Here is a 230686-nt window from a genome sequence, read left to right as displayed (position 1 = left end):
AATGTTCAGTTTGTTTTTGAGGATGTCCGAGTCGGGGTAACAGTAAATGCTGTCACCCATTTCACCATATTTATCCATAAGGAAGCCTGATCACGATTCCGAGGTCTGTGAGAATTTCTTATATTTCTGTAGAATCTGAGCTTTACTTAATGCCGGTGCGGTTGAGGACGGGTTAATGCCTTCCAGCTTTAAACTGGCTTGATAATTCTGCAAGCGCGTAGCTTGGATATATTTTTTTTTCTGTTCGTGAGTGTTTAGCATTTCGGAATTTCCTTGAACAAAGGTAATGTAAGCCTAGTTTAGCAGATGGGCTTATAAATAGGCACGACTTTCAAAAGCAGGGTTGTAGCGTTATGGTGGATGAACCTTCTATGAGAAAAATCTGAAACCAGACGACAAAATTTGTCGCTTAACTGTCATGCAATAAATGAATAATCAACAATCTGCTTTTTAAATAATATAATATTATCCAACAGTTAAAAAATTATCAGTATTATCTCTAGCAACCGAAGTGTCGCCTGATACTGATCACAGATAAGAATTCAGGAATTGATTCACCACTATGACCAACAATAACTTTTCTCAAATCGCTTCTTTCATCTGGTCGGTTGCCGACCTACTGCGTGGTGACTTCAAACAATCGCAATATGGTCGCATCATTCTGCCATTTACCTTGTTGCGTCGTCTGGAATGTGTACTGGAAGAAAGCAAGGCTGCGGTACTGGCAGAACATGAAAAAGTCTCCAAGCTGAATCTGCCAGAAGAAGCTCAAGAAAAGTTATTGCTGCGTGCCACCAATGGTTTGGCCTTCTTTAACACCTCCCCAATGGATCTCAGCAAAATGGGACAGAGTGACATCAAGGCCAACTTGAGCACCTATGTGCAAAGTTTCTCTAAAGATGCCCGTGAGATTTTTGAATACTTTAACTTCATCGAATTTGTGGGCCTCCTCGATGATGCCAACCTTTTGTATAAAGTCGTGCAAAAGTTTGCCACCACGGATCTGAGTCCAAAGAGCGTATCCAACCATGACATGGGTTTGGTGTTTGAAGAACTGATCCGTCGTTTTGCCGAAGGTTCTAATGAAACAGCAGGGGAACACTTTACCCCGCGTGACATTGTACGTCTGACCACTGCACTGGTGTTTATGGAAGATGATGACGTGCTGACCAAAGACGGCATTATCCGTACCATTTATGACCCGACTTGTGGGACGGGTGGCTTCCTGTCTTCTGGTATGGAATATCTGCATGAGCTGAACCCGAATGCCGTGATGCGTGCCTTTGGTCAGGAACTCAATCCGGAATCCTACGCCATCTGTAAAGCCGACATGCTGATTAAAGGCCAGGACGTGAGCCGGGTTAAACTGGGTAACACGCTGTCGAATGATCAACTCTCTGTCGATCAGTTTGACTACATGCTGTCTAACCCACCTTTTGGCGTGGACTGGAAAAAGATCGAACAGGACATCAAGGACGAACATGAACACAAGGGCTTTGATGGCCGTTTCGGTGCCGGCTTGCCACGGGTATCGGATGGTTCACTATTATTCCTGATGCACCTGATTAGCAAGATGCGTGATGCCAGTAGTAGTGAGAGCGGCAGTCGCATCGGGATTATCCTGAATGGTTCACCATTGTTTACCGGTAGTGCAGGCAGTGGCGAAAGTGAGATCCGTCGCTATATTTTAGAAGCCGACTTGCTTGAAGCAATCATTGCCCTACCCAACGACATGTTCTACAACACCGGGATTGCCACCTATATCTGGGTACTCAGCAATAAAAAAGCCGCTGAACGCAAAGGCAAGGTACAGCTGATCAATGCCTCAAACCTCAGTACCAAAATGCGTAAGTCGCTGGGTTCAAAACGTAACTATCTGACTGAAGCTGAAATTGCCACCATTACCCAAAATTACGGTGACTTTGTCGCGGTAGACACCTTGGCGCAGGATGGCGAAACCGAACAGCAAAAACCATTCGCCAGCAAAATCTTTGACAGTCATGAATTTGGTTACCGTCGCGTGACCATTGAACGTCCATTGCGTTTATCGGCACAGATCACGGATAGCGCGATTGCTGCATTACGCTTTGCCCCGAAACCGTTTAATGCCGTGATGCAAAGTATCGATGCGCAATTGGGCACAGCCTTTGGTACAGCGTGGACAGCAGAAACTTATGGTCAGTTGCAGGACGTGGCGCTTGAGGTGCGTGCCCTGATTAAAGCCGAGTTTCCTGAGCTAAAAGAAAAAGACATTAAAGAGGTACTGGACAGCAAAATCTGGCTATTCCAGAAAGCCCTGATGGAAAAAGCCGAGGCGTTACAAGAGGTGATTGGTACTGAGCAGTTTGATGATTTTAACCAGTTTGATGAAGTGCTGAAAAAAGCCCTGAAACAAACCGACATCAAGCTGGATGCCAAAGAGAAGAAACAACTGTTAGACGCCATTACCTGGAAGAATCCTGAAGCGGAACCGGTGATTAATAAAGTCGTGAAACAGGCAGAAAACCCACTGTATGGCCAGTTCAGCTACCAAGGTAAAGTGGTGGAGTTTGTACAGGATGGGGATTTGCGTGATGCGGAGAACATCGCACTGAATCCAAAGGTCAGTACCACAGAGCTTATTGAAGACTACTTTAAACGTGAAGTACAGCCACACGTGCCCGATGCCTGGATTAATGCCGACAAGCGCGATGAGAAAGATGGCGAGATTGGCATTGTCGGTTATGAAATTCCGTTTAACCGTCATTTCTACGTGTACCAACCACCACGTGATTTAAGCGAGATTGATGCCGATCTGGATGCGGTGAGTGCCGAGATTATGCAGCTGCTACAAGAGGTGCATTCATAATGGCAAAGTATCAGTCTTATGAGGAATATAAGGACTCAGGAGTTGAGTGGTTGGGCGCGCTTCCGAGTCATTGGACTATGAATAAATTACGGTACTTATTTTCTTTTGGTAAAGGCCTGACCATCACTAAAGAAAATCTCGTGGATGAAGGGACTCCATGTGTGAGCTACGGAGAAGTGCATTCTAAATATAGTTTTGCAGTAGATCCTTTAAAACATCATTTAAAATGCGTAGAAGAAAGCTATTTAAAAACATCACCTAACGCTCTACTGCAAAAAGGTGATTTTGTCTTTGCTGATACTTCTGAAGATTTAAAGGGTTCAGGGAATTTTACTCATTTGGTGAATGATGAAAAAGTATTTGCCGGTTACCACACGATTATTGCAAGACCTCAAGACCAATCGGTTAGCCGTTTTTATGCTTACTTATTTGATTCTCAGGAATTTCGATCACAAATTCAACTTGCTGTAAAAGGGGTTAAAGTTTTTAGCATCACTCAAGCTATGTTAAGAGCTGCCAATATTTGGCTACCATCAAAAGCAGAAAAACAAAATATAGCCAAATTCCTCGACCATGAAACCACCAAAATCGACCACCTGATTGAAAAACAACATCAACTGATCGAACTGCTCAAAGAAAAACGTCAGGCGGTAATTAGCCATGCCGTGACCAAAGGACTCAATCCGAATGTCCCGATGAAAGATTCAGGTGTGGAATGGTTAGGGCAAGTGCCTGAGCATTGGGGAATTACTCCTCTAAAGCATCAAGTAGAGACCATTAATGGTTTTGGTTTTAGCTCGAATGATTTTTGTGATGAAGGTGTACCATTTATCCGTGCGGGAAATATTAAGCAAAAAAGTATTAATAACGTTGAAATTTTCCTACCTCAAGAAATTGTTAATAAATATAAACGGGTGATTTTATCTGCAGGTGATGTAGTAATAAGTATGGTAGGGAGTGATCCAACTGTTAAAGAATCTGCTGTAGGGCAAATAGGTATTATTCCGACTCATTTTGAAGGTGCTGTACCAAATCAAAATGTTGTTATTTTAAGAGAGAAAAAATGTAATTTACTGAAAAAATATCTCTTTTATAGTTTGTGTAGTACAGCATATCGAACTCATTTAGATATTTTTAGTCATAAATTAGCAAATCAGGCAATTATCAGCTCTTCATTAATTATTAGTGCGAAATTTACGATGCCTAGAGTAGATGAACAGTTAGAAATTATAAATTATTTGGATAATCAATTATTGAAGTTTGACCAAATGATGTTAAAGGCCGAATCAGCCATTCAACTGATGCAAGAACGCCGAACCGCCTTAATCTCAGCCGCAGTCACTGGAAAAATTGACGTGCGCCACTGGCAATCGCCAACGGTTGCTGAGGCACACACGGAGTTAAGCGCATGAGGGCATCACGTTTCTTAAACAACTGCTATACACAAGGCTATTGCATAATGGCCCACTATCATGCACTATACGCTCAACAACACCCGACAAGGCTAGGCAAGCAATTGCATCCTCAAACTGTCGGGTTACTTGTTTCTAGCGCCCTAAAAAATATAACAATCAGGGCAAGCCACCCATGAAGCCTTTCAATAAGCCTGCCAAAACCTTTGCTGAACAAATCGAGCTATTAAAAGCGCGTGGCATGCAGTTTGTTAACGAGCAAGATGCACAATTTTACCTAGAGCAAATCAATTATTATCGCTTAGGTGCCTATTGGCTTCCTTTTGAAAACACCCATTCACCGCATTGTTTTAAACCTCATACCAGTTTTGAGCAGGTGCTTGAACTGTACATCTTTGACCGTGAATTAAGGCTACTTATCCTAGATGCCATAGAACGTGTAGAAGTGGCGATCCGTACCCGTTTTGCGTATGAACTGGCACATCGGCATGGCTGTCATGCCTATCTGCAAAGTCAGTACTTTAAACCTACCTTTAGATGGTACAGCTTACTCGAATCACTGAAAACTGAAGTTTCCCGGGCAGATGAGGTCTTTATAGAACATTATAAACGTACCTATGATGATCCTGAATTACCACCGATTTGGGCGGTGTGTGAAGTCATGAGTTTTGGTCAACTGTCTAAGTGGTATCAGCTCTTGGCACCGATTCAGACACGTAAAGCCATTTCCAGTCATTTTGATTGCGATGAAAAACAGTTTGAAGGGCTATTACAGCATTTTGTTTATTTAAGAAATATTTGTGCGCATCATGCCAGATTATGGAATCGTAAATTGACGAAAACGATTGCACAACCTCGCAGCAAGCCAGCAGGTTTAAAGCCGCAATGCAATTTTGATCAAAGTATTTCAGCAGACAGAAAACTTTATAACAGCCTAGTTTTTTTATTGCATTTCATGGATAAGATTGCACCAAAGCATACATGGCGTAATCGCTTACTCCATCTGTTACGCACGCACCGCAACATTTCTAAGACATGGATGGGATTTCCTGGACAGTGGGAAAGATATCCCATTTGGCAAACAGATCAAATCTAATGAATGACGGAGCCATACTGGCACACAATATTGACCAACCCATGCCGACCGTCAGTGTGGCAGGTGTGATTTGAAAAATTCATTTTATTTATAAAGATTATGCAGACACTGTCTGCAAAATGCAGTTTTTTGGGGGAGGCATCATGGACGCAACTTTAGAAAGCATTTTTCAACAAGATATCGTGGCGCAAATGCAAAGTCACGGTTGGATTATCGGCCCAGCACAAGGCTACAACCGTGAAACTGCCTTGTATGAGCAGGACGTACTGGATTTTGTGCAACAAACCCAAGCACAAGACTGGCAAAAGTTTCAGCGCATCTTTCCGCAAGATACCGAACGGCATTTTCTAGAAGCCGTGGTTGCCCAGCTGAAAAAAGCCGACATCAATGCCACTGATGAACAGTCACGTAGCTATGGCACTTTAGGTGTGCTGCGTCACGGAGTGAAAACCCGCAGCGCACGTTTTTTCCTGTGTCAGTTTAAACCAGAACATGCGCTGAATCCCGATACCTTAGCCAATTACAAAAAGAACATCTGCCGCATTGTGCCAGAGCTGGTCTATAGCCCGTATGCTACGGCTGCCGAGTTACAGGACATGGGCAAACAGGCCAAGAAATGGCGCATTGACCTGGTGCTGTTTATAAACGGCTTTCCTGTGGCAACACTGGAACTCAAGTCCGAGTTTAAACAGGCGGTGCAGAATGCCATGTTGCAGTACAAACGTACCCGCTTGCCGAAAGATCCAGAAACCAACAAGCCTGAACCCTTGCTGATGTTTAAGCGTGGCGCATTGGTACACTTTGCCGTGAGTCAATACGAAGTCTATATGGCGACCCAACTGGCCGGAGAAGATACTTTCTTCCTGCCATTCAATAAAGGCACGCATGACGGTGGCGCAGGCAATGATGTGCCAGAAGACCAGAATCAGTACGCCACCGCCTATCTGTGGAATGAAGTCCTCACACCGGACAATTTGCTGAATATCATTGGACGTTTTGTCCATCTGCAAATTGAAGAAAAAGAAGACTGGGAAGGACGCAAGTACAAAAAAGAACTGCTGATCTTCCCACGTTACCACCAGTGGAATGTGGTCACCAAACTGATCAATGCCACCTTAGAGGAGGGCACTGGACAGAAATATCTGATTCAGCACAGTGCAGGTTCAGGTAAGTCCAACTCGATTGCCTGGACAGCACATCAGCTGTCGACCCTGTACGATCAACACAATCAGAAACTGTTTGATTCGGTGATTGTGGTCACGGATCGTACCATTCTGGATGCCCAGCTACAGGACACCATCTACCAGTTTGAACATGCCGATGGCGTTGTCGGACGCATCAACAACAAAGAAGGCGATGGCTCCAAATCGGAAAAACTGGCCAAGGCACTGGAAACCTCACAGCCGATTATCATTGTGACCATCCAGACTTTCCCCTTTGTGCTGCGTGCGATTGAAAACAGTACCAATCTGAAACAGCGACGTTATGCGGTGATTGCCGATGAAGCACATTCTTCACAAAGCGGCTCTACGGCACGACAACTCAAAGAAGTGTTGATGCTGGAAGAGCGCGAAGAGGATGCTGAACTGTCTTCGGAAGATATTCTGGATGCGGTGGTGGCTGCACGTAAGGGCAGTAATAACCTCAGCTACTATGCCTTTACCGCGACACCGAAAGACAAAACCCTGCAACTGTTTGGCCGTGTACCCAATCCTGAGCTACCCCCATCCAAGCAAAACAAGCCGGAAGCCTTCCATGTTTACTCCATGCGCCAAGCCATTGAAGAAGGCTTTATTCTGGATGTGCTGAAAAACTATACCAACTATAAAGTGGTGTATAAGCTAAAACAGAAAATTGAAGAAGCCGACAAACAGGTCGATGCCAAAAAAGCTAAGATCCGACTGAATCAGTGGGTGCGCCTGCATGACCACAACATTTCTCAGAAAGTGAAAGTCATTGTCGAACATTTTAAAAATAACGTGATGGGCTTATTGGGTGGACAGGCCAAAGCCATGGTGGTGACCAGTTCACGTAAAGAAGCGGTGCGTTACAAGCTGGCCTTTGACAAATACGTGACGGATCAGGGCTATAAGTCCATTCAGGCTATGGTCGCATTCTCGGGTGAGGTTGAGTTTAATGACAAGGATACCGACAGCAGTGGTTTAGTCGGGCAGACCTTTAATGAACGCAACATGAACCCGGGACTGAAAGGGCGGGAAATGCGTAAGGCCTTTGATAGTGATGACTATCAGGTGATGCTGGTGGCCAACAAGTTCCAGACTGGCTTTGACCAACCGAAACTGTGTGCCATGTACGTGGACAAGAAACTTGGCGGTGTTGAGTGCGTACAAACTTTGTCACGCTTGAACCGTACCTATCCGGGCAAAGCGGAATCTGGCACCTTTGTCTTGGACTTCTTTAACGATCCTGAAGACATTCTTGGGGCCTTCCAGCCTTACTATCAAACCGCAGAATTAGCCGATGTTTCCAATCCGGATCAGATCTTTGACCTGTTTGAAAAGCTCAAAGCCACCAAGATCTTCCTCTGGACGGAAGTCGAGCAGTTTGTAGAAGCCTTCTTTACCAAGAACAAATCCAATGCTGCGATCAGTAATATCTGCAAACCGGCGGTTGAACGCTGGCAGAAACGTTATAGTCAGGCCATCGAAGCCTATAACACCACCCGAGACATGCTGGAACGCTGCAAGAAAACCAATGATGCGGTGCTGATTGCCAATGCCGACAATGCCTTTAAAGAGGCCAAGCTTGAAAAAGACAAGCTGGAAATCTTTAAAAAAGACTTGGGAAGCTTTACTCGTTTTTACGAGTTTATGTCGCAGATCGTGGACTACGATGACAAAGAACTGGAAAAACTTAGTCTGTATGCGCGTAACCTGCGTCCATTGCTGCGTGAAACCGCAACGAAAGATGATGAGGTGGACTTAAGTAATGTCAGCATGAGCCATTACCGCTTGTCCAAGATCCGTCAGCAGGACATCAAGCTGAAAGAAGATGCCGAAGATTTTAAGCTGGAACCGGGCAATGACCTCGGTGCAGCCAAGCCACGCGATAAGAAAGAAGAGTTCCTGTCACAGATTATAGAGCGTCTGAATGATGTCTTTATCACTGATAACCTAACCGATAAAGACATGCTGAACTATGCCTATACGGTACGTGACAAGCTGGCGGAAAATGAGATTGTGATGAAGCAGATCGCCAACAATACCCGTGAACAAGCCATGCTGGGTGATTTCCCGAAAGCGATGGATGATGCCATTCTTGGTAGCAGTGCCGCACATCAGGAACAGATGATGCAGTTACTTTCTGATCCGGCGAAGGCCAGCATCTTTGCTAGAGTGATCTTTGATATGTTGAGCAGTCCAAAATGACCGCTATATTAACCAAGGGGGGTCAGTTTTTAAATGCCGTTAGGGGGGCATTTTTACACTGCCGATAACATGCTCAGCTGAAGATATTAGTCGTCCTACTTTGCAGCGCTGGAAGTATCCACCTGATAAATCAGCCGAAGCAATTGAGTTGGTGATGAAGCAGGCTGAGACCTTGTCAAATGCTTGGACGAGTGCTTAACTAATAATTCGATATTAAAACCACTTAGTAATAAATTATATTGAAAAACATTAATGGATTAGCTAGTAAACATAAGTCCAACGAGCTGTCTGCTCGTTGGATTTATTTAGCTTATATCAACCGTATTGGTGTTCAATTCGCACAGTAGCTCTATCCCCATCTACACGCATCCAATAGTCAGTACCGTAAAGATGTGCCTTTAAACGATTTAACCTTGGAGCAATGCCAGACTGATTGATGTCGTAAAAGTTTGAATGCTGCCCTTGGAACATTGGAGCTATACCAGCATTCATTGATGGCACGTCACCATAAGAAATACTGTGAGTAATTGTATTTTCTAAAAAGGGATGAACAGTTTGGAATAACTCTGTATCAGTCCAATTATCCATATCTGTGTATTCTTTTTTTACAAAGAAAATCAGTCTTTTACTTATATCACCGATAATATCGATCTCATTTTTAGACAGGATGCCAATCACATCATTTGAATCTTTGTTCAGCCAGACCGCTTTTATGATTGGCTCTACAAGATCAGCCAACATTTCATTTTCCGTTTGACCTTTGAATTGTTCATCACCGAATTGAGGCATTTTCCCTGAAGCTGTTTTCAATTGGACAACAATGGAGTGAACTTCGAACCTTGGAGATTCATCAATCATTATATCGATAAAGCGATTGATATCACCTTGAGATTTTACATACATGGCTCGCCAAGAGTTAAATATGGTGGTGCTGTTTCGCGTACCACATCGAACCTTGAAGTCTGAAAAACAAGTATCTACAGCTTTTTCATAGTATTCACGATTTAAAAACTGACCACTGGAAAGTCGGTGTGCAGTCAAGGTTTCAGCCATGAGTTTTAATCAAAGGATTGACCGTCATATTCCTAAAGCGTCCATTTACAAAGGGATTAAAGGTGTAATCGTGTATAACTGGTATCACCAATTGCCCTAACTTGGTGAGGTATAAATCAGGAAACCCAGTTGGCATCCCAGTGGGTTGATGCGTAAAAATTTTTAGGTTTTTTGCTGAACGTATTTTTTTGCCATGGTGTTATACATTGAAAGTGCAACTGGCTGTATATGCGGTGGATAATTGGTAAAGCTTCGATTTCCAGCTTTGGTCACATGATTCAGCATTTCCAGAGAATCAAATTGTTCTTGGGCAGTTAAAATATCACGGGCATGGATTGGCATGAGTGTCTCCCATATCATAAGCATGATTTAAAAATTTAAATTGAGTTGCTGAGCATATTTACGTGGACGACCAGCATTTGATGTGTTTTCTGGAACTTCGCCGAGTTGGAAGCCTCGTGCACCTTTCATATTGCTAAAATCAAACAGCTGTGAGGTTTTGCAAATGTAATCAAAGGTTTTATACAGATACCCCAGTTTTTCAGTATCTGCATAATGAACCATGCCAATTGCACAGTGACGATAAGATTCCTTTCTCATATTGCAGATATAGCTAGTGCCTTGGCCCTGTGTAACTTTGTTCCACAATTTGCCCATGCCTTGAGCGAGGGTAATATCTTCTAAATTTTTATTCCCGTTGAACAGAAAGTAGCAGTGCACATGAAACCCAGTACGGACGGTGTATTCGAAGCGAAAGATATAACCCACAAGCATTTTCATGACTGGATTATTCCGTTTGTTATTCAGCAGCTTTTGAGTACATGCTTTGATATAAGCCAGATCATGCTTGGAGCGAATTTCTTTCAGGCTATAAGCATTTTTCAGTAAAGTCTGTTGATCTCGCATAAGGGATAAATCCATTCGAACGACCAATAACCTATAGTAGACTTCCAGCAATTGTTGAATGTATCCAACGCAAACCATTTTCATATTTTTGCAATGGTTATTTTGGTCACGGACTTTTTTTTTGACTTTAGGATCGTTCATATACGACATAATCAATTCTACTAAGTGTAGTAAGGCATCAACAAACAGCTGAATAATTTCAAGATGACGTGAAGATCCAACGCCTTGAGTTGCCAGTTCATTGAATTCATCTTGAGTAAGTTGAGACCGAGCATGATCAAATGCAAGACAGGCCACACCAGGCTCTATCTCTGGAGGTGTGTATGCATGAAGCAGTTCAAAAAAACGTTGCATTAAAGGTTCAATCGGTTTTGCAAATTTACGAAAAAAACGATCAGTTAAACCGTGCTGTTTTACAGTTAATATCTTAACAATAGGGGTTTTACACTTCAGAACAGCTTGCACAAACTCAATTTTCTGCAATATCGGCATAACGATATTGTCTAGATGATGGATGACAACTCTCTGGTTTTCACCGTGATTCAGTACTGTGTGTTGATGATCAAATTTCGCTTGCTCTAGAAGCTCATGATCAAACATCGTAAACAGTCCAGCTGTATTGGATAATTTGGGTTTAGTCATGTCTAAGCCTTGAATTAAATGGAATTGACTTAAAAACACAACGATTAAGTAAAGCTTTCCCTTGGACACTGTGCTAAGGCAGTGTCCATGCGGGAATATCATTCGGTTAAGTGATAGATGTTTTCAGTACTTGTATTTATATGAACATTGATCCAATTATTCAAACTGTATTAAATACATTTAAATAATTGAATAGTATATAAATGATATAAATACCGTAATTCAAACCCTAAGCTAATCCGAAGAGCTAAACTCAAAAGTTGCGTGAATCGTGCATGTTATTGAGAAACTGTTTGTACAGAATTAGCTCACCGAATCGGCTCGATCTCGGCAGGACATTTTATTTCTAATCCACTCTTCAACTTCGCTGACTAACCAGCGTGAAGCTCGGTTTAACTTTACTGGTTTGGGGAAGTCAGGGTCGTAACGTTTCGAGCGTGGGTTTAGTCGGTCATAAATGGATGACCGAGATAAACCAATCAGTTTGATAAGCTCACGAAGCCTAAGCATTTGAACTGCATCGTAGGTGGTATTCAATTTCATCTCCTTGTGTCGTGTTGGTTTGATTTGGAATACTTCAAACCAGTTAACACAAGATACTCGGATGAAAATGCAGTTTTAATAGGAAGTGCGTGGCCAATTTTTCATTCATTCAGAGGAATGACTGCTTTTCAGTAAATTTTTTAAACCCTGATATAGTTCTTTGTTTTCTCTTAGGATTCTTTCAGTATCGCCGACATAACTATATTCATTGATTTTTTTTGATTCTATTTGAGAGCCTTTAATTTTATTGACGTACTTGTTGTTAGCAGTATCGAGAAGCTTTTTTAATTCTGCTAATGCTTTACGATCATGAATTGAAATTTTAGGATCTAATAAGCTTGATAATCGGTTTATCTGTTTTATGGGGGATAATTTTTTTGATGAGGAGGTTTTATAGATCTTTTGTTTAATTAAACTTGTTTGTTTTAAAAATCTTTGGCTTAAAAGGCTATTAACTCTATTGATCTGTTCTTTTAACTTACTTTCCTTATATTTATAATTTTGAATTGTTAATTCTCGAATTTCTGATTCGGCTAAATTATTTACATGATCAATAATTTGCTCTAATAAGAATTTTATTCGAGGGGTATACTTTTTTATCTCTGATTTATATTTTCTTAATTTAAAATTATTTGTTAATTCATCTATATTTTTCTTCTGTAGACTACTTAATTCTTTAAGTAGTCTTTTATCATCAAAAGAAAAATTTAAATCATCCCAAAGTTTTTCATGCTTATTTTCATATTTCTTAATAAAGTTACTTACGAAATGAATATATGCTTCCTCTTTCATTTGCCTAGGTATTTGGGAAAGATAATTTTTTTTCCGGGCATTGATCGTTTTTTGAAGTGGCTCAGGTAAGGTTTCAGGAATATAACTATCAAAATGTTGAGCATAGTTTCTCAGCAATTTATTATAAATGACTTCTGCTGCATCATGTTTATTATCTTTAATAAAAGAACGATAGTTTCGTATTTTTTGAATAATTTCATCATAATGTTTTGGCAAATACTCAAAATCGAGCTTTTCAACTTCATCATTCCCATTTTTATCTGAAAAATAAGCCTTAACAGGTTTGTTACAAAGCCTTTTAATTTTATTTTCTTTTGATTCTTGAAATAAGCCTTTATCATGTAAGGCATATATTGCCTTTCTTAAATCTTCTTCATTAGATGCCATGAGGATAGATTTATGGGAACCTAAAAATGGAGTCGAGCGGATTTTTTCAAAAATAAATAGCTCTAGCATGTTGATTATTTTAATTTGATTATCTAGTTGATAGTTTGGCATGATCACTCCTGTTCATACAGAGCTTATTATTTTATTACAGTATTACCATTAAAAAAGCTGAACCGTACCGGGTTTGTCGGAGACATTTTTATTTAAGTTAGGCCACGTGACCTAACGGGTTAATCTTATCATAGTACATTGCTTCAAACTCAAAAGGCGATACATAACCCAATGCGCTGTGTACACGCTTTTTGTTGAACCAATCTACCCAATTTAATGTCGCAAGTTGTACATCCGCTAAACCTTGCCAATCTGCTTTTAAATATTCAATCACCTCTGTTTTGTATAACCCATTCACTGTTTCAGCCAAAGCATTATCGTATGAATCACCGGTCGTACCGACTGATGCTCGTAAATTTGCTGCTTCTAAACGATTGGTATAACGAATGGAAAGATATTGCACACCTCTGTCACTATGATGAATCACGTTCTTTGGCATGCCTCGATCATGCAATGCTTGCTCCAGTGCATCGAGCACCATGTCTGTATTCATCCGTGTTGATACTTTCCATCCAACAATTGCTCGCGAGAACACATCAATAATAAAGGCGGTATAGACCCAGCCTGAATGAGTTTGAATATACGTGAAGTCACCGACCTGAGAAGCATTGCTTCGCAAGGGTCAGGATAATCAGCAGTAAAATTACGTTTCACTAAATCATCCGCTCTTTTTTGATCATCTCGGCTACGGGTGGTGTATTTATTCTTCCCACGCCAAACACCCTGTATACCTAGCTTCTTCATCAAGCGAACCACTGTACAGCGTGCAATAACATAACCTTCACGTTTCAGTTGTTGCCAAACTTTACGTACACCATATCGACCTGAACTTTCTTTCCAAATTCGTTTAATTTGTTCAGCATGATGCAAATCATGTAGATCTCGCTTTGCTCGATGTTCTGGGTTTTCAGCAATATCTAGTGTTCGATAATAGGTAGAAGCTGAGATCGGTAAAATCCTACAAATCGCCTCAACACCATATAACGCCTTATTGTTATGGATGAAATCCACCATTATTTGTGTGGGCGGTCGAGCTCCGCCTGGGCGAAAAAAGCGGCTGCTTTACGCAGAATTTCATTGGCACGCTTTAATTCTTTGATTTCACGTTCCATTTGCTTCATTTTTTCTTGATCAGAGATCTGTTGTACTTTGATAGGATTTTGCTCATCTAAATGCTTTTGATGCCAAGCACGAAGTGTTTCAGGAGTACAACCAATCTTAGGCGCAATAGCTGTGATCGCAGCCCAATTAGATGGATAGTCTTTTTCAGATTCAATCAATAATTGAACCGCTCTTTCTCTGATTTCAGGGGTATATTTTAATTTGGTCATCGGAACATTCTCTCAGAATACTGAGTCTCCGACAAACCCGGTACGGTTCATTACGTGAAGCAGGATTGGACATTGATGCATTTAAAGATGTAATTCAAAAAAGATATATAAAACATCTTCCAAAGGAAATAGTTCCTATTCTAATAAAAGAATTATGGAAATTTTGCTTTATTAAAAGCGATCCTAAAATTGATGAAAATCGACATTTTAATGCAGAATTTTTATTCCAAATAATCACACATTATCCTGAACAGTGTAAGGAGATCTTTCAAAAGGAAGATTACATAAATAAGGTAACTACAGATGATAATATTTTATATGTTTATATAGCCTTACTCTCAAGATTTGAGTTTATTTATGATCTACTTGATTCGAGTGGTAGAGCAATACTTTCTAGCTATTTAACTAAACATGAAAAAATGAAAATTTATTGTCCATTTTTATCTAAAAATATTTCTGAACATTTAAAAGAGTTTTTACCGAAAGCAAATCATGAAACATTTAAATATCTATTAAAACTTTCAGAGAAATTTTCAATTAAAAATGAAGTTATGATGCTAGGGCTAGAGGAATACGGTAATTCTACAAGTTATGATGAGGCTGATGCTAATTTCAATATTTACATTGAGGATTATTTAATTGATTATAATTTTGCAATGTTCCAAAAGTATTTAGAAGTAAGTGAGAATAACTCACAAATTTATGATAGACGAAAATTCTATGGAAGTAATAATTTAGTTTACAAAATTTTATTTAAAAAATTTGCAATACTAATGGGATATCACGAAATAGATTCTAAGAAATTTCCTAAATTTTTTAGTAATGTTGATAAAATTAATATTGAAAAACAAGTCAAAGAAGAGGAAAAGCCTGAAAAAGATTTTTTAAGTGCATTATTATCAACTGATGATGATTTACCATTTTAATTATGTCTTGTATCATCAACTAATTGTTGTTGATGTAGTACAGCAATAGCTTCCCACTCATCATAAGTCAAAATAGGTGCAAAAGTGGTTACTAATTTAATAGTAGTCGCTTTGTTCTTTCTGAGAGTCTCGACTTTAGCTAAACGCCTTTGAAAGTCTTTTAATACCTTAGCCATACAATAGCTTTTTTTATTTAAAGAATATGTCAGAATATTTTTAATCTAAAAAACAGATTGTAAATATTAAAATAAACAGTTTTAACGATTTAAATTCATTCTTTATAGTGTGCGCATTAAACAAGCAAATCCAATACAAGCATTTACCAGTGGGCTTGGGTGGATCTTTTGTAGAATGCTGGCAATGAGGATGTACGAAATGTTAAAACTAATGACGGCTGTAATCGTAGCGACTGTACTGAGCGCTTGTGCTTTCGATCCTGTGGCTTATGAGCAATTGCGCCAAACAGAAAATTTGCAACACAACCGTACAATGGGCTAAGCACAGTTATCATCGGTTGTTTGTGTAAAGTAAAAGCAATTAAAAAAAGCCCTGAAGAATCAGGGCTTTTTAAGTGTTTATTTTTTAAAGTGAAGCCTAAATATAGTTAAGCCACTTTTTCTGGTAAATCAAACCAAATCACTTGTGTGTCTTCTAAGGCTTCAATTTCACTATGCTCTAGAAAGGCAATTGCACCGCCAGTTTCAATGGTATGTTCTGCAATTTTGATTTTGCCTTCTACCACATGCACATAGTTTAAATGCTGGGTTTGCTCAACAGGTAGTTTTTGACCTTTGCTGAGTACCGCAGTTTTAACTTCCGCATTTTGACGGATATGCATCGGTGCATTTTCATTTGGTCCACAGATCAAATGCCATTGATTTGGCGCTTCATGTGGGTCAAGGCGAATCTGTTGATAATTCGGTTTTGCATCACGCTCATTTGGAATAATCCAAATTTGCAGTAAATGTACCTGTTCATCGCCTTGATTCATTTCGCTATGACGGATACCTGTACCAGCACTCATCAATTGCCATTCACCAGTAGCAATACCGCCGTGGTTGCCCATACTGTCTTTATGTGTAATGGTGCCTTTTAACACACAGGTTAAAATTTCCATATTGTCATGTGGATGTTGCCCAAAGCCTTGATGACCATCAATGAGGTCATCATTGATTACACGAAGTGCACTCACGCCCATATAGTCGGGGTTATACCAATTACCAAAAGAGAAGCTGTGTTTAGATTCAAGCCAGCCCATTTTCACATGGCCACGGTTTTCACTTGGATGTAAGAACGCATTCATGATGGTCTTCCTGTATTATTTTTAACTTGAAGTTATTTTAGTGTTTTATATCTGTTTTAAATACAGCGAAAAAGCAATATTATGTTGCAAAAATGAGATGATAAAATTAGCTTTAATCAGCATAGTTTGACTAAAAGGTGCTGAGTTACAACATTGGCAATGGATATTCTGTGCATATTATTTGGGTTATAGTGGTCAAATATTAGTAATCTAAAATAGAAAAAGGCGTTTCTCTTTGTAAAAAAACGCCTTGTTTAAGCATAAGCAGGCCTTCGATTATTCTAAGAATTTAACCGTTACGCCTAATTTTACTTTCTTACCAAGATCGTTAGCATCCCAGTTGGTTAAACGGATACAGCCGTGTGAAGCAGTTTTAGAAATTGCAGACGGATTAGGTGTACCGTGAATACCGAATGATTTTTTGCTTAAACCAATCCAGATATTGCCGACAGGACCATTTGGACCAGGTGGTAATGACAGTGGCTTTTTGTTGTTGCCCTGAACAAAGTTAGATGGCGAGTAGCTGTACCAAGGGTTTGGTGCAACGCCTGTCACTTTGTATGTACCTGTTGGTGATGGTGTGTCTGAGCTACCAATGGTTGCAGGGAATGAACCGATCATTTGGTTACGACTGTTAAATAAATACAGTTGTTTTGCACCTTTATGGGCAACAATCAAATGAATGTCTTCTGGTACTTCGTTACGAATGTTCGCAACAATGATCTTTTCACCAGCTTTTGCAAAAGTTGCTTTAGGATTTAATTTCTTTAAGAAATCTTCGTCCATGTGGAACTTTTCACCTAACATTTCAGTCACACGTGTGTAGTACAAGCCTGGCATTTTGGCTTGAAGTGCGTAGTCATGTGGAATTGACTTTGCATACGGGCCTTTAATATCTGCATCGGTAATGGTGTATTCAATAAATGCAGCTTTGCCAGCTTGGTTAGCAACAAGCTTATCCCAAGTTTCTTTGGTCAGTGTACCTGTAGGTTTAATGCCATTCATCTGTTGGAAAGAGGCAATCGCTTTTAAGGTGTTTTTACCGCTAGAGCCATCAATTGCACCAGGTGACGCATGCGCATTGTTTAGCATCACGTGTGCACGTGCATAAACAGGGAATTGGCCTTTACCAATATTTTCAAACCACTGCGCATTATTCATGCCATCTAAAGTCCAAGAGGCTTTAGCCGCAGGTGAGGTTGTCGCTGGCGTTGTTGTGGTTGTAGCATTACCAATATCAGCTGTCTGATCTTCAGTATTTTGTAATGTATTGAGCGTATCAGAAGCGCTATTTAAATCTTTTTGTTCTTGAGCAGTAATTTTTGCAGAAGTATTCGCGACAGGCGAAGAAGCAGCGTCAGAAGCTAGAGGATCAATTGGGTCTTGAACAGCAACATCTGTGAGAACTTTTGGATTTAATGGTTGTTCAGCAGTAGATGCGGCTAAAGCTGTACCAGCAAATATGCAACTTAAACTCAAAGTGAGTATTGTGCGAACGAACATATAATTCAACCTTAAGAATTATTCATTTACTATGTGAAAAACGGCTACAAGTATTGCAGAAAAAAATGGGCGGTGCAGTAATTGTTTTGTGTAATTATCATTTTTAGCATTGAACTTGATCGGTTTTTAAAACGCTGAGAAGTTATTAAATTATGAGCCTTTTTGTTATTATGGGCGAAATGTCGAGAAATGATAGGAAAGTACATGACGACCTTAAAAAATGATCGTTTTTTGCGTGCTTTATTGCGTGAACCAGTTGATACAACACCTGTTTGGATGATGCGTCAAGCTGGACGTTATTTACCAGAATACCGTGCCACGCGTGCGACAGCGGGTGACTTCCTATCGCTATGTAAAAACCAAGATTTTGCTTGTGAAGTCACTTTACAGCCTTTACGTCGCTATGAGCTTGATGCTGCGATTTTATTTTCAGATATTTTGACCGTGCCTGATGCCTTAGGCTTAGGTCTGTACTTTGAAACAGGTGAAGGTCCAAAATTTCATAAAACAGTACGTACCGAGCAAGATGTTGCGAATTTACCTAAGTTAAATGTCAAATCTGACTTAGATTATGTCATGAATGCAGTGTCAACCATTCGTTCAGCTTTGGGTGGTCAAGTTCCACTGATTGGTTTTTCGGGTAGCCCTTGGACGCTAGCAACTTATATGGTTGAAGGTGGTTCAAGTAAGGATTTTCGTTTTACCAAGCAAATGATGTATGCACAACCTGAAGTTTTGCATGCGTTGTTGTCGCACTTAGCCGATGCTGTAACCGATTATTTAAATGCACAAATTGATGCAGGCGCACAAGCGGTGCAGATTTTTGATAGCTGGGGTGGTGCTTTGGCACATCGCGAATACATTGAATTTTCGTTGAATTATATGCAACGCATTGTGAATGGTTTACAGCGTGAAAAAGATGGTCGTAAAGTCCCAGTCATTTTATTTACCAAAGGCGGTGGTCAGTGGTTAGAGCCAATGATCGCAACGGGTGCAGATGCTTTTGGCCTAGATTGGACAACCAACTTGCACACTGCACGTCAAACAGTAGCAGGCCGTGCAGCATTGCAAGGTAATCTAGACCCAGCAACTTTATATGGCACGCCAGCTTCAATTGCCAAAGCCACCAAAGCGATGTTGGATGATGCTTATGCCAATGGTGAAAAAACGGGCTATGTTGCAAACTTAGGTCATGGAATTACACAATGGGTCGATCCTGAAAACCCACGTGCATTCATTGATACTGTGCATGAATACAGCGCTAAGTATTTGTAAAACATACTTGGAAATACTTAGGATTCAACAGTGATTGCCATTTTAAAATCATGTTTTGAGTTCTCATATAAGGCAGCTTCGGCTGCCTTATTTGGGATACTGCTGTTAATTGCCTTTGTGGTGACGGCTTCGATGGGAAGCACAGAACATTGGGGCTTTTTCCGTTACGACTATTTATTATTTTATGCCCTAATTATTCAGATCTGTTTGCTGTATTTAAAATTAGAATCTTGGGCTGAAGCTAAAGTCATTGCGCTATTTCATGTGGTTGCAATGGTCATGGAAATATTTTTAACTCATCCGCAAATTGCATCGTGGCAATACCCACAGCCTGCGGTATTTAAAATACTCACTGTACCTTTATTTGCTGGGTTTATGTATTCGGCAGTGGGAAGCTTTTTTGCGCGTTCCTTGCGTTTATATCAGGTTTCATTTGAGAAACTTCCTAGCATTGCCAATATGCTCAGCCTTGCTGTGCTGTCTTATATTAACTTTATGAGCAAGTTTTTTATTCCGGATTACCGTGCGGTTTTGTTTGCATGGAGTGTGTTTATTTTCTGGAAAACTAAAATCACATTTAGATTGAATTCTCATCAATTCCAATTGCCAATGTTACCTGTATTGGTTGTTTTGGCCTTTATTATTTGGATTGCAGAAAATATTAGTACTTTTTATCAAATTTGGTTGTATCCGAGTCAGGTCGATGCATGGCACATGGTGGGGTGGGCGAAGTTAGGTTCTTGGTATTTATTGCTTTTATTGAGTTTGGTTCTGGTGCTAAACATACTGGGTGAACGTAGCCAATTAGGCCAATGGCGCTTAAAAGCTGAGCCAAATCAGTAGTTGGTCGAATATTACAATTTGACTTCAAAATAGCTTTGCTTTTGGGTAAAGCTTTCGTCTAATCTACAGTTGCGTAAAGTAATACGCTAATTAAAAAATGACACTCATAAAGTGATTTCTGGAGAAACATCATGTTAAAAAAAATAGCTTTAGCTGCCGTTTTAGCAGTAGGTTCAACAGCTGCATTTGCTGATCGTGATGCGGGTTGTGGTATCGGTTCACAAGTATGGGCTGGTCAGTCTGGTAAGCTTCCAAAATTACTAGCAGCAACAACAAATGGCATTTTCTTTAACCAACTTTTTGGTATTACATTTGGTACGATTGGTTGTAATGGTTCAGGTACAGTAACTGCACAAGCAGTGACATTTACCAATGAAAATTCTGAAGCTTTGGCGCGTGATATGGCAGTAGGTCAAGGTGAGAGCCTGAACGTATTGGCTGAATTACTTCATATTAAAGCAGAAGATAAAGCACGTTTCTTTGCGGTATCTAAAGCTAATTTTGCAGAAATTTACGCATCTGAAAATTCAAATTCACTTCAAGTATTGTCTTCTTTACAGTCAGTAATGGCGAAAGACGAAGTGCTCAAAGCATACGTATAATCATGCAGTACAAAGCCCTGTCTATATGACGGGGTTTTTTATGCCTTTTTGATTCATTATTGCTTAGATTTTAAATTATGAAATTACTGTGTTGGTTGGTGGTGCTGTGTATTCCAAGTGTCGGACTTGCAGCGATAGAGCGTGCTCAAGCGAGTCCGATAAATTCCGCTAATCCGCCTATGCCGATTCAGAACTCATCTAGTCAATATGTAATTCATGCGGAGAAAATTCAGCACTATATACAGCAAGCACATACGCTTCAATTGGCACAACGGCCAACATGGCAAGCTTTAATGTATCGTAATGCGAAAGGGCAAAGTGATGTTCAGTATGCAAAGTATTTTGTCAGTGCGAAGGGTGCACAAGATTTACAAGCCGAACTCGATGCCAATGTAGAGGCATTATTTAAAGCCAGTGAGGATAATGCATCAGTACGTTGCCAATTTCCTGCACGTAGCCAATGGCTTATTCAGGTACTAGAGATTCCTGCAACCGAGTTGCCTGTAGTTCATTGCCCTGATTTAGATGATTGGTACAGTAAAATTAAGCCTTATAAAGCCACAGTGATTTATGCCACTGACTTTATGGGCAATCCTAGCTCGATGTTTGGTCATACCTTATTAAGGATAGATCCTGCCAATCAAAAACAGCTGAACTTAGTATCCTATGCAATCAACTATGCGGCAACGGTACAAAGCGCAGAGAGCTGGTCTTATGCATGGAAGGGTTTAACAGGACAATATCCTGGTGAATATTCACTGATGCCATATTATCGCAAAGTGAAGGAATATGGCGATTTTGAAAGTCGTGATTTGTGGGAATATGAGCTGAATTTAACAGAGCAGGAAACGCAGTTTCTGGTGCTTCATATTTGGGAAATGCAGCATGTCAGTTTTCCTTATTATTTTGTGAGTGATAACTGTGCATATCGTATTTTAGGCCTACTTGATTTGGTCCGTCCTGAGTTGCATTTAGCAGAAAATTTTAAACACACTGCAATCCCTATTGAAACCATAAAAATTTTAGAGCAAAAGGGTTTGGTCAGCCAAAAAACATATCGACCAGCTCTAGAAACACAATTGCTCGCACAAGCCAAACAGCATGGGGCACCGCTAGCTGGTCAGGCACATCAAGTGGCATGGTCTGAGCCTACACAGATGGCTTCTGCACTTGCGCCGTATACGCAAAGTGATCAAGCTAAAATTTTAGAAATGGGCTATGACGATTTATATTTGGCCTTTACCTCATCTAAAGTGCCTGCAATATTTGCACAACCACGCTTACGCCAACTGTTAATTTTGCGTAGCCAAATTCAGCTAGATAAACAGCGCGAAGAGGTCTCTACGCCTGAGCATGATCCATCACAAGGGCATTATGCTAAAAATGTAATGTTGGCGACGGGCGAATCGCAAGGCAAGGGATTTGTCGAAATATCACATCGGCAGGCCTATCATGATTTAATTGATCCGCCTTGGGGGTATCGCTTAGGAACACAGCTTAAGTTTTTAGAAGGTGCACTGCGTTATCAAGATGATCAGTTAAAACTGAAGCAGTTAGAGCTTCTCTCAGTCAATTCCTATAATCCAATTTCACCCTTTAAAAACCCACTGTCTTGGGGATTTAACTTAGGTTGGCAGCAGGAAGCTTTAGATGAACGAGGTCAGTTTAGTCAAAACACACAACATGGCGTCGCACGTTTAACGACACAAGCAGGTTATAGCTGGGCCAATGCAGCGCATAACTGGTTATGTTATGGACAATTGCAAAGTAATGTTCAAGCCTCATCTGCTTTGGATGATGGCTGGCGCATAGGTGTAGGACCGACAGTGGGCTGTCAGACGGTATGGAATTCACATATCAATAGCCTGACTCAGTTGGAAATGCCCTATTGGTCGGACAGTCATCAATGGAATCTTCGATTGAGCCAGCAAATTCAATATCTGATTCGGCCACAACATAGCTTAAATTTGAGTTATGAATATCAGTTGCAAAATCGGTCAGATTGGAATGAAGTCAAATTAGGCTATCGTTATTTCTTTCAATAGTGGCATTCGTTTAACTGGGTAACTAGTCGTGTGAAAAAAATAATATGATGCAATCCAGCGCCGAGGTAATGAGTGATGAATATGTGGGGCACTTTTCAACTGGTGGCGCTGTGAAGGATGGCTACTTTGCTTAAGTTTTCATAAAAGGTTTTGAATAATTATTAAGTTTATATTAATCATAGTTCTAATTTTGAAAATGAAAGAAAAATCAATGTATTTATAACCTATTTTTTGTGTAGTAACAGCTGTATTATGCCAACTTCTGTAAACCTTAGCATAATATATCATGCCCCAAAATGTTTCTATTCAACTTTCTGAGACTTGGAAAAGTATTTGTGATCAATACTCTGCGCTAGATCACCATTTAACAGTGGAGTTAATTACAAAAAATCTTGATGCATTTGTTGCTGCATTTTATAAGCAAATGCTACTTGAGCCTGAATCTGCCGAATATTTTTCAGATAATATTATTCAGAAACGCTTAATAGATACATTAAAAGCATGGTTATTAGAAACTTTTAATGTGGCATTAAATGGTCAATATGAAAGTGCTGTATTAAGACAACAAAAGGTGGGTAATGTACATGCACGTGTGGGCATTCCATCATGGCTCATTATGCGTGGTGTACGTGAAATAGAACGTACAATGTTTGAATATATTGCTTCAGACAACAGTACCAACTACATGAATGTGGTGAGTTATGTGGTGCAACTGCTCGGGTTTTCGACCGAGATTATGTGCCGTACTTATGAGGATAAAACGGCTAAAAACCATGAAGTTAAACATAGTTATCGACTCTTTTCTGCTATGCAGGATGTGGCAGTACACAAAGACCGTCAGCGTGGTTCATTACTCGACTGGGAAAATGATTTGATGTTTAAGATTTTCTCGGGCCAAGGTAAGTTTTATCAACAGCTATTTTCAAAATCTGAATTTGGTTTATGGTTTATACATAAGGCTTCTTATGCTTTTACGGGTTCAGAACAAGTTGGATTAATTACAAAACGAATATATGAAATAGATACATTGACAGAAGAATGTATGCTGTTAGAAGGTCGTGAACAATTAATGCTGATGGTGCAGAAAATCCGAAGTATTAACCGTGAAATTCAGCATTTGGTTGATCAGCTATTTCAAGTGACCGAATACATCGAATCTGGTAATGATGCCTTAACCCAGTTATTAAATCGCCGTTATTTAAATACCATTGTAGGGCGTGAAATTAGCTATGCACGTAAACATAGATCGGCGCTTTCTTTGCTTGCTTTGGATGCAGATTATTTTAAAACCGTGAACGACCGTTATGGCCATGCGGCAGGCAATATGGCACTAAAGTTTATTGCTGAAACCTTACAAAAATTCAGCAAGGGCAGTGACTATGCTTTCCGTATAGGTGGCGAAGAATTTTTACTTTTACTGGTCGATAGCGACTTGAGCCGCGCCAAAATGGTCGCAGAAAATATTCGAATGTGTATTGAAGATACGACATTGCAAACATCTGTGGGGGAAGACTTTAATTTTACCGTGAGTATTGGTTGTACACAGTACGATGGTCATCCAGATTACCAGCGCTTTTTAGATGCGACTGATTTAGCGTTATATAGTGCGAAAAACCGTGGCCGTAACTGTGTATATGTGACAGAAGTACAGAAAATGGCTTAACCGTAAAATACATCAGTGCGCTTGTAGATGAAGCGCACTGTTTAACTTGCTTGAGTTGATTTAAGCTTCGACCACCACATAATATTTTTTAACTTTTTCAACCACTTCAAATGCCCCTTCAAACGCTGGAGGGATAATTCCAGCTTCGCCAGCACTGACTTCAATCACAATGTCTGAATGCTTATGATGCAGGCGGACACGACCTTCAATCACTGTAAAAAATTCTTGTTTGTTGGCTGCAAAGACAATATTCCATGCACCGACTTCGCACTGCCAAATCCCACAGTCCATGTTAGGGTGCGCATAAGCACTGTAGGTATGACGCTCTGGGTTACCTTTAACCAGACGATCAGGTCGCGGATAATCAACTGCGCACGTACTATCGGTGAGTCCTTCACCTGCAAGCCAAATCTGTGACATAGTCTTTTCCTCAAACAAAAACTAAATAATTAATAATGGCTGATAAAAAAGCCCCAACAAAAGTTGAGGCTTGATATACAACAGGAATTAGTAACTTTCAGGCACAGCACTTAAGAATTCGCGACGTTCTTCTTTGTTGGTTTTAAAGTCACCTACAAAAGAAACGGTACGTGTTGTTGATTCTTGCTTGCCTACACCTCGCATCATCATACACATGTGTGCAGAGTCAATCACGACCGCAACCCCGCGAGCGCCAGTTACTTCCGCAACCGCTTCAGCAATTTGCTGCGTGAGATTTTCTTGAATTTGTAAACGACGAGCAAACATTTCTGTAATACGGGCAAATTTAGATAAACCCAAAACATTGCCTTCAGGGAGATAGGCAATATGTACACGGCCATAAAATGGCAAAAGATGGTGTTCGCACAATGAATAGAATTCAATGTTTTTAACTAAAACCATTTCACGGTTATCTGAAGGAAAAACCGCATTGTTGGTCACTTCCTCTAAAGTTTGGTTATAACCAGACGTTAGATAAGAAAAAGCTTTAGCAGCACGCATCGGCGTATCTTTAAGACCTGGGCGATTCAGATCTTCACCAACGGCAGTAAGAATGTTAGCGTAGGATTGCTGCATAGACATAGATGTGTTCACTTACACAGAGAGATTGAACAAGGAGCGCATTGTAGCAGAAAACCATTACAATGCCCGCTTTTAAGGAGAAATCCGATTACTGTTTAAACTTTGGGTTCTTTTCTGCACGTTTTAATAAGACTAATACCGCACCAGTCCCACCTTGTTTTTCAGGTGCACTGACAAATGCCAAAACATCGCGGTGCTGACGTAGCCAACTATTGACGTGGGTTTTCAAGATAGCTTCAGGGCCTTTGCCATGCACAATTTTGAGTACATTTTCATTGTTGTCTTTGGCCATTTGAATAATCTGCAAAACGGCACTTCGCGCTTCTTCAATGGTACAGCCGTGCAAATCTACCGCTTCAAACCAGCGTAAATTACCTGCTTTTAAATCTTCAAATACACGATGTTGCAAAGTTGCAATGCGGTAGCTTAAGTTGGCTTGGCTTGCAACTGGATTTAACATGGCCTGTGTATCGGAAAGCAATGTTTCATCCGTTTCTAGGGGGCCAGTCGCAGAGGCACGTTTAGCAAGAATTTGTGCATCTGGTTTTTTCTTCGTGCTCTTTGTTGTTTTTGCAACATTGCTAGCGGCCATTTTTTGCACGCCTTGCATTTGCTTGCGAAAAAAATCTAAGTCTTCTTGCTGTTCCTGTTCTGGCGTTTTTTCAATAGGTGCAATGGGTTCGGGCGCAGGCGCCGGCTTATTGATTTGCTTTTTAAAAGCATTCAGTAAGTTATATTGTTCTTTAGACAGCGAAGAATCGTGTTTGCTCATAATGGAAAAAACAAGGGAGGAGGCTAAGACAGAGCTAAATTATAGTCCCAATTGTGAAAAATGAGAAATATATTACATTTGCGCTTTATATTTTAAATCTGAGTCAGAAGAGTAGTTTACGACCATTTATAGCCAAAGCATGTAAAGCTATGCCGTGATACTTGATGTATTTAATATTCAATCTAAGTAAACACACCAACATCTTATTTCCAAACTACAGATTTAATATTCGTTGTGCTGTTTCATAGCCATTGATATAGGCACCATGGACTGTGCCTGCATATTTGAGACTACAGTGTTCCCCAGCAAAAAACACTTTTCCATCAATGTGATTTTCAAATACTTGCGTTAATTTTTGGTTGTAATGAAGTGCAGGGAAACTAAAAGAGCCATAGCTGTTCGGATCAGATCCCCAGCGTGTGATAATCAAGTCTTTAGGTTGGCCAATCGTGGTCTTAAATGTGTTCTGCAAACTTTGCTTAATCATATCCCAGACCGCATTATCATTCGCACGATCCATAAAAACAGATGCTGACCCGCCAAATAACATGAGATAGGTTGGCTTTTGATAGATGTGTGTCAAATCTAAAAGATTAAATAATTTATTATTGCTCCAATACAGCGTACTGGAATTCATCTCTAATGAAGAAGAATGAAGTGGAAGAACAGTGTCTAATTGAAAAAATACTTTATTAAATGAACCAAATCCCATGTTATTGATGGCATGACGATAGGGATCTGCTAAGGGTGGGCTAAATTGAAGATGTCCATGTTTTAATACACCTAAAGGTACGGCCACCACAATTTGTGAAGCTTGAAAGATTTGATGGTGTTGATCTTCTATTTCGACATAACCAGATTTAAGCGAAATTTTTTGAACCTTAACGTTGAGCTTAATATCAAGATCTTGTGCAAGATGATGAATCACTTGTGTATAGCCTTCAGGAAAAATGACTTCATCTCCCTCAAAATAGCCTTCATAATTTTGATATTGGCTAGAGAGTTGTTCTAAATCTGTGGCATAAGGATCATTCGCGACAAATTGAAAAAAACTAAGCAAAAGCATTTTTAAGTCTTGTGCTGAAAATGCATGATTCTGATCATCAAGTGAATTTAAGATGTTTTGCACAGCAAGCAAAGCTGATTCATGCTCACTTTCTAATAATAAAGATTGTATTTTTTCAATATAATTCTCAAAAACTTGAACTTCATATTTAGTAAATAATTGACCGTTAGCGTGAAAATATTGTGGTTGGCCGTAGTTGAATACTTGAGTTTTAATCTTAAATTTTTGGCTCAATGTCCAGATGGGGTTGTTTTGAATACCATGAATCCATGAAGCGCCTAAATCAAAAATATCATCATTCATTTTGTTAGAGTCGATTCGCCCACCAATTCGATCGCGCGATTCCAAAATAATGACGCTTTTGCCAGCATCTTGCAGTTGTTTAGCACAACTAATTCCTGCAATACCTGCACCGATAATATAAATGGGCAGACCACAGTTATTATTTTTTTTCATATATAGTTTGAATCGAAAATTGAGTTTATAAATTGATTTTATAAAAAGAATGAAAAAGGTCGATCTTTGGCAACATCACTACTATGTAATTTTACCTAAATTTACAAGGGTTTATTGCGTTAACGTAGGGATCTTTTTTTAATTATATGCACTGCGCAGAGGGCACAGAAAGAAGTATCGCATCGAGCGAAATCGTTTAGGGGTGAATGTGTTCACCCCTAAACCAAAGAATTTATTGTGACTGTGGTACGCCAAATAATTCAGCAAAAGCCTGATCAGGACGAGGCTGTTTCATAAAGCTTTCACCCACTAAGAATGCGTGAATATCATTTTCTTGCATCATTGCTACATCGGCAGGTGTAGCGATACCGCTTTCAGTCACTAACAGGCGAGAAGGTTCAAGCAATTTTTTCAAACGTAGTGATGTATTTAAATCTACATCAAAGGTTTTTAAGTTGCGGTTATTCACACCTAATAGGCAACGATCATCTAAACGGAGCGCACGTTCGAGTTCGTCTTCATCATGCACTTCAACCAGCACATCTAAATTATGCTCAAACGCAGTTTTAGACATTTCTTCCAGTTGTTGATTAGACAAGCATGCCACAATCAGCAAAATACAGTCTGCATGCAAAGCACGAGCTTCAATAACGCCGTATGGATCAATCAAAAAATCTTTGCGTAGCGCAGGTAAGTCACAATGTGTGCGGGCAATCTGAATATTTTCGTCTGCACCTTGGAAAAAATCCACATCGGTTAAAACAGATAAACAGGCAGCGCCTGCTTCTTGATATTGCTGTGCAATTTCTGCAGGGTTGAAGTTTTCACGAATTACGCCCTTAGAAGGAGACGCCTTTTTAATTTCAGCAATTACGCCTGGACGCTTACTTAACAAAGACTGCGCAAAACCGCGAACAGGGGTCGCAGCTTTAGCTAATTCTTCTACATCATAATAACTTTTCTGTTTTAAGCGGACTGCAAACTCTTCCTGCTTACGGTCAACAATTTTACCTAAGATGGTATTTGCGATATCAACCATGATGTTTTTCCTTAATCCTTAGGCTTCGTATTGTTTCAGTGTTTTTGTAAATTCAGACAGCACGTCCATTTTTTCGAGAGCTTGACCGCCATAGATAATGTCATGTGCCAGTGCAACACCCAATTTATAAGTTGGTGTAAGGCCTGATACATAGATACCTGCACCAGCATTGAGTGCAATCATGTTGGCTGCTTTATCACCTTTGGCGCTTTTTTTCTTGCCTAAAGCGTCTTTAATCAGCGCTAAGCTTTCTGCTGAACTTTCTACAGATAAACCTGTTAATGTTTGCGATTCAATATCTACATCTTCAGGTTGAATTTGCCATTCAGTCACTTCACCATTTTTTAATTCTGCAACATAAGTGCTTGATGCGAGGCTAATTTCATCTAGGCCGTCTTTTGAATGCACCACCATCACGTGTTCAGCACCAAGTTGCTTCAATACCTCTGCAATTGGGCGACAAAGTTCAGGTGAAAATACTCCAATGACAAAGCGTTTTACGCCAGCCGGATTCGTAAGCGGGCCGAGTAAATTAAATATGCTACGGAAGCCCAATTCTTTACGTGGACCTGCCGCATATTTCATTGCTTTGTGATGGTTTGGTGCAAATAAGAAGCCAACCCCAAGTTCACGGATGCAACGTTCTGTCTGTTGCATACTAAGATCTAAATTAATCCCTGCTTTTTCAAGTAGATCTGAAGATCCCGAAGACGATGACACACCGCGACCGCCATGCTTAGCAATTGTCGCACCTGAAGCAGCGATAACAAATGAAGACGCAGTAGACACGTTAAACAAGTTTTGACCATCACCACCTGTGCCGACAATATCGACTAAATTAGGCAAGTCGCTAACATCAATTTTAATGGCAAGTTCACGCATCACACGTGCAGCTGCTGTAATTTCATCGATACTTTCACCCTTTAAGCGTAAGCCCATCATAAACGCGCCAATTTGTGCATCAGAGGCTTCGCCATTCATAATGGTACGCATGACTGCTTCCATTTGTGGCTGAGTGAGTTCGATGTTTTTTGTAATATTATTTAAAGCTTGTTGAATATTCATTTGGATATCACTTATGCGTAAATTTCTAAAAAGTTTTTGAAAATTTGGTGGCCGTGTTCACTCAGAATGGACTCAGGGTGGAATTGCACGCCTTCAACGGGCAATGTCTTATGTTTTACACCCATGATTTCTTCCATAGAACCATCAATTTCATTGGTCCAGCAGGTCACTTCTAAACACTCCGGTAGCGTTGCTTGGTCAATCACTAATGAGTGATAGCGCGTTGCTGAAAAGGGAGACGGAAGATTGCTGAAAATACCTTTGTCACTGTGATACATATCTGACAAGCGACCATGCATGACTTTTTTTGCACGAATAATATCGCCGCCAAAAGCTTGCCCTATGGCTTGGTGGCCTAAGCACACACCGAGCAATGGAATTTTGCCTGCAAAATGTTGAATAGCAGGAATGGAGATGCCTGCTTCACTTGGTGAACAAGGGCCAGGGCCAATGACCAAATACTTCGGTTGCCATCGTTCAATATCTTCCAAAGTCACGGCATCATTACGGACTACTTTTACTTCCTGATTTAACTCGCCAAAATATTGCACGATGTTATAGGTAAAAGAGTCATAGTTGTCGATCATGAGAAGCATTTTAGATGTAACCTTTTGAAATTTATCTAAGTTATTCCTTTACATGCCTGAGTAATCATCGTAATGACTGACTCAGTATATAAGCCCACTGAATAATAAACATTACAAACAGAGGCTATTGGCTAATATAGCATTTATTGCACGCTTTTTTTGGTTTTTATCAAGGTTTTGAATACGCTATTTTTACAGGTTGAAATTGGTTTTAAATGAAGAATAGATATTTGATTTATATATTCATTGTAGATTCATAAAAAAGAGAGGGATCATTTAGTTGATATTTAGAGTGATTAAATTCGCCTCATAAAATCTGATATTTGATTCAAAGAATCAATCATCAAAATTAAATAAGTTTAAACCAATGAAATGATTAAAAAAGTTTTAAAAAATAATGATTTAGAAATTAGATGTTTAAAAATGTAGTAATAATGTCTATCAAATTGATTTCATAGGTAAATTTTATCATTTTTTGTGTATTTTTTTTAGCCATAGTGCTGTGCTATTTTAAGGGCGTAAGAATAATTTAAAGATGAACACAATGATAATAGATGAATTATCAAATAAAAAAATACTATTACTTCAGGGGCCTATAGGTTACTTTTTTCGTAATTTAGCTAGGGATTTAAAAGACGTTAATGCAAGTGTTTATAAAGTAAATTTTAACGGTGGGGATGAATTTTTCTTTAAAAATGGATGGAATTTTAATGGGGAAATGTATGAATTTTCATCATATATTCAGCAGTTAGTAAAGCAGTATGACATCGACAGCATTATGTTGTTTGGGGATTGTCGGCCTATACATCGTTTGGCACGTGCGGCGTTGTCAGAATTTGAGTTGGAATGGTATGTATTTGAAGAGGGCTATTTGAGGCCGAATCACATCACCTGTGAAAAAGGTGGGGTGAATGGTTTTTCAAGTGTACCTAAGCGATTTCAACAATATCTCCAGCATCATCAAGAAGATCACATTATTGCAGATGATGTTGTGGAATTAGGGCGTACATTTTGGTATGCCGCATTTTGGGCAGCCATTTATTACATTATGGCGAGTTTAAAGTCCAAGCAATATCCGTTTTACCAGCACCATCGGCCACTGACAATTGCCGAATTTTGGCCTTGGTTAAAAGGTGGGATTCGTAAATATCAATTTAAATTAAAAGAAAGGCGTATTGAGAAATATTTATTAAATTTCAAAAAGAAAGATTATTTTTTAGTGCCTTTGCAAACCCATAACGATGCACAAATTGAATTTCATTCTAATTACAGTGGAATTGAAGAATTTATTGAAGAAGTGATGTATTCATTTGCCCATCATGCACCTCAAGATACGCTTTTAGTGCTAAAGCAGCATCCATTTGATCGTGGATACCGTGAATATACGCAACTTATACAGCAACTGGCATTGCAGTTAAACATCAGTTCTCGGGTTTTATATATTCATGATCAGTATTTGCCTGATTTACTTGAAAATGCACGTGGCGTGGTCGTGATTAACAGTACTGTAGGAATGTCTGCAGTAGAATCTTTGGTTCCTGTGAAAGTCTGTGGGCGTGCGGTATACGACATCGAGCCCATGACCATGCAATGCCATATAGATAGGTTTTGGCAACAAGCTTTGGCATGGAATGTGGATGAAAAAGTTGTACAGAAATATCTGTATTTTTTACAACACACCACGCAGTTTAACGGTAGTTTTTACAAAAAAATGAGTGGATGTCAAAACCAAACAGGCGTGGTTTGGTCAAAAGTTAAAGTAGAAATATACAAGAAAAATCGTTCAACAAATCCATTGTTGAATGTGAAATAATTGAATTAATAGGAAAATAAAAATGTTATTAAAACCCGTCATACTCTCAGGAGGTTCAGGCAGCCGTTTATGGCCTTTATCTAGAGAAAAAAACCCTAAACAATTACTGAAGTTATTTAACGAAAAGACCTTATTACAAAATACCGTGGGCCGTATTTCGGGTTTGGAACAATATTTTGCGCAAATCTCCACACCACTCATTGTAGGGAATGTGGACTATCGTTTTATTGTAGAAAATCAATTAAAAAGTATGCAATCTATTGCACATTGTATTTTAGAGCCTGTTTCGAGGAATACAGCGCCAGCGCTTACCGTCGCGGCGTTTAAGTCAATTGAAAATGGCCTAGATCCTGTGCTGTTAGTGATGCCAGCAGATCACGCAATTTCCAATATTGAGGCATTTGAAAAGGCTGTGCATATTGCAGCAAAAAAAGCTGATGAAGGTGCAGTTGTTTGTTTTGGTATAACACCACATGCAGCAGATATTGGTTTTGGTTATATTAAAACACAAAAAAATGATCAAACTGGTATTCACCAACTTGAGAGGTTTGTAGAAAAACCATCTTTAGAAATTGCCAAACAATATGTGGCTTCTGGCGAATATTATTGGAACAGTGGTTTATTTGTATTAAAAGCAAGTGTATGGCTTTCACTTATCAAACAAGCCAATCTTGCAATTTACACCGCCTGCGAAGAAGCATTCCAACTCTCTACAAAAGTAGATGCATTTACGATTTTAGATAAACCAAGTTTTGAAAAATCAGAAGATGATTCGATTGACTATGCCGTGATGGAAAAATTAGGGCAAGGGGCTTTTTCACATGTACCAAGTTATGTTGTGCCATTTGATGTAGATTGGTCGGATGTGGGGGGGTGGGCTGCGGTATGGGAAATTAGCCAGCAGAATGAACAAGGAAATGTGCTCAAAGGTGTCGACCCAACGCTTGTGCATGCGTCCAAAAATAATTTGGTCTACTCTTCGAATAAGCGTGTGGTTTCTCTTTTAGGTGTAGAAAATTTAATTGTGGTAGACACAGATGATGCGCTATTTATTGCTGACCGTGAGAACCTAAATGAAATGCGCGCACTGGTGAAAAAAATAAAAGATCACTATCCAGCGCTCATGGAAAATGGTCGCAAAGTTGATCGCCCATGGGGAACCTATGATTCAATTGATAAAGAACAAAACTTTCAAGTGAAACGAATCGTGGTTAATCCTGGTGAAAAACTCAGTCTACAAATGCATTATCACCGTGCGGAACATTGGATTGTGGTACGTGGAACTGGACGAGTCACTTGCGGTGAAAATGTATTTTTATTAACGGAAAATGAGTCGACTTATATTCCAATGGGAGAGGTTCATCGTCTTGAAAACCCAGGAAAGGTTCCATTAGAAATAATTGAAGTGCAATCAGGACATTATCTTGGTGAAGATGATATTGTGCGCATAGAAGATAATTATGGTCGTTGTGGTTAAGCACAGCTAAAACAATAGATTTGCGGCGAGAGGACCTTACCGCAAATGGTGATAAAAATTTAAATTTTTAAAATTAGAGTAATGCTAGCGCATGTTGAAACAGAAACGTTTATCGTGGTCATTTGTACTGATTGTGATTATTCCCTCAGTATTTTCAATTATATATTTTGGTCTTATCGCATCAGACCGCTACGTATCTTCTTCAAGTTATGTCATACGCAGTCCACAAAAAACCGCCTCCGCAGGAGGCTTATCCGCTTTTTTACAAAGCTCAGGCTTTGCCCGTTCTACGGACGATGCCTATGTAGTCAATGATTTTATGATGTCGCGTGATGCGGTTACCAAACTGCAGAAAGAGCTTGATCTTAAAAAAATCTATACCCATGCTCATATCGATTTTTTAAGCAAATTTGATGGTATGGGTTTAGATAATACGATGGAAAATCTTTATAAGTATTATCAAGATCGTGTGAAAGTCACGATGGAGTCCACGTCTTCGATTTCTACACTTGAAGTCCGCGCATATTCAGCAGAAGAGGCATATAAGATAAACAATAAGCTGCTCAATATGGCGGAAGATCTGGTTAATGGCTTAAATGCGCGTGGCCGTCAGGATTTAATCCGTACATCGGCTACAGAGGTGGTGGTTGCTCAAAAACGTGTAGAAGCTATTTCAGCAGAGCTGGTGAAATTTAGAAGCAAAAATCAAATTTTTGATTTGGAGAAACAAGCTACTATTGATTTGCAGCTGGTTTCTAAATTGCAGGATCAGCTGATTTTGGTGCAAACCCAAATTGCGCAAGTGCAGCTGGTGACACCAGAAAACCCGCAAATTTCAATTTTAAAAGAACGTGAAAAAAATCTGGAAAATCAGATTTCCAAAATCAAGGGTCAAATGCTCGGCAATGGCAACAGTTCATATAACAATAAATCGATTGAATATGAGCGCCTCATGGTGGCCAAAGAAGTGGCGGTGAAACAGCTTGCTGGTGCTATGGCGACATTGGAGCAAAATAAAAATGAAGCTGAGCGCAAACAGCTGTACTTGGAACGGATCGCACAGCCTAATATGGCGGATGCAGCCATTGAGCCAAAGCGCTTTAAAAATATTATTTCCACGATTTTGATCTCATTAATTTTATGGGGAATCTATAGTTTACTGGCAGCAGGTGTAAGAGAGCATCAAGGTTAAAATGAATAGTTCTTTTGTCAAAAGCTTAAAAATACAGATTCGGGTGATAGGCGCATTGCTACTTCGAGAGGTGCTGACCCGCTATGGACGTCATAATCTTGGCTTTTTATGGCTGTTTATTGAACCGTTACTATTTACGATCGGCATTGTGATTTTATGGTCTTATACAAAGTTGCATACTGGAAGCATTTCGATAATAGCTTTTTCCATTATTGGCTATTCTTACATTCTCATGTGGCGAAATATCAGCAATCGTTTAGCAGGATCTGTTGAGCCAAACTTATCGCTTATGTATCACCGTAATGTTCGTATTGTTGACGTGTATTGGTCTAGGTTGATATTGGAAATTGCGGGTATTACGATTTCATTTATTCTGCTGATGACAATATTTATCGTGCTGGGCTTTATAGATATGCCAGACAATATTTTTCTGATGCTTTGCGCGTGGCTTCTTTTGGCATTATTTACAGCGGGCCTAGGGTTTGTGGTGGGTGTGATGTCTGAAATATCGGAAGTTTTTGATCGGATTTGGCATACATTCACTTATCTGTTTTTACCCTTTTCAGGTGCATTTTATTTTGTAGATACCTTGCCGACGTATTTGCAGAAATACATCCTATATGTGCCCCCAGTTCATGCGATTGAAATGTTGCGTCATGGTTATTATGGACATCTTGTACAGACCCATGAAGAACCGCTGTATTTATTTGTTGTTTCTATAAGCATGATTCTTGTTGGATTGATGGGGATATCTTGGCTGAATAAAAAGGTGATTCCTGAATGATAAAACTGGAAAATGTATCGAAGCAATACCATATTCATTCTGGCTGGAGAACAGTGCTGGATGATATTAATTTTGAAATGAAAGGAAATGATAAAGTTGGTTTTCTTGGGCGTAATGGTGCAGGTAAATCGACTTTAATACGTTTGATCAGCGGTGTAGAACAACCTTCGAAAGGTACAGTTTCGCGTGGTGTTTCTGTCTCATGGCCGTTGGCTTTTGGCGGTGCTTTTCAAGGTTCGCTGACAGGTATGGATAACCTGAGATTTATTGCCCGCATTTATGATGTGGATATTCAGTATGTACGTGACTTTGTCCAAGATTTCGCTGAATTAGGAAGCTATTTATACGAGCCAGTTAAAAGCTATTCACAGGGTATGCGGGCACGTTTTGCATTCGCGCTGTCTATGGCAATTGAGTTTGACTGTTTTTTGATAGATGAAGTGATCTCAGTTGGCGATGCGCGTTTTCACCGCAAATGTGAAGAGGAGCTTTTTGAAAGAAGAAAAGATAGGGGTATTATTCTTGTTTCACATGAAGTTCATAATATTCGTGAACGTTGCAATTCAGTTTGCGTACTTCATCAAGGAAAAATGAAGCACTTTGATAATATTGATGAAGGGTATGATTTTTATAATTCCTTGATTTAGGGATACAATTTTTATAATTCGTTAATGTTAGCTGAAATTTAGGTTTCATTAGAGTTTGATATTAAAAAAGCCAGATCATAATCTGGCTTTTTTTAATTCTAGATTCTTTGCAGTCTGATTTCACTGATTTTCAGTTTATTGTCCTCATTTACATCTATGAAAAATTCAGCATTTTGAATGTCATTTTCTAGATTAAATATTTTTTTTGAGATGATTGAATTAGTGGATTTTTGAATTGGTAAGTCATTAAAGTTTACTGCAATTTGTTTTGAATTAAATTCATCATAATAGCCAATTGAAAAATTTATCATTTGATTTTGAGGTGAAGTGCCTAAAATCTCAATTGTGTATTTTCCTAAGTCTAAATTGACTAGACCGCCAGTCAAAAGATTGCCTTTTTTATTCTGAGTATAAATTCCGCTCTCATTTTTTAGACCAATTTCAGATTTGAAATAATTGTGAGCAGTGTTTAGAAGTATAAAAGGAAGATCACTAGTTTTCTTGATTTCGAAGCAACTTACATATAAGTCATTTTTTTCAGATGATTCTATATAGATTTCAGCTCTATCAATTGATTCATTTAAGCTCACTGGTATATTGCAGATAATTTCAGGAATATCATAAATTCCTTTGCTTAAAGAAAGGGTTAAGGATCTTTTCTCGAATAGTACTTTGATTTCACCATGTAAATGAGTAACAATTTTAAGATTAATTTCTTGTTCAATATAGGATTTACCATATATTTTAAGATCATAGCTACCACTTTCTAAAGGGAAATAGCCCCCCCAAACAAGTAAACCTTTTTCAAATTTAGATTTAATTCGATCACTTGAGTAAATACCGCTGGTACTATTAAATTTATTTGAACAAACTGGTAATAGCCAAAGTTTATCGTCACGATGCCATGTTTCGGAATTGTGGCCTTTTGTTATGGCATTCATCAGTTGTTTAGCCGATTCTCCCCAGTTTTGTGATGTAAAATTATTGCCTAATTGCTGTTTATGATATTTCAAAATAATATTTTTCAAATCTTCTGCATCATTAAAATATAAGCAGGAATTTTTAGTTACTTCTCGAAACACAGGGATGTTTCTAGCGATAACGGGTGTATTGTACTGTAATGATTCAATCAGGGGTAGTCCAAAGCCTTCACCTAATGAAGCAGCAATGAGTGCAGTTGAATTTTTATATAAATATGCTAAATCGGCATCTGATATTTTTGAAGGCCAGAATAAAAGTTTATCTTTATATTGACTTGAATTAATTACTTCAATGACTAAATCATTGTTCCAGCCACGAGCACCAACGATGACTAAAGAACCTTGGTAACCGGAATCCCAGAGATCAGACATTGCTTCAATAACTTCTAAGTGTCCTTTACGGGGTTCGACGCTGCCGACCATTAAAAAAACAGGATTTGAAAAATTTATTTTTTGGAGTTCGATATTTAAATTTTTATCTAAATTTATGTGTTTTTCATTTTTAAAATTACCGCCAAGATGAAACCATCCTATTTTTAAATTCGTATTAATGTTTTCTACGGCATTAAGATAATATTTTGAATGTTCCATTACAGATTGTGAAACACATACTAAATGGTCGGCTTTAGCGATCGCCTTAAACCAGCCAAAATGTGCAACTGCTGAATTTGGGCTAAAAAAGCTATCACCAAAATCAAAAGGCAATAGATCATGAATAATAAAAACTGTTTTACATCCTTGTGATCTGAGTTTTTCGTATGCATCTTCTTTTGTATGTGCACTATGGTCAAGATCGATACTAATAAAAATATCACCAATTCTAATATCATTAATATCAATTGATGAGTATTTTTTATTAATTTTAATGGTTTTTGGCGGATTTTCTATGGCTTCAAGAACGTCGCTATGATGAGAAATTTTAATTGGTATAATTTCAAATTGATCGCTGTAGCTTTCGATTAAAGAATTGTAGATTTCATTTGTTACTCTTTGAATTCCTGTAATAAAATCTACAGTTATTAATTGTGAAATATCATATAGAATTCTAGGTTTTCTATTTTCTCGAAAATTTTTAATTATTTTTAAAGCTATTTGTTCTTTTTTCGTATTATTCAGGTCGTCATTAATAGTAATTTTTTTAATAGCGTTGACACTTGAATTTATTAAATAAGAAGTATCAGCAGTAACCCTCTCGTTAGTAATACCAAAAGATTCCATGAAATCTAAAATCAATTTTGCACTTTTTTCCCATGTAAAAGTTTTTGAATGACTTTCACAATATTCCGAAATTTCATTCCTTAACTGTGGATTTTCTATTAAATTTTCTAATAATTTCTTTATTTCTAAAGCATTGTAGGGGTCGAAAGTTAAATCTTTTCTTCCAATTACCTCAGGGAGGCTGGTTGTGTTCGATGTAATAACAGCTGCACCACATGCCATTGCCTCAAGAGCGGGAAGCCCAAAGCCTTCATGAAATGATGGGAAAACAAATAAGTAGCAGACGCTGTATAAATCAATAAGCTGTTTGTCTGTAATATATTTTAGAAAAATATAATCCTCATTGTTTAATCCGCATCTGTATGCATAGTTCTTAAACTTATTCAAATGTTCATCATTTAATATCCCAGCAATGATTAATTTACTATTCTGTTTTGCTGTTTTAGATAAAAGTGAGTAAGCTTTAATTAATTTTAAATGGTTTTTTCTTTCGTCACTTGCGCCAAAATAGAAAATAAGTTTTTTATCTTTTAGTTTACAATCCAGCATCTTTTCTATTTTTTCAAAAGATGGCATGCTATTTTTGAAATTGTTTTCAATACCCTCAGATGTTATTATAATTTTTTCTTTAGAAATGCCTAAATAAGTTTTGAGTTCATTTGAACATGAATTTGATACTGCAGCATATAAATCTGCTTCTTTAAACTCTGATATTTGCTCTAAATAATATTTTTTAAAATCAGGATTCGGATCGAGATATATTTTTGGCTGTATTAATGGGATTAAATCATGAGATGTCGCGATTACTTTATATCTTCGAGTCTTTGGAATTGATAAAACGGTATCATCATGATAGCCTTCGAAATAAGTTGTTAAGAAAACAAAGTCAGGATCAATTTTTTCAATAAATTTTTCGCGTAAGATGACTGAGATATTTTTATTAATTTTATTATTTGCATTGCTGCCTGAACAGGGCCCTATACCATACCATATATGAATGTTTGAAATTGGTACAAAGTCAGAATAATGGTTTATTAGTTGCCCTAAATTGTCATTAAATTGGCCATTGAATAATAAATGGCAGTCGTGCTGGGTTACAGCTTCTTTTAAAAATCCAGTAACCATTCCTGTAGTATAGCGACCTATTCCACGGTTACGACTTAGGTTTTGACACCCTTGCATGTCTATAACAATACGCATATTTAAAACTCAAAATTATAATTGTTTGATGATTTCATTGAATAACTTTTGTTCTTTATCATTCAATGTTGCAGTAGCGAGTGGTAATGATTTGATATTCTTATTTCTCACAAGTTTTAATTTTTCAAAACTTATACTGTGAGTTGATAAAAAATGTTCTCGCTTAGGAATATCGTTTGATTCGAGTTTAAATTGCAGCTCGGTTAAACGATTCATCAAGATCCGCTGATTTTTTGGCATAGAAGTTGAAAACAAGCGGACGACGGGCAAATAACCAGAAATGCTCAAAGCTTTGAAACGCTGAACATCGAGGCGAATGAGCGTGAGATCTTTTTGATTAAAATGTAATTTAGTTTCAGCTGATTTCAGCATCTGCTCAATGATTGTTAGACGGTCAATACCTTGTTCTAAACGACCCAAATAATATTTTAATCCTTCAGGGTCAGGCTCACGGTTGAGGAAGCATCTATACAATATTGTGATAAAGGGAGTACCCCAATATTGAAGCATTTTCGGTATATTTATCAGAGTTGTCATTGTTGTTTGGCTTTATATTTGGGCTAATTGAGTTTTTTTTATTCTATATTTGGCACTTTAGTTTGTATATAGAATATAGGCTTTTGCTCGACAGTAGTTGTGTAATTATTTCGATGAATAACAGTAATTTAATCAAAAAAATTAAAATAAGCCTTAGTGTTAAAAGTTGTGTAATTGTGTATATTAAATCACTTGTTATTAACAATAAGTGAATAATAAAGAAAATATTCAATAAATTTAAAAGGTGTCAATTGGATACATACATTCGGGTTCTAAAAAACTATGCTAAGAATAGGCCTCTAATCTTTTTACGCGATATAGTTGGGCTCGTTGTTGGTGAAAAATCATTTGAAAAAAATTATTTGCTTAGCGATATAGAGCTGAACAAATGGGGACTACATAAAAAACGGGTCGCGCTGGTTCATCGCTTGGCACATCTCAGACGGAAGAAACTTGAAAAACACATTAATGCCGAAGATGCAGCGTTTTTTTATACACATGGATATATTGTTAAAGAAAATTTTTTAACTGAGGCTGAGTTTAAAGCACTTCAATCAGAAATAGCGGCGCACAGTTTTGATACTCGTGAAATGCTTCAAGGCAATACGGTCACGCGACGGATGTCACTTGATGCACAGCAACTCCAGCAAACACAAAAAATAGCAGGATTTTTACAAAAAACAGAGTGGAATAACCTCATTAATTTTGTGGCCAGTTTTAAAGTACAACCAATGAATTATATCCAAGTGATATTTTCTAAAATTAATCAAGAACAGCCAGATCCACAGACCAATTTTCACAGTGATACTTTTTATTCGAGTGCTAAAGCATGGCTATTTTTAACGGATGTAGATGAAAGCACTGGCCCGTTTATGTATGTGCCTGGCTCGCACTGCGCAGATGAAAAAAGGTTAGCTTGGGAGCAACATAAAGCGACTCAAATATGTACACAACAACATACTGATGTTTTGTCACAACGAGGCTCATTTCGAATTAGTCCACAAGAATTGCAAGATTTTGGCTTTGCTACACCCATTAAATTTAATGTAAAAGCCAATACGCTTTTAATTGCTGATACTTTTGGTTTTCATGCGCGTGGTGAAAGTGAACAGTCTGCCATACGGGCCGAAATTTGGGCTTATGCAAGGCGTAATCCTATGATCCCTTTTACATTTGGGCATTATTTAGCTTTACCTTGGATAAAGGACAGAGCTGTCGGTTTGTACTGGCATGCACTTGATATTTTAGAAGCTCAAAAAATTAAGCGTAGTCCGTGGCGTAAAGTAGGCAAATTAAAGGTGTTGGATCCCGCTCAAATCACCACTGTAGAAAAGCAAAACAAAACTCACGATTAGGTACGCATAAATGCTAAAAATTACATTGCGAGCGTCTTAAAATTATTGCTAATATTTTTAGGCTGAACAAAAAAAGAATAGATTTTCATCAAACCCAGTCATCCAATGAAAATGTGTTCGAATAAGATGATAGGTAAAGGATAAGAAAAGTAATATGTTGAAAATAAAAGCGGTTTTTCTTGGATTAAGTGCATCGGTTATATTGTCTGCCTGCTCAAATTCAACAAGTTTTATCCCGTCTTCTGGACCATCTAGTTCCAAGTTAATGTCGAATGAGACGCTAAATAACAGTGTTCATGTGATTGATATTAACTCAGAGAACTACCTATTTTATTCGCAGGCTACACCAAGCTCGATGACTCAGGCTTTTGTACAACGTGCTAAACCTCAACTTCGATTAGGTGCTGGGGATATTGTTCAAATTTCAATTTGGGAAGCACCGCCTGCAGTTTTATTTGGTACAACATCAGCCGATAGTTTAGGTATTTCAGGTGGTGTGCTAAATATGCCTGAGCAAATGATTACAGATCAGGGTTATATCACAGTACCTTTTGTGGGAAATATCAAAGCATCAGGCCGGACTTTAGATCAAATTCAACAGACTATTCGCCAAGGCCTATCGAAAATTGCCAACAAGCCCCAGGTCATGGCACGCTTAAGCCAAAACAACACGAATACTGTAACCTTAATCGCAGATCGTAAATCGGTAAGTATTCCTTTAACTGCGAAGGGGGAGCGTTTAATTGATGTCATTCCAAGTGTGACGGACATTCGCCTATTGAAATCTACAAGTTTTGTCATCGAGCGCGCTCAGCAACATTTTAGTATTCGAGCGGATGATTTAACTCGTAATAGCGTGGAAAATATTTATCTGTATCCTGGCGATACAGTTCGTGTGATGCAAGATCAGTATGAAGTGACGGTATTGGGTGCAACCAATAGTAATACCATACTCAATTATGGAGACAATGGGCTCAGTATTTCCGATGTAATTGCTAAAACTTCAGGTTTGAATGATTTTAGAGCCAATCCTAAAGGTGTATTTGTATTTCGAAAGGCAGAATTTAGTCAATCGAAATTGCCTACAGGTGAAGCAGCACCCGAAGTACTACGCTTTGACTTAACCTCGGCGGAAGGTTTGTTACTTGCACAAAAATTCCAGCTAAAAAATAAAGATATGTTGTACGTGTCTAATGCAAGTGGTTCTGAGCTACAAAAGTTCTTAAGTATTATTGGTTCGATTTTATCGCCAGTCTCAACTACGACATCGATGACCAAATAATATGACGACTCAAAACCCCATTTTGATTGAAATTAGCCGCTTAATCTTTCGCTTAATTAAAGGCAAAACGATTACAGGGATTGATCGTGTGACCTTGGCATATATCAAACATTATGCAAAGCACGCGCAAGCAGTGTTGTCATACAAAGGCAGTGTTCATATTTTAACTCAGGTGCAATCTGAAAAGCTGTTTCAAATTCTGTGTCAAAATCAGCCGAAATTACTGCATTCGTCATTTTTTAATGTTTTGACTGAATATGTATTTAAAAATGAGTCAGATTATTCACAGTATGCAGGATGCGTCTATCTAAATTTGAATCATAAAGGTATTGAGTCGAAGTCCTATATTCGAAAAATTCAACAACTTCAGCTCAAAACTGTTTTTTTTGTACATGATCTTATCCCAGTAAATTATCCAGAATATTGTCGTGCACAAGAACAAGCAAAGCATGCACTACGTATACGCCACATGTTGCAAGTTGGGCATGCCATAATTGTTAACTCGGCGTTTACCAAAGCCGAGTTATTACAATTTGCTCAGACGCAAAAGCTAACAGCTCCACCAATTACAGTAGCTTTACTCAGCAGTGATTTACATCATCTGCTTGCACCACCTAAACTTTTGCCTGTATTACAGCATAAAAAGTATTTTGTGGTGCTGGCGACCATAGAAGCACGTAAAAATCATTTGTTGTTATTGCAGATTTGGCAACGCCTGATTCAGCAACTTGGCGAAGATGCACCATACTTAGTTTTGGTCGGGCAACGAGGTTGGGAGGCCGATCAAGTCTTTAATTTATTGGATCGCTGTGAGCTTGTTAAGCGCCGTGTGATTGAATGTTCATCTTCTTGTGATGTTGAATTAAAAGCGACGCTGTTGAATGCACAAGCTTTGTTGTTTCCAAGTTTCGTAGAAGGCTTTGGCTTGCCTTTGGTTGAAGCACTCTCTTTAGGAGTGCCTGTTATTGCTAGTGATATTGAAGTCTTTCGGGAAATCGGACAGGGTGTACCTGAATTTATTGACACCTTAGATACAAAGCTTTGGTATGACATGATTTTGGAATACAACAAAAATGCCTCCTTATTAAGGCAAGATCAGCTGTTACGCATGAAGCACTATCAGCATTGGGAGTGGCAGGATCATTTTAATGCTATTCAGCATGTGATTGAGCCCGAAGAGCTAGTAGAAGCGGAATGTCATTGATGGAGCTTCATGCTCTGAAACATGTGAAAGAGGCATGGGTCTATGGATTTTCTTATCGAAAATTTTTAATCCTAAAGACTTTTTTGCCTCATTTACAACTCAAGCGCTTTAAGCTGGATCAGCCTATTTCTGCCGAAGCCGTGTTGATTGTATGGGGTATGCAACCAGTACCTTTAGCATTGCAACATGTAAAAACCTTAATCCGAGTAGAGGATGGCTTTATTCGCTCTATTGGATTAGGTGCTGCATTTAATTCGCCTATTTCTTGGGTTTTTGATGATTTGGGGATGTATTTCAATACACAAGTGGAATCACGTTTAGAGCGTCTGTTAAATCAACATGATTTTTCGGCTAAAGAATGTGCTGAAGCCAAGATGTTGCAACAGCATTTAATCAGTCAAAAGTTGAGTAAATATAATCTAAAAACGAAGCAGTTTACTGATTTTCCAACTATTTCGGCACAGCAAAAAATTTTAGTAGTTGGGCAGGTTGAAGGGGATGCATCCATACAATATGGATCACCGCATATCAAACGCAATTTAGACCTTCTTGCGCAAGTTCGCCAATTATGCCCAGGCGCCTACTTAGTATATCGGCCACATCCCGATGTATCTGCAGGTTGGCGTAAGGACAGTTTGGATCTGGCACAAGCACAGCACTATGCCAATGTAATTAGAACAGAAGGTGATATTACGGACTGGCTGGATTGGGCAGATGAAGTACATGTGATGACGTCTTTAACTGGATTTGAAGCCCTTTTAAGAGGGAAATCCGTGGTCTGTCACGGTTTGCCATTTTATTCAGGTTGGGGCCTTACTCATGATATATACGCTATAGCGCGTACTAAAAGACCATTGCGGTTAGAGGAATTAATCGCGGGTGCTTTAATTCTCTATCCACAATATCGCTCTTTATTAAATCAACGTCATCCACAGATCACTGCGACTCAAGCTATAGAAGAACTTGTGATTTTAAAAAATAAAAACAAAATTAATTGGCTGGGTTGGTTACAGCCTTTCATGAAATATTAATTTTGCCAATGAATCACAGCTTATGTTGTTATCTGCAAGCCATGTTTTTGTAAAAATTGCATTATTTTTTCGACACTTACATCCCATGAGGTGAGTGGAATAATGTGTGTAGAGCTTGAGTTTAGATCTTTACTCCAGATATACAAAGTTTCTGCCAAAGCATCGGGTTTATCCTGCTGAAAATAGTTTGCTTGGTTGCTACTGACTTCACGAAAAACAGGCAGATCACGAACTAAAAGCGGTTTTTGATAATAGATCGCTTCCATTAGGGGTAAACCGAAACCCTCTCCATAAGAGCAATTTACTGCGCCAACCGTATGTTGATAGAGTAGATTTAACTCAGCATCATTCATATCGTCCCACCAAAATATACGTGTTCCAAAATACGGGGATGCTTTCAAATATTGCAGGGTATGTTCAGATTTCCAACCATAACGCCCAACCAAATATAAATGATGTGGATAGTCTGGATAGCGTTTGAGTAATGCTTCAAAAGCTTGGATTAAACACAAATGGCCTTTACGAGGTTCGATCGTCGATACTTTGAGAATATAGCTTGAGGCTAAGAATTTTTGTTCAAATTCAGGGCGAATTTGCGCCGTATATGTGCTTGGGCTAATTTCACCACCCAGTTTAATGGCTGAGCAAGGCAGATCATCAATCTGATGTTCATGCAGGTATTGAAGCACTTGTTTTTTTACGGTTTCGGACACACAAATAATCTCATCGGCACATACCGCAATGACATTCAGCCAAGCTTGGAGTTTTTGTCTATTTTTGGCGGTGAACCACTCTGGATGCTGTAATGCCAAGATGTCGTTTAAGATAAAAACCTGTTTTGACCCTTTGATTTTCCAGGTCATTAAACGTACTTGATGTTTAATAATTTGATCTGCCGACCAATCTAAACCAAAAAATAAATCACCACTTTTGAGGTTTACATATTGGCGTTTTTTAATATTTTTTTGTGGGTATTGGGAGAGGGCATACTTTTTTTTGCGAGTTGCATAAATCGGATAGAAATTGAGGTTTGGTGCATGCTTTGGCAGACGAGACCATACCGATTTTACAAGGCGTTGAATGCCAGTACCTGCGTCATTCATAGAAATGACAGAGAGATCGGTATAAATGTTTTTGATTGGTTGAGATTGGGTCTTGGGAGTCTGTTGTTTTAAGAGTTGTCGTGCGTAGCTAATATTTCCTAGACGAATATTTATTTTTAAAAAGTGTAGTTTTAGCTTATGCAGCATGTTGCTCGCCCTTAGATTGATCATGCATATTATTTTGTATGGAAAATATACGGCAAAATCTGTTCAAAAACATGAAGAAAAATGATTAATTTTGCAGAAAATTCTTGAATAGATCGAAGCACATGGTTCGAGATAAGAAAAAATCTGAGGCCTATCGACTATTTGCTGATTGAAGTGTTCGTTTGACTTTCTTGGTTTAATAGGATTTACAATTAAAACTTGTGTGATACGTTAAAAATTAATTTTTATTTTTCTATTAAAGTAAGTTATGAATTAAATTGGTGCATATTATTTCGCATAGAAAAATTTAAAATTAAGCTAGAGTGATTGATTTTTAAGTGTTTTAGGCATTTGTTTACAAATGGCAGCAGTAAAATAAATCATTACAAAATAAATATGCACTAAATTTGTGCGTTAACTCAATTTTTATTCAGAATTAAATATCTCTAGAATGAATATGGTGCATTTCACTTGGCAAACAGTATAATAAGGTGAAAGCAAAGGTGCATAATCTTTAATTCTGATAAGGAATTCAATATTTTAACTTTGCTTTTATAAAGTTGGTACGGTATTTGCTTTATAACAACCAACTACTAACACGCACATCAGCAGTGCAACAAAAAATCATCGGAGCAAAATGAGCATGGCGAACAAGGTCCTTCAACTCATCCAAGAAAGTGGCGCAAAATGGGTCGATTTTCGCTTTACTGATACTAAGGGTAAAGAGCAACACGTAACTTACCCAGCAGATTCAATCGACGAAGATACGTTTGAAGATGGCAAAATGTTTGATGGTTCTTCAATTGCTGGCTGGAAAGGCATTGAAGCATCTGACATGATCTTACGCCCAGATGCGGCTACAGGTTTCATCGACCCGTTCTTTGCAGAGCCTACAGTTGTTGTAACTTGCGACGTAATTGAACCTTCAACAGGTCAAGGTTATGAACGTGACCCACGCTCTATTGCTCGCCGTGCAGAAGAATATCTAAAATCTACAGGTATTGGTGATACTGCATTCTTCGGTCCAGAACCAGAATTCTTCGTATTTGACGAAGTTAAATGGGACATCGATATGTCTGGCGCGCGCCATACATTAATCGCTGAAGAAGCTGCTTGGTCTACAGGTAAAGACTACGAAGCGGGTAACTCTGGCCACCGTCCACGCGTTAAAGGTGGTTACTTCCCAGTTCCACCAGTAGATTCTTCACAAGACATGCGTGCGGATATGTGTGCACGTATCGAAGACATCATGGGCCCAGGCCGTGTAGAAGTACACCACCACGAAGTTGCATCTTGCCAGCTTGAAATTGGTGTGAGCTTCAACACAATGGTTCGTAAAGCTGACGAAGTTCAACAGTTCAAATATGCTGTTTGGAACGTTGCTCACCAATATGCAAAAACAGCTACGTTTATGCCTAAACCAATGGTTGGCGATAACGGTTCTGGTATGCACGTTCACATGTCTATCTCTAAAGATGGCAAGAACTTGTTCGCTGGTGACGAATACGCAGGCCTTTCTGAAATGGCGCTTTACTTCATTGGCGGTGTGATTAAACACGCTCGTTCATTGAATGCGATTACTAACCCTTCTACAAACTCGTACAAGCGTTTAGTTCCGCACTTTGAAGCTCCAATTATGCTTGCTTACTCAGCGCGTAACCGTTCTGCTTCTATCCGTATTCCTTATGTTTCTAGCCCTAAAGGCAAACGTATTGAAGCACGTTTCCCAGATCCAATGATGAACCCGTACTTAGGTTTCGCAGCGCTTCTTATGGCTGGTCTTGACGGTATCCAAAACAAGATCCACCCAGGTGAAGCTGCAGATAAAAACTTGTACGACCTTCCTCCTGAAGAAGAAGCTAAAATCCCTACAGTGGCTCATAGCTTAGATATGGCTCTTGAAGCGCTTGCTGCGGATCATGATTACCTTCTTAAAGGTGGCGTGTTCACTAAAGAAATGCTTGATGCCTACATCGAGCTTAAAACTGAAGAAGTTCGTCGTCTTAACACGACTACTCACCCAGTTGAATTTGATATGTACTACAGCCTGTAATTCTGTAAAGAATTTAAGCTTAAAAAAACCCGCGTTTATCGCGGGTTTTTTTTGTGTCTTACGTTATGATGAATCAATCTGGAAATATATAGAATCGTTATGGCAAAACCACGCAAAAAACATACGGGCTTTTTCCCCTGGATTGATCCAGCGGATCAGGCAAAGGGCTTTAAACTCAACTTCTCAGAAGTGACATATTTAGAAGTGGGGCGGACCGTTGAAGGTTATAAGCAGGCTGAATTTGTCGAACTGAAAAACCCCGACTTAGCTTTAGAATTTGATTACCCTGAAAGTTTTTATATCACAACTGAAGGGTTGGTTTTAATTAAAACACCACAAGGAAAGTTTGAAGCCATTGCCAAGACAGATAACTTTTAATTCAACACGATAAAATTGATCTGAAAAATGACCTGTTAGATAGCGGGTCATTTTTATTGAGCAAAAAGTAATTTGCTAACTGTCAGTGCAAACCATGTTGTTTTAAGTTATCAATTTCATAAGGTGCATCTTCGGCAGGATAGCGCAGTTGAGTAATGCCTTGAGTTTTAGCAATGGACCAAATCACACTTTCACCCGCAGGAATGTTTTGACTGTGTAGCGCATATAGTGGGTCTTGCAGGGCGCGCTCTGGTGAGATAAATGTCCAGCCATGCTGTTGAAATGCTGTAATAACATCCTTTAAAAACGCGGCATTAATGACATTTACATGTAAAAGCAAAACATGCTGCGGTGAACGTTGTAACGTGAGCTGTGCGAGCTGGTCATAATATTCGGCGCGATTAAGCAGGTGAGCAATATACGCTTGTTTTAACTGCTGTAATTTGTCTAAATCTTGCTGTTTAGCATAGCCGATATATTTTTGGTTATAAAACCAGTCACTGGCATCTATACTCACACCGCCAATGTTATAGTGGTTTTGCGCTAGCCATTGATAGACGGTATCACGCTTTTCCGTATTATTGCCTTCTTTTAAAAATGGATAACGGTAAATTCGCGTGTAATTAGGTAATGTTTTTAATACTGTATCTGCATGCTCAATGCTTTTTATATAATCCTTTTGCGGATACATTTTCTTTATTCAGGTTTTGATGTAGGGCGCTATGGTTGCCAATCAGATGGCCTGAAATACCCCAATCGCGAATCAATTGTTTGCCTTGATAATCACCAATTTTAATTAGGCTAGGGAAGACAATACTTTTGATGTGTTGGTCTTTTAATTGTCGCAATATGCTTGCATTGATTGTACTGGCTTGAGCATTGAATGCTGGGTTAAGGCCATCATCAAAACTAAGTGCTAATGATTTGGCATGTAAGTGAGCGTTAAAACATAGCAAGCAAATCAGCATGGTATATAGGGCAGTGTGATGTTTTTTCATTTAGGCGTAGTGTTTATTTTTTCTGGCTTATCATACCCATCAGTTACACTAAAGTGTGTTAAAAATGTCATGTAATAAAAACAGAGAAAGAGAAGAGTTTGGCAAAATCTGAACAGCTGTGATGAAAACAATTATCGAGCCATGAAAAATACAGTTCAGTCCGCTACACTAGAGGCAATGATTGAAGGGATATGGAATATGCGGCAGCAGCAAAGCCAATTGCGGGATTGTAAAATCCCCACTGAATTAAGAACGTGGCTGTATGCATCTGGTTCCTTAACGCAACAATTAACAGATTTGGCGCAAGGTATCTTTAAAGTAAAACCCAATGCAGAACATTTTCAGCGTTTGAGCTTGAAAGATGCACAGTGGCTTAAAATGCCAGCGCATCATACAGCGTGGGTACGTGAAAGTTATTTATATGGCTGTGAAGCACAGCCTTGGGTGAAAGCTAAAAGTATTTTTCCGATACTGAGTTTGCAAGGCCGTGCACGGATATTTCAGCATATTGGCAATAAACCAATCGGCTACTTTTTATTTCAACGTACTACACCCGTATGTGAGCGTCGTGTGTTATGGCTAGAAGATGGCTGGACCCGCCAGAGCTGTTATACTTGGCATGGCTGTAAATTTATTGTACAGGAAACTTTTTTACCTGCATTTGAACAGTATCTTCAGCAACATTCTCTAAGAACATCAAGTTAAGGACAGTCATGACAGCAACGCATCCCATTACTTGGCGTCAGCGTTTAGAAGCTTATTATTATTTGTGTCGCTTTGATAAACCGATCGGCACAGAATTGGTATTTTGGCCGACCATGTGGGCACTTTGGATTGCAAATCAAGGTACGCCTCAGCTCGCTATTCTTATACCAATGATTTTGGGCACAATATTTATGCGTGCTGCGGGCTGTGCAATTAATGATTTTGCCGACCGTAAAGTTGATGGTGCTGTTGAAAGAACCAAAAGCCGTCCGCTGGCAACAGGTGTGATCAGTGCGAAAGAAGCGATTTATGTGTTTCTTTTTTTGGTGCTTGCAAGCGCATGTACCTTATTTTTCTTGCCGATTGAAACTTTTTATTGGTCCTTTGGTGCATTGGCATTGGCGTTCATTTATCCATTTATGAAGCGCTATACGCATCTGCCACAAGTATTTTTGGGTGCTGCCTTTTCATGGTCGATTCCAATGGCATATACCGCGGTTGGGCAAACGCCTGATTTAACTTGCTGGTTGCTCTATTTTGGCAATTTGGCATGGACGGTTGCTTATGACACACAATATGCCATTACTGACCGTGAATATGACTTAAAAATTGGTGTGAAATCGACAGCAATATTATTTGGTAAATACGATATTGAGATCATCTCTTTATTGCAGGTGTTAAGTATATTGCTCATTGGTTCTGCACTCTATTTAGAAAATTTATTGATGCCATTTGGTTTAATTGCATTGCTGGCGGTGGTGATTGACTTTATTTATCAGTGGAGCAAAACGCGTCATCGAGATCCTCAATGGTGTTTTTGGGCATTTCGTCACAATCGTTGGGTGGGTTTGTTAATTTTTTGCGGTATTTTCATGGCTTTGACCTTTTAAGATTGTTGGTATTAAAAGCATAAGTTGGCATAAAGCATCCTATTCGGGTGCTTTTTTTTATGTATTAATAAAATGGCGTGTAGATTCATGTTTAAAAAATAATGATTAAAAAAGGATATTTTATGAAACATTCAAAAATAGTATTGGCTTTAACTGCAACGGTTTCACTGCTGTCCTTAACCGCATGTAATGATAATAATGACACGTCTGACTCCAATTTAACTCAACCGCCAACTTATGTATCTGAGGCAAATTATGATTCAGGTACAGTAGACAATAGCTCATCGATTAAAGTCATGACTTATAATATGACTAACTTGCAAGGGAAATCGGCAGAAGCAACCGCTTTGGTGTTGTTTCCAAAAGCGACACAACCTAAAGATGGTTATCGTGTCGTAGTTTGGGAGCATGGAACGGTTGGTGCTGGTGATGAGTGTGCACCGAGTAAAAACCCAATTCATCCACGTTTTAAAATTCTTGCCGACACATTATTGGCAGCTGGCTATGTCATTGTTGCACCTGATTATGAGGGCTTAGGTACAACAGGAGTTCATCCATATCTTAATTTATCCAGTGCTGCAAATTCTGCGCTGGCGGCAGTGAAAGCAGCCAAAGAGCATTATGGAACACAGTTGAACGGACAGTGGATGTCGATTGGTCAATCACAAGGTGGGCATGCATCTTTAGGTACAGCAGAATTTGCCAATACAGATAGCAGTTTTAAGGGCGCAGTTGCAGCGGCACCTGCATCTAGTTTAGGGGAAATTATTAAAGTCTATCTTGATCCTGCTTTAAATACATCTGGCGTATTTAAAACATATAATATGTTGGATGATCAATTAATGCAGATCCGTTTTGCGTTATCAAAACAACAGATTAGTGTGGCGCAAAGCGAAGTGATGATTGCACAAATTGCAGATGGCTATGCCGAGCTTTTAGCTTATGCGGCATTAACGACAGCTGGGATTAAAGCTTATGACCCAAGCTATGATTTAAAAAATATCTTTACCGGAGAAGCAGCTTCAATTGCAGAAAATGCCTATGGTCGCACAGGGGATGACGGTGCATGTTTAAGTTATGCCGATCCGAATAGTGCCAAAGGACTACAAGATCAATTTAAAGTGAGTTTACTGGCGTTTTTAAAAGATCCAACACATACGATTGCTCAGTATGGTATTGATTTAAGCAAAATTGATTCGGATCCAGTGGTACAGAAATTTTTAAAAGACAATCAGCCAGCGACAAATGCAACAGCAGCGAAGGTGATTAAAGCCCCTGTGTATATTATTCAGGGTGGTGCTGATCAGGCGGTGTTACCACAAATGACGCAGAAATTATTTGCGAATATGAAGGCAAAAGCTATTGAGTACTTCCCGCAAGCCAAATATGAAGATGGCTACAAAATGGAGATCGTGCCAAATGCGAGCCATACTCAGGCCATTATTTGTAGAAATGCTGAAGCGGTAGACTTTATTGAGGAAAATATGTCTGCGGGTACGGGTATTACATTAACCAGTGCGCAGAAAGATGCAAGAACGAGTCCGCATTGTACGGGTGTAGCGGCCTCTAATTAATTGGCGAAATAAAAAAGGAGCTTTGGCTCCTTTTTTTATATTTATAGCTTGTGCTGAGAAGCAGCTTTAAGCTCAGTGCAAATCAATTGTAAGGCTTGATGTTGAGATTTTTTCTTATAATTGGCATACAGCTTAAGTGGTTCGATTGAAAAATCAGTTTCTATTCTCTGTATATCATTGTTTAAAAATTTCAGTAGATATTCGGGTGCAAAGCTATAACCCATCCCCATGTTAATTAAGTTGATATGCTGCAGTACATTGGTTACCCAATGCATTTGCTGATGTGGCAAATGTTCTAAGCTAAGAATTCGATTGATATTGTCATAAAATACAGGGGAAGCGCTTTGCTCACACATAATGATATTTTGCTTGCTTAAATAAGCTTTGCTAACGATATGGCCACTGCTGTGCAGTTTTTTTGAAGCCACCAAATAAATTTTTTCGGTCATTAACGCTAAATTTTCATAATCATCGTGCTGAATGGCATAGCGGGTAAAGTTGATATCGAGCTCTGACTTTTTTAATTTTCGAATTTGCTCTAAACAGGTCAGGCTTTGAATGTGAATGGCAATGTTGGGGATTTGGCGTTTTAGTTTATCCAAAATCAGCGGCATGATTTTAAGTTCAGCCACATTTAAAAAACCAATATGAATTTGATTGTTTTTCAGGTGTGCGACTTGTTGCGCGGCCGCGGTCGCTAAATGAGCGCTTTCAATAGTATTTAATGCATGCACTAAAAAAGCATGTCCTTCATCTGTCAATTTGATCTGTTTACTAGAGCGGTCAATCAGTTGAACACCAACTTCTGCTTCTAAATCTTTAATTTGCTGACTCAGTGAGGGTTGTGCAGTAAATAGCTGTTCGGTTGCTTTGGTAAAGCTCCCGTATTGGGCTATGGCAGCGAAGTATTTGAGATGGCGCAATTCCATAGCACGAGCCTCTGCGGGAGAAAATTAAAAAAGCAGATCAGGGTGAAAATATACAGCATGGAAATTATGGCGCAATGTAGATGAAAAGCCTATGCAACTATCGTTTAAATGTCTGGATGTTTGGTGTGCTTAAAATCTTTTTTACACTTTGGTGATCAAGACAGGTGCTGGCACCTGATTATAGATGCGAAGTGGCGGAGTTAAAGATGTCAAAGCAATACGATACGGATGTTTTAGTGGTAGGCACAGGGCCTGCGGGTTCTACTTTGGGTTTGGCCTTAGCAAGCTATGGTTTAAAAGTGCAATTGTTTACGCAATTTAACTGGTTGGCAAACAGCCCGCGTGCTCATATTACTAATCAACGTGCGATGGAAGTATTGCGTGATTTAGGCATTGAAGAGCAAGTGAAAGAAATTGCGACGCCTTGGGAAGAAATGGGTGAAAGTTTAATTACTACCAGCTTAGTGGGTGAGGAAATTGCACGCATGAGTGCGTGGGGCACAGGAGATGAGCGCCATGGTGATTATGTTCAAGGTAGCCCATGTCCATTGGTGGATTTAATACAACCAAAAATGGAAGCACTCCTGGTGAAAAATGCAGGTGAGCGGGGTGCAATTTATCATTTCAATACAGAATATATGTCTCATATCCAAGATGAAGATGGTGTAACGGCAGTATTTTTTAATCATGCAACCCAACAAGAATTTAGTTTACGTGCAAAATATTTGGTAGGAATGGATGGTGCGCGCTCTAAAATTGTTGAACAGCTGAATCTGCCTTTGGAAGGCGTGATGTCACGTGCAGGCACTGTTTATGTGACGTTTAAAGCCGATCTATCGCAGTATGTACAGCACCGCCCAGCGATTTTACAGTGGATTGTGAACCCAGAAGCGGGCTTTGGCGATATTGGTATGGGGCTACTACGTGCCATCACGCCTTGGAATCAGTGGATTATGGGCTGGGGCTTTGATATTGATCAAGGCGAACCGCAAGTGACAGAGGCACAGGTGTGCGCTCGCTTAAATGCCTTTGTTGGTGCAGAAGTGGATGATGTTGAAATTGAAAAAGTGTCATATTGGTATGTGAATCAAACATGGGCAACCGAATATTCTGTAGGTCGTGTGTTCTGTGGTGGCGACGCCGTACACCGTCATCCGCCTTCAAGTGGTTTGGGTTCAAATACCTGTATGCAAGATGCATTTAACTTGGCTTGGAAGCTGGCTTATACAGTGAAAGGCTGGGCAAAACAAAGCTTGCTAGAGACTTATACGGCAGAACGTGCACCTGTAGGCAAGCAGATTGTTGCACGTGCCAATCAATCTCGCTTTGATTATAAACACTTAAAAGATGTGTTTGGTTTTGATCAGGGCATAACGACACAAGCGCAGATGCTGGAGCGTATTTTTGCGGAAACAGAAGAGGCTGCCCATATCCGTGAACAGTTATTTAAAGCGCTAGAGATTAAACATTATGAATTTAATGCACAAGGCACAGAGCTGAACCAGCGCTATGTGTCGGGTGCTGTTGTGCCAGAAGGTGCTGAAGAAATCTTTAAGCGAGACCCACAATTATATTTACAGGCAACAACGCGTCCCGGTGCAAAAGTACCGCATACATGGTTAATTAATGCAAAAGGTCAAAAACGTTCAACATTAGATATTACTGGGCACGGACGTTTTACCTTATTGACGGGTTTGTCTGGTACAGGCTGGAAGAAGGCTGCAGAGGCGCTTGAGCTCCCTTATTTAGATGTGGTTCAGATCGGCTCACGTGAATATCGTGATGTGTATGGCACATGGAATACGAAGTCTGAAGTACATGAAGCAGGTGCAGTGTTAGTGCGTCCAGATGGCTACGTGGCATGGCGTATGGCTGATAAACCTGCAACTGACTTTGACTATGTGGCGACATTAGAACAAGTATTAAATCAAGTGCAATTAAGCACCTAATATGGTGGCTATGCGAACACGATTTGCAATGCAAACGTGTCTCGCATAGGTGCTAGAGATGCGTATATTGGTTGTGGCTTTTCTAATTTTTGCTATATTGGACGGCCACCGAATAGCGCAACAATCTGTAGGGGTTTAGATGTCTACATCCGAAACAAAACCAAATCAAAAGAAAATGATTATTTTGATGTCATTGGGTTTGCTTATCCCTGTCTTTTTGATGAGTATGGCGTATTTAGCAGTAACCAGTGATGAGAAGAATCAGGCTGAATATGCTCGAATTAAAGCGGAAAATTTAGCACGTATACAAGCACGTGAGGCTACAAAAGCAACGCAAGCCAGCTCTGAAGCAGATACGACAACCACTGCAAAGTAGATGTAGAGATCTGCTAAAAAGTTGATTCAAAAGCCAATCAGATGATTGGCTTTTTTGACTTCAATTTTTAATTCATTGCACATCTGAGTAATGTGTATGAGGTTTATTACACATCATTCTTGTGATATCGATTTTGCTAACGAAGAATATCGTTTTTGAGGGTGATTGCACTGGGAATATTGGTATAGCGGAGTACCCGATACCCAGCTTCTTCTAACATTGCATCACGTTCTGCATCGGCCTTTTCTTTGCCTAAATGCGATCGATCGTCCAATTCTATAATCACGACTACATTAAAGTCATGATCTAAAATCACAAAATCAGTGACTTTGCGGTTAAAGAGATTACGGATTTTATATTGGTGGTTGGTGATAAGTGCACTAAAAGCAACTTGAGCCAGCACATGATGCTGTGGGAGGGCTTCTAACAGGCGCGCATACATTTTACTTTCAAAATGTGTAATGACACGACGTGGATAGAACTTTTGCTTACGATAAAAGAATTTTGGAAATAGCATACATAGCAAAGTGAAACTTGCTAAACAGCCGATAATAAAAAATATAAGTTGATTTAAGTCGAGCACGCTAAAACTTACACATAAGAAAAAGCCCAAGGCTTAAATGCTTGGGCTTTTAGAATCTTGGCTCTCCCACCTGGGCTCGAACCAGGGACCTGCGGATTAACAGTCCGTCGCTCTACCGACTGAGCTATGGGAGAATCTGAAAGGAATTCTATGTGGCAAACGTGCTTTGGTCAAGTCATTGATTAGGAAAAACAGTCAAAATTGAATTAAGTGTCTTAAAAGTAGTCAAAATGCTCAATTTAATATTTTTAAGAAAGATTTTTAATGGCATTCACATAAGCATCAGCACTTTGTGAAGGTGTAACTTTACGACAGCTTGCAATTAGTGTCATTAATTCTTGTTGCTTCATTTGAGGGTGAATTTGGCTTTGAATGGTTCTAAGTGTTGTTTTTTGCGTGATTGGTAGCTCTTTTGTGCATTGATATAAGCGCTCATACATTTGGTTAGAGGCTTGTTTATTATTTTCAGAGCGTTGCGTGCATTGAAAAATCCCTAACACCGCAATAATTAAGATGGTCCAAAAAATCATAGATTTCAGCCATGGAAGTTCCATTTTTATTCTCCTTATAAAGTCTGTATGGCTTTAAGGTATAGCGAATAGCGTGTAGATGAAAGCAGAAAATACAGCGTTTGGGTTGTATGGATGGCTTTGGAGGGAGTAGTGATCTATAAAATAATAGGCTGCATTTTATAAGAAACGGAAGTATTTAAAGTAGGGGGAAAGTGCTAGGCAATAAAAAAGCCCAAGGCTTAAATGCTTGGGCTTTTTTGAATTTGGCTCTCCCACCTGGGCTCGAACCAGGGACCTGCGGATTAACAGTCCGTCGCTCTACCGACTGAGCTATGGGAGAATCTGAGACGCATTCTATGTGGCAAAGCTGAATGGGTCAAGGGTGTAAATAAAAAAAAGCAATATTTTAAGATTAAATGATTTAAAAACAGGCAAGAAGGTAAAATCTGAGCATTAATATTGATGTTTTTATATTGGATTAAGCTTTAATTATGAAATTTATTTTTTAGTTAGCTACTTACCAATTGTAAGTTATGTGTGTTGTATGGAAATCTAAGTCATAATTTATGCATAAGCAGATTGAACTAATCCATGAGTGCCATAATTGAGTGTAAATATTATTGTTATAAGGGCAATAAATTTTAGGTATAAAAAAGCCCACTTCGTAATGAGTGGGCTTTTTAGAATCTGGCTCTTCCACCTGGGCTCGAACCAGGGACCTGCGGATTAACAGTCCGTCGCTCTACCGACTGAGCTATGGAAGAATAGATGGCTCTCCAACCTGGGCTCGAACCAGGGACCTGCGGATTAACAGTCCGTCGCTCTACCGACTGAGCTATTGGAGAATCTGATGCGCATTTTAGGGATGAAAGCTAAAGCGGTCAAGTAAAAATGGAAGATTAAGTACTTAAATGTTTTTTTATTATCCAAAGATTTGATAATTGCTTATTTATTGATTCTTTTAAGCTTTTGAACCGTACCGGGTTTGTCGGAGACATTTTTATTTAAGTTAGGCCACGTGACCTAACGGGTTAATCTTATCATAGTACATTGCTTCAAACTCAAAAGGCGATACATAACCCAATGCGCTGTGTACACGCTTTTTGTTGAACCAATCTACCCAATTTAATGTCGCAAGTTGTACATCCGCTAAACCTTGCCAGTCTGCTTTTAAATATTCAATCACCTCTGTTTTGTATAACCCATTCACTGTTTCAGCCAAAGCATTATCGTATGAATCACCGGTCGTACCGACTGATGCTCGTAAATTTGCTGCTTCTAAACGATTGGTATAACGAATGGAAAGATATTGCACACCTCTGTCACTATGATGAATCACGTTCTTTGGCATGCCTCGATCATGCAATGCTTGCTCCAGTGCATCGAGCACCATGTCTGTATTCATCCGTGTTGATACTTTCCATCCAACAATTGCTCGCGAGAACACATCAATAATAAAGGCGGTATAGACCCAGCCTGAATTTGTTTGAATATACGTAAAGTCAGCGACCCACAGCTGGTCAGGGTGATCAGCACTAAAATTGCGTTTCACCAAGTCATCTGCTCGTTTTTGATCATCTCGGCTATGGGTAGTTTGTTTATTCTTACCTCGCCAAACACCTTGTATACCTAGCTTTTGCATCAATCGAGCAACTGTACAGCGTGCAATAATATAGCCTTCACGTTTCAGTTTTTGCCAAACTTTACGTACACCATATCGACCTGAACTTTCCTTCCAAATTCGTTTAATTTGTTCAGCATGATGCAAGTCATGTAGATCTCGCTTTGCTCGATGTTCTGGGTTTTCGCAGAGATCTAGAGTCCGGTAATAGGTTGAGGGTGCGATCGGTAAAATTCTACAAATCGCCTCGACTCCGTACAGCTCTTTATTATTATGGATAAAATCCACCATTATTTGTGTGGGCGGTCGAGTTCCGCCTGGGCGAAAAAAGCGGCTGCTTTACGTAGAATCTCATTGGCGCGTTGCAGTTCTTTATTTTCGCGTTCGAGTTGTTTGATACGTTCTTGGTCTGAAAGCTGCTGTACTTTAACTGGATTTAGTTTATCTAAATATTTTTGATACCAAACACGTAGTGTTTCAGGAGTACAACCTATCTTGGGAGCAATAGCGGTGATCGCAGCCCAATTCGATGGATAATCTTTTTCAGATTCAATCAATAATTGAACCGCTCTTTCTCTGATTTCAGGGGCATATTTTAATTTTGTCATCGGGATAGTCTCTCAGAATATTGACTCTCCGACAAACCCGGTACGGTTCAGTTTGCCACGTTCCATGATCAATAAATAGACCATGTTTCACAATTTTTTTAGATTTACTTAACCCATAAAAAAATCACCCATTCAGGGTGATTTTTTTATGCTGAAATAAAATCAAAAGATCTTATTTTTCAACACCAGCAGCTTGGCCAGCGTATTTAGCATTTGCATAGTCCCAGTTCACTAGGCTTTCAAGGAAAGTAGAGATGTACTTAGGACGAGCGTTACGGAAATCGATGTAGTAAGCGTGTTCCCAAACGTCAATCGTCAACACAGCAACTTTACCGTGAGCAAGTGGCGTGTCAGCATTTGAAGTTTTAAGGATAGAAAGGTTGCCGTTTACTTCATCAGCAACTAACCAAGCCCAGCCTGAACCGAATTGAGTTGTAGCTGCCGCTGCAAACTCTTCAGCGAATTTTTCGTAAGAACCGAAAGCTTCGTCAATTTTAGTAGCCAAAGCGCCAGTAGCTTTACCGCCGCCGTTTTTAGCCATACAGTTCCAGTAGAAAGTGTGGTTCCAAACTTGCGCAGCATTGTTGAATACGCCAGCTTTAGAAGCATCGCCAGCTACAGCTGTGATGATTTCTTCTAAAGATTTGCCTTCAAGGTCTGTACCAGCAATTAGGTTGTTCAAGTTAACAACATAAGTGTTGTGATGCTTGTCGTGGTGGAATTCTAAAGTTTCTTTGCTGATGTGTGGAGCAAGATCTTCGTAACCGTATGGTAACGCTGGTAAAGTAATCGTTGTCATGTTTTCAATTCCTTGCATTTTGCTGGGTTTTGACATTAAGTGCACTTATTGTAATAGATAATCGAGTCAAATTGCGCATTGCTTATAAATAAGAATACAGAATAAAGCTCGAAATTAAACGTATAAGGCCAAATGTCAAAAACAGGCTTATTTGAAAAATTAAATCGGATTGTTTAATTCGAAATAACTATACTCAATATTGAATTGTTCTGAAATAGCTTTTCCAAGGCGCTGCACACCATAACGCTCAGTCGCATGGTGGCCACAAGCATAGTAGTGGACGCCTAACTCTTTCGCTTCATAAAAAGTACGTTCACTGACTTCACCTGAAATATACGCATCACAGCCTTGCTCAAAGGCTTTAGAAATATAATCTTGCGCGCCACCTGTACAGAAGCCGACTTTTTGAATGCTGGTTTTATCCGCAGGCAAGTGTATTGCGTCAAAACCTAAACGTTCCGACAGCAACTGCTTAAATGCTTCAGGCGACATTGCTTTTGCAAGATAGCCAATATTGCCAATCGGGTTGCGCTCAGTTGGGTCAAGCGCTTCAATATTTTGCAGTTCTAAAATGTCTGCAATGGCCGTATTATTACCAAGTGTCGGGTGACTATCTAAAGGTAAGTGATAACCCACCAATGAGATGTCATTTTGAATTAAGCTCTTAATGCGTTTTCCACGCATGCCTGTAATTGGGTAGGCTTCACCTTTCCAAAAATAGCCATGATGGACTAAAAGCATATCTGCACCAGCAGCAATAGCAGCATCAATGGCATCTTGAGATGCAGTCACTGCACACAGAATTTTATGTACTTCAGCTTTACCTTCAATTTGTAGGCCGTTGGGTGCGTAATCTTTAAATTCACGAGATTTTAAAGTTTGATCACACCATTGAATAATTTCGTTTAATTGCGCCATAAACATCTCTTTAAAATTCGCAGTATTTCAGCGGTCACTATATGCGTTTAATTGTAACTAAAGCATGACAAAACTCTGTGTTTATTTTAATAAGAACAGCATTTTTTGCATTACAATATGAGCTAAATGACTGAGTCATCAAATAAATTAAAAATATTTTAGAGGATATAAGCGTGCGCCGGACCTTTACGTGGTTACCTTGGGTGTTACTCATAATTGTGATTATAGGTTTTTTCGGTTGGCATCAATTACAAAAACCTAAAGCGCCTGTGGCGGCTGATGGGATAAAAATGCCTGCAGAAAAGCTAGAACCACTTATTGATACAACGCGTACAGGTGGTGTGGTGTCTTATAGTGCAGCTGTTAAAGTAGCCGCGCCAGCAGTGGTGAATATTTTTACCACTCAAAAAGTGAAACAATTAGATCATCCTTTGCTGAATGATCCTGCTTTTCGAGAATTTTTTGGTAATCAATTGCCAGATGGCCAAAGCCAAGACCCAAATGAAAATAGCTTAGGTTCTGGTGTGATTGTACGCCCAGATGGTTATATTTTGACGAATAACCATGTCATTGCTCAGGCGGATCAAATCGTGGTGGCTTTACGTGACGGCCGACGCGCATCTGCTAAAGTCATTGGTACAGATCCAGACACAGATTTGGCTGTGATTAAAATTGAATTAAATAATTTGCCTGTATTGCCATTTAAATTAAGTGGTAATGAAGTAGGCGATGTTGTACTTGCTATTGGTAATCCATTCGGTGTGGGCCAAACCGTAACACAGGGGATTATTTCTGCCACTGGTCGTTCTGATCTAGGGATTAATACCTATGAAGATTTTATTCAAACCGATGCTGCAATTAATCCCGGCAACTCAGGCGGTGCTTTAATTGATGTGGCAGGTAATTTGATTGGTGTAAATACGGCGATCTTCTCGCAATCGGGCGGATCACTTGGAATTGGTTTTGCGATTCCAGCAAAAATTTGCCAACAAATTATGAATGCGATTTTAAAAGATGGTCGCGTGGTACGTGGCTATATGGGCATTAGCTTACAAGCGGTTTCTCAGGATAATGTTTTTGAGACCAAGGCACCTGGTGTGGTTGTAGCGAATGTACAGAAAAATGGTCCAGCGGATAAGGCTGGCTTCCAAAAAGGCGATAAAATATTGAAAGTCAATGATGAGCAGATTGGCTCAGCTTCTTACTTAATTAATTATGTCGCGATGCAAGCACCGAACAGCACAATACAAGTGTCAATTGAGCGCGATGGCAAGCCAATGACTTTAAATGTTGTGGTGACAGAGCGCCAAGTACAAAACCAGAATTCTGATGCGCAGTATATTCCATTACCGCGTTAAAGTGATTCACACTAAAAGCACCTGAAAAGGTGCTTTTTTGCTTAATGGTTAAAAATAGCCCTATAAACTCAGTAATAAAAATAACAGCTTATGTAAGTTTTGGTTGCAAAATAAGCGATGAAAATAAAATCGAGCTACGCTATGTTTAAGTCAAAATAACAACAGCAGAGAATAAAATGAGTTTTATTAGTGCAAAAGAAGCGAAAGAGTTTTCTATACATGCCAATTTAAATATTGAGCAGTACAAAATACGATTAGCACAGCAAATAGAAAGTAATGCGAAGCAGGGCAATACTGCGGTGTTTACGGTATTGCCAAAGCACTTACCTTTAGACCAAATTCGTGCGCTGTCTGCGGAATTAACTCAAATGGGGTATCAAGTACGCTTTGAGGTAAATGAGTTCTTTTATAGCTTAAATGTGTACTGGATTTAAAACGATCGCTAAGTTGCAAATTGAAATAGTATTGAATAGGCACATATTTTGCTGAATGGTAAAATATTTATGAAAGCACAGGCCGTTCAATGCATTATCAGATTCATCCTTGTATACATAATCCAAATGCAGATTATGTGGTTTTTTCTTCAGGCTTAGGTGGTCATGGCGCTTTTTGGCAGCCACAGCTGCACGCATTTCAACAGCACTTTCATGTGGTTTTATATGACCAAGAAGGCTGTCATGCAGGTGCAGCGCATTTGCCACAACCATACAGCATGCAGCATCTGGCGCAGCAGCTGCTGAATATTCTATTCGACGCAAAAATTCAGACCTTTCATGTGGTCGGACATGCGCTAGGCGGGCATATCGGCATAGAGCTGGCGCGGTTAATTGCACAGCAAAATCTGCCCTTAATAATGAAAAGCTTAACGCCGATTAATGCATGGAATGAATTAGACCCGCATACGCAAAAATGCTTCCAAGCTCGAATCAGTCTATTGTTAAATAGCGGTGCAGAAGCCTATGTACGGGCTCAGGCGCTGTTTCTGTACCCACCGCAGTGGATTTCGGAGCATATCGAACAACTGTCACAGGCCGAAAATGCACAGCTGGCTAATTTCCCGCTCAAGGAGAACGTTCTCGCACGTTTAAACGCGCTACAGCAGTTTAAAGTCACACAGGCGCATGTTGATGCCTTGGAACAGACCCGCATGCATTATGTGGCCAATCAAGATGATTTTTTAGTACCTGTACAAAAATCAACGGATTTAAAACAGCACATTGGGCATGGTGAACTGAGTATTTTTGCAGAAGGGGCGCATGCATCTACACATACTCAGACAGAAATTATTAATCAGGCTGTGCTGGATTTTTTACTGTAGCCTAGCAATTAAAAAACTGAGTTAACACCAAAAAAACTCGAATAATTATTCGGGTTTTTTAATGGTTAGTAAAAATATATATTGAGTGAAAAATATCCAATAATATTTTTAAGCTGGTAATTTCTTAGTTCGAAACACGCACCGTTTTAAAACAGCACTACCTAAAATAGATCACATGGTTTATTTTATTTTTTACTAAAAAGTAAAATAAAAAAATAATAAGTACTTGATATTAAATATAATAATAAATTTGGCACAGCATTTGCTAAATATCCATTAAGAATCTATTTAAGTTTTAGGCTGACGAAAAACAGCTATTTTTTATCAAAATGTAAAAAGAGGCGGTGTCTATGAAAATCGGTGTCTTCTGTCCAATTGGCAATAATGGCTGGCTACTTTCTGAAAATGCGCCACAGTACAAACCTAGTTTTGAGATGAATAAACAAATCGTGCAGCGTGCAGAACATTATGGTTTTGACTTCGCATTATCCATGATTAAGCTGCGCGGTTTTGGCGGTAAAACAGAATTTTGGGATCATAACTTAGAAACATTTACTTTAATGGCGGGTTTGGCTGCAGTAACCAGCAAAATTAAAATTTATGCGACTGCTGCCACATTGGTTATGCCGCCTGCAATTGTGGCACGTATGGCATCGACCATTGATTCTATTTCCAATGGTCGTTTTGGCTTAAACGTAGTGACAGGCTGGCAAGCGCCTGAATATACGCAAATGGGTATGTGGCCGGGCGATGAATACTTTGGCAAACGTTATGAATATTTGTCTGAATATGTACAAGTCCTGCGTGAACTTTGGGCGACAGGCAAATCGGACTTTAAGGGTGAGCATTTCCAAATGGAAGATTGCCGTGTAAGCCCAACACCGCAAGCAGATATGAAAATTATCTGTGCGGGTCAGTCTGATGCGGGCTTAGCATTTTCAGCACAATACGCAGATTACAATTTTGTATTCGGCAAGGGTTTAAATACACCTACAGCATACGCAGACATTAATGACCGTTTAAAAACCCATACAGATGCAACAGGCCGTGATGTACAGACCTATGTGTTGTTTATGGTGATTGCAGCTGAAACAGATGAAGAAGCTTTTGCAAAATGGCAAAGCTATAACGACGGCGCAGATATGGAAGCCATTAATTGGCTGATGAATCAAGGCGGTAAAGATACGACGTCTGGTGCAGATACCAATATCCGTCAAATGGCATCCAGTGTTTCACCAGTGAATATCAATATGGGCACGCTCGTGGGTTCATTTGAAAATATTGCAAAAATGCTGGATGAGATTGGTGAAATTAAGGGTACAGAAGGCATTTTGCTGACCTTTGATGATTTTATTCAAGGTGTTGAAGATTTTGGTCAAAAAGTACAGCCCTTAATGAAATGCCGCCAAGACATTGTGGTTGATGCAGATCCAGCACCACTTGCTGTTTTGGAGAAATCAGCATGATTGAGCTTAAATCTAAAGAGACAGTCTGCAGCAATTTCACTGCAAAAGCAGGCACAGGAAAATGCCTTATGGCTGAGCCAGAGTCCATCATGCTTGCACCTGAGCAAACGGCGCTGATTGTGATTGATATGCAAAATGCCTATACATCACAGGGTGGCTATTTGGACTTAGCAGGCTTTGATGTCTCTAAAACAAAACCTGTGGTTGAAAACATTCAAAAAGCAGTTGATGCAGCGCATGTTGCCGGCATTCAAGTGATTTATTTTAAAAATGGCTGGGATGAGCAATACCGTGAAGCAGGTGGGGCCGATTCGCCTAATTTTCACAAATCCAATGCCTTAAAAACCATGCGTAAAAAACCTGAATTGCAAGGTACTTTACTGGCCAAAGGTCATTGGGATTTTGAACTGATTGATGAGCTACAGCCATTGCCTCAAGACCTTGTGATTGAAAAGCCACGCTACAGCGGATTTTTCAATACAGCATTGGACAGCATGCTGCGTTGCCGAGGGATTCGTAACCTTGTGTTCGTCGGCATAGCGACCAATGTCTGTGTGGAGTCGACACTGCGTGACGGTTTCTTCCTTGAGTATTTTGGCGTGGCTTTAAACGATGCTTGTTATCAAGCAGGGCCGAAAGAAGCCCATGAAGCAAGTCTGTTCAACATTAAAACATTCTTTGGCTGGGTATCGGACACAGCGAACTTTGTTGAAACATTTCAGCCTAAAGCACAACTAGACAAAACAGCATAAATAATAGGAATTGGAGAACGAAACATGCCTAAAGAAATTATTGTGCCAGCAGGAACAGCTAAACCGCTTGCGCCATTTGTACCTGCAACTAAAGCAGACAATATTGTTTATGTATCAGGCACTTTAGCATTTGATGAACATAATAATGTGGTGCATGTCGGAGATTGTGCAGGCCAAGCGCGGCATATTTTAGAAACCATTAAAAAAGTGCTGGAAACCGCAGGCGGCACAATGGATGACGTGACCTTTAACCATATTTTCCTTAAAGACTGGGCGGATTATGCCGCTTTCAATACGGTCTATGCTGAATATTTCCCAGGGGATAAGCCGGCGCGCTACTGCGTACAGACTGGGTTGGTAAAGCCAGAAGCTTTGGTCGAAATAGCATCGATTGCGCATGTATAAAAATGAATTGAATGAAGGCTGAGGTGCCTAAGCCAGAACTGCTTAGCATCCGAGCCTGTGGAGAAGGCGATGAATAGCAAGATCAATGCAACAGAAATGATGAGCGCATTTTCAAAACAGCATGTACCTGCCTTAGCAGAAGATGCGGTCAATACAGCTATGGTGATTGAACAAGTGGATCAGGCAAGATTTAGACAGGGCATGTCGAATTTAGGTGCGGCAGTCAATGTGATTACCACTCAAGGCGACGCTGGCCAAGCAGGCTTTACAGCATCTGCGGTGTGCAGTGTGACGGATACGCCTCCGACATTGCTAGTGTGTTTAAACCGCTCGGCGTCCGTCTTTGAAACCTTTAAAGCCAATAAGGTGCTATGTGTAAATACACTGAATGCGCAGCAAAGTCATCTTTCAAATATTTTTGGCGGTAAAACCCCAATGCTGGAACGTTTCTCGCATGGTGTTTGGCGCACATTAACAACGCAAGCGCCTGTTTTAGAAGACGCTTTGGTGTCTTTTGATTGCGAGGTGGTACAGAGCATGTCTGTGGGGAGCCATGATGTACTGATTTGCGAAGTAAAAGCCATGCAGTGTCAAGAAGGCGCGAATGCCTTGATGTATTTCAACCGTAGCTATTGTGAACCTCAACCTATGAACTCATAAATATCCGTCCCATCTGAAGGAGGGGAGCCGAATGAATACAAAAGAACCGTGGTTTCCGAAATTTAAGCCTTACACAGGCAATCTAGATACAACGCCAGTACAAACTGACGAATACTTACCCCCTTCAAAGAGCATGGTCTTGGGCCTGCAGCATGCGTTCGCCATGTTTGGCGCGACTGTGCTGGCTCCCTTGCTGATGGGTTTTGATCCAAACCTCACGATTTTTATTACGGGCATCGGCACAATTTTATTTTTCCTTATGACTGGCGGACGCATGCCAAGCTATTTGGGATCAAGCTTTGCTTTTATTGGTGCCGTGGCTGCAGCAACTGGTTATAGCGGGGTAGGTTCAAACCCGAATATTGCATTGGCTTTGGGGGGCACGATTGCCTGCGGTTTAATTTATGCAGCTATTGGCCTTGTGGTGATGAAAACAGGGACAGCATGGATTGAAAAGCTGATGCCGCCGATTGTCACGGGCGCGATTGTGATGATCATCGGTTTGAATTTGGCACCCGTAACGATTAAAAGCGTGTCTGCAAATAATTTTGATATGTGGATGGCGGTGGTCACCATTTTATGTATCAGCGCGGTCGCGGTATTTACCCGCGGTATGGTGCGCCGTTTATTGCTCTTGTTAGGCCTTGTGGCTGCTTATACGGTGTATTTCTTGCTGACCAATGTGATGGGTTTTGGCAAGCCTATTGATTTTGCAGCGATTTCAAATGCGGCGTGGTTCGGTTTACCAACATTCCATGCGCCAGTATTTGAAGCCAATGCCATGCTGCTGATTGCACCTGTTGCTTTGATTTTAGTGGCAGAAAATTTAGGCCATTTCAAAGCAGTTTCTGCCATGACTGGCAAGAACCTTGACCCATACATGGGCCGTGCATTTTTAGCGGATGGTGTATGTACCACTATGTCGGCTTCTGTCGGCGGTACAGGCATGACGACCTATGCTGAAAACATTGGTGTAATGGCCGTTACCAAAGTGTATTCAACTACAGTGTTTGTCGTCGCTGGTGTATTTGCTGTATTGCTTGGATTGTCACCAAAGTTTGGCGCCGTGATCAGCACAATTCCAGTAGCTTTACTGGGCGGGGCATCCATTGTGGTCTTCGGCTTAATCACCATTGCTGGTGCAAAAATTTGGATTGATCATAAAGTTGATTTTAGTAAAAACAGCACTTTGATTATTGCTGCAGTCAGTTTGATTATGGGAGCAGGTAACTTCAGCTTGCATATTGGCAGTTTTGATTTAGGCGGTATTGGTACAGCGACATTGGCTGCCATTTTCTTGAACTTTATGCTGAACCGCGGTGAAGAAAAAGATGTACCTGCTGTGTCTGCAGAATCTAAAGATGATTCAGCGCCAGCAGCAGCGCATCACTAGGAGATGACTTTGAAACGAACTGTGGCATTTATTGGTTTAGGCGCAATGGGCTGGCACATGGCTTCCCATCTGCCTAAAACAGGTTTAGAGGTGTTGGTCTGGAACCGTACAGAAGAAAAAGCGAAGCAACATGCAACCACTTTTTTAACTCAGGCAGTCAGTATTGAACAAGCGGTTCAGGCAGATTTTATTATTTCTTGCCTGCCAACCAGTGCAGATGTGGAACAGCTCATTGCATCGCATCCGCCAAAGTCGGGCAGTTTCTGGATTGACTGTACCAGTGGCGTGCCTGAGTCAGCGCAAAAGTTAAGTGATGTTTTGGCTCAGTTAGGCTCTGCTTATTTAGATGCACCAGTTTCGGGTCAGACCATTGGCGCAGAAAAAGGTACGCTAACAGTGATGGTGGGCGGTGATGTACTCGCTTTTGAGCAAGCGAAACCTGTCATTCAAGCTTTTGCAGGCTTGATAGAACACGTTGGTGGCAGTGGCGCAGGCTTTGCTGTAAAGGCGGTCAACAATACGCTGATGGCGACGCATCTATGGGCATTGGCAGAAGGCTTAACGGTATTGAAATCGAAAGGCGTCGATTTAGCTTCTGCACTGAGCTGCATTAACCATTCCAGCGGCAAAAGCAGCATGTCGGAAAATATTATGGCGCAGCGTGTGTTAAACCGTAGCTTCAATAAAACTTTCGCATTGGATTTACTGCAAAAAGATATTGGCATCGCTATTGATTTAATTCAGCAGGAACAGCTTCAGCTGCCAGCCATGCGTATGATGCAAGAGCAGTTTGCCTTAATTGAAAAATCACAAGCGCAGTCTTTAGATTTTTCAGCTGCTGTGCAGAGCTTAGAGAAAATCAATCAAATTGAATTATCTTAAAGAATTTGAAAATCAGAAATTAAAAAACCGCAGTCAGCTGCGGTTTTTTATAATTTTTAGCAGCGCTTTATTCCGCTTTTTGGTATTCGTTAATCACTTCTAAAGCCGCACGAAAAGCTTCTTGAGTTGCTGGTGCACCGCAGTATGGCAGGCTATGCAGTAGCACTTCCTGAATTTCTTCTACTGTTGCGCCGTTATTGAGTGCGCCACGGACATGGCCTTTTAGTTCAGTTGGGCTTTTTTGTGCAGTTAAAAATGCAATGGTAATTAGCGAGCGGTATTTACGCGGTAAAACGCCTTCACGTTGCCATGTTGAGCCCCAAGCATGTTCATTAATCCAGTCCTGCAAAGGTTGAGTAAACGGCACAGTATTGTCTTGTGCGCGTTTGACAAAGCTGTCACCCATGACTTCGATACGTACTTTTAAACCATTTTCATAATCTTGCTGAGACATTTTTACCCTCTATATTTTATTTTACATCTATAGCCTATACCTATCTTTGGGCGAAACCATTGGCTGATGGTCTTAGACCTAAAAATTCAGCAGCGGATGGCTGCTGAATTTTAGACCTTTAAACAACACTTAAAAGATGCAATTTAGAACCTTAAAAACGCTTCAGGTTCATCTTCTGCCTGTTTTTTATTTACGTGATCAGCTTGAGCATGCGGGTTATCCAGTTCCAACTCATGCTTAAGCTCAGTATCAAAAATATCAGTCAGCATGCTGTCATAACGCTGAATGTTATAGGCTTTCAGCTTTTGCGCTTCTTCTGCGCTGATAAACCCAGTGGCTTCAGCATCTGCAAGGTGTTCTTCAAAACTTAGACCTTTAAATTGACCTTTCGATTCTGCTTTTTTAAATTTATCCCATAGCGGTTCAATGCTGAGCAATTGTAAAAATGCAGCCTCCATCCGTCCATTCACATCATGTGCTTCTACAGAATAGTGCACATGCTGTTTTAGTTGCTGACGGAATGCATTGTCTTGCATAAATGCTTCGGCCACCTTTCTTTTTAACTCGTCGCTTGGTTTGTTGAGTGGACGACCAAATGGGAAGCAGATGAATTTCACTAACATTGCTGCTGGGCGGATTGGGAAATTTTCAAACAGGCCATAAAAAGCTTCTTGGGCCTGATACAGCGCTTTATCTAATGCCAATTGTGCATGCAGCTGTTCATCTTCAGTTTTTGAACCATGTTCGTAAAATTTTAAAATTGAGGTGGCTATAAACATATATGAATGCATATCTGCTAAACGTCCTGAGAGCATTTCTTTACGTTTAATATCGCCTGCCAGTAAGCCGAGGCACATGTCTGCAGTAAGTGCAAAGTCCGCACTCAAGCGATTAATGGTTTTGTAATAAGGTGCTGTAAATTCATCAACATGTTCAGAGGCTTGGCTCGAGCCGCCAGTAAAGCCATAAGCAAAGGCGCGTGCGGTACGGTTAAAGGTATAAGCCAAATGCTTAAACAATAATGTGTCAAACTCAGCTAAAGCCGACGAACTGTCTTCTGCTTGCAGTAGTTGCAGTTCTTCATATAAATAGGGATGACAACGCATGGAACCTTGTCCAAAGATCATGAGTGAGCGACTCAGAATATTGGCGCCTTCTACAGTGATTGAGACAGGAATGGCTTGATAGTTTAGTGCTAGAAAGTTGCGTGGACCATGCTGTACGGCACGACCGCCAACAATATCCATGCCGTGATTGACTACACGGCGCATGGTTTCAGTGGCATAGTATTTGGCCATGGCAGTCATGACAGCAGGTTTGCCACCTTGGTTTAAGCCACACGTCACCATATAGCGGAAAGCTTCCAACATATAAGCATCGCTGGCAATATCACTGGATGCTTCTTGTACGCCTTCAAACTTGCCCACAGAGATTTTGAACTGCTGGCGAACTTTGGCAAATGCCCCAACATTTAAATAACTCATTTCACTAGCCGCCGTAGACAAAGCGGGTAGAGAAATACCACGACCTACTGCAAGGCATTCCATCAGCATACGCCAGCCTTTGCCTGCATTTTTGACCCCGCCGATAATCCAGTCTAATGGTATAAATACATCTTTACCCTCAACGGTACTATTCATAAACGGTGAGCCTGGATTGTGGCGTGCACCAGTTTTTACACCATCATGGTTTGCAGGTAAAAGTGCACAGGTTATGCCGTAATCTATTTTTGCTGTATCTCCAAGCAGATGCTCTGGGTCGTATAGCTTAAATGCTAAGCCAATTACGGTGGCTACTGGGGCTAAGGTAATCCAACGTTTGGAGAAATTCATTTTTAAGCCCAGCACTTGCTGGCCTTCATATTCGCCATAACACACCACGCCAGTATCAGGTATTGCACCTGCATCTGAACCAGCTTCTGGGCTAGTTAGACCAAAACAAGGTATTTCTGTTCCTTTGGCTAAGCCGGGTAAATAGCGATCTTTTTGTTCATCTGTACCGTAGTGCAACAATAATTCACCTGGGCCAAGCGAGTTTGGCACCATGCAGCTGACAGCTGTTGTTAATGAGCGTGAAGCGATTTTGCTCATAATACGGCTTTGCGCAAAAGAGCTGAACTCACGGCCACCGTATTCTTTGGGAATAATCAGTCCTAAAAATCCGTTATCTTTAATAAACTGCCATGCTTCAGGGGCAAATCTTTATATTGATGATGAATGTCCCATTCATTGACCATCTTACAAAGTTGCTCGACTTCATTGTCTAAAAAACTTTGTTCTTCTGCGCTGAGCTCTGGATAGGGATAAGCATCAAATTTTTTCCAATCTGGCGCTTCCATAAACAATTCTTTTTCCCACCAACTGGTACCCGCATCCAAAGCTTCACGTTCTGTGCTACTCATGCTAGGCATGGCATTGGCTAGGGTTTTATAAGCTGGTTGGCTAATAAAGCGCATACGTAATGGCTCAATAAGTACCAGCAAGCTAATGAGGATTAGCGCTAAACCCAACAAAAGTGACCAAGGGCTGACCCACGCTACAATTAAAGACAGTATGATTAGCGTGGCACTGCCAGCAATACGAGAGAGCTCAAAAAAGAAAATAGCCCATAAGGCTGCAATCAGTAAAATAATGCAAAGCAGAAATAGCATAGAACTGTGCTCCTTTGGCTTACGCCTGATAGTGCATCAGCACGGTCACATTTAAGGACTAAAAAACAATGTGCTGTTGTTTTAAATATATTATGTCGTGCAGTTATAAAGACTTAATGCTCAAAATCTGGCAGAGCAAAAATGTATGTTTTAAGGCTGAATAAAAAATGAGCGTTACACAATATTTTTATGTTTTAGAAATGTATTTTTAGGTAATTAGGCTGTGTTGGCCTTGCAGTAAGTAATTCATGCGCAATATAAAAGCCCTCTATATCAGAGGGCTTTTATATTTAGTGTGCTTTAAAGAAACTTAAAACATTAAGCTTCAATCGTTTGCACAGCAATTTTTTTAGCAGGATCAGTTTTACGACGTACAGCTGGTACAGGCTCGCCGTAATATTGACGGTCTGCAAAGTAGCTTGAACGAACCATTGGCGCTGCCCAAATATTTTTGAAGCCAAGTTTTTGGCCATGCGCTGTGTAGCGTTCAAATTCTTCAGGTGTTACAAAGCGGTCAATAGGGGCATGTTCTTTAGACGGCTGTAGATATTGACCAATTGTTACGTAGTCGACATCGTGTGCACGAAGATCATCTAAAAGTGCAATCACTTCTTCTTCAGTTTCGCCAATACCCACCATCAAACCACATTTTGTTGGCACATCAGGGCAGTATTCTTTAAACATTTTGAGCAAGTCTAAAGAGTGCTGGTAGTCAGAACCTGGACGCATTGCTTTGTATAGACGAGGCACCGTTTCGATGTTGTGGTTAAACACATCTGGCGGGCACTCAGTCATAATGCGAAGCGCAATATCCATACGGCCACGGAAATCTGGCACCAAAATTTCTAAAAGTGTTTTGGGGCTAAGTTCACGTGTTTCTTTAATACAATCTACAAAGTGCTGTGCACCACCATCGAGTAAATCGTCACGGTCTACAGAGGTGATTACGGCATATTTCAAACCTAAATTTGAAATTGTTTCTGCCATGTGGCGCGGTTCATCAGGATCAAGCGCATTTGGACGGCCATGGGCCACGTCACAGAATGGGCAACGACGCGTACAAATATCGCCCATGATCATAAATGTTGCAGTACCACCACCAAAACATTCAGGTAAATTCGGGCAAGCTGCTTCTTCACATACGGTATGTAATTTTTGGGCACGTAATGTGGTTTTAATGCGCTGCACTTCTTCTGGTGCAGACATTTTTACACGGATCCAGTCTGGCTTACGTGGCGTTTCAACCGTAGGAATAACTTTTACAGGTATACGAGCGACTTTTTCTGCGCCACGAAGTTTGACACCCTGTTCAGGTTTACGGTTTTCAGACATATTCAACTTTTCCACTGTTTCAGACGGGGAGAGATACGAAAATAAGTCACAATATTATAGCCGAGTTAAGCTTAAATGGGGGAAAAACGATATTCATTTAAAAAATGTTGTTATCATCTAATATGTGTGAGCTAAATACAGCAAAAGCACAATATTTGCGTCATAATATAGGCCAGAAAGAAGCATTTTTGAATTTTTTGATTTTTTAAGGAGCGTTGAATGCCACGTAAAAAAGAGGTCGTTAGTGGGAATTTCGTGAAGTACGATGCGGTAGTTCTCGGCTCGGGCCCTGCGGGTGAAGGCGCTGCAATGAAACTTGCGAAATCTGGTAAGCGCGTCGCGATTGTGGATATGCGTGAGCAACTTGGCGGTAACTGTACACATGTAGGTACGATTCCAAGTAAAGCTTTACGTCAAACCGTATCGAGCATTATTCGCTACCAGCGTGATCCAATGTTCCAAAAAGTGGGTGAATGGAAACAGTTCACTATGAAGCAAGTGCTTCGTAATGCACACAAAGTGATTCAACTTCAAGTTGATACGCACTCACGTTTTTATGATCGCAATAAAATTGATATCTATCATGGTCGTGCATACGTACAAGACAAAAATACCGTGATGGTATTTAGTGCTGACGGCATGACAGAAACGCTTGTTTTCCAACAATTAGTGATTGCAACAGGTTCGCGTCCATACCGTCCAGATATTTTAGATTTTAACCATCCACGTGTATTTGATTCAGACAAAATTTTGGATCTAGATTTCTCAATTAAGAAAATCATTATTTACGGCGCAGGGGTGATTGGCTGTGAATATGCATCAATCTTTATTGGTCTAGACCATAAAGTTGATTTGATCAACACGCAGCACAAGCTTCTGAGCTATTTGGATGACGAAATTTCAGATGCATTGTCTTATCACTTGCGTGAACAAGGTGTATTAATCCGTCATAACGAGCAAATCGAATTCTTAGAAACCTTTGATGATCATGTTGTGATGCATACACAAAGTGGTAAGAAAATTAAAGCTGATGCGATTTTGTGGTGTAACGGTCGTTCAGGTAATACTGATGGTTTAGGTCTAGAAAACGTGGGCTTAAAACCAAATAGCCGTGGTCAATTGACGGTGAATGAGCAATACCAAACCGAAGTTGAAAATATCTATGCTGCAGGTGACGTGATTGGCTGGCCATCACTGGCTTCTGCTGCTTATGACCAAGGTCGTAATGCAGGCGGAAACATGAGCGGCGAAGAAGGCTTAAAACCTGTAACGTCTATCCCGACAGGTATTTATACTATTCCGGAAATTTCTTCAATTGGTAAAACTGAACAACAGTTAACTGAAGAAAAAATTCCTTACGAAGTGGGTCAGGCGTCTTTCCGTCATTTGGCACGTGCGCAAATTACGGGCGATACAGTGGGCGAATTAAAGATTCTGTTCCACCGTGATACTTTGGAAATTTTGGGCGTACATTGCTTTGGTAATAACGCAGCCGAAATTATCCATATTGGTCAGGCTGTGATGAACAGTCCGAACAATACCATTAAGTATTTTGTAGAAACAACATTTAACTACCCAACGATGGCGGAAGCTTACCGTGTGGCAACCTTAAATGGTATGAACCGTTTGTTCTAAGTCTAGCTTATCTAAAAGAATCCGCTACGGCGGGTTTTTTTTATGCCTTTTATTTAGATGTTTAAGCCAAGAAAAATTGACTTAGCTTCACTAAAAAAACACGAAAAGTGCATAAAAATTACATCGTACAAATGCGATGGAAAAAATAGTATGGATAGATCGATCGGTATAAATAGAATTGGATAGGTCATAGATGACGGATAAAATACGTTTAGCATCATGGGGTGTGCTGTGTCTAATGTTATTAGAGTTGATCTGTGCAAATACAGCCATGGCTAAAACGAAAGTCAAAGACCCAATGCAAATGACTTATAGTCAGCAACATGCATGGCAAGAGATAGAACAGTTCTTACCCAAAGAATTTCAATTAAGCCCCAATCATTTACCCACAGAGGAATGGTGGGCATGGCAAGGTCATAATATTCATTTAGATACGTTTCGTAATCCTAAAGCTAAAATCAAAGTCATTTTATTTCATGGGGTGGGAACCAATGGGCGCCAACTTAATTTGGTTTTAGGTGGACAGCTCGCTAAGCGTGGTTATGAGGTCATTGCGATTGATTTGCCAGGCTATGGTATGACACAGGTTGGCGCTGGTATTAATATTTTATATGACGATTGGGTGCAGGTAGGTCATGAACTGATTGTAAATGAGCAAGCTCAAGACAGCCGTCCCATTGTTCTTTATGGATTAAGTGCAGGTGGGAAGCTGGCCTACGATGTAGCAGCAGAAAATAAACATATTAAAGCCATTGCGGGGATGACGTTTTTAGACCCACAAAACCTTGAAGTGAGAGATCAAATTTCCATAAATAAATGGATGAGCCGTGTCGGTTCGACGACCGCAAGTTGGACGTCTAAATCAGCTTTTAAAAATACAAAAATTCCCATTCGTTGGGTGAGTAAAATGTCAGCTTTGGTGAATAACCCGCAAGCATTAGATGTATTTTTGGCCGATAAAAGCTCTGCAGGTAATACGGTTTCGGTGGCTTTTTTAGATTCGTATTTAAATTATACGCCCGCCATTGCACCTGAAGACTTTAAGGTCGCGCCAATCTTATTAACACAGCCAGAGAAGGACCGTTGGACGCCACTTGCCCTGAGTGAGCTATTTTTGCAGCGGATTCAGCATGTACCTGTAAAAACAGTCATTTTAAAAAATGCAGGGCATTATCCTTTAGAGCAACCAGGATTAAATCAAATGGTAAATGCTATTGACGCATTTTATAAAGCCAATGCGAAATAAAATGCAGATTTAAAAAATAAAGAATTAAAAAATTAAGCACCATACAGGATGGTTATTGTTTTACTGTATGGTGCGCGCGGATTGAAATATTTCTTATTGTTTTAGCTTGTTTTTATTGCACATGAGATTGAATGCTAAAGCATTAAAACGGACGACCTCCAGCTAAGCTAATACGTTTAAGCAAACGGCGTTGCTCCGATGGAAATGGACGGCGTGAATGCAAAGTGACTTGATTGTCCCAAAATACAATATCTCCCGTTGACCATTGATGCTCATAACGAAACTCAGGTTTTAATAGATGCTCACGTAATTGTGCAATCAGCTCACTTCCTGCTTGATCATCATAATTGACCAGCTCAACTTCATTATGCGTGCTGAGCCAAAGTGCTTTACGGCCTGATTCTGGATGGACTCTCACCAGTGGGTGGGCATAGGCATCGCCAACAATTGGTTGGTCTTTAAAACGATAGCGTGGAAATACGCCATAACCTGCACTTGGATCTTGTACTTTGTTTTGTGCAATACGGACAAAAGGGTTATAGGTAATGAGCTGTAGCTGATCAATATGCTGTTTAGTTGCGTCATCTAAGGCATCATAGGCTTTAATGGTGTTATACCAAGAGGTTTGGCCACCATCTTGTGGCAGTTCAATGGCATAAAGTAAAGAGCCAAAGGAAGGCAGAGGTGTCCATTGATGATCAGCATGTGGCGTTAGTTCACCGTGGCCAGTATAGTCACCTTGACCGACTGCGTTGGACACAGGGACGACATCTGGTGGAGTGCCTGTTTCTTTTTGCGTCGCCAAGACTGGTGTGTCGGCACTTGGGCGAAAGATTGAACCAAAGTAACTGGCAAAAGCAAGGTACTGAAGATCATCTAAACTTTGCTGTTTAAAAATTAAAATCAGATGCTCAGCCAAGGCTTGCTTTAGGCGATAAATTGTTTCGCCTGCTTGTGCTTTTTTTGCATCTAGGCCATAGACTTCGGCACCGAGTGCCTCACCTGTTAAGGGTACAATTTGGATGTCTGCTGGGTTTTGAAATTGATCTGCTTGGTGCCAACGAGGGGCATCGTGTATTGCTTGAGAAAGTTGGGTTAACGCTGTCATTTTTATTTCACAGATGTTGTATTTGGATAAACAAAATCTATGAAATATCATGGAGGTTGAGAAATTAAAAAATAAGATAAGTTTATGAAAAATGAAAAAAAATATCTTAAGTTAATGATTTATTTTCTTTTAGTCTTTCTTGCAAAAATATCCTTAAAAACAGCTAAAAAATGTCAAGTTTTTGACATCTTTTAGCTAGGTTTTTTTTTGCTAAATTGAATTAATGCGCACAAAAAGCTTGTTGGAAGTCATTAAACAAGGCAGGGGTTTGCATCCATAAAATAATGGAAAGACCAAATAGCACTGCAATACCTGCTGAAATTGAAAGTTTGAGCCAAAACATTGAATTATTCATGAACGACAGTGTCCTCAGTAACCCAGAAATGCACCAATACACCAAACACACTCAGTAGAATGGAAAAAGCCCACACCATATTGTAGTTGCCTGTCATGTCATGGTTCAGGCCACCCAGCCAACCGCCAAAAAATGAGCCAACTTGATGGGTGAAAAATACAATACCGCTGAGCATGGTTAAATATTTAACTCCGAACATATTGGCCACAATACCATTGGTTAAAGGGACTGTAGATAACCACAATAAGCCCATCGTGACACCAAAGGCATAAATTGTCCATGTGCTTAAAGGCAACAATAAAAACCCGATAATTGCGATACCCCGTAAACCATATAACAACATCAGCAAATGAGGCTTAGAATATTTGCCACCTAACCAGCCTGCGCCGTATGTGCCTACAATATTAAATAGCCCAACCAAGGCCAGAAAGATTGTACCTGTGGTGGCATTGTAGCCGTGATCGCTTAAATAGCCGGGTAAATGGATCCCAATAAACACCACTTGGAAACCACAGACAAAGAAACCCAAAGAGAGAAACCAAAAAGGCTTGTGCTGTTTTGCAATGACTAAAATTTGTTTAAAGCTTAAGCTCAGATGCGGACTTTGCGCAGAAGCATTTGGGTCGACATAAATAGGTGCTTTAAGCATCCAAGCCAAAGGAACAATGAGTGCAACCAAAATGGCACTGACCACCAGAGCCACTGACCAACCGATATGCTGCAATAGCAATAGGGTTGATGGAAGCATAATAAATTGCCCAAATGAACCCGCTGCACTGGCAATCCCCATGGCAAGACTACGCTTTTCAGGCGGGGCTGCACGCCCTACAGCAGACAATAAAACAGGAAAAGAGGTTGCTGAGAGTGCTAAACCTAAAATTAAGCCAACGCTCAGATTTAACAAAAGCCCAGTGGAGCTAATCGCCATAAGGAGTAAGCCAATGACATACAGTACGCCACCAATAGCTACTACAACCTTGCTACCATATTTGTCGGCAAATGCACCTGTAATGGGCTGAACTGCACCCCAAATGAGGTTTTGCATGGCAATCGCAAGGCTAAAAACATTGTGCCCCCAGCCAAATTCATGGCTCATTGGGACCAAATATAATCCAAAGCCATGGCGAATCCCTAAGGACAAAGCCAAAATAAATGCACTACCAATTAACATATAAATCAGAGGCTTGGAAAATCGAGTATCTGTCATTGGCATGGTCATTATGAAAATAATATCGTTATTTTAAGCCAATACAGTGTGTGAAGGGATTAATTAAATTTCACCTGATGATAAAATTTTGTTATGCGAGTTTGTCATAAAAATCAAACAAGACAGCAGGTGCTGTCTTGTTGATGAGCTAACTTAGATTAGAGCAGAAGGGCATTTAGCTTAGAAGCGTATGCCTACACCTGCGTATGCCAAAATAGGGTTAATGTCGATATCTGCTGTAGAGCGAATAAGTTCGCCTTTGGTTGCATCACTGACCGTAATTGTTGTATCACCTTTTAGATGAGCATAAGACACAGAGCCTACAGCAAACCATTTGTCATTAAAGTCATAAGTAAAACCAACAGTTGCAACAGGTGCGAAAGCACTAGAGGCTTCTAAATCGACTTGAGGATTCGCACTACTTGGTTTGCCATCAAGCGCGGCACCTGCTTTTCCATCTTTAATATTGGCAATCATGTGGCCAGCGTTAACCAAATCTTGCTTAATTTGTGGGTTCATTTCTAGCTCATTAAAATAAGCATACATGACACCGACGCCTACATAAGGGCGGAATTTGTTTACGCCCGTTTTACCAAAGTGATATTGCAACTCAGCAGCAGGTGTCCATGCACGTGCAGAAGCGGCAGCACCATGTGCAGCTAAATCTGTAATTTCAATGTCTTTTTTCAGTGGTAAATCACCTAAAATTGAACCTACACTACTTGGTGTAGCAACCCCGCTGAGCGGTGCATAAATTTTACCTGTACCATTTAAATCGACCTTAGGCGGAATCCCAGCTTTCATTTCTAAGGAAAGATTATCGGTAAAAAAGTAGTTGGTCATAATGCCGAGTGTAGTTACGCTATCGGCTTCTAAACCTGTCCCAGGGTTACTCCAAGCAGATAAGCCATCAATTTCAGCTTCGCCTGCTACGCTACCTTTGAGGTACTGTTTGCCATCAGTGCCTTTAAATGACACTAAACCTTGTTGAGTAATTCCTGTGTTTAGAATGGCTTCTTCACTTTTGAGCAGTGTAGAAAGCAAAGTTTTTTTGGTTGAGGCGCCACTGACCGATGTATCAATGGCATCAACCACGGAACTACCCAATACGTCGCCAACTTTCGCCTTTGTACCTTCATCAACAATGGTATTGACCTGAAATGGCTGTGCTTTACCTTGTGGCATCACATGCAATGCGCCGACTGAAACAGAAAAACGCTTAAATCCATTGCCATCTTTGAAGCTAAAGTAAGGGGATTCTGCATGTGCAAGCATAGGCAAAGTCATGCAAGATGTGGCGATACATAATAATGTTTTATTCATTGTCAGGACTCCGTGTCCGTATATTGCTAATAATTTTTCTAAGTTTGCATTATGCAAATAACGTGATTAATTTATTGTTTCTTAAAGCGAATGATTAAGTAGTTCTCCTGTTAAAACAACGCATTTATGTGGTATTTTTTGCGGTTTATATGTTTAGTTATGTAAATGTAAAAATAGCATCATTTTAATTTTATAATGTACTGACGCTTAATATGCGTCATTATAATCCTCGTTTGAGGACTCGAAAAGCGCAACAACTCAGATAGGTTGATTTTCTTTTTTGAGTTTCAAGTGCAAAGGATAGCGCATGAAAGCTATTTTTTTTGTACAATATGTGCAGTATTGATTGAGTAAATCACATGAGCACCCAAAATCCTCCCAAGAAAAAAGCTATAGCGAAACTTCCGTTTCCTATGGTTGTTGATGACCAAGTACAACAAGATTCAGCGCATAATCAAGTCCGTCCAAAGCCAGAAAACTATGCCGACCGTACTTGGATGCCTCCTCGTGGTACGCGTCGTTCAATGGGCAAGCGTTAATAAAAAACCTGCATTTATGCAGGTTTTTTTACATTGATCATTTCATAGCGTTTAATTTTTTTAGCATTTAGCATTTAGCATTTAGCATTTAGCATTGCATAGTAGGCGTTCTTTTTCTGATACATCACTGCATCTGCTCGTTTCATTGTGTCTTCAACACGTTCATCTTTTAGTGAGCATGCATGCCCAATCGAAAGACTGATAGGATGGCTCGAGTGGAATTGATTGTCGACATGCATCAGTTCTTGCAAGCTGTTGAGGCAACTGTGCAACGAAGTTTCATCTGCATTTGGCAGTAGCAATACAAACTCATCTCCTCCAATTCTTGAAGCACTATATTGGGTATTGAGTATTAATTGATTTAATACATGCCCCATACGGCGTAGTTGTTCATCACCTGCATCATGCCCAAATTGATCATTGATATTTTTTAAACCATTTAAGTCGATAAAAATACATGAGACAGGCCGTTGCTGGCTGCGCTCTAAGCGGTTGATCTCATCAATATAAAAACTGCGGTTATAGAGCTTGGTTAGGGCATCATGTTTGCCCAGATATTCTAAATAATTTTCGGCTTTTTTACGCGCGGTAATATCAACCAAAGCGACTTGCACGGTACTCCAGCAATCTTCAAAGCCCGGAAAAACGGTAAATTGTAAGAGCACATGCCGAATGCTTCCATCTAGGGCATAGTTGATGGCTTCATGTTGATGGTGAATTTTACCTGCCCATAAATCTAACAGCTGGGCACGAAATGTTTGAGTCATTTCTTTGGCAAAAATTTTATGAGTATTTTGTAAAATACTGGATTTGTCAGGTGCACCAAACAAATCGAGCGTCGCCTGATTCACATCCAAAATGATAATGTCTTTGATGCATTGCTGAATAAAATCAGGGTGTACATCTAAAAATGTGGTGAAGTCTTCGATACCAATATGACGTAATTGGTCTAAGCGTTTTTTGATTTGGCTAAAGTCTTCAACCCAAAGTGAGGTTGGGGAGTAAATAAAGCGAGCTTCTGCCAATTGGCGGTTTTTTTCTTCTAAGCGACGTGCATTTTGGTAAGGCGTAATATTTTCTGTGCTAATTAATACTTGTGACCAATCATCTGCATAATCGGGCAGGATTGTACAACGGAGTTGAATATCTAAACGTGTGCCATGAATCGTGTAATTGACTGCGGTATTGATATAGTGCGTTTTGCCTTCCCACAGTTGTACCAGTTCATCAATATGTGTGTGTAACATTTCTTGTTGAAAAATCTGATCCAAATGCGCACATAAATGACCAAAATCAGTAGCTTCGTAAAGGGCTAATGTTTGTGAATTGACGTGTAATATTTTAATTTTTTTAACACTTTCTCGAACTAAATCTAAGTTTTGTGACAAATGTTCGGCCAAGTTTTCAATACCATCTTCACGCCACTGCTGTAGCTGTTTTTTGACTGCGCTAAAGTCTTCCAACCAAAGTGGAATGGGTGACATATTAAAAATAGCATTGTCTTGATGAATCATGATGAACTCGAGAGCAGATGGACTTCAGGCTTTGGCTTGAAATGTATTATTTTAAAGTGTGCTTCAAGTCACAAAAATAACTGAAAATTACGAAAAAGCCAATCGGTGAGATTGGCTTTTTTTGATCTATTTTTTTGCTTTATGGGCGGGCTTTGGCGGCATGATTTCACGCTCTCCTAACCAAATATCGGCAAAATCTTTTTCGTTAATATTGTACAGCTCCAATAACGACAAAATGACGCCACCAAAAATCATTGGGCCTTCGGAATTACTTTGAAATTCGAAAATTTTGCCGTTTAAGTTATGCAAAATATCTGCGATTTCAAATACACGATCACGACCATTACTGTCAGTAGGATACATTTGCGTATTGAGCAAAATTCTGGCCAAGCTTTTTTCATTGTCTGTCAGTGCTAAGACATCAATTAGTTCGTCACTTACAGGAGCGAAAATCACGGAATCACGGAAGATTGTATGCAGGAGTTTTTTGCTAAGTTTAGGGAGTGGGCGCTCAACAAAAGCACGAAAAGACGCAGGGAAAATCACATTATGTGAAATACCTTTAAACATCGGTGCGATTTCTTCAACCGTATAACCCGCAACACCGCAGCCGATAGAGGTTAAAAAGTATTTTTGTTTTGGGTGATTTTTAGTGTAAATCTTAAAGTCATCAACATAGTGCTGAATTTGTGAGAGTGGCATTTGTTGTAGATGTTCATTCATGGTTGGAATAGCAAAGCTTTGTCCTGACCAACCACGGCCCACGCCCTTCAGTGCGCCAAAATGCTGTTGAGCTGTTCGTGCAGCACCACCAGCATGTTGACCTGCTAAATTGCTGCCGAATACGAAGATGGTATCTTCTGGTAAAGATTTCACAATACTTTCGTCATGGTAATGGTAAGTCATTCGTATTCACTTATGCTGTGGTTTCATCTCATGGTGCAATTGCTTGATGACTTGGTCAAGTCATGAACAGATTATTTTTCTGATTTATAGGCATTTAGGTCTATAAATTTGCTGAAAATGGGGTGTCATTTGATCCGCTAAATAAAATAGGCATGCATGCGCCACATATCAAAGCGTTGTGATATTGAATGGACTGCTGTGATGGTTCAATACAAGGCTGAACTTTTTACACATGAATGTTACAAGGCAACGTTGTATCGCTTAAACTAGCCCTCATAATTGATATTGATGTTTAGTCCGAGAATAAGCCGAATCCTATGAGTGATCCCCAGCCATTTGAATTAGTCACAAATTTTGAACCTGCCGGTGACCAGCCACAAGCCATTGAAAAATTGGTGCAAGGGGTGGAGCAAGGTATGCATGATCAGTTGCTATTGGGGGTAACAGGCTCAGGTAAGACCTATACCATGGCCAATGTGATTGCACGCACACAGCGACCAACCATTATTATGGCGCATAATAAAACGTTGGCTGCGCAGTTATATGGTGAGTTCAAGTCGTTCTTTCCGCATAATGCCGTGGAATATTTTGTCAGTTATTATGACTACTATCAGCCAGAAGCTTATGTGCCTTCATCGGACACATTTATCGAAAAAGATTCTTCAATTAATGATCATATTGATCAAATGCGTTTATCGGCAACGCGAGCGCTCTTAGAGCGTAAAGATGCGATTATTGTTGCATCAGTATCGGCAATTTATGGTTTGGGTGACCCAAATGCTTATATGAGCATGTTATTGCATATTGTGCAGGGCGATCGATTGAATCGAGATGATCTCATTCGTCGTTTAGTTGAAATGCAATATACCCGCAATGAGCTAGAGTTTTTACGTGGTACTTATCGTATCCGCGGTGAAATTTTAGATATTTTCCCTGCAGAATCGGATCAGTATGCAATTCGGGTTGAGTTGTTTGATGATGAAGTCGATTCGATCCGTTGGTTCGACCCGATCACAGGCAAAATGGTACGCAAAGTTCCACGCATCACAATTTATCCAAAAAGCCATTATGTGACGCCAAAAGATAATTTACGCCGTGCCATAGATACTATTCGCGAAGAACTCACCGAACGTTTGGGCTTTTTTAGAGCCAACGATAAATTGCTCGAGGCCCAGCGGATTGAACAACGCACCCGTTATGATTTAGAAATGATGCAACAATTGGGTTATACCAATGGCATTGAAAACTATTCACGTCATTTATCAGGCCGTCCTGCCGGAGAAGCTCCACCGACCTTGTTTGATTATATTCCAGAGGATGCTTTATTAATCATTGATGAATCGCATGTGACGGTGCCACAGATTGGTGCAATGTATAAAGGGGACCGCTCACGTAAAGAAAACCTAGTGAACTATGGTTTCCGTTTACCGAGTGCTTTGGACAATCGTCCAATGAAATTTGAAGAATGGGAACGAATAGTACCTGCAACGATCTATGTGAGTGCCACACCTGCACGCTATGAATTAGAAAAATCTGAACAAATTGTCGAGCAAGTGGTACGACCAACAGGCTTAGTCGATCCAACCATTGAAATCCGACCTGTGCTGACACAGGTAGATGATGTGTTATCTGAAATTAACAATCGTCGAGAATTAAATGAACGCGTGTTAGTGACTACACTGACCAAACGCATGGCAGAAGACTTAACGTCCTATTTAAAAGAATATGGCGTGAAAGTTGCCTATTTACATTCAGATATCGATACCGTTGAACGGACAAAAATTATTCATGAACTACGTTCTGGCATCTACGATGCCATTGTAGGGATTAACTTACTGCGTGAAGGTTTGGACATGCCAGAAGTCTCGCTGGTGGCCATTTTAGATGCCGATAAAGAAGGCTTCTTGCGTTCAGAGCGATCACTGATTCAAACCATTGGCCGTGCAGCACGTAATTTAAATGGTAAAGCAATTTTATATGCAGACCGAATCACGGATTCAATGCAAAAAGCAATAGACGAAACAGACCGACGTCGTGCTAAGCAAATCGAATTTAACCAAATTCATGGCATTGTGCCACGTAGTGCAGTACGTAAAGTGACGCAAGAAATTGATACAGGTGAAGTGCTTACAGATGATCAAGTCGATGCGAAAATTGATGAGCAAGCGAAAGCTTTAAGTGCAGATGAACAACATTTGCTGTCAGATCCAAAGCTCTTGGCTAAACACATGGCTAAGTTGGAAAAGGAAATGCTGAAAGCCTCGAAAGAGCTTCAGTTTGAGCAAGCCGCACGACTTAGAGACGAGATTTTGCGCCTAAAATCACAGTTGTTACAATGATTTTTAGTTCTTAGGGAGATGTAGATCATTACATAATTTAGACACATGGTCGATTTTCACGCGTTATTGTAAGTAGGAAAATTTGAGCTTAAATATGTTTTTTGAATCAAACTTAATCTATTTATATAAAAACGTAGGACTTTATTTATGATAAATCATCTCCCAAAAGCTGGCTTTAGATTGGCAAAAATTGTTGTAGGTGGTGCGGTAGTGGTGGGCTTAGGGGCTGCCACTATGGCTTATGCTCAAACCAAACCTTTGGCTGTGGTGGAGCGTGTTGAGCTTGATCGTTATTTGGGCACTTGGTATGAAGTGGCCCGTAAACCACTGGTCTTTCAAAATAAGTGCGATCGTGATGTGACTGCGGTATATACTTTAAATGTAAATGGCAATATCAAAGTAGATAATCGCTGTGTGATGAAAGATGGCAAAGTGACCTCATCGCTTGGTGAGGCATTTGTACAAAACGCACCGTTTAACAGTAAATTAAAAGTAAGCTTCTTGCCTGATGCCGTTCGTTGGTTACCTGTAGGTCGTGGCGATTATTGGGTATTAAAGATTGACGAAGACTATCAGACCGTTTTAGTGGGCGAGCCACGCCGTAAGTATTTATGGGTGTTATCACGTGTGCCACATCCTGATCAACACGTGATTAATGAATATTTAGACTATGCCAAAGGTCTTGGCTATGACTTAAGTGATGTTATTCATACCAAACAAAGTAAAAAAGCACCGCACTAATTTTAACTTATAGAACAAATGATAAAAAAACCATGCTTAAGCATGGTTTTTTTATTTGCTAGAATCATCCACTATATAGATACTGTCTGCTGTTCATTTGAATATGCATAATCCAGAGGTTGTTTGAGGTGAATGATGTATAAAGGCGTTGCATTGTCTGTTTTGGCATCTGTCACTTTTGGTGTGTTGTATTTCTATACTCAGTTTTTACAGCCCTTGGATAGTGAGCAAACTTTTGCTTGGCGTATGTTGGCCACATCGCCATTTTTAACGCTGTTTATGTGGTATTCAGGTGATTTAAAACACGTTACAGCAATCTTTAAACGAATCGTGCAACAGCCTGCGCTGTTGATTTGGCTCATTGTGAGTTCTTTATTGTGTACCACTCAATTGTGGTTGTTTTTGTGGGGTCCTATTAATGGGCGAGGCCTGCAAGTATCCTTGGGCTATTTTTTATTGCCTTTGGTTATGGTGCTAGTAGGCTGTATTTTATGTAAAGAAAAGCTGACAAATTGGCAGTGGGCCGCAGTGTTTTTAGCTGTATTAGGTGTAGGGCACGAAATATGGCGAATTGGTAGTATTGCTTGGGAAACTATTTATGTTGCTTTGGCTTATCCTTTATATTTCTTTTTGCGCCGTGTTTATAAAACAGATCACTTAGGTGGTTTTTGGTGGGACTTACTGCTGATTATTCCTGTGGCCATTTATCTAGGCTTTTTCTATAGCGATAGTGTTCCTTTAATTGCACAGTTTCCACATTTAATTTTTGCAGTTATTGGTCTGGGCTTATTAAGTGCCTTTGGTTTAGGGAGTTATATTTTAGCCAGTCGCATGTTGCCATTTGTCATCTTTGGTTTACTTAGTTATTTAGAGCCAATTTTATTGGCTTTTGCCTCTTTAGTTTTGGGTGAGCGTATTGAAGCCAATGAATGGCTCACTTATATTCCAATTTGGTGCGCGGTATTGTTATTAATGGTGGAAGGTACAGTGCATGTATTTAAGCAAAAGCAAAAAGAAAAAATGTTGCAAAAAAATGTCGCTGCTTTGCAAAAGCGTTTAGATCCATAAATATCAATTCTGATTTAAAGCTAGCGATATTGATCAAAAATGATCAAGACAGATTAATATATCATTTTGATTGATATCGCGATAAGAAAGAATGTTCAATTAAAAAATAAAAAAAACTTAGAGCCGATACGTCTTCGAAAATATAGCAATTTTTTAAAAATCAGATAAACCGTTTATCTTTTCGCTCAAAGACAGAATCACGCTATTGATTAAAAAATGATAACTGTTTAACATTTATGCTTATAAAAAGACGAATGCTTTAAACTTAAATAAATTTCACAAAACTTGAGGGCTAGGACATGCAAAATAGCAGTATTCCATATCAAATACGCGCCGCATTATTGCAGCTAGAACCTAGCCTTGATGTGGATTGGGAAGCGCGCTTAACTAAGATTCTTGAAGAATCTGACATGGCTTTGCGCGAAGAGATTGATCATCAAATTTTAAAAAGCAAAGAAATCTATTGGAACCGCATGACAGGTGGTTTTGAGTACAAAGCGTCATCCAGTTTGGCTATTTTAAAACACAGCCTTAGCAATGATCGCATGCAACATATTGCCAAAACGCTGAGTGAATCTTTAGAAGACCTTAAATCTATTCAAGACAGCACACAAATTGCGGATTATTTGGAAAATGCGATAGAGCAAATTGACCAGATTTCTGTAGATGAAAACTTTATGTTGCAACGCGAAAAATTAATGATTCGCCGTACTTTTTTACTCAATGCAGCCAAAGTCATTCGCCGTATGGTGATCACACCGCCAGAAGGGATCCGTAAGCTCACAGAGTCGCAGATTAAATGCTTTATTATTGAAGTATTTATTAAGCAACAATTATTAGGTTATTGGTTTAAACCTTTGTTGAAACGCCATTCGGACATTATGAAGCATCCGATTTTCCGATATTATTTGAGCAAACAACAAAAAATCCGTCATTTTGAATTGGTAAAAACCTCACAATATATTTTTTTGACCGCGCCTGTAATGCAGGTAGAGCAAAATCCCTATTCAATTCGACGCTTTTTAACCGAAGAGAAAGGGGCAATCGAAGCGCAAACATTTTTAAATGTGATTGTGTTGGATATGCAGGCCACTGAAGAAAATGAATATATTGATCACTTTAAATCTTTAATTGAATGCATGGTGACTGTACAAAGCCAAATTCATGTTGATGTGATGGATACTGTGTTGCAATTGGAAGAGGTCTGCGAAAAATCTTTAATTCCATTACTCATTGAACCGATTCAATTTGTAGCTAAAAATGCAGATGTTGTGGCACAAATGCATTTGAAAAAATTTGAAAATATATTAACTGCTGATTTTTTTAAACCTGTCTATGAGGCGATTAAATCGCATTTGTCACATATTGAAGAATTCGATTATTTATATTTAAGTGTACATCGTCTATATTCAGAATTACTCGCGTATTATCGTGAGTTTAAACAACAACCTGCATTGGTATTTAATCAGCATGTGCAGTTGTTTGAATATAAAATGGTCGGCTATTTGAAATTATTAGAAAAACGTCGACAAGATACTTTTGTGCCTCTGAATCAACATGAGTGGGAAGTCATGCATCAACGCTCACTGAAACCATTGCAAGATATTCGTTTTGCAATGACAGAGCATTTGCTGGATTACCGTGAACTGACAATCTATATCAATAAATTGAAACGCCAAAGTGCTGAAAAAGGCTCATTCTTTAAGCGCATGACCAAGAGTAATCAAGCAGAGCGTGATTTGGCTGAAGCGTATAAGCTCGGGCAACAAATGAAGCACAAAATGTTTATGAGTGTTTTGCAAGCACCACGCCAGAATCCGAAATGTTCAGTCTTTTTAGAGTTTGAGACTTTACATAATTTTAGTGAACATGAGCGCCACTATGCATTTCCTTGTGGTGACAATGGCATTACACGCTTACCAATTTTGCTTCGCTTACCCGAAACCTATTCAGATTTTGATGTAGAAGACTTTAATGCCTCTATTAATTTTGACCTTAACTTTTCTGTGGCGTCAAAAGCTGAAAAAACCAGTTATGAGTTAAATTACTCACATTGATAAGGACTTTAATTGTAAACAGCTTAATTCACTGATTGATAAAGAAACGATTAAATAAAAATGTATTTTAGGGGCGCTAAAATGCATTTTAAAAATCTTTTAAAACAAAATCATAAAAATAATTACAACTATTTTTATAATTTATAGTGAATATATAAGAAAATAAGCCTCCAATATCAGCTTTTGGATTCTATCTTTTAGATAATTCCATTACAATTGTCGGGTTTTGAAATTTAAGCTTCGATTTACAATTAATTAGAGGACGTATCTGTGAGCAAAGACACTATCGTTGCCCTACATGCAGAGCACCAAGGTCGCTGGAAAAACCGTGAAGAACTTGCGGAACGTATGATTGCCCTAGTGGGTCAGTTATACCGTGAAAAAAACATCGTAGCTACAGTATACGGTCGTTCTTTAATTAACCGTTCAGTGATTCAAATTCTTAAAGCTCACCGTCGTACTCGCGTATTAGACGTTGAACTTTCAGTAGTAAACACATTCCCAATTCTTGAAGCTTTGGCGAAAGTTGAAAATATCGGTACTGCTGAAATCGACTTGGGCAAACTTGCTGTTGAATTTAAAGAAAAAGGCGGCGACATCGACGCATTTGTTGCTGATGCTGTTAAATCATTACAAGGTAATGCTGCATCTGTAGAAAACAAAGATGTAGTTCTTTACGGTTTCGGTCGTATCGGTCGTATTCTTGCGCGTTTAATGATTGGTCAATCTGGTTTAGGCCGTGGTCTTAACCTAAAAGCAATCGTTGTTCGTAAATCATCTGACGGTGACCTAGAAAAACGTGCTTCTTTACTTCGTCGTGACTCTATTCACGGTCCATTTGCAGGCACAATTTCTGTAGATGAAGAAAACGAAGCAATCATTGCAAATGGTCAATTCATTAAAGTGATCTATGCATCTAATCCAACTGAAGTTGATTACACTGCATACGGCATTAACAATGCACTTGTGATTGATAACACAGGTAAATGGCGTGATGCTGAAGGTCTTGCACAACACCTTCAATGCCCAGGCGCTGCGCGCGTAATTCTAACTGCACCTGGTAAAGGTGACATGAAGAACGTTGTATTTGGTGTGAACCAAGCAGACATCCTTGATGAAGATACAATCATCTCTGCTGCAAGCTGCACAACAAACGCAATCACACCAACACTTAAAGTGTTACATGACAAATATACAGTTCTTGGCGGTCACGTTGAAACAGTTCACTCGTTCACAAACGACCAGAACTTAATCGACAACTACCATAAAGCTGACCGTCGTGGCCGTGCTGCAACATTGAACATGGTAATCACTGAAACTGGTGCTGCGAAAGCAGTTGCTAAAGCGCTTCCTGCACTTAAAGGCAAATTGACTGGTAACTCTGTACGTGTACCTACACCAAACGTTTCTCTTGCAATCTTGAACTTAACTTTGGATAAAGAAGTTGAACGTGACGAAGTAAATGAATACCTTCGCCAAGTTTCAATCAACTCTAACCTTCAAGGTCAAATCGGTTATACAAACTCTACTGAAGTTGTATCTTCTGACTTTATTGGTTCACGTACTGCAGGTGTATTTGATGCGCAAGCAACAATTACTGCTGGTAACCGCTTAACTGCATACGTATGGTATGACAACGAAGTTGGTTATAGCTGCCAAGTACTTCGTATTGCAGAACAAATGGGCGGCGTAAGCTATCCAAAAGTTCCTGCTGAAACTAATGCATAATTAGTTCAGTGCGGTACAAAAAGAGCCTCTTATGAGGCTCTTTTTTATTGCAGACAATTTAGCTTTAAGCATGGCTTGGTGATTGTTTTTGAATGGATTGATGCACATAAAGTCTAAATAAAGAACAATTGATAGGATCAACTTTTCGCTTCTTGTGGGTGTTTATGCGTATTGTGCACGTATTTTACTTACAGTACTGAAGTATAGGCTTTTTAGAATTTGAACAACTAATCTATGCTAAGTTAAACGCGGTTAAACTATTTTGAATAGAAGAATATGCTAAACATTGAGATTAAAACTTTAGAGATGAATGATGTTCAAGATTTTAGAACAATCAGACTTTCAGCTTTAGAAAAATCGCCAAAAATGTTTGGATCTACGTATTTGGCTGAGCTAGATAAATCATTAATATTTTTTGAAGCCTGCTTATCAAATTCGACTGTATTTGGTGTATATCAAAAAAATAAAATCATAGGCTTAGCCACATTAACACAAGAAGTTGGAGCAAAATTTGCTCATAAAGCACATTTATCGAGTGTTTTTATTGAGCCTGAATTTCAACAAAAAGGCATTGCAACGATGCTACTCAATACAATTATAAAATATAGCAAAAATAATGTAGAACAAATTCTACTCACTGTTGCAGATGACAACAAACCCGCCATTCAGCTTTATGAAAAATGTGGTTTTCAAACCTATGGCATTGAACAGAAAGCTTTAAAAGACAATGATGAATATATTGATGAACGACTAATGAAGCTTTTTATGAACTAGTATTGAATTTTTTAGAGTCAAACGGTTACTGATTTTGCAAATTAACATACAAAAAATTGCACACCTTGCGGTATTTATTTAGCACACTCAAAGATTGAAAAATAAAAATACAAGGATTGGTTTTGCAGGCAAAACACGTGCTAAGTGGATTAGCATTGATTGTGTTGGCTTCCATTTGCGGTGTGCTCATCGCGATTTGGGTGTTTAAACACTTTAATATCTATATTCCACTCGAAAATCAAAGCGTTAGTATTGATTTACAAGAACCTTTACAAGCAGAAGTGAAAATACACGATGCACTCAATGTCGATGTTTCTGGGCGAGTGAATGCATCAATTCCCATACAAGAACAGTTGCAAATTCCACTCACGCAAACACTTACACCGCGAGTGTATTTTGATAATCAGGTGCCTATTCAAACGACGATACCTGTTCGTGAAGTACTCAAAATTAATCAAAACATGCCCATCAATACCAAAGTTCAAATTCGGGTTTTGGGAAAGGATATCACTTTACCTTTAAAGGGAAATATTCCGATTCAACTCGATGTACCTATTAATATGGACGTTCCTTTGGCGCAAAAAGTTCATTTAAAATTTGATGCTCCAGTCAAAACACAGCTGAAAGAAAATTTAAATATTCCTTTAAATACGAAAATACAAGCCAATATCCCCATTGATGGCCATTTGAATGTACCCATTTCAACGGCACTTAAAGCCACGGTCGATGTGCAAAATACTTTAGCTGTCAAAATTAAGCAGGGTGAACTGGTTATTCCGCTCAAAGATATGAAATTGGCACGCCAAGCTCCTCAGTCAACAGGAGAATAGTGCATGGATCGACGCTATTCCGTGAAGTATTGGCTATATGGTTTTATTGCGATTACCAGTTTGGTGGCACTGCTGTTTTGGATTTATTTAAATGTACAGGCATCTTTACAGGTAAAAGCAAAGCAAGCGAATATTCAATTATCACATTCATTGCCTACAATCATACATGTGGGTAATTATTTACAGGCGCATGCGCGTGGCACTTTAGATACTCAAATAGATTTAAAGCGACAAATGGATTTGCCATTGAAAGGTAAATATTTGGCAGATTTACAATTTACAGTAGAAGTGCCAATTCAAGTTGATTTGGACTATCAAACACAATTGAAAATTCGGCAAAATATGCCTTTGGAAACCACAACAGACTTAATTTATCAAAATAGATTATTGCCGAAATTTCCTTTAAAACTAGACATTCCTATTCATTTAGATGTGCCATTTCATTTGCAACGTCAGTATAAGATTCCCGTTAAAATTATGTTTAATGGTCCTGTGTATTTTGATTTTAATGAGTCTGTTCGTTTGAATGTAGATCATCAATTTAAACCAAAGCTACAATTAAATGATCCAATTACACTACAAAATATTGCGGCCTTTCGTGCGACGATGTACAACACTGAACGCGATACTCAGGCTAATTTAGATATGCAAATGAACTTAGCATTGAAAAATATTCACCCATAATAAAATAAAAAGCCTAACCTCATTGATTGCTCAATGGGGTAGGCTATGTGTGATTTACACAGTGTAGTTATGCTTCAAGTCATTTATTTTATTTAAATAAGGCCTCTACTTGGGATTGTATGGTTGTGGTTTTGCGACCAATCAATTGTTCCAAATCAGTACGGTCACTAAACATTGCACCATGTGCAGTTTCAACATCAGCTTCAGTAATTAAATTGACCACAGGCTCGGGCAAGCCAGCTTGTGTAAGGCCTTGTGCAAAGCTTTCTGCATCAATTTCTAAATATTGCACAGGTTTAGATGCGGCATGTGCAATATAAGTTGCTAAGTCGGTTTTAGTGAAGCTTTGTGAGCCAGCTAATTCATAGGTTTTTTGCTCATGCCCGCTAGTTGTTAAAACTTCAGCTGCAGCTTCGGCATAATCTGCACGTGATGCTGAGCTAATCGGACCATTTTGTGTGGCGCTAAAGAGTTTGCCAGATGCTACATTGTGCTCAACGCCAGCAAGATAGTTTTCGTTATACCAATTATTGCGTAACAAGGTATAGCGCAGACCACTGGCTTGAATCAGTGCTTCAGTCTCACGGTGTTCTTGTGCTAAGCCCAAAGGTGAAGTGTCAGCACGTAATAGACTGGTATAAGCAATATAAGGAACCTGTGCCAATTGAGCTGCTTCAATCACTGCTTTATGCTGTGGTGTGCGACGGCCAACTTCATTGGCAGAAATGAGTAATAATTTGTCGATCCCTTGTAGCGCTGGCGCTAAGCTTTCAGGGGCATCATAATCAAAATGACGTAGTTCAACACCTTGCTCAGCTAAAGCAGTTGCTTTTTTTGGGTCACGCACTAAAGCCACAATTTGATCCGCGCTGACGCGTTTTAATAAAGCTTGAATAACCAATTGACCGAGTTGACCTGTTGCACCTGTGATTGCAATTTTCATCTATAAACCCTCATGTTTTTGTATGAAAAATAAACTTGATGCATAAATAGTAATCTGTTAACTTACTAAATGTAAGTACGTACCAAAAAGTAAGTTTATTACCAGCAGGAGAGATTTGATGGCTAACTACGCTTCAAGTAAATTATTAGGTCAAGTTTTATCCACAGATTGTCCATCACGTGACATTTTGGAGCACTTAACCAATAAATGGTCGGTGTTAGTCTTGCGTTGTTTAAATGATGGCGTGCATCGCTTTAGTGAACTTAAACAACGGATAGAAGGCATTAGCGAAAAGATGCTGGCACAGACGCTGAAAATGCTCGAAAATGATGGCTTTATTCTACGGACTGTTTATCCAGTTGTGCCACCGAAGGTCGAATACCAACTGACCATTACAGGTTCACAAGCAGCTGAAAAATTACTGTATTTGATTGGTTGGATTGAAACAAAATTACCCGATATTTTGGACCATAAAGCGACCGTTTCTAAAGTGTCTTAGTTTGTATAGTAAGCATGCTGTGTTGGGTGAAAACAGCTAAGTTTAAATTAAAAAACTGATAAATTCAGGGCTTCAAGAACATAGAAGCATGTAGTCATGGTTGCGATTGAGCAGCCATAGAATATGTGTTTTGAGTATACGACGCTAATTTAATACCGCTGTGTTTACATGTATCCGCTTTACTAGGCATCCGTGGTTGAGGTGCGTTGCATCGTTTTAAAATCAAGGCGATCGATGATTAAAATCCCAAGAGCAAAGAGGAATGCGCAGCTTACACAGCCGAACCAGCCCCAATGTTGCCATGCATATACGGCAGTTAGAGAACCTAAGGTAGCACCCGAAAAGTAAATGGTCATATACACAGCATTAATACGTGAACGTGCAGTTGGATTAATACGATAGACTAAATTTTGGTTCAGGACATGAAATGCGGTTAGACCAAAGTAGCTCATCAGTACACCCAAGGCGTATGCCACAATATTCAATTGGGCAAAGGCCAATGGCAGGCAAGACAGTAGCATGAGACTGATGCAGATCAGTGCGACTTTATTTTCTTTACCTAAGCCAACCGTACGCCCAGACCAGCTGGATGAATAAATACCGATGATGCCTAGTAAGCCAAACAAACCAATTTGAAAATCTGAAAATTCATAAGGCGGGTTGGCCAGTACAAAGGTCATTGATGTAAAAACCATGGATAAAATGGCAAAACCTAAAGCTCCCGCACAGGCACGTCGAATTAAATGCGGTTCCGACTTCGCAAGCTCAAATAAGGATTGATAAATTTTTGCAATGTTTAATTGCGTGTTGGCTTGGGTGTTAGGCAACTTATGCCACATGAGCATGGCAAATAAAAGCGTGACGATACCACTACTTAAATACACCATATTCCATGACCAAAAGGTCGAAACAAAACCTGCAAATGTGCGCGATAAAATAATTCCCATGACCAAGCCACTCATGAGTTTGCCGACTGTAGCAGCACTTTGAGCGGGTGAGCTAATACTCGATGCAAAAGGAATTAAAATTTGTGCTGAGATTGCGCCAAAAGTAGCGCAAAGGGTAAAGCTATACAGCCAAATCAGCGTTGTACTCAACGATAAAAGTACTTGTGAAAGGCCCGCAAACACCATTAGGCAAACAATGAGTTTTCTTTTGTTGAGCAAATCACCCAAAGGTACAAGGAGCATCAGTCCTAAGCCATAGCCAACTTGAGCCAGTACCACAGACAAGCCCGCTTGGTCCGTACTGATTTTGAGGGTGTACTGAATAGAATAAATAAGAGGCTGATTAAAATAAGCTGATCCCGCACAAAGACCACAGGCTAAAGCCATGAGTAGTACGAATTGAGAAGACAGCTCAGTTTGAGCAAAATTGTTTGATTGATGATGCATCACTCATCCCTATGACAGCATCACGGCACTATATCGGGCGCAATCTTTGAACACAAATAAGTAAAAGCTATAGCATGATTTGTAAAATGAATAAATCCGAAAATATAAGCAAAATAGACATTCAAAATGGCAAAACAACCAGCGATTTTGGGGTCAAATTGAGTGCTTCATTAAAAATACTCCGCGAATGCTGAATAATACTATTCGAGAAATTCATTAAAATATGGCAGAATAGGCGGTTTTAAAGTTTTTAGAGGATTGGCAAGATGCGCTTTGTTGATGAAGCAGTCATTACCGTAGAGGCTGGCGACGGTGGCAATGGCGTAGCCAGTTTTCGCCGTGAAAAATTCGTACCATTTGGTGGTCCAGATGGTGGTGATGGTGGTCGAGGCGGTAGCATTTATATTCAAGCTGACGACGACACAAGCACACTCGTAGATTATCGTTATACCCGTAAATACCAAGCTGAGCGTGGTAAAAATGGTTCAGGCGCAAACTGTGCTGGCCGCGGCGGTGAATCCGTCGTACTAACAGTTCCAGTAGGAACAACAATTGTAGATACAGATTCTGGTGACATCATTGCTGACTTAGTTGAAGACGGCCAAAAAGTGATTGTTGCTCGCGGTGGTGATGGTGGTTTAGGTAATACCCACTTCAAATCATCAACTAACCGTACACCACGTCAATGCACACATGGTAATAAAGGCGAATTCCGTGAAGTTCGTCTTGAGTTAAAAGTGTTGGCAGACGTTGGTTTGTTGGGTATGCCGAATGCAGGTAAATCTACATTTATTCGTGCAGTATCAGCGGCGAAGCCAAAAGTTGCAGACTATCCGTTTACAACAATGATTCCAAACCTAGGTGTGGTCGATGCAGATAGCCACCGTTCATTTGTAATGGCCGATATTCCAGGTCTGATTGAAGGTGCAGCAGAAGGTGCAGGCTTAGGTATTCGCTTCTTGAAGCATTTGGCTCGTACACGTATTTTATTGCACATTGTCGATGTTCAGCCTATTGATGGTTCTGATCCTGTACATAATGCAAAAGCAATTTTGGGTGAACTATTAAAGTTCTCTCCAACACTGTCGAAACTTCCAGTGGTATTGGTACTCAATAAATTAGACCAACTCCCAGAAGAAAGCCGTGAAGAGTGGTGTAACCACATTCTTGAAGAATTGCAATGGACAGGCCCAGTATTTAAAACTTCAGGTTTGACCCGTGAAGGGACAAAAGATGTTGTGTATTACTTAATGGATCAAATCGAGCAGCAACAAGAACGCGAGCTTGAAGACCCTGAATATGCAGCAGAAATGAAAGCATTCCGTGATCAGCTTGAAGCTGAAACACGTGAACAAACCATCGCTGCCAAAGAAGCGTATCGTGAGATGCGTCGTCAGCAACGTCTTGCCGGTATTTTGGGTGAAGATGATGACGAAGAAGATGATGGCGAAGATCAAGCAGAGTCGTATTACGTACGTTAAGCTCTATAATTAAGAGTAACTGAGGACAAGATGATAGAAGTGGTAGATGGACAGCGTCAGCTTAAGGATTGCAAAAGAATCGTTGTTAAAATCGGATCTTCTTTACTCACAGCAAACGGAAAAGGTTTAGATCTAGAGGCAATCTCGCATTGGGCGGGGCAAATTGCAGATCTACACAATGCAGGGCACGAGATTATTCTGGTGTCTTCTGGTGCTGTGGCTGAAGGCATGGTTCGAATGAATCTAGACAGCCGACCCACAGATCTACCCAGTCTTCAGGCGTGTGCAGCCATTGGTCAAATGGGTTTAATTCATACGTGGTCTAGTGTATTAGAACAACGTTCTATTCGAACTGCGCAAGTGCTTTTAACCCATGATGACCTTGCAGATCGTCGTCGTTATTTAAACTCTTGTGATGCTTTGCAAAACTTGATCGACTGGCGTGTGATTCCAGTGATCAATGAAAATGACACAGTATCTACAGACGAAATCCGTTTTGGTGATAACGATACCTTGGCAGCTATGGTTGCGGGTCAGGTTCATGCAGACCTTTTGGTGATCCTAACGGACCAAGAAGGCATGTTTGATTCAGACCCACGTTCAAATCCTCATGCAAAACTGTTCCATACTGTACGTGCTATGGATGAGACCCTGTTTGATATGGCTGGTGGCGGTGGTAAGTTTGGTCGTGGCGGTATGCTAACCAAAGTTCGTGCTGCGCGTTTGGCTGCTAAATCAGGTTGTCCGACTGTTATTGCAAGTGGCGATAGCGATCATGTACTTTCACGCGTAATGTCGGGTGAGTTATTGGGCACGTTATTTATTACCGATAATGACCGTGTAACAGCACACCAGCAATGGTTGGCAGCACATTTGCAAACTGCAGGCCGTTTGGTGATTGATGATGGTGCTGTAAAAGCTATTCGTGATAATCACCGTAGTTTATTGCCAGTCGGGGTAAAAGCCGTTGAGGGGCATTTTGAGCGCGGTGATGTGGTGGAATGTGTGGATACACATGGCCATCGTATTGCAGTAGGGCGTGTGAATTTTAGTTCGCGTTCTGCAGAAATCGTAAAGGGCTTAGCTTCCGATAAAGTGCATCAAGTCCTTGGCGAAGCACGCTCACTGGAAATGATTCATCGCAATCATATGGCAATTTACTAATTGGCATAAAAAAACAGCTCTTAGGAGCTGTTTTTTTATGCATTCAAAATCATGATTTACGGCAGTAATATTAAATATATTTAGCACGATTTTAAAAAAAATTTATTTAATAAGGCCTTTTTCAATCAAAGGGCGAAATAATTTTTGATAGATATTCATCACCCACATCATGATTTGATCTTTATATTTATTCCATACTTTTAGGCCAGAATAGTTCACCAGCCAAGCAATAAAGAAACCGCCTAACATATCAATTGGGAAATGTACGCCTACATAAACCCGTGACCAAGCCACGAGCCATGCCACAGCAATTAAAAAGCGCCCAATGTCTCGACGCTCAGAGAAGTAATAAGAAAAGGCAATGGCACTAAAAATACTCATGTGATTGCTTGGGAAAGAGCCAGTAGGTGAGTGTTCAATTAGAGTTTGGCCAACGTCCATGACAAAGGGACGAGGAGTATTGAAAACTAAGGAGAGCGTTTCACCTAGTGCTAGGGTAATTGCGGTAAAAATAAATGCTTTTAAAATAGATTTTTTAGTTTCGAAGCTACCGCGTAGCCAACAAAAAATAAAAATGAAAAGCATGAGGTAAATAAGATCATGTGCAACAAAAATAGCATAGTTCATCATGCCATTAGAGGCTTGATCAGGCACATTAAGTATCTGATACAGCCATAAATTTAAGTGTTCGATTGAAATTGGCATATTAAAAAAATAAAGAAAAAAATATGCGACAAAATTTAGCAAATTTATGCAAAAACTATGTAATAAAAATGCAAAAAATGAAGAGACTATTTCAAATGAAATTTAGCCCGCAGTTTTAAGCTACGGGCTAAAAAATTTCTCTCATATTCAAGTTTTTGAATGCAGGAGATGTATATAAAGGACGAGGCTATTTCAATTGAATGCTACCTGATGCATTGACGCTAATTTTAGATTCGCCTCCAGCCATTTGCTGATCTGCAATTTCGAGCGGGGCAGACGCGGCTTTCATCATGGCCATACGTGGTACAGGTTGATTCGAGTAATTGCTGGTATTTAAGTTAAGGTTAACTAGGTTGTAGCCACCTTTATTCCAAGCCTGAGCTAAAGTTTGAGCACGTTGCTGAAAGTTTTTAGAGGCTTCTACCACCAGTTCATTTTCAACTTTTTTACGCTGTGCATCGGAGACTGTAAAGTTGATGGATTGGGTTTGGAAGTTTTGTTGTAATTCACTAATTAACTGACTTGCACTTTTGAAGTCTGTACTTTCAATACGGATTTCGGCACGGCCACGCCATTCTTTTAATTTCTGATTGTCATTGTCATAAATTGGGTATGTGCTTTGTGAGCCTGTTTCAATTTTGACACTTGGATATTTTTTAGCAGTTTGTACTGCTTGGGACATAAGTTGGTTAATTTGATTGGCCAATTCAGTCGGTTGTTTGTTGGATTTTTCAATATACAACACAGCATTCATTTCATCATTTGTGACTTGACGCGTCGCTTCGGCCTGAATATTAATCACATTGTAATTCATGCTTTCGCTCGTTTGAGCAAAGGCTGTAGTGCTTAATGCTAAACCCAGTAGAAGGGCGCTATAAGAAAAGGTACGCATAATTTAACCTTTTGTATAAAATTCAATCTTTAAGAGTTATTTCAGATACTAAGCCCGAATCATGGTTTATTTTAGAAAATATTGTGATGACTTTGTAAAAATATATATCTATTTTAAATGGTTTGATATTTGAAAAATATATTGAAAACAAAGTGTTGTTTGGATTGAAATGGCAAAGGTTGCTCTTGTTGATGGTGGCTTTAAAAAACAACGAAAACATACTATTTTCTTTCGTCTGTCACAATGTAAGATGATAATTCATTCTAACGGTCGGATTGATCCCTTTTTTCAATTAGGAAACTAGATATTTGGTTCGAAAAGTTATTTATTTTCTTGAAAAAGTCTGTATCATCCGCCTCCTAGTTAGCCCATACTCAAAGAGTTTTTTTAAGCTAACTAGAAACTCATAAAGCACCGAGTCAAAGGACCGCAAGTCACCCGACTTATTTCTTTCAACCCATATCAGAGATGGTAATTCGATATGAGCGTTTCTTCTGTAAACCCTGCCGCTAATTCTACTAACGAATACTATTTGACTCGCCAAAGCCAGATGGAATCCAATGTTCGTAGCTATCCGCGTAAACTTCCACTTGCGATAGCAAAAGCTTTAGGCTGTTGGGTTACTGATGTTGAAGGTACAGAGTACCTCGATTGTTTAGCTGGGGCAGGAACATTGGCACTAGGCCATAACCATCCTGCGGTAATTCAAAGTATCCACGATACACTTGCAAGTGGTCTCCCATTGCATACTTTGGATTTAACAACGCCTTTAAAAGATGCATTTACTGAAGCATTACTTGAGCAATTACCTGGTGGTAAAGAAGAGTACTGCTTACAGTTCTGTGGCCCATCTGGTGCAGATGGTACAGAAGCAGCAATTAAATTAGCAAAAACTTACACTGGTCGTAGTTCAGTAATCAGCTTCTCAGGTGGTTACCATGGTATGACTCACGGTTCTTTAGCAATGACAGGTAACTTGTCTGCGAAGAATGCTGTGAATGGCTTAATGCCAGGTGTTCAATTTATGCCGTATCCGCATGAATACCGTTGCCCATTAGGCATTGGTGGTGAAGCGGGTGTAGACGCATTAACGTATTATTTCGAAAACTTCATTGAAGACGTAGAAAGTGGTGTAACGAAACCTGCAGCTGTAATCTTGGAAGCAATCCAAGGCGAAGGCGGTGTAGTGACTGCACCTGTAAAATGGTTAAAGAAAATCCGCGAAGTGACTGAAAAGCACAACATCGTGTTGATTCTTGATGAAGTACAAGCGGGCTTTGCACGTTCAGGTAAAATGTTTGCCTTTGAACATGCAGGTATTGAGCCAGACGTCATTGTAATGTCTAAAGCGGTAGGTGGTAGCTTACCACTTGCAGTATTGGGCATTAAACGTAAGTTTGACGCATGGCAACCAGCGGGTCACACGGGTACATTCCGTGGCAACCAACTTGCTATGGGTACTGGTCTTGCAACAATCAAAACCATCAAAGAGCAAAATCTTGCGCAAAATGCACAAGAGCGTGGTGACTTCTTACAAGCTGAAATTAAAAAATTAGCGGTAGAATTCCCATGTATCGGTAACGTACGTGGCCGTGGTTTGATGATTGGTGTTGAAATTGTTGATGAACGTCAAAAAGCAGATCACATGGGTTCTTTACCAGGTGATTCTCAATTGGCAGCAGCAATTCAAGCAGCATGTTTCAACAACAAATTGTTGTTAGAAAAAGGTGGTCGTAACGGTACTGTCATTCGTTTACTTTGCCCATTGATCATCAATCAAGCTGAATGTATTGAGGTGATCGTTCGCTTCAAGAAAGCACTTGCTGAAGCACTAGTTGCAACTCGAGGCGCATAAGTCATGGTAGATTTTGCAGAACATCGTAAAGCGTTATTCTGCAATGATGCACAATCCATTGCTGACTATCAGTCAGTAATGGGCGAAGCGGTTAAAGCCGTTTCTGCATGGTTGCAAAATGACAAAATGTACACCGGCGGTAGCATTAAAGAGCTTCGTAGTGCAATTGCGTTCAACCCTTCAAAAGAAGGTATGGGTGTACAAAAATCACTAGACCGTATGGTTGAGCTTTTCTTAAATAAAAGCTTAAAAGTACATCACCCGCATTCTTTAGCGCATTTGCATTGCCCAACAATGGTAACAAGCCAAATCGCTGAAGTGTTAATTAACGCGACTAACCAATCTATGGACTCTTGGGATCAAAGCCCTGCTGGTTCATTGATGGAAGTTCAGTTAATTGACTGGCTTCGCCAAAAAGTTGGCTATGGTGCAGGTCAAGCAGGTGTATTCACCTCTGGCGGTACGCAGTCTAACTTGATGGGCGTTTTGCTTGCACGTGATGCATGTATTGCTAAAAACTGGAAAGACGAAAACGGTAACCCGTGGTCTGTTCAGCGTGATGGCGTACCTGCGGAAGCAATGCGTAACGTAAAAGTGATCTGTTCTGAAAATGCACATTTCTCTGTGCAAAAGAACATGGCCATGATGGGTATGGGTTTCCAATCTGTTGTCACTGTTCCTGTAGATGCAAATGCACGCATGGACATGGACGCGCTTGAGAAAACCATGGCGCACCTTCGCGCGACGGGCAAAATCGTAGCATGTGTAGTTGCAACTGCGGGTACAACCGATGCAGGCGCAATTGACCCATTGAAAGAAGTGCGTGCGATCACCAACAAATATGGCGCGTGGATGCATATCGACGCAGCATGGGGCGGTGCACTGATTCTTTCAAATGACTATCGTTCAATGTTAGATGGTATTGAACTGTCTGACTCGGTAACGCTTGATTTCCATAAGCATTACTTCCAAACGATTTCATGTGGCGCATTCTTGCTTAAAGATGAAGCGAACTATCGTTTCATGCATTATGAAGCTGAGTACTTAAACTCTGCTTATGATGAAGAGCATGGCGTTCCGAACTTAGTATCTAAGTCACTTCAAACAACTCGCCGTTTCGATGCGTTGAAGTTGTGGATGACAGTTGAAGCGCTAGGTGAAGAGCTTTACGGTTCGATGATCGATCACGGTGTAGGGCTTACACGTGATGTTGCAGATTATATTACTGCAACTGACGGTCTAGAAATGCTGGTTGATCCTCAATTTGCATCGGTATTGTTCCGTGTAGTGCCAGCAGGCTACCCTGTTGAATTGTTAGATACATTGAACCAAAACGTAGCAGACGAATTGTTTGCGCGTGGTGAAGCGAATATTGGTGTAACTAAAGTAGGTCAAGTTCAATCATTGAAAATGACGACTTTAAGCCCAGTAGCGACGTTAGACAACGTGAAGAATTTGCTTGCTCTTGTGCTTGCAGAAGCGGATCGTATCAAAGGCCCAATCGCTGATGGTACATATACACCTGCAATTGACTAATTGTCGTTTTGCAGTTGTAGAAGAAGGAGCTCATTTGAGCTCCTTTTTTTTGTCTAAATGAAAAAACAGTTAATGATTTTACAGCCACAATTTTTCATTGAGTGATGATATTTTACTGTGTAGGCAGATTGTTACTTTGAAGGATCAAAGTAACCAAAATCCTTGTAAGGCAAAAGGTACATCCATGTGACCTTTACCTTACGGCGACATCCATGTCGCCAGTCACGATAGTCATGTATGGGTGAGAGTTTCACGGGCGAGGTGGTACTATGCGTAGCGTAGGTTACTTCTCCTTTTGGAAAGAGCGTAGTAAGGGAAGATCATGAATTTCATCGATGATTCACGGCTATACATGCTTAAAAATAGATGATATTGCTTATGCCGCAAACAATGGACTAAACCCCTTCTTACGCAATAACTTGCGGTACATGCTCGAACTGCGGTCTGCTGGGAAGTGCGCTTCAATGCTTAAATCCAAAGGCAAATATTCCGGCTTTTGTGATTCCGAGACTAATCGGTCTTCCTCAAATATTTTTAGGTTAAAGTCGTAAGCATCTTCAATAGGCAAGTCTTTGTCATAATTACGGCAGATAGGCGCAAATAAGCGTGTCGAGCGGGCAGTCATCGGCGATGCTGCATTCATAATCACTTGCTTACTATCGTTTGGAAAATGAATCGTTAAGGTTGCAGTAAACGGCAGATGAATTTCAAAATGACGCAACCATTGAAAGCCATCTTTGCCACGCTGCTCTAAACCAATGGGATAGCGTCCAACACTGCTCCAGTAATCTGCATTAAATCCTGTTTCTGTCTCAATAGTTTTATAGTCGGGCACTTCTACATTTTCAGGGTCGCCAAACGTATCGGGATGCACCCATGCAAAATGCGCAACATCAATGAAGCCTTCGAGCTGTCGGCCTGCAAAACACTGAAAATCTACAGCTGGGCACACCAGTTGTTGAAAGTCTGCATCCTCCCAATGAGGCATGACTGGAATGTTTGGCTCAGCTTCAGGATTGGCCGTTAAATTACACCAGACCAAACCATAGCGTTCGACTGCGGCATAAGTCCGTAAGTTAAAGCGCGGAGAAATTTTATGATCAGGATGGGCTGGAATGCGATTACAATGGCCATGTTCACCAAAACGTAAACCATGATAGCGACAAACCACACCTTGCCCATCATTTTTACCTAAGCTGAGCGGAACACCGCGGTGCGGGCAAGCATCTTTAGCGACAATGAGCTGATCGTTCATTTTATAAATCACCAAAGGCATGTCCAATAGCATCGTGCCATAAGGTTGCTCTGTAATGTCTCGCGCAAGTGCGATTGGATACCAATATTCAGCGAGTAAATGCCAGTCATGTTCTTCAAATGTCATGTGTACTGGCAAATCAGGATTAAAGGTCGCAATGGTTTTGCTGTTCATTTTTCTGTCATCAAGCTGGCTTTTTTAGAATATAGGTCAAGCTTGTGTTTAGATAAATTTCAATTATTGGAATGAAGTATGTGGTAAATCAGAACACTGCACTTTGACGATGAGTATAGTGACTGATGTAGCGTTGAGATTTAGGGAGGCAAAGTAGCTTGCTGTGTCATTAAAAGATGACATCCTGCTGAAGTGTTACCAAAATATATAAAAAACTGTGCTAAGAATATATTTGGTAAAATTAACTTACATATTGAATTTTAAAGAAAATTATTTAAATCAAAGCCTAGTGGTCAATTATCATCAAAGCGTCATAAAGTTGTAACTTAGTTGTCATATTCTAAAATCAAAATGCAGTTATCCAAATAAGTACAAAACTTAATAACAAAGTGGCGTACTCCAAAAATGCATCAACTGAGAGAGATGAGAATGCGCTTCAATAATATCGCACTTGCATTGGCACTAACTGGCGCGGCTGTAGCAACAACTGCAAACGCTGCGCGTGACACGATTCAAATCGCTGGTTCTTCTACAGTTTTACCGTATGCAAGTATTGCAGCGGAAGAATTTGGCAACACATTCCCACAATTTAAAACACCAGTTGTTGGTTCTGGCGGTACTTCAGGTGGTTTGAAACAATTCTGTAATGGTGTGGGTGATAATACAATTGATATCGCAAACGCATCACGCAAAATTAAAGATACTGAATTAGCTGCTTGTAAAAAAGCTGGTGTAAATCAAGTATTAGAAATCAAAATTGGTTATGACGGCATTGTATTCGCATCTAACTCACATAAAGCTGCCTATAAATTACGTCCACAGCATGTATTTGCAGCTTTAGCCGCAGAGCTTCCTGCTAATGGCAAAATGATTCCTAACCCGTACACACGTTGGAATCAAATTGATAAATCTTTACCAAATGAACCGATCACTTTAGTGATTCCTGCATCTAACCACGGTACACGTGAAGTGTTCCAAGAGAAAATGGTTGATGCTGGCTGTGAAACTTATGAAGCTTTCGCAAAATTAGATAAAGACGCGCAGAAAAAAGCATGTTCTAACTTCCGTAAAGACGGCAAGGTCATTGAAATTGCTGGCGATTACACAGAAACATTAGCACGTTTGAAAACCTCTCCAAGTGCAGTGGGTGTATTTGGTTTAGGTTTCTATGACCAAAACCGTGACAAGCTACGTGTTGCGACAGTAAACAATGTTGTACCTTCTGAGAAAACGATTCTAAACGGTTCTTACCCAGTATCTCGTCCATTGTTCTTCTACGTGAAAGGCGAGCACTTAAAAGCAATTAAAGGCTTAAAAGAATACACAGAATTCTTTATTAGCAAAAAAGTGACAGGCAAAGGCTCTAAGTTAGAAAAAGCTGGCTTAATTTCTATGTCTGACAAAGAACGTGCAAAAGTACTTGCTGACTTTAAAGCAGGTAAAGCGGTTAAGTAATAGAAAGACCATTGGCTGATGGCAGGGAAACCTGTCATTGGCTTTTTGCAAATACATTTTTTTCAAATAATGAAAATTGAAAAAATGGTGGAGAGTACATGAATCTACTGCTTATAGGGGTGCTACTGGCAATTGTAGCAATAGCCTATCAGGTTGGTTTAACCAAAAGCCGTAACTTGGCTGGCAAGGGAAATAATTCGGCAATGCTGCATTCGCGTCCAGGCTATTATGGCGCGTTGGTTGCACTTTGGTGTGGTATCCCAGCTTTTTTAATTTTGATTGTTTGGAATATTGTTGAACCTAGCATTTTTAAGCATGTAGTGCTAAGCAATGTGCCTGAGCAAATTAAAGCCACTATGGATCCAGCAAGTATTAGTGTGCTGATTGATCGTGTACAAGCGATTGCTTCGGGCTTTGGTGTGAGTGATACGCCTGCTCAATATGAAATAGCAGCTGCAGAACATTTAAAACACGTGGAGTCGATCGGCTCTTTTGCAAAATTGGCCGTGGTCCTGTGTAGTGCGCTATTAGGATTGGTCTGGGCGAAGCGTCGTGTTGCATCGCAATTTCGTGCACGTAACCAAGTCGAAAAAGTACTGAATATTGGCTTAGCACTATGTTCGGGCGTGGCAATTTTAACAACGGTCGGCATTGTAATGTCGATGTTTAGCGAAGCAATGCGCTTTTTTAGTTTTGTGAGCCCAATGGATTTCTTCTTTGGTACGGTATGGAATCCAGGCTTTAGTACCTCGGGTAATGCCGAAGGCAGTTATGGTTTATTGCCATTGCTGTGGGGTACGTTGATGGTCAGTGGTATTGCATTACTTGTTGCAGTACCAGTTGGTTTGATGATTGCTATTTACTTAGCCGAATATGCTAAACCGAGTTTTAGAGCTTGGGCAAAACCAGCAATTGAAGTATTAGCGGGTATTCCAACCATCGTCTACGGTGTGTTTGCACTAATGATTATTGGCCCATTTATTAAACAAATGGGGGCTTATATCGGCTTAGACATTAATGCTACGAGTGCGCTTACCGCGGGTTTCGTCATGGGCATTATGATTATTCCTTTTGTGTCTTCACTTTCAGACGACATTATTACTCAAGTACCTCGTGCACTGCGTGATGGTTCATTGGGTTTAGGGGCAACCAAATCTGAAACCATCCGCCAAGTGGTACTTCCAGCAGCATTGCCGGGCATCATTGGGGCATTCTTATTGGCCGCTTCACGTGCGATTGGTGAAACCATGATTGTGGTATTGGCTGCAGGTAATAGCCCACTTCTCCATGTGAACCCTTTAGAAGCAGTATCAACAGTGACGATTACCATTGTGAATCAGTTAACGGGCGATACAGATTTTGCTAGTCCGCAGGCGTTGGTGGCATTCGCATTGGGTTTAACCTTATTTGTGATTACCTTGGGTCTCAACATTGTTGCACTGTATATCGTGCGCAAATACCGTGAGCAATACGAATAATGAGTACTTCAAATACATCTTCTATGGATCAGGCATTGGATCCACGTGTTGCAGCAGAGCAACGAGAAAAGCGTAAAAAAATTATCGAAAGTTCTTTGTCAAAGCGTCATCGTAAAGAAAAAGCATTTCGTATCTTTGGCTTTTCAGCGGTCATTACGGGCTTGTGTTTTGTTGTCTTGTTATTTGGAAGTATCTTAATTAAAGGTCTTCCAGCATTTTGGCAAAGCTCGATGAATGTGCCTGTCTATTTTGATCCAACGATTATTACAGCAGGACCTAAGCCAGTTCAAAAAACGGGAGAAGCACCAGCACATTATCAAGAACGCTATATTGCATGGCAAACTGAAATGGGCATGGTAGATTGGGATGCGCTGATCGTTAACGGCCTTATTTCAAAAGACAAAGCGCTTGAAGCAAAACGTGACGATTTAACGAGTTTATATACCAGTTCAGAAGCTTATCGTTTACGCGATATGGTCTTTGCGGATCCATCTTTGGTGGGTAAAAAAGAAGACCTGAAAATTTTAGCTGATGCGAATGTGGATGTATGGTTGGCGGGGAATATCAATCGTTCATTGCCAGATGATCAACAACAGTTGAGCCCAGAAGTACGTCAATTGGCAGACCAGTTAAAAGCGCAAGGCATTATTAGCAATACGTTTAACACCAATATTTTCACCAGCCCAGACTCACGTAGTTCACCTGCAACTTCAGGCTTAGCAGGTGCATTTATGGGCTCGTTATTCATGATGCTCATTGTAATTGTGATCTCAATTCCAATTGGTGTTGCTTCGGCAATTTACCTCGAAGAGTTTGCACCTAAAAACTGGATCACAGACGTGATTGAAGTGAATATTAATAACTTGGCTGCAGTTCCATCGATTGTATTTGGTTTGCTGGGCGCTTCAATTTTTATCGGCTGGTTACATTTACCTCTATCTGCACCGTTGGTAGGTGGTTTGGTTTTAAGCTTAATGACACTTCCGACAGTCATTATTACCACACGTGCATCACTTAAAGCTGTGCCACCTTCAATTCGTCAAGCTGCTTTAGGCTTGGGTGCATCACGTTTACAAACCGTATTCCACCATGTATTGCCTTTGGCCTTACCCGGGATTTTAACAGGTGCAATTATTGGTGTGGCGCAAGCACTGGGTGAGACCGCACCGCTGCTATTAATTGGTATGAGTGCATTTGTTGCCAGTGTACCTGCAACACCATTGGATCAATCTTCAGCATTACCTGTGCAAATCTTTTTATGGCAGGGTAATGAAATGCGTAACTTCTTTGAGGGCAGAACAGCAGCAGCCATTATTGTACTGTTGGCACTCATGATTGGCTTAAATAGCTTGGCTATTTGGTTACGAAAGAAATTTGAAGTTCGTTGGTAATAGGATTAAAACATGAATACAGCAACGGCAACATCTACAACGAATTCCTCAAATCAGGATAAGTCAGTGAATCAAAACGAAACGCAATTTACGTCTGATGACGCAGTCGCTCAAGCTCCTGCAACGTCTTTTGTCTCTCAATTTGATACGCAAGCTTCTGCAAAAAAAGATGCAAAGAGTGCAAATGTAAAATTGAGCACAACAGATGTGCATGTTTATTATGATGAAGCTGAAGCAATTAAAGGCATTGATCTCAATATTTATGAAAATGAAGTGATTGCTTTTATTGGTCCATCAGGCTGTGGTAAGTCTACATTTTTACGTACCTTAAACCGTATGAATGACACGATTGATAGCTGTCGTGTAACGGGTAAGGTGATGCTGGACAACCAAGACATTTATGATCCGAATTTGGACGTGGTATTACTACGTGCTCAAGTCGGTATGGTTTTCCAAAAGCCAAATCCATTTCCAAAGTCAATTTTTGATAACGTGGCATACGGTCCAAAATTACATGGCCTAGCACGTGATAAATACGACATGGAAGAAATTGTAGAAAATAGTTTACGTAAAGCTGGCTTATGGGACGAAGTAAAAGATCGTCTTAGCCAGCCTGGTACAGGCTTATCTGGCGGTCAGCAACAACGTTTATGTATTGCGCGTACGATTGCGGTTTCACCTGAAGTGATTTTAATGGATGAGCCATGTTCTGCACTCGACCCAATTGCAACGGCTAAAGTCGAAGAGTTAATTTCAGAGCTTTCTACACAATACACCATTGCGATTGTGACACACTCAATGCAACAGGCAGCACGCGTATCAGACCGTACTGCATACTTCCATTTGGGTGACTTGATTGAAGTAAACTCAACCGAAAAAGTATTTACGCAACCGGACCATCAGTTAACTGAAGCTTATATTACCGGCCGTTTCGGTTAATTTGGATTATTTAAAATTTTTTAAAAACAGAGTCTTAGGGCTCTGTTTTTTTTGTTATGCTGATTGCTTAATATTTAAGATATGAACATGAATATAAAGCAATATGAAATATTCCAACCAACAAGCATTGGCTGAAGAGATTCAAGCTTCAGTGAATAAAGCTTTATTTGGTACAGTACATTTTGGCAAACTCTATGCTTCCCTGATGGTCATGATGAGCTTGATCGTAGCGATGTTTATACCGCATGAAGGTTTATTTGCCACATCCCAAAGTACGGGTATGACCAATTATCACCGCTGGTTATATGATGTTTATGTGATTAGCTCATGTATTACAGGCGTGGTGATTTTTTTGCGTTTACAGCACAAAAAACATGATGTGAAATTTCGTCGTCTATGGCACTGCGCCACTAAAATCAGTGCAGAAGAGCGGTTTAGAGAATATCAATATGCACAATCGCAGTCGAAAGTGACGATCCTATATTCAAGTAAAATCTTATTTTACGCAGTGTTATTAGGGTTTACGGTTGGCGTGATTGCAATGTATGTATGGATGACACCATTTGCAGGAGCCTACAAATCATCATTTTGGATTTTGGCATGGTGGCCTATTAACGCTCTAATTATATGGGCATTATATTGTTGTCAAAGTTATCTTTTCTTAAAGCTTTTTTCTACGGAAGATATGCATAAGCATTTTCTAAAATTAAAACGCGAAGCACAAAGACAGGCCAAGAAAAGCATGCTCCAAAAGGATAGCTCCGAAGAACAGGTCTAGCACTGACTGTGTAAGTTCAATATATCTAAAAGATATTTTTAATTGGGTCGGTTGGGGGCTAAATAATGCAGTGGAACATTTTGAACACGATGATTTAGGCTTATGTTGTGATTGGAATAATTTAATACTTAAAAAATTTGAAATTTTTTTAATAAAATTATTATATACAAATATTTATTTATACCATTTGTTGTATTGTGACGTTTTTAAACATGGCATAAGAAGCGCATGACTCCAGATAAACAGCAAGCTGAATTATTAAAACAGACGCAAAAGAAATATTTCAGAGCTGTTTTTGGGACAGCTTATATTGCACATGCTGTTGCGATATTTATGGTTGCAGTCAGCCTGATTTTAGCTGTTTTTGTGCCTCATGATGGATTATTTGCAACGGCATCCAGTGCGGGTATGAGTAATTATCACCGCTGGTTGTACGATGTATTTGTGATCGCCATTATTATCATGGGGCCCGTACTTTATATTTTAATTCATCGTCAGTTCGAGCAAGGCGAAGGGCGACAAGCATGGCGTGAATATACGCGGGCACATGCGCAGTTTAAAATGAACAGATTTCTAAAAGCAGAAGCGCAGGGTAAAAAGGCATTGCTAGACAGTTGGCTTTCGGAAGGACTGGTTTGCATGATGATTATTGTAGTTTTAATCCTGATGTATTCAGTTTTGACCCCGAACTAGTCGAGTCATCGCGGTTATTTTTGGATTCAAACATGGTGGCCGATCAATGCCGCACTCATTGGGGTATTTTACTATATGATCTTTTGCTTATATGTTCGGTTATTTGCTGTGACAGAGGTTGACCGTCAAGATATGTTGTTGCATGTTCAGGCAGAGCGAGCATTACGTAAAGCACTCGAAAAAGATGAACAACAAGTTGCGGAAGATGTCTAAGTTTGAGCCAGCAAGTGTGCTTTAAAATAGCAAGTATCGAGAAAAAGGTGTAATTCGCAAAAATGCTATTGAAAAAACATACAATTGGCCTAATCTAAAAATATAAGCCTCGTGCCGATTTGAGAAAAGAAAATATTATGTTATTTCATACATCTAAACTGCCTGCAGAAATTCGCATCAGTCATTTGAATGCGCGTATTAATGAACAAAGAAAAAAAATTGCGCAAACTACTGCTTCAAAATTTGAGCTCTTGCAATTGACACAGCAACTGTCAAAAGAAGCGCGTGCACGTAAAAAGACCAATGAAAAAATTTATGTCTTAGATTTTAATGGCGATACAGCTGCATCTGCTGTTGCGAGTTTACGTGAAGAAATTACTTTAATTTTAGCCACTGCAAAAGCAGGGCGTGACCGTGTCGTGCTTCGTTTAGAAAGCCCTGGAGGCATGGTTCATGGCTATGGTTTGGCTGCTGCGCAACTTGTTCGCCTACGTGACGCAGGTTTCCATTTAACTATTTGTGTAGATAAAGTGGCTGCCAGCGGTGGCTATATGATGGCATGTATTGCATCTGAAATTGTATCTGCGCCGTTTGCAGTTGTCGGTTCAATTGGTGTGGTTGCACAAGTGCCGAACTTCAACCGCTTGCTAAAAGAAAAGCATATCGACTTTGAGTTATATACAGCTGGCCAATTCAAACGTACTGTCACCATGTTTGGTGAAAATACCGCTGAAGGCAAAGCCAAGTTTGAAGAAGAATTGCAACAAACGCATAACTTATTCAAACACTTTGTGGAAAAATACCGTCCGCAATTGAATGTAGAAAAAGTGGCAACTGGCGAGCATTGGTATGGCCAAGATGCAATTGATCTGAATTTGGTGGATCAACTTAAAACATCAGATGAATACTTATTAGGCTTATTACCACAGCATGATGTGTACCTGATCCAGACACGTAAAAAACCGACTTTGGGTGAAAAACTAGGCTTGCAGGCAGCGCAAATGGCAGATTCATTGGTGCCTGCGGTAATGTCTAAAGTGATGGAGTCATTGAGTAAAGCCAATTCGAGTCTGGTGCAGTTGCGTGATCCAAAACTCTAAAATTGTTTTGGTTATGATGTATTTAAAGCTCACTTTGGTGGGCTTTTTTTATGGAAAGATAAACGAATGTGGTAGATTGCTCTTTAAGTGAAATATCGACTGGAATCATGTCTAATTTTTTGATTATTTTAGGGTTAATTTTATTTTTCTTTTGTTTCTTTGGATTTATTGCAAGCTTAGTGGTGTATTTGCCCAAAGCCGAAAAAGAAGGGGAAAAATGGGCAGTCTTTCCCTTTGTGGTGATGGGCTTAATGTTGGTGTTTGGGGGAGTGTCTTATCATGTTGGCATGTCGATGAAAAAAGAAAAGCCCATGGTACTTTCAAAAGCATGTGCTGTCGTAGTGGGCTATAAGCATTATGAGAACTGTAGTGGTAGAGCTCAGACGCGTTGCAATCCCTATGAAAAAATTTTATTAAAATTTGAAGGTTCAGCCTATACCCGCGATATGCGCTTTGATGCGGGTTTGGCGCGTAAGCAAGTGAATGAAAGAGTATGTTTCCGCTTTTATGACCGCTTTAAATATTCACATTTAAAAAGTTCAAACATTGTTGAGTGGCTCGCGCCTTAGCAGCTCATTTAGAGGGGAATCATGTTTGGCATGATGGTTTTTATTGGTTTGCTGACTTTGGTGATCGTCCCATTTATGACGGTTATTTTTATTGTGCCCAAATTAAAGGATAAAAATCATCGCGATACTTATCCATATTATGCTGTGTTGCCGGGTTGTTTAATTTTAGCTTTAGCTACGTATTTAAAAGAAGAAAAAGTAATTTTACCGTCACAGGCATGCGGTGTTGTGCAGTTTTATAAGACCTATTCAACTAAGCATGATCATTTTGAGCGAATTACGATTCTATTTGACGACCGAAAATATAATCGACACTTACACTTTGATGACAATATGAGTCGTAAAGATAAAGGTGCTTATGTCTGTTTTGAATATTTGGATAAATTTGCATACCCAGATTTGGCTGAATCTAAAATTTTAAAATGGGTTGATCGTTAGTTTGGTCTATCACAACAGCTTAAGGAAATTAAATACATGATGACACTGCTGTTTATTTTAGCTGACGTCATTTGCCTTGTAGTTTGGCCTTGGTTGTATCTGCTACATTTTCGTAGCGTGGAAACTCAGACCTTAAAACAGTATGTGTTGTTGTTTGGCCCAGCAGTAGCGTTGCTGGCAGGCTATATTTATTATTCATCACAGCAGACCGATATTCGCTCTGAAGCTTGTGGCACAGTTGTGGCTTATCAGCGTTATATGAGCAGTGGCAATAAAAACAAAAGACAGCCTTTTGAGCGGGTTGAAATTTTAGTGAATCATGCAAAATTTACACGGCATTTACGCATAGATGATGAGCTGCAAAAAATGCCAGTGGGCGCAAAAGTTTGCTTTAAATATTATGACCGAAAATTGAATCCGCACATGTCAGATTCAATTTTAATTGATTGGACTACATAAATGTTTAGCTTAAATGCCTGAGGACATCTGTTTAACTTTCTTCAATAGATTTTGATTTGATTAAACACATAGCGCCAGTGATCATTGCTCCCAGTGTTGCCAGCAGCATATCTTTATGCGCATCCCACATGTCGCCTTGTTGGCCGTTATAGTTTTCTGCTTCTTCAGGAGAGAGTCCGATTGCAATCAGCCACTCAATCCATTCATAAAACAGGCTGGTAGCCATTACAAATTGAATGACCAATACATACAGCGTAAATGGTTTGAGTGAAGGCAACCAAACCTGAAATAAGCGAAGAAACAGCGGATAGAGCAATAAGCCGTATGCCAAATGCACCAAGCGATCATACATATTACGTGACCAACCCATAGTTTGATCGAGCTTGAAGCCAAAGAGTGTTTGCGTCCAATCACTATAAGGCACATAAGAATACAGATAATGTGCGCCAAGAATGTGAATGAGTAAAAAGCCGATGTAGAGTGCGAAGCTATAAAAGCTTAGGCCAACTTTGTAGAAGCATAAAAACAGTAAGCCAAGCATGAGTACTGTGCCGACCTGATGCAGTAAGTAAGGTGCAAACTCTAAGGGATCAATGCTCGCCAACACGATAGCGATCAGCAAAATGCTCAGCATGATCCAATGTTTAAGCTGTAGTTTTGTTTCAATCATTTTTGTTATTCGTGAAAAGTTAAAAGAGAAGCTAAATTTTACGGTTTGAGTTTAATGTGAAACTGAGTTTTTAGCATTGAATTTTGTTAAACAGGTTTTAGTCTTTTCTCTTGTGAAAGGGGCGACGTACTTTATGCTTATGAGAAGAAACTGCGATGATGACATCCTGAGTGAGTATGTCGAATTGGCAATTTAGCGCTTGAATCCGTTACACTTAGCGACTGTATTTTAAATTGATTCGAGACAGCGCATGGCGGTTGTAGAAGCATTTGTTGCACAACAAAATTGCTATTTTAACTATGAATTTGAAGAACTAAACCAGTTAAATGGTGATTTCCCAGAAGAGTTGTCTGTCTCTTTGCGTGGTATGTTGTATCGCCATGAAATTCAGTATCCAAATGCAACGTATTATATTTACTTTAGCGACTTACTTACTGGCTGTGAATTACAATGTATGAAGGATGATTGGGCGAAGTATTGTCCTGTGGAATAAAAATTCTCTCTCCTTGTAGGAGATGAGAAACACTGTTTCGCAAGGGAGGGGTTAAAGTCCTCATCCACCTGCAGCGCAATACTCTTCATTCTAAGGGCAGAAGAAGCTTTTAGTGGTGATTTCGACAAGCCTATGTTGAATAAAAAAAGCGAAGCCTGAGCTTCGCTTTTTTTACTTTAAGCTAAATTAGATTTTAGCAATCAAGTCTTTGATTTGTTTTGCTTGTTCTGCTGCATTACCTGTGTAAGTTGCAGGAGTCATTTCTGCAAGGCGCGCACGATCTTCAGCAGGAACTGCAGAAAGTTCGTTACCGTTGACGAAATCAACCATCATGTCACGTGTCATTGCTTGACCGCGAGTAAGAGCTTTTAGTTTTTCGTATGGTTTTTCAACGTTGTAACGGCGCATAACAGTTTGAATTGGTTCAGCAAGAACTTCCTGAGCGTGGTCAAGATCTTCAAGAATACGCGCAGCATTCAATTCAAGTTTACCAATACCTTTTAAGCAAGCTTCAAAAGCGATTAAGCTTTGCGCTAAACCAACACCCATGTTACGAAGAACTGTAGAGTCAGTTAAGTCACGTTGCCAGCGAGAAATAGGAAGTTTTTCGCCAAGGTGGGCCAATACTGCATTTGCAATACCCAAGTTACCTTCAGAGTTTTCGAAGTCAATTGGGTTAACTTTATGCGGCATAGTTGAAGAACCCACTTCACCTTCTTTCAAACGTTGTTTGAAGAAACCAAGTGAGATGTAGCCCCAAACGTCACGGTTAAAGTCAATTAACACAGTGTTGAAACGACGAAGTGCATCAAACATTTCTGCGATGTAGTCGTGTGGTTCAATTTGAGTTGTGTACGGGTTGAATGTTAAACCTAGTGATTCAACAAATGCTTGCGAGTGAGCAGGCCAGTTAATTTCTGGGTAAGCAGAGTAGTGCGCATTGTAGTTACCTACAGCACCGTTAATTTTACCTAGAAGTTCAACATTGTTGAATTGTTTGATTTGGCGAGCAAGGCGGTAAGCCACGTTTGCCATTTCTTTACCCAAAGTTGTCGGGCTTGCAGTTTGACCGTGTGTACGAGACAACATTGGTTGTTCAGCGTGAGTTTCAGCCAAAGCAGCAATCGCATCTACGATTTGTTGCATAGATTCAACCAGTACTGCACGACCGTTTTTCAGCATTAAAGCATGAGACAAGTTGTTGATGTCTTCAGAAGTACATGCAAAGTGAATGAATTCACCCGCATTTTTAAGTTCTGCGATGTCAGCAATTTGTTCTTTTAGGAAGTACTCAACGGCTTTAACGTCGTGGTTGGTTGTACGTTCGATTTCTTTAATGCGGTTTGCATTGTCTTCAGAGAAGTTTGCAACAATTGCGTCAAGCGCTGCATTTGTTTCAGCTGAGAAAGCTGGCACTTCTGTGATTTCAGGACGGTTTGCAAGCGCTTGTAACCAACGCACTTCAACAGTCACACGAGCGTGGATTAAACCAAACTCAGAGAGGAAGGGACGGAGTGCATCACATTTGCTTGCGTAGCGTCCATCTAATGGAGAAAGTGCGGTTAAAGCGTTCATAGCGATTCCTTAAACTTTGGAATTAAACGTAAAACAAAAAAGCCCGAGTACAGCATCATTCAAACAGTCTGATACTGTAAACGGGCAAGATCCTGAATATCCTGCAGTAGCTTGCGCTTACTAAAAATCATGCCCCAAGAGCTACCACCCAGTTGGCGCCATAAATGCGCCATTTGCAGGCCTGTAAATAACGAGGCACGAATGCGATTGGTGTGGTTTGAGTCTTTAAAGGCTTCAGCATTGCCACGAACCATAATGCGTGGATTAATTGATCCAGCGGTTTCGACATAGGTTTGTGCGAGGTTGGCAATGATGCTGGGGTGTAAATAGTTATTATCAAAAAATGAAAGTTGCTTTAATATTTTTTGTTGGGACTGTTCAATAATTTCGACAAATTTGGGATTGCTATAAACTTTCTTTTCTAGTTGTAACAGTGCCATTGCGTAGTTCATTGGCAGTTTAGTATTGGCAAGTTTTGGCAATCTGGATTTAGGTGACGTATTAAATGGGTGGTTAATGCTGTTTTCTAAGGTTTTTAAACCGAGGGAGATGTCGGCCAATTGATTAAAGAAAGCTAACGTTTGACACTGGCATGGGCCACTTGGTCGAATATTTAAGCTGGCTTTAATCAATTGTTCAAAATAGAAGTTACCGCTTTCACCAATACTCTGGCGACCCGTTAGCGCAGTCATGTGCGTTAACTGGGTGGCTTGAAAAACACCTGCCAACGCTAATGCGCGATTTTGACGGGTGTTCAGAGTCTGGGGCTGTTGAAACGGTAACTCTGTCATGCCGAGACAATCCTTATTGAATAAAATCCGGTTTAGGTGCATTGGTATGATGAATCACACCACCGCCTAAACAAACTTCACCTGCATAGAATACAACGCTTTGACCTGGCGTCACGGCGCGCTGTGCTTCATCAAATTCTACACGTACGCCATTTGGTGCGTCTGGGTCTTTGTACAAGGTACATGCCTGATCACCTTGGCGGTAGCGTGTTTTTGCAGTACAGCGGAAACCTGTTTCAGGAATCTCTTGCTCACCTGCAACCCAATCAATGGCTTCAGACCATAAGATGGTGCTTTGCATGAGTGGGTGTTCATGGCCTTGGCCGACCACTAAACGGTTACCTTCGATATCTTTATGCAGTACAAACCAAGCGCCTTCTGCAACGCCTTTCATACCACCAATACCAATGCCACCGCGCTGGCCGAGCGTATAGTACATTAAGCCGTGATGATCACCAACCTCTTTGCCATCTTCAAGCACAATTTTTCCAGGCTGCGCTGGTAAATATTGTTTTAAGAAGTCATTAAAACGTCGTTCGCCAATAAAGCAGATGCCGGTTGAGTCTTTTTTCTTCGCAGTGGCTAGGCCTAATTCTTCCGCAATTTTACGAACTTGCGGTTTTTCAATCTCGCCGACAGGGAACAAAGTTTTATTAATTTCACGGCCATGAACGGCATGTAAAAAGTAAGTTTGGTCTTTGTTGTTGTCTACACCGCGAAGTAAAGATGCATATTCTTCACCACGTGAGTTTTTAAGTGTTTCCCCTCTACGGCAGTAATGGCCAGTGGCAATAAAGTCTGCACCAAGGTTCACAGCATGGTCTAAAAACGCACGGAATTTAATTTCTTTGTTGCACAGAATATCTGGGTTAGGGGTACGGCCAGCGGCATATTCTGCAAGGAAATGTTCGAACACGCGGTCCCAATATTCCATTGCAAAGTTTGCTGTGTGTAATTTAATACCAATTTTATCGCAAACAGCCTGTGCATCAGCAAGGTCGTCCATTGCTGTGCAGTATTCCGTGCCGTCATCTTCTTCCCAGTTTTTCATGAATAGGCCTTCAACTTGATAGCCTTGCTGAAGAAGAAGCGCTGCAGACACAGATGAGTCTACACCACCAGACATACCGACGATGACACGTTGTTGCATAGGATTAGGCATCCAAATTTGAAATGAGGGGAGAATTTTGGTGCTCATAAACGAGCGATAAAGGATATTTTTGACCAGACAAAGCATCTTGAACTGCTTTAATAACTAGCGGGCTACGCGCACGAGCTGTTTCTAGCAGTTCTTCTAATGTCATCCATTTTGGACCAACAATGCCTGTGTCCAATTCTGCTTCTGGAAAATATTCCAGCACATGCGCTAAAAAGCAGAAACGGAAATAGGTACGGTCTGGATACATTGGAGGCGTATAAGTATAAATGCCTAAAAGCGCATCTACGTCTACCGCATGGCCAGTTTCTTCCATGGTTTCGCGTATGGCTGCTTGAATGATGGTTTCACCGCATTCGACATGACCTGCAGGCTGATTAAACACAGTATGCGTTACGCCTTGGGTATGTTCTTCAACAAACAGGAATTTTCCGTCTTTTTCAACAACAGTTGCAACGGTAACGTGCGCAGTCCAAGCGGTCATATAACAGCACCATGGTAAGGGATGCGCTATTGTATAAAATTTTGGGGTGTGTGGCTATGTCGAACTGAACATTAAAGCTTACAGGGTGATAAAGATGCCGAGTTTCACTGGAAATTTTGCCTGAACCGATCAGCATTTTAACAGACTGATCAAACACTCACATTTATTTTGCATAATGAATAATATTATAAAAAATTACGTCGTGATTACTGTGATTAAGGTAGCGATGTACCTGATCTGCATGAAAACGAATACTTTCTCCAGTATTGGCCACATAGTGCTGATCTTCAGTCTGAATAGTGATACTGCCATTCAAAGGCAAAATATCTTCAATCACACCTTTTTCATGGATAGATGAATCATGCGATGAGTTAGCTTTTAAAGTAATGTGTAAAATTTCATATCCAAGTGTGGCATCAAATGCTTGTAAGACTTTAACAGAGAGCGCTTCGTCTTGATGCTTAAGCACGGCTGGATTTTGCTGTTCTGCAGGTAAGAAGGCACTTAAAGAGCTGTGAAACCCTAGGGCAATCTTCCAAAGCGTTTGCACAGTCGGATTAGATTCTTCACGCTCAATTTGACCCAGCATAGCCTTACTAATACCCGTCTCTTTTGCGGTTTGATCCAAACTCCAACCTTTTTCTGTACGAAGTTTTTTGAGTTGACTAGCAATATGCTTTAGCAATATGGACATTTCATCACCTATTTATATTGTGCGTTATAACGTACAATGAAATTCTTGTGCATTATAACGCACAAGCTTTTTATTGCTGAAGATTGATTTAAAAATTTTAAATAGCAGGTGGTAATGTGCGCGCGATTATTTATGGATTATTAGCATCCTGTTTTTTTTCTACGGCCTTTATTTTTAATCGGGCGATGGAAATAGAGGGCGGAAGCTGGATGTGGAGCTCTTCGTTGCGCTTCTTTTGGATGGTGCCAATGCTACTTTTGATTGTTGCTGTTCGTGGCAAGTTAGCGTCCAGCTTGCAACATTTAAAAGAGAATTTTAAACAATATTTACTCTGGAGCACGGTTGGCTTTGGACTGTTTTACGCGCCATTAACCTTTGCAAGTATTTATTCTCCAGGTTGGTTGGTCGCTGGAAGTTGGCAAACGACAATTATTGCGGGATCTTTACTGGTGCCGTTTTTAGGCGCAGGTACGCCTCAGGCTCAGGGCAGTGTATGGTCGAAACTGCCTTGGAAAGAGCTAAAGTGGTCGAGTGTGATTATTTTAGGGGTGATTCTGATTTTGTGGGATCAAATGAGCAGTATCAGTTGGACATTGGCTTTAGCAGGCTTTATTCCAGTGGTATTTGCAGCCTTTATGTACCCACTAGGCAATCGAAAAATGATGCAAGTGTGTCAGGGCAAAGTAGAAACACCTGAGCGGGTACTCAATATGACGTTGGCAAGTTTACCGTTTTGGGCGGTGATTGCCGTGTTTGGCTTGCTCGATCATGGATTGCCTTCAAGTAGTCAGGTTTCATACGCATTTTTAGTGGCTTTATTTTCTGGGGTAATTGCGACTTTATTGTTTTTCTCAGCAACCAATTTGGTGCATACCCAGCCAAATCAATTGGCGATGGTTGAAGCCACTCAAGCTGGTGAGTTGCTATTTACCTTATTGGGCGAAATGATTTTTTTAAATATGGGTTTACCATCGAAGCTTGCACTATTCGGCGTATTTTTAATTGGCTTAGGTATGGTGGTACATAGTATGGCTTCTATACGCATACAGCGAGGCCAGTCTGTAACGTAGCACAATTAGGCGCACTCTCGTTGAATGCAAATTCACTAAATTATCCGTGCTTTTGTATTTTTGCTGATGCATGACTGTACTGCAGTCATGCGCTTATGCATTGTCTTCACATATTTTAGATTGAGTGATCATTCATGAATACTGCAGAGCATCATGTGTATTGATGAGTAAGCTTAAACTAGCCTAGTGCTGGGGAAAGTTAATTTCCTTTCTCTTTAAGCCTTGTAACTTGAGTTCAGCAAACCTTTATTATGACTTCATTGAATAGCGCAATTAAATAGCAAGGCAGTTTTTGCTTGCATTATCTACACTTTAAGTTAGATAGTTAAATCATTACGGCGGTAAGTTTTTAAGATTAATAAGCGCTGTTTTTTCTCCTTGCGCAATGGCTTGCATATACAATTGTCTGGCAGCAGGGAGATCCTGAGTAACCCCCAAGCCATTGGCATATGAATAGCCTAAGTTATTTTGAGCTTCAGCATTACCTTGAGTGGCTGCTTTTAACCACCATTGATTAGCGAGATTATAATCTTGATGGACACCTTTAGCTTCAGCATATAGCAGGCCGAATTGGGTTTGCGCTGGCGCGAATCCTTGCTTGGCCGCTCTGCCATACCAGCTTTTCGCTATGCCGTAGTGAGGTTGAACGCCTTCCCCGAAATGGTACATTTGACCTAAGGCATATTGTGCTAAATCTAGCCGAGTTGCGGCTTTTCTATATAATTTTTCGGCGCGTTTATAATCTTGCGGAACGCCTAAACCGGTAGCATACATCGTGCCTAAGGCAAATTGCGCTTTTTTGTAGCCCTGATAGGCAGATTTTTTATACCATTCCACTGCGAGAGTATAGTCCGGAGTCACTCCTAGGCCATTTACGTATATAACGCCTAAATTGTACTGCGCTTCAGCGAGTCCTAAATTCGCGGACTGTAGAAATAGTTCAATAGCGCGGGCATAGTCTTGAGATACCTTTTGACCAAGTAAATAAGTTACGCCCAAATCAAAATCTTGTAATGCTAATGCTCTAATCTCTTTAGCATTCGCTGCGAAAAGATTAGGTGCGGAAAATAGGATTATGCCCATGCATAAAGCAGGGATAATTTTTGTAGAGCTTTTCATGCTGTAAATTTCTAATGGTTGGAAAATAGGTTTAACAGCCTGTTTCATTCATATAATTATTCGCAACCTTTACATAATGCCGTGCTGAATAGGGTAAAAACTCTTTTTCTTTATCCGTGAGAGGACGGACTTTTTGTACAGGACTTCCTACATATAAATAGCCACTTTCTAAGCGTTTACGCGGTGGAACTAGCGAGCCTGCACCAATCATCACATCATCTTCAATAATGGCATCATCTAAAATAATACTACTGATGCCAACCAATACCCGGTTGCCAATGGTACAGCCATGTAATTTAACATGATGACCAATCGTGACATCTTCACCAATAATAAGTGGAGAGCCTTCAGGCTTATCGGCTTTTTTATGGCTAACATGGAGCATGGCATGATCTTGCACATTGGAATTTTTGCCAATATGAATGTGATTGACATCGCCACGGATCACGGCAAAAGGCCAAACTGAGACATTTTCCGCCAGTTGAACTTCACCAATCACCACTGACATTTCATCAATATAGCAAGTGGCTTCAATTTTGGGATGATGGTGTAAATAGGGGCGGATATTTTTGTTCATCACGGTCCGTCGCAAATAATAAATATTCCTTAGAGTATAAAATAAAAAAGCACCCAAACCGAGGTGTGGATGCTTTGGTCTAAGCTGAAAAAATCAGCTTTCGAAAATTTTAGAATAAGTTAGCAAAGAATTGTTTGATGTGATCAATCATTTTTGCAAAGAAGCCTGCTTCTTCTACGGCATTTAATGCCACCAATGGTTTTTCAGCAATTACTTTACCATTTAAAGTCGCAACGTATTTACCTACAACTTGACCTTGTTTTAAAGGTGCAGTCAATTTAGGTTGTACCACCAATTGCGTTTTGATCGCGTTTGCTTCGCCTTTAGGCATCGTTACATTAAAGTTTTCTGGTAAGCCAATTTGTACTTCGCTGTCTTTACCATACCAAACCTTCGCTTTTGCTAAGACTTGTTTTGCAGGCTGAACTTTAACCGTTTCAAAGTTTGCATAACCCCAAGCTAAAATTTCACGTGTTTGTGACGCACGTTCGTTCATGCTTGGTGCACCAAAAATCACTGAAATTAAACGTAAAGGACCACGTTTTGCAGACGTTGTTAGGCAGTAACCTGCTTCATCTGTATGACCTGTTTTTAAACCATCCACACTTGGGTCAGTATAAAGTAAGGCATTACGGTTACCTTGCTTAATACCGTTGAAAGTAAATTCTTTTTCAGAATAGATTGGATAGTACTTAGAGCTGTCATGAATAATGTGTTGTGCAAGCGTAGCCATGTCTTTTGCAGTTGAATAGTGACCTTCTGCTGGCATACCTGTGGCATTAATGAAGTGCGTATTGCTCATGCCAATACGTTTAGACTCTTGGTTCATCATGTGAACGAAAGTGCCTTCATTGCCGGCAATGTGTTCAGCCATTGCTTTAGATGCATCATTACCCGATTGGATAATAATACCGCGAAGCATTTCAAGTGCTGTTGCTGTTCCATTTAATGGCACATACATACAAGATTCTGCGCTAGTACCACGGCACCATGCAGATTCATTCATGCGCACTTTTTCATTTTCAGTTAGCTCGCCACTCAATAACTTTTGTTCAATGATGTAACTGGTCATCATTTTTGTCATTGAAGCAGGTGCTAATTTTTCGTTTTCATTTTTTGCAGCAAGGATTTGCCCAGTCTCATAGTCCATCAGCACATAAGATTTATTATTCAATTCTGGGGGTGCAGATAGGACGGTTGCCGCAAATGAAAAAGAAGGTGCAAGAACTAATGCGGCAAGGGCGGTTTTTCGGGTCATTCTAAGTGGTTCCAATAACTTGTTATAAGCGCAAGAGCCTAGCATTTTAGGACAAAGCTAGGCTGACTTCTACGGGTGAGAAAGGCTTATTTTAAAAGTATTGTAACGAAGTGAGCTTAATTTGCGTATGTCGTCAATTCTTGGCAAATTTCTAAGTTTTTCGCATCACCTGCTTTTTTTGCATCTGCTTGGGCTTCTTGCAAAATTGGTGCAAATTTTGGCTCTTGTGATAGGGCTTTTAAGCTTTGAACTGGATTTTTGACCTGTGGCATATTCTCTTTTAAAAGTTTGGCATAACCTTGTTCAAATTTGCCTTGTGCTTTTGCTTCAATCAGTGAAGGGCAAATATCAGATAGGACATACATTGCTGCTAATTCTTGCTGAGTTACTTGAGTGTCGCTTGGTGTGACATCGACATTTTCAGCATAAACATGAAGGGTAAATGCAGAGAGTGTAAGAGCAGTCAAAGTTTTTAGCAGAGGATATTTCATTTAAAAAACCTAATTTTAAAAGTTGTATAACTAGAATGAATTGTAGCTTAAAACGAATTTAGGTAAATATCAGCTAGCTTTTGTATTGAAGGTGTTGAAAGCATGAAGGAATAATGAATGACTGTATAATAAAAACCGCCTAAGTTTTAGACGGTTTATATCTTCAAACCTACTGATCTGATGAGGTGATTGGAATGAGAATATTTAACGCATTATTCTTCTTCGTAATTTAAAACGTCATCACATACAGATTTTTGCTCTTCTTTAGAAGATTCTTTCGCTGCAGTACGAGACTCTGCTAAGAAAGATTTATATTCAGCATCTGCTTGTAGCTTTTCATAAGTCATCGACTTTTCTGAGTAGTCTGCTAAATAGCTTTTGATTAAGCTTTGAATGTTGCTGTCAAATTTGGCATTTTTACCAATAATTGCAGGGCAAACTTCCACCATTACTTGAGTTGATGCGATATCTTCCTTAATAATTGTGTTGGCTTCAGCAGGCGTTAGTCCTTCATCAGCAATAACTGCTTGAGACAATACAGCAGCCAAGCTTAACCCCAGTAAGCGACGAAATGATAAAGTTGTAATCATTTTTTAATTCACACATTTTTGATGGATGTCGGAATTTTAATATATATAATTCTCTATATATATCAATTAAATGTTCTGAACGGTCATTTTTAAACAGTAACAGGTTTTTTCAGTGAATATTTTAATCGCCAATGATGATGGTGTATTTGCACCAGGGATCCAAGCTTTAGCTCATGCCTTAAGACCTTTAGGTCGTGTGGTGATTGTTGCTCCCGAAGCAGAACGTAGTGGTTTTTCTAGTGCCTTAACTTTAGATCGCCCATTACGTCCAATTCAAATTGCACCAGATATGTGGGCTGTAAATGGTACACCTGCAGATTGTGTGTATTTGTCTATGAATGGACTATTCGATTTTGAATTTGACTTGGTGGTCAGTGGTATTAACTGCGGGGCAAATTTAGGGGACGATGTGCTGTATTCAGGTACAGTAGGGGCGGCATTTGAAGGACGCTTAATGGCACAACCTGCAATTGCCGTGTCATTGGCAGGGCCAAATGTACGCGGTTATAACGATCCACAAGATTTCGCACAAGCAGCGCAGTGGGTACATGACTTTATTGCAGGCGGTTTACCAGCATTGCCATCACGACACATCTTTAATATTAATATTCCAGATGTGGCTGAATTAAAAGGTGCACAAGTCACTTATCAAGGTCGTCGTCGCCAATCTAAGCCAATTACCACACAAGTCGACCCACGTGGCCGTCAAGTATTTTGGATCGGTTTATCAGGCGAAGCTGTTGCAGAGCCTAAAAAAGGGGTATTTGGTATTGAATCGGACTTCTTTGCCGTTGCCAATGGCTTTGTCAGTATTACGCCAATTCAAATGGATGCGACAAATTACGATATTTTGATGGACTTACACACACAATTTAGCCAAAAACAGTAACAAGTGTTATAACTTTGTGAAAAACACAACTGTGAAGCTTATTTGCAGTTGTTTTTTGCTAATCTTAGCGCATTCACACCATTCGCTTCATTTTTGTTAGAGAGGAAAATAATGTCCCTGGTGTTTTCAAAAGTTGCCTCTACAGCCCCAGCTACTATATTCAAAACTTTTGTACTTGCTGCGGCCACTGCTTCTGCCTTGGTATTGAGTGGTTGTGCGTCAAAACCTCAGGTGAATAATTCAGCTCGTTATGTTGCTGCTCCAGATTTTTATACAGTGCGTTCAGGTGACACTTTAAGTGGAATTGCTGCCCGTTATGGTTTGAGTTATATCAGTGTTGCAGAGATGAATGATATTGCAGCGCCGTATCGTATTTATGTGGGCCAATCACTACGCCTAAAAAATTCGTCATCTCGTCGTGCGGCTTCTACGCAAGCAGTAACGCAGGCTGCACCAATTCAGCGTCAATCGATTGCATTGCCACAAAATACACCAACGACACCATCACAGACTGTGCGTACACCTGTAGCACCCGTGACTGCTCCAAGTACACCAGTCACGTCAAGTTCATTGCGTTGGGTACGTCCTGCAACAGGCCCTGTACTTGAAAGCTTTAATTTAGCCAATAATGTCAAAGGCACACGTTATTCAGGGAATGTTGGTGATCCAATTGTGGCTGCTGCTGATGGCCAAGTGGTTTATGCTGCTGATGGTTTAAAAGAATATGGTAATTTGGTCTTGATCAAGCATGTAAGTGGTTATATCACTGCATACGCCCACAACAGTAAAATTTTAGTGAAAAGTGGACAAAATGTAACAGCTGGTCAAAAAATTGCGGAGATGGGTTCTTCTGGTACATCTCGAACAATGTTGGAGTTTCAGGTTCGTTTAGACGGGAAACCTATCAATCCAATTTCAATTTTACCAAATAATTAAATAGATAATGCAAATCATAAATTTCTTCGTATAATACAATGAGTTGTTTTTAATATTGCAAAAACAGCTCAAAGTTTTATGAGGGAACTTCATGTTAGATCAACTTCGGGGTATGGGTGTTTTTGCTTGTGTAGTAGAAAAAAACTCATTTAGCGGCGCGGCACGAGAACTGGGTATTACCACCAGTGCTGTCAGTCAACAAATCCGTTCTTTAGAACAGGATATGGAAGTTGTATTGTTGCATCGTTCTACACGAAAATTAAGCCTCACAGAAGCTGGACAGGCTTTTTTTCATAGTTGCCAAGACATGTTGTCGGCAGCTGAGCGTGGCAAAATTAGAATTAATGAATTACGCGATGATTTGGTTGGTGATTTACGCATTGTTTCGACACCTGAAATGTGTGCCAATCATATTATTCCAGCATTGTCACAATGGATGTCTACGCATAATGGTTTAAATATTCATATTGATGCCGATTATCAATTTGCCGATCTAAAAGAAAGTCGCATTGATATTGCGCTACGAATAGGCCATAGAATAGAAGATCCAAATGTACAATCTGTAGCGCTTGCGCGTGTAGATCAAATTTTGGTGGCCTCACCAAGTTATATTCATCAGCATTCATTTATTTCACGCCCTGAAGATTTAACTCGACATGATGTGATTATGACGAATCTGGCAAAACACAATCATAGTTTTGCATTTCAGCATGCAGTGAGTGCCGAAACTATCGTATTAGATATTGCATCGCGTTATTCAACCAATAACACGCTTATTGCAAAAAATATGTGCATGCAGGGCCATGGAATAGCACGTATGTTGTATTTAGATGTGCAAAAAGATTTAATGAATGGCAATTTAGTTGAAGTTTTACCAGAGTGGAAATTACCAACATTCACTCTATATGCGGTCATGCCAAAATCTGAACAACAATCCACTAAAGTGCAACGAAGCCTTGAAATTTTGAAGCAATATTTCTCTCTACTTTCAGGTGGTCGAGTCTATAAAGAAGTTTCATGAGACTTTTAAACTATTATCTTAGACTTTTTAAGTATAAAAAAGCCGCAATAAGCGGCTTTTTATATTGCATTAAGTTTAAGCTAAATATGCTTTTACCATACGAACAATACGATCAACTAAAAGATCAGCTTGTTCTTGTGTGATGTTTAATGCAGGGAGCAAACGAATTACAGAGCCTGCAGTGACATTTAAAATCAAATGGTATTCATCACGGGCGATATCCACTAAATCAGCGCAAGCTTTAGGTAATTCAATACCAATCATTAAGCCAAAGCCGCGTACTGTGACTTGCTGATCTTGAAGCTTTTCAGTCAATTGTTGAACGATGTAAGCACCTTTTTCAGCAGCATTAGCAACCAAGTTTTCTTTTTGAATGGTTTCAATAACAGTGTAAACCACACGTGAGCCCAAAAGTGTACCACTGTAAGTTGAACCGTGGTTACCTGCAGTTAATACGCCTACACCACGACCTTGAGTCATTACTGCACCAATAGGGAAGCCATTGCCTAAACCTTTGGCAGTGGTCAATACGTCAGGCACAATATTGGTGTGTTGGTAAGCAAAGTATTTGCCTGTACGGCCATTACCAGTTTGTACTTCGTCTAACATCATCAACCAGTTGTGTTGGTTACAAATGCGACGGATGTCTTCTAAATAGCTAAAACCTTGAGGTGCAGTATTTACACCACCTTCACCTTGAATTGGTTCAACTAAAATTGCCACGATATCTGGGTGATTAATGGCTGCTTCTTCAATCGCTTCAATATCACCAAAAGGTACACGAATAAAGCCTTCTACCAGTGGTGCAAAACCATCTTGTACTTTTTTGTTGCCTGTTGCAGACAGTGTTGCAAGTGTACGACCATGGAAAGAATGATCTGCAACAATAATTTTTGGTGTGCTAATCCCTTGTAAGTGTGCAAATTTACGTGCAATTTTAATTGCACCTTCGTTTGATTCTGCACCACTATTTGAGAAGAAAACTTCTTCCATGCCTGCAACTTCAGCAAGCTTTTGCGCTGCTGCTGTTTGCCAAGGCACTTCAAAAATATTGCTGGTATGAATTAGAGTTGCAGCTTGCTCTGCAATAGCTTCTGTTACTGCTGGGTGTGAATGACCTAAACCACACACGGCAATACCTGTGAGTGCGTCGAAGTATTCTGTACTATCTTCAGTATAAAGATAAGAACCTCGGCCTCGGACAAAGCTGATCTTTTGACGGCCAAATACAGGCATCAAGTGAGAGGGTTGATCAGTTTGCACAGGCGCAAGGGTAATGTTGTTCATGACTAACTCTTATCTGTTCGGAGGATTGAAAATTTACTTTTGCTACTTTATAAATGAAAGTATCAAGGTGTTCTATATAAGCAAAATATACCCATGATTTAAAGCCCGATTGTAAATAAAATTGGAAATATTGCTTTAGTCATACTGTTTTGTTGAGTTTTGGGTATAATGCGATGCAGATTTATTGAGGATATATCAATGACTGAACAAGCTCGTGATACAGAAGCGTTAATTCGCGACCAAATTGCTAAACATGCTGTTTTACTTTACATGAAAGGCACACCACAATTCCCACAGTGTGGTTTTTCTGCACGTGCTGTTGAAGCGCTCAGTCAAATTGGCCGTCCATTTGCTTATGTAAATATCTTGGAAAACCCAGATATTCGTGCAACTTTGCCAATCATTGCAAACTGGCCAACTTTCCCGCAATTATGGATCAACGGTGAGTTGATCGGTGGTAGCGACATTATGTTGGACATGTTCCAAAAAGGCGAATTAAAAACTTTAGTTGAAGAATTCAGCCCAGCTCCTGAAGCTTAATTCAGAGTAAGTAAAAAAGCGCCGATAAACGGCGCTTTTTTTGTGTCTATCAGATGATTATTTTTCTTCAGTAGATGCATTTGCATCCGTCGAAGAAGTCACTTCAGCATCTGCTTGTTGTTGCGCTTTGAGTTCAGCCTTTTTCTTTTTTTTGTCTTTCTTCTTTTTTTTCTTTTTTTTGCTGTCTTCTTCTTCCTCAAAAGCTGCGCCATCTTCTATTGCTTGCCAGTATTCAAGTTGTTCCATAACAGCAGCAAAAATCGAATTTTTGCTATAACGGCCTTTTTTATCGAGCGTACCGACAGGACGCGCCATGAGGATTTCTAAGGCTTGTGCAATATTGTCGATGGCATGAATATGGAATTGACCTTGTTGTACAGCTTCGATCACATCTTTACGGAGCATTAAGTGTTGCATATTTTGACGTGGAATAATGACGCCTTGCTGTCCTGTTAAACCTTGTAATTTACATGCATCATAGAAACCTTCAATTTTTGCATTTACACCACCAATGGGTTGTACTTGACCCAATTGGTTCATAGAGCCTGTAATTGCCCAAGATTGATCAATTGGGAGCTGGCTAATCGCAGAAATTAAGGCAGAGAGTTCCGCTACGGTAGCGCTGTCTCCATCAACTTGACCATAGCTTTGCTCAAAAGCTAAGGCAGCTGAGAAGTGGAGTGTTTGTTCGCGACCAAAGTGAGCTTTGAGGAAGCTCGACATGAGCAAAACACCTTTGGCATGCAATGAGCCACCCAGTTCAACACTGCGTTCAATATCTAGGATATCGCCACCACCTTGATAAACTGAAGCGGTTAAGCGTGAGGGTAGACCAAATTCGACATCGGCATATTGAATGACCGAAAGAGCATTAATTTGTCCTAAACGGTGGCCACGCGTTTCAATCAATTGCGTACCACGGGTTAAGTCTTGCCAATACAACTCGCGTAAATAGCCAAGTCGATATTTACGATGGTCGAGCGCCGTATTAATGTGCTGTTCTGTGACCATGCTGTCATTGGCTTGTACTGCATGGTGGTGTGCTTCGCGAATTAAGTCACCCAAAGTCAGTGCATGTAAAGACAGTGAACTTTGGTCTTCGGCTTGGCGACTTGAATCTGTTAAGAGTGCAGATAGTGCGGAACGATCAAATGGAAGTAGTTTGTCCGACTGTACATAGTCTGCAATTAACTGCATATAAGCATGTTCATTGTCATCATTACGCTGTAGCGTGTCGGTAAAGTCCGCACGAATTTTAAATACGCTACCAAGCTCTGGTTCAAGCTCTAAAATTTCATAATAAATTTCAGGCTCAGCCAGTAAAATGACTTTAATGTTGAGCGGAATGGCAGCGGGCTCAATCGAAATGCTACCTGTGAGGGTGAGCATGTGCTCCAGAGAAGACAGCTTGAGTTGACCCGATTTAAGCGCGCGTTTTAATCCTTGCCATGCATAAGGCTGTTCAAGTAATTGCTCAGCTTCAAGCATTAAAAAACCACCATTGGCTTTATGTAAAGCACCTGGTCGAATTAAGGTAAAGTCTGTTGTGATGGTGCCATTTTGAGTCAGTTGCTCGACATGACCCAATAAATTGTAATGGGTTGGGAAATCTTCAAAAATGACAGGAGCACCTGCATTGGCTTTGTGAGTTACCACAATATTGGCTTGGTAGCGCGCTGGCACACGGTTAAAAATTCCTGGTCGAAAATCGTCTTCTTCTTGTTCTAAAACGATTTCTACATTTTCGATAATGTCTTCTGCATACATTTTTAGATATTGGGCAAGGCCTTCAACTTCTTTAAATTTATTGAGCATTGATTCAATACGAGGCATGACCACTTGCTTGGCAATATCACGATTTAAATGCTGAACTTTATCGCGAGCATCATCTTCTAGATCGCCTAAATGTAGGCCAAGGCGATCCAGCTTTTTGTCCATGTAGCGAATATTGGCAGAGATTTCCGCACGTTGTTGGCTACTGAGTGCATGAATTTCTTCTTTAGACATTTCTTGCATTTTATTGTCTTTAAAATGCATTGGGACAAAGTGATGTTCATCATTTTGAGTGATGAGTTTAAGGTCGAGATCTTCACCTTCTTTGGTTAGCTCAAATAAGGCTAAATTCTGTTCATCACCTGTCCGTTGACGAATCAGTTCGATATTGTTGTGATAAGTTTCAGCGGTAAAGCGACGTTCAAGTTGCTTTAAAATGGTCTGCCACGTTTGATGTAATTGTGTTTGAAACTTAGGTGCTTGACCTGCAGGTAGTTTTAATGCCAAAGGTTGGCGTTGTACCTGAAAGTTATTGACATAGACCCAGTCATTTGGCGTAGGCATCGTTTTAGCGTGCTGTTGGAGCAAGCGCTTAATCATGGTGCGTTTGCCTAGACCAGCCGTACCTACAGCAAAAATATTATAGCCAGAATAAGGCAATGCAATTCCTGCTTCTACTGAAGCACGGGCACGATCTTGACCTAAAAAATTATTTAAGGGTTTTAAGCGTTTGGTCGATGTTGGAATTTTTTTCAGGTCAGTTAAATAAGTCAGTTGTTCAAATTGAAGCTGAGTTTTGCTCAAGGTAGTTTGAATCTCTGGTTGATCAAAAACACTGATTATTTTTTTAGCTTCTGGCACTTCGTTTTGGTTAGCAGTGGGTGTGGAAAGAGAAGATTGAAGAGTTTCGAGTTTTTTGGTCACTGTTGAATCCAAAACATATTAATAACGGCAGAATTTAAAGGTATACAGAAATGCCTGAAAAGATCAAGCAACATGGCTGATTTTCTCGACAAAATTACGTACAGATTTTATAAATTTGGTTGAAACCAAGCGGATTAAGCGCTTGAATAGCATCATTCATTTTCAGACAAAAATAATGTAATGACAACACAAGCTTCAGGATGGAAAGCGGCATTTACCGCATTTCTAGATAAACGTGCGCTGATCATGCTGTTTTTAGGCTTTTCGGCAGGTATTCCAATTCTGCTGATATTTTCTAGCTTGTCACTGTGGTTAGGTGAGGCGGGCATTGATAAGAGCGCCGTAACATTTTTTAGTTGGGCCGCTTTAGGTTATTCCTTTAAATTTGTCTGGGCACCTTTAATTGATGAGCTCCCAGTGCCTGTATTGACCAAATTAATGGGGCGTCGCCGTGCTTGGTTGCTGATTGCTCAGTGTCTGATTATCTGTGCTATTGCCATTATGGCGTTGTCGGATCCTGCACTTGGACAGAGTTATATTTACCAAATGGCAGCAGGCGCAGTACTTTTGGGCTTTTCGGCAGCCACACAAGACATTGTGATTGATGCGTACCGTATTGAATTGGCAGAAACTGAAATGCAGACCGTATTAGCTTCTACCTATAATGCGGGTTATCGCATTGGTATGATTGTTGCTGGTGCTGGTGCGTTATTTTTAGCAGCTTATTTGGGCACGGCTAAAGGTAATTATATATATGAGGCTTGGCGCACGACCTATTTTGCTATGGCCGCTGTCATGCTTGTGGGGATTATTACGACCTTAGTGATTCGTGAGCCACAAGTAGAACGTATCCATAAAAATTATCAGCGCTTTGATTACTACCGTTTGGTTGCTGTATTTTTTGTGGCTGTGGTCAGTTTTGTACTTAGCTATATTTTTTCAGGGAATGCAGTTGAAGCACTGAAAACACAGTTTGAGATACAGGATTCATTGTTACTCTTTGGCTTGGAATCTATACGTTTTATTGGTTCTGGGGCAATGGCTTTATTGGTGGGTGGAGGTTTAGTCAAAGCTGGTGCAGTAAACAAGCAAATGGCTTATGAAACTTGGGTCAATCCTGTTGCGGACTTTTTTAAACGCTATGGTGTGAAACTGGCTTTGGTATTATTACTTTTGATTGGTTTCTACCGTATTTCAGACATTATTGCCGGTGTTATTTCCAATGTCTTTTACCAAGACTTAAATTTCAGTAAAGAGCAAATTGCTGAAGCGGTAAAAGTCTATGGTGTTATTTTTAGCTTGGTCGGTGGCTTTTTAGGAGGCTTACTGGCACAGCGTATGAACATTATGAAATTAATGTTTGTAGGGGCGATTTTAGCCAGTTCGACCAATTTAATTTTTATTGGTTTGGTGAAATCGGGTCAGCCACTCGGTGAAGTTACTGTACAGGCTGGTGGTAAAAGCTATCAAGTGCAGGCAGATGAAACGGGTGCATGGACGCAAAAAGTTCCTGTTGCTGATTTGCGCTCTGGTGAGGCGATACACGTGAGTGCAACTTATGTACAAGATAAAAGTGGCGCTGTAACAGTAGAGATGCCATATCTTAATGATCAAGCAAACAAGGCATTACTCGTATTTCCGATTACGGCAGACAATGTGGTTAATGCGCAAGAAAGCCAAAATAGCATTGTGGTGCGTGGTCAAACAGCGCATGCTCTAAATGAGCAACAAAAACTGCAGGTGCAACTCGATGGCCAAACCTTTGAAGCTAAATTAGACAAAGCAGGTATTTTTACCGCGACGATTCCAGGAAAAGCCTTGGCTGAATCGGCTAGCCACAAAGTTGAAGTACAGCTGTTGGATGCTGAGCGTATTATTGCTACACAAACACATGCTTATGAAGTTAATACTGTTGCCAATATGGCAGGGGTGCTTAGTGTAGATGTACAACCAATACAGCTGGCGCAAGCAGAAAATGGCTGGGTTGAGCTGAAAGGTAAAGTGATTAAGTCATATAGTTCAATGTGGCTATACTTTGCGATCATTGTGGATAATTTAGCCTCTGGCTTGGCTGGGGCAGCATTTATTGCATTTTTATCCAGCTTAACCAGTGTATCGTTTACGGCAGTGCAGTATGCAATTTTCAGTTCTTTAATGACCTTAACACCTAAAATTTTAGGCGGTTATTCGGGTACGATCGTGACCAATATTGGCTATCCAAAATTTTTCTTAATGACTGCATTAATTGGTATTCCAATTTTGTTTTTAGTGGTTTGGGTTGCAAAATTGCTCAAAGAACATGAACAAAAAACCACGCAATAGACTTTGAGTATAGTTTGATTAAAAAAAACCGCGATAATTTCGCGGGTTTTTTAAGATTGAATGAGCATGATTTTTTACAAAAAAATAGCATATTGAGTGAGTTAATGAACTGTATAAGCTTTGCGACTAAAATTGAACTTTGGGGATTAAATCCCTATAGTATTCAACAATAATTTAAGATTTAGGAAAATGATGATGCGTATGTTGCATACCATGTTGCGAGTAGGCAATTTAGAACGTTCGTTAGCGTTCTATACTGAAGTGCTGGGTATGACTTTACTTCGTAAACGTGACTATGAAGAAGGGCGTTTTACCTTGGCATTTGTAGGCTATGGTGGTGAAGAAAACCATACAGTACTTGAGTTAACGCATAATTGGGATACAGCGAGCTATGAATTGGGCAATGCCTATGGTCATATTGCAATTGCAGTAGATGATGCGTATAAAGCCTGTGAAGAAATTAAAGCGCGTGGTGGTAATGTCGTTCGTGAAGCGGGTCCAATGAAAGGTGGCGTGACAGTCATTGCATTTGTAGAAGACCCAGATGGTTACAAAATTGAACTGATTCAGCAAGACAACAATGCGCGTAATAACTAATCAGAAAGATGCTTGAAATACAGTCAAAATATTGAACATCACGCATGAAAATGCAGTTTCAATAGAAAAGCCCAGTAAGATGGTTTTTACCCAGAGGTAAATTCTAGGCTTACTGGGCTTTTTAACAGCTGATCTCAGCTAAATAAAATAGATAAATCATTGAAAGGATGCGGACATGCTGAAGATGCTGGCGTTGGACCGATTTACAGTACTGTTATTTATCATGGTGGTTTTGGCCACTTTTTTGCCCGTTTCAGGACAAGCTGCTGAAATTTTTGGCACGATCACGACAGTTGCAATTGCGGTTTTATTTTTCTTACATGGCGCCAAACTATCGCGTGAAGCTGTGGTAGAAGGATTAATGCATTGGAAGTTGCATGGTGTTGTTTTTGCATTTACTTTTGCGTTGTTTCCAATCATTGGTTTGCTGTGTAAACCGTTATTGGTACCAATGTTAGGGCAGGAGCTGTATTGGGGCTTCTTATTTATGTGCTTTTTACCTTCTACAGTGCAATCTTCGATTGCATTTACATCTGTAGCACAGGGTAATGTCGCAGGTGCCGTATGTAGTGCTTCATTTTCCAATATTGTAGGGATGTTTATTACCCCGCTATTAGTAAGTTTTTTTATTTTAGGTGAAACCACACATAATTTTGATCCGACTGCATCTATAGTGCAAATTACCTTATTGCTTTTGGTTCCATTTGTATTGGGGCAATTACTAAGACCTTATGTATTCCCTTATATGAAAAAAATGCCGAAGATTGTAAAAGTGTTTGATCAAGGCTCAATTTTAATGGTGGTTTATGGTGCATTTAGTAGTGCTGTTGTAGCAGGCTTGTGGCAACAGGTGAGTGCTCAGACCTTAATCCTACTGATTCTGGCCTGTTCTGTGCTACTCACGCTCATTATGCTATTGGCACTGTATGTACCACGCTGGATGGGCTTTAATCGTGCAGATCAAAAAACTATTTTCTTTTGCGGTTCTAAAAAAACCTTGGCCAGTGGTGTGCCAATGGCGCAGATTTTATTTATTGGTCAGCCATTAGGAATGATCGTATTGCCAATTATGATATTCCATCAAATCCAGCTAATGGTCTGCGGTGTAATTGCCAATTTATGGTCAAAGCAGAGTCGTGGTGTTGAATAAATTGCATTGAATCTTAATAGTTTAAGTGATTAAAAGACTCGGAAGGTATCGAGTCTTTTAATGGATCATGTAAACTGAGTGTGTTGTCTATGACTAAAATTTAAGAACAGAATGGATAAAATGAAAACAAGAATAGCTGGACTGTTTTTAATTCTCAGCTACAGTACAGTGTGTATAGCTGATGATTTAACACTAAGAGTGAATCGAGATCTTATCGTAAAGATGCCTTTGTTGACGCTGCAGCCGATGCTGGACTTTTGCCGTGATCAACAGCCACAGCTCAATTCTGAACTTGAACAAGCCTATACGGGCGCTAAAGTAAAAGTGCTCAAGGCCGCCAAAGAGGGTGCAATCTCTGTGCTTAATTTGAATCATGATGAAGAATTATTTAAAGAAGAGGAACTTAATTCACCTGTAGATGCAGACGTTAAGCAGCAGTTTCAAGAAGCACTGGAAATGATGAGCAGATCTCTACAGCAAGTGGATTCAGCGACTTATTGTCCTGTATTAATTCAGCGCTTGAATCATTTTGACCAGCACACTTTTCAGCAAAGTGTAGAGATGAAATTTAAACAAATTTCAGAGCAAGCAAAAGCACAGAAGAAAGTCATTCAGTCAGAATGAGCTATTTATTAACAGTAAAAAATCAGCTATAATTTGTCCCAACTTGTTGTGCTTAGCTCTGACGGTATCCGTCTCGGTGGGCCAAAAGAATGGTCTGTTATGGTGTTGATCTGCCTTTTAGGCACTTCCTCCTCCTTGTAGGAGAGTGGTCAATTGCGATGACAGCAAAACCTTCTTAAACTTTATGGAGTAATCGACGATGCGCGCCGATATTCACCCTAAATACGAAAAATTAGTTGCTACTTGCTCTTGCGGTAACGTAATCGAAACTCGTTCAGCTTTAGGTAAAGAATCTATCTACCTAGACGTATGTTCAGCTTGCCACCCTTTCTACACTGGTAAGCAAAAGAACGTTGACACTGGCGGTCGTATCGACAAGTTCAAGCAACGTTTTGCTGGTATGTCACGTTCTATCAAACGTTAATACCCAAAACCAAAAAAAAGCAGGCATTTTGCCTGCTTTTTTTTATGTCCAGTATTTTGCATTTGACGTATGGTGCTTTATATAATAAAGCCACATTCAATTGAATGTGGCTTTATTGGTTTTAACTTAAATGTAGAGGATGATTATTGATCTTGTACATCAATCAAGTGATCCAATTTTTTCTGGAAGTAATCACCTTGAATAAAGCGTGCATCCACATTCCAAGCATTGGCAAACAGTGTCATGTCATTAAGACCACGTAACATAATTTGTACGGGCTTAATATCTCTGAAGGCAACAATTTTGAGTTGGAGTTCTTCGCATAATTTATCTGAATTTAACATGTGCGTTAATTCAGGGTGCAATGTTAAGCAATTCGCTTCAACTTGAGTTAATAGGCTTTCACTAAACATTGATTGACCAAAATCACGAATGGCGATTTCAGCGCCATGACGACGAAGTTCAATAATTGCTTTTTGAGCATCTGCAAGAGATTGATAAATATCATCTTCTGAAAACTGTAAAATCAGAGGATGTTGTTGCTTACTACGAATAATCGTCAACAGTTTGGCAACAAACTCAGGGAAGCTACGGTCTTTGAGTAAGATTTCTTTATTCAAGTTAATAATTAATTTTGCTTCAGGATATTGGGTGATGAAATTATGTAATTGCTTGCATGATTCCACCATAATCCAACGATCGAGCTTAATGGATAATTCTGAGTCTTCAGCCAGTTCTTTGAGTTGTGAAATATCGCGCCATTTATTGTCGTAGATAAAACCACTGGTCACCTCATAGGTGTACATGTTCTGGTCATCTTTATCGTATAGCTGCTGATATTTAAGATGAATTTCACCACGTTCTAAACAAGTGCGAAGTGCCTTAATGATAGGCGACTCATTCAATGCTGAAATTGGCGCAAGTTCTTCAATACTTGTGTTGAATTGTACGCTTGGTATTTGTGTTTCTGTTGCTTGAGCTTCGAGAGTTACCGCTGGAGATTGTGGTGCAAACTCTAGACTTGGAATTGAAAGTTCCAGTTCTGGTGCAGGTTGATTTTGAGGTAACTCAGTCAAGAATGCTTTTTCAACACATTGTTCCAAGACAGTTTCATCTCGTAACTCTTGCTCTAAAACGCTATAACCTAAACGTAAATTGAGTGGGTAGCTATTGTTATTCACGGTTAATAACTGCGGTTTACGAAGTGCATTTAAACCAATGAGTTTAGATTCAAGTATCGCTTGAGATTCTGCTTGGAATAAACCAACATAAACACCACCATCAATTTTAAACAATGGTGCATTGGTTTGTTCTTTTAAGAAATTTTTAACTTGTTCAAAATAACTTTTTAGCGTGTTCCAGTCAGACTGGAAAATTTGTTCTGGTGCAGAGGCCAAAGCAAATAAAACCAACGCATTAATATTTGATGGCTGTTGTGTAATAGCACGCTTTATTTGCTGATAGGTATTTGGCTTACTTTGCGAACCATCATTCGAAGTTTTTGTACCACTTGTACTTTCGATATCAATTGCAATTTGTAGTGCATCATCTTCAGCAGCAGGAATGAATTCTATTTTTAAAGGATTCTTGGTGCTGAGTTTGCTGTTTTGCGAGTCAAGCTCAAAACGACCAAAGTCAAACTGACCTTGGCTGATTTTTTTGAAGCGTGTTTTGAAATCAGGTAAATCTTTAGGTTGTAAGACATCGAGTAAAGGTAAGCCGATGATTTCATCTTCAGACTTTAAACCAAACAGTGATAAATACTCTGCATTCGCTTGAATATGAATGCCTTCTTGAATTACAGCTAATGCTTTATGGCTATCTACAACCAGCGATTGTGCTTGGCTTTGTGCTGTTTCTAGTTCATTTAACAGTTGTTGCTGTGTTTGCATTAAACGACTGAACGAAAGGGCACGAATTAAACCCAAATAAAAACGATCTGGGTAGTCTAGATTTAAGATGTCATAAATGCCTTTATGCACATAAGCAGGGTATTGGTCTGCTTGGTAGTCATCCGGCTTTAACAATAAAATCGGTAGATTAGGTTGCTTTGACAGTCGAATTAAGCTTAAAGCTTGTTCATATTTTAAGTCATAAGCACGACCGAAAATAATCAAATCCCAATTGAGGTTGAGCTGTTTTTCGAAACCTTGTAAGTCATCGAGTAGCACGGCTTCAACTTGATGTTCGCTTTGAGTTAGAAGATCACGTATTTGGTTAAAACGTATTTGGTTGTCATCAATGATGAGCAGACGTGTTTCTGTACGCTTTAATTTTTTAGACAATAATGGATTTCTCACTTCAACGCTTCCCATAAATCGTGATTTTTCGTGTCATTCACTTGTTTATTAATAAATTCGGTCACTAGATTCTCTTGCTGATCATTCAGTAATTCGTATTCAAAGCGAATGAAACTTTGTGTGATCAATTGAGCCTTGGTGAGATAAACTTTAAGTTCCTCTTTACCTAAACGTAAATGAATCGTTTGTTTTTCGCGGAATAGATTCGAACCAGGTAAAATGAGTGTTGTACTGTTTTGGTCGAGTTGTGCAGTTTGAACCAAAAGTGCAGGCTGATAATTATGAGTATTTCGATCTGTGCGGATATGACCAGAGCATGGATACATATCTTGCGTTAAAATTTCTAAACCCAGTTCGAGGCTCTTTTCTGCTGATTGCTTAATCCAGCGGATAACGCCACCACGCCATTGGCTTTGTGCATTTTCTTGAACCAAGATAAATTCACCCGTTTTTAAGTTGGCTGGTGTCGCACCCGTCCACTTAATACGGTAACCGTTCACACTAATGTCGAGTACTTCAGCAGAGTGAATTTGTTTAGCTTCACGATCAAGGGCTTTGGCATTCGAAACTGAAGTTTGAATGTTGGTATCCATTGAATTGATAAAACTTGATTCATTTTGCAGGTTATAGTTTGACTCAAGCTCAAGGGTTTCTTGCAATGTTTTGCCTTTAGAAAGGTAAAAATGAGCAACCGATAAGCCAAAGCAAATGTTGATTTCTGCAGAGTAATCATAACGCTCATGTTTACGTTCCACATTATTCATTAATAGATTGTGAATGTGGAAATGTAAGGCAGGCGTGAGGAATAGCTTTTCATTTTTTGATAAATACTGACCACTTTTAGTTTGTGTTTCTGTGAGATGGTCGAGTAAGTTTTGTGTCGAAATAAAAATGTCAGGTGTGTAATGTGATGCCTGATGTGAATTAAATACAGGTGGATGGTCTTTATTAGAGTCCACAACATAACGCGATAAAGTGGTTTCTTTCGGTAGAATCTGAATGAGTTTAGCCCAATCATAACTACATAAATATAGCCCCTGAATTTCTGCTGGTCGTATTTGGTTGGTATTAAATATATCCAATAAAATCAGCTGTGAGTACACTTGCGCAATGGTGGTGATTTCGTGTTGCGTACCTAGAAGCTGATTAATATTGGTTTGATCAAAATTGTTTTGAATCGCATATTCAACCAATTGATGTGTTGCATGCCATTGACCAGGAATAGGTGTGCTATAAAGCATTTGTTGTTGATATAACAACATCGCCAATTGTTGCAAAGCATAAAAAATAGATGCTGTACGTGCTGTTTGCAGACTCTTTTTATGACCAAACGAAAAAATAGAAAATTTTTGTTGATTGAGCTGCGTATTGCAACGCATCGCGATATCAATATAGATTTTGGCAAAATGGCTACGCAACAACATCGCCAATTCAATAATCTGGTCATTACGATCAGTGGTAATTAAACTGTGATTGGCAAAATGCTTTTCTAAGCTAGTGAGTACATTTTCTAAGGTTGGATGTAGGATTTGCACCAAGTCAAATCGCAACATTTCTTGGCATTTCAATTCAGAAATTTCAAGCAAAGCATTAAATAATGATTTAGATGAAGTCCCCAATTGTAAAATGGAGACGCTATTTAGCCATTCCTGCAAACCTTTGGCAGTGGTAGGACAAAAACTGAGTTGATCCAGCTTAAGTTCAGTCGATTTCTGAAATATGTCTGAAGTACGCTTAGTCATCTTTATTATTTAACTCAAAAAGTTGAAACCCCAAAAAGCGGTGTTTTATTTTTCTCGCCCGCAATTTCCCGAACTAGTTTAGGAACCAAATACCCCGGTAGGTTCGCTAAAACCGCTTTATAAATGTCATCTATGTCCTGCGGTGATCGATCAAAATGATGAGCACCTTTAACTTTGTCTAGGACATGTAAATAGTATGGCATAACGCCTGCATCAAATAAGCGATAGCTTAAATCGACTAAAACGTCGGCAGAATCATTGACCCCTTTGAGTAAAACAGCCTGATTGAGGACTGTAATTTGTTCCTTGACCAGCTTAGAAAGTTGGCTACAAGTGAAATCATCTAATTCTGATGCGTGGTTTGAGTGTACCACTAGAATAATCCGCAGCCTACTGTTTTTTAAAATAGAAATAAACGCATCATTGATCCGATTGGGGATAACAATAGGAACGCGTGAATGAATTCTCAAAAATTTAATTTGTGGAAGTGATTCTAAGCGTTCAATCCAAAGCTGAAGTTTGCGATCAGATAAAGTTAATGGATCGCCACCACTTAAAATCACTTCATTAATATCAGGCTGACTTACTAAATAGTCACGAATATTTGGCCAATCATCTTGTTTAGGTAGGTTTTCTTGATAGGGGAAATGCCTACGGAAGCAATAACGACAGTGAACGGCACATGCGCCTGTGAGCGTTAAAAGAAAGCGTGACTTATATTTGTGTAATACGCCTGGCTGTTGATTGGCTTGCTCTTCACCCAGTGGATCAGTGACAAATCCTTCGTGTTCTTCAAGCTCTAAATGATGCGGGAGAACTTGTAAAAGGAGGGGGTCGAATGCATTACCCAATTGCATTTTTCCGACGAATGCACGAGGTACGCGCAGTTTGAACTGTTTACTGGCCAATAGAGCGCCAGACAAGAGTTGCTCTGGAGAAAGTTGTAATAGCTCAAGCAGTTCTGCTGGATCAGTCACTAAATTGCTCAGTTGGGTTTGCCAGTTTTGCTCTTGGTATAAATAGTTTATCATGCCACGTGCTTGAAATTGTGCTAGATGAATGATCTGATTCTGCTTATATAGGGCTTCAAAAGAAGATCTTTGAGGGTATAGAAGATAAATCTAGATTAAGAATTGTTCGGATTAGAAGCTGTTAGGTTCTCGTCCGAAGTATGGCACAATTCTAATGCGAAGCCTCATGTAGGGGAAGCTTTTCGGGTTTTTTCGAGTATGCGCTAAGCAGCAAACGAATAGTTACGGATTTTTTATGCTGATTTTATTCGTTTTGCGGGCATAGAATGGTAAAATAATAGATACGTGTCTTTTGTATAGGTCACAATAACAACATTTTAAATGGTTTGCATTGTCGTTCTTGTACGTTAATAGATTAAAGTTAGTAAGTTTGGAGTGCGCCAGTCATGGCCTATTTTTCTACGAATGATTTCAAGTCAGGCCTTAAGGTCATGCTTGATGGTAACCCATGTTCAATCATGGAAAACGAATACGTTAAACCAGGTAAGGGCCAAGCCTTCAACCGCGTAAAATTACGTAACCTTAAAACTGGTAAAGTTTTAGAAAAAACATTTAAATCTGGTGAAAGTTTAGAAGCAGCTGACATTGTAGAAGTAGAAATGGAATACTTGTACAACGATGGCGAAATGTGGAACTTCATGGATCCAGTATCATTTGAGCAAATCGCAGCTGACAAAACAGCAATGAGCGATGCTGCTAAATGGTTAAAAGACGATTCTAACGAAAAATGTACAATTATGTTATTCAACGGCGTGCCATTGAACGTAACTGCACCTAACTTCGTTGTACTTCAAATCGTTGAGACTGATCCAGGTGTACGTGGTGATACTTCTGGCGGTGGCGGTAAGCCTGCAAAACTTGAAACAGGTGCAGTAGTACGTGTTCCATTGTTTGTACAACAAGAAGATAAAGTTCGTGTAGACACTCGTACTGGTGACTATTTAGAACGTGCATAATAGCTAATTTTTAGACTATTATCAGAAGGGATGATGAAAAATCATCCCTTTTTTATGGGCGTTTATGCCAAAGTCGTAGAGGAAATCAACAGTCACAGGAGTACAGTTTCACAGGATGAAACAGCAGTACCTCGAACTAGAAAAAATAAGCTGATTTATTTCAACAGAAATGAGGGATTGACATGGAAAATATACAATCGAAGCCAGGCTTGGTTTCGAAAATTGTGTGGCTCTTAGTGGCCATTGTAGGTGCAGTATCTTTTGGGATACTGGCCGTTAGCCGTGGAGAGCATGTAAATGCCGTCTGGCTAATTTTAGCAGCAATCTGTGTTTATAGTATTGCATACCGTTTTTATAGTTTATTTATTGCCAACAAAGTATTTGAACTCAATGAGCGCCGTTTAACACCTGCACATCGCTTAAATGATGGTTTAGACTACGTACCAACTAACAAAGGCGTATTGTTTGGGCATCATTTTGCAGCCATTGCCGGTGCGGGTCCTTTAGTCGGTCCGATCTTAGCAGCACAAATGGGTTATTTACCCGGCACAATTTGGCTTTTGGTTGGTGTGGTCTTGGCGGGTGCAGTTCAAGACTTTTTAGTCTTATTTATATCTACACGTCGCGATGGTCGCTCACTAGGTGAAATGGCCAAACAAGAGCTGGGTTCATTTGCCGGCATCATTGTGATGTTGGGCGCTTTGGGTGTGATGATCATCATTCTTGCCGTCTTGGCATTGGTCGTTGTCAAAGCCCTTACGAATAGCCCGTGGGGTGTGTTTAGTATTGCAGCCACTATTCCAATTGCAATTTTTATGGGCATTTATATGCGCTATATCCGCCCAGGGAAAATTGCAGAAGTGTCGATTATTGGTTTTGTACTGATGATGGCAGGCATTATCTATGGTGGTGATGTTGCACAGCATCCGTATTGGGGGCCATTCTTTACGCTAACAGGTACTGAGTTGACTTGGTGGCTGATTGGCTATGGTTTTGTGGCTTCTGTATTGCCTGTATGGTTGTTATTGGCACCACGTGACTATTTATCTACGTTCTTAAAAATTGGCGTCATTGCTGGTTTGGCCGTGGGGATTATGGTGGCAATGCCAATGCTGAAAATGCCTTCTGTGACGCATTTTGTCGATGGTACAGGGCCAGTATTCGCAGGCTCGATGTTCCCATTCTTATTTATTACCATTGCCTGCGGTGCAATTTCTGGTTTCCATGCTTTAGTTTCTTCGGGCACCACACCAAAATTGGTTAATAATGAAAAAGATATTCGTGTGATCGGCTATGGCGGCATGCTAATGGAGTCTTTTGTTGCGATTATGGCTATGGTCTGCGCAACGATTCTTGAACCTGGCGTGTATTTTGCCATTAACTCACCAGCTGCTGTACTTGGAACAACTGTTGAAAGCGCGGCTGAAGCAGTACGTACACTTGGTTTTGTGGTAACGCCTGAAGCATTGACGCTACTTGCACAAGAAGTGGGTGAAAACTCAATTCTGTCACGTACAGGTGGTGCACCAACCTTTGCGATTGGTATGGCACACATTATTACGGAAATTTTTAATAACCGTTCAATGATGGCATTCTGGTATCACTTTGCAATTCTGTTTGAAGCATTATTCATTTTAACGGCTGTGGATGCGGGTACGCGTGCATGTCGTTTTATGGTGCAAGACACAGTTGGTATTGTGATTCCTGCAGTGAAAAACTCGCACAATTTCTTTGGTAACTTATTAGGCACAGCTGTCGCAGTTGCTGGCTGGGGCTTCTTTGTTTATCAAGGTGTGGTCGATCCGCTCGGGGGCATTAATAGCTTATGGCCACTGTTTGGTATTGGTAACCAAATTTTGGCAGCCATGGCGCTTATTTTGGGTACGGTTATTCTGTTCAAAATGAAAAAAGAAAAATACGTTTGGGTGACAATCATTCCAACAGTATTCTTATTCGTTACCTCAATGACCGCTGGCTGGCAAAAAATCTTCCACGAAAACCCGAAAATTGGTTTCTTGGCGCAGGCTGATCGTTTTAATGCGGCAATAGCAAAAAATGAATTGTTGGCGCCAGCAAAAACTATGGCTGAAATGCATACTGTGGCTTTATCAAATCAAATTAATGCTGCATTGTGCGCATTCTTTATGATTGTGGCGTTCGTGATGTTATTTGCAGCCATTGGTGTGGTACGTCGCGCACTCGCAAATCCACAACCATCTGTGGTTGAGGGGGAAGCTGTGTACCGTGATCCTAAAGACATTGTGGCATCTAATCACCATTAATGAGGAGACAGAGATGAATCTGAAATTTGCAAAAAGTGGCAAAACAGTGATTTATAAAATCATTAAAATGACCATCATGTCGCAAAAGGATTTGATTCTGAATCCAAAAAACTGGTCAAGAATTGCGACTTTGTGGCAACGCTTGCAGCAGAGTTTTCGCTTGATGGTAGGTGTGCCAGATTATCAAAATTATTTGGAACACATGAAGAAGCACCATCCTGATTTGGAAGCCATGGATGCCAAAACTTTTTATCGCTACTGTGTGGATGCACGCTATCCGACAGCAGGTGGAAATATGAAGAAGTGTCCTTGTTAAGACCACGTTAAATGATAAAAAAGCGCCTTTCGAGGCGCTTTTTTTTGTTCTGCTAAAATACTGTTATATGAATAGGAAAAACACAGAGGCTGTATTGGCGCACGTTATTGATGGGTATTTTTTATATATTTGGCATTAGACAGATAGCTATTGATGTCATTAGATATTAGAAAAATCATTGAGTTATAAGTTTTGCATATTGATGAAAACACGGTATGTTAAAGCCATACCGTTTTTTATTGGGGAATGAAGCGTGTTTTGGGGAAAAGAAAAGACTATTACAGTGCCAAATGAAATGCTGGATGAACAGCAACTTGCGCTGTATTACCCGAAAATTGAAGAATTTCTAACCCAAATTAATCAAATTATTTTAGATAAAAACCAACAAACTAAATTGGCATTGTGTAGCTTACTTGCAGGTGGTCATGTCTTATTTGAAGACTTACCAGGTTTGGGGAAAACCACACTATCAAGCAGTTTGGCGCATTTGGCTGGCTTACAATTTCAGCGCATTCAATTTACCAATGACATGCTCGCGAGTGATGTGATTGGCGTGAATATGTTTAACCAAAAAGAACACCAGTTTGAGTTTAAACAAGGGCCAGTTTTTACCCAAATACTATTGGCGGATGAAATTAACCGTTGTAGTCCAAAAACACAAAGTGCACTTCTTGAAGCGATGGAAGAAGGATTCGTGACAGTCGATGGTGCACGTTATGCTTTGCCTAAGCCATTTTGGGTCATTGCAACACAAAACCCGCTCTTTCAAAGTGGTACTTATGCATTGCCAGAATCACAATTAGACCGTTTTCTCATGCGCTTATCTTTAGGTTATCCATCGCGCCATGCTGAAAAACTACTATTACAACAAAATACGCGCCAACAATTGATTGCAACTTTGGCTCATGTCTTTGAAGAACAGGACATCTTAATGCTTCAGTCCTTAGTCCATCAGATTTATGTGGGCGATCAAGTTTTGGATTATATTTTGGACTTGGCGGAAGAAAGCCGTAAAGGCCGACATGGATTATCAACTCGAGGGGTATTGGCCTTAAAACGTTCGGCTCAATCGTATGCGCTCATTGAAAAACGATCTTTTGTGATTCCAGATGATGTGCAGGCAGTTTTTACAGCGGTTGCATCGCACCGTATCGGGCTAAATCCGCATGAGGCAGAATTGCTGTTGCAACGTGTGAAGTTAATCTAAGGAGGCAATATTTTGGCGTCCTTATGGCAGAAGTGGCTGACGAAACGCTTTGCATATACAGGTGAGAAAACTCTGACCCAAAAAGATGTCTTGGTGTTTATGTATCAGCAGGGTTATTTATTTTTAGTCCTCATTTTGATTACTTTTGTAGCTGGGGTGAACTATGCCAACAATCTAATTTTAGGCTTTTGCTTTTTAATTAGCGCTGTGCTGTGCATGAGTTTTTATCTCACTTTTAAGCAATTACATGGCATGCGTTTGGAAATCAATGTCGCGGAATTGGGCCAAGTTGGGCAAGTTCTTCATTTAGATGTATACATACGCCAAAACCAAGTACTCACGCGCTATCTGTGGATTCGTTGCGAAGATCAACTGTATAAACTGTGTGTAACGGAGCAGAAGCAACAGTTACGCATACCATTGCATGCACCGCAAAGAGGACAATTTCATTATCCGAATATACAGATTTATTCGATTTATCCCTTCGGTTTAGTGCGTGCATGGACCTATTTATATTTAAATAAATCCAGCTGGATTGCACCACAGGCGCTGCCTCCTGAGTTGGAAAATAAACACCATCCACAGCAGTTTGATAAAGAAATGGATGAGTTTCGTGAACTACGGGCATTTCGGGAAGGAGATTCCTTACAGGCCGTATCGTGGAAGCAAGTTGCACGTGGGCAGGGGCTATATATCAAAGTGTTTGAGCAGTATTCGGATCAGCATCGTATTGATATTGACTACAATCACATGCCAAGTGCCTCACATGAAGAGAAGCTGAGCATGATGATGGGGTTGGTGGAACAGTGTGAGCAACAGCAATTGAATTATGCCATGTATTTGCCCCATGCTGAATTAAGCAACGGTTTGGGGCATGCACAGTTGTACCAAGCTCAACTTTTATTGGCACAGGCTTAAATTATGGTTGCGTATTCTGTTCGTGTTTCAATGCTCTTGAGTTTGGTTCTGCTACTCATTGCTCAGGCTATGTTTTTACCTGTTGCATTGAGTATTAGCTTTTTTGTGATGTGGCTGTGCTTATTTTTACGACGACATCATGTAGATGGTTCTTTAAAAAGGCATTGGACTTTTTTACTCACTTTTATTGCTTTATTGAGTATCTATTTTAGTTATCGAAGCTTTATTGGGGTAGAAGCAGGCGTTGCAGTGCTGAGTACATTTTTATTTGCCAAAGCTTTGGAAAGTAAAAATAAGCGCGATCTGATCATTTTATTTAATTTTGCCTTATTTGTATCTGCAAGTTCATTTCTGTTCAGTCAATCCTTTGCGATGGCTATGATCGTCATTTTAAGTTTGCTGAGCTGTTTTACGGGCTTGTACCGTATACAAACCAGTGAATTTGAGCATCAAAAAACTATAGCTTTAAAACAAGACTTGGCGCATGTGGCTAAGTTTTTATTGTATGCGGTGCCATTTTTTGTGTTGCTCTTTTTGTTTTTCCCACGCTTGCCACCGCTATGGCATATACCCATTCCCGATGATTCTAGCGTGACGGGTATTAGCGATAGCATGTCGCCGGGAGATATTGCCAAACTATCGCAGTCTAGTGAGTTGGCCTTTCGGGTTATTGGCGATATGAGTCAGCTACCGGCACGTCATGAATTATATTGGCGGGCAATGGTACTGGATCTCTATGATGGACAGCGATGGACCAGTAGCCATTTTAACCAACGTGAAGTTGTACCTAGCCGTTTGCAGGAACTGAATACAGATGTGCGCTGGCAATATCAATATTTAGCGGCAGATCCACGGGTGCAGTGGATTACGGGCTTAGAGCAGTCGATTCCCAATACGACATCCTATGTATTGGCCATTGATGGACGGATTACGCCACGCCGTATGCTGTTAAAGCCTGAGCCTATATCGCTGAGTTTAATTCAGACTCAAGAGTTAATGCCAATTAGACAAGATGAAGCATTTACTTTATACCAGCATTTTACGGCAACACAAAAATCAAAAGATCCTAAAGCACAGCAATTGGCACAGAAAATTTATAGTCAGAGTCATCAACAGCCTGCTGTGTATATTCAACATGTATTGCAATGGTATAAACAACAAGGCTTTGCTTACACACTATCACCTGGTGTGCTAGGACAAGATCGTGTAGATGACTTTTTATTTAAGAGCAAACAAGGCTTTTGTGAGCATTATGCTTCGAGCTTTGTGATGCTCATGCGTTATGTAGGTATTCCTGCACGCGTAGTTGTCGGGTATCAGGGTGGGCAGGCTGCACCAGATGGCAAAAGCTGGGAGGTGCGCCAGCTCGACGCACATGCATGGACCGAAGTTTGGTTAAATGGAAAATGGCATCGGTATGACCCAACCGCAATGATTGTACCACAGCGAATAGACAATGGAATGCAAAATTATATGGGTTCCGATACGCGTGTATTGGGAGATTCTAGTTCTGCTTTAAGTCAACGAAGTTTCGCTATGCTGACGCAATTAAGGATTTGGAGTGATTATGCAAGTTACCAATGGCAAAGTAAGGTCGTTGGTTATAATGCTGAAACCCAAAAAAACTGGTTTGGTCGTATAGGTTTAAGTTCAAGTTATGCAGGCGCTATTGCACTAATCATTGGACTACTCGTAATAGCTGGCGTGTATTTTATATGGATTTATTGGCGAGCACGTCAACAAGTCAATGCTTGGCAACGTGTAATTTTTAAGTTTAATGCGGATGTTGCACCGCGTTTTAAGAGGCTTCCTGCAGAAACCTTTAGTGCGTGGATGTTACGGTTACAAAATCATGTAGATAAAGCCAAGCAAGATGACTTTAAGGCATTGGCTGACTTATATATTCAGCAGATGTATGCACCCAATGATTTAGAGAAACAAGATGCGCTCGAACAGTTTAAATGCTTGCTTAAAAGATGTTCAAGCATGCTTAAAAAGTTATGAAAAAACTTGTCTAGCCAAATAAAAATGAATATGATGCTTGGACTTCAGGTGTATAGCTCAGTTGGTTAGAGCGCTACGTTGACATCGTAGAGGTCTCCAGTTCGAGTCTGGATATACCTACCAAGATATTAAATTTATATGTCTGTGTATCACGATATACAAGTAAAAAAGCCCTGAATTATAAAGATTTAGGGCTTTTTTATTGCTTTATATAACTTTTTATAAAATTGCTTATTGCTCTTAAATCTGTACACAATCATGTACACTAGGTTGAAAATCTAACTCGTGTGTACAAGCAATGAAAAGAAGCGAAATAAAAAAACGCCCTTTATCTCCAGCCGTATTGGATGGTTTAGAACCTGAATTAAAAGAATATCGAGAGCTAGACAGCGAAGGTTTATATTTCCGTGTCCAGCCAAGTGGGAAAAAGTCTTGGTTATTTCGCTATAAAAAAGAAAATGGCAAGTGGTCATGGTTGAATGTTGGCTCATATCCAGCGACTAAAGCAGTGACAGCAAGAAAGAAAGCAGCAGAGTTTTTAGAAAATATTTATTCTGGTGTGCAACTTGAGACCAAGCAAAAAACGAAACAGAAAAAAATAGAGCTGGGAAATTTACTATTCAGTGTTTTGATGGATGACTGGCTAGCAACGAAAAAAGGAAATTGGGATGATGTGACTTATGACAAGGCTGTCAAGTCGATCCATAGGCATATCATCCCAGCATTTGGTCATAGAAGCTATTTGGAAATTGCACCACATGAATGGCTGGAGTTCTTTAGACACTTACAAGAAGATTTAGGAATTTATACACAGGTTGAAAAACTACGGTCTTATTGTCGGAGTGCTTACAATCTTGCAAAGTTTAAAAATAAGGTAGAAGCAAACCCACTTGAGGGCATGACTGAGTTTTTAAATAAAACTGAAAAAGGGAATATGAAATATGTTGAGCTGGATCAGCTAGGGGAATTAATCAAAGCCATTAGACAGCACCCGACAAGGCCAGTTGCAATAGGTTTAGAGTTGTTGGCGTTATTATTCCCTAGACCCTCAGAACTTCGGGAAGCCGTTTGGGATGATTTTAATTTAGATCAAGCCGAGTGGATTAAACCAGCAGAGAAAACAAAAACAGGAATTATTCATGCAGTTCCTTTGCCTAAACAGGCGGTTATATTGCTGAGAGAATTGCACGAATACAAAACAGAGTCAGAATATTTATTCCCAAGCCGAGATAGTTACGAGAGACCTATTAGTAATATGACTTTTAATGTTGCTTTGAATCGGCTGGGATATAAGGGCAAACAAAACCCACATGGTTTTAGGCATATTGCCAGCACAGCCTTAAATAATAAATATAGTGATAGGGCGCAAGTTGTAGAAGCCTGTTTAGGGCATATCAAAAAAGGTGTAAAGGGAAAATATGATAAAGCACAGCACTTTGAAGAAAGAATTACCATGATGCAATGGTGGGCTGATGAATTGGATCGGATGGTGGATAAATATCATGTCTAAAAACTGGATGTTTGAGGGGTTTTATTGTAATGAGAATACAGAGGATGACTATATTCGAATTTCAAAAAATCAAGGGGAGGCAATGCTAATTGTTGCAGATAGAATTAGAAAAAACTTACCGTTGAATGAGCATGAAATAGATTTAGCTTGCTTAGTGTTAGAAGCAAGAGCAAAAGATCAAATTAATAATGCAAGGAAATATATACCTAAAAATGATAATGGTACGCCAGCAGACCCAAGAAGATATGAAATTGTTTTAGCGTATTATAGCCAACTAAGAGTTCTAAAAGTCCCCAAGAGGGCTAGGGATTTGGTTTGTTATGAATATGATTTATCTGATGATAATTTAAAAAAATGGATCAAGCAGGAAAAAGATGCGGGAAGTCCAATAAAAAGGCAATCTGAACAACACACAATTAGAAATCCTGAAACAATATTAGAAAATTATGAAAAAATAAAAAGGAAAAAGTAAAAAAAGTTTTTCCCTATTTTTCATTAACTCTATGTGAATAATAGATAAGTACCACGTTATATGCAGGTACTTAGAAATGCTTAAAAAGTTTAATGAAATTTGCGAATACTTCAGCGTTACCCGTGATGGGCTTCGTAAAATCCAATTGAAAAATCCAGACTTTCCAAAACCAATCAAATTGGGAGACACCAAACAAGCCCCAGTCTATTTTGACATGAAAGAAATTGAAGCATGGATTGAATCTAAAAAAGCTGCACGTGACGAGGTGACAGCATGAAAAAAATTAGTTATAGTTCTCTTGCTTTGAGCAAAATCTCAAAGTTAGCTTTGGTCGGCTATTACTATGAAGGCGCATACAGTCCGCTTCGGGCTTTTTTTATGCGTTATATCTCTATGCGTTCGCATGTTATGGCGGAGCTGGAGGGGGACACTTTCGAGTGTGCTGGGTTCCTTTGTAGCCAGTCGACCAACCCCTTTCAGCTTTGCCACCCTCACTTGGTCGTGAATGGCAAGGCTCCAATTTACAAAGGAGCGCATTCTCATGCCTAATCAAATCAATTCTACAAATACACCTAAAAAATACGATGCTGGCGACATGCACGACTTAGCTTCATTATCCGAATCAGATATGAACTGGATGTGTACAGCAATCAGTCATATTAGAAAAGAAGTAATGAAGTTAAACAAGCTGGCAGAGAGTGGAAAAGAAGTCAGCCAGTATCATTTTTCTGAATTAGTCACTCATTTAGATATGTATGAATATTTAGCAGATGACCGCCACCGCAACCATGCTAAAGGGGCAGAAGCATACAAGACTGAATGGGAGAAAATGAAAGGGGGTGCAGAATGAATACAAAAGCATCCTGGGATACTACAGGCGATCTATTGGAATCCATTGACCCAAAGCCACAAAATGCAATTTTTTCCCATACTCATAACTACACTAAAAATGTAGTAGAAAGTTATTCACTGCATGATTTTGATTTAAATGTGTTGGTGCAAAATGAGGAAAAAGGAAATATCAGAACCGTGGCGGATGAAACGATCTATAAAGGTCGTGACATTTCTGGGTATAAAGCTATCCCTTTATATGATTTTGAAAGCTGGCAATTAACAGGCTATCAATTATTAGATATCAAAAAGAAATCCCAGTCGATTAAAGTCGGTGCTGGGATTCCAGTATCCAATATTAGCAATTCAAATCCATCAAATTTTATTGCTACCGATAATTTAAATCTATTTTTTCGGTTATCGCAACTTAATTATGTTTCTGTCTTTCATAGAGAGATTCGCACGGCTTTTGAATTGGTCAATAATTATTTTGATGAATGTAAGCCGAGGGTTATTGCTACTGATAAAAAGTTAGAATTTGATGCTGATTTAAAGATTCATTTTGATGCAGATGTATCCAGATTAACAAATCAGGAAATTAAAATAGCCTTACAAAGCAAAACTGATGAAATTAAACCAACAAGCCCTATTTCATCGCTCCAAATTGTAAATATGGCAAACATACAGGCTCAAGCTATTAATTGGCTTTGGGCTGGATGGCTACCACTTGGGAAACTCACTATTCTGGCTGGTGCTGGAGGATGTGGAAAAACAAACTTGCTTTTAGCTTTGATTGCCACTATCACAACAAATGGTATTTTTCCTGATGGCTCAAAATGCACAGACACAGGTAGAGTTTTAATCTACTCCACAGAGGATGACCCTAACGATACTTTGCTACCGAGATTAATTGCGAATGGTGCAGACCTAAGCAAAATCGACTTTATTGCAGGGCGCATCAATGACAAAGGGGAGCGAGAACCATTTGATCCAACCAAAGACCTACCGCTATTGAATGCTTATGCAAAACAAAACCCAGATATAAAGCTACTGATGATTGACCCTATTATTTCAGCCGTTGGTGGTGATTCTAACAAGGCTACAGATGTTCGCAGGTCGTTGCAGGTGGTGGTGGATTTTGCCCAAGAGTTTAATTGCGCCGTTGTAGGAATTACTCATTTTGCTAAAGGCACTTCGGGAAGCAGCCCAGCAGATCGAATTATAGGTTCGCAAGCGTTCACAGCTTTAGCACGCATGGTATGGAGTGCTGCAAAGCGTGAAGATGAAAATGATTGCATTTTAGTACGTGCAAAAAGCAATATTTCAACTTTAGATGGTGGTATTAGATACCAGATCGAATCTGAAACTGTTTTAGAGAATATTGAAACTACAAAAACAGCTTGGCTTGGTACAATCGAAGGTACTGCAAAAGAATTATTGAACGAAGCAGAATCGACAGAGGGCAGCGGTTCGACAGTAGATTTAGCCAAAGAGTTTTTGATTGATCTTTTAAGCCCAGTCGAAAAAATGCCAGCTTCGGAGGTGCAAGAAGAAGCTAAAAATGCTGGTTATAGTGTGGCATCTATCAGACGAGCAAAAGACAATTTAAATATAAAACCATTCAAAGAGGGTTCGGCTTGGTACTGGAAATTGCCATCAATTTTTAAAGACGTTCCAGAAGTATTGCCTGAACATAAACAACGCTACTAACCTATGAGCATCTTGAACACCTTGAGCATCTTGAAGATAACTTATTGAATTATATCAATAATGAAGATGCTCAAAGGGTAAATGCTTGAGCATCTTAATGAGCACCTTCATTTCTAATGAAAATCATGTACTTACATGGAAGATGCTCAACATGCTCAACATGCTCAAGATGTTCAATGTATATAGACAATAAATTAGAGGAAATTGTAATGACAAAAAAAGTAATTGAATTATCGACTGATGAACTAAAAAATCTCGATTTCATTTTAGAAAATTATGCCAGCCAACAAAGACAGCAAAGGGAAAAATTTGGCGAATGTGATGAGGATAAATCAGACGATCAGTATTTTTTTGAATTAAGGAAAAAAGTGAAAGTTGCATTAAGAACTGACGACCCAGAATATAATGTATTTTTTGTATAAACACTTTAAGCCCACTTAATTGAGTGGGTTTTTTATATGTATCTATAAGAATTTAAGACTATGATTTTTATATCTATATTGTGATATTTAGACTGTATCTTGATCAGGATATAGAGAAATGAACTTAACTGAATTACTTGAAAAACGATCTAGCACAGTTAGCCAGATGAAAGCCCTAGCAGATGCAGCAGCTAAAGCAAACCGTGATTTAACAGACGAAGAAAATACACAGTTTGAAAAATTAAAAACAGAAGAACGAAGCATCCAAGCCCAAATTGACCGTGTGGAATACCTGCGAAGCCTGGAGCGTTCGGCTCCTGCGGATCATGTAGGCGATAGCCACAATAAAGACTTTGAAAAATTAAAACGCTCAGTGTCAGTTCAGAACATTATCCAAGCACAGATTACAGGCCGTAGCCTTTCAGGTGCAGAACTTGAGTACAACAAAGAAGCGGAAAAGCGATCAGGTAAGAAAGCACAAGGCGCATTCATTCCATTCGATGCACTGGAAACACGTGCAACAAACAACACAACTACAGCAGCCGAACTCGTAGCAGCGAACCACCGCCCACAGGACTATATCGGGGCCTTACGTTCTTCAAACATTGTTCGCCAGATGGGTGTACGAACATTAACTGGATTGTCTGGTGATGTAGTCATTCCAAAATTCGGCACAGGTTTATCACTTGGCTGGGTCGGTGAAGAAGAAGCAGTACCAGAATCAAATATGTCATTCGATGCAATCACATTGACACCGAAGCACACAGGCGGAAAAACTGAAATGTCGCGTCAGTTGATCCAGCAGTCCAGCCCAGACATTGAAAGTCTTATCCGTGAAGATTTGTCATTCTTAGTGGCAAAAAACATTGATGAAGCAATTTTGGCAGGCACAGGCGTTAAAGACCCTTTAGGCATCCTAAATACTATTGGGGTGCTAACTGGCACCACACCAGCAACATGGGCCGAAGTGCTGCAACTAATCCAGCAAATTGAAGATGAAAACATCACTAACCTGCAATGGTTGGCGACAAGTGCATTAAAAACAACTCTGGCAGGAATTGAGAAATCCACAGGCACAGGGCAGTACCTATATCAGAACGGCCAAGTTGGTGAACTACCTTTCAAAGTGTCAGCGAACATGCCAGCGAAAACCGCCATCTTAGGTGACTTTAGCCAGGTGCTTTTAGGTGTATGGTCAGAAATCGACATTCTAGTGAACCCATACGCAGAACCAGCTTACAGTCGTGGCGGTGTGCAAGTTCGAGCAATGGCGACTTGTGATGTAGCAGTTCGACACCCTAAAGCCTTTCTTGTGTTGACCGATGCGGTTACAGGTGGCTGATATGGAAAAAAGAGCCTTTAGCGTAGAAAGCAAAGGGCGCACCTTGTCAGGGTATGCGGCTGTTTTCGACAGCCCGACCATGATAGGGACATTCCAAGAAGTCATCAAAAAGGGAGCGTTCACACGTTCCCTTGCTTCTTTGGATGCGTCAAAAATCAAAGCAATTTATGAACATGACACCAGCCAACTTTTAGGGCGTATTGGTTCAAATACACTCCGACTTGCAGAAGATGAAAAAGGTTTAAAGTTCGAACTTGATCTACCTAACACCACACTGGGGAATGATGTAGCCGAGTTGGTGAAGCGTGGCGACCTTGCAGGATGTTCATTCGGTTTTATTGTCCGATCCGAGAATTGGACAGATACAGCCAGAGAGATTTTAGACGTTGATTTGTTTGAAATCACTTTAACCAGTGACCCAGCCTATGAAGCGACCAGCGTAGATTTACGATCAAGTCGTAAAACCACAAAACTAAGCCATGCTAAAAAATATCTGGAGTGCTTTAAATGAGCCGTAGAAATCAAAGACGACATGAAAAAAGAAATAACACTCCAGCGTATGACACCTATTTCGCCAATGTGCTGAACACTCCAGTAGTAAACGCCAAAACAGCAGAATCTATTTCCACTGTTTACGCTTGCATTTCTGCAATCAGTGAAACTATTGCGAGCCTACCATTTGAAGTGTTTAAGCGAACAGCGACAGGTCGGGAAAAAGCAAAGGCGCATCCGTTATATAAATTGATCCACGACAAGCCGAACCACTGGCAAACAGCACTTGAATTTCGAGAAATGCTGCAACGTCATGTTCTCTTGCGTGGTAATGCTTATGCAGAAATTAAGCAGGATCGTAAAGGCATCACAGCCTTAATTCCATTGCACCCCGATAGCGTTACAGTCTTATTAAATCAAAGTGGAAATTTGGTATATGACATTGTTCAGTATGATGGCAGCAGCAAGCGCCTATTATCAGATGAGGTTCTACATTTACGCTACCACCCAAGCGACAGTACGCCGTATCTAGGGCGTTCACCGATCCAAGTAGCACAGGACACAATAGCTCTTTCATTGTCTGAACAGCAGCACGGTACAAATACTTTTAATAATGGCACCTCATTAAATGGTGTGATTGAAACCCTACCGACTACCACTAAAGACCAAGCGAAACAGATCAGTGATAGTTGGAAGGCTAATTATTCAGGTGTAAGGAATGCAGGCACTACCCCAGTGCTACCAAGTGGAGCACAGTTCAAACCAGTATCCATGAGCTTGATAGATAGCCAATGGCTGGAATCCAGACAGTTCAGCGTATTGGAAGTATGTCGTTTATTCAGGATACAGCCGACTATTGTTGGAGTGCTGGACAATGCTAACTATTCAAACAGTGTGGAGCTGGCTAGACAGTTCGTAACACTCACATTAAAGCGTCATTTATTGATGTGGGAACAGGCAATTAATAACACATGCCTAACATCATCATTCTACTGTGAACACAATTTGGATGGATTACTGCGTGGTGATAATGCAAACCGTGCAGCGTTCTACCAGTCGGCACTACAAAACAAGTGGATGACTATTGATGAAGTAAGAGAACTGGAGAATCTACCGATAGGCATCATTCAGCAACAGGATCAGGCAGGACAGACCAACAATGAAGAACCATAGCCTATACAAGCCCAAACAACGTGCTATCCCATTGAATAGCAGACTATGGCAGAAGATCAGACAGGCTGTTATTGCTCGTGATAGTGGACTATGCCAGATATGTGTTAAGCGTGGCCAAACTGTACCAGGTACAGACGTTGACCATATCAACAATGATGGTGATGACAATGACCTGGATAACCTGATGCTGTTATGCCATGAGTGCCACTCACTCAAGACAGCACAAGACATGGGTAAGCAGGTGAATTGGGGGTGTGACTTACAAGGCAGACCACTTGACCCGAACCACCACTGGAATAAGCCAAAAAATCACGAAAAACTTTTTGATGAAGCACCGCCCACCCAGTCACATTTTTATGACCGCAGTTGAGGGATTTTGAAATATGGGAAATCCAAGAAAACCAACGGCATTGAAAGAGCTTGCAGGCAATCCAGGTAAACGTCCTTTGAATGAAGCCGAACCTGAATTTTTACCAGCCGAAACCATTGCCCCAGATTGGCTACAAGGTGAGGGCCTACACCAGTGGAACAAACTAGCCCCACAGATGGCCCTTAATAATTTGCTGAATGTTGCAACCGTTGAACCACTGGCGACCTACTGCGATTTATTGGGCGCATACATTGACAGCCGAAGAAATGGCGAAGTCCCAGACATGCGGATTTTTAACAGCTTGCGTTTGATGGCTAAGGAGTTCGGATTCACGCCAAGCAGTAAAGGCGGGATAGTTGCACCTGAAAAAGGAAAGAAAAATGACAAGTCCCGATTCTTTAGCTAACTATTATTTTGATGAAGAAGAAGCAGACAAAGTTATTGGATTCTTTGCTGAGTGCTTAACTCACTCTACAGGTCAGTGGCGTGGCAAACCTTTCGAGCTTTTAGACTGGCAGATTGATTATCTGCGAGAATTGTTCGGCTGGCGTAGAAAGGATAATCACAAAAGACGATACCGCCAAAGTGCTTTATTTATCAGCCGTAAACAAGGAAAAACCGAGCTGGCAGCAGCCATAGCACTGTATTGTTTACACTGTGAAAATGAACCGGCAGCACAGTGTTTTAATGTGGCAGCAGATACGGATCAGGCAGCACTTTGTTTTAATGCTGCAAAGGCCATGACTGAAAATGAACATGAGTTGGATAGCAGATCAGAGATTTATAAGCGATCAATTTTAGTTCCCAACAGTGGCAGCGTTTACCGTGTGCTATCGAGTTCAGCCAGTACCAAGCACGGTTTAAATGTGCATTATTGCGGTATTGATGAGCTGCACTGTATTGATGATCGGGAGCTGGTCGATGTGTTCACTACAGGCACACTGGCCCGAAACAATAGTTTGATTCTCTACACCAGCACAGCCGGATTTAATAAAAATTCGATTTGCTATGAAATCTGGGATTATGCACAAAAGGTACGTGATGGAATCATAGATGACCCAACATTTTTACCGTGCATTTATGAAGCCCCAGCAGATGCAGACTGGAAAGACCCTGCAACATGGCAGGCAGCTTGTCCAAGTATGGGCCACACTGTAGACCTGAGTTTTTATGAGCAAGAATGTTTAAAGGCCCAGCAAGTGCCAGCTTATGAAAACGTATTTCGTAGACTGTACTTGAACCAGTGGACTGAATCCGATAGCCGTTGGTTAAGTTCAACAGTCTGGGACCAGTGCAGCAGCGATTACTTCCCAGACCTTACAGGACAGCCATGCTATGCAGGTTTAGACCTTTCAAGCGTCCAGGACATTACGGCACTCGTTTTGACCTTTCCAAACATTGCAGGTAAGACCTACACAATGCCTTTCTTTTTTGTGCCAAAAGAACAAATTTGGGAACGATCCAGAAAAGACAAAGTTCCATATCCGCAATGGGTGGAGCAGGGCCATTTGATTGCAACAGATTCAAAAGCTGTAGATCAGCAAGCGATCCGGTTAAAGATTCATGAGCTGGGGGAAATCTACCAGATTAAAGAGATTGCTATCGACAGATGGAATGCCAGCCAATTGATGACAGACCTCGAAGCAGATGGCTTTGAAGTGGTCGGATTTGGTCAGGGATATGGCAGCATGAGCGCCCCAGCAAAACAGCTTGAAACGATGCTGATTAATGGCGACCTACAGCACCCGAATAACCCAGTTTTAAACTGGATGTGTGCCAATACCGTTGTCGAACAAGATGCAGCCGGAAACGTGAAGCCAAGTAAGAAAAAGAGTTCTGAAAAGATAGATGGGATTGTAGCCCTTTGCATGTCACTGGGGCGAGCAATGGCAAATATTGAATTAGACGTAAACGATTGCGAGGTAATTTTCTAATGAGTGAATTAGTTACTTTAGCTGAGATGAAACAGCATTTAAGAATCCTACATGATTTTGATGACACAACGATTCAAATTTATTTAGACAGTGCAGAGCAGCATATTAAAAACTTTCTTGGTGATGATTACGATAAAGTCGTAGTTACACCAGCTCCGATAAAATCAGCAATTCTACTACTAGGTGCAGACCTTTACCAAAATCGGACAATGCAAGCAGATCAGGCACTAAACAACAATCGAGCCTTTGATCTTCTTTTAAGTCCCTACATTACTAAAGAGGTGTTGTAATGAATATTGGTGCAATGAATAAACTTTGCATAGTTGAACATTTTAGTGGTGGAGGTCGTGACGAGGACGGCTACCCACTTCCAGAACAATGGACAGAGTTCACCAGATTGTACGGTGACTTCCAACCTTTAAGCAGTAGGGATTTAATCGCAGCACAAGCAGTACAGGTCAAAACTACAGCTAGACTGGTTACTCATTTCATTGATGGCATTAACTCAACTATGCGAGTCGTGATTCATGGATTAAGTTCTTCGCCAGTCACCTTCTCATTAGATGGAAACCCGCAGCAAGATTTAAAATCTAATCGGGAGTATTTAACTTTTAATTTAGTTGAAATGTGACTTTCTTGTACACTGGAGTGTACACAGAGTACATTTTTTTAATAATAACTTCAATTTATCAGCTATTTATATTTCTTTTAGGTATTGGATATACCTACCAAGATTTTAAAAAAGCAGAATCATTTCGATTCTGCTTTTTTTATGCATTGGATTATATAAAACTAAACGACACGATTCGTCGTGGTGGTAATTTAGTCGAATTGTATTCGTTATTAAAATTTTTATAATAAAATAAATAACTTCTGAAAAATAAATAAAATGGAACAGCTGAATCCATCCGATTTAAAAGCGATATTGCATTCAAAGCGGGCTAATCTTTACTACATTGAATATGCACGAGTGATGCAAAAAGATGGGCGCGTTTTATATTTAACTGAAGCTAAAAACGAAAATCAGTATTGGAATATTCCAATCGCGAATACTACCGTTCTTATGCTCGGCACAGGAACATCAATTACACAAGCTGCGATGCGCATGCTTGCGAGTGCAGGAGTATTAGTTGGCTTCTGTGGCGGTGGTGGCACACCACTCTTTATGGGCTGTGAAATTGAATGGATGACGCCACAAAGTGAGTATCGCCCGACTGAATATATGCAAGGTTGGATGCAATTTTGGTTTGATGATGCCAAACGCTTAGAGGTGGCAAAACAATTTCAATTGGCTCGAATTGAGTTTATTCAAAAAATTTGGTCTAAAGATCGAGACTTAAAAGAATATGGTTTTCATGTTGATGATCTGGACATTCAACAAGCGCTGAATAATTATACCGCAAAAATTTCACAGCAAAGCAAGGTTGGGGATTTACTTCTTGCTGAAGCAGCAACGACAAAGCAATTGTATAAAATTGCTGCCACACGTACAGGGCTGAAGGATTTTAGCCGTAATCCTGAGCAAGGGGATTTGGCGAATGACTTTTTGAATCATGGAAATTATCTTGCTTATGGCCTCGCTGCAACTACGCTTTGGGTACTAGGAATTCCACATGGCTTTGCGGTGATGCATGGTAAGACTCGACGTGGGGCTTTAGTTTTTGATATTGCAGATTTAATTAAAGATGCTGTGGTACTTCCATACGCATTTATCTGTGCCAAAGAAAAAATGACTGAGCAAGAATTCAGACAACAAATATTGCAGAAATTCACAGAGCATAAATGTTTGGACTTCATGTTTGATCAAGTGAAAGCGCAAGCTTGTAAGGATCATGGTGTGGATGGGGAAGCATTATGATTGTGACCTTCATTAGTCAATGTGAAAAGAAAGCCATTCCTAGAACCCGACGAGTATTGGATGCTTTTGCAGATCGAATTGGCGATAACACATGGCAAACCGTGATTACAGAAGATGGTCTAATCGCCGTAAAAAAGTTATTGCGTAAAACTGTGACTAAAAGTACTGCTGTGAGTTGTCATTGGATTCGGGGCAGACGACGTAGTGAGCTTTTGTGGATTGTAGGGAATAGGAATAAGTTTAATAACGAGGGAGTTGTGCCTGTAAATACAACACAGAAAAGTTTACAACAGTGGAAGTCTTCTCATTTGTGGCAAAATTTAGAGCTAGTCGCGATTGCTTCGGGGATCGCAGGATTATTTCATGATTTTGGCAAAGCAAATGCTCTGTTTCAGGCAAAATTAGATCCAAATATTAAAACAGACAAAGGATATGAGCCTTATCGACATGAATGGATATCATTAAAGATATTTGAATTATTTGTAAAAAATAAGGCTGATGATACATGGATGAATGAGTTATCTAACTTATCGAGTGAATCAGAAAAGCATTGGCTTAGTCATCTTGATGAAGTTAGAAATGTAACAACATTATCCGAAACTTTTAAGAACCTATCATCATTTGCTCAATTAATAGCGTGGTTGATAGTGACACATCATCGTTTACCACTATATCCATTTTTTCAAAATCAGCCACCTGTATTAAGCCATGAAAATTTAAGTCAATATTGGTTAAATGAATGTGATATCAAGTGGAATTCACCAAATATTGTGAAATTTGATTGGACAGAAGATGAAATTTCAAAAAATTGGAATTTTCCCTCAGGTTTACCAGTTCGTAGTCAAGAATGGTGTAATAAAGCACAATTATTATCAAAACGAGCCTTAAATCAGGCAATTAAGATTAAACAACTAGATTGGTTAAATGATCCTTTAACAATGCATCTATCGCGTTTGATTTTGATGCTGACAGATCATTGGTATTCTGCCCAAGATGCAAAAAAAGAATGGCAGGATCCTCAATATGTAGCATATGCAAATACAGATAAAGAGAGAAAATTTAAGCAAAAATTAGATGAACACAATTTAGCTGTTGGATTGTACTCCTATATTCATAGTCGAAAGCTTCCACAATTTATTTCTGAATTACCTGAATTAGGGATGAATCGAATTTTGGAACGCGGATTTGAAAATGCAGATCCTTTATTAAGTAAATGGCAAGATGAAGCTGTAAAATTGAGCAAAAAAATAAATTTACGCAGTAATGAGTGTGGTTTTTTTGGCATCAATATGGCATCTACAGGGAAAGGTAAAACAATAGCCAACGCCAGAATGATGTATGCGTTGGCGGATGTTGAAAAAGGTGCACGATTTAGTATTGCACTAGGGTTAAGAACGCTCACAACCCAAACAGGTGATGCTTTAAAACAAAACTTAAATTTAGATGACAGTGATATTGCCACCATTATTGGATCAAGTGCAGTACAAAGACTACAACGAGCCATGTAAGGAGATAAAAATATACAAGAACAGCAACAACTTCTAGAAGATTTAGAAAAAACAGAATTTGCAATGCGAGGTAGTGAGAGCCTTGAAGATACGGACGATCATTTTGACGTTGAATATCCTGAGATTGATCCAGAAAGCTTATTAAAAACGTGGTTTGAAAAAGATCCAAAGATTCAAAAACTGCTACATGCACCAATATTGGTGAGTACAATTGATTATTTAATCCCAGCCACTGAGAGTTTAAGAGGTGGTCGGCAAATTGCACCGATTTTAAGATTATTGAGTTCTGATCTAATTTTAGATCAACCTGATGAGTTTGGATTAGCTGATTTACCTGCACTTGCAAGGTTGGTCAATTGGGCGGGTTTATTAGGTGCAAAAGTATTACTATCAAGTGCTACTATTCCGCCTGCTATGGCTTTTGCACTGTATGAATCCTATTTGGAAGGAAGACAAAAGTATCAACAATCAATGCTTGGGCATCAAAGTCCTAAACCAATTGTGTGTGCATGGGTCGATGAATTTTCAGTAAAAACGATAGAAACGAATCATGTACCTGATTTTTGTAAAACACATACTACCTATGTAGATAAGAGGATTCAGCAGTTAGAAGCTGAAAAAAATACTTTAAGAAAAGCTAAAATTTTAGATATTGAAGCAGGGCAAAATATTCAAGAACGATTAGTAAATACTTTGTTAAAAGGAATTCAAGAAGCACATGTAAATCATCATCAAAAAAATCAGCAGGGTATTGAAATTTCTTTAGGTGTGATCCGTTTTGCAAACATTAATCCACTTGTTCATATTGCACAAGGCTTGTTAATCGAAGCTTTAGATGATGATACCTTACTTCATTTTTGTGTTTATCATAGCCAATTTACTCTCGCACAACGGTCAGCGATAGAGGAAAAACTAGATCGAATACTCAATCGGAAAGATGACAATAAAGTTTGGATTCAGCCAGAGATTCATCAAGCAATCAAAAACAATCCTTCTATTAAAAAACATATTTTTATTGTTCTTGCTACTTCAGTGTGCGAAGTCGGGCGTGATCATGATTATGATTGGGCGATCGCAGAACCAAGCTCGATGCGCTCTTTGGTTCAATTAGCAGGGCGAATTCAACGCCATCGTAAAAAAACTGTAAATCATGAAAATTTATTTATTTTAAATCAAAATATAAAGGCTTTACAGAGTCAAGAGATTGCATTTACGAAACCAGGATTTGAGGGGAATAAAGCAAGTCATCGAGCTTTACCACAAAATAAGGAAATCAAAAATTTACTTGTTTTAAAACAATATCAATATATTAATGCTGTGCCTAGCATTCAATTTGTCAAACCCCCAGCTGTACAAGACGTTCCGATATTTACAGACTTGATTAGCTTAGAACAAACAGCATACGCAATGACCTTGCTTGGGGTGCGAGAAGAAAAAAATAATGCACGTTTATGGTGGCGAAATTCACTGTCATGGAGTGGTGAATTACAACGAAGGCAGCCTTTTAGGCAATCAACTGCTGAAGATCGTTATTATCTCGTTCCGAACAGTATGGGGAAACTTTATTGGAATATGTATGATGACAAAGCGAAGACATTCATATGGGTTGATTATATTAGAAAGTATAAGGATTTAAATATTCACCCCAATAATCGAATTTGGTTTAGTTGTGATGAAAATGAGCGCTATGAAGAAATTCAGGATGTATTAGGTAGTTCAAATAAAAGTGTGATTTTAAATTATGGTGAAGTTTCTTTGCCAAGCAAAAAAGATATTCAATATTTTTACCACCCAGCTTTAGGTATTTTTTTAAATAAAAAATTATAGGAGATTGTCATGAATGTAGATATTGTACATGCAAGTATAGAGCTTTTTTTACGGCAGCGAATTGATAAAAAAGTAGAGGCGGAAAAGAAAAAACTAAAAGATGCTTTTACAGCAGATCATCTGTCAAAGATTCATAGTGATCATGAAATTGTTTCATGGATGAATTATATTGCCGATAATGCAAGTAAGGTAAGTTTAAATGTCAGCCATGTTGCGAAATTAACCCATTCTAGTAATAAAGCGATTATGAACCGTACCGGGTTTGTCGGAGACTCAGTATTCTGAGAGAATGTTCCGATGACCAAATTAAAATATACCCCTGAAATCAGAGAAAGAGCGGTTCAATTATTGATTGAATCTGAAAAAGACTATCCATCTAATTGGGCTGCGATCACAGCTATTGCGCCTAAGATTGGTTGTACTCCTGAAACACTTCGTGCTTGGCATCAAAAGCATTTAGATGAGCAAAATCCTATCAAAGTACAACAGATCTCTGATCAAGAAAAAATGAAGCAAATGGAACGTGAAATCAAAGAATTAAAGCGTGCCAATGAAATTCTGCGTAAAGCAGCCGCTTTTTTCGCCCAGGCGGAGCTCGACCGCCCACACAAATAATGGTGGATTTCATCCATAACAATAAGGCGTTATATGGTGTTGAGGCGATTTGTAGGATTTTACCGATCTCAGCCTCAACCTATTACCGGACTCTAGATCTCTGCGAAAACCCAGAACATCGAGCAAAGCGAGATCTACATGACTTGCATCATGCTGAACAAATTAAACGAATTTGGAAAGAAAGTTCAGGTCGATATGGTGTACGTAAAGTTTGGCAACAACTGAAACGTGAAGGTTATGTTATTGCACGCTGTACAGTGGTTCGCTTGATGAAGAAGCTAGGTATACAGGGTGTTTGGCGTGGGAAGAATAAATACACCACCCGTAGCCGAGATGATCAAAAAAGAGCGGATGATTTAGTGAAACGTAATTTTACTGCTGATTATCCTGACCCTTGCGAAGCAATGCTTCTCAGGTCGGTGACTTCACGTATATTCAAACTCATTCAGGCTGGGTCTATACCGCCTTTATTATTGATGTGTTCTCACGAGCGATTGTTGGATGGAAAGTATCAACACGTATGAATACAGACATGGTGCTCGATGCACTAGAGCAAGCATTGCATGACCGAGGTATGCCTAAGAATGTGATTCATCATAGTGACAGAGGTGTGCAATATCTTTCAATTCGCTATACCAATCGTTTAGAAGCAGCAAATTTACGAGCATCAGTCGGTACGACCGGTGATTCATACGATAATGCTTTGGCTGAAACAGTGAATGGGTTATACAAAACAGAGGTGATTGAATATTTAAAAGCAGACTGGCAAGGTTTAGCGGATGTACAACTTGCGACATTAAATTGGGTAGATTGGTTCAACAAAAAGCGTGTACACAGCGCATTGGGTTATGTATCGCCTTTTGAGTTTGAAGCAATGTACTATGATAAGATTAACCCGTTAGGTCACGTGGCCTAACTTAAATAAAAATGTCTCCGACAAACCCGGTACGGTTCAGTGCTGAAGATGATCAGCATTTTATCGTTGCAAATTTAATTCGGGGTGGCGTATTTGGTGGGAATGATTAATGGCTAAGTACTTTCAAGAACTTACCCTAATTGATCAAGTGGAAATTTCACCTTATCACATTTGGTCAAAGCTTTATACACAGTTACATATTGCTTTGGCTGAAATAAAAGATGTTAATGACAAGGTCAGTATTGGTGTATCTTTTCCTCAATATATTTTTGAAGAAAAGACCGATCAACAAAAAGCCAAAGTCAACTTAGGTAAAAAATTACGCTTATTTGCTCAATCTGAATCCGATTTAGCAAAATTGGATATCCGAAAATGGCTAGAACGTTTAGAAGATTATGTACATATTACTTCTATCCGTGAAGTACCTAGCGAAATCAAAGGCTACGCAGTTTATAAACGTAAACAAGTTAAAACCAATGTACAGCGTTTGGCTCGTCACCGTGTAAAACGTGGTGATATTGGCTTTGATGAAGCACTTGCTCGATATAGCAATGTGGTGACAACAACCAACTTGCCGTATATCGAAATGAAAAGTTTAAGTACGTCTGATCAGCAAAGTGAAAAACGTTTTAAATTATTTATCGAAAAGCAATCTGCTGATAAATCTGAAAATCAGGTTTTTAGCACTTATGGATTAAGTTCCGAATCATCGGTACCCGAATTTTAACCCAATATTTTTTTACTCTTTAACAGCTTAATAAAATCAATAAGTTATGATAGTGGTTTAAACCTTGGGTCTTTTTATAGATTTAAGGGTTAAACTGCTGTTATAGCTTTATTTTTTGCTATAAAATTACTGTTCACTGCCATGTAGGCAGCTTAGAAAAATCAAGAATGCCATCCATGGCAATCTCAGAAGTTCACTGCCATGTAGGCAGCTTAGAAATTCGGGTGGTTTTTTATTAGCTCTAACTTTACGTTCACTGCCATGTAGGCAGCTTAGAAATTTCCGACTTTTAAGAATAAATTTAAATATGTGTTCACTGCCATGTAGGCAGCTTAGAAAAAGTGGCAGACCGTTTACCTTTGCATCGGTTAGTTCACTGCCATGTAGGCAGCTTAGAAAATGCTTTAAACATAAATTTCTTAGCCCAAACCGTTCACTGCCATGTAGGCAGCTTAGAAACCAAGTTTCAGCCAGTTCTTCCTGGTCAATCCAGTTCACTGCCATGTAGGCAGCTTAGAAACTCAAAGGTAAACGGCTAACAGGTTCATTTGGTGTTCACTGCCATGTAGGCAGCTTAGAAAATAAAAATGCATCACGTGCATTCGGTACAGCTGTTCACTGCCATGTAGGCAGCTTAGAAATAAACCAATCGGCATGATCGATATACCTATTTGTTCACTGCCATGTAGGCAGCTTAGAAATCATTAAATCCGGACCACTCCCATTGATTGTTGTTCACTGCCATGTAGGCAGCTTAGAAAATTAGGGGTGGCGGCATTTTAATTTCAGCTTCGTTCACTGCCATGTAGGCAGCTTAGAAAAATGATTCACGTCATTAATTCGCGCTGTATTTGTTCACTGCCATGTAGGCAGCTTAGAAAATTCAGTGTGTCATTGGCAGAACCACCTAATAGTTCACTGCCATGTAGGCAGCTTAGAAATGGAGTAGCTGAAATTAAAGTAATCATGTTGTGTTCACTGCCATGTAGGCAGCTTAGAAAAGCACTCACTTAAACAGCTTTTGAGCTACGTTGTTCACTGCCATGTAGGCAGCTTAGAAATATCACAAAGGTACTACCTACAACTCCTAACCTAATTATTTACAGATAACTAAATTTTCAAACATAAAAAAGCCCTAACACGAATTAGGGCCAATTTATGCAAGCTTTGGGTTTAAGTTTTAAACCGCTTCAGCTTCTAAAATTTCAAAATCATGGGTAATTTCTACGCCACCGTCCATGAGCATTTTGCTCGCAGAACAATATTTTTCAGCAGAAAGCTCAACCGCTTTCGCCACTTGCTTTTCTTTTACACCTTTACCTGTAACTACAAAGTGCAAATGAATTTTGGTAAATACAGCAGGAATTGTGTCTGCACGTTCAGCGCTTAAGTCACAACGAACGGCTGTAATATCTTGGCGTGCTTTCTTTAAAATGGTCACAATATCAAAAGAAGCGCAACCACCAAGGCCATTCAAAATCAATTCCATTGGACGCGGACCGCGATTTTCACCGCCGTATTCTGCCGAACCATCCATGATTATGCTATGACCGCTCTGAGTTTTTGCCTCAAATGCAACATTCTCTAGCCAATGAACACTTGTTTGCATTGCAAGTCCCTAAAAAAAGCTATAAATTTACGAAGTACCTGTACACTAACATAAATTGAGCTGATAAGGAATTTCATCTCTTGCGTGTGACACGTTCATTTTAGGTCTTGTGCGATCTATAAATTATCCATATTCGGAACTGTTAGCATGACTTCAAACTTTTCACAACTTAGCACAGATGCACTGTCACCTGGCCAACTACCAGACTCAGTGAAAGCATTATTAAAACGTGCATATATCAACCGTTACCCAAAACGTACAACGATCGTTGATGCAGGGTCAGAATCTAAATCTTTGTATTTAATTCTGAAGGGGTCTGTATCCATCATTCTTCGTGAAGACGATGAGCGTGAAATTGTCGTAGCATATTTAAATGCGGGTGACTTTTTTGGGGAAATGGGTCTATTCGAAACGAATGCACAACGTACTGCGGAAGTCCGTACGCGCGATGTGTGTGAAATTGCCGAAGTGACTTATGAAAACTTCCACGAACTCAGCAAGCAATATCCAGACTTGAGCTATGCTGTATTTGCACAGTTGGTCCGTCGTTTGAAAAATACGACACGTAAAGTGACTGACTTAGCATTTATTGACGTATCAGGCCGTATCGCGCGCTGTTTGATCGATCTATCTTCGCAGCCAGAAGCGATGATTCTTCCAAATGGCCGTCAAATCCGTATTACACGTCAAGAAATTGGCCGTATTGTGGGTTGTTCGCGTGAAATGGTTGGCCGTGTTCTAAAAACGCTTGAAGAACAAGGCATGATCGAAACAGATGGTAAAGCAATTCTTATTTTTGATGCTTCATTAGAACAAAATAATGACTTCACATCTGAAGAATTTGATGACGAAGAATAAGCTCTTCTGAATCACTAAAAAAGCAAATCTTCGGATTTGCTTTTTTTATATCTTGAATTTTTAAATGCTGAAAAATTCAACGACATCACATGTGCAGTTTTCTGCAAAACTTGGATAAAAATATGATTTTTGCCAAGGGAATAATTAGAGTAGTCTTAAATTGGATTGAACAAGACCTTATTTAAAGTTCAGGCTCATTGAATTGAGTACGAACATGGAAGTAAACAATATGCAATATAAAGCACTGGGCCAATCTGGCATTCTGGTTCCTGAAATTTGTCTAGGCACAATGACCTTTGGTGAACAAAACACTCAAGCCGAAGGTTTTGCACAATTAGACTATGCCTTAGCGCATGGTATAAATTTTTGGGATACGGCTGAAATGTATCCAGTACCACCCAAGCCTGAAACGCAAGGTTCAACCGAACAAGTCATAGGCAATTGGTTGGCACAGCATGGTGGCCGAGACAAAATTATTTTAGCCAGCAAAATTGCAGGACCTTCACAGGGCGGTAGTCAAATTCGAAATGGTCAAACCCGCTTTATTGCCAGTGAAATTGAATCTGCGCTTGATGGTTCTTTAAAACGCTTACAAACAGACTATATCGATTTATACCAATTGCACTGGCCACAGCGCCCAGCCAATTTCTTTGGCACATTGGGTTATGGCAATGCAGAAGCCAATGATCCACGAGAAGTCACAGCACTTGAAGAAACCCTAGTTGCATTGAGTGACGAAGTTAAAAAAGGCCGTATCCGTCATATAGGCTTATCTAATGAAACGCCGTGGGGCACTTTAAAGTTTTTACATCTGGCAGAAAAGCTTGGCCTTGAAAAAATAGTCAGTGTACAAAATCCATATAGCTTGCTTAATCGTAGTTATGAAATTGGTATGTCTGAAATTGCTAAGTATGAGGGCGTAGGCTTATTGGCTTATTCACCCTTGGCATTTGGTTATTTAACGGGTAAATTCCGCCATGGCGCGCGTCCAGCCAATGCACGTGTGACTTTGTACTCACGCTTTAGTCGTTATAGCAACCCAGAGAGTGAATGGGCGACCGAGCAGTATGCGCAACTTGCTGAACAACATTGTCTCAGCCTGACTCAATTGGCATTGGCTTTTATTAAACAGCAGTTCTTTGTCAGCAGTACCATTATTGGCGCAACCAATTTAGATCAACTCAAAGAAAATATTGATGCCTTCAACATAGATCTTTCGGCAGAGCAATTACAAGGGATTGAAGCAATTCATCGCCAACAGCCAAACCCAGCACCTTAATTATAGGTAGATGTCTACCGCTAAAATGCCTTCCAATTGAGAAGGCATTTTAAATTTTGATTTTCATTTTTATCAATGAAGCATAAGTGAGTGCCATGTTCATTACAGTGCAATAAAAAAATGCCATAAGATTGTACTGAAATGCCAATGTCGTCTAGCGGATATAAGCGCATATTAAGCGAATACGATCTCGTCTTTTATACAGTGCGATACAGATTTTGATGTGCCAATCTAAGGTTTAGGGCTGAGCTAAGATTTTTTTAAATCCACTGCTTGAAATTATGATCAATTGTACCAATATTAATATTGAGTTATATCTAAAATATAAATTAAGTTTTTAAAAAATATAATAAAAATAATCTTGAAATACCCAATTTCACACCCATATATGTATCAAGTTAAAAATTTGTTGTGAGGAATAACAAGAATGCGTTTTGAAAAATTCACAAACCGCCTACAGCAAGCATTATCTGATGCACAATCATTGGCTGCGGGCAAAGATCATACGGCAATTGAAGGCATTCATATTTTATCGGTACTACTTGAAGAGCCGTCAAATCAAAGCCTACTTCAGCAAGCAGGTGCGAATTTAATTGAGCTTAAAGCCAAGCTACAGCAAGCGATGAAAGATGCAGCTACGCTGGCAAATCCAACAGGGGATATTAATCTAAACCCAGATGCAGTAAAGGCACTCAACCTCGCGGATAGTTTTGCCCAAAAAGCGGGTGATGAGTTTCTTTCTACGGATTGGGTGCTATTGGCCTTAGTAGAAACAGGTAAAACAAAAAGTATTTTAAATAGTGTGGGCGTAACAGCAGACAAGTTACGTACATCAATCGAACACATTCGAGGTGGCGAAGCAGTGATGAGTAATAACCACGAAGATCAACGTGATTCACTCAATAAATATACCCTAGACTTAAATGCACGCGCATTAGAAGGGAAACTCGATCCAGTTATCGGGCGTGACGAAGAAATTCGCCGTACCATTCAGGTGTTATCACGTCGTAGCAAAAATAACCCTGTGCTGATTGGTGAGCCAGGTGTGGGTAAAACCGCAATTGTTGAGGGGTTAGCGCAGCGTATTGTGAATGGTGAAGTGCCTGAAAGCCTCAAAGGTAAGCGTGTCTTATCTCTTGACCTTGGTGCGTTGTTAGCAGGTGCAAAATACCGTGGTGAGTTTGAAGAACGTCTTAAAGCCGTTCTGAAAGATCTAGCTAAATACGATGGTGAAATCATTTTGTTCATCGACGAATTACACACGCTGGTAGGCGCAGGCAAGGGCGATGGCGCAATGGATGCAGGCAACATGCTTAAACCTGCTCTTGCGCGCGGTGAGCTCCGTTGTGTCGGTGCTACGACTCTAGATGAATACCGTCAATTTATCGAAAAAGATGCAGCTTTAGAACGTCGTTTCCAAAAGGTGTTGGTCGATGAGCCAAGCGTAGAAGATACGATTGCCATTTTACGTGGCTTGAAAGATAAATACGCGACGCATCATGGTGTGCAAATTCTAGACTCAGCAATTATCGCTGCGGCAAAAATGTCACACCGTTATATTACAGATCGTCAATTGCCAGACAAAGCTATTGATTTGATTGATGAAGCGGCATCGCGGATTAAAATGGAAATTGACTCAAAACCTGAGCCATTGGACCGTTTAGACCGTCGTTTAATTCAGTTAAAAATGCAACTTGAAGCGGTGAAAAAAGATGCAGACTCTGTATCTAAAGTAGAAGTTGAACACCTTGAAAAGCAAATTGCTGAAGTTCAAAAAGAATATAGCGATTTAGAAGAGGTTTGGATTGCTGAAAAACGCTTAGTTGATGGGACCAATCAAGCTCAAATTGAGTTAGATAAAGCCCGTACAGCATTTGAAAAAGCACAACGTGAAGGTGATTTAGCCGAAGCAAGTCGTTTGCAATATGGTGTGATTCCAGAGTTACAAAAACGCCTGAATGAAGAGGAAGTCGCAGAAGTGAATGAGGAACCTAAACTCATTCGTACCAAAGTGACTGAAAATGAAATTGCCGAAGTCGTCAGTGCTGCTACAGGTATACCCGTGGCAAAAATGCTTCAGGGTGAACGTGAGAAGTTACTCCAAATGGAAACATTCTTGCATAACCGTGTGGTAGGTCAGGACGAAGCTGTGGTTGCTGTGTCTAATGCAGTACGACGTTCACGTGCAGGTTTATCCGATCCAAACCGTCCAAGCGGTTCATTTTTATTCCTTGGGCCAACGGGTGTAGGTAAAACTGAATTAACCAAAGCTTTGGGTAATTTCCTATTTGACAGTGACGATTCGATTATTCGAATTGATATGTCAGAATTTATGGAAAAACATTCGGTGAGTCGTCTCGTTGGTGCACCTCCGGGCTATGTTGGTTATGAAGAAGGCGGTGTGTTGACTGAAGCTGTGCGCCGTAAACCATATAGTATTGTGTTGTTTGATGAAGTTGAAAAAGCGCATCCAGATGTATTTAACATCTTATTGCAAGTCTTGGATGATGGTCGTTTGACTGACTCACAAGGGCGCTTAATCGACTTTAAAAATACGGTGATTGTCATGACTTCGAACCTAGGTTCAAGTGATGTACGAGAACTGGGCGACAATGCAAGCGATGACGAAGTCAGAGCTGTGGTGATGGCTGCAGTGAGTGAACATTTCCGTCCGGAGTTTATTAACCGTATTGATGAGTTGGTGGTGTTCCACTCACTGAAAAAAGCACAAATCCGTGGTATTGCCGACATTCAATTGAATCGTTTACGTGCTCGATTAAGTGATAAAGATATGAGTTTATCCGTAGATGACAGTGCATTTGATCAATTGATTGAGGCAGGTTTTGATCCATTATATGGTGCTCGACCATTGAAACGTGCGATTCAACAACAAGTGGAAAATAGCTTGGCGCAAAAAATATTATCGGGTGAATTTGTTCCTGGTGATACGATTTTGATCCAAGGTATAGATGGTGAACTTCAATTTTCAAAAATGAAATTAAGTTAAATAAATCACACTTTTAATAATAATCATGAAACCAATCTATTTTAACTAGGTTGGTTTTTTTACATTCATCGCATTTATTGTTGAAATACGTAAAGCAGATTGCATTTCAATATTTGAACGCTCTAATATGATTCGCGGTCGTCGAGACCACATGAGCCAAAGATAAAAAACAAAAAATAAAACCTGCTGGATAGCAGATAAAAAGGAAGTTGAAAAATGATGGAATTTAAACTCTGGCGTCAGCTGAAACGCGAGCCATATAGTGAATACCGCAATTCAGATTCAATTACAGTGAAAGAGCTCAAACGAATGTATGGCATATATAAAAAATATTATGCCAATACACGCTACGAAATTTTTGAAAAGGACTTTCTCGAAAAAACTGGTGTATTTTTAATTATTGAGCCTGTTAATAAGCAAATTGTGGGCTTTTCTACAGTAACCGAGCGTGATTTTGTTGTGAATGGTAAAGCGCGACATGCCTTTTTTAGTGGTGATACCATTATTGAAAAAGAGTATTGGGGCAATCGTGCGCTGACACGTGCAATGTATCGCTATATTGTGAGCTTTAAATTACGTTATCCATTGGTACCTGTGTACTGGATTCTCATTTCCAAAGGCTTTAAAACCTATCTGCTGTTGGCCAATAACTATTACAGCTACTATCCACACTATGGTGCTAAAAATAGTCATCTTAAAGATTTTGTAGAGTCTTATTGCAAAGAATATTTTGCAGAATACTATAATGGTGAAACAGGGCTACTGAATTTTGGTGAAGATTACCAACCCCTAAAAGCCGATGTCGCACCAATTTCCAATGAGATGCGTCAAAACAACACAAAAATTGCTTTCTTTGAAGAGAAAAATCCAACATGGGTTCAAGGTACGGAATTACCATGTGTTGGGGAGTTACGCTGGAGTGACTTGTATCGCTACGTCAGTCGATTTATGACCAAAACAGTGAGCGCGAGTAAGCATGACAGTAAATTTATACCTAAGCGAATGCTACGAGTTGAAACCATGAGTTCAGATTCGAAGGTGGCATAAGTTATGGGAATGATACTTGCGGCCTCGCATCGGGTTTTGGAGCTTGCCTGTCGTAAAGCGTATTTACGTTACCGCTTACAGGCTGATCAATTAGAAAAAGTACAGCGCAAAAAGCTCAAACAGTTTCTAAAAGAAAATTATTCGCAAAATTTAAGTTATGAAGATTTTGCGAAAAAGTTTCCATTAACGCGATATACAGATTGGAAAGATAAAATTGAACAGTCGCGCCAAAGTGGAAAAAACCATTTGGCAGCCAGTAAGGTGATTCGTTTTCAGCCTACAAGTGGTTCTAGCGAGGCACTCAAGTTCATTCCTTATACGCAAAATTTTTTAAATGAACTCGATGAAGCCATAGGTCTATGGCTCACTAGTTTATATCGACAACATCCACAACTCAAAAATTCGACACATTATTGGTCGGTGTCTTGGTTGCCAGAAAGTCAGCGCCAGTTACTCGAAAATAGTAACTTAAATGATGATAGTGCATTGCTGAATGTGACAAAGCGTTTTTTAAGTAAAGTAACTCAAGCTGTGCCTGTAGAAATTGCGATGGCGGAAACAGCAGAGGATGCCATGTTTGCAACGGTGACCTATTTGGTTGCTGATAAAAACTTGGGCATGATTTCGGTATGGAGTCCAACCTTTGCCTTGCAATTACTTGATATGGTACAGGAGCACCAAGAGGAAATATCTGCTGTGCTTCGAAGTGGGCAATGGCAACGCAAAGATTTAAATTTTTTACAGGCACCAAAATCATGTGAGCAAAGTTATAAGCTCAACTTGATGGATTTTTCCAACCCCAAGTGCTGGAAAAAGTTATGGCCAAAGCTTAGTTTGATTTCTAGCTGGGATACTGCGAGTGCACAGCAATGGGCATTACAACTGCAACAACGCATTGCAGATGTTGCTTTTGAAGGCAAAGGCCTATGGGCAACTGAAGGCGTGGTGACAATTCCATTTGCAGACAAATTTCCACTCAGTTATCAGTCGCATTTTTATGAGTTTTTATTACAAGATACGGTGCAAGCCATTCCTGCATGGCGCTTAAAAAAAGGCGATATTGTAAGTCCAGTGATTACGACGGGTTCTGGCCTGACCCGCTATGTGATTGACGATGAATTAGAGGTGATCGACTTTTATCATGATGTACCATGCTTCCGTTTTTTAGGGCGCAAAATGACCGTCGATTTGGTTGGTGAAAAGCTTGATCATAGTGCTGCAATCAAAGTACTGGCCGAATTTAAACAAGATGACTATTTGCCAATTAGTATTTTAGGTATTGAAAACTGTACACAAAAAAAACCGCACTACGTCATGCTCAGTGAGGGTGATCAGGCTAAAGTGCCGAGTGTGCAGGCGCTAGACCAGCTGTTAAAACAAAATTTTCATTATGAATTGGCGCGTGATTTGGGCCAATTAGATGAGCCTGAAATTAAACATGTAGCAGATGCTTGGGATTATTACAAAACCCTAGCCATGAAAAATGGCATGATTGAAGGCAATATTAAGCCTGAGCCGTTAAAGAAAATGAAAACAAAAATAATTTGAGAATACCGATGAGTATAGATGTATTAGAAGATCCAGTAGAAGAACGCTTATTTTACCGCTCGAACAATGAACCTAACTTCATGGTTCGCTCTGCAACACCAGCAGATGATCAACAGTTGATGCGTTTGATTGCTGAAACAGTTCCTAGCAATGGGATTACATTGTCTTATGAACGGGCACCAAGCTATATCAATGCAAGTCAGGCGCAGTACAATCGACCTGATATTAAACTTGTGGTTCCTGTTGATGATCCTGATTTGGTGATTGGGATGATGAACTTAGGTTGGCGTTACTGTTATATCAATGGCCAACCTGATTTAATGCGCTATGTGGCAGACCTGCGTATGCACCAAGAGTATCGAGGGGCGAAGGTCATGCGTTTATTGATGGATTATGTCTATGATGAAATCCCATTAGATACGATTTTCCAAAGTGTGGTTTTAGAAGACAATAAATTGGCATCGGGTATTTTGCATAACGAACGTAAAGGTTTTCCTTTACCCTATTATTATGATGATATTCGGACCTTTACGGTGTCACAGGCACAAAAACCAGAGCAATATCACCAGTTTCAATTTCGTGTATTAACCCGTGACCAAATTGATCATGCAAATGCATTTATGATTGAAATGAAAGAGCATTTTAATTTTCTTCCAAATTATGATTTTAATGCTTTGGCCGAAGGCCATCATCCTTATTGGAAAGGTATGCAATTAGATGATTTTTATTTGATGCGTGATCAAAACAATAAATTGGTAGGTATTTATGGTTTGTGGGATCAGAAAAGTTTTAAGCAAACTCGTGTGTTAGATTATTCACGCCCGCTTAAAATGATGAAGCCTTTTTATAATGCCTATGCAAAATTTCGTGGCGTGCTTTCTTTGCCTAAAATTAACGGCACCTTTGACTATTTAATGTTGCACAGTCCTTTATGCCATCCAGAGCATACGGACGTGTTTGCAAGCTTAGTATTTCATGCCAAAGAGCAGACTAAACGCCGTGGTAAAGAAACCTATTGTATTACTTTGGCACAAAATGACCCGCGTATTGCATGGATGAAAAATACCACATCACATATTTTAAAAGCTAAGCATTATTTACATAGCTTTAAAGCGAAACCCTATGACAAATTAGATCGTAGTCGAATCACATATTTTGATGTAGGCCGTATTTAAACGAACTTATGTAAAATTCAGTTTGAGCAAAAACTACCGTTAGGTGGGGTAATCCCCCCTAAAAATAATAGGATCTAAAAGTAGAATTTTCTCTTAAGATACGAGCAGGAGATTCTGCATGAAAACATCTAAATTTACTGATAGTCAGATCATGTCCATCTTGAAACAGGCAGAATCTGGCACACCTGTAGCGACCCTTTGCCGTGAACACGGCATGAGTAATGCTACCTTTTATAAATGGCGTGCCAAATATGGTGGTATGGATACATCATTAATGGCTCGACTGAAAGAGCTAGAAGCCGAAAATACCAGACTTAAAAAGATGTATGCGGAAGAGCGATTAAAGGCCGAAATCATCCAGGAAGCGATGGCAAAAAAGTGGTAAAGCCATCTTGCCGGCGTAAGATGGCACAACAGGCAGTTGCCCAGCATGCCATTAGTATTCGTTTGGCTTGTAAAGCATTTGGCATTAGTGAAACCTGCTACCGCTATCAAGCCAAACTCAGTGATGACAATGCACTCATTGCTGAACAGCTCATTGAACTCACTGAGGAAAATTCCGATTGGGGCTTTGGTTTGTGCTTCTCGTATTTACGGCATGTTGAGAGTTGCTGCTGGAATCACAAGCGGGTTTACCGCATTTACTGTGAGTTGGCACTGAATCTGCGTATTAAACCGAGAAGAAGACTAAAACGGCATGCGCCTGAACCATTGAAAGAACCAATCCGAGAAAATCAGGTTTGGTCATTAGATTTTATGCATGATCAGCTTTCCGATGGTCGCAAGTTTCGATTATTGAATGTGATTGATGATTACCGCCGCGAAGGCCTAGCCATTGAAGCAGGGTTCTCATTGCCCACAATCAGGGTTATTCGTACGTTGAATCAATTGCTGGAGTGGAGAGAAAAACCGTTAGTGATCCGATGCGATAATGGTCCCGAATTTATCAGTCACGAATTTGTGCGCTGGGCTACTGAGCACGGTATTCGTATTGAATATATTCAACCGGGTAAGCCACAGCAGAATGCGTATATTGAACGCTATAATCGGACCATACGTTATAGTTGGCTGAGCAAGCATTTATTTGATACTTTGGATGAAGTACAAGATTATGCAACAAACTGGTTGTGGCATTACAACCATGAAAGACCACATCAAGCTAACAAAGGAAAGCCACCTCTAATGGCTGCTTAACCTCTACTTTTAACTTCGGTTATTTATGGGAGGATTACCGTGGTTTTTGTATTTATGCTGGATCAATGTTTTTGATTTATTTACATATAATTAATAAGAAAATAGAATTAAAAACAGGGATTAAAAAAGTGTAATTAGAATGAAAGTTGTATTAATTATGGTGTTGTATAGCCTTTTGCTGACTTGGGGTACAGGAAAGGTATTGGATGCGATGTCTCCTGCATTGGATACTTTTGGACTAATCTTTGGGTTTATTGTTATTTATTTCATTTTAAATTTTTACTATTCGCAGTTAAAACAAAACTATGATCAAAAAGTACAACAACATTATCTTAAGCTTCAAAACTTTGATTGGTACTGCCAAAAATTCCCAGACTCGCATAATGGTAAAGGTGGAAATATTTGTTGCAATCGTTGTAAGAGCCGATCGATTCAAACAGAAAGTATTTATAACGACGGATCATACTTGATGTTTAATTGTCGAAATTGTGGCAATACCTTGTTTTACACAAAACAGGGAATCACATCATGAGTATACATTGCTACTTTGGAGATTTCAGTTCACATACGCAAGAGCTGCGAATGTTAGATTCATTTTTGAATCAATTACAACTCGATTGGGCGACCGAAAATAAATGGATATATATCATTTATAATGCCATTTGGGATGGTCAAGAAATTGACATGGTTTGTTTTACTGAACATGCAATTGTGGTTGCCGATTTCAAAAATTACACAGGCAAGTTGGGTGGCAAAGAAAATGGCCCTTGGACAATGCTTACACCCAGTGATGAAATGATAGAAGTAAAAGGAGGGAATCAACTCAATCCTTTTGTGCAAATCCGAAAAAATAAATACGTGGTCATGGAGTGGTTAAATGCACAGCAGTTTTTTAGCCAAGATAATTTAGGCTTTATTTCTGGCGCGATTTTTTTTTACCGAACTTATAGAGGTTAATCTCGCGCTTTCTAATTCGGTACAGAAGTGGTTGCATGTATCGGACATTCCGCATGCTAGCGAGTTGTTCTCTCATATTCATTCTCCGCAAATCGTATTGACTGAAGTTGAAGTGTTGGCGCTGATTGAGCGTTTAAATGTGACACCACATGAGTGGAAACATCAAGCACCGCAAGAGATTCGTTACCAACCGTTTAAACACCCTGTACAGGAAGATCCACTTAACACTTTGACCTATGTCACTGCAACACACGACCTCACTCAAGAAATTGAAGCAACAAAGCCCGTGTTTGTTACTCAAGTGATTTTGCCTTTGGTGATGGCACTTGTTTTATCTTTTGTGATTAGTGGTTTATATCGTCAAGGTGCGTTTAATGGTGTACAGGACTTTATGTTGCAATCAGTATGGCAAGCTTTTTCTAAGCCAAAAAGTCACACGACAGATGTAGAGGATGCAGAGCCAGAAACGACACAATTAGTGACTCAAGCTACGCAGTCCAAATTAAAGCAGGCAAAGCTTGATCAACAAACAGTTTCAGAGAGTCCAGCATCGAATAAGGTTCAGTCTATTGAGAGTGATCAAGCAGCGCATAAGGCTTTGCCAATCTCTGAATTATCCCAATTTATAAACGCAGACTCTAAGCAAAATACAATATTTGGCTTTGTACTCGGTCAGAGTCGTTATGCAGAGGTCAGTCAGCAATTAACTGAGTTAAAAAATGTGCAAGCCAATAGTTTTGAGGGGACTGTGATTGCCAGTGCTATTAACCCGAAGCAAATTTTGATCAATGGCCCAGCCATAGAATTTGAGCGCTTAAAGCAAGTACATTTCTATTTTGATCAACAACAGGTATTAAGTGCAGTACGCTTTAGTCTAAATAGTGCATTTGAAGACCAATATAAAGATACGTTTTATGCGCAAACTCAGACCTTGAAGCGGCTCAAGTTTGAAAAACTCAAAGGCGAAGTTCCACACGTGGGGGACATGTATGCAACGTTCAAGCGTAAGCAAGATTATGTCCACGTGGTGCAATATCACATGGGCGGTTTTCAAGTGCATGTGACATTTATGACGCCATCGGTATATCAGAAACATATTGTTGGGCAAGAGCTTCAAGCATCTGCGCTGTTTTAATTAGGTTTTAAAGAATGATGTAAAAAGCCTTTTAAAAGATGTGTTCACTCATATTTTGAATGGTATTTGCAAATCGTTTTAAGCAATTGCATTCCATTCCATAAAAAAAGAGGCCTTTATAGGCCTCTTTTTTAGATCTAAAGACGATCTAAATTACACTGGCGGATGAGTAATTTTCCATGCGCGGTGAATTTTGGTATTACGTTTGAAGTCAAGACCAATAGTTTCGTTGCTGATTTCTTTCACATCAAACATCGCTTCGATTTCTTCGTTCATCTCAAAACCACGGTAGTTATTTGAGAAGTATAAAGTACCTTCAGTGGTTAAGCGGTTCATGGCACGTTTAATCAATGAAATGTGGTCACGTTGTACGTCAAAGGTACCGTAGAATTTCTTTGAGTTTGAGAATGTTGGTGGATCAATAAAGATCAAGTCATATTGTTCATGACCTTCTTTTAACCATTCAAAACAATCGCTAGCAAAGAATTGATGTTGTTCATCTGCATGGTCAACAGTTAAACCATTGAGCACGAAGTTTTCTTTAGACCAGTTTAGGTAGGTATTTGAAAGATCGACACTTGTTGTGCTGGCAGCACCACCTAAGGCAGCATGTAAACTCGCTGTAGATGTGTAGCTATACAAGTTTAAGAAATGCTTACCGCGTGCTTCTGCAGCAATACGTAAACGCATTTGACGGTGGTCAAGGAACAAACCTGTATCTAAATAGTCGGTGAGGTTAACTAAAATTTTAGCTTTACCTTCTTGAACGATAAAACGTTTCGATGCAGTACTTTGTTTTGTATACTGAGTTTTACCTTCTTGGCGTGCACGGGTCTTAATAAAGATCGCATCGCGTGGTAAACCTGTAACAGCACGAATAGATGCCAATGCCAAGTTAAAGCGTTTTTTTGCTTTTTCAGGGTCGATTGTTTTTGGTGGCGCATATTCTTGTACATGCAGGCGATCACCGTATAAATCGACAGCGACATTAAAGTCTGGTAAGTCAGCATCATAAAGGCGTAAGCAGAAGACATTTTCTTTCACAGCCCATTTTTTCAGGTTCTGCATGTTCTTTTGCAAGCGGTTGGTAAAATCTTGCGCACCTTCAATGGCTTCAAACTGTTGCGGTTGCCAAGTTGCCAAGAAAGGCTGTGCAACTGCAGTAGGTTTGATTACACCAAAGCGGATATAAATAGGTAATTTACCATTCATTAAGCGCAAAATTTGTGGCTCATCAAAAGCCAGAACATCGGCCTGTTCAACGGCAGCTGCAATAACTGCTGCATATTGATTTGGGAAATTCTTTTGCAAGAGTGCAGAAAGGCCCAAATACAATGCACGGTTAGATGCTTTGTCACCTAAACGTTCGCCGTATGGCGGGTTCGTTACGACGAATGAACGCTTACCAACAGCTTGGAAGTCTGGCCAGTCAGCCAAAGTACGTTCTTCAATTTTGATTTGATCGAGTACAGATTCAAAACCAGCAGCAATAATGTTTTGTTTGGTGGCTTTTACGGCTTCCCAATCTGCATCATAAGCATAAAACTGAGGTAATGGTTGTGCTAAAGCTTGAGCATGACGCTCAGCAGCTTCCGCTTTAATGCTCATCCAAAGTTCATGGTCATGACCGTTCCAACCATTAAAACCAAAACGACGCACTAAACCAGGCGCACGATCAGTCAAAATCATCAGTGATTCAATAATAAACGTACCAGAACCACACATTGGATCTAGGATAATTTCAGGATTACGTTCTTTTAGTTTTGCTTTTTGCAGAATAGCGGCTGCTAAGTTTTCTTTGATTGGCGCATCCGTCATATAACGACGGTAACCGCGTTTATGTAATGAGTCACCTGATAAGTCTAGGCAGTAGGTGTGTTCTTTTTTGCCCGCCAATACATAAAGTGTGATTTCAGGTTGCTTAATATCGATGCTTGGACGTTTGCCAACCGCTTCCATGAATGAGTCAACAACACCATCTTTCACACGTAAAGTTGCAAATTGGCTGTTAACTTTAATATCACGCTCAATATGTAGGCGTACAGCAAAGGTACTTTGTGGTGCAAAAATAAGCGACCAGTCAAAGTTAATTGCACCCTCATAGAGCTCTTCGGCAACATCACGCGCATCGTGAGTGAAATCAAGTTCATGTGTATGGATTGGTGTTAATACACGTGATGCAAGACGTGACCACATACAAATGCGGTAAGCATCTTCAAGTGTGCCTTTGAAAACCAAACGACCCGGGAATTGTTCAATATTTTGAACACCTAAACCTTCAATTTCCTCGCGGAGTAAGGTTTCAAGTCCATCTGCACAGGTGACCCAATATGTAGAAAGACGCGGTTTCGAATTCATGTAAATTTCCAAAAGCAAAAAAAGCAATCGACTATTTTAACGTATTTTCGACTATTTGGGCGCTTCATCTGCATAGGATCATTAAGAAATATTCAACTTTTAGCACAATCGCTGAAATTAGATATTGGTATTAATCAAGTGAGAATTTATGTGATTGGTATGTGTTTTGCTTAGTTACTGCTCGCGCCTGAGTATCTTCAGATATTCAGAGTTTTGCGCTTTTGAGATCATTTATTAAAAGGGGAATATGATGCAACATGTCGAACAAGCCAGTAGTTCAGAAATATTTTCAGTTGCAACACTTTTATATGCACGAATGCGCCGTTTAGGTGTTCGTGTCATTGATGTGATGTATATGGTCGAGAATAAACAATATGCATATCACGTGATTAAGTTGGCTTTACAAGCACATGATACAGAACTTGATCGTTTAAGTGTTCGTTTACAGTTGATGATGGAGTTGGATGTAGAAGATGAAACACAAGTTGAATTGCCTGTCGCTGATACGCTTGTGGCTGAAATGAAAGAGGATCAAGAAGATCCATACTGCGAAGCAACAGAGGATGAGATTTATAAGGCGCAAGTTTCACACCATTATATTGGCGCTTTACGCTAGAGCATGATGCAGATATAAAGGCTGTTTTGCTCGCTGATGCGTATAATTTTAATACGTTTAGCTCTTACTTTAGAGAGTGAGGGCTAGATCGTTAAGTCGCGATCAGACAATACAGCAAAGGACTCATTATAATGATTTTGTTTAAATTATCTAATTGAATTTATACATAGGAATATAGAATTCTATTTTTTATTTCGGCTGAGCTTTGGTGCGATTGCTGAAAACTTCAACTGCCAATTTGCTAGATTCTCTGTATAATGCGTTAACTTAACGATAAGGAATCTCTCATGCACTTGGCGGCATTGCATACACCGAGCCAGATTCAACTCAACCAAGATGGTCACTTAAAACATTTCCTTACCATCGAAGGTCTTTCTAAAGAAACTCTCACAAAAATATTGGACACTGCACAGTCCTTTTTTAATGACCAAAATCAGCTTATTACCAATAATCTTCTTGAAGGCCGTACGGTAATGAACCTGTTTTTTGAAAATTCAACACGTACGCGTACCACATTTGAAGCTGCTGCAAAGCGCTTATCTGCCAATGTACTCAACATTGATATTGCACGTTCAAGTACATCAAAAGGCGAAACACTGCGTGATACGCTGTGGAATTTAGAAGCAATGGCGACGGATATTTTCGTAGTTCGTCATTCCTCTTCAGGTGCTGCTCACTTTATTGCAAAAGACGTTTGTCCAAACATTGCCATTATTAATGCAGGTGATGGTCGACATGCACATCCAACCCAAGCCATGTTGGATATGCTGACGATTCGCCGTGAAACTAAAAAGAATTTTGAAGATATTAGCATTGCCATTATTGGTGATATTAAACACTCGCGTGTTGCGCGTTCAGATGTTGCTGCACTGCAAACCTTAGGTTGTAAAGATATTCGTGTGATTGCACCAAATACACTTCTTCCTTATGGATTTGATGAATATGGCGAAGGTATTCGTCTATTTAATAATATGGAAGATGGCATTAAAGATTGTGACGTGATTATTACTTTACGCATTCAAAATGAACGTATTGATTCACCAGCACTTTCTTCACAAGCTGAATTTTACAAAATGTATGGCTTGAACAAAGAACGTCTTGCGATGGCAAAACCAGATTGTATCGTGATGCATCCTGGGCCAATGAACCGCGGTGTTGAAATTGACTCAAGTATTGCTGATGGCCCACAGTCTGTGATTTTAAATCAGGTAACGAACGGTATTGCAGTGCGTATGGCAGTTTTGGCTTTAGCAATGCAAGGTCAATTAGAAGAGAAAGGTTTGTTAGAAGCGGTTGCGGGATAAGGTAGAAGTCATGACTATTGTAAAAATTGAAAATGTACGTGTCTTAGACCCGATTCAAAATACTGACAGCGTGCAAACGGTTTATGTTGAAAATGGTCAATTGGTTGGCGCGACAGACAATGTTGCTGAAACAATAAACGGCCAAGGTAAATGGTTAATGCCAACCATGGTTGACTTATGTGCACGCTTACGTGAACCAGGTCAGCAGCAACACGGTACGCTTAAATCAGAAGGTAAAGCTGCCGTTGCAAATGGTATTTTGCATGTATTTACACCACCAGATTCAAAGCCAATTGTGCAAGACAATGGCGCCCTTATTCATGGTTTAGTTGAAAAAGCCATGTTGGATGGTGGTATTTATTTACAAGTGATTGGTGCACAAACCCAAGGTTTGAAAGGACAACAACCTGCCAATATGGCGGGCTTGAAAAAAGGTGGTTGTACCGCAGTTTCAAATGCCAATGCGCCATTTGCCAATGATGATGTGGTGATTCGTACTTTAGAATATGCAGCTGGCGTCAATATGACGGTAGTATTCTATGCTGAAGAGCACCAAATTGCGAAAGATGGCTGTGTGCATGAAGGCTTTATTGCATCTCGTCAAGGGTTGCCAATGATTCCAGCTTTAGCTGAAACAGTTGCGATTGCAAAATATCTATTAATGATTGAAGCAACAGGTGTACGTGCTCACTTTGGTTTATTGTCTTGTGGCGCGTCAGTTGAACTTATTAAAAATGCAAAAGCAAAAGGTTTACCAGTAACTTGTGATGTGGCTATGCATCAATTGCATTTAACGGATCAATTGATTGATGGCTTTAATTCATTGGCGCATGTGCGTCCGCCACTTCGTGATGAACAAGACAAAGCATTATTACGTCAAGGTGTAAAAGAAGGGGTGATTGATGCGATTTGTACGCATCATGAACCGCTTAGCAGTTCTGCCAAAATGGCGCCATTTGCTGAAACACAACCAGGCTTTACAGCATTTGATACGTTCATTCCATTTGGCGTACAACTGGTTAATGATGGTTTGCTTGAGCCACTAGAATGGGTGAAAAAAGTTACACTACAGCCTGCAATTGTTGCTCAAATGCAAACGCGTTGGGAACAAGAAGCAGGTTGGGTATTGGTTGATCCAGAGCTTGAATGGACAATTACAAAAGACAGTATTGTGTCGAACGGTAAAAATACTCCACTGATTGGCGCAACAGTAAAAGGTAAAGCACTGGTGACTTTTAAGGCTTAATTAAACGCTTTATGGTGTGCTCAGTTTGTATTTAAAAAGTCAGCTTCGGCTGGCTTTTTTTATGGTGTAAATACCACTTATCAAAGAAATACAATTATTCACAATGATTTAAATATTCAGGCATACACTTTAAAAGATTAGAAAGAAAAGAAATGAAAAAAGAACAAGGCTAAACAAGGAATATACTTATGACTGATTTATTAGAGCTGTTAAAACAACAGGTTTCAGCCATTGTATTAGATGGTGAAAGTGAGCATTTATTTGAAAAAAATAATGCATTAAACCAGTTTTATCCTATTTTACTCAGTGTTTTTAAAGCAAAGCCTGGCTTAATTGCCAGTTTGGCAGATCAGCTCAATCCACGTTTAATTGACATCTTTCAGTCTAATATTGGATTGAAAGAAAAGTTTTTGGACACTGTTTCAGGTGCTGCACCTGCACCAGAAATTGAACACACTTTAAATAAATCCATTATGCCAGTAATGGGTTTTTTACAATCTGAAGCAGGCTCATCTGACCCTGATGCGATTGTACATTTGATTGAAACCCATTTTGATGGAATCAAAAGGGCCTTACCACAGTGGGCAGCTGGAATGTTGGCCGCTTTAGGTATTAATACGGCTATAGGTGAAACAGTACATCAGGCAGAAGTAAGACATGTAACAGAGCCTGTGGAAGAAAAAAAATCAGGTTCTTGGATCGCATTGATTGCCTTGGTTATTTTGGCTTTGCTGGCAGGCTTTTGGTTTAAATCTTGCTCTGAACGTAAGCAAGCGGAGACGGTTACTCCTGTACAAAGTAGCAGTAATCAACCTGCCAAATTCCAATTGAGTACCAATGCCCAAGGTGAACTATCGACTTGTCAGATTTATGTTAATAATGCCTCATATATGAATATTTTACAAAATGAGGTTAAACAAATTTTTACCCATCCAACAGGTTGTGGTGCCGAAACTGATGCGGCATACCATACGCAATTTATCGATCAGGAATCGATTCCATCGGTATTAAAATTGTTCAAAGGGGTGCCAAATGCCTCTTTAACATGGATGGGCGATCAACTCTCTATACAAACAGCAAATAATGCAGATGCAAATCGGTTGATATCACAAGTACAAGGTCTCGTGCCAAATATGAAGGTGGTTGGGCAACAACCCGTCGATATTAACAGTACAGTAGATAACAGTATTAGCAATGCACAAAAAGCCTTGGCAAGCATTAATCCAGATAAAATCCGTGCTTTGGATGTAGCAACTGCATTAAATATGCAAATTATTAATTTTGCTTCAGGTTCAAGTGAAATTCCAAAAGCAAATCAATCGATTTTGGATCAGGCAGCTGCACTCATGCAACGTGCATCGCAAGTACAACTGACTATCAAAGGGTTTACAGATTCTGTTGGTAATGCTGAAGCCAACAAAGCTTTGTCTTTAAAACGTGCCGAAGCAATTAAAAATTATTTAGTTGCAAAAGGAGTCGACCCAGCACAATTGAAAGCCGAAGGTTATGGCCAAGAGCAACCAAAAGCAGACAATTCAACACCAGAAGGTCAATTCCAAAACCGTCGGATTGAATTTGAAGTGTTAAATACAGAGACGGGTAAAGTACGTGAAGTCACTAATCAAGGTGTCACTGAAGTGAAATAGTGTGTGTGAAATAAGATCGCTCTCAATGTTACGAGGGCGATCTTGTTTTTTTATGAAAATTTGCTTAAATTGGCCGCGAATAATAACAATTTTTGGTTTAAAACAATGAAATCTGTATTGATAACAGGTGTGGTGTGTAGTGGTTTGCTTCTGACTGCATGTGATCTACGCAAAAAAGACACCACAGCCACTGAAAACGCAAAGTTGCAAGATTGGAGCTGTAGTGCGCCAGCCAATGTGGAACAAATTCAAAACCATTTAAAAGAAGATTATTTATCTCAATTAGATCAACGGCTACGCCAATCGGGCTATGAGTCTGATCAGGTTTTATTAGAAAAAATCCGTAAAAATATTAAATTTGAAATTAGCCATATTGCGACGCATACAGAACAACCTGAGCAAGCAAAACAACTTGAATGTAGTAGCTTGCTGGTGGCGATCTTGCCGAAAGGCCTACAAAAGCGTGCAGAAAATGCGTATTTAGAAGAACCATGTGACGAGTGTGATGGCGAAGACACTGAATCTCCAAGTTCTTATACATTACAAGATTCAATTAAGAATGAGTGGAGTTCTTTAAAACTTCAAGACGATAAGATTAGTGGTTCAGACTTTAAATATAGCTTGGAACGCTCAGACAATGATGAAATTAGTTTGTCGGTAGAAAGTGCGAGTTTAGTGGGTTTGTCTGCTAAAATTTCAGAGTTAGCGGTAAATTTTGAGGCATATCAAAAACGTAATAAGGCCGATATTGAGGCCAACCAGCAAAGTGTAGAGGAATACAATAAAGAGAATGCTGCACAAACGGCCTTGGCGCAGAAAGCCCTCGATATTCGTCAAAAAGAAGTCGATGCAGAACAAAAAGCTGTGGTGGAACGTTTGAACAGTACATGGGATCGTTTTAGTCCAGAGCAAAAAACGGCACAACAACAAGACCAGTCTGATTGGTTCGAAAAACGTGATGTGGACTGTAAAGTAATTTCGCAAAAACGTGTATATGACTTAAAAGATAGCGAGCTTGAAACCTATCAACAGCAACATCGCTATTGGAACGATGTAATGGAAAAACAAAACCAAGCGATCCAATATAGTCAGTGTTTTGTGCAAAAAACCAAAGAGCGTACAGTATATTTGAATAACCTATTTAATTAAGCATTAGCGCTCTTTCAAAAATTAAAAAATGAACATTAATTGGTACTTAAATTATCAATGAAAGTCCCTTCTCCCTTTGGGATGAGGAATACATTCCGCAAGAGGATGAGGGGTTTAAAGTTTAAAAAACCTCTCCCTTGTGAATCAGTGCTTCTCATCTCCTCAAAGAGAGGGAATTTACATCATGAATTTTAATAGTTCAAAAAATGATTTATGAAAGAGATTTATTGAATATTCAAGCTTGAATATATAAGAAAAGTGACCACACGTTACTTTTAAAATCTGTATAAATAAAAAGGGATGAATTGAAGCATCCCTTTTTTCTTGGCATGCTTAGCTTTCAAGATGAATGAGAAGCATAAAATGCGAATTAGTTTTATTGGGGCTGGGCGGGTAGCACATCATTTTGCGCATGTATTGCAGCAACATCATCAGATTATCAATATTTATAGCCGTAGCTCTGAGGGCGCAAAGCAACTTGCGCAAGCGGTTGGCGCCGATGCCGTGGAGGACATCTCTCAATTAAACCCAAACGTAGATTTATTGATTATTGCGGTGAGCGATAGTGCAATTCGAACGGTGATTGAAGCAGTACATCCATATTTACCGCAGACGCTCATTGTGCATACTTCAGGAAGTACCGACATCCAGCAGTTAACCACCGTGCATGCTCGCTCTGGTGTGTTGTATCCGCTACAAACATTTAGCATGCAACGTGAAGTCGATTGGTCGAGTACGCCTTTGTTTGTAGAAGCTGTTGAGCCGGCAGACTTAGAGACTTTAACGATGCTGGTACAGCAATTGAGTCAGCGTGTTTATCAATACGACTCTGCACAGCGCTTGAGTCTGCATTTGGCAGCGGTGTATGCCTGTAATTTTAGCAATTATTGCTTTGACATGGCCAAGCAAGTAGTGGATGCCAAACAGGTCGATTTTAGTTTGCTATATCCCTTAATATTGGAGACCGCGCAAAAAGCCACTCAGTCAGATCCCCGAATGATGCAAACCGGCCCTGCGATGCGCGGTGATCAAAACATTATTGCCATGCATAGTGACATGTTACTACACGCAGGACATGATGATTTAAAGGCAGTGTATACATTGATGAGTGAACAAATTTTAAAACGTCATTATTCTATTTAAGTTGTAATGGACTAAATATCTAAAAGGAAAGCATTGTGGCAAAGGATTTTTGCAACCCGCAGGTAGTAGAGGGCTATGACCTGCATATCCGTAAATTGATTCCCGGTTATCAATTGGTTCATCAGCAGATTTTGGCAATACTGCAGGCGCATTTATCTCAAGATGCGCATGTGTTGATTGTTGGTGTTGGGACGGGCTACGAACTGGGCTATCTGCTACAAGCTTTTCCGCGATGCAGATTTACGGTTACAGAGCTTTCTCAGCCAATGCTGGACAAAGCCAAAGATTATGTGGCGTTGTGGAATAATGATAATCGGGTCAATTTTATCTTGGGTAGTCATATAGATTTTGAACATTCCCCTCAGTTTGATGCAGTTTTATCGATTTTGGTCACGCACTTTATTCCTTTTGAACACAAGCTGGAGTTTATGCAGGCTGCAAGACGCTGTATGAAAATGAATGGCATCTTTTTAACATTTGATTTAACTCAATTTTCTTTTAAGCAAGAAGCTGAAGCTTTACAGCAAATGTGTTTGATGAATGGGCTTTTAGAGAAGCAAGTGCAGGCGATGCAGAGCAGAATGCAGGATGATTTTTATGCATTAAGCACGCATGAAACTTTTAATCTATTACGTGAAGCTGGCTTTGTACAGGTGCACTCGTTTACTCAGGTTTTATCCTATCAAGGCTTTATTGCAGAGTATTAAACAGCTTGTTGAATTTTTTTATTGGTGACTTTTAAAAAAAGAGAGATTTATATAAAAACATAGATGTAGTGTTTGAGCATTCTGTGCTATTAAATAATTAGACACAAAAAATAAAAAGTCCAAAGGAAGAATAAAATGCAGCAGGAATTCGATTACATCATTATCGGCGGTGGTAGTGCGGGTTGTGTATTGGCCAGTCGTTTAAGCGAAGATCCCAATATTTCAGTATGTCTGCTAGAAGCTGGTGGCCAAGGAGATAGTTGGACGGTTAATGTACCTGCTGCATGTGTAATGAGTTTACCCACAAAAATTAATAATTGGGCTTTTGAAACTGTACCGCAAAAAGGACTTAATGGGCGCAAAGGCTACCAACCCCGAGGAAAATGCTTAGGTGGTTCTTCTGCTATTAATGCCATGATTTATATCCGCGGGCATCGCGCAGACTACGATGCATGGGCAGCGCAAGGCAATACTGGCTGGTCTTATGAAGAGGTATTGCCTTATTTCATTTGTTCCGAAAATAATGAACGCATTAAAAATGAATATCATGGCAATTCTGGCCCATTATCTGTGATTGATCTACGTACAGATAACCCAATTCATGCACGGTATATTGCGGCAGCCAAAAGTCAGGGTTATCGCATTTTAGATGATTTTAATGGTGCAGAGCAGGAAGGCTTGGGGGTATATCAAGTTACCCATATCAATGGTGAGCGTTGTAGTGCTGCACGTGCTTATTTATTTCCACATTTGCAACGCTCTAATTTGACGGTGTGGACCAAGGCCATGACGCACAAAATTATCATTGAGCATAAAACAGCAGTGGGAGTAGAGGTCGAGCATGCGGGGCAAGTCAAAACCATTAAAGCACGCAAAGAAGTCTTACTCAGTGCGGGTGCTATGCAATCGCCACAGATTTTAATGCTCTCTGGAATTGGGGACCAAACAGAGCTACAACAGCATGGCATTGAAGTGAAGCAACATTTACCCGGCGTGGGCAAAAACTTCCATGATCACCCTGATTTTATTTTTGGTTATAGTGTTCATGATACGCAAAATACCTTTGGTATTTCGATACTCGGTTCAATGTCGATGTTTAAGCAGATTCAGCGTTATCGTAAAGAACGTCGAGGCATGATTAGCTCGAACTTTGCTGAATGTGGTGGTTTCTTAAAAAGTGATCCAGCGTTAGAGATTCCTAACTTACAGCTACACTTTGTGGTCGCTTTAGTTGATGACCATGCTCGTAAGTTTCATGCCAGTCATGGTGTGTCGTGTCATGTATGTTTGTTAAATCCACGCAGTCGTGGCAGTGTGAAACTCAGTGGCAATAAAATCTCAGATCCATTATTGCTTGATCCAAATTTTTTAGGTGATGATCGAGATTTGGAAGATTTGGTTAAGGGCTTTAAATTAACTCGGCGATTGATGCAAGATCCAGCCCTAGCAGAAATGTACAAAGAAGATTTATTTACTTCAAATGTTAAAACGGATGAGGACATTCGAGAAATATTGCGTAATCGAGTAGATACGGTCTATCACCCTGTGGGCAGTTGTAAAATGGGGATTGATGAAATGGCTGTAGTGGACCCAGAGTTAAGGGTTTATGGCATACAAAATTTACGTGTGATTGATGCTTCAATTATGCCTTCAGTGGTCAATGGTAACACCAATGCACCTGTGATTATGATTGCAGAAAAGGCAGTTGATTTACTTCGCGAAGCAAATAAACGTCAACAAGTGGCTTAAAGAGATATGTTGTGGTACTGATATCACATTCGGTTTTATCGGACACTGACTATGTTAGAAAGCACAGCTAAAACAAAAAGAAAAGGATACTTGTCATGACTCTAGCACACAGCTTAGATCAACATACTGAAGTGATCAATAAAGTAGAACACACATTGTTAAACGATGAAAAACTACAGGGTATTTTTGAGTTACAACAGCAGGCTTTCGCACAGCAGCCATATGCCAGTTATGAACAGCGTAAGCAACATTTACTGACACTGCAGCAGATGTTGGTCGAACATCAGGATGATATTGCACAGGCGATTAGTCGTGATTTTTCCAACCGTAGTGTAGATGAAACGCGTTTGTTTGAAATTATGACCAGTCTAAATGGCATTAAGCATAGTTTGAAGCATTTGAAACAATGGATGAAGCCTAGCAAGCGTGATATCGGTATCTTGTTTCAGCCAGCATCTGGTTATGTGATGTATCAGCCTGTTGGGGTAGTGGGAATTGTTGTACCTTGGAATTATCCGCTATTTTTAGCTTTGGGGCCTTTGGCACAGGCTTTGGCAGCAGGTAATCATGTCATGCTTAAAATGAGTGAGTACACACCTGAATTTTCAGCCTTGTTTAAGAAGCTTATTGCCGAAAAGTACCCACAAAGCCATGTCAATGTCATTACGGGTGATGCACAAATAGCACAACAATTCACGAAATTGCCCTTTGATCATTTGTTATTTACTGGGGCGACAGCGATTGCACCTCATGTACTACACGCTGCTGCAGACAATTTAACACCTGTCACCTTGGAACTTGGTGGTAAATCACCTGTGATTGTTGCTGTGGATGCAGATTTAAAAGAAAGCGCACGACGTTTGGCATTTGGTAAAACCATGAATGCAGGTCAAACCTGTGTTGCGCCTGATTATGCTTTTGTGCATGAAAGCCAACAAGAGACATTTATTCAAGCCTATTTTGAGGCTTTAAGAGGTTTTTATCCAAATAGCATTCAGCAAAATGCTGATTACACGGCTATCGTGAATGAACGCCAATTTGAACGGCTAAAACATTATTTAAGTGATGCGAAAGTGAAAGGTGCTAGCATATTTAATGATGACATCTTAAATGATGAACGCCGTATGGCGCATTCAATCGTCACAGATGTAAGCGATGATATGTTATTGATGCAAAATGAAATTTTTGGACCGATTTTGCCACTCAAAACGTATACGCATATTGATGAAGCGATTGCCTATATTAATGCGCATGAGCGACCTTTGGCATTGTATTACTTTGGCTATAACAAAACAGAGCAACAAAAAGTATTACATGCCACGCATAGTGGTGGCGTGTGTTTAAATGAAACGCTGATGACTGCAGGCATGGAAGATATGCCTTTTGGTGGGATTGGCGCATCGGGGATGGGGCATTATCATGGGCATGAGGGATTTAAAACTTTTAGTCATGCTAAATCTGTCTTTGTAAGGCCGAAGTTTAGTTTAATGAAGCTGATTTACCCGCCTTATGGTACTTGGATTCAGCAGTTTATTTATCGCATGTTTATTCGTTAAACGAACAAGTAAAAAATAAAAAAGCGCTCTATTGAGCGCTTTTTTAAACGTTTGGATTAAGAAATTTTCTTAAAGATAAAGTCATTAATTTTATGACCAGCTTCTAAACCACGACGTTCAAATTTAGTTTGTGGACGCCAATCTGGACGTGGGTAGCTGTTGCCTTTACCTGCAAGATTTTCTAAGCGTGGACGTTCTTCAAGAACTTCAATCATCCACTCTGCGTACGGTTCCCAATCAGTTGCAGCATGGAATGTACCACCTAGCTCAAGCTTTTGCTCAACCAGTGGCATACGATCATGCGATACAAAACGGCGCTTGAAGTGACGTTTCTTCTGCCATGGATCTGGGAAATAAAGCTGTACAGCATTAATGCTATTGTCTGGCATTTCACGAAGGACTTGAATTGCGTCAGCATCTAAAACACGTAAGTTTTTAAGTTCTGCCATACCTGCTTCAAATACACACTGTGCAATACCCGGTACATGAACTTCAATACCGACATAGTTACGTTCAGGATTGGCTTTGGCCATAAGCACCAATGAACGACCCATACCAAAACCGATTTCGACAGTTAAAGGGCGCTCTGGGTGTTCGAAGTGTTGACGTAAGTCACCCACAGGGTATTCCAAAATTAGGTGACCATATTGTTCAAGCGCAGTACGTTGAGAGGTGTTCAGCGGTGCTGAGCGACGCATAAACGTAACAATTTCACGCTGTTCGTTTAAGTTGTCCAGCTCCACGACTTGCTGGTCTAATTGATCGTTCGACATAACTTTGGCAAATCTAAAAAATTCAGAATGCGGTATTTTAAGTCCTGAGCGAAACAAGTCAAATTTTTTAGCCGAAAATGAGCAGATTAGCGCCTGAATTTGTTGTAAGGCCGAAGCTAAATTGTCATTTAGTTTTCATGGGCGTGTCATTTCGCCTGATTAGGCTGTAGATCTTTTGAACAACTTTTCAAATATTCATGAAAATACGAACATCTAAAAATTGCCATAGCCATAATTTAAATCCAAAATTATTAACGCTGTGTATATTGCTGAGTGGCTATAACATGTCTGCACATGCAGAGATTATGTTTAGTCAATATATTGATGGGGTATCGAACCAAAAAGGTGTCGAAATATATAACCCAGACCAAAAAACAGTGGATTTGTCCAATTATAATATTTTGCAATATAGCAATGGTGCGAGTATAGCGACAAATACGTTTGCCTTGTCTGGAAGCTTAGGGCCACAGCAGAAAATTATTGTGGGTCGCTCAGAATTACAGACGGCTTTAGCATCTATTACTACACCGTTTCAGTTTTTGACCAAAGCATTGTCATTTAATGGCGATGATGCATTGGTTTTGATGAATGGAAATACGGCAGTGGATCGTTTTGGGCGCGTTGGTGAAGATCCAGGAACAGGTTGGGGAACTGCGCTCTCCAGCTATCAAAATAGTTTAACGCGTATTCAGAAGAGCAATAATATAACATCGGTAAATCCAAACGCTGTATTTGATTTAGACAGCGAATGGACAAAATGGTCAGACCGTAGCGCATATAGTCGCCATTTATTTGCCAACACCACTGTACCACCGGACTTAGAAACTTTGAGCTGTAGCGCGACGACGACCCCCATTGCCGACCTACAAACGGCACCCTTAAATCAGTCATATACCGTACGTGGTGTAATGACCGCAGATTTTAGATATAGCAATGGCTTTAACGGTTTTTATGTACAAACCGTGGACAGTAAGGCCAAAGCGGGTCAAAACAATGCCATATTTGTGTATATACCCGCAAGTAGTGCGATTCAGGGTGCAAAAGTGGGGGATGAAGTGATTTTAAAAGGCAAGCTCACCAATTACCAAAATCAATTACAGCTTCAAGATTTAAGTAGCAATATTGTGGCTTGTCAGGAAAATGTCGCTTCTTTGGTACAGCCTCTAAGTATCAATTTACCTTTTGATAGCTTAGATGCGAGTACAGGAAATGTGCCTAAACGCTATCAAGGGATGTTGGTTAAACTGCCACAGAAGTTAACGGTCAGTGAAAATTATGAATATGGTCGCTATGGTTCTGTTGTGTTAAGCACAGCACGTCAATTTATTCCAACGAATTTATATCCAGCCAAGTCGCCAGAGGCAATCGCGTTGGCAAAACAAAATAAACTATCAAAAATTGTGCTTGATGATGGCTATAATAACCAAAATAGAACACCGTGGTTACCCGCGAATTTTAGTGCAAAAAATACCCTGCGCTCAGGCAATGAAATTCAAAATGCACAGGGCATATTAGAATATCGTTATGATCAATGGCGCATTCAGCCACGTCCAGATCTTGATGTACCTGTGCTCACGACCAGCTTAAATCCACGTACAGTGCCTATAGCCAAAGAGACTAAGCAAATACGTGTTGCATCTTTTAATGTGCTGAACTATGACAATGGTTTGCAAAAGGGCTTTCCTACCGAGCGTGGCGCAACAACACAAGCCGAGTTTGATAAACAACATCAAAAAATTGTCAGTGCGATGAAGCAAATTGATGCCGATGTATTTGCTTTAATGGAAATAGCAAACAATGGCTATAGCGATAAAAGTGCAATTGCATATTTAACCAAGGCTTTAGGCGCAGATTGGAAATATGTCGTTCCAGCGAAAGATAAACTCGGAAGCGATGCAATTGCTGTGGCGGTGATTTATAACAGCAAGCGTGTAATGCCTGTTGCTGAGCCTGTTGTTTATGATGATGCGACAAATTTGAACCGTGTGACATTTTTACAAAGCTTTAAGCCTGTAGCAGGGGGCAAACTGTTTACGGTGATTCCGAACCATTTAAAGTCGAAGGGAAGTTGTCCCACAGATGCGACCTCTTTAGATGCAGATCAAGGTGATGGACAAGGGTGTTGGAATGATTTGCGAACCAAGTCCGTTGCTAAGTTGATGCAATGGGTGGCAAAAGCACAAGTGAGTTTGACGCAAAAATCTAACGTGTTGCTATTGGGTGATATGAATAGCTATGCCAAAGAAGATCCAATTTTAGCCTTTGAAAAATCAAACTATAAAATTTTGCTCAATGATGAAAAAATTGGCCAAGGCCAGTCAGCCTATAGTTATGTCTTTGGGGTGGCGAGTAATAGCGAGGGTTATGGGGGTGCAGGTAATTTAGATCACGCAATTGCGGATGAAAATTTATATCCAATGGTGAAGCGAACTTTTGCTTGGCATATTAATGCCGATGAACCTACCGCATTAGATTATAACGATGAGTTTAAATCTGAAGAACAAAAGCAATTATTCTTTAATGCTGATGCATTTCGCTCATCCGATCATGATCCTGTAATTGTGGATTTAGATTTAAATGAAGTTACACCCCCCGCAGAAGATCATAAGACCAGTGGCGGTAGCATAGGTGTATTGGGCTTGCTGAGCATGCTTGGCTTAGCCTTATATGCGCAATTGAGTCGACGTAAGTCATAAGTGGGTAATATACTGTAGCTCAATTTAGAATGGTTTTATTGATTTTAAAATAAATAAAACAACTAATGCATCGCCAATGTGAATGACATTGGTGATGTTTTTTTATGGGTCTATTTTGGGTGTTATCATATTGTTTTGCAAAGGTAAAATCGCTTGGATTTGCGTATGTCCTGGCTGAGATTCAATACTAAAAGTACCACCAATACGCTGAATACGGGTTTGCATGCTTTGTAAACCGACATGTAAGCCAAACTGATCCGCTTGCGGGGTGAAGCCACAACCATTATCAATAATACTTAAAACCAGCTGTTGTACGTCATTTTCATGTAAACGAATCGTCACTTGGGTCGCCTGACTGTGTTTCATAATATTGGTTAGAGCTTCTTCGACTAAACGGGTCAGCGTTAAGCATTGTAATGCGGTTGGTGAAGTACCCCAATGTTGAGGAAGTTCCCACGTTGAACGGATATCCAGTTCTTCAAATAATTGTACAAAACGATGTCGAATTGTGGCTGCCCAATCAATGGGTGTTGCTGGAATCTCTGCACCTAAGCTCGCACCCGAATCAATCACTTGTCTTAAATCACTGCGTAACAGTTTTAAAATCGATAAGACCTGATTTTTTTCAATTTTTTCATTTTGTTCGAGCAATACCATTGAACGGAAAATCGATCCACCTAAACCATCATGCAGATCATGCGATAAGTTAATTCGTTCTTGCAAACGTGCATTTTGTACCGCAAGTTTTTGCTGCAAACCTAAAGACTCGGTCAGTTCTTGCTTAGTTTGCTTAATATTTTGTGTGAGTGTTTGATTAAATCGTTCAATTTCACGGGCGTTTCGTGCCAAACGAAATGCCAAGACAAATCCAATCACAGCCGATGAAAATGGTGCTGTATAAGGCGAAAGTGGTTTACCTTGTAGCGTGGACATGAAAATAGCGTCATGTATGGCAATAGGTACAAAAACCACATAGGTCACGGCTAAAAAATAGGTTTCAGGCAGGCGCGATTTATAGGCGAAGTATGGATAGCTAATGCATTTAGCAATAAAAATCAGTACAGTAATACCAAAAAATACTTGGATGACTTGGGCTGCATATTCAATCGGACTAACGGCAATACACGTTGATGCAATAATAGCAAAACCGAAAAGTGCTTTTTCAATTCTAGGAAAGCTAAAGCCCGCGAAGCGCCATGCACCTAAGCAACTAATAGCAACATAAAAGCAGAAAATAATGTTCTGAATGCGCTCTAGCTGCACACTTGTTAAAAATGAAATTGGGTCTGCATATATCACCAGTGTGCTATAACTTACCCATAAAAAAGATACCATTGCAAACCAGAAAAAAGCAGATTCTTTACGGCTGATCATCCAAACCAGTAAGCAAAATAAGCCAATAACCATATTAATCATGCTATTAAAATAAGGCAGAGTTTGCTTTTCTAATAACCAAGAATTATACAGTTTGTACATTTGCGTATAGTCACCTAAAGCGACATGCCCAATACCTGATTTTTGAATTTGATTGCCTTGTACTTGTATCCAAATAATATTTTTACCCTGATGCAAATTTGCAATTGGAATATTCCATAAATGCGGTTTTACCTGATTCCGCGAGATTGGCTCTGTAGTGGCAATATCACGCCATAACAAATTGTCATTAATAAAGACTTGGCCTGTTTGAGTAATACTTTCAATGCTCAGGCTAATTGGCGTAACAACAGTTGGGTTTGGGCACTGGTAATTCCATTCAATTTTGTACCATGCATTGCCATGATAGTTGGGCCAGCGATCATGCCAACGGTCAGGAAGTTGTTGAAGCTTTTGCCAACCTTGCTGAGGGATATTTTCAGGATAGTGGGCTGAGCCTTTTGCACTATAAATATTTTGGATGTGGGCTGTGCATTCTTGTTTTAGTATTGCTTGTTCAAAATTTGCATGCGCACTTGCACTGAATCCAAATAGACCAAAACAGAGCACAAACAGGCAAAATAAAGAAACCCATGCTGTTAAATGTAAAAAAATGGGGTGCTGTTTCAGCATGAGTACAAGAATAGCCTTAGCAAGATGAATTGTTATTGTATGTAAGTGTACATTAAAGCATCAAGTAAATCTGTGAAATTTAACTAAAACATTAAAAAAGCAGAATAAATGATTCTGCTTTTTTAATATCAAATTTGAGTTGCAGGGATAGATGTTTAGTTATTTACACGATCAATTAAGGTTGCACTGGCTTCATTTAAACCAATAAGTTTGACATTTATTCCTTGTTGCTCAAATTTTTCTACAACGGTATTGAGCATATTGACTGAGGTGATATCCCAAATATGTGCATGGGTGAGGTCAATGGTCACCTGCTGTACTGGGCTATTGAAATCAAAAAATTGATAAAATTTATCTGCGCTGCTAAAAAAGATTTGCCCTGAAATCGTGTAATTGCTGTGAGTACTTGTATGGTCGACACGAACTTTCACTGAACTCTCTAATTGATTAATAATAAATAAAGCTGAGAGTAAAACACCAACAAATACGCCAAGCGCCAAGTTATGTGTTGCTAAGACCACGAGTACGACTGCAAGCATCACGATGTTAAATGCAGGTGTATGCTTATTAAATTGCTTAATGGCACCCCATTGGAAGGTGGTGAAGGAAACCATCACCATAATGGCAACCAGTGCTGCCATTGGTACATAAGCTAGCCAATCTTTAAAAAACACCACAAGGCAAAGCAGGAATACGCCTGCAACCAAAGTGGAGAGGCGAGTACGTGCACCTGAGCTCACATTGATAATCGATTGGCCAATCATGGCACAACCTGCCATACCGCCCATAAAGCCACTGATAATATTGGCATAACCTTGTCCACGGCATTCCTGATGGCGATCAGCTTCAGTACCAGTCACTTCATTAATGACAGTAGTGGTCATCATAGTTTCAAGCAAGCCTACGGTGGCTAAAGTGATGGCATAAGGGAAAATAATCTGTAAGGTTTCAAAATTTAATGGAATGTCTGGAATTAAAAAAATTGGTAAGGTGTCTGGGAAGTGGCCTAGGTCGCTGACGGTACGCATATCGGCACCTAAGCCTATTGCCAACAGGCTCAGCACAATAATACAAATCAGCGGAGAGGGAATTGCTTTACCAATTTTAGGAATAAAGGGAAATAAGTAAATGATGGCTAAACCTAGAGCCATAAATAAATAGCCTAAGCTATCCATTTTTGCCATTTCAGGCACTTGAGCAACAAAGATTAAAATCGCTAAAGCATTTAGGAAGCCATAGACCACCGCTTGTGAGACAAAGCGCATGAGTTTGGCCACTTGAAAATAGCCTGCAATCACTTGAATAATGCCGGTGAGAACCGTAGCTGCCAATAAGTATTGTAAGCCATGTGTTTTCACTAGGGTGATCATGAGTAAGGCCATGGCACCAGTGGCTGCTGAAATCATGGCAGGTCTACCACCAAAAAAAGCAATACTCACCGCAATACAAAATGATGCATATAGACCAACTTGTGGATCTACACCAGCAATGGCAGAAAAAGCGATTGATTCAGGGATTAAGGCTAAACCGACCACCAAGCCAGCCAATACATCGGTACGAATGTTGGAAAACCATTCATCTTTTTTAAGCTTTAGCACAGTCTTTTTCATCAAATTGAAAACCTGCGTATGTTAAATCATCTTCAATACAAAAAGCATGACGGTTTAACTTGAAAAAAATCCATTTATGCACAATATTCAAAGCATAGGTGAAATTTAGTCATTTATGCTTTTTGCAATTTACAGGTTCGATCACTTGAAAGTTTGTTAGAAGAGATTTAAAACAGTTAATAGTTAAATAACAAGGATCAAATATGAAGCTCTACTATGCGCCAGGTGCATGCTCATTGGCAGCCCATATCATTTTAAATGAAATTAATGTCGATTTTGATTTAGTACGCGTAGACCTAAAAACACATAAAACAGAAAAGGGCACCGATTACTACGACGTAAACCCAAAAGGCTATGTGCCAGCACTTGAAATTAACCCAGGCTTGATCCTTACTGAGAACGTCGCTATTTTGCCATTTTTGGCTCAGCATGATCCAAAACAAGATTTGATCCCACCTTCAGGCTTAGGCCGTGCCAAAGTACTTGAGTGGTTAGGTTACTTAAACTCAGAATTACACGATGCCTATGCTGTATTTTTTGGTGGCGCACTTGATGAAGCTGGCAAAGAAAAGGGCTATAAAGAGATTGATCGTTTATTAACATACATCGATAAAGCAATTGGTGAGTCAGATAACGATTACTTGGTTGATGATAACTTTGGCCCAGCGGATGCTTATTTATTCGTTTTAACAAACTGGTCGAATGTTATTCATCACGACTTAACGCCGTATAAAAACATTATTGCTATCCGAAATAACGTGGCAGCACGCCAATCCGTGCAAATCGCTATGCGTGATGAAGGCCTCATTCCTTAATCATGACAGCATAAAAAAGCCGCCAAATGTGGCGGCTTTTTTCATTTCTTAGATTAGAGGTGTTCAAAACTAGAAATTCGCATATAAAATTTAATATTCAAATTGGCTGTAAAAGTCAGCAAAATTGATATTGGCTAAAGTGAATTTTTGATGGCTTTTAAAATTGCTCCATTTTGTTTGGGATTTTCGGATGTCAAACATATTGCCCCCCACAATTTCTTTACGTTTCATGGTTGAAAAGTTATAGCTCTTATTGGTTTCATCACCACTGGCTCTATGAAAGCTGTAGTAATCAAAACCAATTGATTCAAATCCATTATTTTGCCATCTAAAAGCATAATTGTGTCTTGGCCATTCCCAGCCCCCACAAGACATAAAATAACTGAACTCAATTGAAAGTACGCCTTTATTGATACTGATACCCTCTGATTCTGCAAGCGGGTCAAGTAAACACGAGTTAGGCTGTTCTGCTACAGGAAGGCTTTGGTTTTCTGCGACTAATTTATAACCTTGAGGTGTATTAAAAAATACTACGAGTTTTCGGGCATTGTTGTGGAGTGCTTCGCCATTGTCCTTTGTTAATGGAAGGTCAGTTTGTTTTTTTTCAAGTACGAGAGCAATATCACTACGTCCATCTTTATTTAAATCGCCTGAAGCGCCAGATAAAACAGACCAGCCTATTGGTGCTAGCTGGCTATATTTCTGTGGTACTTGTGCAAAAGCAAAAATAGGCAAACTACTCAATAAGATTGGAAATATGCGTGGTGTTATTTTTTTCATTATTAGCATCCAAAGTATCACCCAAAATAAAAGAGGACTATTGCAGTCCTCTTTTATAACCAAAATTTGCTTTTCAGGAAATATCTATTTGAAGAAGTAGCCTGTTTCAGGTGAGCTGGCATTGGCCATTCGTTTACGTGGCATACGACCCGCAAGGAAAGCTTCACGCCCAGCTTCAACTGCTTTACGCATTGCAGATGCCATTAACACTGGGTTTTGTGCAGCAGCAATTGCAGTATTCATGAGTACACCGTCGCAACCTAATTCCATTGCAATGGCAGCATCACTGGCTGTGCCTACACCTGCATCCACCAATACAGGCACTTTGGCATTTTCTTTAATAATTGAAAGTGTATGTGGGTTTAAGATCCCTAAACCAGAACCAATCAAGCTTCCCAAAGGCATAATGGCAACACAGCCCATACTTTCAAGTTCTTGCGCCACGATTGGGTCATCTGAGGTATAGACCATAATCTCAAAGCCATCGTCAATGAGAGTGCGCGCCGCTTTTAAAGTTTCGGTTACATTTGGATAGAGTGTCTTTTCATCACCCAAAACTTCAAGCTTCACTAAGTTGTGACCATCCAAAAGTTCACGTGCCAGCATACAGGTACGAACTGCGCTTTTGGCATCGAAGCAACCCGCCGTATTGGGTAAAATCGTATATTTCTCTGGTGGAACAACCGAAAGCAGATTTGGTTGATCTGGGTGCTGTCCAATGTTCACGCGACGAATGGCCACGGTCACAATTTCTGCGCCACTGGCTTGAATTGCTAAGTCAGTTTCATGTAGGTCCTTATATTTACCTGTACCCACTAACAGGCGTGAGTTAAAGGTACGTGAACCAATTTTAAATGTATCTTCCATGGGAGCTCCGATTAACCGCCACCGACGGCTTGAATAATCTCAATACGATCTGCATCACAAATAGGGCTTTGTGCTAATTTGCTTTTGGGAATAATCATTTCATTTTGTTCAACGGCAAAACGTTTGCCATCTAGAGCGAGTTCTTGAATCAATTCTAGAAGTGTGGTGCAAGTCGTTTGCTGTACTTCACCATTTAAGTAAATCTGCATGGCTTCATTTCCTAAGCAGTTGCTATATTATTTTGCGTATTTAAAAGCATTCCAAGCCAAAATTAGCCAGCCTAAAATCATCAGTGCGCCACCAATTGGCGTAATTGCACCCAGCATACGCGGTAAGCCCAAAGCCATGATGTAAAGTGAGCCACAAAAGAACACAATGCCGACTTGAATGAGCCAGAAACTGACTTTAATGGGGAGTTGAGGGATGACTTTGCTCAGGATTGCAAGGGCTAATAACCCTAGTGCGTGATAGAAGAAATAGTCTGTTGCGGTTTGCCACCATGCGAGTTGCTCGATTGAGGCTATTTTTTTTAAACCATGTGCGCCAAATGCGCCAAGCATGACAGCGAGGGCGAGGTTAATCGCAGAGATTCCAATCCACATGCGCAAGTTACCCTGATAAGATTTGCGCATTACCTTAGCATATTAGGCTTAGCTGGTTAAGTCGATTTAAAGAGTTTCTCTAATCCTTATTTTATAAACTATTAATTTTGAGTTTATAAAAAGGCTAAGTGCTTTGTACCTAGCCTTTTTGTATTATTTATCAGAAATTAAAACTTTGACTATAGTTCCATCATGTTCCATACCATTTTGTGTGAAAGTGAGTACAGTTTTAAGATCACTCACTTGTGACCAAGACTCTCCTAATGATTTTCCATTAATTCCTCGAAATTTAGTTCCGCCGACAGCAATAGCACTGTGCGTAATTTTCATTGGAATCCATGTGTGAGTATCTTTAAAAAAACCAATAACCTTTCCAGCTGGAATATCAGAAATACCATCCCATTCAGTGTGAAAAGTATAAAAATAATGAATCCATTCTTTTGTGTTGTAATGTTTTAAACAATATAAATCATGGGCAGATAAATGCGGTTTTTTTAGAAAATGAATTAACGCAGCTGCATCATGGCAAACGGCACCGTTATTTAATAGGTCAGATAGACTGTTAAAGGTATCTATGTTTTTCATGAGAAGGTTTGCTTGATTTATTCGAATAGCACTATTTAACCCGTCAATTAAAACAGAGTTGTTATTGTTATATACAGTCATAAGAAGCTCTTGTTAGTAATAATTAAGTTAATATTTATAATTTTCATAGATATTATAGTTAAACTTATAAATAGCAATAATAAAAAAAGCGCCGAAGCGCTTTTTCTGACGAAAGGGAATAAATTAATTCGACGACATCGCCACTTTAATTTTTTCCATCGCATTTTTTTCTAACTGACGAATACGTTCTGCAGACACATTATATTCAGCTGCCAGTTCATGCAAAGTCGATTTTTCATCATCTAACCATCGACGCTGTAAAATGTTGCGAGAACGATCATCTAACTGTTCCATTGCTTCATGAAGCGCAGATGTACTTTGTTCTTCATAGTCTTCATTTTCAATCAGACGAGCAGGGTCATAGCGGTTATCTTCTAGGTATAACGCTGGTGCAACGTGGCTTGAACCTTCATCGTCGTCATCGCCAGTGGCTTCAAAAGCAGCATCGTATGCAGTTAAACGACCTTCCATTTCTAAAACTTGTTCAGCGGTAACGTTTAAGTCTTTAGCAATAGATTGCGCTTCTTCTAGCGTCAATTTTTTAGACGATTTTTTAAGGCTACGTAAGTTAAAAAATAATTTACGCTGTGCTTTGGTTGTTGCAATTTTTACAATACGCCAGTTACGAATAACATATTCGTGAATTTCGGCTTTAATCCAGTGCACAGCAAAAGAAACTAAACGAACGCCCATATTAGGGTCGAAGCGTTTAACAGCTTTCATTAAGCCAAGGTTGCCTTCTTGGATTAAATCTCCTTGAGGTAATCCATAGCCAGCATAGCTACGAGCAATATGCACAACAAAACGTAAATGCGACATGACCAGCATTTTTGCTGCGTCTAAATCTTGGTCGTAGTAATAACGTTCCGCCAAGGCTTTTTCTTGTTCGGCTGTCAAAATTGGAATCTGGTTTACAGTACTGATATAAGCACCAAGATTCACCCCAGGCGCCGATAATGACAGGGGCATCAATTGATTGCTGCTGTCACTCATGTATTCTCCTTAAGGGTATGATGGAATTACCCAGTAATTGATTTCAATATTAATCCAATATTTCCGTAAATTATGGAAAATTGGGTATAGAAATGTAAAGTTTTATTCAAATTTGAAGCAAATTATTTTAACTGAAAATATTTAAGATTCAATTAAGTAATGAAACTCAGAATCTGAAACTTTATTCAGTTGGAAATTTAAATTGTGTATTTCGCAATAGCGACTCACATCTTGTTGGCTATGCGGGTCAGACGACTTGAGCAACAACAATTTTCCAGTTTGGCTTTTAAGGGCTTTTTTTAACATGAGCAATGGCATTGGGCAAGGTTTTCCCATCGCATCTACTATATAAGCTTCAGTGTTCTGAAAATCACTCATAAAACAGTTGTTCAATCATCAATATAATAGCAATAAAGATATTAGCAAATTGAATGCCAAAACCAAACAAAAATGCCAAATTTAGCCAAAAATCTAACTCAAAATTTGTGCAAAGTATGTGTTAAAAAATGCGCAGTTAAAATGCAAATAAGTCGAAAAAAAATCTATTATTTGAAATTTAGCCGTGTTAAGCTCGACGGCGTACTAGGAGTTATAACAACTATAAATTGTTTCAACACCTGCTATATAAATGGATATAACCGGGATTTTGTTAATAGTTTTACAGAATGATTACAAGTTTTAAAAAAATAAAGAGTTTTAAACCTTGTTTGTCTGCTGTTTGCAACACCGGGTGGTCCTTCTTATACATCTATGAGGATTAACTAATGACAGCTCGTGAACAAGGCGTAGTTAAATGGTTTAACGATACTAAAGGCTTCGGCTTTATCCAACGCAATGGCGGTGACGATGTATTCGTTCACTTCCGTGCTATTCAAGGCGAAGGTCACCGTTCACTACGTGACGGTCAACGCGTTGAATTCAGCGTTGTAAAAGGCCAAAAAGGCTTCCAAGCTGAAGAAGTTCAGCCTTTAGACTAATCGAAAGATTAATCTAAAAACGCCCCAATGTATATTGGGGCGTTTTTTGTTTATAATGCATCATATTTTGCGATTACCAAGTTAGAGCACAGCTTTATGTCATCTGGTTTTGATACCTTAAATTTACACCCTAAACTGAAACAAGCGATTGATGCTTTAGGCTTTACAAAAATGACGCCTATTCAGCAAAAGGTTTTGAAATTTACGCTGGCGGGACATGATGCCATTGGTCGCGCACAAACAGGTACGGGTAAAACTGCAGCCTTTTTGGTGAGTGTTATTAATGATTTATTAAATAACCCCATTAAAGAGCAACGTTTCCGTGGTGAGCCTCGCGCATTAATTTTAGCGCCAACGCGTGAATTGGCTTTGCAAATTGAAAGTGATGCCAAAGAATTAACTAAATTTACAGATTTACATTTAGTCACAATGCTTGGTGGTGTTGACTTTGATAAGCAACGTGCTGAATTGAATAAAAACTTTGTCGATATCATGGTGGCAACACCAGGTCGTTTAATCGATTTTGTTGAGCAAAAAGAAATTTGGCTAGATCAAATTGAATTTTTAGTGATTGATGAAGCTGATCGTTTACTTGATATGGGCTTTATTCCATCGGTAAAACGTATCGTGCGTTATTCACCACGTAAAGAACAACGTCAAACCTTGATGTTCTCAGCAACCTTTAGCTATGACGTATTAAACTTAGCACAACAGTGGTTGTTTGAGCCTGTTACAGTTGAAATCGAACCAGAAAAGAAAACCAATGCAGATGTTGAGCAACGTGTGTATATGGTTGCTAAATCAGATAAATATAAGTTGTTGCAAGAAATTTTACGTGACGAACCGATTGAGAAAGTGATGATTTTTGCCAATCGTCGTGATCAAGTGCGTAAACTTTATGATCATCTGAAAAAAGATGATTATAAAGTGGTGATGTTGTCAGGTGAAATTGCTCAAGACAAACGCTTAAAAATGTTAGATCAATTTAAAAATGGCAAGCACAATATTATGATTGCAACCGATGTTGCTGGTCGTGGTATTCATGTGGATGGCGTATCGCATGTGATTAATTTTACCTTGCCAGAACAGTCAGATGACTATGTGCATCGTATTGGTCGTACAGGTCGTGCGGGTTCACGTGGTGTAAGTATTAGCTTCTTATCTGAAGATGACGCGTTCTATTTGCCGGAAATTGAAAAAGCTATTGGTCAAAAATTACCATTAACCCGTTTGGATGGTTATTGTTAATTAATTGCATAGTTTTTAAGGCAAAAAACCGCTCTATGAGCGGTTTTTTTATGGTTGGCTTAATTTAGTTTGCTCTACAGCTAAATGTTAAAACGGTTTGGTAATCGTCATCTTTATTTAAACCAGTGTTGGTGCCCGAAATACTACCTAAAATGCCCGCAGCAGCTTGTACCATTTGCCCTGTTTTTTCATCAAGCACGCCTTTGAGTGCACCGTTGTATTCGGTTTTTTCATCTACAACTACAGGGGATGCACTTTTACCACAGGTGCTATTGGCTGCTGAAATGGCATTATTTTTAGCAATAAGTTGCGTTTTATCTACGGCAGTGACTTCGTATTGATTATTTGGTTTTTGGATGGCCAATGATTGTGTTGGGGTTGATGCACATGCACTAAGTAGTAATACAGATGCGAGAGAAGATGTAACCCATAAGTCTTGTTGATTAAATTTCATTTGAATGCCTTTCAATGAGTTTTTTATATTTGAACACAACTTTTAGGTCAATTAAGGAGCTTGCTGTATGACTTCTGCAACATTGAGCGCTCAATGTGCGTCTCAAAAGATTGGAAATATCGTGGTTTTCATTCTGTAAAGCTTCTAGAGTAAGTCATTGAGAATATGCTAATCTTGGAGCACAGTTTTTAAAGTGATATCGATGTCAATGTCAGAATCAGCGGTTGAAATAGTTCATCAAAACATTCATCAGCGTCAATCAATTGGGCACTTGGTGGAGCCTGCACCAAATGCAGCACAACTTGAGCAAGCCTTTCAAGCTGCAATGACTGCGCCAGATCATCATCGTTTAAAACCAACCCGTTTTGTGGTTATTCCTGCAACTGAGCGCGAAGCATTTGGTGACTTGTTGTCACAGGCTCTGGCAGATACAGGGCAAACTGAGGAAGCACAATTAGAGCGTGTTAAAAACCATCCTTTTCGTGCCCCATTGTTGGTACTGGCATTAACCAAATTACAAGATCACCCTAAGGTGCCACATTTTGAACAAATTTTAAGTTCAGGTGCTGCGGTGCAAAACTTTTTACTTTCTTTACAAAGTCATGGTTATTCAACCATGTGGCGTAGTGGTGCGGTGGTTGAATCTAAATTGTTTAAGCAAGCGTTGGGTTTAACATCAGCAGATTTAATTTCAGGCATTATTTATATTGGTACTGCAGTGAAGGCAATTCCACCACGTGCAGAAATTCACACTACTGAATTTGTCAGTGAATGGCATAAATAATATAGACAAAAGAAGATTAGGAAATAATAAAAATGTCAGATTTGAAATTTTCAGACTTGGTGGAACCTGTTGTCGTTAATCAAAAGACAGCTTTACGTGTGACTGTATTGGGTGGTGGTAGTTTTGGTACGGCTATGGCCAATACAGCGGTACGTAATGGTTGCGAAACCATGATTTGGATTCGTGACGAAGCAATTGCTGCTGATATTAATGCTACACATATTAATAAACGCTATTTGCCTGATTTTATGTTAGAGGCTGGATTACAAGCGACTTCTGATTTAGAAAAAGCAGTGCGTGATCGTGACATTATTTTTGTTGCAATTCCAAGCCATTCTTTTCGAAGTGTTTTAGAGCAAATTAAGCCATTTATTAGTGCGCAAGCTGTGGTGTCCTTAACGAAAGGAATTGAGGCTAAAACGTTTAGCTTTATGAGTGACATTATTCGTGAAGTCTTGCCAGAAGTGCCTTATGGAGTTTTGTCTGGGCCAAATTTAGCCAAAGAAATTGTCGCGGGTCAGCCTGCGGGTACAGTGATTGCAAGTGAATCTGAGTTAGTTCGTTATGCAGTACAGCAAGCCTTACACAGCGCGTTATTTCGTGTTTTTGCTAGTGATGATGTGCATGGTGTAGAGCTTGGCGGCGCATTAAAAAATATTTATGCAGTTGCAATGGGTATGGCGGCTGCTTATAAAGTAGGTGAAAATACGAAAAGTATGATCCTTACGCGTGCTTTAGCAGAGATGAGTCGTTTTGCAGTTAAATTAGGCGCAAACCCGCTTACTTTCTTGGGGCTTTCAGGTGTGGGTGATTTATTTGCCACTTGTAACAGCCCGCTCAGTCGTAATTATCAAGTGGGTTTTGCTTTGGGCTCAGGTAAAAGCTTAGAACAGGCAACCACAGAATTAGGGCAAACAGCGGAAGGTATTAATACCATTGTGCAAGTTAAAGCTCGTTCTGAAGAACTAGACGTTTATATGCCGATTACCAGTGCTTTATATGATGTTATTTTTGAAGGCGCACCACCTTTAAGTATTGCACTGTCATTAATGAAAAATGGTCATCGTAGCGATGTAGAGTTTGTGTTACCGCACCAACACGTTTAAATTAAGTCGCTCATGGCACATCATTTTGTCATGAGCGATAGATATAATGATGCATAAAAATAGGGAAATCGTATGCAACTGACTTTAATTCGACATGGTGAAGCAGCGCCACCTGTAATGGGGAATGATACGCAACGTCCTTTGACTGAGCGAGGGCACTTGCAAGCACAGCAAACAGCAGAAGCAGTCAGCGCATTAACCCAACCAGATGTATTTGTGGTAAGCCCATTACTACGCGCACAACAAACTTTGGCACATTTACAACGTTATTTTCCGAATGTACCTGTAGTGGTGTGTGATGCAATCAAGCCAGATGATGATGCAAAAGTCGCAGTGGAATGGCTGTCTTATTTGCCTTATGATTCGATTACTGTGGTGTGTCACATGAATGTGGTTGCACATATTGCATCTATTTTAACTACAGAATCATTTCAACCATTTGCATTGGCTGAAGCGCGAATTTATGATCAGGCTGTGATTGCGGCAGGTTTATCAACACAAAAAAAAGCAATTGTACCAAACGCATAATAAATTAATTAAAACGGCAGTAAATAATCGATGTTGTATATATGGATGCCTGAAGCCAATGGGGTTTGGCAATGGTCTAAAGGGGAGTTTTGGCAACAAGCTTCTAGCCTAGAGCAGTTAATACAAGATATTCGTGACTATCATGGCAAGGACGCGACCGTGTTTTTCCCAAGCTGTGATATTCAGCTCATCCAGCAGCAATTTTCCAAAGCACAATACAAAAAATTAGGCCCAGAGGGTGTGAAATATCTATTGGAAGAATATGTGATTCTGCCATTAGATTATATGAAGGTCTTTCATCATTTTGAAAACCCAGAACAGCTTTCTGTGATGGGTGTTGCACAAAGCACAGCTGAAACGATGCAACATGCTTTAGCATTAATTCCAGTCAAGGTGCAGGCTTTATTGCCAGATTTCTTAGTGCTACCAGAACCAGAACCAAATCAACTGATCATTGCTGATATTGCAGGGCATTTGTTGGTGCGTGAAAATAAATATGCGGGCCAATCCATTGATGATTTGTCTTTATATTTGGACTATCAAACACTTGCTGAAGATACAAAAGTCAAAGTCAGTCATTTAAATAATGCTCAATTGCAAAGTTTAAATGCAGTGGCAACACAGGATCACGTGGAGTCATTTCAATATGTGATTCCCGCATTTAAAAAGCCACAAACGCATCCTTGGAATATTTTACCTAAAGCAAAAAATCAATCTGGTGTTTCGGGTTATTGGAAAGCTTGTGCGACCGTACTTTGTGCCTTTATATTTGTGCAATTTGGTTATGATGCAATTCGTTGGTATCAAAATAAAAAAGTTGCCGATTTAACTGCAGTACAAGCTGTAGATCAGTTTAAGTCTTGGTTTGGTCAGAGCTATCCTGTTACAGAGCAAACCCTAAAAAGCCAATTTGAAGCGCAATTACGTCTTAATCAAACGGGAAATACGCAAGCATTGCAATTGTTGAGTCGTGTAGGGCCTGTGCTCATGCAGCATCAAGTGGTGGCAAATCGAGTGAGCTATGAAGCCTCTGTATTAAATATGGAACTCAAGGCCAGCTCTGCACAAGTATTGCAACAATTAACAGAGCAATTGAATCAGCAAGGCTTTAAAGTTGAATTGGGAAATATTCAGCCTAAAGATAACGGCGCTGTTGGACAGGTGAAAATACAATAATGAAAGCACTTGAAAATATGCAAAATGGCTTAGACCGTCAAATTGAACGGATTTCTGACTATTTAGAACATTTGTCTGCACGTGAACGCGTAATGGTGATTTTTACCACAATTTTTGTGCTGGTATCTGCTGTAGGGGCATCGCTGTTTTACATGCATAAAGCCGCAGAGTTTCAACAAAATCGTTTAAATGGTTTAAAAGACACGATAGTTTGGATGCAAAGTAATGCAGTCACCATGAAAGCCTCAACAGAAAATGGTTTGTCGGTTGCAGATAAAGTGCAACGTGTTGCACAGCAGCAAGGTTTGTCTGTAGCCTCTCAAGCAATCGGGGAGCAAATCAACATTGCTGTGAGCCATGAAAACTATGCAGTTTTAGCTAATTTTTTAACTCAGTTAGTTCAAATGGGCTTAAGTATTGAAAAAATGGAACTTAGTTCTGAAAGTGGGCAGATTAAATTAACAGCGGCTGTACGATAATCGGTAAAAATAAAGAACTGCTAAGCATGGTGTTTTTGTGATGCTATGCCTATAATATGCCGACTTAGCAAGCAGTGACTTTTTCAGATATGTTGTATTCTCTTGCCCGCCCTTTGTTGTTTTCACTAGCACCAGAGCGTGCACATGAGCTGACACTATCGATGTTGAAATCTTCCCATAAAATGGGCCTGATGCATCAATCTGTAGCGTCTAAACCTGTGACCTGCATGGGAATTGAATTTCCAAATCCTGTCGGTTTAGCAGCGGGTTTAGATAAAAACGGTGCGTATATTGATGCATTGGCGAGCCAAGGTTTTGGTTTTATCGAAATTGGCACCATTACACCTTTGCCTCAAGCTGGAAATCCTGAGCCACGTTTGTTCAGATTACCAAAAGCCAAAGCAATTATTAACCGTATGGGCTTTAATAACGACGGTGTAGATCAGCTAATTGAAAATGTAAAAGCCTCTAAATTTAAAGGTGTACTTGCCATTAATATTGGCAAGAATGCAGTCACTCCTGTAGAAAAAGCAGTTGATGATTATTTAATTTGCCTTGAAAAAGTTTATAACTACGCCTCATACATTACAGTCAATATTTCCTCTCCTAACACAAAAAACCTTCGAAGCCTGCAAAGTGGCGATGCTTTAACGGAGTTACTTGAAACCCTCAAGAAACGCCAATTAGAACTCGCAGACCAATATCAACATTATGTACCTTTAGTACTTAAAGTTGCACCGGACTTAACAGACGAAGATATCCAATTTATTGCTCAACAATTACTTGAAATTAAAATTGATGGTTTAATTGTGACCAATACCACGCTGTCTCGTGAAGGTGTTGAAGGTTTGCAACATGGTGATGAAGCGGGTGGCTTGTCTGGTGCGCCTGTTTTTGAAAAGAGCACAGCATGTCTTGCAGCATTTGCAAAGGTATTAAAAGGTCAAATCCCACTCATTGGTGTGGGTGGAATTTTGTCAGGCGAAGATGCTTTGGCGAAAAAAAATGCAGGCGCAACCCTTGTACAAGTTTATAGTGGCCTCATTTATACAGGACCTAAACTCGTAAAAGATTGTGTAGACGCACTTTAAGCCTATGACCACCATTGATATCTTTATTCTGATTGTCTTGCTCATTGGAGGGCTCAACGGTTTGCGTCAAGGATTAATTAAAGCCTTTGCGAACTTGGTAGGATGGATTTTTGCACTGATTGTTGCCGCAAAATATGCGTCCGTCTTAGCACCTTCGATGATCTCACTCAGTACAGATCCAGTGGTTCAGAAAATTGCGGCCTTTGCATTTATTGTATTGATCATCGTGGTTTTGACTTGGGTTGCAACTTATATACTGAATAGCGTTTTAAAGCGCCTTAAACTTGGACCGCTAAATCGTTTAGCTGGTGGTGTGTTTGGGGGCTTAAAAGGGCTGTTGGTGGTATTAATCACTATTCAGGGTGTAGGCCCGTGGGTTGAAAGCTCGCCGCATTGGAAACAATCGAAATTTATTCAGGTTTTGATGCCGTATGCACCGTGGGCAACACAATTGTCCAAGGATGCTGCAAATCAAGCCATGCATCATATTCAGTCTGAAGATGGCGCAAAGCCGGTGTCTTCAGAGCACGCCCCAGAAGCAACTCAAAAGAGTGGACGTGCTTCGGGTGAATCTACGAATAATCCTTTTTATTAATCCTAGCGGGTCTGCGAGGTTGCTATGTGTGGAGTTGTTGGTATAGCGGGTAAATCACCAGTTAACCAAATGTTGTTTGATGCATTAACGATGTTACAGCATCGTGGACAGGATGCAGCTGGGATCGTAACTTGCCATCAGGGCCGTTTATTCCTTCGTAAAGACACAGGTATGGTACGTGATGTTTTTCACACACGTCACATGCGTGCTTTACAAGGTAACTATGGTATTGGTCATGTGCGTTACCCAACAGCAGGTTCTTCGAGCAGTGCAGAAGCACAACCGTTTTATGTAAACTCACCTTATGGGATTACATTGGCGCATAACGGTAACTTGACCAATGCAGAAGAAATTCATGATGATTTGTTTACTACAGATCTACGCCACATGAATACTGATTCTGACTCAGAAGTGCTCCTCAACGTATTTGCACATGAATTGCAAAAGCGTGCCAAACTTTCACCTTCAGCTGAAGATATTTTCCATGTTGTATCGCGTGTACATGAGCGCTGCAAAGGTGGTTATGCTGTTGTAGCAATGATTACAGGCCAAGGCTTAGTGGGTTTCCGTGATCCAAATGGTATTCGTCCATTGATTTATGGTTCACGCGAAACAGAGCAAGGTGTGGAATATATTATTGCTTCTGAATCTGTGGCAATTACAGCTTTAGGCTTCAAAGTTGAACGTGATATTGCACCAGGTGAAGCGATTTACATCACTGCTGATGGTGTAATGTCGATTAAGCAATGTGCTGCAGACCCAGAATATCGTCCTTGTATTTTTGAATATGTTTATTTTGCTCGCCCAGATGCAACAATTGATGGGATTTCGGTCTATAAAGCACGTTTGAAAATGGGTGAGAAACTTGCGCAAAAAATCTTGCGTGAATGGGGAGAAGAGCACGATATTGATGTTGTGATTCCAATTCCAGATACTTCACGTACTTCAGCGCTTGAACTTGCCAATGTGCTTGGCGTGAAATTCCGCGAAGGCTTTATGAAGAACCGCTATATCGGTCGTACCTTCATTATGCCTGGTCAGCAATTGCGTAAAAAATCAGTACGTCAAAAGCTAAACCCAGTAGAGCTTGAGTTCCAAGACAAAAATGTTCTGTTGGTGGATGACTCGATTGTACGCGGTACAACGTGTAATGAAATTATTCAGATGGCGCGTGATGCGGGTGCGAAAAAAGTATTTTTTGCTTCAGCTGCACCAATGGTGAAATATCCAAACGTGTATGGTATTGATATGCCAGCAAAATCTGAACTTATTGCTTCAGAGCGTAGCGTCGAAGAAATTCGTGAAATTATCGAAGCTGACCGCTTAATTTTCCAAGATTTGGAAGATTTAAAGGCAGCAGTACGCACAACCAAAGTGCCAGAATTACAAGACTTTGATTGCTCAGTATTTGACGGTGTGTATGTTGCGGGTGGTATTAATTCCCAATACTTAGAGGCTTTAGAGAAAAAGCGTAATGACTCTGCTAAGGCTGATAAGAAAGATGCATATATCGATGTAAATATCGATGCAGCATCTGTCGATTTGACAGGCGTTCGTGAAGAATAATGGTTTGTAAAGCCTAAGAAAAAAGCGGGAATTTCCCGCTTTTTTCATTTATGATGAGCACAGAAAAGGCAATGTAATGATAGGAACTTGCATTGAGAAAAGTGGGCTATGCATTTATAAAAAATAAAAATATGTTTTGGCCAGCAACGTTTTGCTTGGTTGCTGTATTGCTGACCGTGGTGATCATTAATACCATTGTTGGTCTTTTAATGTTTTATATCGATTATAGACAGCCCATCTATTGGCATGTGTTAAGTCCTTATCTTATTACGCTGGTAGTGACCATTATGGCGCTTTCAGTGATCTATGAGTTTTATATATTTAGAACGGGTGGCTATTCGCTGGCCAAACAATTGGGTGCTCGGCGCTTAAGTTTGGTTGAGAGTGTGCCTGAAGAAAGTATAGCGCTTAAAATTACCGAGCAACTTTCGGATATTTTTCTTATTGATACACCAGCTTTATATGTCTTGCCAAGTGAAGAGGGTGTAAATGCCTTAACGGCAGGTTTTTATCCTAAAGATACCGCCATTATTTTAACTTGGGGTGCGCTACAAAATTTAGATGAAGTTGAGCTTTATGGCTTATTAAGTCATGAGTTTAATAAAATTTTGTCTGGTGAAGCTGCAGAAAATACCCGCTTAAAAATTTTGTACAGTAGTCTGACAACTTTTAGTCAGTGGGGTAGTAAATTAGCCAAACGTGGTTTTTATCGTAATGGCTATATCCATGAAAATAAATTTGAAACGCTGTTTGTTTCTTTGGGTGCCATTATTTGGTTAATTGGTAGTTTAGGTGTACTCATTACGCGTTTAATTAAGTTTATGACTTTAGGTGGTCGTACTTATAAAAATGACCAAAAAACCAAACGCTTAATTCAAAATGATGCCAATATTCAAACCTTAATGCGTATTTATGTACATCATTCGGGTTCACAAATTCATAGTGAGTATGCTGAATCTATTTCTCACATGTGTTTTGCTAATGCTTTAAGTCCACAAAACTGGATGAATATTCATCCTAGTGTAGGGCAACGAATTTTTGAATTAAACCCAGGCATTATTCATGAGTTACAGTTGGAAAACCTGAAAAAACTGAAAAATCAGCCTTTATTTAATTTGTTCCGATCTTTAGAAGAATCTATGGTGGATTTTTCAATCCCTTGGAGTTCGCCACAGCCTTTGCCTTTATTAAGGCTTTCACCAATCAGTTTTGCTATTAAAGACGCAATTAAGCCTTTAAACCCTGAAATTCGTGATAACTGGAAGCGCCCAGAACTGATAGATCGTGCTTTACAAACCTCGACAGGCTCACGTGAAGTGATGGTGGCGATTTTAATGATTCGTCAATATCGTGAATTCATACCAGCAGAAGCAGAAGTGAGTCGTGCCATTGTCGATGCTTTATTAAACTTGGATGGTCGAGTGCATATCGCGATATTCCATGAAGCTTGTAAGAATATAGGGGGGATGCCAGCCACAGTATCACGTCAATTTTTAATGAAATTGGCACGAATTATTCAAGAAGATGGTGAAATTGGATTACTCGATGCATTGTTGATTGAGCGGGTTAAATTTGAGTTAAATTTGATGCCTGTACATACACCTACGGCTTTGGAAGAGGTCAAGCCGTCCATTGTGCGTTTAATTGATGCATTATTGCACGTACAGCAAATTAATAGTGATAGTCAGCTTGAAGTTCGAGAGAAAATTTTAAAACGCATATTGAGCCAAACGGAGCTAGAGTTATATAGTGAAATTTCAGATGAGCCGATTGATTTGGCGGAAATTTTAAATGATATTTCGGGTCTGCAATTACGTGAACGCATCAGTATATTGGGGGTTGCTGAAGTTTGTTTATGGAATGATCGAATTATTACCCAAGATGAATTGGATGTTTTGGCGCTACTCTATTGGCGTTTAGGTTTTGAGTCAGCTGATGTGGTGGAGTTGATGCAGAAGAAAAATAGTTTAATGATTATTTAAAAAATAAAAATTTAGCCATGATGTTGAATTGAATACCCTAATAGAGGGCTGAGCATCCGAATCTGATTGTTATCAAAGTGCTTGCGCAATCATTAGGCCGAATACTTTAAAAAGTTCAGCAAAGCGAGCTTATTCTCGTTAGAATATCCAACCTGAAATAGGTGATGATGAAAAGATGATAGGGCATCAGCGTGACGTACTGGCTGCATTGGGAATAGATATTTGGATTCCCAAGGCTGAAGTGTGTCAGCCACATCAGTCAACACTTTGGCGTGATCAAGCACCAGCAGAAATCATCTCGGACACCGTATCCGAAATCATTGTACCTCATTTAGTTGCACGCTCTTCAGTTGTTATATCACCTAGTCCAGTATTGGTTCCTGCTCAGCAGGAAGCTGTAGTTGTCGCTGAGCCTGTCAAGCAGGCACCTGAACCAGAGATTGATGTTCGCCCGAGCTTAAATATAGATGCTTTTGTGGTTGAGGCATTAAATATGGCACATTGTGTGGTGCTTACAGATGCTGCCAATTTAACAGCAGAACAGCAATTGCTCTGGTCGAATATTCAACGTGCATTAGCGTCTGAGTTTTTAATATTGCAATGGCCCTTTGCATGGCTTAAATTTCAAGATGGTCGTGGTGCGAGCTCATACGTGCAAGGTTTTATCGATGGCATGCGTGAAGGCCATAAAAGCATCCTGTGCTTGGGTAAAATTCCTTATTTGGAATCTTCTGAGTGTATTGAGCTGGCATCATTACAAGAAATGTTAGATGAACCCAAATTAAAAAAACGCTTATGGCAGTTTATGCAAAGTAAGCCCAAGGACTTAGAATCATCATGAAGCAAAAAGTTGTTGTTTTTAGTCAAATCGATCAAAGCATTCTTTATCAACTAGAACAACAATTTCAAGTGGTTCAAATATCACCCAAGCTAGGCGATGTTCAACAGCAAATTATAGAAGCAACGCGAGATGCGGATGGCATGATCGGGGCGGGAAGAATATTAAATGCCACGAATTTAAGCCAAGCGAAACAGCTAAAAGTAATTTCGAGTGTCAGCGTGGGCTATGATAATTATGACTTGGCATATTTAAATCAACAGCAAATTTGGTTGGCACATACCCCACATGTTTTAACAGAAACCACAGCAGATTTGGCTTTTACTTTATTGATGAGTGCTGCGCGTAAAGTAGCTTCTTTAGATGCATGGACCAAGCAGGGTTTATGGCAACGGACGGTGTCTGAAGCGCAATTTGGTGTTGATATCTACGGGAAAACATTAGGTATTATTGGTTTAGGGCATATTGGTGAGGCAATTGCACGTCGTGGCTTTCATGGTTTTAATATGAACGTGTTGTACCATAATCGCAGTGAAAATCCGTCACGTGCGAGTGCACTCAATGCTACATACTGTGATTTAAACAGCTTATTAAAACGTTCAGATTTTGTGGTGGTGGCGGTAGATTTGAATTCTGACTCGCAGGCTTTAATTGGTGAGGCGGAGCTTAAGTTAATGCAGTCACATGCTGTGCTGGTGAATATTGCACGGGGTTCAGTGGTGGATGAGCAAGCCTTGATTCATGCACTTAAAAATCGTCAAATATTTGCAGCAGGTTTGGATGTATATGCCAAAGAACCTTTGCAGCACTCTGAGTTATTTGAGCTGGATAATGTGGTGACTTTACCGCATGTGGGGTCAGCAACGGCTGCCACCCGTAAGCGAATGGCTGATTTAGCCTATCAGAATTTGCTTGAAGCATTGGCAGGTCGACAGCCGACTTATGTTGTAAACCCGTTATACCAATAATAATTTTATAACACTTACTCAGAAAAATAGTCTATTTTCAATGTTATAGTCTTTTGCTTTCTGGGCTTTTGAGGGGGTCAATTTTGAAACGTTTTTTGTTGGCGTGCGGTTTAATGACCCTTCCATGGGCAGTACAAGCACAGACTGTTGAATTTAATACAGCACCTGCGATGTCTGTACCTGATATTGGTGGCGGTATTGGCTTACTCGACCAACAAAAAGAAACTGAAATTGGCGAAAAAGTTTATCGTGAAGTGAATAAGCAAATGCCAGTTATGCATAATCCTTGGCTGGAAGATCGTTTATTAAGTACTTTTACCCACTTATTGAGTCAGACTAAACTCAACCAGCCTATTGGTTTGTTGGTTATTAATGATCCGCAAATCAATGCTTTTGCAGTGCCTGGTGGATTATTTGCAATGAATGCGGGTCTGATTAATGCAGCTAAAAATATGGATGAAGTTGCTGGTGTAATGGCACATGAGATTGCTCATGTGAGCCAGCGCCATTATAGTCGCTCGCAAGAAGCATTTAAGGGACAAGGCTTCTTAACTTTGGCGGGTTTGCTGGTGGGTGCATTGGTTGCGTCTAAAGCAGATAGTGATGTCGGGACGGCAGTTATGCTGGGTTCGCAGGCGGCCATTATGGATAAGCAACTCAGCTATAGCCGTAATCAGGAGCGCGAAGCTGATCGAATTGGCATGCAATATATGTATGCTGCTGGTTATAATCCGCAAAGCATGGCGGATTTTTTTGAAGTGATGAACCGCGCGTCTTCGCGGGTCAGTTTTTTACCAGATTTTTGGTTTACCCATCCTTTAACTTCTGAGCGAATGAGCGAGGCACGCCTTCGTGCAAATCAATTGCCTGCGGTTAAACCGAATTTGCTGGATGAAGAATTCGACATTATTAAGTGGTACACGCGTGTATTGTCTCATCAAGTGACAGAACAACAGTTGCAAACTGCGGTTAACCAAAATAAATTCGCGGGTCAGTTGGCAATGGTGGCTTATCAAATTCAACAAGGGGATTATAAGCTTGCACAGCAGGCCTTAGATGCAGCCAAAAAGCAGAAAAAATCGCATGTATTAATGACTTTGCTGCAAACGGATGTGTATTTGGGGCGAGATAAATTAGACGATGCACAGCGGATGATTCAAAGTGCCGCCGTGATCATGCCAGAGAATCGGGCTTTAAATTATAAATATGCAGAAGTATTGATTAGACAAAATATGATATCGGAAGCACAAGCAATTGTGATGCGGTTTCTACGTGCCAATACGCGTGATCTGAGTGGTTGGCGTTTAATGCAAAACTCTGCCAATGTGAATAATGAGGATCGATATAAAGCGGTAAATGTTTTACGTTATCGTGCAGAAGTTGAGTTTTGGTCTGGTTATGAAGAAAATGCAATTAAGTCACTCATTCATGCGCATCGCTTAGCCAAAGACAATAAATCTTTAGCGGCAACGGTCAAAGTTCGTTTAACTGAAATGCAAAAAGCCAGAATGCTTAAAATTTAACAATTAGAAGGCTAATTATAATTAAAAAAGAGGTCGATATGATCCGTGGGCAATGTTTATGTGGTGCGGTGCAGTATCAGGTTCATCGAGAAATTGAGATGAGTATTTTGTGTTTCTGTCAGGATTGTTGGCAGGCACAGGGTTCGGTGTTTGCGTGGAATAGCCCGATCCCAAAACAGAATTTCCAGTTGCTTCAAGGTGCAGATTTTCTGAAAGAATATTTTCATACGCGCCAAAAAGCACGGGTATTTTGTATGAATTGTGCAAGTCCAATTTATTCTTATCGTTTGGATTTACCTGACATTTTGCGCTTAAGATTGGGCATAGTGATCGAGGGTGATATTCCTGCACCTATAGAGTTTGCATATACGGAAAATCAACCGCATTTCTTATGTGTTGCTGCTGAATAAATGAATATCCTTTGCTTTGATGCTACAATATTTTTTTAATATTATTTTGATAAAGATTCTACTTCATGAAAAAAATTGTAGCTTTTGCCTGTGTGGTGCTTGGTAGTTTTTCTGTAGTTCAGGCTGCCAGTGTTGAGCAATATGTCATGGCGGTAGAAAAAATTAATGAGAATTATAAAAAGGATACGCGCAATTTTTTTGTGACTTTAGATTCAATGCAACGTGGCTTTAGTGCAGCACAGCAAGAGAAATTTTGTGGCATTGTTGCGCAATATGCTCAGGACTTATATGTGGCTGCCGATAAAAACCGTTCAGCTTTAGATCTAAAGTATGCAAATTTGACCAAGCAAGATGTAAATCAACAGGTATTAAGCGCGAAAGAAATGCAGATGTTGAAGCAATATAATGTGCAGTGTACTTTAAATTAAATGTTGTGGTGAATGTGAAGGGGCTGTGCTTGTTTTATTTAGGCATGTTGTATGTCATAGATGTGAAGAATTATTTTAGAGTTATTTTATTACAGAATATTAATATAGACGTATTTTAAGATAATTACTTATGAACTGGCTTTTAATTAAAAGACAGTTCAACAGTAAAGAAATAGAATTAGATTGGGAAATTACGCAAGTTTTGCTTTAATTTTTGCAGAAACTTGAGAAGGATCGGCGCGTCCGGCTATGAGCGGACGCAGAGAGTTCATCACCTTACCCATATCTTTCATGCTAGTAGCTTCTTGCGCAGCTATTGTTTGCGCAATAATGGAATCAAGTTCTTCCTCAGTCATAGCTTCTGGTAGAAATTGAGATAAAACCTCAAGTTCGGCTTGTTCCTTACTAGCTAAATCTTCTCGACCAGCGCCACTAAAGGCTTTGATCGATTCTTTACGTTGTTTTATTTGCTTTTCAATGACCGCAAGAACTTGAGTATCGTCAAGCTCTTTGCGCTCATCGACTTCAATTTGCTTGATTGCTGCCTGTAGACTACGTATTACCGTTAACTTATCCATTTCTTTAGCACGCATAGTTGCTTTTAAAACTTCAGTTATTTGGTTTTTTAAAGTAGTCATTTATCTTGTCCAGGTTAGTCAATCAATCACAAATTAATCTTAGTAAAGGCGAGTCGTACGTACTGATTCACGCGCCAATTTCTTTTGGTAGCGTTTAACAGCAGCAGCTTTTTTACGTTTACGTTCTTGAGTAGGTTTTTCGTAGAATTCGCGTTTACGAACGTCAGCAAGAACACCTGCTTTTTCGCATGAACGTTTGAAACGACGGATAGCTACGTCTACTGGTTCGCCTTCTTTCAATTTAACTTGTGGCATGAAGAATCCTCATTAAGTTATGGATAAGATCTAGGCAGAATTGCCTTCGATCACAAGTGAAGGTCAGTATTTTACTCATTTACATCTCATACCACAAGTCTATAATAGGTTTCGCAATAGAATTGATACAGGTTATAGGCAGTTTAATGATCGTTTTAGGCTTAGAAACATCTTGTGATGAAACAGGACTCGCATTGTATGACAGCGAGTTGGGTTTACGCGGGCAAGTCTTATATAGCCAAATTAAACTGCATGCAGAATACGGTGGCGTGGTACCAGAGCTGGCTTCGCGTGACCATGTGCGTAAGTTAATTCCACTTTTAACGCAGTTGCTTGCAGACAGCGATATTAAAAAATCTGAAATTGATGCCATCGCATATACCCGTGGTCCGGGTTTAATGGGTGCATTAATGACAGGCGCACTATTTGGTCGTACTTTAGCCTTCGCTTTAAATAAACCTGCTATTGGTGTGCATCACATGGAAGGTCACATGTTGGCGCCATTGTTGTCAGAAACACCTCCAGAGTTTCCATTTGTAGCGTTATTGGTTTCGGGTGGTCATTCACAGCTGATGGCTGCATACGGCATTGGTCAGTATGAGTTACTCGGTGAATCCATTGATGACGCTGCAGGCGAAGCGTTTGACAAAGTCGCGAAAATGATGGGCTTGCCGTACCCAGGTGGGCCAAATATTTCTAGATTGGCAGAGCAAGGCGATCCAAATGCGTTTGCATTTCCACGTCCAATGTTGCATCAAGGTTTGGAATTTTCATTTAGTGGCTTAAAAACAGCCGTATCGGTACAAATGAAAAAATTAGGCGACGAAAACCGCGATGCAGATATTGCAGCGAGTTTCCAAGAAGCGATTGTTGATACGCTTGTGAAAAAGTCAGTTAAAGCATTAAAGCAAACAGGTTTAAAACGTTTGGTAATTGCGGGTGGTGTAAGTGCCAATAAACGCTTACGTGAACGTTTAGAAGCAGATTTAGCCAAAATTCGTGCATCGGTTTATTATGCAGAACCTGCATTGTGTACAGATAATGGCGCAATGATTGCTTTTGCGGGTTATCAGCGTTTAAAAGCTGGTCAACACGATGGTTTGTCTGTTACGACGACACCACGTTGGCCGATGACTGAGTTAACTAATCCTGCTGAACTTTAATAGACAGTTCAAATGTTCAAAAAGAGGCCAAGTGCCTCTTTTTTTGTGCTTGGAAATAACAAAATACATCTATTTATTCATATCACTTAAGGCAATATGAATAAAGCTAGTCCTTAAAATATTCAAAATAAATATAAAAATGTATGCGTGCTATATAAGCAATGCCTGCAAATAATGAAAAGTAGAGAGCAAAAAATGATAAATCAGCATAATCCTGCATGGTCATTGGCCATACCTGTTGCCAGCTTGGTTGTACTTGGCTTGTATAAGCTGGTGCCAAACTTTCCATTAATTATTTTACTATTGAGTGTTGGTTTAATTGCCAGTGTGGTCAGTGCGGTACACCATGCTGAAGTAATTGCACATAAGGTGAGTGAGCCTTTTGGTACGCTGGTTTTGGCCTTATCTGTGACTATTATCGAAGTTGCTTTGATTGTATCCATGATGTTGTCGGGTGGTGATGATGTGATGGGCTTACCCCGAGATACGATATTTGCTGCAGTCATGATCATATTAAATGCCATTATTGGCTTAAGTTTGTTGGTCGGTGGGCGTAAACACTTTGTACAAGGCTTTAATTTAGAAGGTGCGACAGCAGCATTAGGCACGATGACGGTTATTATTGTGTTTTCAATGATCTTACCAAACTTTGTAAGCAGTTCTAATGTAGTCGGTGTTTATTCTGCGCAGCAATTGATGTTTATTGCGCTCATTACTTTGGCAATGTTTGTTGCATTTACGCTGTTTCAAACCATTGGGCACCGTGAGTATTTTTTACCTGTGCAGGTTGATGAGGAGCATCCTGAACAAGTCGCAGATTTGCCAAGTATTAAAACTGTCATGGTGAGTTTGGTGGCTTTACTGGCCTCGTTGGTGGCGGTGGTGTTAAGTGCAAAAGGAATTTCTCCATCTTTAGAAGCATTTTTAGGACGTGCAGGTGCGCCGGCAGCGACTTTAGGTATTTTTATTGCGGCTATAGTACTGCTCCCTGAGTTTGGCGCGGCAATGCGTGCAGCCAAAGCCAATCGCTTACAATCAAGTTTGAATTTAGCCATAGGCTCTGCAATTGCTAGTATTGGTTTAACCATACCTGTAGTGGCTATTTTGGCCATTATTTTTGATTGGCCATTGGTATTAGGTTTAGATGCGAAGTCGACAGTTTTACTGATACTGAGTTTATTTATTGTGGCCAATACACTCAGAACAGGAAATACCACCATGTTGCCAGGCTTTGTGCATTTGGCTATTTTTGCAACCTATTTATTTTTTAGTTTCGTGCCTTAAATAGGTGTTTTGTCCGCGATAATAATTTCAGTTGAGTTGGCACACAATGACCACGCATTGTGCAAGCGAATTTATTTTTAAGGTTATTTTTTGGATATTCGATCTTAAATATTCAAAAAAGTTTCATCAGGTTGTCATGAATTCTACATTTACCATGCTTATTCTTTGCACCTAATGTATTGAATGTAGAATAAAAAATGAAACAGACAAGTTTGAGCTTAACGATATGCGGGGCACTTTTTTTAACGGCATGTGGTAGTTCTAAAGATGAAAATGTGCCAAGCACTGTTGTGCAGTCTGAGCAGACATTAACTTTTGGAAATGCTACTTGTTGGTTGGGTGGAACTGAAAAACGTAGCGGTATAGATAAAAATAATAATGCTGTACTCGATGACAATGAAGTTGAAAAAACTGAAACGATTTGTTTGAGCAAGAATGTCTTTGCCAATGGTATTCGTCTTGATTATGAAGTCATGGACAATTTAAAAGGAATTGCCGATGGTGCCAAAGCAGGCAATAACTTAGAAGTGCGACGTGGTGGTTTTGGTTCAGATATGGTGGCACATCCAAGCAATAAAAATCAGTTTTATGCTTTGACCGACCGTGGCCCAAATGCCGATTACAACCTAAATAAAGACAATGGAAAAATGTTTCCAGACCCTACTTATGTGCCTCGTATTGGGTTATTTGAAGTACAAGGAAATGGCAAAGTCACTAAGCTTAAGGAAATTTTGTTGAAAGACCGTAACGGGAGCAATATTTCAGGTTTACCCAATGCAAATTTTGGTTCAACTAAAGAAGCTGCTTACGATATTTATGGCAAATTATTGGCCAAACAAAGCGATGAATATGGCTTAGACCCTGAAGGCTTAGTCGCACTCAAAGATGGTACTTTTTGGGTCAGTGATGAATATGGCCCACATATTATTCACTATAGTGCGGAAGGGGTTGAACTCGATCGAATTAACGCCTTTGAGCAAGATAGTCGACGTACGGGAGGGTATTTGTTGCCTGCAGAGTTTGCGAATCGTCGACCAAACCGTGGCATGGAAGGGCTAACCATCACCCCAGATGGTAAAACCTTGGTTGGAATTATGCAGTCAACGATGGATAACCCCACTTCTGCCGTCAATAAATCAGATCTGACACGTATTGTGACCATTGATTTGGCCACAAAGAAAGTGAAACAGTATCTGTATAAACAAGAAGGTGGGGCATTGGCGTATTCCAACTCTGCCATTACAGCCTTAAGTAATACTTCATTCTTGGTTTTAGAACGAGATGGTGATTTTTATAAAGATAATACTCAGGCTTTTAAACGGGTATATAAAATCGATTTACGCAGTGCAACTGAATTAGAAAGTGTTACTGAAACAGCTCAATTCAAACAGGATGCAAAACTTGGGTTGAGTATTGATGGTTTGACCCTCGAGCAATATGTATTGGCCAAAGGTTGGGATGGATTAAAAGGTTTGGGAATATTGCCAGCCAGTAAAACACTGGTGCTCGATATGATTGAGAAAGTGAAATTTCCACATGATAAAATGGAAGGCTTATGGTTGATTGATCAGCAACGTTTGGGGTTAATCAATGATGATGATTTTTCGCTGTGGGTGACAAATGGTGTGTTGGAGCAAAAATATTTAGATAAAAATAAAAGTGTGATTGATGGCAATACCTTGTACATCATTGACGGTTTAGACCTAAAGCCAGTCCCATAAGTAGTTTGAGTAAGGTCACAGGCTTTTTTTAATAGTATTTTATATATTGCTCCAGTGCATGTACCTTTAAATATGTTTTAACAGCTATTTTACTGTCGTTATCACTGAAGAATAGAATAAAGCCATCAAAGATTGATGGCTTTATGCTTTAGATTTGCTTTGGCGGTGTAATTAAAGTGCTTTGAGTTGCTGAGAACCAATCCAATGTTTCGAAAATTGATAAGCTGAACGTCCAGAGCGTTGCCCACGGCTTTGGCACCAACGTAAAGATTCAGCACGTGCCAGCTCGGTCATTGGCATATTGGCTTTTGCTAAGTAATGTTCCACAATTTCTAAATAGAGATTTTGATCCATTGGGTAAAATGACAACCACATGCCAAAACGGTCAGACAACGAGATTTTTTCTTCTACAGCTTCTTGTGGATGTAATTCATGATGCTGAGGGACATCTGCTTTCATAACAGGTGTATTTTCATGCATAAATTCAGGCAATAAATGACGGCGATTACTGGTAGCATAAATAATAAAATTGTTTGAGCCAGATTGAAGCGAACCATCTAACACACTTTTTAAGCTGCGGTAATTTTCATCTTCAGCGTTAAACGCCAAATCATCACAATACACAATAAATTTTTCAGGACGGCCTGCGATAATTTTTTGAATTTCGGGTAGTTCAGATAAATCATCACGTTCAATTTCAATTAAACG

211 protein-coding genes, 5 tRNA genes, 5 pseudogenes, 1 CRISPR repeat array and 3 other annotated features (2 of these 225 cut by a window edge) are annotated in these 230686 nt (G+C 39.9%); of the genes and pseudogenes, 143 read left to right on the top strand and 78 right to left on the bottom strand.

All coding sequences use genetic code 11. The features are described 5' to 3' along the window. Together C9E88_RS11510 and C9E88_RS11505 are read right to left on the bottom strand one after the other, a co-directional pair. Positions 1 to 78 carry the 5' portion of a putative adenosine monophosphate-protein transferase Fic gene (locus C9E88_RS11510; RefSeq protein WP_075696208.1) on the bottom strand. 519 nt of this gene lie to the left of the window's left edge, so 78 of the gene's 597 nt are visible here — the first part of the coding sequence; its start codon is at positions 76 to 78; its stop codon lies off the left edge, out of view. A gap of 12 nt (positions 79 to 90) precedes the next feature. After that, positions 91 to 261: a YhfG family protein gene (locus C9E88_RS11505; protein WP_075696209.1), complete on the bottom strand. Its 171-nt coding sequence runs from the start codon at positions 259 to 261 to the stop codon at positions 91 to 93. 301 nt (positions 262 to 562) lie between these two features. Here C9E88_RS11505 and C9E88_RS11500 point away from each other — a divergent pair, with 301 nt between their 5' ends. The 5 genes and pseudogenes from C9E88_RS11500 to C9E88_RS18005 form a co-directional block, all read left to right on the top strand. Further along, on the top strand, positions 563 to 2848 hold the full coding sequence (locus C9E88_RS11500) for a type I restriction-modification system subunit M (RefSeq protein WP_106985863.1): 2286 nt from the start codon (positions 563 to 565) through the stop codon (positions 2846 to 2848). Beyond that, positions 2848 to 4260, top strand: coding sequence for a restriction endonuclease subunit S (locus tag C9E88_RS11495; protein WP_106985864.1), 1413 nt, complete (start codon positions 2848 to 2850; stop codon positions 4258 to 4260). Before C9E88_RS11500 ends, C9E88_RS11495 begins: the two co-directional genes overlap by 1 nt. A gap of 175 nt (positions 4261 to 4435) precedes the next feature. Continuing rightward, positions 4436 to 5356 (top strand): Abi family protein, encoded by a 921-nt coding sequence (locus tag C9E88_RS11490; protein ID WP_106985866.1) that lies wholly within the window; start codon positions 4436 to 4438, stop codon positions 5354 to 5356. Positions 5357 to 5499: 143 nt separating this feature from the next. Next, positions 5500 to 8745: a type I restriction endonuclease subunit R gene (locus tag C9E88_RS11485; RefSeq protein ID WP_106985867.1), complete on the top strand. Its 3246-nt coding sequence runs from the start codon at positions 5500 to 5502 to the stop codon at positions 8743 to 8745. Positions 8746 to 8816: 71 nt separating this feature from the next. Beyond that, positions 8817 to 8944 (top strand): annotated as a pseudogene (locus C9E88_RS18005) (type I restriction enzyme endonuclease domain-containing protein); the annotation flags it as partial. A gap of 116 nt (positions 8945 to 9060) precedes the next feature. Here C9E88_RS18005 and C9E88_RS11475 read toward each other — a convergent pair. From C9E88_RS11475 to C9E88_RS11450, 6 genes and pseudogenes are all read right to left on the bottom strand, one after another. Then, positions 9061 to 9798, bottom strand: coding sequence for a hypothetical protein (locus tag C9E88_RS11475; RefSeq protein ID WP_106985869.1), 738 nt, complete (start codon positions 9796 to 9798; stop codon positions 9061 to 9063). Positions 9799 to 9960: 162 nt separating this feature from the next. Beyond that, a complete protein-coding gene (locus tag C9E88_RS11470; RefSeq protein ID WP_106985870.1) occupies positions 9961 to 10140 on the bottom strand; it encodes a hypothetical protein in 180 nt (59 codons plus the stop codon). A gap of 27 nt (positions 10141 to 10167) precedes the next feature. Next, a complete protein-coding gene (locus tag C9E88_RS11465) occupies positions 10168 to 11346 on the bottom strand; it encodes a YagK/YfjJ domain-containing protein (RefSeq protein WP_106985874.1) in 1179 nt (392 codons plus the stop codon). A 303-nt stretch (positions 11347 to 11649) separates the two neighbouring features. After that, the gene (locus tag C9E88_RS11460; RefSeq protein ID WP_372658903.1) at positions 11650 to 11889 is read right to left on the bottom strand and encodes a helix-turn-helix transcriptional regulator; all 240 of its coding nucleotides are present in this window, start codon (positions 11887 to 11889) and stop codon (positions 11650 to 11652) included. Positions 11890 to 11994: 105 nt separating this feature from the next. Then, a complete protein-coding gene (locus C9E88_RS17700) occupies positions 11995 to 13179 on the bottom strand; it encodes a hypothetical protein (RefSeq protein ID WP_178962470.1) in 1185 nt (394 codons plus the stop codon). Between the two features lie 97 nt (positions 13180 to 13276). Next, positions 13277 to 14510 (bottom strand): annotated as a pseudogene (locus tag C9E88_RS11450) (IS3-like element ISAba34 family transposase). Continuing rightward, positions 14119 to 14235 (bottom strand) — a sequence feature (AL1L pseudoknot). Its footprint overlaps the pseudogene before it by 117 nt. Before the next feature lie 65 nt (positions 14511 to 14575). Between C9E88_RS11450 and C9E88_RS11445 the strand changes: the two are divergent. After that, positions 14576 to 15436: a hypothetical protein gene (locus C9E88_RS11445; RefSeq protein ID WP_137287920.1), complete on the top strand. Its 861-nt coding sequence runs from the start codon at positions 14576 to 14578 to the stop codon at positions 15434 to 15436. Here C9E88_RS11445 and C9E88_RS11440 read toward each other — a convergent pair. Next, a complete protein-coding gene (locus tag C9E88_RS11440) occupies positions 15433 to 15612 on the bottom strand; it encodes a hypothetical protein (protein WP_106986277.1) in 180 nt (59 codons plus the stop codon). The two genes, C9E88_RS11445 and C9E88_RS11440, sit on opposite strands and share 4 nt — an antisense overlap. A gap of 199 nt (positions 15613 to 15811) precedes the next feature. On the opposite strand from C9E88_RS11440, the gene C9E88_RS17925 reads away from it, so the two are divergent. Continuing rightward, positions 15812 to 15934: a hypothetical protein gene (locus tag C9E88_RS17925; RefSeq protein ID WP_256733489.1), complete on the top strand. Its 123-nt coding sequence runs from the start codon at positions 15812 to 15814 to the stop codon at positions 15932 to 15934. A gap of 106 nt (positions 15935 to 16040) precedes the next feature. Here C9E88_RS17925 and C9E88_RS11435 read toward each other — a convergent pair whose 3' ends face one another. Both C9E88_RS11435 and C9E88_RS11430 read right to left on the bottom strand, forming a co-directional pair. After that, positions 16041 to 16739 (bottom strand): pirin family protein, encoded by a 699-nt coding sequence (locus C9E88_RS11435; RefSeq protein ID WP_106986278.1) that lies wholly within the window; start codon positions 16737 to 16739, stop codon positions 16041 to 16043. 276 nt (positions 16740 to 17015) lie between these two features. Further along, positions 17016 to 18242 carry a L,D-transpeptidase family protein gene (locus C9E88_RS11430; protein ID WP_106986279.1) on the bottom strand — a complete coding sequence of 409 codons (1227 nt, stop codon included), beginning with the start codon at positions 18240 to 18242 and terminating at the stop codon, positions 17016 to 17018. 204 nt (positions 18243 to 18446) lie between these two features. Here C9E88_RS11430 and hemE point away from each other — a divergent pair, with 204 nt between their 5' ends. The 5 genes from hemE (at position 18447) to C9E88_RS11405 (ending at position 24670) form a co-directional block, all read left to right on the top strand. Continuing rightward, complete coding sequence (hemE, locus tag C9E88_RS11425) at positions 18447 to 19517, top strand: uroporphyrinogen decarboxylase (protein ID WP_106986280.1); 1071 nt, start codon at positions 18447 to 18449, stop codon at positions 19515 to 19517. 33 nt (positions 19518 to 19550) lie between these two features. Beyond that, entirely contained in the window at positions 19551 to 20360 is an 810-nt protein-coding gene (locus C9E88_RS11420) for a DUF817 domain-containing protein (RefSeq protein ID WP_227865948.1), read from the top strand. A 131-nt stretch (positions 20361 to 20491) separates the two neighbouring features. Further along, on the top strand, positions 20492 to 20962 hold the full coding sequence (locus tag C9E88_RS11415) for a DUF3015 family protein (RefSeq protein WP_106986282.1): 471 nt from the start codon (positions 20492 to 20494) through the stop codon (positions 20960 to 20962). Between the two features lie 179 nt (positions 20963 to 21141). Beyond that, positions 21142 to 23007 (top strand): Lnb N-terminal periplasmic domain-containing protein, encoded by a 1866-nt coding sequence (locus C9E88_RS11410; protein WP_106986312.1) that lies wholly within the window; start codon positions 21142 to 21144, stop codon positions 23005 to 23007. 286 nt (positions 23008 to 23293) lie between these two features. Beyond that, entirely contained in the window at positions 23294 to 24670 is a 1377-nt protein-coding gene (locus tag C9E88_RS11405) for a diguanylate cyclase (protein ID WP_106986283.1), read from the top strand. 60 nt (positions 24671 to 24730) lie between these two features. On the opposite strand, the gene C9E88_RS11400 is transcribed toward C9E88_RS11405, so the two are convergent. The 7 genes from C9E88_RS11400 to C9E88_RS11370 all read right to left on the bottom strand — a co-directional run bounded on the left by C9E88_RS11400 (position 24731) and on the right by C9E88_RS11370 (position 30726). Then, entirely contained in the window at positions 24731 to 25090 is a 360-nt protein-coding gene (locus C9E88_RS11400) for a cupin domain-containing protein (protein WP_106986284.1), read from the bottom strand. Positions 25091 to 25177: 87 nt separating this feature from the next. Then, positions 25178 to 25726 (bottom strand): GTP cyclohydrolase I FolE, encoded by a 549-nt coding sequence (gene folE, locus C9E88_RS11395; protein WP_171356341.1) that lies wholly within the window; start codon positions 25724 to 25726, stop codon positions 25178 to 25180. A gap of 94 nt (positions 25727 to 25820) precedes the next feature. Continuing rightward, positions 25821 to 26504 (bottom strand): Smr/MutS family protein, encoded by a 684-nt coding sequence (locus tag C9E88_RS11390; RefSeq protein WP_106986286.1) that lies wholly within the window; start codon positions 26502 to 26504, stop codon positions 25821 to 25823. Between the two features lie 214 nt (positions 26505 to 26718). Then, positions 26719 to 28026, bottom strand: a complete 1308-nt coding sequence (locus tag C9E88_RS11385) for a flavin monoamine oxidase family protein (RefSeq protein WP_106986287.1) — start codon at positions 28024 to 28026, stop codon at positions 26719 to 26721. A 232-nt stretch (positions 28027 to 28258) separates the two neighbouring features. Beyond that, on the bottom strand, positions 28259 to 29065 hold the full coding sequence (gene trpC, locus C9E88_RS11380) for an indole-3-glycerol phosphate synthase TrpC (RefSeq protein WP_106986288.1): 807 nt from the start codon (positions 29063 to 29065) through the stop codon (positions 28259 to 28261). An 18-nt stretch (positions 29066 to 29083) separates the two neighbouring features. Continuing rightward, positions 29084 to 30130, bottom strand: a complete 1047-nt coding sequence (gene trpD / locus C9E88_RS11375; RefSeq protein WP_106986289.1) for an anthranilate phosphoribosyltransferase — start codon at positions 30128 to 30130, stop codon at positions 29084 to 29086. Between the two features lie 11 nt (positions 30131 to 30141). Beyond that, positions 30142 to 30726, bottom strand: a complete 585-nt coding sequence (locus C9E88_RS11370) for an anthranilate synthase component II (protein ID WP_106986290.1) — start codon at positions 30724 to 30726, stop codon at positions 30142 to 30144. A gap of 709 nt (positions 30727 to 31435) precedes the next feature. Between C9E88_RS11370 and C9E88_RS11365 the strand changes: the two genes are divergently transcribed. From C9E88_RS11365 to C9E88_RS11345, 5 genes are all read left to right on the top strand, one after another. Then, positions 31436 to 32530, top strand: a complete 1095-nt coding sequence (locus C9E88_RS11365) for a capsular biosynthesis protein (protein ID WP_147396030.1) — start codon at positions 31436 to 31438, stop codon at positions 32528 to 32530. A gap of 22 nt (positions 32531 to 32552) precedes the next feature. Then, positions 32553 to 34007: a mannose-1-phosphate guanylyltransferase/mannose-6-phosphate isomerase gene (locus C9E88_RS11360; RefSeq protein ID WP_106986292.1), complete on the top strand. Its 1455-nt coding sequence runs from the start codon at positions 32553 to 32555 to the stop codon at positions 34005 to 34007. A gap of 91 nt (positions 34008 to 34098) precedes the next feature. Next, complete coding sequence (locus C9E88_RS11355) at positions 34099 to 35199, top strand: KpsE/RkpR family capsule polysaccharide export protein (RefSeq protein ID WP_106986293.1); 1101 nt, start codon at positions 34099 to 34101, stop codon at positions 35197 to 35199. Between the two features lies 1 nt (position 35200). Beyond that, positions 35201 to 35983 (top strand): ABC transporter permease, encoded by a 783-nt coding sequence (locus tag C9E88_RS11350; protein ID WP_106986294.1) that lies wholly within the window; start codon positions 35201 to 35203, stop codon positions 35981 to 35983. Beyond that, positions 35980 to 36630 (top strand): ABC transporter ATP-binding protein, encoded by a 651-nt coding sequence (locus C9E88_RS11345; protein WP_106986295.1) that lies wholly within the window; start codon positions 35980 to 35982, stop codon positions 36628 to 36630. Before C9E88_RS11350 ends, C9E88_RS11345 begins: the two co-directional genes overlap by 4 nt. A 98-nt stretch (positions 36631 to 36728) precedes the next feature. Here the strand turns inward: C9E88_RS11345 and C9E88_RS11340 are convergent, their stop codons facing one another. Both C9E88_RS11340 and C9E88_RS11335 read right to left on the bottom strand, forming a co-directional pair. Next, the gene (locus C9E88_RS11340) at positions 36729 to 40028 is read right to left on the bottom strand and encodes a glycosyltransferase family 4 protein (protein ID WP_106986296.1); all 3300 of its coding nucleotides are present in this window, start codon (positions 40026 to 40028) and stop codon (positions 36729 to 36731) included. A gap of 15 nt (positions 40029 to 40043) precedes the next feature. Then, a complete protein-coding gene (locus tag C9E88_RS11335) occupies positions 40044 to 40565 on the bottom strand; it encodes a DUF4214 domain-containing protein (RefSeq protein WP_106986297.1) in 522 nt (173 codons plus the stop codon). A 251-nt stretch (positions 40566 to 40816) separates the two neighbouring features. On the opposite strand from C9E88_RS11335, the gene C9E88_RS11330 reads away from it, so the two are divergent. The 4 genes from C9E88_RS11330 to C9E88_RS11315 all read left to right on the top strand — a co-directional run bounded on the left by C9E88_RS11330 (position 40817) and on the right by C9E88_RS11315 (position 45437). Continuing rightward, entirely contained in the window at positions 40817 to 41920 is a 1104-nt protein-coding gene (locus tag C9E88_RS11330; RefSeq protein WP_162368839.1) for a phytanoyl-CoA dioxygenase family protein, read from the top strand. A gap of 265 nt (positions 41921 to 42185) precedes the next feature. Continuing rightward, positions 42186 to 43202: a polysaccharide biosynthesis/export family protein gene (locus C9E88_RS11325; RefSeq protein WP_162368838.1), complete on the top strand. Its 1017-nt coding sequence runs from the start codon at positions 42186 to 42188 to the stop codon at positions 43200 to 43202. A gap of 1 nt (position 43203) precedes the next feature. After that, a complete protein-coding gene (locus C9E88_RS11320) occupies positions 43204 to 44406 on the top strand; it encodes a glycosyltransferase family 4 protein (protein WP_106986300.1) in 1203 nt (400 codons plus the stop codon). After that, complete coding sequence (locus tag C9E88_RS11315) at positions 44406 to 45437, top strand: capsular polysaccharide export protein, LipB/KpsS family (RefSeq protein ID WP_162368837.1); 1032 nt, start codon at positions 44406 to 44408, stop codon at positions 45435 to 45437. The genes C9E88_RS11320 and C9E88_RS11315 overlap by 1 nt, the downstream gene beginning before the upstream one ends. A 20-nt stretch (positions 45438 to 45457) precedes the next feature. Here the strand turns inward: C9E88_RS11315 and C9E88_RS11310 are convergent, their stop codons facing one another. Then, positions 45458 to 46687, bottom strand: coding sequence for a glycosyltransferase family 4 protein (locus tag C9E88_RS11310; protein ID WP_162368836.1), 1230 nt, complete (start codon positions 46685 to 46687; stop codon positions 45458 to 45460). Positions 46688 to 47324: 637 nt separating this feature from the next. Between C9E88_RS11310 and glnA the strand changes: the two genes are divergently transcribed. After that, positions 47325 to 48740, top strand: coding sequence for a type I glutamate--ammonia ligase (gene glnA, locus C9E88_RS11305; protein WP_171356331.1), 1416 nt, complete (start codon positions 47325 to 47327; stop codon positions 48738 to 48740). A 99-nt stretch (positions 48741 to 48839) separates the two neighbouring features. Next, positions 48840 to 49118, top strand: a complete 279-nt coding sequence (locus C9E88_RS11300; protein WP_106986304.1) for a hypothetical protein — start codon at positions 48840 to 48842, stop codon at positions 49116 to 49118. A gap of 82 nt (positions 49119 to 49200) precedes the next feature. On the opposite strand, the pseudogene C9E88_RS11295 reads toward C9E88_RS11300, so the two are convergent. Continuing rightward, positions 49201 to 50086, bottom strand: a pseudogene (locus tag C9E88_RS11295) (polysaccharide deacetylase family protein). Between the two features lie 228 nt (positions 50087 to 50314). Between C9E88_RS11295 and C9E88_RS11290 the strand changes: the two are divergent. From C9E88_RS11290 to C9E88_RS11280, 3 genes are all read left to right on the top strand, one after another. Continuing rightward, complete coding sequence (locus C9E88_RS11290; protein WP_106986305.1) at positions 50315 to 50821, top strand: chorismate--pyruvate lyase family protein; 507 nt, start codon at positions 50315 to 50317, stop codon at positions 50819 to 50821. Positions 50822 to 50829: 8 nt separating this feature from the next. Further along, entirely contained in the window at positions 50830 to 51711 is an 882-nt protein-coding gene (gene ubiA, locus C9E88_RS11285; RefSeq protein WP_106986306.1) for a 4-hydroxybenzoate octaprenyltransferase, read from the top strand. Between the two features lie 122 nt (positions 51712 to 51833). Continuing rightward, positions 51834 to 53285 (top strand): alpha/beta hydrolase, encoded by a 1452-nt coding sequence (locus C9E88_RS11280; RefSeq protein WP_106986307.1) that lies wholly within the window; start codon positions 51834 to 51836, stop codon positions 53283 to 53285. Between the two features lie 41 nt (positions 53286 to 53326). On the opposite strand, the gene C9E88_RS11275 is transcribed toward C9E88_RS11280, so the two are convergent. Beyond that, positions 53327 to 54214 (bottom strand): LysR family transcriptional regulator, encoded by an 888-nt coding sequence (locus tag C9E88_RS11275; RefSeq protein ID WP_106986308.1) that lies wholly within the window; start codon positions 54212 to 54214, stop codon positions 53327 to 53329. Positions 54215 to 54420: 206 nt separating this feature from the next. On the opposite strand from C9E88_RS11275, the gene C9E88_RS11270 reads away from it, so the two are divergent. Then, the gene (locus C9E88_RS11270) at positions 54421 to 56163 is read left to right on the top strand and encodes an FAD-dependent monooxygenase (protein WP_106986309.1); all 1743 of its coding nucleotides are present in this window, start codon (positions 54421 to 54423) and stop codon (positions 56161 to 56163) included. A gap of 139 nt (positions 56164 to 56302) precedes the next feature. Continuing rightward, on the top strand, positions 56303 to 56539 hold the full coding sequence (locus C9E88_RS11265; RefSeq protein WP_106986310.1) for a hypothetical protein: 237 nt from the start codon (positions 56303 to 56305) through the stop codon (positions 56537 to 56539). Positions 56540 to 56675: 136 nt separating this feature from the next. Here C9E88_RS11265 and C9E88_RS11260 read toward each other — a convergent pair whose 3' ends face one another. From C9E88_RS11260 to C9E88_RS11220, 9 genes are all read right to left on the bottom strand, one after another. Beyond that, positions 56676 to 57056, bottom strand: a complete 381-nt coding sequence (locus C9E88_RS11260; protein ID WP_372659208.1) for a DUF2726 domain-containing protein — start codon at positions 57054 to 57056, stop codon at positions 56676 to 56678. A 124-nt stretch (positions 57057 to 57180) separates the two neighbouring features. Then, positions 57181 to 57256: transfer RNA gene (locus C9E88_RS11255), tRNA-Asn, on the bottom strand. Positions 57257 to 57370: 114 nt separating this feature from the next. After that, a complete protein-coding gene (locus C9E88_RS11250) occupies positions 57371 to 57676 on the bottom strand; it encodes a hypothetical protein (RefSeq protein ID WP_106986311.1) in 306 nt (101 codons plus the stop codon). Positions 57677 to 57898: 222 nt separating this feature from the next. Next, positions 57899 to 57974: transfer RNA gene (locus C9E88_RS11245), tRNA-Asn, on the bottom strand. Between the two features lie 348 nt (positions 57975 to 58322). Beyond that, positions 58323 to 58398 (bottom strand) — tRNA-Asn (locus C9E88_RS11240). 5 nt (positions 58399 to 58403) lie between these two features. Beyond that, a tRNA-Asn gene (locus C9E88_RS11235) sits at positions 58404 to 58479 on the bottom strand. Between the two features lie 164 nt (positions 58480 to 58643). Beyond that, positions 58644 to 59863 (bottom strand): IS3 family transposase gene (locus C9E88_RS11230; RefSeq protein WP_155687864.1). Its coding sequence is split into 2 segments (ribosomal slippage): positions 58644 to 59587 and positions 59587 to 59863, totalling 1221 coding nucleotides; the frame shifts between segments, so codons are not numbered across the junction. Continuing rightward, positions 59472 to 59588 (bottom strand) — a sequence feature (AL1L pseudoknot). (Overlaps the previous gene by 117 nt.) 172 nt (positions 59864 to 60035) lie before the next feature. Beyond that, positions 60036 to 60662 (bottom strand): superoxide dismutase, encoded by a 627-nt coding sequence (locus C9E88_RS11225; RefSeq protein WP_106984742.1) that lies wholly within the window; start codon positions 60660 to 60662, stop codon positions 60036 to 60038. 159 nt (positions 60663 to 60821) lie between these two features. Next, positions 60822 to 61580: a Nif3-like dinuclear metal center hexameric protein gene (locus C9E88_RS11220; RefSeq protein ID WP_106984651.1), complete on the bottom strand. Its 759-nt coding sequence runs from the start codon at positions 61578 to 61580 to the stop codon at positions 60822 to 60824. A 173-nt stretch (positions 61581 to 61753) separates the two neighbouring features. Between C9E88_RS11220 and C9E88_RS11215 the strand changes: the two genes are divergently transcribed. The 9 genes from C9E88_RS11215 to C9E88_RS11175 all read left to right on the top strand — a co-directional run bounded on the left by C9E88_RS11215 (position 61754) and on the right by C9E88_RS11175 (position 69814). Beyond that, entirely contained in the window at positions 61754 to 62938 is a 1185-nt protein-coding gene (locus tag C9E88_RS11215; RefSeq protein WP_106984652.1) for a trypsin-like peptidase domain-containing protein, read from the top strand. Positions 62939 to 63114: 176 nt separating this feature from the next. Continuing rightward, complete coding sequence (locus C9E88_RS11210; protein ID WP_106984653.1) at positions 63115 to 63372, top strand: hypothetical protein; 258 nt, start codon at positions 63115 to 63117, stop codon at positions 63370 to 63372. Positions 63373 to 63461: 89 nt separating this feature from the next. Beyond that, a complete protein-coding gene (rutD, locus tag C9E88_RS11205) occupies positions 63462 to 64256 on the top strand; it encodes a pyrimidine utilization protein D (RefSeq protein ID WP_106984654.1) in 795 nt (264 codons plus the stop codon). A gap of 350 nt (positions 64257 to 64606) precedes the next feature. Next, the gene (rutA, locus tag C9E88_RS11200) at positions 64607 to 65722 is read left to right on the top strand and encodes a pyrimidine utilization protein A (RefSeq protein WP_106984655.1); all 1116 of its coding nucleotides are present in this window, start codon (positions 64607 to 64609) and stop codon (positions 65720 to 65722) included. Beyond that, positions 65719 to 66474 carry a pyrimidine utilization protein B gene (rutB, locus tag C9E88_RS11195; RefSeq protein ID WP_106984656.1) on the top strand — a complete coding sequence of 252 codons (756 nt, stop codon included), beginning with the start codon at positions 65719 to 65721 and terminating at the stop codon, positions 66472 to 66474. The genes rutA and rutB overlap by 4 nt, the downstream gene beginning before the upstream one ends. Positions 66475 to 66498: 24 nt before the next feature. Next, positions 66499 to 66879 (top strand): pyrimidine utilization protein C, encoded by a 381-nt coding sequence (gene rutC, locus C9E88_RS11190; RefSeq protein WP_106984657.1) that lies wholly within the window; start codon positions 66499 to 66501, stop codon positions 66877 to 66879. A 159-nt stretch (positions 66880 to 67038) separates the two neighbouring features. Continuing rightward, complete coding sequence (rutF, locus tag C9E88_RS11185) at positions 67039 to 67539, top strand: NADH-dependent FMN reductase RutF (RefSeq protein WP_227865946.1); 501 nt, start codon at positions 67039 to 67041, stop codon at positions 67537 to 67539. 31 nt (positions 67540 to 67570) lie between these two features. After that, complete coding sequence (gene rutG / locus C9E88_RS11180) at positions 67571 to 68932, top strand: pyrimidine utilization transport protein G (RefSeq protein ID WP_106984659.1); 1362 nt, start codon at positions 67571 to 67573, stop codon at positions 68930 to 68932. A 45-nt stretch (positions 68933 to 68977) separates the two neighbouring features. Next, complete coding sequence (locus C9E88_RS11175) at positions 68978 to 69814, top strand: NAD(P)-dependent oxidoreductase (RefSeq protein WP_252149965.1); 837 nt, start codon at positions 68978 to 68980, stop codon at positions 69812 to 69814. Positions 69815 to 69881: 67 nt separating this feature from the next. Here the strand turns inward: C9E88_RS11175 and C9E88_RS11170 are convergent, their stop codons facing one another. The 3 genes and pseudogenes from C9E88_RS11170 to lipA form a co-directional block, all read right to left on the bottom strand. Then, positions 69882 to 70268 carry a carboxymuconolactone decarboxylase family protein gene (locus C9E88_RS11170; protein ID WP_106984661.1) on the bottom strand — a complete coding sequence of 129 codons (387 nt, stop codon included), beginning with the start codon at positions 70266 to 70268 and terminating at the stop codon, positions 69882 to 69884. A 143-nt stretch (positions 70269 to 70411) separates the two neighbouring features. After that, positions 70412 to 72918, bottom strand: a pseudogene (locus C9E88_RS11165) (acyl-CoA dehydrogenase). A gap of 318 nt (positions 72919 to 73236) precedes the next feature. Then, positions 73237 to 74250: a lipoyl synthase gene (gene lipA / locus C9E88_RS11160; RefSeq protein WP_106984662.1), complete on the bottom strand. Its 1014-nt coding sequence runs from the start codon at positions 74248 to 74250 to the stop codon at positions 73237 to 73239. A 219-nt stretch (positions 74251 to 74469) separates the two neighbouring features. On the opposite strand from lipA, the gene sthA reads away from it, so the two are divergent. Continuing rightward, the gene (gene sthA, locus C9E88_RS11155) at positions 74470 to 75885 is read left to right on the top strand and encodes a Si-specific NAD(P)(+) transhydrogenase (RefSeq protein ID WP_106984663.1); all 1416 of its coding nucleotides are present in this window, start codon (positions 74470 to 74472) and stop codon (positions 75883 to 75885) included. A 193-nt stretch (positions 75886 to 76078) separates the two neighbouring features. Next, on the top strand, positions 76079 to 77131 hold the full coding sequence (locus C9E88_RS11150; protein WP_264766848.1) for an alpha/beta hydrolase: 1053 nt from the start codon (positions 76079 to 76081) through the stop codon (positions 77129 to 77131). A gap of 142 nt (positions 77132 to 77273) precedes the next feature. On the opposite strand, the gene C9E88_RS11145 is transcribed toward C9E88_RS11150, so the two are convergent. The 4 genes from C9E88_RS11145 to C9E88_RS11135 form a co-directional block, all read right to left on the bottom strand. Further along, positions 77274 to 78239 (bottom strand): TauD/TfdA dioxygenase family protein, encoded by a 966-nt coding sequence (locus C9E88_RS11145; RefSeq protein ID WP_106984664.1) that lies wholly within the window; start codon positions 78237 to 78239, stop codon positions 77274 to 77276. A 220-nt stretch (positions 78240 to 78459) separates the two neighbouring features. Next, positions 78460 to 78594, bottom strand: coding sequence for a hypothetical protein (locus C9E88_RS17920; protein ID WP_256733394.1), 135 nt, complete (start codon positions 78592 to 78594; stop codon positions 78460 to 78462). After that, positions 78587 to 79801 (bottom strand): MFS transporter, encoded by a 1215-nt coding sequence (locus C9E88_RS11140; RefSeq protein WP_106984744.1) that lies wholly within the window; start codon positions 79799 to 79801, stop codon positions 78587 to 78589. The genes C9E88_RS17920 and C9E88_RS11140 overlap by 8 nt, the downstream gene beginning before the upstream one ends. Positions 79802 to 79981: 180 nt before the next feature. Then, the gene (locus C9E88_RS11135; protein WP_106984665.1) at positions 79982 to 81124 is read right to left on the bottom strand and encodes an OmpW/AlkL family protein; all 1143 of its coding nucleotides are present in this window, start codon (positions 81122 to 81124) and stop codon (positions 79982 to 79984) included. A 359-nt stretch (positions 81125 to 81483) separates the two neighbouring features. Here C9E88_RS11135 and C9E88_RS11130 point away from each other — a divergent pair, with 359 nt between their 5' ends. Next, on the top strand, positions 81484 to 81663 hold the full coding sequence (locus C9E88_RS11130) for a hypothetical protein (RefSeq protein WP_106984666.1): 180 nt from the start codon (positions 81484 to 81486) through the stop codon (positions 81661 to 81663). A 74-nt stretch (positions 81664 to 81737) separates the two neighbouring features. Here C9E88_RS11130 and C9E88_RS11125 read toward each other — a convergent pair whose 3' ends face one another. Then, entirely contained in the window at positions 81738 to 83177 is a 1440-nt protein-coding gene (locus C9E88_RS11125) for a sensor domain-containing diguanylate cyclase (protein ID WP_106984667.1), read from the bottom strand. Positions 83178 to 83303: 126 nt separating this feature from the next. Then, on the bottom strand, positions 83304 to 84083 hold the full coding sequence (locus C9E88_RS11120) for an A1S_2505 family phage non-structural protein (RefSeq protein ID WP_106984668.1): 780 nt from the start codon (positions 84081 to 84083) through the stop codon (positions 83304 to 83306). Between the two features lie 317 nt (positions 84084 to 84400). Here C9E88_RS11120 and uvrB point away from each other — a divergent pair, with 317 nt between their 5' ends. The 8 genes from uvrB (at position 84401) to C9E88_RS11080 (ending at position 94304) form a co-directional block, all read left to right on the top strand. Continuing rightward, on the top strand, positions 84401 to 86422 hold the full coding sequence (uvrB, locus tag C9E88_RS11115; protein ID WP_106984669.1) for an excinuclease ABC subunit UvrB: 2022 nt from the start codon (positions 84401 to 84403) through the stop codon (positions 86420 to 86422). A 147-nt stretch (positions 86423 to 86569) separates the two neighbouring features. Continuing rightward, positions 86570 to 87163, top strand: coding sequence for a lipocalin family protein (locus C9E88_RS11110; RefSeq protein ID WP_106984670.1), 594 nt, complete (start codon positions 86570 to 86572; stop codon positions 87161 to 87163). A 135-nt stretch (positions 87164 to 87298) separates the two neighbouring features. Further along, positions 87299 to 88231 carry an EamA family transporter RarD gene (gene rarD / locus C9E88_RS11105; protein WP_106984671.1) on the top strand — a complete coding sequence of 311 codons (933 nt, stop codon included), beginning with the start codon at positions 87299 to 87301 and terminating at the stop codon, positions 88229 to 88231. 299 nt (positions 88232 to 88530) lie between these two features. Next, a complete protein-coding gene (locus C9E88_RS11100) occupies positions 88531 to 90288 on the top strand; it encodes a DNA topoisomerase VI subunit B family protein (protein WP_106984672.1) in 1758 nt (585 codons plus the stop codon). Between the two features lie 270 nt (positions 90289 to 90558). Then, positions 90559 to 92016: a glyceraldehyde-3-phosphate dehydrogenase gene (locus C9E88_RS11095; protein WP_106984673.1), complete on the top strand. Its 1458-nt coding sequence runs from the start codon at positions 90559 to 90561 to the stop codon at positions 92014 to 92016. A 276-nt stretch (positions 92017 to 92292) separates the two neighbouring features. Next, the gene (locus tag C9E88_RS11090; protein ID WP_106984674.1) at positions 92293 to 92790 is read left to right on the top strand and encodes a GNAT family N-acetyltransferase; all 498 of its coding nucleotides are present in this window, start codon (positions 92293 to 92295) and stop codon (positions 92788 to 92790) included. 122 nt (positions 92791 to 92912) lie between these two features. Continuing rightward, a complete protein-coding gene (locus C9E88_RS11085) occupies positions 92913 to 93620 on the top strand; it encodes an MFS transporter (protein ID WP_106984745.1) in 708 nt (235 codons plus the stop codon). A gap of 3 nt (positions 93621 to 93623) precedes the next feature. Then, the gene (locus C9E88_RS11080) at positions 93624 to 94304 is read left to right on the top strand and encodes a hypothetical protein (RefSeq protein ID WP_106984675.1); all 681 of its coding nucleotides are present in this window, start codon (positions 93624 to 93626) and stop codon (positions 94302 to 94304) included. 88 nt (positions 94305 to 94392) lie between these two features. On the opposite strand, the gene C9E88_RS11075 is transcribed toward C9E88_RS11080, so the two are convergent. Further along, positions 94393 to 95247 (bottom strand): SDR family oxidoreductase, encoded by an 855-nt coding sequence (locus C9E88_RS11075; RefSeq protein ID WP_106984676.1) that lies wholly within the window; start codon positions 95245 to 95247, stop codon positions 94393 to 94395. 118 nt (positions 95248 to 95365) lie between these two features. Here C9E88_RS11075 and C9E88_RS11070 point away from each other — a divergent pair, with 118 nt between their 5' ends. After that, positions 95366 to 95746: a winged helix-turn-helix transcriptional regulator gene (locus C9E88_RS11070; protein WP_106984677.1), complete on the top strand. Its 381-nt coding sequence runs from the start codon at positions 95366 to 95368 to the stop codon at positions 95744 to 95746. A gap of 182 nt (positions 95747 to 95928) precedes the next feature. On the opposite strand, the gene C9E88_RS11065 is transcribed toward C9E88_RS11070, so the two are convergent. Further along, complete coding sequence (locus tag C9E88_RS11065) at positions 95929 to 97140, bottom strand: MFS transporter (RefSeq protein WP_106984678.1); 1212 nt, start codon at positions 97138 to 97140, stop codon at positions 95929 to 95931. Between the two features lie 266 nt (positions 97141 to 97406). Between C9E88_RS11065 and cgtA the strand changes: the two genes are divergently transcribed. After that, positions 97407 to 98621, top strand: a complete 1215-nt coding sequence (gene cgtA, locus C9E88_RS11060; RefSeq protein WP_106984679.1) for an Obg family GTPase CgtA — start codon at positions 97407 to 97409, stop codon at positions 98619 to 98621. 30 nt (positions 98622 to 98651) lie between these two features. Beyond that, complete coding sequence (gene proB / locus C9E88_RS11055; protein WP_106984680.1) at positions 98652 to 99785, top strand: glutamate 5-kinase; 1134 nt, start codon at positions 98652 to 98654, stop codon at positions 99783 to 99785. A 102-nt stretch (positions 99786 to 99887) separates the two neighbouring features. Here the strand turns inward: proB and C9E88_RS11050 are convergent, their stop codons facing one another. Both C9E88_RS11050 and C9E88_RS11045 read right to left on the bottom strand, forming a co-directional pair. Beyond that, positions 99888 to 100484: an undecaprenyl-diphosphatase gene (locus tag C9E88_RS11050; protein ID WP_106984746.1), complete on the bottom strand. Its 597-nt coding sequence runs from the start codon at positions 100482 to 100484 to the stop codon at positions 99888 to 99890. Positions 100485 to 100677: 193 nt separating this feature from the next. Further along, the gene (locus tag C9E88_RS11045; RefSeq protein ID WP_106984681.1) at positions 100678 to 101382 is read right to left on the bottom strand and encodes an SIMPL domain-containing protein; all 705 of its coding nucleotides are present in this window, start codon (positions 101380 to 101382) and stop codon (positions 100678 to 100680) included. A gap of 481 nt (positions 101383 to 101863) precedes the next feature. Between C9E88_RS11045 and C9E88_RS11040 the strand changes: the two genes are divergently transcribed. Further along, positions 101864 to 103237 (top strand): diaminobutyrate--2-oxoglutarate transaminase, encoded by a 1374-nt coding sequence (locus tag C9E88_RS11040; protein WP_106984682.1) that lies wholly within the window; start codon positions 101864 to 101866, stop codon positions 103235 to 103237. A gap of 3 nt (positions 103238 to 103240) precedes the next feature. Continuing rightward, complete coding sequence (locus tag C9E88_RS11035; protein WP_106984683.1) at positions 103241 to 104773, top strand: pyridoxal phosphate-dependent decarboxylase family protein; 1533 nt, start codon at positions 103241 to 103243, stop codon at positions 104771 to 104773. A 376-nt stretch (positions 104774 to 105149) separates the two neighbouring features. Here C9E88_RS11035 and C9E88_RS11030 read toward each other — a convergent pair whose 3' ends face one another. After that, on the bottom strand, positions 105150 to 106202 hold the full coding sequence (locus C9E88_RS11030) for a Rieske 2Fe-2S domain-containing protein (RefSeq protein WP_106984684.1): 1053 nt from the start codon (positions 106200 to 106202) through the stop codon (positions 105150 to 105152). Between the two features lie 429 nt (positions 106203 to 106631). Between C9E88_RS11030 and C9E88_RS11025 the strand changes: the two genes are divergently transcribed. From C9E88_RS11025 to C9E88_RS10975, 11 genes are all read left to right on the top strand, one after another. Then, entirely contained in the window at positions 106632 to 107657 is a 1026-nt protein-coding gene (locus C9E88_RS11025; protein ID WP_106984685.1) for a substrate-binding domain-containing protein, read from the top strand. A gap of 98 nt (positions 107658 to 107755) precedes the next feature. Further along, on the top strand, positions 107756 to 109135 hold the full coding sequence (pstC, locus tag C9E88_RS11020; RefSeq protein ID WP_106984686.1) for a phosphate ABC transporter permease subunit PstC: 1380 nt from the start codon (positions 107756 to 107758) through the stop codon (positions 109133 to 109135). Beyond that, positions 109135 to 110526, top strand: a complete 1392-nt coding sequence (gene pstA, locus C9E88_RS11015; RefSeq protein ID WP_106984687.1) for a phosphate ABC transporter permease PstA — start codon at positions 109135 to 109137, stop codon at positions 110524 to 110526. The genes pstC and pstA overlap by 1 nt, the downstream gene beginning before the upstream one ends. A gap of 12 nt (positions 110527 to 110538) precedes the next feature. Beyond that, the gene (pstB, locus tag C9E88_RS11010; RefSeq protein ID WP_106984688.1) at positions 110539 to 111465 is read left to right on the top strand and encodes a phosphate ABC transporter ATP-binding protein PstB; all 927 of its coding nucleotides are present in this window, start codon (positions 110539 to 110541) and stop codon (positions 111463 to 111465) included. A 103-nt stretch (positions 111466 to 111568) separates the two neighbouring features. After that, positions 111569 to 112243 (top strand): hypothetical protein, encoded by a 675-nt coding sequence (locus C9E88_RS11005; RefSeq protein ID WP_106984689.1) that lies wholly within the window; start codon positions 111569 to 111571, stop codon positions 112241 to 112243. 228 nt (positions 112244 to 112471) lie between these two features. Continuing rightward, complete coding sequence (locus C9E88_RS11000; protein ID WP_106984690.1) at positions 112472 to 112936, top strand: hypothetical protein; 465 nt, start codon at positions 112472 to 112474, stop codon at positions 112934 to 112936. A 75-nt stretch (positions 112937 to 113011) separates the two neighbouring features. After that, positions 113012 to 113149: a hypothetical protein gene (locus C9E88_RS10995; RefSeq protein ID WP_155687863.1), complete on the top strand. Its 138-nt coding sequence runs from the start codon at positions 113012 to 113014 to the stop codon at positions 113147 to 113149. 137 nt (positions 113150 to 113286) lie between these two features. After that, positions 113287 to 114249: a protease SohB gene (gene sohB / locus C9E88_RS10990; protein ID WP_106984691.1), complete on the top strand. Its 963-nt coding sequence runs from the start codon at positions 113287 to 113289 to the stop codon at positions 114247 to 114249. Between the two features lie 107 nt (positions 114250 to 114356). Beyond that, positions 114357 to 114818 carry a hypothetical protein gene (locus C9E88_RS10985; RefSeq protein ID WP_106984692.1) on the top strand — a complete coding sequence of 154 codons (462 nt, stop codon included), beginning with the start codon at positions 114357 to 114359 and terminating at the stop codon, positions 114816 to 114818. Positions 114819 to 114839: 21 nt separating this feature from the next. After that, the gene (locus tag C9E88_RS10980) at positions 114840 to 115256 is read left to right on the top strand and encodes a hypothetical protein (protein WP_106984693.1); all 417 of its coding nucleotides are present in this window, start codon (positions 114840 to 114842) and stop codon (positions 115254 to 115256) included. A gap of 36 nt (positions 115257 to 115292) precedes the next feature. After that, positions 115293 to 115715, top strand: coding sequence for a hypothetical protein (locus C9E88_RS10975; RefSeq protein ID WP_106984694.1), 423 nt, complete (start codon positions 115293 to 115295; stop codon positions 115713 to 115715). A gap of 31 nt (positions 115716 to 115746) precedes the next feature. Here the strand turns inward: C9E88_RS10975 and C9E88_RS10970 are convergent, their stop codons facing one another. After that, the gene (locus tag C9E88_RS10970) at positions 115747 to 116385 is read right to left on the bottom strand and encodes a DUF2238 domain-containing protein (protein ID WP_106984695.1); all 639 of its coding nucleotides are present in this window, start codon (positions 116383 to 116385) and stop codon (positions 115747 to 115749) included. Positions 116386 to 116635: 250 nt separating this feature from the next. Here C9E88_RS10970 and C9E88_RS10965 point away from each other — a divergent pair, with 250 nt between their 5' ends. Continuing rightward, on the top strand, positions 116636 to 116878 hold the full coding sequence (locus C9E88_RS10965) for a hypothetical protein (protein ID WP_106984696.1): 243 nt from the start codon (positions 116636 to 116638) through the stop codon (positions 116876 to 116878). 186 nt (positions 116879 to 117064) lie between these two features. Here C9E88_RS10965 and purB read toward each other — a convergent pair whose 3' ends face one another. The 5 genes from purB to C9E88_RS10940 form a co-directional block, all read right to left on the bottom strand. Further along, entirely contained in the window at positions 117065 to 118453 is a 1389-nt protein-coding gene (purB, locus tag C9E88_RS10960; RefSeq protein ID WP_106984697.1) for an adenylosuccinate lyase, read from the bottom strand. Positions 118454 to 118512: 59 nt separating this feature from the next. After that, the gene (gene hflD / locus C9E88_RS10955) at positions 118513 to 119244 is read right to left on the bottom strand and encodes a high frequency lysogenization protein HflD (RefSeq protein WP_106984698.1); all 732 of its coding nucleotides are present in this window, start codon (positions 119242 to 119244) and stop codon (positions 118513 to 118515) included. A gap of 13 nt (positions 119245 to 119257) precedes the next feature. Next, positions 119258 to 120394 carry a tRNA 2-thiouridine(34) synthase MnmA gene (mnmA, locus tag C9E88_RS10950; RefSeq protein ID WP_106984747.1) on the bottom strand — a complete coding sequence of 379 codons (1137 nt, stop codon included), beginning with the start codon at positions 120392 to 120394 and terminating at the stop codon, positions 119258 to 119260. A 4-nt stretch (positions 120395 to 120398) separates the two neighbouring features. Further along, positions 120399 to 120884 carry an NUDIX hydrolase gene (locus C9E88_RS10945; protein WP_106984699.1) on the bottom strand — a complete coding sequence of 162 codons (486 nt, stop codon included), beginning with the start codon at positions 120882 to 120884 and terminating at the stop codon, positions 120399 to 120401. Positions 120885 to 121047: 163 nt separating this feature from the next. Then, positions 121048 to 121578, bottom strand: coding sequence for a helix-turn-helix domain-containing protein (locus C9E88_RS10940; RefSeq protein WP_106984700.1), 531 nt, complete (start codon positions 121576 to 121578; stop codon positions 121048 to 121050). Between the two features lie 248 nt (positions 121579 to 121826). Between C9E88_RS10940 and C9E88_RS10935 the strand changes: the two genes are divergently transcribed. Then, positions 121827 to 122648, top strand: coding sequence for a DMT family transporter (locus C9E88_RS10935; protein WP_264766846.1), 822 nt, complete (start codon positions 121827 to 121829; stop codon positions 122646 to 122648). Positions 122649 to 122981: 333 nt separating this feature from the next. On the opposite strand, the gene C9E88_RS10930 is transcribed toward C9E88_RS10935, so the two are convergent. The 5 genes from C9E88_RS10930 to C9E88_RS10910 all read right to left on the bottom strand — a co-directional run bounded on the left by C9E88_RS10930 (position 122982) and on the right by C9E88_RS10910 (position 126683). Beyond that, complete coding sequence (locus C9E88_RS10930; protein WP_106984702.1) at positions 122982 to 123815, bottom strand: tetratricopeptide repeat protein; 834 nt, start codon at positions 123813 to 123815, stop codon at positions 122982 to 122984. Further along, positions 123799 to 124344, bottom strand: coding sequence for a gamma carbonic anhydrase family protein (locus C9E88_RS10925; RefSeq protein ID WP_106984703.1), 546 nt, complete (start codon positions 124342 to 124344; stop codon positions 123799 to 123801). The genes C9E88_RS10930 and C9E88_RS10925 overlap by 17 nt, the downstream gene beginning before the upstream one ends. A gap of 109 nt (positions 124345 to 124453) precedes the next feature. Further along, positions 124454 to 125602: a D-alanyl-D-alanine carboxypeptidase PBP5/6 gene (gene dacC / locus C9E88_RS10920; RefSeq protein WP_106984704.1), complete on the bottom strand. Its 1149-nt coding sequence runs from the start codon at positions 125600 to 125602 to the stop codon at positions 124454 to 124456. 116 nt (positions 125603 to 125718) lie between these two features. Then, positions 125719 to 126093, bottom strand: a complete 375-nt coding sequence (locus C9E88_RS10915; RefSeq protein WP_106984705.1) for an MCR_0457 family protein — start codon at positions 126091 to 126093, stop codon at positions 125719 to 125721. A gap of 212 nt (positions 126094 to 126305) precedes the next feature. Further along, complete coding sequence (locus tag C9E88_RS10910) at positions 126306 to 126683, bottom strand: MCR_0457 family protein (protein ID WP_106984706.1); 378 nt, start codon at positions 126681 to 126683, stop codon at positions 126306 to 126308. 112 nt (positions 126684 to 126795) lie between these two features. Here C9E88_RS10910 and surE point away from each other — a divergent pair, with 112 nt between their 5' ends. The 3 genes from surE (at position 126796) to C9E88_RS10895 (ending at position 129529) form a co-directional block, all read left to right on the top strand. Further along, the gene (gene surE, locus C9E88_RS10905; RefSeq protein WP_106984707.1) at positions 126796 to 127572 is read left to right on the top strand and encodes a 5'/3'-nucleotidase SurE; all 777 of its coding nucleotides are present in this window, start codon (positions 126796 to 126798) and stop codon (positions 127570 to 127572) included. 111 nt (positions 127573 to 127683) lie between these two features. Next, positions 127684 to 128508, top strand: coding sequence for a peptidoglycan DD-metalloendopeptidase family protein (locus C9E88_RS10900; protein ID WP_106984708.1), 825 nt, complete (start codon positions 127684 to 127686; stop codon positions 128506 to 128508). Between the two features lie 91 nt (positions 128509 to 128599). Beyond that, positions 128600 to 129529, top strand: coding sequence for a LysR family transcriptional regulator (locus tag C9E88_RS10895; protein ID WP_106984709.1), 930 nt, complete (start codon positions 128600 to 128602; stop codon positions 129527 to 129529). A gap of 75 nt (positions 129530 to 129604) precedes the next feature. Here C9E88_RS10895 and C9E88_RS10890 read toward each other — a convergent pair whose 3' ends face one another. Then, a complete protein-coding gene (locus C9E88_RS10890) occupies positions 129605 to 130816 on the bottom strand; it encodes an aspartate aminotransferase family protein (protein WP_106984710.1) in 1212 nt (403 codons plus the stop codon). A gap of 198 nt (positions 130817 to 131014) precedes the next feature. Here C9E88_RS10890 and grxD point away from each other — a divergent pair, with 198 nt between their 5' ends. Then, complete coding sequence (gene grxD, locus C9E88_RS10885; RefSeq protein WP_106984711.1) at positions 131015 to 131356, top strand: Grx4 family monothiol glutaredoxin; 342 nt, start codon at positions 131015 to 131017, stop codon at positions 131354 to 131356. A 57-nt stretch (positions 131357 to 131413) separates the two neighbouring features. Here grxD and C9E88_RS10880 read toward each other — a convergent pair whose 3' ends face one another. After that, positions 131414 to 134053, bottom strand: coding sequence for a Lon protease family protein (locus tag C9E88_RS10880; RefSeq protein WP_106984712.1), 2640 nt, complete (start codon positions 134051 to 134053; stop codon positions 131414 to 131416). 180 nt (positions 134054 to 134233) lie between these two features. Between C9E88_RS10880 and C9E88_RS10875 the strand changes: the two genes are divergently transcribed. From C9E88_RS10875 to rpmE, 5 genes are all read left to right on the top strand, one after another. After that, positions 134234 to 136375: an AmpG family muropeptide MFS transporter gene (locus tag C9E88_RS10875; RefSeq protein ID WP_106984713.1), complete on the top strand. Its 2142-nt coding sequence runs from the start codon at positions 134234 to 134236 to the stop codon at positions 136373 to 136375. A 195-nt stretch (positions 136376 to 136570) separates the two neighbouring features. Continuing rightward, positions 136571 to 136972 (top strand): lactoylglutathione lyase, encoded by a 402-nt coding sequence (gene gloA, locus C9E88_RS10870; protein WP_106984714.1) that lies wholly within the window; start codon positions 136571 to 136573, stop codon positions 136970 to 136972. Between the two features lie 175 nt (positions 136973 to 137147). Further along, positions 137148 to 138122 (top strand): bile acid:sodium symporter family protein, encoded by a 975-nt coding sequence (locus C9E88_RS10865; RefSeq protein WP_106984715.1) that lies wholly within the window; start codon positions 137148 to 137150, stop codon positions 138120 to 138122. Between the two features lie 111 nt (positions 138123 to 138233). Beyond that, on the top strand, positions 138234 to 138746 hold the full coding sequence (locus C9E88_RS10860) for a hypothetical protein (protein WP_155687862.1): 513 nt from the start codon (positions 138234 to 138236) through the stop codon (positions 138744 to 138746). A 199-nt stretch (positions 138747 to 138945) separates the two neighbouring features. Then, on the top strand, positions 138946 to 139170 hold the full coding sequence (rpmE, locus tag C9E88_RS10855; RefSeq protein WP_106984717.1) for a 50S ribosomal protein L31: 225 nt from the start codon (positions 138946 to 138948) through the stop codon (positions 139168 to 139170). Positions 139171 to 139313: 143 nt separating this feature from the next. Here rpmE and C9E88_RS10850 read toward each other — a convergent pair whose 3' ends face one another. From C9E88_RS10850 to epmB, 3 genes are read right to left on the bottom strand one after another with little or no spacing between them, the layout of a single operon-like run. Next, complete coding sequence (locus C9E88_RS10850; protein ID WP_106984718.1) at positions 139314 to 141485, bottom strand: EAL domain-containing protein; 2172 nt, start codon at positions 141483 to 141485, stop codon at positions 139314 to 139316. Next, the gene (locus C9E88_RS10845) at positions 141467 to 143212 is read right to left on the bottom strand and encodes a GTPase (protein ID WP_106984719.1); all 1746 of its coding nucleotides are present in this window, start codon (positions 143210 to 143212) and stop codon (positions 141467 to 141469) included. The genes C9E88_RS10850 and C9E88_RS10845 overlap by 19 nt, the downstream gene beginning before the upstream one ends. A 14-nt stretch (positions 143213 to 143226) precedes the next feature. Further along, the gene (gene epmB, locus C9E88_RS10840; RefSeq protein ID WP_106984720.1) at positions 143227 to 144243 is read right to left on the bottom strand and encodes an EF-P beta-lysylation protein EpmB; all 1017 of its coding nucleotides are present in this window, start codon (positions 144241 to 144243) and stop codon (positions 143227 to 143229) included. A gap of 386 nt (positions 144244 to 144629) precedes the next feature. Here epmB and efp point away from each other — a divergent pair, with 386 nt between their 5' ends. The 28 genes and pseudogenes from efp to cas6f all read left to right on the top strand — a co-directional run bounded on the left by efp (position 144630) and on the right by cas6f (position 169633). Next, entirely contained in the window at positions 144630 to 145199 is a 570-nt protein-coding gene (efp, locus tag C9E88_RS10835; protein ID WP_106984721.1) for an elongation factor P, read from the top strand. A 182-nt stretch (positions 145200 to 145381) separates the two neighbouring features. Next, positions 145382 to 147481: a carbon starvation CstA family protein gene (locus C9E88_RS10830; RefSeq protein WP_106984722.1), complete on the top strand. Its 2100-nt coding sequence runs from the start codon at positions 145382 to 145384 to the stop codon at positions 147479 to 147481. Between the two features lie 13 nt (positions 147482 to 147494). Then, on the top strand, positions 147495 to 147797 hold the full coding sequence (locus C9E88_RS10825) for a YbdD/YjiX family protein (protein ID WP_106984723.1): 303 nt from the start codon (positions 147495 to 147497) through the stop codon (positions 147795 to 147797). 253 nt (positions 147798 to 148050) lie between these two features. After that, a complete protein-coding gene (locus C9E88_RS10820) occupies positions 148051 to 149004 on the top strand; it encodes an AAA family ATPase (protein WP_410160617.1) in 954 nt (317 codons plus the stop codon). Positions 149005 to 149016: 12 nt separating this feature from the next. Beyond that, complete coding sequence (locus C9E88_RS10815) at positions 149017 to 149922, top strand: DUF58 domain-containing protein (protein WP_106984724.1); 906 nt, start codon at positions 149017 to 149019, stop codon at positions 149920 to 149922. 3 nt (positions 149923 to 149925) lie between these two features. Continuing rightward, positions 149926 to 151926: a transglutaminase TgpA family protein gene (locus C9E88_RS10810; RefSeq protein ID WP_106984725.1), complete on the top strand. Its 2001-nt coding sequence runs from the start codon at positions 149926 to 149928 to the stop codon at positions 151924 to 151926. A 46-nt stretch (positions 151927 to 151972) separates the two neighbouring features. Then, positions 151973 to 152049, top strand: a tRNA-Val gene (locus tag C9E88_RS10805). Positions 152050 to 152224: 175 nt separating this feature from the next. Beyond that, positions 152225 to 153436, top strand: a complete 1212-nt coding sequence (locus C9E88_RS10800; RefSeq protein WP_106984726.1) for a tyrosine-type recombinase/integrase — start codon at positions 152225 to 152227, stop codon at positions 153434 to 153436. Further along, positions 153429 to 153908 carry a hypothetical protein gene (locus C9E88_RS10795; protein ID WP_106984727.1) on the top strand — a complete coding sequence of 160 codons (480 nt, stop codon included), beginning with the start codon at positions 153429 to 153431 and terminating at the stop codon, positions 153906 to 153908. Before C9E88_RS10800 ends, C9E88_RS10795 begins: the two co-directional genes overlap by 8 nt. A 76-nt stretch (positions 153909 to 153984) precedes the next feature. Beyond that, positions 153985 to 154185 carry a helix-turn-helix transcriptional regulator gene (locus tag C9E88_RS10790; protein WP_106984728.1) on the top strand — a complete coding sequence of 67 codons (201 nt, stop codon included), beginning with the start codon at positions 153985 to 153987 and terminating at the stop codon, positions 154183 to 154185. After that, the gene (locus C9E88_RS10785) at positions 154182 to 154457 is read left to right on the top strand and encodes a hypothetical protein (RefSeq protein WP_106984729.1); all 276 of its coding nucleotides are present in this window, start codon (positions 154182 to 154184) and stop codon (positions 154455 to 154457) included. The genes C9E88_RS10790 and C9E88_RS10785 overlap by 4 nt, the downstream gene beginning before the upstream one ends. Then, on the top strand, positions 154450 to 154758 hold the full coding sequence (locus tag C9E88_RS10780; protein ID WP_106984730.1) for a hypothetical protein: 309 nt from the start codon (positions 154450 to 154452) through the stop codon (positions 154756 to 154758). Before C9E88_RS10785 ends, C9E88_RS10780 begins: the two co-directional genes overlap by 8 nt. After that, the gene (locus C9E88_RS10775; RefSeq protein WP_162368835.1) at positions 154755 to 156449 is read left to right on the top strand and encodes an AAA family ATPase; all 1695 of its coding nucleotides are present in this window, start codon (positions 154755 to 154757) and stop codon (positions 156447 to 156449) included. Before C9E88_RS10780 ends, C9E88_RS10775 begins: the two co-directional genes overlap by 4 nt. A 209-nt stretch (positions 156450 to 156658) precedes the next feature. After that, positions 156659 to 156871: a hypothetical protein gene (locus C9E88_RS10770; RefSeq protein WP_106984732.1), complete on the top strand. Its 213-nt coding sequence runs from the start codon at positions 156659 to 156661 to the stop codon at positions 156869 to 156871. Positions 156872 to 156989: 118 nt separating this feature from the next. Next, on the top strand, positions 156990 to 158213 hold the full coding sequence (locus C9E88_RS10765) for a phage major capsid protein (RefSeq protein ID WP_106984733.1): 1224 nt from the start codon (positions 156990 to 156992) through the stop codon (positions 158211 to 158213). 1 nt (position 158214) lies between these two features. Then, positions 158215 to 158724 (top strand): HK97 family phage prohead protease, encoded by a 510-nt coding sequence (locus C9E88_RS10760; RefSeq protein WP_106984734.1) that lies wholly within the window; start codon positions 158215 to 158217, stop codon positions 158722 to 158724. Then, on the top strand, positions 158721 to 159878 hold the full coding sequence (locus C9E88_RS10755) for a phage portal protein (RefSeq protein WP_106984735.1): 1158 nt from the start codon (positions 158721 to 158723) through the stop codon (positions 159876 to 159878). Before C9E88_RS10760 ends, C9E88_RS10755 begins: the two co-directional genes overlap by 4 nt. Further along, positions 159865 to 160248, top strand: coding sequence for an HNH endonuclease (locus tag C9E88_RS10750; protein WP_106984736.1), 384 nt, complete (start codon positions 159865 to 159867; stop codon positions 160246 to 160248). The genes C9E88_RS10755 and C9E88_RS10750 overlap by 14 nt, the downstream gene beginning before the upstream one ends. A 13-nt stretch (positions 160249 to 160261) precedes the next feature. After that, positions 160262 to 160654 (top strand): P27 family phage terminase small subunit, encoded by a 393-nt coding sequence (locus C9E88_RS17850; RefSeq protein ID WP_106984737.1) that lies wholly within the window; start codon positions 160262 to 160264, stop codon positions 160652 to 160654. Continuing rightward, positions 160629 to 162182 carry a terminase large subunit gene (locus C9E88_RS10740; protein WP_106984738.1) on the top strand — a complete coding sequence of 518 codons (1554 nt, stop codon included), beginning with the start codon at positions 160629 to 160631 and terminating at the stop codon, positions 162180 to 162182. The genes C9E88_RS17850 and C9E88_RS10740 overlap by 26 nt, the downstream gene beginning before the upstream one ends. After that, positions 162182 to 162472: a head-tail connector protein gene (locus C9E88_RS10735; RefSeq protein WP_106984739.1), complete on the top strand. Its 291-nt coding sequence runs from the start codon at positions 162182 to 162184 to the stop codon at positions 162470 to 162472. The genes C9E88_RS10740 and C9E88_RS10735 overlap by 1 nt, the downstream gene beginning before the upstream one ends. Continuing rightward, positions 162472 to 162813: a phage head closure protein gene (locus tag C9E88_RS10730; RefSeq protein ID WP_106984740.1), complete on the top strand. Its 342-nt coding sequence runs from the start codon at positions 162472 to 162474 to the stop codon at positions 162811 to 162813. The genes C9E88_RS10735 and C9E88_RS10730 overlap by 1 nt, the downstream gene beginning before the upstream one ends. Before the next feature lie 258 nt (positions 162814 to 163071). After that, complete coding sequence (gene cas1f, locus C9E88_RS10725; protein ID WP_106984741.1) at positions 163072 to 164040, top strand: type I-F CRISPR-associated endonuclease Cas1f; 969 nt, start codon at positions 163072 to 163074, stop codon at positions 164038 to 164040. Further along, positions 164037 to 165548: a hypothetical protein gene (locus C9E88_RS17845; protein WP_227865784.1), complete on the top strand. Its 1512-nt coding sequence runs from the start codon at positions 164037 to 164039 to the stop codon at positions 165546 to 165548. The genes cas1f and C9E88_RS17845 overlap by 4 nt, the downstream gene beginning before the upstream one ends. Positions 165549 to 165611: 63 nt before the next feature. Beyond that, on the top strand, positions 165612 to 167375 hold the full coding sequence (locus C9E88_RS17840) for a hypothetical protein (RefSeq protein ID WP_227865782.1): 1764 nt from the start codon (positions 165612 to 165614) through the stop codon (positions 167373 to 167375). 9 nt (positions 167376 to 167384) lie between these two features. After that, entirely contained in the window at positions 167385 to 167660 is a 276-nt protein-coding gene (locus tag C9E88_RS10715; protein ID WP_120365968.1) for a hypothetical protein, read from the top strand. Positions 167661 to 167672: 12 nt separating this feature from the next. After that, positions 167673 to 168906 (top strand): annotated as a pseudogene (locus C9E88_RS10710) (IS3 family transposase). Beyond that, positions 167948 to 168065 (top strand) — a sequence feature (AL1L pseudoknot). It overlaps the preceding pseudogene by 118 nt. A gap of 109 nt (positions 168907 to 169015) precedes the next feature. Further along, complete coding sequence (gene cas6f / locus C9E88_RS10705) at positions 169016 to 169633, top strand: type I-F CRISPR-associated endoribonuclease Cas6/Csy4 (RefSeq protein ID WP_106986725.1); 618 nt, start codon at positions 169016 to 169018, stop codon at positions 169631 to 169633. Between the two features lie 131 nt (positions 169634 to 169764). Next, positions 169765 to 170694: a CRISPR direct-repeat array (repeat unit 28 nt; unit sequence GTTCACTGCCATGTAGGCAGCTTAGAAA). Positions 170695 to 170813: 119 nt separating this feature from the next. Here the strand turns inward: cas6f and C9E88_RS10700 are convergent. Continuing rightward, positions 170814 to 171242: an OsmC family protein gene (locus C9E88_RS10700; protein WP_106986726.1), complete on the bottom strand. Its 429-nt coding sequence runs from the start codon at positions 171240 to 171242 to the stop codon at positions 170814 to 170816. Between the two features lie 147 nt (positions 171243 to 171389). Here C9E88_RS10700 and crp point away from each other — a divergent pair, with 147 nt between their 5' ends. From crp to C9E88_RS10650, 10 genes are all read left to right on the top strand, one after another. Beyond that, positions 171390 to 172100, top strand: a complete 711-nt coding sequence (crp, locus tag C9E88_RS10695; RefSeq protein ID WP_106986727.1) for a cAMP-activated global transcriptional regulator CRP — start codon at positions 171390 to 171392, stop codon at positions 172098 to 172100. A 229-nt stretch (positions 172101 to 172329) separates the two neighbouring features. Then, positions 172330 to 173379, top strand: a complete 1050-nt coding sequence (locus tag C9E88_RS10690; protein ID WP_106986732.1) for an NADP(H)-dependent aldo-keto reductase — start codon at positions 172330 to 172332, stop codon at positions 173377 to 173379. 427 nt (positions 173380 to 173806) lie between these two features. Continuing rightward, the gene (clpB, locus tag C9E88_RS10685; protein ID WP_106986728.1) at positions 173807 to 176386 is read left to right on the top strand and encodes an ATP-dependent chaperone ClpB; all 2580 of its coding nucleotides are present in this window, start codon (positions 173807 to 173809) and stop codon (positions 176384 to 176386) included. A 216-nt stretch (positions 176387 to 176602) separates the two neighbouring features. Next, the gene (locus C9E88_RS10680) at positions 176603 to 177433 is read left to right on the top strand and encodes a hypothetical protein (protein ID WP_106986729.1); all 831 of its coding nucleotides are present in this window, start codon (positions 176603 to 176605) and stop codon (positions 177431 to 177433) included. 3 nt (positions 177434 to 177436) lie between these two features. Beyond that, the gene (locus tag C9E88_RS10675) at positions 177437 to 178981 is read left to right on the top strand and encodes a GH3 family acyl-acid amido synthetase (RefSeq protein ID WP_106986730.1); all 1545 of its coding nucleotides are present in this window, start codon (positions 177437 to 177439) and stop codon (positions 178979 to 178981) included. 8 nt (positions 178982 to 178989) lie between these two features. Beyond that, positions 178990 to 180156, top strand: coding sequence for a GNAT family protein (locus C9E88_RS10670; RefSeq protein WP_106986731.1), 1167 nt, complete (start codon positions 178990 to 178992; stop codon positions 180154 to 180156). Between the two features lie 118 nt (positions 180157 to 180274). Further along, positions 180275 to 181350 (top strand): IS3 family transposase gene (locus C9E88_RS10665; RefSeq protein WP_101494812.1). Its coding sequence is split into 2 segments (ribosomal slippage): positions 180275 to 180527 and positions 180527 to 181350, totalling 1077 coding nucleotides; the frame shifts between segments, so codons are not numbered across the junction. A gap of 139 nt (positions 181351 to 181489) precedes the next feature. Then, a complete protein-coding gene (locus C9E88_RS10660; protein ID WP_106986066.1) occupies positions 181490 to 181882 on the top strand; it encodes a hypothetical protein in 393 nt (130 codons plus the stop codon). Between the two features lie 50 nt (positions 181883 to 181932). Continuing rightward, a complete protein-coding gene (locus C9E88_RS10655; protein ID WP_162368834.1) occupies positions 181933 to 182307 on the top strand; it encodes a nuclease-related domain-containing protein in 375 nt (124 codons plus the stop codon). Between the two features lie 64 nt (positions 182308 to 182371). Further along, positions 182372 to 183442: a hypothetical protein gene (locus tag C9E88_RS10650; RefSeq protein ID WP_137287922.1), complete on the top strand. Its 1071-nt coding sequence runs from the start codon at positions 182372 to 182374 to the stop codon at positions 183440 to 183442. Between the two features lie 153 nt (positions 183443 to 183595). Here the strand turns inward: C9E88_RS10650 and rlmKL are convergent, their stop codons facing one another. Then, positions 183596 to 185800 (bottom strand): bifunctional 23S rRNA (guanine(2069)-N(7))-methyltransferase RlmK/23S rRNA (guanine(2445)-N(2))-methyltransferase RlmL, encoded by a 2205-nt coding sequence (gene rlmKL, locus C9E88_RS10645; RefSeq protein WP_106986063.1) that lies wholly within the window; start codon positions 185798 to 185800, stop codon positions 183596 to 183598. A gap of 250 nt (positions 185801 to 186050) precedes the next feature. Between rlmKL and C9E88_RS10640 the strand changes: the two genes are divergently transcribed. From C9E88_RS10640 to C9E88_RS10600, 9 genes are all read left to right on the top strand, one after another. After that, positions 186051 to 186416, top strand: coding sequence for a hypothetical protein (locus C9E88_RS10640; RefSeq protein ID WP_322898940.1), 366 nt, complete (start codon positions 186051 to 186053; stop codon positions 186414 to 186416). Between the two features lie 287 nt (positions 186417 to 186703). Next, positions 186704 to 187720 (top strand): aspartate carbamoyltransferase catalytic subunit, encoded by a 1017-nt coding sequence (locus C9E88_RS10635; RefSeq protein WP_106986061.1) that lies wholly within the window; start codon positions 186704 to 186706, stop codon positions 187718 to 187720. Positions 187721 to 187730: 10 nt separating this feature from the next. Further along, entirely contained in the window at positions 187731 to 188966 is a 1236-nt protein-coding gene (locus tag C9E88_RS10630; RefSeq protein WP_106986060.1) for a dihydroorotase, read from the top strand. Between the two features lie 188 nt (positions 188967 to 189154). Next, positions 189155 to 190612 (top strand): OmpA family protein, encoded by a 1458-nt coding sequence (locus tag C9E88_RS10625; RefSeq protein WP_106986059.1) that lies wholly within the window; start codon positions 189155 to 189157, stop codon positions 190610 to 190612. A 105-nt stretch (positions 190613 to 190717) separates the two neighbouring features. Then, on the top strand, positions 190718 to 191761 hold the full coding sequence (locus C9E88_RS10620; RefSeq protein WP_106986058.1) for a hypothetical protein: 1044 nt from the start codon (positions 190718 to 190720) through the stop codon (positions 191759 to 191761). A gap of 363 nt (positions 191762 to 192124) precedes the next feature. Then, the gene (locus C9E88_RS10615) at positions 192125 to 192904 is read left to right on the top strand and encodes a Rossmann-like and DUF2520 domain-containing protein (RefSeq protein ID WP_106986072.1); all 780 of its coding nucleotides are present in this window, start codon (positions 192125 to 192127) and stop codon (positions 192902 to 192904) included. Positions 192905 to 192939: 35 nt separating this feature from the next. Further along, a complete protein-coding gene (locus C9E88_RS10610; RefSeq protein WP_106986057.1) occupies positions 192940 to 193611 on the top strand; it encodes a class I SAM-dependent methyltransferase in 672 nt (223 codons plus the stop codon). Positions 193612 to 193746: 135 nt separating this feature from the next. Beyond that, entirely contained in the window at positions 193747 to 195360 is a 1614-nt protein-coding gene (locus C9E88_RS10605; RefSeq protein ID WP_106986056.1) for a GMC family oxidoreductase, read from the top strand. Positions 195361 to 195455: 95 nt separating this feature from the next. Further along, positions 195456 to 196916, top strand: coding sequence for a coniferyl aldehyde dehydrogenase (locus tag C9E88_RS10600; protein ID WP_106986055.1), 1461 nt, complete (start codon positions 195456 to 195458; stop codon positions 196914 to 196916). Between the two features lie 56 nt (positions 196917 to 196972). Here C9E88_RS10600 and trmB read toward each other — a convergent pair whose 3' ends face one another. After that, positions 196973 to 197689 carry a tRNA (guanosine(46)-N7)-methyltransferase TrmB gene (gene trmB / locus C9E88_RS10595; RefSeq protein WP_106986054.1) on the bottom strand — a complete coding sequence of 239 codons (717 nt, stop codon included), beginning with the start codon at positions 197687 to 197689 and terminating at the stop codon, positions 196973 to 196975. A 197-nt stretch (positions 197690 to 197886) separates the two neighbouring features. Between trmB and C9E88_RS10590 the strand changes: the two genes are divergently transcribed. Further along, entirely contained in the window at positions 197887 to 200385 is a 2499-nt protein-coding gene (locus tag C9E88_RS10590) for an ExeM/NucH family extracellular endonuclease (RefSeq protein ID WP_106986053.1), read from the top strand. A 102-nt stretch (positions 200386 to 200487) separates the two neighbouring features. Here the strand turns inward: C9E88_RS10590 and C9E88_RS10585 are convergent, their stop codons facing one another. Both C9E88_RS10585 and C9E88_RS10580 read right to left on the bottom strand, forming a co-directional pair. Beyond that, positions 200488 to 202431: a sensor histidine kinase gene (locus C9E88_RS10585; protein WP_106986052.1), complete on the bottom strand. Its 1944-nt coding sequence runs from the start codon at positions 202429 to 202431 to the stop codon at positions 200488 to 200490. Positions 202432 to 202586: 155 nt separating this feature from the next. Next, on the bottom strand, positions 202587 to 204029 hold the full coding sequence (locus tag C9E88_RS10580) for a SulP family inorganic anion transporter (RefSeq protein ID WP_106986071.1): 1443 nt from the start codon (positions 204027 to 204029) through the stop codon (positions 202587 to 202589). Between the two features lie 215 nt (positions 204030 to 204244). Here C9E88_RS10580 and C9E88_RS10575 point away from each other — a divergent pair, with 215 nt between their 5' ends. After that, positions 204245 to 204856 (top strand): glutathione binding-like protein, encoded by a 612-nt coding sequence (locus tag C9E88_RS10575; RefSeq protein ID WP_106986051.1) that lies wholly within the window; start codon positions 204245 to 204247, stop codon positions 204854 to 204856. 90 nt (positions 204857 to 204946) lie between these two features. Here the strand turns inward: C9E88_RS10575 and C9E88_RS10570 are convergent, their stop codons facing one another. The 7 genes from C9E88_RS10570 to C9E88_RS10540 form a co-directional block, all read right to left on the bottom strand. Then, a complete protein-coding gene (locus C9E88_RS10570) occupies positions 204947 to 205636 on the bottom strand; it encodes a hypothetical protein (protein ID WP_106986050.1) in 690 nt (229 codons plus the stop codon). Between the two features lie 84 nt (positions 205637 to 205720). Continuing rightward, entirely contained in the window at positions 205721 to 206503 is a 783-nt protein-coding gene (locus tag C9E88_RS10565) for a thiazole synthase (RefSeq protein WP_106986049.1), read from the bottom strand. Positions 206504 to 206514: 11 nt separating this feature from the next. Continuing rightward, positions 206515 to 206712, bottom strand: a complete 198-nt coding sequence (thiS, locus tag C9E88_RS10560) for a sulfur carrier protein ThiS (protein WP_106986048.1) — start codon at positions 206710 to 206712, stop codon at positions 206515 to 206517. A 27-nt stretch (positions 206713 to 206739) separates the two neighbouring features. Continuing rightward, positions 206740 to 207105: a DUF423 domain-containing protein gene (locus C9E88_RS10555; protein ID WP_106986070.1), complete on the bottom strand. Its 366-nt coding sequence runs from the start codon at positions 207103 to 207105 to the stop codon at positions 206740 to 206742. A 153-nt stretch (positions 207106 to 207258) separates the two neighbouring features. Next, positions 207259 to 207771 carry a hypothetical protein gene (locus C9E88_RS10550; RefSeq protein WP_106986047.1) on the bottom strand — a complete coding sequence of 171 codons (513 nt, stop codon included), beginning with the start codon at positions 207769 to 207771 and terminating at the stop codon, positions 207259 to 207261. Between the two features lie 123 nt (positions 207772 to 207894). Then, positions 207895 to 208764: an RNA polymerase sigma factor RpoH gene (gene rpoH, locus C9E88_RS10545; RefSeq protein ID WP_106986046.1), complete on the bottom strand. Its 870-nt coding sequence runs from the start codon at positions 208762 to 208764 to the stop codon at positions 207895 to 207897. Between the two features lie 141 nt (positions 208765 to 208905). Beyond that, entirely contained in the window at positions 208906 to 209142 is a 237-nt protein-coding gene (locus C9E88_RS10540) for a sulfurtransferase TusA family protein (RefSeq protein ID WP_106986045.1), read from the bottom strand. Between the two features lie 386 nt (positions 209143 to 209528). On the opposite strand from C9E88_RS10540, the gene C9E88_RS10535 reads away from it, so the two are divergent. Continuing rightward, positions 209529 to 209741 (top strand): cold-shock protein, encoded by a 213-nt coding sequence (locus C9E88_RS10535; RefSeq protein WP_005177104.1) that lies wholly within the window; start codon positions 209529 to 209531, stop codon positions 209739 to 209741. 96 nt (positions 209742 to 209837) lie between these two features. Then, the gene (rhlB, locus tag C9E88_RS10530; protein ID WP_106986069.1) at positions 209838 to 210989 is read left to right on the top strand and encodes an ATP-dependent RNA helicase RhlB; all 1152 of its coding nucleotides are present in this window, start codon (positions 209838 to 209840) and stop codon (positions 210987 to 210989) included. A 64-nt stretch (positions 210990 to 211053) separates the two neighbouring features. On the opposite strand, the gene C9E88_RS10525 is transcribed toward rhlB, so the two are convergent. Next, complete coding sequence (locus C9E88_RS10525; protein ID WP_106986044.1) at positions 211054 to 211443, bottom strand: hypothetical protein; 390 nt, start codon at positions 211441 to 211443, stop codon at positions 211054 to 211056. Positions 211444 to 211651: 208 nt separating this feature from the next. On the opposite strand from C9E88_RS10525, the gene C9E88_RS10520 reads away from it, so the two are divergent. The 14 genes from C9E88_RS10520 (at position 211652) to C9E88_RS10455 (ending at position 224917) form a co-directional block, all read left to right on the top strand. Beyond that, entirely contained in the window at positions 211652 to 212227 is a 576-nt protein-coding gene (locus C9E88_RS10520) for a nitroreductase family protein (RefSeq protein ID WP_106986043.1), read from the top strand. 32 nt (positions 212228 to 212259) lie between these two features. Beyond that, a complete protein-coding gene (locus tag C9E88_RS10515; protein ID WP_106986042.1) occupies positions 212260 to 213333 on the top strand; it encodes an NAD(P)H-dependent glycerol-3-phosphate dehydrogenase in 1074 nt (357 codons plus the stop codon). A 72-nt stretch (positions 213334 to 213405) separates the two neighbouring features. Continuing rightward, positions 213406 to 213861: a phosphoglycerate mutase family protein gene (locus tag C9E88_RS10510; RefSeq protein WP_106986041.1), complete on the top strand. Its 456-nt coding sequence runs from the start codon at positions 213406 to 213408 to the stop codon at positions 213859 to 213861. 30 nt (positions 213862 to 213891) lie between these two features. Next, positions 213892 to 215037 carry a type II secretion system protein GspL gene (gene gspL, locus C9E88_RS10505; RefSeq protein WP_106986040.1) on the top strand — a complete coding sequence of 382 codons (1146 nt, stop codon included), beginning with the start codon at positions 213892 to 213894 and terminating at the stop codon, positions 215035 to 215037. Next, the gene (gene gspM / locus C9E88_RS10500) at positions 215037 to 215516 is read left to right on the top strand and encodes a type II secretion system protein GspM (RefSeq protein WP_106986039.1); all 480 of its coding nucleotides are present in this window, start codon (positions 215037 to 215039) and stop codon (positions 215514 to 215516) included. Before gspL ends, gspM begins: the two co-directional genes overlap by 1 nt. A gap of 89 nt (positions 215517 to 215605) precedes the next feature. Beyond that, complete coding sequence (locus C9E88_RS10495) at positions 215606 to 216607, top strand: quinone-dependent dihydroorotate dehydrogenase (protein WP_106986038.1); 1002 nt, start codon at positions 215606 to 215608, stop codon at positions 216605 to 216607. Between the two features lie 4 nt (positions 216608 to 216611). Next, the gene (locus tag C9E88_RS10490; protein WP_106986037.1) at positions 216612 to 217202 is read left to right on the top strand and encodes a CvpA family protein; all 591 of its coding nucleotides are present in this window, start codon (positions 216612 to 216614) and stop codon (positions 217200 to 217202) included. Positions 217203 to 217226: 24 nt separating this feature from the next. Beyond that, positions 217227 to 218768: an amidophosphoribosyltransferase gene (gene purF / locus C9E88_RS10485; protein ID WP_106986036.1), complete on the top strand. Its 1542-nt coding sequence runs from the start codon at positions 217227 to 217229 to the stop codon at positions 218766 to 218768. A 92-nt stretch (positions 218769 to 218860) separates the two neighbouring features. After that, a complete protein-coding gene (locus C9E88_RS10480) occupies positions 218861 to 220750 on the top strand; it encodes a M48 family metalloprotease (protein WP_194229664.1) in 1890 nt (629 codons plus the stop codon). A 175-nt stretch (positions 220751 to 220925) separates the two neighbouring features. Next, a complete protein-coding gene (locus C9E88_RS10475; protein ID WP_106986035.1) occupies positions 220926 to 221591 on the top strand; it encodes a hypothetical protein in 666 nt (221 codons plus the stop codon). Then, entirely contained in the window at positions 221588 to 222556 is a 969-nt protein-coding gene (locus C9E88_RS10470; protein WP_106986034.1) for a 2-hydroxyacid dehydrogenase, read from the top strand. Before C9E88_RS10475 ends, C9E88_RS10470 begins: the two co-directional genes overlap by 4 nt. 83 nt (positions 222557 to 222639) lie before the next feature. Next, a complete protein-coding gene (locus tag C9E88_RS10465; RefSeq protein ID WP_410160616.1) occupies positions 222640 to 224079 on the top strand; it encodes a M48 family metalloprotease in 1440 nt (479 codons plus the stop codon). 38 nt (positions 224080 to 224117) lie between these two features. Then, a complete protein-coding gene (locus C9E88_RS10460) occupies positions 224118 to 224489 on the top strand; it encodes a GFA family protein (RefSeq protein WP_106986033.1) in 372 nt (123 codons plus the stop codon). Positions 224490 to 224554: 65 nt separating this feature from the next. After that, positions 224555 to 224917 (top strand): hypothetical protein, encoded by a 363-nt coding sequence (locus C9E88_RS10455; protein ID WP_106986032.1) that lies wholly within the window; start codon positions 224555 to 224557, stop codon positions 224915 to 224917. A 191-nt stretch (positions 224918 to 225108) separates the two neighbouring features. Here C9E88_RS10455 and C9E88_RS10450 read toward each other — a convergent pair whose 3' ends face one another. Then, the gene (locus C9E88_RS10450; RefSeq protein ID WP_106986031.1) at positions 225109 to 225555 is read right to left on the bottom strand and encodes a GatB/YqeY domain-containing protein; all 447 of its coding nucleotides are present in this window, start codon (positions 225553 to 225555) and stop codon (positions 225109 to 225111) included. Between the two features lie 39 nt (positions 225556 to 225594). Further along, complete coding sequence (rpsU, locus tag C9E88_RS10445; RefSeq protein WP_001136722.1) at positions 225595 to 225810, bottom strand: 30S ribosomal protein S21; 216 nt, start codon at positions 225808 to 225810, stop codon at positions 225595 to 225597. A gap of 146 nt (positions 225811 to 225956) precedes the next feature. Here rpsU and tsaD point away from each other — a divergent pair, with 146 nt between their 5' ends. From tsaD to C9E88_RS10430, 3 genes are all read left to right on the top strand, one after another. Next, positions 225957 to 226973, top strand: a complete 1017-nt coding sequence (gene tsaD / locus C9E88_RS10440) for a tRNA (adenosine(37)-N6)-threonylcarbamoyltransferase complex transferase subunit TsaD (RefSeq protein ID WP_106986030.1) — start codon at positions 225957 to 225959, stop codon at positions 226971 to 226973. Between the two features lie 195 nt (positions 226974 to 227168). Next, positions 227169 to 228257, top strand: coding sequence for a calcium:cation antiporter (locus C9E88_RS10435; protein WP_202981938.1), 1089 nt, complete (start codon positions 227169 to 227171; stop codon positions 228255 to 228257). A 197-nt stretch (positions 228258 to 228454) separates the two neighbouring features. Next, on the top strand, positions 228455 to 229978 hold the full coding sequence (locus C9E88_RS10430) for an esterase-like activity of phytase family protein (RefSeq protein WP_106986028.1): 1524 nt from the start codon (positions 228455 to 228457) through the stop codon (positions 229976 to 229978). A 171-nt stretch (positions 229979 to 230149) separates the two neighbouring features. Here C9E88_RS10430 and C9E88_RS10425 read toward each other — a convergent pair whose 3' ends face one another. After that, positions 230150 to 230686, bottom strand: the 3' portion of a protein-coding gene (locus tag C9E88_RS10425) for an ATP-binding protein (protein WP_106986027.1). It continues 336 nt past the right edge of the window; only the last 537 of its 873 coding nucleotides appear in the window; the start codon falls outside the window, past its right edge; the stop codon is at positions 230150 to 230152.

This window comes from Acinetobacter cumulans, from assembly GCF_003024525.3.
GTDB classification, from domain to species: domain Bacteria; phylum Pseudomonadota; class Gammaproteobacteria; order Pseudomonadales; family Moraxellaceae; genus Acinetobacter; species Acinetobacter cumulans.
This window is presented reverse-complemented; position numbering and strand designations above follow the sequence as displayed.

Excerpts from the sequence above, each read along its gene's own strand:
- purF (WP_106986036.1), top strand. The coding sequence starts at position 217,227 with ATGTGTGGAGTTGTTGGTATAGCGGGTAAATCACCAGTTAACCAAATG.
- C9E88_RS10785 (WP_106984729.1), top strand. The coding sequence starts at position 154,182 with ATGAAAAAAATTAGTTATAGTTCTCTTGCTTTGAGCAAAATCTCAAAG.
- C9E88_RS10570 (WP_106986050.1), bottom strand. The coding sequence starts at position 205,636 with ATGAAAAAAATAACACCACGCATATTTCCAATCTTATTGAGTAGTTTG.
- cgtA (WP_106984679.1), top strand. The coding sequence starts at position 97,407 with ATGCGCTTTGTTGATGAAGCAGTCATTACCGTAGAGGCTGGCGACGGT.
- C9E88_RS10930 (WP_106984702.1), bottom strand. The coding sequence starts at position 123,815 with ATGAAACAGGCTGTTAAACCTATTTTCCAACCATTAGAAATTTACAGC.
- C9E88_RS11440 (WP_106986277.1), bottom strand. The coding sequence starts at position 15,612 with ATGGCTAAGGTATTAAAAGACTTTCAAAGGCGTTTAGCTAAAGTCGAG.
- pstC (WP_106984686.1), top strand. The coding sequence starts at position 107,756 with ATGAATCTACTGCTTATAGGGGTGCTACTGGCAATTGTAGCAATAGCC.
- C9E88_RS10890 (WP_106984710.1), bottom strand. The coding sequence starts at position 130,816 with ATGAACAACATTACCCTTGCGCCTGTGCAAACTGATCAACCCTCTCAC.
- C9E88_RS10800 (WP_106984726.1), top strand. The coding sequence starts at position 152,225 with ATGAAAAGAAGCGAAATAAAAAAACGCCCTTTATCTCCAGCCGTATTG.
- C9E88_RS11505 (WP_075696209.1), bottom strand. The coding sequence starts at position 261 with ATGCTAAACACTCACGAACAGAAAAAAAAATATATCCAAGCTACGCGC.
- C9E88_RS17700 (WP_178962470.1), bottom strand. The coding sequence starts at position 13,179 with ATGCCAAACTATCAACTAGATAATCAAATTAAAATAATCAACATGCTA.
- C9E88_RS10750 (WP_106984736.1), top strand. The coding sequence starts at position 159,865 with ATGAAGAACCATAGCCTATACAAGCCCAAACAACGTGCTATCCCATTG.
- C9E88_RS11475 (WP_106985869.1), bottom strand. The coding sequence starts at position 9,798 with ATGGCTGAAACCTTGACTGCACACCGACTTTCCAGTGGTCAGTTTTTA.
- C9E88_RS11355 (WP_106986293.1), top strand. The coding sequence starts at position 34,099 with ATGTTGAAACAGAAACGTTTATCGTGGTCATTTGTACTGATTGTGATT.
- C9E88_RS10555 (WP_106986070.1), bottom strand. The coding sequence starts at position 207,105 with ATGTGGATTGGAATCTCTGCGATTAACCTCGCCCTCGCTGTCATGCTT.
- C9E88_RS10940 (WP_106984700.1), bottom strand. The coding sequence starts at position 121,578 with ATGTCCATATTGCTAAAGCATATTGCTAGTCAACTCAAAAAACTTCGT.
- C9E88_RS10925 (WP_106984703.1), bottom strand. The coding sequence starts at position 124,344 with ATGAACAAAAATATCCGCCCCTATTTACACCATCATCCCAAAATTGAA.
- C9E88_RS11035 (WP_106984683.1), top strand. The coding sequence starts at position 103,241 with ATGGTAGATTTTGCAGAACATCGTAAAGCGTTATTCTGCAATGATGCA.
- C9E88_RS11360 (WP_106986292.1), top strand. The coding sequence starts at position 32,553 with ATGTTATTAAAACCCGTCATACTCTCAGGAGGTTCAGGCAGCCGTTTA.
- folE (WP_171356341.1), bottom strand. The coding sequence starts at position 25,726 with ATGCAGCAATCCTACGCTAACATTCTTACTGCCGTTGGTGAAGATCTG.
- rlmKL (WP_106986063.1), bottom strand. The coding sequence starts at position 185,800 with ATGAATTCGAAACCGCGTCTTTCTACATATTGGGTCACCTGTGCAGAT.
- C9E88_RS10850 (WP_106984718.1), bottom strand. The coding sequence starts at position 141,485 with ATGGGAAGCGTTGAAGTGAGAAATCCATTATTGTCTAAAAAATTAAAG.
- C9E88_RS10625 (WP_106986059.1), top strand. The coding sequence starts at position 189,155 with ATGACTGATTTATTAGAGCTGTTAAAACAACAGGTTTCAGCCATTGTA.
- C9E88_RS11310 (WP_162368836.1), bottom strand. The coding sequence starts at position 46,687 with ATGCTGCATAAGCTAAAACTACACTTTTTAAAAATAAATATTCGTCTA.
- C9E88_RS11390 (WP_106986286.1), bottom strand. The coding sequence starts at position 26,504 with ATGAGCAAACACGATTCTTCGCTGTCTAAAGAACAATATAACTTACTG.
- C9E88_RS11350 (WP_106986294.1), top strand. The coding sequence starts at position 35,201 with ATGAATAGTTCTTTTGTCAAAAGCTTAAAAATACAGATTCGGGTGATA.
- C9E88_RS10460 (WP_106986033.1), top strand. The coding sequence starts at position 224,118 with ATGATCCGTGGGCAATGTTTATGTGGTGCGGTGCAGTATCAGGTTCAT.
- rutA (WP_106984655.1), top strand. The coding sequence starts at position 64,607 with ATGAAAATCGGTGTCTTCTGTCCAATTGGCAATAATGGCTGGCTACTT.
- C9E88_RS10860 (WP_155687862.1), top strand. The coding sequence starts at position 138,234 with ATGGATAAAATGAAAACAAGAATAGCTGGACTGTTTTTAATTCTCAGC.
- C9E88_RS10470 (WP_106986034.1), top strand. The coding sequence starts at position 221,588 with ATGAAGCAAAAAGTTGTTGTTTTTAGTCAAATCGATCAAAGCATTCTT.
- C9E88_RS11460 (WP_372658903.1), bottom strand. The coding sequence starts at position 11,889 with ATGAAATTGAATACCACCTACGATGCAGTTCAAATGCTTAGGCTTCGT.
- C9E88_RS10640 (WP_322898940.1), top strand. The coding sequence starts at position 186,051 with ATGCAACATGTCGAACAAGCCAGTAGTTCAGAAATATTTTCAGTTGCA.
- ubiA (WP_106986306.1), top strand. The coding sequence starts at position 50,830 with ATGACAGCAACGCATCCCATTACTTGGCGTCAGCGTTTAGAAGCTTAT.
- C9E88_RS10605 (WP_106986056.1), top strand. The coding sequence starts at position 193,747 with ATGCAGCAGGAATTCGATTACATCATTATCGGCGGTGGTAGTGCGGGT.
- gspM (WP_106986039.1), top strand. The coding sequence starts at position 215,037 with ATGAAAGCACTTGAAAATATGCAAAATGGCTTAGACCGTCAAATTGAA.
- C9E88_RS10550 (WP_106986047.1), bottom strand. The coding sequence starts at position 207,771 with ATGACTGTATATAACAATAACAACTCTGTTTTAATTGACGGGTTAAAT.
- rarD (WP_106984671.1), top strand. The coding sequence starts at position 87,299 with ATGTATAAAGGCGTTGCATTGTCTGTTTTGGCATCTGTCACTTTTGGT.
- C9E88_RS11110 (WP_106984670.1), top strand. The coding sequence starts at position 86,570 with ATGATAAATCATCTCCCAAAAGCTGGCTTTAGATTGGCAAAAATTGTT.
- C9E88_RS11210 (WP_106984653.1), top strand. The coding sequence starts at position 63,115 with ATGAGTTTTATTAGTGCAAAAGAAGCGAAAGAGTTTTCTATACATGCC.
- C9E88_RS10515 (WP_106986042.1), top strand. The coding sequence starts at position 212,260 with ATGTCAGATTTGAAATTTTCAGACTTGGTGGAACCTGTTGTCGTTAAT.
- C9E88_RS10915 (WP_106984705.1), bottom strand. The coding sequence starts at position 126,093 with ATGAAATATCCTCTGCTAAAAACTTTGACTGCTCTTACACTCTCTGCA.
- C9E88_RS10535 (WP_005177104.1), top strand. The coding sequence starts at position 209,529 with ATGACAGCTCGTGAACAAGGCGTAGTTAAATGGTTTAACGATACTAAA.
- C9E88_RS11290 (WP_106986305.1), top strand. The coding sequence starts at position 50,315 with ATGCGGCAGCAGCAAAGCCAATTGCGGGATTGTAAAATCCCCACTGAA.
- clpB (WP_106986728.1), top strand. The coding sequence starts at position 173,807 with ATGCGTTTTGAAAAATTCACAAACCGCCTACAGCAAGCATTATCTGAT.
- C9E88_RS11005 (WP_106984689.1), top strand. The coding sequence starts at position 111,569 with ATGAAATATTCCAACCAACAAGCATTGGCTGAAGAGATTCAAGCTTCA.
- C9E88_RS11080 (WP_106984675.1), top strand. The coding sequence starts at position 93,624 with ATGGATCGACGCTATTCCGTGAAGTATTGGCTATATGGTTTTATTGCG.
- C9E88_RS11260 (WP_372659208.1), bottom strand. The coding sequence starts at position 57,056 with ATGCTATTTCCAAAATTCTTTTATCGTAAGCAAAAGTTCTATCCACGT.
- sohB (WP_106984691.1), top strand. The coding sequence starts at position 113,287 with ATGTTATTTCATACATCTAAACTGCCTGCAGAAATTCGCATCAGTCAT.
- C9E88_RS10935 (WP_264766846.1), top strand. The coding sequence starts at position 121,827 with ATGCTACTTTTGATTGTTGCTGTTCGTGGCAAGTTAGCGTCCAGCTTG.
- C9E88_RS10430 (WP_106986028.1), top strand. The coding sequence starts at position 228,455 with ATGAAACAGACAAGTTTGAGCTTAACGATATGCGGGGCACTTTTTTTA.
- proB (WP_106984680.1), top strand. The coding sequence starts at position 98,652 with ATGATAGAAGTGGTAGATGGACAGCGTCAGCTTAAGGATTGCAAAAGA.
- C9E88_RS10760 (WP_106984734.1), top strand. The coding sequence starts at position 158,215 with ATGGAAAAAAGAGCCTTTAGCGTAGAAAGCAAAGGGCGCACCTTGTCA.
- C9E88_RS10575 (WP_106986051.1), top strand. The coding sequence starts at position 204,245 with ATGAAGCTCTACTATGCGCCAGGTGCATGCTCATTGGCAGCCCATATC.
- C9E88_RS11030 (WP_106984684.1), bottom strand. The coding sequence starts at position 106,202 with ATGAACAGCAAAACCATTGCGACCTTTAATCCTGATTTGCCAGTACAC.
- C9E88_RS11400 (WP_106986284.1), bottom strand. The coding sequence starts at position 25,090 with ATGTCACAGATTTGGCTTGCAGGTGAAGGACTCACCGATAGTACGTGC.
- pstB (WP_106984688.1), top strand. The coding sequence starts at position 110,539 with ATGAATACAGCAACGGCAACATCTACAACGAATTCCTCAAATCAGGAT.
- C9E88_RS11465 (WP_106985874.1), bottom strand. The coding sequence starts at position 11,346 with ATGACTAAACCCAAATTATCCAATACAGCTGGACTGTTTACGATGTTT.
- cas1f (WP_106984741.1), top strand. The coding sequence starts at position 163,072 with ATGGAACAGCTGAATCCATCCGATTTAAAAGCGATATTGCATTCAAAG.
- C9E88_RS10525 (WP_106986044.1), bottom strand. The coding sequence starts at position 211,443 with ATGAAATTTAATCAACAAGACTTATGGGTTACATCTTCTCTCGCATCT.
- C9E88_RS11090 (WP_106984674.1), top strand. The coding sequence starts at position 92,293 with ATGCTAAACATTGAGATTAAAACTTTAGAGATGAATGATGTTCAAGAT.
- rpoH (WP_106986046.1), bottom strand. The coding sequence starts at position 208,764 with ATGAGTGACAGCAGCAATCAATTGATGCCCCTGTCATTATCGGCGCCT.
- C9E88_RS11265 (WP_106986310.1), top strand. The coding sequence starts at position 56,303 with ATGTCTACATCCGAAACAAAACCAAATCAAAAGAAAATGATTATTTTG.
- C9E88_RS10795 (WP_106984727.1), top strand. The coding sequence starts at position 153,429 with ATGTCTAAAAACTGGATGTTTGAGGGGTTTTATTGTAATGAGAATACA.
- C9E88_RS10790 (WP_106984728.1), top strand. The coding sequence starts at position 153,985 with ATGCTTAAAAAGTTTAATGAAATTTGCGAATACTTCAGCGTTACCCGT.
- C9E88_RS17850 (WP_106984737.1), top strand. The coding sequence starts at position 160,262 with ATGGGAAATCCAAGAAAACCAACGGCATTGAAAGAGCTTGCAGGCAAT.
- C9E88_RS10600 (WP_106986055.1), top strand. The coding sequence starts at position 195,456 with ATGACTCTAGCACACAGCTTAGATCAACATACTGAAGTGATCAATAAA.
- dacC (WP_106984704.1), bottom strand. The coding sequence starts at position 125,602 with ATGACCCGAAAAACCGCCCTTGCCGCATTAGTTCTTGCACCTTCTTTT.
- C9E88_RS11025 (WP_106984685.1), top strand. The coding sequence starts at position 106,632 with ATGCGCTTCAATAATATCGCACTTGCATTGGCACTAACTGGCGCGGCT.
- C9E88_RS10455 (WP_106986032.1), top strand. The coding sequence starts at position 224,555 with ATGAAAAAAATTGTAGCTTTTGCCTGTGTGGTGCTTGGTAGTTTTTCT.
- C9E88_RS11100 (WP_106984672.1), top strand. The coding sequence starts at position 88,531 with ATGCAAAATAGCAGTATTCCATATCAAATACGCGCCGCATTATTGCAG.
- C9E88_RS10690 (WP_106986732.1), top strand. The coding sequence starts at position 172,330 with ATGCAATATAAAGCACTGGGCCAATCTGGCATTCTGGTTCCTGAAATT.
- C9E88_RS11135 (WP_106984665.1), bottom strand. The coding sequence starts at position 81,124 with ATGAATAAAACATTATTATGTATCGCCACATCTTGCATGACTTTGCCT.
- C9E88_RS10590 (WP_106986053.1), top strand. The coding sequence starts at position 197,887 with ATGAAAATACGAACATCTAAAAATTGCCATAGCCATAATTTAAATCCA.
- C9E88_RS11495 (WP_106985864.1), top strand. The coding sequence starts at position 2,848 with ATGGCAAAGTATCAGTCTTATGAGGAATATAAGGACTCAGGAGTTGAG.
- C9E88_RS10670 (WP_106986731.1), top strand. The coding sequence starts at position 178,990 with ATGAGTATAGATGTATTAGAAGATCCAGTAGAAGAACGCTTATTTTAC.
- C9E88_RS11120 (WP_106984668.1), bottom strand. The coding sequence starts at position 84,083 with ATGACTTACCATTACCATGACGAAAGTATTGTGAAATCTTTACCAGAA.
- sthA (WP_106984663.1), top strand. The coding sequence starts at position 74,470 with ATGCCACGTAAAAAAGAGGTCGTTAGTGGGAATTTCGTGAAGTACGAT.
- C9E88_RS10740 (WP_106984738.1), top strand. The coding sequence starts at position 160,629 with ATGACAAGTCCCGATTCTTTAGCTAACTATTATTTTGATGAAGAAGAA.
- C9E88_RS11270 (WP_106986309.1), top strand. The coding sequence starts at position 54,421 with ATGTCAAAGCAATACGATACGGATGTTTTAGTGGTAGGCACAGGGCCT.
- trpC (WP_106986288.1), bottom strand. The coding sequence starts at position 29,065 with ATGGTTGATATCGCAAATACCATCTTAGGTAAAATTGTTGACCGTAAG.
- trpD (WP_106986289.1), bottom strand. The coding sequence starts at position 30,130 with ATGAATATTCAACAAGCTTTAAATAATATTACAAAAAACATCGAACTC.
- C9E88_RS11485 (WP_106985867.1), top strand. The coding sequence starts at position 5,500 with ATGGACGCAACTTTAGAAAGCATTTTTCAACAAGATATCGTGGCGCAA.
- C9E88_RS10435 (WP_202981938.1), top strand. The coding sequence starts at position 227,169 with ATGATAAATCAGCATAATCCTGCATGGTCATTGGCCATACCTGTTGCC.
- C9E88_RS11470 (WP_106985870.1), bottom strand. The coding sequence starts at position 10,140 with ATGCCAATCCATGCCCGTGATATTTTAACTGCCCAAGAACAATTTGAT.
- C9E88_RS10865 (WP_106984715.1), top strand. The coding sequence starts at position 137,148 with ATGCTGAAGATGCTGGCGTTGGACCGATTTACAGTACTGTTATTTATC.
- C9E88_RS10630 (WP_106986060.1), top strand. The coding sequence starts at position 187,731 with ATGACTATTGTAAAAATTGAAAATGTACGTGTCTTAGACCCGATTCAA.
- hemE (WP_106986280.1), top strand. The coding sequence starts at position 18,447 with ATGACGACCTTAAAAAATGATCGTTTTTTGCGTGCTTTATTGCGTGAA.
- C9E88_RS10755 (WP_106984735.1), top strand. The coding sequence starts at position 158,721 with ATGAGCCGTAGAAATCAAAGACGACATGAAAAAAGAAATAACACTCCA.
- C9E88_RS11435 (WP_106986278.1), bottom strand. The coding sequence starts at position 16,739 with ATGAATGCGTTCTTACATCCAAGTGAAAACCGTGGCCATGTGAAAATG.
- C9E88_RS11415 (WP_106986282.1), top strand. The coding sequence starts at position 20,492 with ATGTTAAAAAAAATAGCTTTAGCTGCCGTTTTAGCAGTAGGTTCAACA.
- C9E88_RS10730 (WP_106984740.1), top strand. The coding sequence starts at position 162,472 with ATGAATATTGGTGCAATGAATAAACTTTGCATAGTTGAACATTTTAGT.
- C9E88_RS11275 (WP_106986308.1), bottom strand. The coding sequence starts at position 54,214 with ATGGAATTGCGCCATCTCAAATACTTCGCTGCCATAGCCCAATACGGG.
- C9E88_RS11370 (WP_106986290.1), bottom strand. The coding sequence starts at position 30,726 with ATGCTTCTCATGATCGACAACTATGACTCTTTTACCTATAACATCGTG.
- C9E88_RS11075 (WP_106984676.1), bottom strand. The coding sequence starts at position 95,247 with ATGAAAATTGCAATCACAGGTGCAACAGGTCAACTCGGTCAATTGGTT.
- C9E88_RS11340 (WP_106986296.1), bottom strand. The coding sequence starts at position 40,028 with ATGCGTATTGTTATAGACATGCAAGGGTGTCAAAACCTAAGTCGTAAC.
- C9E88_RS11490 (WP_106985866.1), top strand. The coding sequence starts at position 4,436 with ATGAAGCCTTTCAATAAGCCTGCCAAAACCTTTGCTGAACAAATCGAG.
- C9E88_RS11065 (WP_106984678.1), bottom strand. The coding sequence starts at position 97,140 with ATGCATCATCAATCAAACAATTTTGCTCAAACTGAGCTGTCTTCTCAA.
- C9E88_RS10510 (WP_106986041.1), top strand. The coding sequence starts at position 213,406 with ATGCAACTGACTTTAATTCGACATGGTGAAGCAGCGCCACCTGTAATG.
- C9E88_RS10975 (WP_106984694.1), top strand. The coding sequence starts at position 115,293 with ATGATGACACTGCTGTTTATTTTAGCTGACGTCATTTGCCTTGTAGTT.
- C9E88_RS10475 (WP_106986035.1), top strand. The coding sequence starts at position 220,926 with ATGATAGGGCATCAGCGTGACGTACTGGCTGCATTGGGAATAGATATT.
- C9E88_RS10620 (WP_106986058.1), top strand. The coding sequence starts at position 190,718 with ATGAAATCTGTATTGATAACAGGTGTGGTGTGTAGTGGTTTGCTTCTG.
- C9E88_RS11335 (WP_106986297.1), bottom strand. The coding sequence starts at position 40,565 with ATGACAACTCTGATAAATATACCGAAAATGCTTCAATATTGGGGTACT.
- rutB (WP_106984656.1), top strand. The coding sequence starts at position 65,719 with ATGATTGAGCTTAAATCTAAAGAGACAGTCTGCAGCAATTTCACTGCA.
- efp (WP_106984721.1), top strand. The coding sequence starts at position 144,630 with ATGGCCTATTTTTCTACGAATGATTTCAAGTCAGGCCTTAAGGTCATG.
- C9E88_RS17925 (WP_256733489.1), top strand. The coding sequence starts at position 15,812 with ATGTTAAAACTAATGACGGCTGTAATCGTAGCGACTGTACTGAGCGCT.
- C9E88_RS10875 (WP_106984713.1), top strand. The coding sequence starts at position 134,234 with ATGACAACACAAGCTTCAGGATGGAAAGCGGCATTTACCGCATTTCTA.
- C9E88_RS11175 (WP_252149965.1), top strand. The coding sequence starts at position 68,978 with ATGGGCTGGCACATGGCTTCCCATCTGCCTAAAACAGGTTTAGAGGTG.
- C9E88_RS11315 (WP_162368837.1), top strand. The coding sequence starts at position 44,406 with ATGGAGCTTCATGCTCTGAAACATGTGAAAGAGGCATGGGTCTATGGA.
- C9E88_RS10660 (WP_106986066.1), top strand. The coding sequence starts at position 181,490 with ATGAAAGTTGTATTAATTATGGTGTTGTATAGCCTTTTGCTGACTTGG.
- C9E88_RS10715 (WP_120365968.1), top strand. The coding sequence starts at position 167,385 with ATGAATGTAGATATTGTACATGCAAGTATAGAGCTTTTTTTACGGCAG.
- rpsU (WP_001136722.1), bottom strand. The coding sequence starts at position 225,810 with ATGCCACAAGTTAAATTGAAAGAAGGCGAACCAGTAGACGTAGCTATC.
- C9E88_RS10565 (WP_106986049.1), bottom strand. The coding sequence starts at position 206,503 with ATGGAAGATACATTTAAAATTGGTTCACGTACCTTTAACTCACGCCTG.
- cas6f (WP_106986725.1), top strand. The coding sequence starts at position 169,016 with ATGGCTAAGTACTTTCAAGAACTTACCCTAATTGATCAAGTGGAAATT.
- C9E88_RS10810 (WP_106984725.1), top strand. The coding sequence starts at position 149,926 with ATGGTTGCGTATTCTGTTCGTGTTTCAATGCTCTTGAGTTTGGTTCTG.
- C9E88_RS10910 (WP_106984706.1), bottom strand. The coding sequence starts at position 126,683 with ATGATTACAACTTTATCATTTCGTCGCTTACTGGGGTTAAGCTTGGCT.
- uvrB (WP_106984669.1), top strand. The coding sequence starts at position 84,401 with ATGAGTGATCCCCAGCCATTTGAATTAGTCACAAATTTTGAACCTGCC.
- C9E88_RS11000 (WP_106984690.1), top strand. The coding sequence starts at position 112,472 with ATGACTCCAGATAAACAGCAAGCTGAATTATTAAAACAGACGCAAAAG.
- grxD (WP_106984711.1), top strand. The coding sequence starts at position 131,015 with ATGACTGAACAAGCTCGTGATACAGAAGCGTTAATTCGCGACCAAATT.
- C9E88_RS10965 (WP_106984696.1), top strand. The coding sequence starts at position 116,636 with ATGGCGGTTGTAGAAGCATTTGTTGCACAACAAAATTGCTATTTTAAC.
- C9E88_RS10970 (WP_106984695.1), bottom strand. The coding sequence starts at position 116,385 with ATGATTGAAACAAAACTACAGCTTAAACATTGGATCATGCTGAGCATT.
- C9E88_RS11130 (WP_106984666.1), top strand. The coding sequence starts at position 81,484 with ATGAGCACCCAAAATCCTCCCAAGAAAAAAGCTATAGCGAAACTTCCG.
- C9E88_RS11345 (WP_106986295.1), top strand. The coding sequence starts at position 35,980 with ATGATAAAACTGGAAAATGTATCGAAGCAATACCATATTCATTCTGGC.
- C9E88_RS11225 (WP_106984742.1), bottom strand. The coding sequence starts at position 60,662 with ATGACAACGATTACTTTACCAGCGTTACCATACGGTTACGAAGATCTT.
- C9E88_RS10845 (WP_106984719.1), bottom strand. The coding sequence starts at position 143,212 with ATGACTAAGCGTACTTCAGACATATTTCAGAAATCGACTGAACTTAAG.
- C9E88_RS10895 (WP_106984709.1), top strand. The coding sequence starts at position 128,600 with ATGTTAGATCAACTTCGGGGTATGGGTGTTTTTGCTTGTGTAGTAGAA.
- C9E88_RS11040 (WP_106984682.1), top strand. The coding sequence starts at position 101,864 with ATGAGCGTTTCTTCTGTAAACCCTGCCGCTAATTCTACTAACGAATAC.
- gloA (WP_106984714.1), top strand. The coding sequence starts at position 136,571 with ATGCGTATGTTGCATACCATGTTGCGAGTAGGCAATTTAGAACGTTCG.
- C9E88_RS10520 (WP_106986043.1), top strand. The coding sequence starts at position 211,652 with ATGTCAGAATCAGCGGTTGAAATAGTTCATCAAAACATTCATCAGCGT.
- C9E88_RS10450 (WP_106986031.1), bottom strand. The coding sequence starts at position 225,555 with ATGACTACTTTAAAAAACCAAATAACTGAAGTTTTAAAAGCAACTATG.
- C9E88_RS11320 (WP_106986300.1), top strand. The coding sequence starts at position 43,204 with ATGACGACTCAAAACCCCATTTTGATTGAAATTAGCCGCTTAATCTTT.
- rutD (WP_106984654.1), top strand. The coding sequence starts at position 63,462 with ATGCATTATCAGATTCATCCTTGTATACATAATCCAAATGCAGATTAT.
- C9E88_RS10995 (WP_155687863.1), top strand. The coding sequence starts at position 113,012 with ATGATCTTTTGCTTATATGTTCGGTTATTTGCTGTGACAGAGGTTGAC.
- C9E88_RS11365 (WP_147396030.1), top strand. The coding sequence starts at position 31,436 with ATGTATGAATTTTCATCATATATTCAGCAGTTAGTAAAGCAGTATGAC.
- C9E88_RS10495 (WP_106986038.1), top strand. The coding sequence starts at position 215,606 with ATGTTGTATTCTCTTGCCCGCCCTTTGTTGTTTTCACTAGCACCAGAG.
- C9E88_RS10770 (WP_106984732.1), top strand. The coding sequence starts at position 156,659 with ATGACAAAAAAAGTAATTGAATTATCGACTGATGAACTAAAAAATCTC.
- C9E88_RS10825 (WP_106984723.1), top strand. The coding sequence starts at position 147,495 with ATGAATCTGAAATTTGCAAAAAGTGGCAAAACAGTGATTTATAAAATC.
- C9E88_RS10780 (WP_106984730.1), top strand. The coding sequence starts at position 154,450 with ATGCCTAATCAAATCAATTCTACAAATACACCTAAAAAATACGATGCT.
- C9E88_RS17920 (WP_256733394.1), bottom strand. The coding sequence starts at position 78,594 with ATGAATAATTCAATGTTTTGGCTCAAACTTTCAATTTCAGCAGGTATT.
- C9E88_RS10675 (WP_106986730.1), top strand. The coding sequence starts at position 177,437 with ATGGGAATGATACTTGCGGCCTCGCATCGGGTTTTGGAGCTTGCCTGT.
- C9E88_RS10775 (WP_162368835.1), top strand. The coding sequence starts at position 154,755 with ATGAATACAAAAGCATCCTGGGATACTACAGGCGATCTATTGGAATCC.
- C9E88_RS11500 (WP_106985863.1), top strand. The coding sequence starts at position 563 with ATGACCAACAATAACTTTTCTCAAATCGCTTCTTTCATCTGGTCGGTT.
- C9E88_RS10945 (WP_106984699.1), bottom strand. The coding sequence starts at position 120,884 with ATGACCGCTTGGACTGCGCACGTTACCGTTGCAACTGTTGTTGAAAAA.
- C9E88_RS10655 (WP_162368834.1), top strand. The coding sequence starts at position 181,933 with ATGTTAGATTCATTTTTGAATCAATTACAACTCGATTGGGCGACCGAA.
- C9E88_RS10830 (WP_106984722.1), top strand. The coding sequence starts at position 145,382 with ATGGAAAATATACAATCGAAGCCAGGCTTGGTTTCGAAAATTGTGTGG.
- C9E88_RS10540 (WP_106986045.1), bottom strand. The coding sequence starts at position 209,142 with ATGAGTGATTTTCAGAACACTGAAGCTTATATAGTAGATGCGATGGGA.
- C9E88_RS10700 (WP_106986726.1), bottom strand. The coding sequence starts at position 171,242 with ATGCAAACAAGTGTTCATTGGCTAGAGAATGTTGCATTTGAGGCAAAA.
- C9E88_RS17845 (WP_227865784.1), top strand. The coding sequence starts at position 164,037 with ATGATTGTGACCTTCATTAGTCAATGTGAAAAGAAAGCCATTCCTAGA.
- C9E88_RS10985 (WP_106984692.1), top strand. The coding sequence starts at position 114,357 with ATGTCTAATTTTTTGATTATTTTAGGGTTAATTTTATTTTTCTTTTGT.
- trmB (WP_106986054.1), bottom strand. The coding sequence starts at position 197,689 with ATGTCGAACGATCAATTAGACCAGCAAGTCGTGGAGCTGGACAACTTA.
- hflD (WP_106984698.1), bottom strand. The coding sequence starts at position 119,244 with ATGACAGAGTTACCGTTTCAACAGCCCCAGACTCTGAACACCCGTCAA.
- C9E88_RS10490 (WP_106986037.1), top strand. The coding sequence starts at position 216,612 with ATGACCACCATTGATATCTTTATTCTGATTGTCTTGCTCATTGGAGGG.
- epmB (WP_106984720.1), bottom strand. The coding sequence starts at position 144,243 with ATGATAAACTATTTATACCAAGAGCAAAACTGGCAAACCCAACTGAGC.
- purB (WP_106984697.1), bottom strand. The coding sequence starts at position 118,453 with ATGAACGCTTTAACCGCACTTTCTCCATTAGATGGACGCTACGCAAGC.
- rutF (WP_227865946.1), top strand. The coding sequence starts at position 67,039 with ATGGTGATTGAACAAGTGGATCAGGCAAGATTTAGACAGGGCATGTCG.
- rpmE (WP_106984717.1), top strand. The coding sequence starts at position 138,946 with ATGCGCGCCGATATTCACCCTAAATACGAAAAATTAGTTGCTACTTGC.
- C9E88_RS10980 (WP_106984693.1), top strand. The coding sequence starts at position 114,840 with ATGTTTGGCATGATGGTTTTTATTGGTTTGCTGACTTTGGTGATCGTC.
- C9E88_RS11410 (WP_106986312.1), top strand. The coding sequence starts at position 21,142 with ATGCCGATTCAGAACTCATCTAGTCAATATGTAATTCATGCGGAGAAA.
- C9E88_RS11140 (WP_106984744.1), bottom strand. The coding sequence starts at position 79,801 with ATGACAGATACTCGATTTTCCAAGCCTCTGATTTATATGTTAATTGGT.
- mnmA (WP_106984747.1), bottom strand. The coding sequence starts at position 120,394 with ATGCAACAACGTGTCATCGTCGGTATGTCTGGTGGTGTAGACTCATCT.
- C9E88_RS11150 (WP_264766848.1), top strand. The coding sequence starts at position 76,079 with ATGACGGATAAAATACGTTTAGCATCATGGGGTGTGCTGTGTCTAATG.
- C9E88_RS10900 (WP_106984708.1), top strand. The coding sequence starts at position 127,684 with ATGTCCCTGGTGTTTTCAAAAGTTGCCTCTACAGCCCCAGCTACTATA.
- C9E88_RS11430 (WP_106986279.1), bottom strand. The coding sequence starts at position 18,242 with ATGTTCGTTCGCACAATACTCACTTTGAGTTTAAGTTGCATATTTGCT.
- lipA (WP_106984662.1), bottom strand. The coding sequence starts at position 74,250 with ATGTCTGAAAACCGTAAACCTGAACAGGGTGTCAAACTTCGTGGCGCA.
- glnA (WP_171356331.1), top strand. The coding sequence starts at position 47,325 with ATGAGCATGGCGAACAAGGTCCTTCAACTCATCCAAGAAAGTGGCGCA.
- C9E88_RS10765 (WP_106984733.1), top strand. The coding sequence starts at position 156,990 with ATGAACTTAACTGAATTACTTGAAAAACGATCTAGCACAGTTAGCCAG.
- rutC (WP_106984657.1), top strand. The coding sequence starts at position 66,499 with ATGCCTAAAGAAATTATTGTGCCAGCAGGAACAGCTAAACCGCTTGCG.
- C9E88_RS11125 (WP_106984667.1), bottom strand. The coding sequence starts at position 83,177 with ATGATTCATCAAGACAATGCTATTTTTAATATGTCACCCATTCCACTT.
- C9E88_RS10615 (WP_106986072.1), top strand. The coding sequence starts at position 192,125 with ATGCGAATTAGTTTTATTGGGGCTGGGCGGGTAGCACATCATTTTGCG.
- C9E88_RS10585 (WP_106986052.1), bottom strand. The coding sequence starts at position 202,431 with ATGCTGAAACAGCACCCCATTTTTTTACATTTAACAGCATGGGTTTCT.
- C9E88_RS11070 (WP_106984677.1), top strand. The coding sequence starts at position 95,366 with ATGGCTAACTACGCTTCAAGTAAATTATTAGGTCAAGTTTTATCCACA.
- rhlB (WP_106986069.1), top strand. The coding sequence starts at position 209,838 with ATGTCATCTGGTTTTGATACCTTAAATTTACACCCTAAACTGAAACAA.
- C9E88_RS11045 (WP_106984681.1), bottom strand. The coding sequence starts at position 101,382 with ATGCGTACCTTTTCTTATAGCGCCCTTCTACTGGGTTTAGCATTAAGC.
- C9E88_RS10680 (WP_106986729.1), top strand. The coding sequence starts at position 176,603 with ATGATGGAATTTAAACTCTGGCGTCAGCTGAAACGCGAGCCATATAGT.
- C9E88_RS11250 (WP_106986311.1), bottom strand. The coding sequence starts at position 57,676 with ATGGAACTTCCATGGCTGAAATCTATGATTTTTTGGACCATCTTAATT.
- C9E88_RS11145 (WP_106984664.1), bottom strand. The coding sequence starts at position 78,239 with ATGACAGCGTTAACCCAACTTTCTCAAGCAATACACGATGCCCCTCGT.
- tsaD (WP_106986030.1), top strand. The coding sequence starts at position 225,957 with ATGATCGTTTTAGGCTTAGAAACATCTTGTGATGAAACAGGACTCGCA.
- thiS (WP_106986048.1), bottom strand. The coding sequence starts at position 206,712 with ATGCAGATTTACTTAAATGGTGAAGTACAGCAAACGACTTGCACCACA.
- C9E88_RS10735 (WP_106984739.1), top strand. The coding sequence starts at position 162,182 with ATGAGTGAATTAGTTACTTTAGCTGAGATGAAACAGCATTTAAGAATC.
- C9E88_RS11170 (WP_106984661.1), bottom strand. The coding sequence starts at position 70,268 with ATGTCTCAGCAAGATTATGAAAATGGTTTAAAAGTACGTATCGAAGTC.
- rutG (WP_106984659.1), top strand. The coding sequence starts at position 67,571 with ATGAATACAAAAGAACCGTGGTTTCCGAAATTTAAGCCTTACACAGGC.
- C9E88_RS11385 (WP_106986287.1), bottom strand. The coding sequence starts at position 28,026 with ATGAAAAAAAATAATAACTGTGGTCTGCCCATTTATATTATCGGTGCA.
- C9E88_RS11325 (WP_162368838.1), top strand. The coding sequence starts at position 42,186 with ATGTCGAATGAGACGCTAAATAACAGTGTTCATGTGATTGATATTAAC.
- gspL (WP_106986040.1), top strand. The coding sequence starts at position 213,892 with ATGTTGTATATATGGATGCCTGAAGCCAATGGGGTTTGGCAATGGTCT.
- pstA (WP_106984687.1), top strand. The coding sequence starts at position 109,135 with ATGAGTACTTCAAATACATCTTCTATGGATCAGGCATTGGATCCACGT.
- C9E88_RS17840 (WP_227865782.1), top strand. The coding sequence starts at position 165,612 with ATGCGAGGTAGTGAGAGCCTTGAAGATACGGACGATCATTTTGACGTT.
- C9E88_RS11220 (WP_106984651.1), bottom strand. The coding sequence starts at position 61,580 with ATGGCGCAATTAAACGAAATTATTCAATGGTGTGATCAAACTTTAAAA.
- C9E88_RS10635 (WP_106986061.1), top strand. The coding sequence starts at position 186,704 with ATGCACTTGGCGGCATTGCATACACCGAGCCAGATTCAACTCAACCAA.
- C9E88_RS11300 (WP_106986304.1), top strand. The coding sequence starts at position 48,840 with ATGGCAAAACCACGCAAAAAACATACGGGCTTTTTCCCCTGGATTGAT.
- C9E88_RS11280 (WP_106986307.1), top strand. The coding sequence starts at position 51,834 with ATGAAACATTCAAAAATAGTATTGGCTTTAACTGCAACGGTTTCACTG.
- crp (WP_106986727.1), top strand. The coding sequence starts at position 171,390 with ATGACTTCAAACTTTTCACAACTTAGCACAGATGCACTGTCACCTGGC.
- C9E88_RS11405 (WP_106986283.1), top strand. The coding sequence starts at position 23,294 with ATGCCCCAAAATGTTTCTATTCAACTTTCTGAGACTTGGAAAAGTATT.